This is a genomic window from Pseudoteredinibacter isoporae (assembly GCF_011602085.1).
GTDB lineage: Bacteria > Pseudomonadota > Gammaproteobacteria > Pseudomonadales > Cellvibrionaceae > Pseudoteredinibacter > Pseudoteredinibacter isoporae.
Genome location: NZ_JAAONY010000001.1, coordinates 1,727,643 through 1,958,328, shown reverse-complemented (window position 1 = coordinate 1,958,328; position 230,686 = coordinate 1,727,643). Strand labels below are relative to the sequence as shown.

197 protein-coding genes, 1 tRNA gene and 1 pseudogene (2 of these 199 only partly in view) are annotated in these 230,686 nt (G+C 49.0%); 99 read left to right on the top strand and 100 right to left on the bottom strand.

Annotation, left to right across the window (positions count from 1 at the left end; all coding sequences use genetic code 11):
* On the top strand, position 1 holds a 1-nt sliver of the coding sequence (locus G8768_RS08455) for a response regulator transcription factor (protein ID WP_166848514.1). 704 nt of this gene lie to the left of the window's left edge; only 1 of the gene's 705 nt is visible here; the start codon falls outside the window, past its left edge; its stop codon straddles the left edge of the window (only 1 of its three bases is visible, at position 1).
* Between the two features lie 6 nt (positions 2-7).
* Positions 8-1,405 (top strand): ATP-binding protein, encoded by a 1,398-nt coding sequence (locus G8768_RS08450; protein ID WP_166848517.1) that lies wholly within the window; start codon positions 8-10, stop codon positions 1,403-1,405.
* 96 nt (positions 1,406-1,501) lie between these two features.
* On the opposite strand, the gene G8768_RS08445 is transcribed toward G8768_RS08450, so the two are convergent.
* Positions 1,502-2,152, bottom strand: coding sequence for a transglutaminase-like domain-containing protein (locus tag G8768_RS08445; RefSeq protein WP_166848520.1), 651 nt, complete (start codon positions 2,150-2,152; stop codon positions 1,502-1,504).
* Between the two features lie 36 nt (positions 2,153-2,188).
* Positions 2,189-3,115, bottom strand: coding sequence for a LysR family transcriptional regulator (locus G8768_RS08440; protein WP_166848524.1), 927 nt, complete (start codon positions 3,113-3,115; stop codon positions 2,189-2,191).
* Between the two features lie 108 nt (positions 3,116-3,223).
* On the opposite strand from G8768_RS08440, the gene aptA reads away from it, so the two are divergent.
* Together aptA and G8768_RS08430 are read left to right on the top strand one after the other, a co-directional pair.
* Positions 3,224-4,558, top strand: coding sequence for an omega-aminotransferase AptA (gene aptA / locus G8768_RS08435; protein ID WP_166848527.1), 1,335 nt, complete (start codon positions 3,224-3,226; stop codon positions 4,556-4,558).
* A 74-nt stretch (positions 4,559-4,632) separates the two neighbouring features.
* A complete protein-coding gene (locus G8768_RS08430) occupies positions 4,633-6,129 on the top strand; it encodes a CoA-acylating methylmalonate-semialdehyde dehydrogenase (protein ID WP_166848530.1) in 1,497 nt (498 codons plus the stop codon).
* Positions 6,130-6,233: 104 nt separating this feature from the next.
* Here G8768_RS08430 and G8768_RS08425 read toward each other — a convergent pair whose 3' ends face one another.
* The 10 genes from G8768_RS08425 to G8768_RS08380 all read right to left on the bottom strand — a co-directional run bounded on the left by G8768_RS08425 (position 6,234) and on the right by G8768_RS08380 (position 12,899).
* Positions 6,234-6,413 carry a sodium/proton-translocating pyrophosphatase gene (locus G8768_RS08425; protein WP_166848533.1) on the bottom strand — a complete coding sequence of 60 codons (180 nt, stop codon included), beginning with the start codon at positions 6,411-6,413 and terminating at the stop codon, positions 6,234-6,236.
* A gap of 84 nt (positions 6,414-6,497) precedes the next feature.
* On the bottom strand, positions 6,498-7,199 hold the full coding sequence (locus tag G8768_RS08420; RefSeq protein WP_166848536.1) for an RDD family protein: 702 nt from the start codon (positions 7,197-7,199) through the stop codon (positions 6,498-6,500).
* Between the two features lie 61 nt (positions 7,200-7,260).
* Complete coding sequence (locus tag G8768_RS08415; protein WP_166848539.1) at positions 7,261-7,578, bottom strand: antibiotic biosynthesis monooxygenase family protein; 318 nt, start codon at positions 7,576-7,578, stop codon at positions 7,261-7,263.
* Positions 7,579-7,672: 94 nt separating this feature from the next.
* Positions 7,673-8,173, bottom strand: coding sequence for a GNAT family N-acetyltransferase (locus G8768_RS08410; RefSeq protein ID WP_166848541.1), 501 nt, complete (start codon positions 8,171-8,173; stop codon positions 7,673-7,675).
* Between the two features lie 137 nt (positions 8,174-8,310).
* Positions 8,311-8,955 (bottom strand): hypothetical protein, encoded by a 645-nt coding sequence (locus G8768_RS08405; RefSeq protein ID WP_166848544.1) that lies wholly within the window; start codon positions 8,953-8,955, stop codon positions 8,311-8,313.
* A gap of 439 nt (positions 8,956-9,394) precedes the next feature.
* Complete coding sequence (locus tag G8768_RS08400) at positions 9,395-9,631, bottom strand: hypothetical protein (RefSeq protein ID WP_166848547.1); 237 nt, start codon at positions 9,629-9,631, stop codon at positions 9,395-9,397.
* A 15-nt stretch (positions 9,632-9,646) separates the two neighbouring features.
* On the bottom strand, positions 9,647-9,973 hold the full coding sequence (locus G8768_RS08395; RefSeq protein WP_166848550.1) for an acyl-CoA carboxylase biotin carboxyl carrier protein subunit: 327 nt from the start codon (positions 9,971-9,973) through the stop codon (positions 9,647-9,649).
* A gap of 37 nt (positions 9,974-10,010) precedes the next feature.
* Positions 10,011-10,454, bottom strand: coding sequence for a protein tyrosine phosphatase family protein (locus G8768_RS08390; RefSeq protein WP_166848553.1), 444 nt, complete (start codon positions 10,452-10,454; stop codon positions 10,011-10,013).
* Between the two features lie 180 nt (positions 10,455-10,634).
* Positions 10,635-11,870 (bottom strand): dipeptidase, encoded by a 1,236-nt coding sequence (locus G8768_RS08385; RefSeq protein ID WP_166848556.1) that lies wholly within the window; start codon positions 11,868-11,870, stop codon positions 10,635-10,637.
* Positions 11,871-12,092: 222 nt separating this feature from the next.
* Positions 12,093-12,899 (bottom strand): universal stress protein, encoded by an 807-nt coding sequence (locus G8768_RS08380; RefSeq protein WP_166848559.1) that lies wholly within the window; start codon positions 12,897-12,899, stop codon positions 12,093-12,095.
* A 299-nt stretch (positions 12,900-13,198) separates the two neighbouring features.
* Between G8768_RS08380 and G8768_RS08375 the strand changes: the two genes are divergently transcribed.
* Together G8768_RS08375 and fnr are read left to right on the top strand one after the other, a co-directional pair.
* Positions 13,199-14,494, top strand: a complete 1,296-nt coding sequence (locus G8768_RS08375; protein ID WP_166848561.1) for an oxygen-independent coproporphyrinogen III oxidase — start codon at positions 13,199-13,201, stop codon at positions 14,492-14,494.
* A gap of 161 nt (positions 14,495-14,655) precedes the next feature.
* Positions 14,656-15,402 carry a fumarate/nitrate reduction transcriptional regulator Fnr gene (gene fnr, locus G8768_RS08370; protein ID WP_166848564.1) on the top strand — a complete coding sequence of 249 codons (747 nt, stop codon included), beginning with the start codon at positions 14,656-14,658 and terminating at the stop codon, positions 15,400-15,402.
* Positions 15,403-15,489: 87 nt separating this feature from the next.
* Here the strand turns inward: fnr and G8768_RS08365 are convergent, their stop codons facing one another.
* The 9 genes from G8768_RS08365 to G8768_RS08325 all read right to left on the bottom strand — a co-directional run bounded on the left by G8768_RS08365 (position 15,490) and on the right by G8768_RS08325 (position 26,932).
* Positions 15,490-16,209 carry an OmpW/AlkL family protein gene (locus tag G8768_RS08365; RefSeq protein ID WP_166848567.1) on the bottom strand — a complete coding sequence of 240 codons (720 nt, stop codon included), beginning with the start codon at positions 16,207-16,209 and terminating at the stop codon, positions 15,490-15,492.
* A 202-nt stretch (positions 16,210-16,411) separates the two neighbouring features.
* Positions 16,412-17,002, bottom strand: a complete 591-nt coding sequence (gene msrB, locus G8768_RS08360) for a peptide-methionine (R)-S-oxide reductase MsrB (RefSeq protein ID WP_166848569.1) — start codon at positions 17,000-17,002, stop codon at positions 16,412-16,414.
* 116 nt (positions 17,003-17,118) lie between these two features.
* Positions 17,119-17,985, bottom strand: a complete 867-nt coding sequence (locus G8768_RS08355) for a carbon-nitrogen hydrolase family protein (protein WP_184679361.1) — start codon at positions 17,983-17,985, stop codon at positions 17,119-17,121.
* A 2-nt stretch (positions 17,986-17,987) separates the two neighbouring features.
* Entirely contained in the window at positions 17,988-22,202 is a 4,215-nt protein-coding gene (locus G8768_RS08350; RefSeq protein ID WP_166848571.1) for a YhdP family phospholipid transporter, read from the bottom strand.
* 3 nt (positions 22,203-22,205) lie between these two features.
* The gene (rng, locus tag G8768_RS08345) at positions 22,206-23,684 is read right to left on the bottom strand and encodes a ribonuclease G (protein WP_166848576.1); all 1,479 of its coding nucleotides are present in this window, start codon (positions 23,682-23,684) and stop codon (positions 22,206-22,208) included.
* Between the two features lie 62 nt (positions 23,685-23,746).
* The gene (locus G8768_RS08340; RefSeq protein WP_166848579.1) at positions 23,747-24,358 is read right to left on the bottom strand and encodes a Maf family protein; all 612 of its coding nucleotides are present in this window, start codon (positions 24,356-24,358) and stop codon (positions 23,747-23,749) included.
* Positions 24,359-24,450: 92 nt separating this feature from the next.
* On the bottom strand, positions 24,451-24,942 hold the full coding sequence (gene mreD / locus G8768_RS08335) for a rod shape-determining protein MreD (protein WP_166848581.1): 492 nt from the start codon (positions 24,940-24,942) through the stop codon (positions 24,451-24,453).
* A complete protein-coding gene (mreC, locus tag G8768_RS08330) occupies positions 24,943-25,812 on the bottom strand; it encodes a rod shape-determining protein MreC (RefSeq protein WP_208020094.1) in 870 nt (289 codons plus the stop codon).
* A gap of 85 nt (positions 25,813-25,897) precedes the next feature.
* On the bottom strand, positions 25,898-26,932 hold the full coding sequence (locus tag G8768_RS08325; RefSeq protein ID WP_166848583.1) for a rod shape-determining protein: 1,035 nt from the start codon (positions 26,930-26,932) through the stop codon (positions 25,898-25,900).
* Positions 26,933-27,562: 630 nt separating this feature from the next.
* Between G8768_RS08325 and gatC the strand changes: the two genes are divergently transcribed.
* From gatC to cysZ, 5 genes are all read left to right on the top strand, one after another.
* Positions 27,563-27,844 (top strand): Asp-tRNA(Asn)/Glu-tRNA(Gln) amidotransferase subunit GatC, encoded by a 282-nt coding sequence (gene gatC, locus G8768_RS08320; RefSeq protein ID WP_166848585.1) that lies wholly within the window; start codon positions 27,563-27,565, stop codon positions 27,842-27,844.
* Positions 27,845-27,875: 31 nt separating this feature from the next.
* Positions 27,876-29,330, top strand: a complete 1,455-nt coding sequence (gatA, locus tag G8768_RS08315; RefSeq protein WP_166848587.1) for an Asp-tRNA(Asn)/Glu-tRNA(Gln) amidotransferase subunit GatA — start codon at positions 27,876-27,878, stop codon at positions 29,328-29,330.
* 12 nt (positions 29,331-29,342) lie between these two features.
* Positions 29,343-30,797 carry an Asp-tRNA(Asn)/Glu-tRNA(Gln) amidotransferase subunit GatB gene (gene gatB / locus G8768_RS08310; RefSeq protein ID WP_166848589.1) on the top strand — a complete coding sequence of 485 codons (1,455 nt, stop codon included), beginning with the start codon at positions 29,343-29,345 and terminating at the stop codon, positions 30,795-30,797.
* A gap of 106 nt (positions 30,798-30,903) precedes the next feature.
* Positions 30,904-31,200, top strand: a complete 297-nt coding sequence (locus G8768_RS08305) for a PA4642 family protein (RefSeq protein ID WP_166848591.1) — start codon at positions 30,904-30,906, stop codon at positions 31,198-31,200.
* A 59-nt stretch (positions 31,201-31,259) separates the two neighbouring features.
* Positions 31,260-32,054, top strand: coding sequence for a sulfate transporter CysZ (gene cysZ / locus G8768_RS08300; RefSeq protein WP_243749378.1), 795 nt, complete (start codon positions 31,260-31,262; stop codon positions 32,052-32,054).
* A gap of 95 nt (positions 32,055-32,149) precedes the next feature.
* Here the strand turns inward: cysZ and G8768_RS08295 are convergent, their stop codons facing one another.
* The 3 genes from G8768_RS08295 to G8768_RS08285 form a co-directional block, all read right to left on the bottom strand.
* On the bottom strand, positions 32,150-32,569 hold the full coding sequence (locus tag G8768_RS08295; RefSeq protein WP_166848593.1) for a GNAT family N-acetyltransferase: 420 nt from the start codon (positions 32,567-32,569) through the stop codon (positions 32,150-32,152).
* A 12-nt stretch (positions 32,570-32,581) separates the two neighbouring features.
* Complete coding sequence (locus G8768_RS08290; RefSeq protein WP_166848595.1) at positions 32,582-34,015, bottom strand: FAD-binding oxidoreductase; 1,434 nt, start codon at positions 34,013-34,015, stop codon at positions 32,582-32,584.
* A gap of 355 nt (positions 34,016-34,370) precedes the next feature.
* Positions 34,371-34,529 carry a hypothetical protein gene (locus G8768_RS08285; RefSeq protein WP_166848597.1) on the bottom strand — a complete coding sequence of 53 codons (159 nt, stop codon included), beginning with the start codon at positions 34,527-34,529 and terminating at the stop codon, positions 34,371-34,373.
* Positions 34,530-34,671: 142 nt separating this feature from the next.
* Between G8768_RS08285 and G8768_RS08280 the strand changes: the two genes are divergently transcribed.
* The 5 genes from G8768_RS08280 (at position 34,672) to G8768_RS08260 (ending at position 40,504) form a co-directional block, all read left to right on the top strand.
* The gene (locus G8768_RS08280) at positions 34,672-35,946 is read left to right on the top strand and encodes a TonB family protein (protein WP_166848599.1); all 1,275 of its coding nucleotides are present in this window, start codon (positions 34,672-34,674) and stop codon (positions 35,944-35,946) included.
* A 69-nt stretch (positions 35,947-36,015) separates the two neighbouring features.
* A complete protein-coding gene (locus G8768_RS08275; RefSeq protein ID WP_166848602.1) occupies positions 36,016-37,437 on the top strand; it encodes a protein adenylyltransferase SelO family protein in 1,422 nt (473 codons plus the stop codon).
* 185 nt (positions 37,438-37,622) lie between these two features.
* On the top strand, positions 37,623-38,504 hold the full coding sequence (locus tag G8768_RS08270) for an HDOD domain-containing protein (RefSeq protein ID WP_243749377.1): 882 nt from the start codon (positions 37,623-37,625) through the stop codon (positions 38,502-38,504).
* On the top strand, positions 38,501-39,892 hold the full coding sequence (sthA, locus tag G8768_RS08265; protein WP_306667761.1) for a Si-specific NAD(P)(+) transhydrogenase: 1,392 nt from the start codon (positions 38,501-38,503) through the stop codon (positions 39,890-39,892). Before G8768_RS08270 ends, sthA begins: the two co-directional genes overlap by 4 nt.
* 246 nt (positions 39,893-40,138) lie before the next feature.
* Positions 40,139-40,504, top strand: a complete 366-nt coding sequence (locus tag G8768_RS08260; RefSeq protein ID WP_166848607.1) for a VOC family protein — start codon at positions 40,139-40,141, stop codon at positions 40,502-40,504.
* A 19-nt stretch (positions 40,505-40,523) separates the two neighbouring features.
* Here G8768_RS08260 and G8768_RS08255 read toward each other — a convergent pair whose 3' ends face one another.
* Both G8768_RS08255 and G8768_RS08250 read right to left on the bottom strand, forming a co-directional pair.
* On the bottom strand, positions 40,524-41,375 hold the full coding sequence (locus G8768_RS08255) for an alpha/beta hydrolase family protein (protein WP_166848613.1): 852 nt from the start codon (positions 41,373-41,375) through the stop codon (positions 40,524-40,526).
* A gap of 108 nt (positions 41,376-41,483) precedes the next feature.
* Positions 41,484-42,662: a thiolase family protein gene (locus G8768_RS08250; protein WP_166848618.1), complete on the bottom strand. Its 1,179-nt coding sequence runs from the start codon at positions 42,660-42,662 to the stop codon at positions 41,484-41,486.
* A gap of 465 nt (positions 42,663-43,127) precedes the next feature.
* On the opposite strand from G8768_RS08250, the gene G8768_RS08245 reads away from it, so the two are divergent.
* The 3 genes from G8768_RS08245 (at position 43,128) to glpK (ending at position 47,438) form a co-directional block, all read left to right on the top strand.
* Complete coding sequence (locus tag G8768_RS08245; RefSeq protein WP_166848623.1) at positions 43,128-43,724, top strand: LemA family protein; 597 nt, start codon at positions 43,128-43,130, stop codon at positions 43,722-43,724.
* Positions 43,725-43,823: 99 nt separating this feature from the next.
* On the top strand, positions 43,824-45,854 hold the full coding sequence (locus G8768_RS08240) for a M48 family metallopeptidase (RefSeq protein ID WP_166848628.1): 2,031 nt from the start codon (positions 43,824-43,826) through the stop codon (positions 45,852-45,854).
* Positions 45,855-45,956: 102 nt separating this feature from the next.
* Entirely contained in the window at positions 45,957-47,438 is a 1,482-nt protein-coding gene (gene glpK / locus G8768_RS08235; RefSeq protein ID WP_166848633.1) for a glycerol kinase GlpK, read from the top strand.
* Between the two features lie 24 nt (positions 47,439-47,462).
* Here glpK and G8768_RS08230 read toward each other — a convergent pair whose 3' ends face one another.
* A complete protein-coding gene (locus G8768_RS08230) occupies positions 47,463-48,392 on the bottom strand; it encodes a pyridoxamine 5'-phosphate oxidase family protein (RefSeq protein ID WP_166848638.1) in 930 nt (309 codons plus the stop codon).
* A gap of 207 nt (positions 48,393-48,599) precedes the next feature.
* Here G8768_RS08230 and G8768_RS08225 point away from each other — a divergent pair, with 207 nt between their 5' ends.
* Positions 48,600-49,691, top strand: coding sequence for an AraC family transcriptional regulator (locus G8768_RS08225; RefSeq protein WP_166848643.1), 1,092 nt, complete (start codon positions 48,600-48,602; stop codon positions 49,689-49,691).
* Between the two features lie 89 nt (positions 49,692-49,780).
* On the opposite strand, the gene G8768_RS08220 is transcribed toward G8768_RS08225, so the two are convergent.
* Complete coding sequence (locus G8768_RS08220; protein ID WP_166848647.1) at positions 49,781-50,398, bottom strand: Yip1 family protein; 618 nt, start codon at positions 50,396-50,398, stop codon at positions 49,781-49,783.
* A gap of 285 nt (positions 50,399-50,683) precedes the next feature.
* Between G8768_RS08220 and cysK the strand changes: the two genes are divergently transcribed.
* From cysK to G8768_RS08200, 4 genes are all read left to right on the top strand, one after another.
* A complete protein-coding gene (gene cysK, locus G8768_RS08215; protein ID WP_166848653.1) occupies positions 50,684-51,652 on the top strand; it encodes a cysteine synthase A in 969 nt (322 codons plus the stop codon).
* A 279-nt stretch (positions 51,653-51,931) separates the two neighbouring features.
* On the top strand, positions 51,932-53,209 hold the full coding sequence (locus G8768_RS08210; RefSeq protein ID WP_166848659.1) for a diguanylate cyclase: 1,278 nt from the start codon (positions 51,932-51,934) through the stop codon (positions 53,207-53,209).
* Between the two features lie 117 nt (positions 53,210-53,326).
* The gene (locus G8768_RS08205; RefSeq protein WP_166848664.1) at positions 53,327-53,644 is read left to right on the top strand and encodes a hypothetical protein; all 318 of its coding nucleotides are present in this window, start codon (positions 53,327-53,329) and stop codon (positions 53,642-53,644) included.
* Between the two features lie 64 nt (positions 53,645-53,708).
* Complete coding sequence (locus G8768_RS08200) at positions 53,709-54,395, top strand: helix-turn-helix transcriptional regulator (RefSeq protein WP_166848667.1); 687 nt, start codon at positions 53,709-53,711, stop codon at positions 54,393-54,395.
* 53 nt (positions 54,396-54,448) lie between these two features.
* Here the strand turns inward: G8768_RS08200 and G8768_RS08195 are convergent, their stop codons facing one another.
* Complete coding sequence (locus tag G8768_RS08195) at positions 54,449-56,194, bottom strand: amidohydrolase (protein ID WP_166848670.1); 1,746 nt, start codon at positions 56,192-56,194, stop codon at positions 54,449-54,451.
* 247 nt (positions 56,195-56,441) lie between these two features.
* A complete protein-coding gene (locus G8768_RS08190) occupies positions 56,442-57,083 on the bottom strand; it encodes a TetR/AcrR family transcriptional regulator (protein WP_166848673.1) in 642 nt (213 codons plus the stop codon).
* Positions 57,084-57,258: 175 nt separating this feature from the next.
* Here G8768_RS08190 and G8768_RS08185 point away from each other — a divergent pair, with 175 nt between their 5' ends.
* Complete coding sequence (locus G8768_RS08185) at positions 57,259-59,541, top strand: TonB-dependent receptor (protein WP_166848676.1); 2,283 nt, start codon at positions 57,259-57,261, stop codon at positions 59,539-59,541.
* Positions 59,542-59,615: 74 nt separating this feature from the next.
* Here G8768_RS08185 and G8768_RS08180 read toward each other — a convergent pair whose 3' ends face one another.
* On the bottom strand, positions 59,616-60,059 hold the full coding sequence (locus G8768_RS08180; protein WP_166848679.1) for a hypothetical protein: 444 nt from the start codon (positions 60,057-60,059) through the stop codon (positions 59,616-59,618).
* Between the two features lie 21 nt (positions 60,060-60,080).
* Positions 60,081-60,536 carry a helix-turn-helix domain-containing protein gene (locus tag G8768_RS08175; protein WP_166848682.1) on the bottom strand — a complete coding sequence of 152 codons (456 nt, stop codon included), beginning with the start codon at positions 60,534-60,536 and terminating at the stop codon, positions 60,081-60,083.
* Between the two features lie 241 nt (positions 60,537-60,777).
* On the opposite strand from G8768_RS08175, the gene G8768_RS08170 reads away from it, so the two are divergent.
* From G8768_RS08170 to G8768_RS08160, 3 genes are read left to right on the top strand one after another with little or no spacing between them, the layout of a single operon-like run.
* Positions 60,778-61,602, top strand: a complete 825-nt coding sequence (locus tag G8768_RS08170; RefSeq protein WP_166848685.1) for a hypothetical protein — start codon at positions 60,778-60,780, stop codon at positions 61,600-61,602.
* Complete coding sequence (locus tag G8768_RS08165; RefSeq protein ID WP_166848688.1) at positions 61,602-63,035, top strand: Y-family DNA polymerase; 1,434 nt, start codon at positions 61,602-61,604, stop codon at positions 63,033-63,035. Before G8768_RS08170 ends, G8768_RS08165 begins: the two co-directional genes overlap by 1 nt.
* 10 nt (positions 63,036-63,045) lie before the next feature.
* Complete coding sequence (locus G8768_RS08160; protein ID WP_166848692.1) at positions 63,046-66,126, top strand: error-prone DNA polymerase; 3,081 nt, start codon at positions 63,046-63,048, stop codon at positions 66,124-66,126.
* Between the two features lie 54 nt (positions 66,127-66,180).
* Here the strand turns inward: G8768_RS08160 and G8768_RS08155 are convergent, their stop codons facing one another.
* Complete coding sequence (locus tag G8768_RS08155; protein ID WP_208020093.1) at positions 66,181-66,807, bottom strand: TetR family transcriptional regulator; 627 nt, start codon at positions 66,805-66,807, stop codon at positions 66,181-66,183.
* Positions 66,808-67,250: 443 nt separating this feature from the next.
* Between G8768_RS08155 and G8768_RS08150 the strand changes: the two genes are divergently transcribed.
* From G8768_RS08150 to G8768_RS08115, 8 genes are all read left to right on the top strand, one after another.
* A complete protein-coding gene (locus G8768_RS08150; RefSeq protein WP_166848698.1) occupies positions 67,251-68,105 on the top strand; it encodes a beta-keto acid cleavage family enzyme in 855 nt (284 codons plus the stop codon).
* Between the two features lie 42 nt (positions 68,106-68,147).
* Positions 68,148-69,023: an SDR family oxidoreductase gene (locus G8768_RS08145; protein WP_166848701.1), complete on the top strand. Its 876-nt coding sequence runs from the start codon at positions 68,148-68,150 to the stop codon at positions 69,021-69,023.
* Positions 69,024-69,058: 35 nt separating this feature from the next.
* Positions 69,059-70,672: an acyl-CoA carboxylase subunit beta gene (locus G8768_RS08140; RefSeq protein WP_166848704.1), complete on the top strand. Its 1,614-nt coding sequence runs from the start codon at positions 69,059-69,061 to the stop codon at positions 70,670-70,672.
* A gap of 19 nt (positions 70,673-70,691) precedes the next feature.
* A complete protein-coding gene (locus G8768_RS08135; protein ID WP_166848707.1) occupies positions 70,692-71,849 on the top strand; it encodes an acyl-CoA dehydrogenase family protein in 1,158 nt (385 codons plus the stop codon).
* A gap of 12 nt (positions 71,850-71,861) precedes the next feature.
* Entirely contained in the window at positions 71,862-72,674 is an 813-nt protein-coding gene (locus tag G8768_RS08130) for an enoyl-CoA hydratase/isomerase family protein (RefSeq protein WP_166848711.1), read from the top strand.
* Between the two features lie 36 nt (positions 72,675-72,710).
* Positions 72,711-74,717 (top strand): acetyl/propionyl/methylcrotonyl-CoA carboxylase subunit alpha, encoded by a 2,007-nt coding sequence (locus tag G8768_RS08125; protein ID WP_166848714.1) that lies wholly within the window; start codon positions 72,711-72,713, stop codon positions 74,715-74,717.
* Positions 74,718-74,735: 18 nt separating this feature from the next.
* Positions 74,736-75,560: an SDR family oxidoreductase gene (locus tag G8768_RS08120; RefSeq protein WP_166848717.1), complete on the top strand. Its 825-nt coding sequence runs from the start codon at positions 74,736-74,738 to the stop codon at positions 75,558-75,560.
* A gap of 162 nt (positions 75,561-75,722) precedes the next feature.
* Positions 75,723-77,306, top strand: coding sequence for a class I adenylate-forming enzyme family protein (locus tag G8768_RS08115; RefSeq protein WP_166848720.1), 1,584 nt, complete (start codon positions 75,723-75,725; stop codon positions 77,304-77,306).
* A gap of 49 nt (positions 77,307-77,355) precedes the next feature.
* On the opposite strand, the gene G8768_RS08110 is transcribed toward G8768_RS08115, so the two are convergent.
* The gene (locus G8768_RS08110) at positions 77,356-77,706 is read right to left on the bottom strand and encodes a YggL 50S ribosome-binding family protein (protein WP_166848723.1); all 351 of its coding nucleotides are present in this window, start codon (positions 77,704-77,706) and stop codon (positions 77,356-77,358) included.
* Between the two features lie 252 nt (positions 77,707-77,958).
* On the opposite strand from G8768_RS08110, the gene putP reads away from it, so the two are divergent.
* Entirely contained in the window at positions 77,959-79,404 is a 1,446-nt protein-coding gene (putP, locus tag G8768_RS08105; RefSeq protein WP_166848726.1) for a sodium/proline symporter PutP, read from the top strand.
* A gap of 100 nt (positions 79,405-79,504) precedes the next feature.
* On the opposite strand, the gene fghA is transcribed toward putP, so the two are convergent.
* From fghA to G8768_RS08090, 3 genes are all read right to left on the bottom strand, one after another.
* Entirely contained in the window at positions 79,505-80,338 is an 834-nt protein-coding gene (fghA, locus tag G8768_RS08100; RefSeq protein WP_166848729.1) for an S-formylglutathione hydrolase, read from the bottom strand.
* Between the two features lie 13 nt (positions 80,339-80,351).
* On the bottom strand, positions 80,352-81,458 hold the full coding sequence (locus G8768_RS08095; RefSeq protein WP_166848732.1) for an S-(hydroxymethyl)glutathione dehydrogenase/class III alcohol dehydrogenase: 1,107 nt from the start codon (positions 81,456-81,458) through the stop codon (positions 80,352-80,354).
* A gap of 168 nt (positions 81,459-81,626) precedes the next feature.
* Positions 81,627-81,893, bottom strand: coding sequence for a c-type cytochrome (locus G8768_RS08090; protein ID WP_243749376.1), 267 nt, complete (start codon positions 81,891-81,893; stop codon positions 81,627-81,629).
* A 535-nt stretch (positions 81,894-82,428) separates the two neighbouring features.
* On the opposite strand from G8768_RS08090, the gene G8768_RS08085 reads away from it, so the two are divergent.
* The 4 genes from G8768_RS08085 (at position 82,429) to G8768_RS08070 (ending at position 87,931) form a co-directional block, all read left to right on the top strand.
* The gene (locus G8768_RS08085) at positions 82,429-82,995 is read left to right on the top strand and encodes an RNA polymerase sigma factor (RefSeq protein ID WP_166848739.1); all 567 of its coding nucleotides are present in this window, start codon (positions 82,429-82,431) and stop codon (positions 82,993-82,995) included.
* Between the two features lie 269 nt (positions 82,996-83,264).
* Positions 83,265-84,248, top strand: a complete 984-nt coding sequence (locus G8768_RS08080; RefSeq protein WP_166848742.1) for a FecR domain-containing protein — start codon at positions 83,265-83,267, stop codon at positions 84,246-84,248.
* Positions 84,249-84,427: 179 nt separating this feature from the next.
* Entirely contained in the window at positions 84,428-87,376 is a 2,949-nt protein-coding gene (locus G8768_RS08075) for a TonB-dependent receptor (RefSeq protein ID WP_166848745.1), read from the top strand.
* A 78-nt stretch (positions 87,377-87,454) separates the two neighbouring features.
* Entirely contained in the window at positions 87,455-87,931 is a 477-nt protein-coding gene (locus tag G8768_RS08070) for a hypothetical protein (protein WP_166848747.1), read from the top strand.
* A 181-nt stretch (positions 87,932-88,112) separates the two neighbouring features.
* Here the strand turns inward: G8768_RS08070 and G8768_RS08065 are convergent, their stop codons facing one another.
* On the bottom strand, positions 88,113-91,055 hold the full coding sequence (locus tag G8768_RS08065) for a TonB-dependent receptor plug domain-containing protein (protein WP_167202743.1): 2,943 nt from the start codon (positions 91,053-91,055) through the stop codon (positions 88,113-88,115).
* 567 nt (positions 91,056-91,622) lie between these two features.
* Between G8768_RS08065 and G8768_RS08060 the strand changes: the two genes are divergently transcribed.
* From G8768_RS08060 to G8768_RS08040, 5 genes are all read left to right on the top strand, one after another.
* Positions 91,623-91,916: a hypothetical protein gene (locus G8768_RS08060; protein WP_166848753.1), complete on the top strand. Its 294-nt coding sequence runs from the start codon at positions 91,623-91,625 to the stop codon at positions 91,914-91,916.
* A gap of 338 nt (positions 91,917-92,254) precedes the next feature.
* On the top strand, positions 92,255-92,539 hold the full coding sequence (locus G8768_RS08055) for a hypothetical protein (RefSeq protein WP_166848756.1): 285 nt from the start codon (positions 92,255-92,257) through the stop codon (positions 92,537-92,539).
* A 253-nt stretch (positions 92,540-92,792) separates the two neighbouring features.
* Positions 92,793-93,059: a hypothetical protein gene (locus tag G8768_RS08050; RefSeq protein WP_166848759.1), complete on the top strand. Its 267-nt coding sequence runs from the start codon at positions 92,793-92,795 to the stop codon at positions 93,057-93,059.
* A 122-nt stretch (positions 93,060-93,181) separates the two neighbouring features.
* Positions 93,182-93,457 (top strand): hypothetical protein, encoded by a 276-nt coding sequence (locus tag G8768_RS08045; RefSeq protein ID WP_166848762.1) that lies wholly within the window; start codon positions 93,182-93,184, stop codon positions 93,455-93,457.
* Between the two features lie 159 nt (positions 93,458-93,616).
* Positions 93,617-93,898, top strand: coding sequence for a hypothetical protein (locus G8768_RS08040; protein ID WP_166848765.1), 282 nt, complete (start codon positions 93,617-93,619; stop codon positions 93,896-93,898).
* Between the two features lie 40 nt (positions 93,899-93,938).
* Here G8768_RS08040 and G8768_RS08035 read toward each other — a convergent pair whose 3' ends face one another.
* Entirely contained in the window at positions 93,939-95,477 is a 1,539-nt protein-coding gene (locus G8768_RS08035) for an alpha/beta hydrolase family protein (RefSeq protein ID WP_166848768.1), read from the bottom strand.
* Positions 95,478-95,773: 296 nt separating this feature from the next.
* Here G8768_RS08035 and G8768_RS08030 point away from each other — a divergent pair, with 296 nt between their 5' ends.
* From G8768_RS08030 to G8768_RS08015, 4 genes are all read left to right on the top strand, one after another.
* Positions 95,774-96,751 carry a dipeptide epimerase gene (locus tag G8768_RS08030; protein WP_166848771.1) on the top strand — a complete coding sequence of 326 codons (978 nt, stop codon included), beginning with the start codon at positions 95,774-95,776 and terminating at the stop codon, positions 96,749-96,751.
* A gap of 105 nt (positions 96,752-96,856) precedes the next feature.
* Entirely contained in the window at positions 96,857-97,879 is a 1,023-nt protein-coding gene (locus tag G8768_RS08025; RefSeq protein WP_166848774.1) for a helix-turn-helix transcriptional regulator, read from the top strand.
* A 212-nt stretch (positions 97,880-98,091) separates the two neighbouring features.
* Positions 98,092-100,299, top strand: a complete 2,208-nt coding sequence (locus G8768_RS08020; protein ID WP_166848778.1) for a TonB-dependent receptor — start codon at positions 98,092-98,094, stop codon at positions 100,297-100,299.
* Positions 100,300-100,469: 170 nt separating this feature from the next.
* A complete protein-coding gene (locus G8768_RS08015; RefSeq protein WP_166848781.1) occupies positions 100,470-102,371 on the top strand; it encodes a serine hydrolase domain-containing protein in 1,902 nt (633 codons plus the stop codon).
* A 71-nt stretch (positions 102,372-102,442) separates the two neighbouring features.
* Here G8768_RS08015 and clpB read toward each other — a convergent pair whose 3' ends face one another.
* The 3 genes from clpB to rluD form a co-directional block, all read right to left on the bottom strand.
* Entirely contained in the window at positions 102,443-105,076 is a 2,634-nt protein-coding gene (gene clpB, locus G8768_RS08010; protein ID WP_166848784.1) for an ATP-dependent chaperone ClpB, read from the bottom strand.
* 158 nt (positions 105,077-105,234) lie between these two features.
* Positions 105,235-106,023, bottom strand: a complete 789-nt coding sequence (pgeF, locus tag G8768_RS08005) for a peptidoglycan editing factor PgeF (RefSeq protein WP_166848787.1) — start codon at positions 106,021-106,023, stop codon at positions 105,235-105,237.
* A 30-nt stretch (positions 106,024-106,053) separates the two neighbouring features.
* Positions 106,054-107,073, bottom strand: a complete 1,020-nt coding sequence (gene rluD / locus G8768_RS08000) for a 23S rRNA pseudouridine(1911/1915/1917) synthase RluD (RefSeq protein WP_166848790.1) — start codon at positions 107,071-107,073, stop codon at positions 106,054-106,056.
* Positions 107,074-107,463: 390 nt separating this feature from the next.
* Here rluD and G8768_RS07995 point away from each other — a divergent pair, with 390 nt between their 5' ends.
* Complete coding sequence (locus G8768_RS07995; protein ID WP_166848793.1) at positions 107,464-108,468, top strand: outer membrane protein assembly factor BamD; 1,005 nt, start codon at positions 107,464-107,466, stop codon at positions 108,466-108,468.
* 99 nt (positions 108,469-108,567) lie between these two features.
* Here the strand turns inward: G8768_RS07995 and G8768_RS07990 are convergent, their stop codons facing one another.
* The 4 genes from G8768_RS07990 to G8768_RS07975 all read right to left on the bottom strand — a co-directional run bounded on the left by G8768_RS07990 (position 108,568) and on the right by G8768_RS07975 (position 112,544).
* The gene (locus G8768_RS07990; RefSeq protein WP_208020092.1) at positions 108,568-108,855 is read right to left on the bottom strand and encodes a transcriptional regulator; all 288 of its coding nucleotides are present in this window, start codon (positions 108,853-108,855) and stop codon (positions 108,568-108,570) included.
* Positions 108,848-109,330 (bottom strand): hypothetical protein, encoded by a 483-nt coding sequence (locus tag G8768_RS07985; protein ID WP_166848799.1) that lies wholly within the window; start codon positions 109,328-109,330, stop codon positions 108,848-108,850. The genes G8768_RS07990 and G8768_RS07985 overlap by 8 nt, the downstream gene beginning before the upstream one ends.
* A 264-nt stretch (positions 109,331-109,594) precedes the next feature.
* The gene (locus G8768_RS07980) at positions 109,595-110,959 is read right to left on the bottom strand and encodes an APC family permease (protein WP_166848802.1); all 1,365 of its coding nucleotides are present in this window, start codon (positions 110,957-110,959) and stop codon (positions 109,595-109,597) included.
* Positions 110,960-111,182: 223 nt separating this feature from the next.
* The gene (locus G8768_RS07975; protein ID WP_166848805.1) at positions 111,183-112,544 is read right to left on the bottom strand and encodes an aspartate aminotransferase family protein; all 1,362 of its coding nucleotides are present in this window, start codon (positions 112,542-112,544) and stop codon (positions 111,183-111,185) included.
* A gap of 262 nt (positions 112,545-112,806) precedes the next feature.
* Here G8768_RS07975 and G8768_RS07970 point away from each other — a divergent pair, with 262 nt between their 5' ends.
* The 3 genes from G8768_RS07970 (at position 112,807) to G8768_RS07960 (ending at position 117,709) form a co-directional block, all read left to right on the top strand.
* Positions 112,807-113,709: a response regulator transcription factor gene (locus G8768_RS07970; protein ID WP_166848808.1), complete on the top strand. Its 903-nt coding sequence runs from the start codon at positions 112,807-112,809 to the stop codon at positions 113,707-113,709.
* Positions 113,710-113,948: 239 nt separating this feature from the next.
* The gene (locus G8768_RS07965) at positions 113,949-116,267 is read left to right on the top strand and encodes a TonB-dependent receptor (protein ID WP_166848811.1); all 2,319 of its coding nucleotides are present in this window, start codon (positions 113,949-113,951) and stop codon (positions 116,265-116,267) included.
* 68 nt (positions 116,268-116,335) lie between these two features.
* Positions 116,336-117,709, top strand: a complete 1,374-nt coding sequence (locus G8768_RS07960) for a glutamine synthetase family protein (protein ID WP_166848814.1) — start codon at positions 116,336-116,338, stop codon at positions 117,707-117,709.
* 158 nt (positions 117,710-117,867) lie between these two features.
* On the opposite strand, the gene G8768_RS07955 is transcribed toward G8768_RS07960, so the two are convergent.
* From G8768_RS07955 to G8768_RS07945, 3 genes are all read right to left on the bottom strand, one after another.
* Positions 117,868-118,521 carry a class I SAM-dependent methyltransferase gene (locus G8768_RS07955; RefSeq protein ID WP_166848817.1) on the bottom strand — a complete coding sequence of 218 codons (654 nt, stop codon included), beginning with the start codon at positions 118,519-118,521 and terminating at the stop codon, positions 117,868-117,870.
* Positions 118,493-120,733, bottom strand: a complete 2,241-nt coding sequence (locus tag G8768_RS07950; protein ID WP_166848821.1) for a putative bifunctional diguanylate cyclase/phosphodiesterase — start codon at positions 120,731-120,733, stop codon at positions 118,493-118,495. The genes G8768_RS07955 and G8768_RS07950 overlap by 29 nt, the downstream gene beginning before the upstream one ends.
* A gap of 197 nt (positions 120,734-120,930) precedes the next feature.
* Entirely contained in the window at positions 120,931-122,556 is a 1,626-nt protein-coding gene (locus tag G8768_RS07945; RefSeq protein ID WP_166848825.1) for a peptide MFS transporter, read from the bottom strand.
* Between the two features lie 280 nt (positions 122,557-122,836).
* Between G8768_RS07945 and ychF the strand changes: the two genes are divergently transcribed.
* From ychF to G8768_RS07930, 3 genes are all read left to right on the top strand, one after another.
* Positions 122,837-123,928, top strand: coding sequence for a redox-regulated ATPase YchF (gene ychF / locus G8768_RS07940; protein ID WP_166848828.1), 1,092 nt, complete (start codon positions 122,837-122,839; stop codon positions 123,926-123,928).
* 3 nt (positions 123,929-123,931) lie between these two features.
* Positions 123,932-124,873, top strand: coding sequence for a DMT family transporter (locus tag G8768_RS07935; protein ID WP_166848831.1), 942 nt, complete (start codon positions 123,932-123,934; stop codon positions 124,871-124,873).
* Positions 124,874-124,977: 104 nt separating this feature from the next.
* Positions 124,978-125,054: transfer RNA gene (locus G8768_RS07930), tRNA-Met, on the top strand.
* An 83-nt stretch (positions 125,055-125,137) separates the two neighbouring features.
* Here the strand turns inward: G8768_RS07930 and G8768_RS07925 are convergent.
* A complete protein-coding gene (locus G8768_RS07925; RefSeq protein WP_166848834.1) occupies positions 125,138-125,818 on the bottom strand; it encodes a hypothetical protein in 681 nt (226 codons plus the stop codon).
* Between the two features lie 142 nt (positions 125,819-125,960).
* On the bottom strand, positions 125,961-126,836 hold the full coding sequence (locus tag G8768_RS07920; protein ID WP_166848837.1) for a phage integrase: 876 nt from the start codon (positions 126,834-126,836) through the stop codon (positions 125,961-125,963).
* Positions 126,837-126,974: 138 nt separating this feature from the next.
* Here G8768_RS07920 and G8768_RS07915 point away from each other — a divergent pair.
* Positions 126,975-127,766: pseudogene (locus G8768_RS07915) on the top strand (IS3 family transposase).
* A gap of 325 nt (positions 127,767-128,091) precedes the next feature.
* The gene (locus G8768_RS07910) at positions 128,092-128,565 is read left to right on the top strand and encodes a hypothetical protein (protein WP_166848840.1); all 474 of its coding nucleotides are present in this window, start codon (positions 128,092-128,094) and stop codon (positions 128,563-128,565) included.
* 282 nt (positions 128,566-128,847) lie between these two features.
* On the opposite strand, the gene G8768_RS07905 is transcribed toward G8768_RS07910, so the two are convergent.
* Positions 128,848-129,288 carry a DUF4265 domain-containing protein gene (locus G8768_RS07905; RefSeq protein WP_166848843.1) on the bottom strand — a complete coding sequence of 147 codons (441 nt, stop codon included), beginning with the start codon at positions 129,286-129,288 and terminating at the stop codon, positions 128,848-128,850.
* A gap of 160 nt (positions 129,289-129,448) precedes the next feature.
* Positions 129,449-129,904 carry a hypothetical protein gene (locus G8768_RS07900; RefSeq protein ID WP_166848846.1) on the bottom strand — a complete coding sequence of 152 codons (456 nt, stop codon included), beginning with the start codon at positions 129,902-129,904 and terminating at the stop codon, positions 129,449-129,451.
* A gap of 432 nt (positions 129,905-130,336) precedes the next feature.
* Between G8768_RS07900 and G8768_RS07895 the strand changes: the two genes are divergently transcribed.
* The 5 genes from G8768_RS07895 to G8768_RS07875 all read left to right on the top strand — a co-directional run bounded on the left by G8768_RS07895 (position 130,337) and on the right by G8768_RS07875 (position 135,223).
* Positions 130,337-130,726 carry a hypothetical protein gene (locus tag G8768_RS07895; RefSeq protein WP_166848849.1) on the top strand — a complete coding sequence of 130 codons (390 nt, stop codon included), beginning with the start codon at positions 130,337-130,339 and terminating at the stop codon, positions 130,724-130,726.
* Between the two features lie 968 nt (positions 130,727-131,694).
* A complete protein-coding gene (locus G8768_RS07890; protein WP_166848852.1) occupies positions 131,695-132,894 on the top strand; it encodes a hypothetical protein in 1,200 nt (399 codons plus the stop codon).
* A gap of 11 nt (positions 132,895-132,905) precedes the next feature.
* Positions 132,906-133,403, top strand: coding sequence for a GGDEF domain-containing protein (locus G8768_RS07885; RefSeq protein ID WP_166853302.1), 498 nt, complete (start codon positions 132,906-132,908; stop codon positions 133,401-133,403).
* 88 nt (positions 133,404-133,491) lie between these two features.
* Positions 133,492-134,124 carry an AraC family transcriptional regulator ligand-binding domain-containing protein gene (locus G8768_RS07880; RefSeq protein ID WP_166848855.1) on the top strand — a complete coding sequence of 211 codons (633 nt, stop codon included), beginning with the start codon at positions 133,492-133,494 and terminating at the stop codon, positions 134,122-134,124.
* A 31-nt stretch (positions 134,125-134,155) separates the two neighbouring features.
* Complete coding sequence (locus G8768_RS07875; protein ID WP_166848858.1) at positions 134,156-135,223, top strand: AraC family transcriptional regulator; 1,068 nt, start codon at positions 134,156-134,158, stop codon at positions 135,221-135,223.
* Between the two features lie 276 nt (positions 135,224-135,499).
* Here the strand turns inward: G8768_RS07875 and G8768_RS07870 are convergent, their stop codons facing one another.
* Together G8768_RS07870 and G8768_RS07865 are read right to left on the bottom strand one after the other, a co-directional pair.
* Entirely contained in the window at positions 135,500-136,318 is an 819-nt protein-coding gene (locus tag G8768_RS07870) for a hypothetical protein (protein ID WP_166848861.1), read from the bottom strand.
* 362 nt (positions 136,319-136,680) lie between these two features.
* On the bottom strand, positions 136,681-137,364 hold the full coding sequence (locus tag G8768_RS07865; RefSeq protein ID WP_166848864.1) for an alkylmercury lyase family protein: 684 nt from the start codon (positions 137,362-137,364) through the stop codon (positions 136,681-136,683).
* Positions 137,365-137,680: 316 nt separating this feature from the next.
* On the opposite strand from G8768_RS07865, the gene G8768_RS07860 reads away from it, so the two are divergent.
* From G8768_RS07860 to G8768_RS07850, 3 genes are all read left to right on the top strand, one after another.
* Entirely contained in the window at positions 137,681-138,838 is a 1,158-nt protein-coding gene (locus tag G8768_RS07860) for a helix-turn-helix domain-containing protein (RefSeq protein WP_166848866.1), read from the top strand.
* A 262-nt stretch (positions 138,839-139,100) separates the two neighbouring features.
* Complete coding sequence (locus tag G8768_RS07855; RefSeq protein ID WP_166848869.1) at positions 139,101-141,467, top strand: TonB-dependent receptor; 2,367 nt, start codon at positions 139,101-139,103, stop codon at positions 141,465-141,467.
* 74 nt (positions 141,468-141,541) lie between these two features.
* Positions 141,542-143,929 (top strand): penicillin acylase family protein, encoded by a 2,388-nt coding sequence (locus tag G8768_RS07850; protein ID WP_166848872.1) that lies wholly within the window; start codon positions 141,542-141,544, stop codon positions 143,927-143,929.
* Between the two features lie 342 nt (positions 143,930-144,271).
* Here G8768_RS07850 and G8768_RS07845 read toward each other — a convergent pair whose 3' ends face one another.
* Positions 144,272-144,799, bottom strand: coding sequence for an EthD domain-containing protein (locus G8768_RS07845; protein ID WP_166848875.1), 528 nt, complete (start codon positions 144,797-144,799; stop codon positions 144,272-144,274).
* A gap of 295 nt (positions 144,800-145,094) precedes the next feature.
* Here G8768_RS07845 and G8768_RS07840 point away from each other — a divergent pair, with 295 nt between their 5' ends.
* On the top strand, positions 145,095-145,457 hold the full coding sequence (locus G8768_RS07840; RefSeq protein WP_208020091.1) for a winged helix-turn-helix transcriptional regulator: 363 nt from the start codon (positions 145,095-145,097) through the stop codon (positions 145,455-145,457).
* 149 nt (positions 145,458-145,606) lie between these two features.
* Here G8768_RS07840 and G8768_RS07835 read toward each other — a convergent pair whose 3' ends face one another.
* The 3 genes from G8768_RS07835 to G8768_RS07825 form a co-directional block, all read right to left on the bottom strand.
* Positions 145,607-146,224, bottom strand: a complete 618-nt coding sequence (locus G8768_RS07835) for a leucine-rich repeat domain-containing protein (RefSeq protein WP_166848878.1) — start codon at positions 146,222-146,224, stop codon at positions 145,607-145,609.
* Between the two features lie 614 nt (positions 146,225-146,838).
* Positions 146,839-147,996, bottom strand: a complete 1,158-nt coding sequence (locus G8768_RS07830; protein WP_166848881.1) for a serine hydrolase domain-containing protein — start codon at positions 147,994-147,996, stop codon at positions 146,839-146,841.
* A 52-nt stretch (positions 147,997-148,048) separates the two neighbouring features.
* Positions 148,049-150,259: a TonB-dependent receptor gene (locus G8768_RS07825; RefSeq protein WP_166848884.1), complete on the bottom strand. Its 2,211-nt coding sequence runs from the start codon at positions 150,257-150,259 to the stop codon at positions 148,049-148,051.
* 183 nt (positions 150,260-150,442) lie between these two features.
* Here G8768_RS07825 and G8768_RS07820 point away from each other — a divergent pair, with 183 nt between their 5' ends.
* Entirely contained in the window at positions 150,443-151,561 is a 1,119-nt protein-coding gene (locus tag G8768_RS07820; RefSeq protein WP_166848887.1) for a helix-turn-helix transcriptional regulator, read from the top strand.
* A gap of 259 nt (positions 151,562-151,820) precedes the next feature.
* Positions 151,821-152,834, top strand: a complete 1,014-nt coding sequence (locus tag G8768_RS07815; protein ID WP_166848889.1) for a GGDEF domain-containing protein — start codon at positions 151,821-151,823, stop codon at positions 152,832-152,834.
* 56 nt (positions 152,835-152,890) lie between these two features.
* Here G8768_RS07815 and G8768_RS07810 read toward each other — a convergent pair whose 3' ends face one another.
* The gene (locus G8768_RS07810; protein ID WP_166848892.1) at positions 152,891-153,286 is read right to left on the bottom strand and encodes a universal stress protein; all 396 of its coding nucleotides are present in this window, start codon (positions 153,284-153,286) and stop codon (positions 152,891-152,893) included.
* Positions 153,287-153,635: 349 nt separating this feature from the next.
* On the opposite strand from G8768_RS07810, the gene G8768_RS07805 reads away from it, so the two are divergent.
* Positions 153,636-154,472: a sulfite exporter TauE/SafE family protein gene (locus G8768_RS07805; protein ID WP_166848895.1), complete on the top strand. Its 837-nt coding sequence runs from the start codon at positions 153,636-153,638 to the stop codon at positions 154,470-154,472.
* Positions 154,473-154,643: 171 nt separating this feature from the next.
* Here G8768_RS07805 and G8768_RS07800 read toward each other — a convergent pair whose 3' ends face one another.
* Entirely contained in the window at positions 154,644-155,681 is a 1,038-nt protein-coding gene (locus G8768_RS07800) for a methionine synthase (protein ID WP_166848898.1), read from the bottom strand.
* Between the two features lie 18 nt (positions 155,682-155,699).
* Complete coding sequence (locus G8768_RS07795) at positions 155,700-156,686, bottom strand: DUF1852 domain-containing protein (RefSeq protein WP_166848901.1); 987 nt, start codon at positions 156,684-156,686, stop codon at positions 155,700-155,702.
* 255 nt (positions 156,687-156,941) lie between these two features.
* Between G8768_RS07795 and G8768_RS07790 the strand changes: the two genes are divergently transcribed.
* Positions 156,942-157,187 carry a hypothetical protein gene (locus G8768_RS07790; RefSeq protein ID WP_166848904.1) on the top strand — a complete coding sequence of 82 codons (246 nt, stop codon included), beginning with the start codon at positions 156,942-156,944 and terminating at the stop codon, positions 157,185-157,187.
* An 88-nt stretch (positions 157,188-157,275) separates the two neighbouring features.
* Here the strand turns inward: G8768_RS07790 and G8768_RS07785 are convergent, their stop codons facing one another.
* The 5 genes from G8768_RS07785 to G8768_RS07765 form a co-directional block, all read right to left on the bottom strand.
* The gene (locus G8768_RS07785) at positions 157,276-157,662 is read right to left on the bottom strand and encodes a VOC family protein (RefSeq protein ID WP_166848907.1); all 387 of its coding nucleotides are present in this window, start codon (positions 157,660-157,662) and stop codon (positions 157,276-157,278) included.
* Positions 157,663-157,664: 2 nt separating this feature from the next.
* Positions 157,665-157,970: a helix-turn-helix domain-containing protein gene (locus tag G8768_RS21340; RefSeq protein ID WP_208020090.1), complete on the bottom strand. Its 306-nt coding sequence runs from the start codon at positions 157,968-157,970 to the stop codon at positions 157,665-157,667.
* A 91-nt stretch (positions 157,971-158,061) separates the two neighbouring features.
* Positions 158,062-159,120: an acyltransferase family protein gene (locus G8768_RS07775; protein WP_166848910.1), complete on the bottom strand. Its 1,059-nt coding sequence runs from the start codon at positions 159,118-159,120 to the stop codon at positions 158,062-158,064.
* Between the two features lie 787 nt (positions 159,121-159,907).
* Complete coding sequence (locus tag G8768_RS07770; RefSeq protein ID WP_166848913.1) at positions 159,908-161,275, bottom strand: NAD(P)/FAD-dependent oxidoreductase; 1,368 nt, start codon at positions 161,273-161,275, stop codon at positions 159,908-159,910.
* Between the two features lie 74 nt (positions 161,276-161,349).
* Positions 161,350-161,952 carry a nuclear transport factor 2 family protein gene (locus tag G8768_RS07765; protein ID WP_166848915.1) on the bottom strand — a complete coding sequence of 201 codons (603 nt, stop codon included), beginning with the start codon at positions 161,950-161,952 and terminating at the stop codon, positions 161,350-161,352.
* Between the two features lie 303 nt (positions 161,953-162,255).
* Here G8768_RS07765 and G8768_RS07760 point away from each other — a divergent pair, with 303 nt between their 5' ends.
* From G8768_RS07760 to G8768_RS07750, 3 genes are all read left to right on the top strand, one after another.
* Positions 162,256-162,864, top strand: a complete 609-nt coding sequence (locus G8768_RS07760; protein WP_166848919.1) for a TetR/AcrR family transcriptional regulator — start codon at positions 162,256-162,258, stop codon at positions 162,862-162,864.
* A gap of 342 nt (positions 162,865-163,206) precedes the next feature.
* Entirely contained in the window at positions 163,207-163,482 is a 276-nt protein-coding gene (locus G8768_RS07755) for a hypothetical protein (RefSeq protein ID WP_166848921.1), read from the top strand.
* A gap of 353 nt (positions 163,483-163,835) precedes the next feature.
* Positions 163,836-164,417 (top strand): LOG family protein, encoded by a 582-nt coding sequence (locus tag G8768_RS07750; RefSeq protein ID WP_166848923.1) that lies wholly within the window; start codon positions 163,836-163,838, stop codon positions 164,415-164,417.
* A 54-nt stretch (positions 164,418-164,471) separates the two neighbouring features.
* On the opposite strand, the gene G8768_RS07745 is transcribed toward G8768_RS07750, so the two are convergent.
* Complete coding sequence (locus G8768_RS07745; RefSeq protein ID WP_166848925.1) at positions 164,472-165,713, bottom strand: leucine-rich repeat domain-containing protein; 1,242 nt, start codon at positions 165,711-165,713, stop codon at positions 164,472-164,474.
* A 536-nt stretch (positions 165,714-166,249) separates the two neighbouring features.
* Here G8768_RS07745 and G8768_RS07740 point away from each other — a divergent pair.
* Together G8768_RS07740 and ykgO are read left to right on the top strand one after the other, a co-directional pair.
* Entirely contained in the window at positions 166,250-166,510 is a 261-nt protein-coding gene (locus tag G8768_RS07740) for a type B 50S ribosomal protein L31 (RefSeq protein ID WP_166848927.1), read from the top strand.
* Between the two features lie 8 nt (positions 166,511-166,518).
* The gene (gene ykgO, locus G8768_RS07735; RefSeq protein ID WP_166848929.1) at positions 166,519-166,662 is read left to right on the top strand and encodes a type B 50S ribosomal protein L36; all 144 of its coding nucleotides are present in this window, start codon (positions 166,519-166,521) and stop codon (positions 166,660-166,662) included.
* Positions 166,663-166,778: 116 nt separating this feature from the next.
* On the opposite strand, the gene pdxR is transcribed toward ykgO, so the two are convergent.
* Positions 166,779-168,269, bottom strand: a complete 1,491-nt coding sequence (pdxR, locus tag G8768_RS07730; protein WP_279545268.1) for a MocR-like pyridoxine biosynthesis transcription factor PdxR — start codon at positions 168,267-168,269, stop codon at positions 166,779-166,781.
* A 397-nt stretch (positions 168,270-168,666) separates the two neighbouring features.
* Here pdxR and G8768_RS07725 point away from each other — a divergent pair, with 397 nt between their 5' ends.
* Positions 168,667-169,716: an AraC family transcriptional regulator gene (locus G8768_RS07725; RefSeq protein ID WP_166848933.1), complete on the top strand. Its 1,050-nt coding sequence runs from the start codon at positions 168,667-168,669 to the stop codon at positions 169,714-169,716.
* Positions 169,717-170,207: 491 nt separating this feature from the next.
* Positions 170,208-172,721 (top strand): protein-arginine deiminase family protein, encoded by a 2,514-nt coding sequence (locus G8768_RS07720; protein WP_166848935.1) that lies wholly within the window; start codon positions 170,208-170,210, stop codon positions 172,719-172,721.
* A gap of 89 nt (positions 172,722-172,810) precedes the next feature.
* On the opposite strand, the gene G8768_RS07715 is transcribed toward G8768_RS07720, so the two are convergent.
* Entirely contained in the window at positions 172,811-173,233 is a 423-nt protein-coding gene (locus G8768_RS07715; RefSeq protein WP_166848937.1) for a GFA family protein, read from the bottom strand.
* 226 nt (positions 173,234-173,459) lie between these two features.
* On the opposite strand from G8768_RS07715, the gene G8768_RS07710 reads away from it, so the two are divergent.
* The gene (locus G8768_RS07710) at positions 173,460-174,119 is read left to right on the top strand and encodes a LysE family translocator (protein WP_166848940.1); all 660 of its coding nucleotides are present in this window, start codon (positions 173,460-173,462) and stop codon (positions 174,117-174,119) included.
* Positions 174,120-174,121: 2 nt separating this feature from the next.
* Here the strand turns inward: G8768_RS07710 and G8768_RS07705 are convergent, their stop codons facing one another.
* The 10 genes from G8768_RS07705 to G8768_RS07660 form a co-directional block, all read right to left on the bottom strand.
* A complete protein-coding gene (locus G8768_RS07705) occupies positions 174,122-174,913 on the bottom strand; it encodes a hypothetical protein (protein ID WP_166848943.1) in 792 nt (263 codons plus the stop codon).
* An 88-nt stretch (positions 174,914-175,001) separates the two neighbouring features.
* The gene (locus G8768_RS07700) at positions 175,002-175,451 is read right to left on the bottom strand and encodes a hypothetical protein (RefSeq protein WP_166848946.1); all 450 of its coding nucleotides are present in this window, start codon (positions 175,449-175,451) and stop codon (positions 175,002-175,004) included.
* A 91-nt stretch (positions 175,452-175,542) separates the two neighbouring features.
* A complete protein-coding gene (locus G8768_RS07695; protein WP_166848949.1) occupies positions 175,543-176,148 on the bottom strand; it encodes an SCO family protein in 606 nt (201 codons plus the stop codon).
* A complete protein-coding gene (locus tag G8768_RS07690; RefSeq protein ID WP_166848952.1) occupies positions 176,141-176,542 on the bottom strand; it encodes a hypothetical protein in 402 nt (133 codons plus the stop codon). Before G8768_RS07690 ends, G8768_RS07695 begins: the two co-directional genes overlap by 8 nt.
* A 406-nt stretch (positions 176,543-176,948) precedes the next feature.
* Positions 176,949-178,466, bottom strand: a complete 1,518-nt coding sequence (locus G8768_RS07685; protein ID WP_166848955.1) for a PepSY-associated TM helix domain-containing protein — start codon at positions 178,464-178,466, stop codon at positions 176,949-176,951.
* Positions 178,467-178,668: 202 nt separating this feature from the next.
* Positions 178,669-181,173, bottom strand: a complete 2,505-nt coding sequence (locus tag G8768_RS07680; protein ID WP_166848957.1) for a TonB-dependent siderophore receptor — start codon at positions 181,171-181,173, stop codon at positions 178,669-178,671.
* A gap of 155 nt (positions 181,174-181,328) precedes the next feature.
* Positions 181,329-182,390, bottom strand: a complete 1,062-nt coding sequence (locus G8768_RS07675) for a FecR family protein (protein ID WP_166848960.1) — start codon at positions 182,388-182,390, stop codon at positions 181,329-181,331.
* 140 nt (positions 182,391-182,530) lie between these two features.
* Entirely contained in the window at positions 182,531-183,043 is a 513-nt protein-coding gene (locus G8768_RS07670) for a sigma-70 family RNA polymerase sigma factor (protein ID WP_166848963.1), read from the bottom strand.
* 269 nt (positions 183,044-183,312) lie between these two features.
* A complete protein-coding gene (locus tag G8768_RS07665; RefSeq protein ID WP_166848966.1) occupies positions 183,313-184,095 on the bottom strand; it encodes a hypothetical protein in 783 nt (260 codons plus the stop codon).
* A gap of 2 nt (positions 184,096-184,097) precedes the next feature.
* On the bottom strand, positions 184,098-184,991 hold the full coding sequence (locus tag G8768_RS07660; protein ID WP_166848969.1) for a hypothetical protein: 894 nt from the start codon (positions 184,989-184,991) through the stop codon (positions 184,098-184,100).
* A 605-nt stretch (positions 184,992-185,596) separates the two neighbouring features.
* On the opposite strand from G8768_RS07660, the gene G8768_RS07655 reads away from it, so the two are divergent.
* Positions 185,597-187,390 (top strand): tetratricopeptide repeat-containing diguanylate cyclase, encoded by a 1,794-nt coding sequence (locus G8768_RS07655; protein WP_166848989.1) that lies wholly within the window; start codon positions 185,597-185,599, stop codon positions 187,388-187,390.
* 28 nt (positions 187,391-187,418) lie between these two features.
* Here G8768_RS07655 and G8768_RS07650 read toward each other — a convergent pair whose 3' ends face one another.
* Positions 187,419-187,808 carry a phosphopantetheine adenylyltransferase gene (locus G8768_RS07650; protein ID WP_166848992.1) on the bottom strand — a complete coding sequence of 130 codons (390 nt, stop codon included), beginning with the start codon at positions 187,806-187,808 and terminating at the stop codon, positions 187,419-187,421.
* Between the two features lie 237 nt (positions 187,809-188,045).
* Between G8768_RS07650 and G8768_RS07645 the strand changes: the two genes are divergently transcribed.
* The 3 genes from G8768_RS07645 (at position 188,046) to G8768_RS07635 (ending at position 192,177) form a co-directional block, all read left to right on the top strand.
* The gene (locus G8768_RS07645) at positions 188,046-189,035 is read left to right on the top strand and encodes a helix-turn-helix transcriptional regulator (RefSeq protein WP_166848995.1); all 990 of its coding nucleotides are present in this window, start codon (positions 188,046-188,048) and stop codon (positions 189,033-189,035) included.
* 208 nt (positions 189,036-189,243) lie between these two features.
* Complete coding sequence (locus tag G8768_RS07640) at positions 189,244-190,386, top strand: serine hydrolase domain-containing protein (protein WP_243749374.1); 1,143 nt, start codon at positions 189,244-189,246, stop codon at positions 190,384-190,386.
* Positions 190,387-190,647: 261 nt separating this feature from the next.
* Positions 190,648-192,177, top strand: a complete 1,530-nt coding sequence (locus tag G8768_RS07635; protein ID WP_166849001.1) for a sulfatase family protein — start codon at positions 190,648-190,650, stop codon at positions 192,175-192,177.
* 105 nt (positions 192,178-192,282) lie between these two features.
* Here G8768_RS07635 and G8768_RS07630 read toward each other — a convergent pair whose 3' ends face one another.
* The 5 genes from G8768_RS07630 to G8768_RS07610 all read right to left on the bottom strand — a co-directional run bounded on the left by G8768_RS07630 (position 192,283) and on the right by G8768_RS07610 (position 199,137).
* Positions 192,283-193,350 (bottom strand): histone deacetylase family protein, encoded by a 1,068-nt coding sequence (locus tag G8768_RS07630; RefSeq protein WP_166849003.1) that lies wholly within the window; start codon positions 193,348-193,350, stop codon positions 192,283-192,285.
* A 3-nt stretch (positions 193,351-193,353) separates the two neighbouring features.
* Positions 193,354-194,550, bottom strand: coding sequence for an MFS transporter (locus G8768_RS07625; protein WP_166849005.1), 1,197 nt, complete (start codon positions 194,548-194,550; stop codon positions 193,354-193,356).
* Between the two features lie 42 nt (positions 194,551-194,592).
* Positions 194,593-196,812 carry a TonB-dependent receptor gene (locus G8768_RS07620; RefSeq protein WP_166849007.1) on the bottom strand — a complete coding sequence of 740 codons (2,220 nt, stop codon included), beginning with the start codon at positions 196,810-196,812 and terminating at the stop codon, positions 194,593-194,595.
* A gap of 91 nt (positions 196,813-196,903) precedes the next feature.
* Positions 196,904-197,941, bottom strand: a complete 1,038-nt coding sequence (locus G8768_RS07615; protein ID WP_166849009.1) for a helix-turn-helix transcriptional regulator — start codon at positions 197,939-197,941, stop codon at positions 196,904-196,906.
* A 137-nt stretch (positions 197,942-198,078) separates the two neighbouring features.
* Positions 198,079-199,137: an AraC family transcriptional regulator gene (locus tag G8768_RS07610; RefSeq protein ID WP_166849011.1), complete on the bottom strand. Its 1,059-nt coding sequence runs from the start codon at positions 199,135-199,137 to the stop codon at positions 198,079-198,081.
* A 375-nt stretch (positions 199,138-199,512) separates the two neighbouring features.
* Between G8768_RS07610 and G8768_RS07605 the strand changes: the two genes are divergently transcribed.
* Positions 199,513-201,129, top strand: coding sequence for a GGDEF domain-containing protein (locus G8768_RS07605; protein ID WP_166849013.1), 1,617 nt, complete (start codon positions 199,513-199,515; stop codon positions 201,127-201,129).
* A gap of 15 nt (positions 201,130-201,144) precedes the next feature.
* Here G8768_RS07605 and G8768_RS07600 read toward each other — a convergent pair whose 3' ends face one another.
* Positions 201,145-201,798, bottom strand: a complete 654-nt coding sequence (locus G8768_RS07600; RefSeq protein WP_166849015.1) for a hypothetical protein — start codon at positions 201,796-201,798, stop codon at positions 201,145-201,147.
* A gap of 369 nt (positions 201,799-202,167) precedes the next feature.
* Between G8768_RS07600 and yghU the strand changes: the two genes are divergently transcribed.
* The 3 genes from yghU (at position 202,168) to G8768_RS07585 (ending at position 204,685) form a co-directional block, all read left to right on the top strand.
* Positions 202,168-203,010, top strand: a complete 843-nt coding sequence (gene yghU, locus G8768_RS07595) for a glutathione-dependent disulfide-bond oxidoreductase (protein WP_166849017.1) — start codon at positions 202,168-202,170, stop codon at positions 203,008-203,010.
* Positions 203,011-203,236: 226 nt separating this feature from the next.
* Positions 203,237-203,638, top strand: a complete 402-nt coding sequence (locus tag G8768_RS07590; RefSeq protein ID WP_166849020.1) for a MerC domain-containing protein — start codon at positions 203,237-203,239, stop codon at positions 203,636-203,638.
* Between the two features lie 45 nt (positions 203,639-203,683).
* Complete coding sequence (locus tag G8768_RS07585) at positions 203,684-204,685, top strand: CobW family GTP-binding protein (RefSeq protein WP_166849029.1); 1,002 nt, start codon at positions 203,684-203,686, stop codon at positions 204,683-204,685.
* A 46-nt stretch (positions 204,686-204,731) separates the two neighbouring features.
* On the opposite strand, the gene G8768_RS07580 is transcribed toward G8768_RS07585, so the two are convergent.
* From G8768_RS07580 to G8768_RS07550, 7 genes are all read right to left on the bottom strand, one after another.
* Positions 204,732-206,282: a hypothetical protein gene (locus G8768_RS07580; protein ID WP_166849035.1), complete on the bottom strand. Its 1,551-nt coding sequence runs from the start codon at positions 206,280-206,282 to the stop codon at positions 204,732-204,734.
* 34 nt (positions 206,283-206,316) lie between these two features.
* Complete coding sequence (locus G8768_RS07575; RefSeq protein WP_166849040.1) at positions 206,317-207,027, bottom strand: hypothetical protein; 711 nt, start codon at positions 207,025-207,027, stop codon at positions 206,317-206,319.
* Between the two features lie 127 nt (positions 207,028-207,154).
* Positions 207,155-208,426 carry an ATP-binding protein gene (locus tag G8768_RS07570; RefSeq protein ID WP_166849044.1) on the bottom strand — a complete coding sequence of 424 codons (1,272 nt, stop codon included), beginning with the start codon at positions 208,424-208,426 and terminating at the stop codon, positions 207,155-207,157.
* A 137-nt stretch (positions 208,427-208,563) separates the two neighbouring features.
* Positions 208,564-209,328: a response regulator gene (locus G8768_RS07565; RefSeq protein WP_243749372.1), complete on the bottom strand. Its 765-nt coding sequence runs from the start codon at positions 209,326-209,328 to the stop codon at positions 208,564-208,566.
* Between the two features lie 5 nt (positions 209,329-209,333).
* Positions 209,334-209,744 carry a lactoylglutathione lyase gene (gene gloA / locus G8768_RS07560; protein WP_184679359.1) on the bottom strand — a complete coding sequence of 137 codons (411 nt, stop codon included), beginning with the start codon at positions 209,742-209,744 and terminating at the stop codon, positions 209,334-209,336.
* A gap of 38 nt (positions 209,745-209,782) precedes the next feature.
* Positions 209,783-210,268 (bottom strand): DUF2269 domain-containing protein, encoded by a 486-nt coding sequence (locus G8768_RS07555; protein WP_166849056.1) that lies wholly within the window; start codon positions 210,266-210,268, stop codon positions 209,783-209,785.
* Positions 210,253-210,927 carry a hypothetical protein gene (locus tag G8768_RS07550; RefSeq protein ID WP_166849060.1) on the bottom strand — a complete coding sequence of 225 codons (675 nt, stop codon included), beginning with the start codon at positions 210,925-210,927 and terminating at the stop codon, positions 210,253-210,255. Before G8768_RS07550 ends, G8768_RS07555 begins: the two co-directional genes overlap by 16 nt.
* Positions 210,928-211,027: 100 nt before the next feature.
* Between G8768_RS07550 and G8768_RS07545 the strand changes: the two genes are divergently transcribed.
* The 8 genes from G8768_RS07545 to G8768_RS07510 all read left to right on the top strand — a co-directional run bounded on the left by G8768_RS07545 (position 211,028) and on the right by G8768_RS07510 (position 219,019).
* On the top strand, positions 211,028-211,759 hold the full coding sequence (locus G8768_RS07545) for an SOS response-associated peptidase family protein (protein WP_166849065.1): 732 nt from the start codon (positions 211,028-211,030) through the stop codon (positions 211,757-211,759).
* A 118-nt stretch (positions 211,760-211,877) separates the two neighbouring features.
* Positions 211,878-212,516: a TetR/AcrR family transcriptional regulator gene (locus G8768_RS07540; protein WP_166849068.1), complete on the top strand. Its 639-nt coding sequence runs from the start codon at positions 211,878-211,880 to the stop codon at positions 212,514-212,516.
* Positions 212,513-213,289 (top strand): enoyl-CoA hydratase/isomerase family protein, encoded by a 777-nt coding sequence (locus tag G8768_RS07535; protein WP_166849075.1) that lies wholly within the window; start codon positions 212,513-212,515, stop codon positions 213,287-213,289. The genes G8768_RS07540 and G8768_RS07535 overlap by 4 nt, the downstream gene beginning before the upstream one ends.
* 41 nt (positions 213,290-213,330) lie before the next feature.
* Complete coding sequence (locus tag G8768_RS07530) at positions 213,331-214,182, top strand: haloalkane dehalogenase (RefSeq protein ID WP_166849080.1); 852 nt, start codon at positions 213,331-213,333, stop codon at positions 214,180-214,182.
* A gap of 220 nt (positions 214,183-214,402) precedes the next feature.
* Positions 214,403-215,686 (top strand): NAD(P)/FAD-dependent oxidoreductase, encoded by a 1,284-nt coding sequence (locus G8768_RS07525; RefSeq protein WP_166849083.1) that lies wholly within the window; start codon positions 214,403-214,405, stop codon positions 215,684-215,686.
* 206 nt (positions 215,687-215,892) lie between these two features.
* A complete protein-coding gene (locus G8768_RS07520) occupies positions 215,893-216,513 on the top strand; it encodes a TetR/AcrR family transcriptional regulator (protein WP_166849086.1) in 621 nt (206 codons plus the stop codon).
* Positions 216,514-216,545: 32 nt separating this feature from the next.
* Positions 216,546-217,706 (top strand): aromatic ring-hydroxylating oxygenase subunit alpha, encoded by a 1,161-nt coding sequence (locus G8768_RS07515; protein WP_166849089.1) that lies wholly within the window; start codon positions 216,546-216,548, stop codon positions 217,704-217,706.
* 167 nt (positions 217,707-217,873) lie between these two features.
* Positions 217,874-219,019, top strand: a complete 1,146-nt coding sequence (locus G8768_RS07510) for an acyl-CoA dehydrogenase family protein (protein WP_166849092.1) — start codon at positions 217,874-217,876, stop codon at positions 219,017-219,019.
* Positions 219,020-219,248: 229 nt separating this feature from the next.
* Here the strand turns inward: G8768_RS07510 and G8768_RS07505 are convergent, their stop codons facing one another.
* Positions 219,249-220,757, bottom strand: a complete 1,509-nt coding sequence (locus tag G8768_RS07505; protein ID WP_341800986.1) for a PQQ-dependent sugar dehydrogenase — start codon at positions 220,755-220,757, stop codon at positions 219,249-219,251.
* A 119-nt stretch (positions 220,758-220,876) separates the two neighbouring features.
* Between G8768_RS07505 and G8768_RS21275 the strand changes: the two genes are divergently transcribed.
* Positions 220,877-221,749 carry a LuxR C-terminal-related transcriptional regulator gene (locus G8768_RS21275; protein WP_166849095.1) on the top strand — a complete coding sequence of 291 codons (873 nt, stop codon included), beginning with the start codon at positions 220,877-220,879 and terminating at the stop codon, positions 221,747-221,749.
* Between the two features lie 140 nt (positions 221,750-221,889).
* Complete coding sequence (locus G8768_RS07495; protein ID WP_166849098.1) at positions 221,890-223,287, top strand: aminotransferase; 1,398 nt, start codon at positions 221,890-221,892, stop codon at positions 223,285-223,287.
* 77 nt (positions 223,288-223,364) lie between these two features.
* Here the strand turns inward: G8768_RS07495 and G8768_RS07490 are convergent, their stop codons facing one another.
* The 5 genes from G8768_RS07490 to G8768_RS07470 form a co-directional block, all read right to left on the bottom strand.
* Positions 223,365-224,060: a hypothetical protein gene (locus G8768_RS07490; RefSeq protein WP_166849101.1), complete on the bottom strand. Its 696-nt coding sequence runs from the start codon at positions 224,058-224,060 to the stop codon at positions 223,365-223,367.
* Positions 224,061-224,119: 59 nt separating this feature from the next.
* Positions 224,120-225,748, bottom strand: a complete 1,629-nt coding sequence (locus G8768_RS07485; protein ID WP_208020089.1) for an alkaline phosphatase — start codon at positions 225,746-225,748, stop codon at positions 224,120-224,122.
* Between the two features lie 103 nt (positions 225,749-225,851).
* Complete coding sequence (locus G8768_RS21270; RefSeq protein ID WP_166849107.1) at positions 225,852-228,185, bottom strand: esterase-like activity of phytase family protein; 2,334 nt, start codon at positions 228,183-228,185, stop codon at positions 225,852-225,854.
* Positions 228,186-228,221: 36 nt separating this feature from the next.
* The gene (locus G8768_RS07475) at positions 228,222-228,869 is read right to left on the bottom strand and encodes an outer membrane beta-barrel protein (RefSeq protein WP_341800985.1); all 648 of its coding nucleotides are present in this window, start codon (positions 228,867-228,869) and stop codon (positions 228,222-228,224) included.
* Positions 228,870-229,188: 319 nt separating this feature from the next.
* A complete protein-coding gene (locus tag G8768_RS07470; protein WP_166849112.1) occupies positions 229,189-230,334 on the bottom strand; it encodes an acyl-CoA dehydrogenase family protein in 1,146 nt (381 codons plus the stop codon).
* Positions 230,335-230,591: 257 nt separating this feature from the next.
* On the opposite strand from G8768_RS07470, the gene G8768_RS07465 reads away from it, so the two are divergent.
* Positions 230,592-230,686: the 5' portion of a TetR/AcrR family transcriptional regulator gene (locus tag G8768_RS07465; RefSeq protein ID WP_166849115.1), read on the top strand. The gene runs 631 nt beyond the window's last position; only the first 95 of its 726 coding nucleotides appear in the window; the start codon lies at positions 230,592-230,594; its stop codon lies beyond the right edge, outside the window.

Sequence of the window (230,686 nt, the reverse complement as noted above, 5' to 3'; positions counted from 1 at the left end):
ATCCGTCATGACTAAAGTCTACGTTAAGCTGTTTATCGGTTTCTGGTGCATTACCATTTTAATGATTGTCGGCACCGGTCTGACAACTCACTGGTTAGACCTTCGCCCCGATAAGCACCTCTCCTCCAATTCTGAAATTGAGCAAACCACCGCCGCCGCGCGGCTGTTGCGTGAAGTGGTGCGTGAGGCGGTGAACTACAGCCTCGACGATATTCGCAGCGGCATGGAATCCATGCAGGACAATGCCACACGCCTGGTATTTGTGGTCGATCAATACGGCGAAGATCTCCTGCATCGCCCAATTCCAGAAGGCGGACAACGTATTCTGAACCAGTTGAGCCCCGAGCAACCTTTTGCCCATTTCAGCAAGGACGGAAGCTCCTATGTAGGACGTCAGGTTTTACTGCCCGATGGCGACTGGGTAAAAATCATCACTTACGATACCCCTGACGATACCGGCCTTTGGTGGCAGCTGTACTTTTACAACATCTGGCTGCCCCTGCTAATTTCGATTCTGATCTCTGGCACCGCCTGTTTTATCCTGGCCAAGCGCATGAGTCGTGGTATCGATATTATGCGTCAAGCAACCCGACGTATTGCAGCGGGCGATCTCAGCGTTCGAATTTCTCAGGAGTTCACTACCTGCAAAGTGAAAAACCGGGATGAAATTGCCGAGCTGAGCCTGGAATTTGACCATATGACTGCGCGCCTGGACAAATCCATGCAGGAACAGCAGCGCCTGATCAAAGACGTGTCCCACGAGCTGCGTTCTCCGCTAGCGCGTTTGCAGTTTGCACTCGCTATTGCCCAGTCTCGATGTTGCGGTTCTGATATCGACAAAGAGCTGGTGAAAATCAAGGAATCTGCGGATTACTTAAACGAAATTATTTCTGACATTCTTTCCATGCCCATGACCGACACTGCGGCTTGGGAATTGTGCGACACCATTGACCTGAAGATTCTGCTCGAAACCCTGGTCGAAGAATATCGCTGCGGCGCCAGTGAAAAAGGCGTAACGCTCGCACTGGAAACCCCGATTCAGGATGCGTTGGTTGCAACACACGGTAATAGTCTGATCGGTGTTTTTGAAAACATCGTACGTAATGCTCTGCATTACACCCCCAAAGACACCACGGTTTCTGTTGAACTCGATGACAGCAACAATAAGCACTACAAAATTACTGTACGCGACCAGGGTCGCGGCGTTCCCGCCGGCAATCTCGATGACATCTTCAAACCGTTCTTCCGCACCGATGAAGCACGCGCTCGCAGCAGTGGCGGATACGGTCTTGGCCTGGCCATTACCAAGCGCACAGTAGAGCTGCACGACGGCTCTATACGCGCATACAACCATGCCAATGGCGGCCTGTGCATTGAAGTTCGTTTAAAGCGTGGCAAGTTTTAAAGCTCGACGCCAAACGAATTCAGGAACACAAAAAGCCGCATTACGCGGCCTTTTTATTGCAGATTATTTCTTAATTAAAAATCGCCCCTGATCTTTCTAACGCACTTCCAAGTCCACTTCCTCATCAAAGCTTAGACCATACAAGGCGCTCATCTTGGGGTAGTATTTCTGAAAATCCGCGATTAGCTGATCATAGGGCAAATCGGCATATTCACCTCGTTCATTGAGGTATTCCATATGTTTGTTCCCAGCCTGATCAAACTCGTGATACAGAGAATCATCCACGCCATTAAATTCTAAAGGTTTCAAACCAAACTTGGTGCACAGTTCGATATTAAAGGCCGGTGTTGCTTTCACCCATTTGCCCTGCAAATAAATGGATGTATAACCATGCCAGTAGAACACATCGGTCTCCATGGCCTGACGCATTTTTTCAGTAGACAAATGATTGCTTACATCGGCAAAACCCAGTCTCGCCTGCACCCCTATCGCCCGACAACAGGCGGCAAGCAAAATAGCCTTGGGGACACACCAGCCTCGCTTTACATCCAAAAGATGGCTGGCCTTAAATCCTTCTCTTTGCAGATCCGCAGTAAAAGGATCATAAAAAATTTCATCCCGTACCGCATAATAGAGCGACAAGACTTTGGATGATTCATCATCGCCTTTCACATGCTGCTCAACAAACGCCAACACGGACGGATGCTCACTCTCAATAAAATCTGTCGCTTGTAAATACTCTTGCATGGTAGCTGTCTTATTAGTCTTTAAATTTGAATTCGTTTAGTCACTTTTGTGCTCGGCCGCGAGACATTCAATAAAACCCAGCAAAATGCGAGAAGGTTTTGGAGAAATTCGACTGATGGCTAAAAACTGACACAGGTATTGAAACTCATCGCAAGCAATGGCTCTCATCTCACCTCGCTCTACCCAGGGTGCCGCATAATGCTCAGGCAGATACCCCAAATAACAGTTGGACAAAACCAGATGCACAATGGCCTCCTGGTCATAGGCCGTTGCGCTGCGCTGCATCGACAAGCGCTGCCCCACTTCCATATTTGGCGAGTGATAGCCCAAGCCCGCGTAGGGATATTGCAACACCTCGCTATTGCGAATCACAGTGTCATCCTGATCAAACAATGGATGATTTTTGCCACAGTAGAGATACATCTGCTCATCAAACAACGACAGATAATTCAAGCTGCTGGACTCCCGATGTGCCGGGATCACCCCCAATTGAAAACGCCCTTCCATTACACCCTTTTCAATCACATTGATCGGCTCAACATGCAGCTCCAAAGAGACTTCAGGCGCTAATTCAACATAACGGGCAATCGCCTTATCAATATGGCAGGCTGGATTACCCGCCGTTTTATCGAAGAGTGCAATACTGAGTTTGCCCGTCAGACTTTGCTGAATATCATTCACATCATTGCGAAAGCTTTCGATAGAGCCCAGCAAATTCAGGGTTGCACGATAGATGCTGGCACCTTCATCCGTCAGCGCAAAGCCCCCTCGCCCCCGCTTTGCCAAGTTCATACCCAGGCGAATTTCCAGATCCTTTAAGTGCCTGGAAATGGTTGAACGTCCAATGTTCAGCTCCAGCTCGGCCGCGCTCAGACCGCCGGCCTCAACCACACTTTTGAAGACCCTCAGCAGGCGTAAATCGATATCGCTCAGCTGCCCCAGGGGACTGGCTTTATGTTTCATAGAAATCACACTAAAGGTTCAATATGAAGCATTTATACAACATTGTTGTACCACTACACTAGCGCCAAATTCAGTTATCCCCCTCTGTTCAAGATTGAGAAGTGAACTATGAGCCATAAAGACCCTAAAGCCGGATTGAGCCAAGCCCAGTTGGACGCCCACTGGATGCCATTCACCGCCAACCGCCAATTCAAACAAGACCCTCGCCTGATTGTATCTGCTGAAGGCAATTACTATTACGACAGCGAAGGCCGCAAGATCTTTGATGGACTTTCCGGCCTATGGACCTCCGGCCTGGGCCATAGCCGCCAGGAGATTACCGATGCCGTCTCCCAGCAGATCAAGCAGCTGGATTACTCCCCTGCTTTCCAGTTTGGCCATCCGAAAGCCTTTGAGCTGGCCCATCGTATCAGCGAGTTTATGCCCGAAGGCATCAATCGCGTGTTCTTTACGGGTTCTGGCTCTGAATCCACCGAAACCGCCTTAAAGATCGCGCGTGCCTACTGGCGTAAGCGCGGTCAGGCCAGCAAAACCAAATTGATTGGCCGCGCCAAGGGGTATCACGGTGTGAACTGGGGTGGCATTAGCGTTGGCGGTATCGGTGCCAACCGCGCGCTCTATGGCACAGTCGTCGATGCGGATCATCTGTCGCACACCATGACAGCGGAGAATCGTTTCAGCAAAGGCCAACCTGAACAGGGTGCCGAGCTTGCCAATGAACTGCTTGAGATGATTGCCCTGCACGATGCCAGCAATATTGCGGCAGTGATTGTTGAGCCACTGGCCGGTTCAGCGGGCGTGATCCCACCACCTCAGGGGTACTTGCAGCGTTTACGCGAAATCTGTGATCAGCATGACATTCTGCTGATTTTCGATGAGGTAATTACCGGCTTTGGTCGCATGGGAGCCAATACGGGTGCCGAAGCATTTGCGGTAAAACCGGACATCGTCAATATGGCGAAGCAGCTCACCAATGGTGCGATCCCAATGGGTGCCGTTGCAGTGAAGCAGGAAATTTACGATTGCTTTATGGAAACCGCCGGCGCGGAATATCTTCTGGAATTGCCACATGGATACACCTACTCAGCGCATCCCGTTGCCTGTGCCGCAGGCTTAGCGGCTTTGGATATTTTGGAACAAGAACAACTACCACAACGCGTTGCCAGCATGGCGCCGCTGCTGGAAGAAGCCATTCATGGCTTAAAAGGTTGCCAGTACGTAAACGATATCCGCAACTACGGTTTTGCAGCAGGCTTAAGTTTTGAAGCGGCCCCTGGCGAACCTTTATTGCGTCCGTATCAAGTGGCCATGAGCATGTGGGAAAAAGGCTTCTACGTTCGCTACGGCGGAGACACCATTCAGCTAGGCCTGCCTTTTACCACCGAAGCCGAAGAGATCGACAGCCTGGTCAATGCACTGGGCGAATCGATCAACGCACTGTAACTCGCCACAGAGAATCCCTGACTTTCTGGCCTGCAGGATACGTAGGCCATTCATTTATTTTTTTGGAATTTATTATGACAACTGTTGGACATTTTATTAACGGCGAGCACATCGCCGATACGGCCCGTTGCCAGGATGTTTTCAATCCGGCAACCGGTGGCATTAGCAAGCAGGTTGCACTGGCAAGCAAGGCGACGGTACAACAAGCCATTGATGCCGCCCAGGCTGCTTATCCAGCCTGGCGTAATACGCCGCCATTGAAGCGAGCGAGTATTATGTTCAAATATAAAGAACTGCTGGAAGCCAATGCCGAAAAAATCGTTGCGGCCATTACCGAGGAACATGGCAAGGTACTGAACGATGCGCACGGTGAGTTTATCCGCGGTGTTGAAGTTGTAGAGTACGCTTGCGGTGCCCCGGAACTGTTGAAAGGCGAGCACAGCAAAAATGTTGGTCCTGCCATCGATTCTTGGAGTGAATTTCAGCCACTCGGTGTGGTTGCCGGTATCACGCCGTTTAACTTCCCCGCCATGGTGCCTATGTGGATGTTCCCCATGGCCATTGTTTGCGGTAACACGTTCATCCTGAAGCCTTCAGAACGTGATCCGAGCTGCGCCATTTTACTCGCCGAATTGCTCAAAGAAGCCGGCTTGCCCGATGGCGTCTTCAACGTCGTGAATGGTGATAAAGAAGCGGTCGACAGCCTGCTGGAAGCACCGGAGGTGCATGCGGTTTCCTTTGTAGGCTCTACGCCAATTGCAGAATACATATACAACAAAGGCAATAGCGCCGGTAAGCGCGTACAAGCTCTGGGCGGCGCTAAAAACCATGCTATCGTAATGCCGGACGCTGATCTGGATAATGCGGTGAACGCTCTGATGGGCGCGGCCTACGGTTCCTGCGGTGAACGCTGCATGGCCATTTCGGTGGCGGTGGCGGTTGGCAATGACACAGCGGACACTCTGGTCGCCAAATTGAAAGAACAGCTGGAAACGCTGAAGGTCGGCCCCGGCACCGATAACAGCAACGACATGGGACCACTGATTACCAAACAGCATTTTGAAAAAGTAAAAGGCTACGTCGATGCCGGCGAAGCGGCGGGTGCCACACTGGTGGCCGATGGTCGTGGCCTGGTTGTGGAAGGCCATGAAAATGGCTATTTCCTGGGTGGTACTCTGTTTGACCACGTCAGTACAGATATGAGTATCTACACTGATGAAATTTTTGGTCCTGTACTCTGCGTTGTACGTGTGGAAAACATGCAGGAAGCCATGGACCTGATTGACGCCCACGAATTTGGAAACGGCACCTGTATCTTTACCCGCGACGGTGAAGCCGCTCGCTACTTTACTGACAATATTAAAGTCGGCATGGTCGGCGTAAATGTTCCACTGCCGGTACCGGTTGCCTGTCATAGCTTTGGCGGCTGGAAGCGTTCACTGTTTGGTGATCTGCACGCTTACGGCCCGGACGCCGTGCGTTTCTACACCAAGCGAAAAACCGTTACCCAACGCTGGCCAAGTGGCGGGGTGCGTGAAACTGCACAATTCTCTTTTCCTAGCAATCAGTAGTCATTGATTGTATTTAAAAGAGATCAGGTAAAACCCAAAAGGCCAGAGCAAATGCTCTGGCCTTTTGGGTTTTGACAAATACATATTCGTGCCATCCAAATCTTCTATTCTTTACTCAACTTGTCCAGCGAACGGGGCTTAAACAAGGTGATCCAGAACAGACCTTCAAATACGATACCAATCACTGCAAACAGCAAAGAGAAAGGTTTCAGCCCAATAACAGAATAGAAGAAAAGTGCGCCAACGATGCACACAAACATAATGATATAACGGTATTTAGACATGGGCAGCCGTTCCATAGAAGATATTATCGAATAACAAACAGGCTAATCCAAATCTCTGTGCTATCCAAGTTCGCTTATACTTCTTTACTCTCGCAGCCTTCTGCGACATCCCGGCATCCGGGCCTTCCAGCAGTAGTTGATCATCACAAACAGCGCAATCCAGAAACCCGCGGACAGCAAGAAATTAAATACCTGCTCCCAAATAGAGCAACGATTGGCATCCAGACAAGCATCACTGAATACAAGATACGTCGCCAATGCCATGCAGATAAACAGCAATACGATGTAAACAAACATCATGGCGATCCTTCGCCAGGCAGGTGGATAGTCATATAACGCCGTCTGATCTGTACGCTCATGCAATAGATAGGAAGCCTTCGAGATACCTTCCGCGCTCAGGACGACAATTGAAGAAGCCAACATATCGTGAATTGCCTGATACCTGCGACTGCTTAATACGGTGAGCAATGACGGTAGACCAAAGAGGATTTTGATAGCACTTCGCCAGTACGCCTGGAACAGATTCAGCCGGCGATTATCGGCAACCTTTCGTACCCGAAGCTTCATCAGATGTTGCCCCAGACTAGCGCCCGTATAGGCAACAAGAAGCGGTTCAATGGACAAACATACTCCGATAATCAAAACACTCTCCAGTTTTGACGAATCCAGAGCAAGCCCATTAATGGCCATCACAGTCAGTGCAAAATAAAAGGCCATAAAAACACCGTCGAATAGCAAAGCAGCAAGACGTTTTGATAGGGGTGCAAAGGCTACTGGAGCTTCCACGGCGGCTTGTCCTTAAGATAAAAGAAAACAGCAATCTTACAATTCGCGGGCTGAATTTCCGCTATATCCCATAATCACGCTCAACTTTGGCGATTCGGGTCTTAAAACTGGAATACCATGTTTGACGCCCCAGGCGCTGGGCTTCCCGGTGCTCCCCGTGTTGCTTCCAGCGTTTAATGGATTCCAGATCGGACCAATAGGATACCGTAATTCCAACATCTTCCCGAGCCGACTCAACACCGAGAAACCCTTCTTGTTGCACAGCAAGCTCCAGCATTCGATTCGCCATTTCACCATACCCCTCATCATCTTCAGTACGGAGAGACGTAAAGATAACGGCGTAATAAGGCGGTTTCGGGGTAGTTGCAATCAGAGACATAGCTTCTCCTAGTTAAGCAGGCAGTGGGTTGGTACAAGTACAAGTCCAGCCAAACGATATTACTCACAGAAAGTATGATTGTTAACAAACAGTACTAAAGTGGAAATTTACGCAAGCCGACGCAATTCCAATCTTGCCCTTGAATGTTTATAGATTCCGGTAAACACTCAAATTTCTCAAAGCCTTGTTTCTGCAATACCCTGAACGAGGCAGGATTATTATCCAGCACTCTAGCCTGCAGTTCACGCAGCTTAAAAGTGTTCCTGGCTTCGGAAATCAAATGCGATAAACACAGGCTCGCCAAGCCTTTTGAACCCTGCTGTTGAGCAACCCGGTATCCGACCTCCGCTGAGCCGTCAGATATACCCTTTAGGTTTCCCCTCGCAACCACAACATCTTCATCAAAAAGTAACACCGAATAAGCACGCCCTTGGTGCACCTTTTCGACCCACTCTCCGATATGAGCCGCAACACCATCCAGTGTATAAAAATCATCGCCACGAGGTTCAATTAAGGATTCAAACCACGCTCGGTTTTCCAATTCAAATTGGAGCAAAGCTTGCAGATGATTTATTGCCAGAGGTTTTACTATCATTAGCGTACATTCTGTGTAGCAACGAAACCCTAGTATTATCCCCATAAACCATACAAGTGCTCAACTATTTGATTTCTACTGAAGAAGGGAATTATGCAGGGAAAGCTCCCCGCATAATTAAAGGACGCTTATCAGGGCTACTCACGCTCTATCGAGTAGATCGCGCCGGACTCGCGCATCTCAGGTAAATTTTCAGCGGCCATATAATATGGTTCAATATCATAGTAATCATCTGAAGAAGCTTTTCTATTTCTGATATCCGTTCTAACTCCAGAAACCTTATTATAGGCAATTTTACTTACCTGAAATTCAACTCTGCCAGAGTTTACCTCCTTTATACGCATCAAACCATATTTGTATTTTTCATCTGCGTCAGGGAAGATTTTTGCATAGTTTACAATATAGAAATCATCAGCTAAAGGCTGCTCGATATACGCAGCTTCTTGCAACTTATCCTTTTGTACCGAGTAAATCCCAAACAATACGAGACAAGCAATAATGATTAATCCTGAAAATAGTGGCAAAACATTCTTTTTCTTGAATACAGTTGCCTTGATTTCCCCTGAAAGCTTCGCTGGAAGATCCTTATCGATTAAGGTTCTCCTACAGTGGGTACATTCAATTCCAACGGTTCTTGAAGTTGGAAATGTCGGTATCCAATAAAGGTGGAAATATTTAATGACACCAAATGTTACAAACTGCTTACTTTCACAACTCGGACAATCTATACCTTCAACTATTTGCCCTGAAACTGTTTTCCCTCTGGACCCGAAAAAGATCATATTCACTCCATTTTTGCGTTTATGATAAATCCATCCGACAAACCGAATATTTGGCGCTCAACCTACAGTAAAAACTAATGATATCTGCAAGAAGGCGATACTAGTTTACTGACCTAAATCCATAAAACCCTACAACTTTAGAGTGAATTAAAATAATAAGATTAGTCGTTACACTAGATCGCGGCATCTCAAAAGGCTTGTCCGCTTGTAGCGCCTATTGAAAGGTTAAAGAGCGTTTTGATAGGAACTGTATGGGAATTGCAGTGAAGCTAACGATTTGTTTTTCTTATCTGATAAAGAATGAACGCGCGATGAACCCGCGAAAGAAATCGTATAAAGTACGAAGTGAAAAGCCTCTGTAACTGGAAACTGTTTCCCAAAAGGCTCCATGCATTAAATTGGTAAGAAAGCAATTGCCTTGGATAAATCATTTATCCAATCAAAACTTTTTGGCAGAAGGCAAGCCATAAACGATCAATCCTACACCGATGACTACAAGATAGGGAATGCCAAGCTCAGAATCTTCGGCGGGCACTGTTTTGTAAAAAGTATCTTGCCCACCGCCTGATAGCGCGCCAACAAGGTACTCCCACGCGTTCAGCGCTGCAGTTATCAGATACGGAAATACGACGATCGCCATGCAGGCACAGCCAAGTAAAAAGGCAATAACCCTCATGCTAGTCAAACCTTATTATCCAATTCGGCTCAGCTTAATCAAAACCTCTCCCGGTCCGACATAATCACCACTCGTTACCAATACCTCATCCACCACCCCACAACTGGGGCTAATGATTTCATAAAGATGCCATGACATCTCGAGCTCAGCAAGAAGCTTACCAGCAGTAATTTGATCACCGGGCGACACCAATACACGACAAGTCGGGTCGTGAACCGATTCATCATAATCCGGTGCACATATTAGTCCGTCTTCAGGCCACTGTTCCTCTTCTGGAGGGATATGAGTTTCTTCTCTTTGACCCAGGGCTCCGTTAAGCCATTTCAGCAATCGGTCTTTCATTCCACTCCAACTCTCTGCAGTTCCATTTTTATTTTTCTCACAGTTGATTTGGCGCCCTCTCGATAAAGCCTTTCCATACCTCGTCCATATTAGGCAGCCATTGTTCCAGTATGGGTGTTGTGGCCTCAGCGGGTGATAATCCCCTGTATTCTTGAAGGTAACGAAACAAAAACGCCGACACTCGGGCATTGACTATACAGTGAACCCAGACCTTTTTGTGTTGAAGCGCATCCATATACGAACAGAATTCGCGGTAGTGATCTTCATTGGGTGAATCGAAGGGAACGGGGATATGGATATAGCTCATCCCCAAAGATGTCACTATGCATCCTTCCTCCGAAATCGACTTTTCATGATTCGGCATGGCCAGGTTAATAACAAGCTCATATTCACCTTCAGCAATAACTTGGAATTCCTCTTTAGAGGGTTGCCCGGAAGATGCAATTCGATCAGTGACCGAATAAAAATTGAATATCGTCATACTTAGAAACCCTTCAAGAGAGCCCGGACCTCTCAAGTTGATTTATGGAGCCTTCTCGCGGTCAATAACGGAGATCGTTCTCTCGACAAATCGAACAAAAACTCATTCCGGTAACAAGGGCGACAACTCGACATCATCTTGCCAAACCATCGCCCTGCCGGTTTATCCGTTTACGATAAATTAGTGCTTTTCCCCATAGGACTCGACCGCTTGCCAAACTCTCAGCAAATTATCTCCCAGGATTTTTCGGATATCCGTTTCGCTGTAACCCCGATTGAGCAAACCCTGAACCAGAGCCGGGTAGCTGGCGACATCTTTCAGGTTTTCAGGCAGAGAGTCACCCACACCATCATAGTCAGAACCGACACCGACGTGATCAATGCCGATCAGTTTTACGGCGTAATCAAAATGATCCAATACCTGATCGAGACTGGCATAAGGGTAAGGGTTTTCCTTTTTGTACTTTACTTCAAAACCCTTAACATCTTGCTCGCTGGCTTTTGGATGGGCCTTCTTATAAGCCGCTACAGCAGCTTTACGCTTGTTGTTGTAACCATTGGCCTCTTCATGGATAAAGGCGGAGCCGAAGTTAATCTGGATAACACCACCATTCTTCTTTAACGCCTGCAGCATTTTGTCATCCATATTGCGCTCCCAGCCCGGTGTAAAGTGGCGCAGGGAGGAATGAGATGCGATAACAGGCGCTTTCGTTACCGCCATCACGTCATAGAAGGCCTGGTCAGAGACATGTGAAATATCGATCATCATGCCGATATTGTTCATTTCGGTAATCAGCTTCTTACCAAAGTCACTCAAACCCTGGTGGGGCTTATCTTCCGAATAAGAGGAATCGCTGATGTGATTACTTTTAGAATGAGCCAAGGTGATATATCGAATGCCCCGATCATAAAAATACTTCAGGTTCTCCATATTGCCTTCAATTGGAGTGCCGTTTTCCATGCCCATTGGCAGGGAAATCTTTCCGGCCTTTTGGTTATCCAGCATATCTTGCGTGCTGTAAGCCAGAGCAAACTTTTCAGGTGCACGCCCAACCATCGCTTCAACGCGATCAATCAAACGATCCGCCAACGCAATGCTGCCGCCCTTCTTTTCGTATTCCGCCGGTATGTACACTGACATAAAAGCCGCGTCCAAACCGCCCCTGCTCGCTCTCGGGTAGTCAAAATCTCCATCTTTGGTCGCTTTGGTAACGTCAGCGTAACTGTCTTCAATGCGGTAAGGCACATCAATATGAGTATCGACAATCAGCGCATCCCTGGCCAGTTGCGTTGCCTTGGGGCTTACCTCAATGTTCGCTGCAGCGTAAGCAGACGATGCGAAACTCAGGCTGGCTGTAGCCAACCATAGAAACGCGGTTTTATTGTTCAATTTATTGATACCCGGGAGGTTCGCCATAAAGAGGCCCCTATTAAAATTATTGTGTTCATGGAATTGCTAACAGAGGCAATATTACGGAGTTCCGGGGCGGGAAGCAAAGCGCAAGCAGCACCGGATTCATGGAATCGTAAACTTCAAAGATGGCAGGCAAAAAAATGGGGGCACGAAGCCCCCTAAGATCTCTAGCCGAGTGATAAACCGGTTCGAGCGTGTCGAATTTCTCGTTCTACGTTATGGCGTTTAGTTCAAGGCCATCACGTCTTTTTCCAATTGAGTCAGCACTCGCTCGGAGGTGTTTCCGCGCATTGCAGCCAACAAGCCTTTACGCGCCAATGTACCGATTAATACAATGTCGGCACCCAGTTCTTTGGCGGCTTCCGAAATCACATCCTCAGGTGCCCCCTGTCGAATATGAACATGATCAGAACCCATATCCAGCTTGCGTAACAGACTGCCACGATCTGGAATATTCATCGTATCCTCGTATGCGTTGACGACATGCAAATCCGCACCATACAAATCGGCAGTCCAACGGCCACGCGAAATAATCTTGTCATTCAGCTCCTGGTAGCGCTCATCTTTCGCTTGAGCATTGATCGCTGCCAACACTGTCTTACGGTGGTACTCGGCACCCGGGCGGACAATCAATACCGGGCATTTCGCATTACGCAGTAAGGCCCATTTTGAGTCACTGAAGCGAATGCCTTTTTCGCCGTCACCGTAATCCGGGATCACAATCATGTCAGTCTGGAAATGTTTACCAGAGGACAACAAGGCTTTTTGCCAATCGTGAGCCCAACAAATTTCTGCGGTGTATTCCAAACCTTCTTTTTCCATACGCTTGGCCAGCGCAGAGAAGTTGGAAACATCACTGTACATATCCGGATTGCGATGACTGGTGTCCACCGAATGGCCATCAACACCGATAAAAATGTGGATGGCCGGTGCGCTATCGCGCATTTTGGCGGTGATAATGGCTCGCTCCAAAGCAGGATGTTCATCACGCGTTGGATCGATAACAACCAATAAGTTTTCTTTTGTACTCATAATGTCAGTGCCTTCTTTTATATACTCGACTAAGATGCCGCTAATATAATTCAGAAACTGTTACCGACTTATGATTTGCCTCAATAGTTGTGTGATCTCTGTCGACGCAGAGGACTCATCGCTAATCGTTCAGTTCATGCTACTCAAATCGTCCCAACGGCACTTGATCTTCATCAATTACCAAGCCCTTATATAAACGCAAAAACAGCACCAAACTCCCCGCCCTTGATCCATATCAACACCTGCTGCATAAACCATGATTACACTGCAGGCATCATAAACTCGGGATAGCTGACACCGTGAACAATCCAAATGCCCTGGCAAGCCAATCCTTTGATTTAGCCGCCCAGCAACATCCGCATTTACTGCGCAGCGCCAGTTACAACTATCCGCACCGGTGTGCTTTTAAGGCTGTGGATGACGGCGATACTCAAACCGTCAATCAGCGTTTGAGCATTTCACCGCTGGCCATCTGGTTAAACCTGCCCGCACGTCGTTTTGATACAGCTTTGGGACGGGATTTTCTGGACAGCCTGATCGCCGAAATCACCTTGCGTAAAGAGGCCTTCGGCCGCCGCCCGGTTACTCAGCTATTACTGCGCCACCCGTTTCTTCATTACCAGGGTGCCGACATCACCGAATTGATGCATTTGCTGGCCAGCAACTTCCGCCTGAATCACCGGGACAACTCGCCCATTGAGTACTGCGCAGAACTGCTGCTGGAAGAAGCTGAGGGAGCCAATCTGGCGCTACTGAAAGGCCTGGGATTCAATGAATTCCTGCTGAGCCTGCCTGCCAGCCCAAGCCGGGGTGACTATGAAAAGCTGCACGCTATTTGGCAACATGCGCGCGAATTTGCCGCCGACAGCCTCGGTGTGCGCCTACCCTACGGCTATCCAGAGCAGGATTTGCACAGCATGCGCGCCCTACTGGATCAGATCCTTAGTCTGAAACCAGACCGCATATTGCTGACCCCTGCCAGCGAACTGGATCGCTGGAACCTGCAAGATCATATTCACGAGCATGGCAGCAACAGCGCCAGCCAATTTGCCCTGATCTACAATGCCTTGCGCCACGCCGGCTATCGCGTATTGGGGAACGATTGTTTTGTGATTGGACGCGATTCACTGGCAATCGCCCAGAATCAAAATCGCCTGCGTCGCACTGCCATCGCCTACAATTCAGTCAATGCCGCCGACCTACTGGGCCTGGGCCCTGCAGCCAGCAGCCAATTGGGCAGCCGCTACGAGAGTAATCTGGAAGCCATCCAGCCTTACATTGAAAATCTGCAGTTGCACAAACTGGCGATAGACAAGGTGCTCCAACTCGGCACAAAGGCCAAGGCCTGCCGGGTCGTTGCTGACCAATTACTGTGCTATCACCGCCTGGATATCCACTACATCGAGAATCGCTATGAGCTGGCCCTAGCCTCTCTTGCGGAGAACATCAGCTGGGAATTCAATGCAGAGGCCAATATGGAGCTGATGCGAATCCACAATGGATTATTGCAGCTCAGCGATGACGGCATTATGCGCCTATTGTTTATAAGCGATACCTTTCTGGCGGGCTTGCTCAAAACCCCCAAGAAAGACTAGGAAAAATCAAAGGGCCATGCTTAATTATTAGTAGTTCAGGCAATAGAAGCCCTAGCAATACCATGGATAAGTTGTAAAATTAAGAACTCGCTAATATGCCTTTGCACGTTAAAGGCAGAAAATGCTGAAAATGACAGAGAATCTAGCCAACAGTGAATGTAATGACCTCTAATATCATCAGTAAATCGCCACGTTGCCACCATAACCCTCAGGTTTCCTGTGGTGACTGTCGCTTGAACAGTATCTGCCTGCCCATCAGTGTGCATGTGGATGAGTTGGATAAACTGGATGAAATCATCCAGCGTGGTCGCCCGCTCCATAAAGGCGATTACCTCTATCACGCCAATGATCCGTTTACCTCCGTGTACGCTGTACGCTCAGGCACGATCAAATCCATCCGCATCACCAACGATGGTGAAGAGCAGGTCACCGGATTCCATCTGCCGGGTGAAATTCTCGGTATGGACGGCATTGCACAAAATGTACACACCAATTCGGCCATTGCCTTGGAAACCACTGCGGTGTGCGAAATTCCTTTCGCACGAATGGAAGAACTCAGTATCAAGATTCCGAGCCTGCAGCGCCATTTCTTTCAATTGATGAGCCAGGAAATTACCGCCGATCAACAGTTGATCACCCTGCTCAGCAAGAACAGTGCAGAAGAGCGTGTAGCCTCAATGCTACTGAGCATTTCTACCCGCAACCATCGCCGTCATTTATCGGCGACGCTGTTTCGCCTGGCCATGTCCCGTGCCGATATGGGCAACTATTTAGGCTTAACGGTTGAAACGGTGAGCCGTGTACTCAGTCGCTTCCAAAAACAGGGCGTTTTATCGGTGGATAAAAAGGAAATTGAAATTCTGGATATGGACGGATTGCGCAAAGCAGCGCGAGCGGATGTATGCTGATCAATTCCCAACGCGAGTTTACCGTTCAAACGTAAACACGCACTGGGAAGAATGAAAAAAGCCCGCCAAATGGCGGGCTTTTTGTTTTTAGAACTTGTAGCCGATCATTACAGAGTAAACCATTGGGTCAATGTCTACGTCTGTCGTAATACGTGCGCCCTGTGGCAATCCAAGTGCATTACTGCCGTCTTTGACCGTCAGGGTAGCTTCGGTATCAATGTCGATATAGCGAACAGAAGCGTTCAACAGCAGGTTGTTGCCCAGATCGAAATCAAAACCCACCTGCGCCGCCAGACCCCAGGAATCATCCAGATCCACATCCAGATCGCCTGCGCCTGCTTCCAGGTTTGCACCACCTTCTTCATCGAAGAAGAATGTGTAGTTCAGGCCCAGACCAACATAAGGTTTAAAGGCGCTTTCAGAATTAAAATAGTAAACCGCACTCAGTGTTGGTGGCAGCTGTTTGGTATCGGCAACAGAACCAACGCCACGAGTATTCAGGAAGCTGCCTTTACCAGAAGCATCGTGAGAGAAAGGCGTCGCCGCCAACAATTCAACACCCCAAGACTGATCCAGCATGTAAGTGAAGGTCAGACCCAGCTGAGTGTCGTTGTCGACATCAACACCGGAATCGGCACCTAAAGAGCCGCCATTCACAAAAACCTGAGTGCTGTCACCGTCCGGAGCAACTGTGGTTACACCAGCACGCGCAATAAAATCGCCCGCTTCATAAGCATGTGCTTGAGTGCCAACAACGCAGGCCGCAATGGCCGCAGCTAAAGTCAATGGTTTCAGGGTAGCTTTCATAATTACTCTCTCTTCCTCAACAGGGGCTTGTGGTTTTAAGGCCCGTTTATTTGTTGAGGCTATTGAACAATATTGCCTTGTCCAAAGACTTGATCCAGATTAACTAAAAACAGCTTTTCGCAAACTTCAGAAAAAAGACCGATTAAAAAGGTCTTACAAGCTTGCGCTGGATCAAGTCGAGAGTTTTTTGGTGAGAAGGTTCTTATTCCGCTTTAATGCCTGGCACTTGTGGCAACTGTGCAGGCGAACTGCTTTTATCCTCGTCGGGCACAAAACGCAATGCCAATGAATTAATACAGTAGCGCTTGCCGGTAGGTGCAGGGCCATCATTAAACACATGACCCAAATGCTCACCACATTTGCTGAGAATTTCAGTGCGCCTCATGCCCCAGCTGTAGTCGGTTTTCAGAACGATATTGTCTTTGTTGGCCTCCCAGAAACTTGGCCAACCGGTGCCGGAATCGTACTTATGCTCGGAACGGAAAACCGGTAACTGACAAGCCGCACTTACAAAAGTACCTTTTTTGCCCTTGCCCATTTTTTCATTGGTGAAGCGGCGCTCAGTATCACTCTCCCATAAAATTTTGTATTGCTCACGGGGCAAGATACGCTTCCAGACGGATTTTGGCACCTGGCTTAGATCTTCTCCACTGTCGATCATTTGCTGCAAGGAGGATTCCTTGCTTACCTTCTCAGCAGATTTCGCAGCGGACTGATCGCCGTTCGCGTTATTACAAGCCATCAGTGCACCCGCCATCAACGGTATCAGCACGGCAATAGATAATTGTTTCATGGTTAAGCCTCCCTATTTCGATAATACCAGCCTAACAAAAGGCCACGAGCGCGACTTTGCAAAAGGTGGACAAGAAGTTCACAAATGTATCGCAAACCACTCTGATTCTGGCGGCACTAGTTTAATCGACGATTGGTCAACGCTGGCAATGCCTGACGCACATCCAGTAAACGTTGCCTCTCAAGAGTACAAACCAAGTGTCCTTCGCCACGCTTCAGGCTCGCCAGCGTTTTTCCCCAGGGATCGATCACGCAGCTGTGCCCCCAGGTAGATCGACGCTTGCTGTGATCGCCGCCTTGAGCCGCACCGGCCAGGAAACACTGATTCTCCACGGCTCGGGCCTTTAACAGCAGATCCCAGTGGGCCTCACCCGTGGTATAGGTAAACGCTGCGGGCACCAGAACAAGTTCACAGCCCAAATCCACCAGCTGCCTGAAATACTCCGGAAAGCGCAAATCGTAACAAATCGCCAAGCCGATATTCCCCCAGGGGCTGGAAAAGCATTGCGGCTTGATCCCGGGCGCAAAGGTATCGGATTCCCGATATTGCCCCTGGGCATCATTCACCTGGGCATCAAATAAATGCACCTTGTCATAACGTCCCACCTCTAGCCCCTGTTCATCGTAAACAAAACAGGAGGCGTACACCCGTGACCGCTGCTCATCAAGTTCGGGCGCTCCCGTGTATGGGTTTGCTCCGGTACAGGGGATGGAGCCGCCAACCAGATACACACTGTAACGAGCGGCCATTGATGAGAGAAAACCGCGCAAGGGGCCACCTTTGGTCGCCTCAGCCTGCCCCGCAGCGAGCTGATCACCACCGCCGAAAATAGCGAACATTTCCGGTAGCATCACCAATTCGGCGCCCGCTTGTGCGCAGGCTTTAATCTGTTGTTCTGCGGCGGCCAAATTGTCATCCAGAGATTTGGCCGAGACCATCTGCACCAACCCAAGAGTCAGCTGTTGCCAGTTTTTCTGAGTCATATTTATTCCGGATCTTTTTCCGATTGGCGGTTTTCCTGAACATCCTCGGAACGTACAGAATCAGTTTCAGGCTCAGCGTTTTGACTATCGCTTGGCGGAGTTTCATCGTGTTGCAGTTCAACCTCTTCCGCCACTTTTTCCCCCGCATCTTTTGCGGCTTTGGAATCGAACAGGCGCTCGAAATTCATTTGCGGGTCCGCCCAGCTGCCAGTCATGGAATAACTGACACTGGCAACCTTATCAACCTGATTGGAAAACAACTTACTGGCCAGATAAACACCGGCGGCGGCTGGCCAGCTCACCAACAAACCGGTGGCCAATGCCACATTGTTACCTACGGGTAGAGTCGCCACCAGACTGGTATCCAGACTTTCATCTTCCCAATCAATCTTTCCGGCAAACTGCAAACGACTACTGGGGCCTTTCACGATAATCGGCTCTTGAATGAGCAACTCTTGTTGTTGAAAGTCGATATGCCCATGGACCGAATCAAACACCATGCCCTCTTTGTAGAGGTCCGTAAAATCCAGGCGCAGGCGACGAACCCAGGTATCGAAGTTCAATACGCTCAACAAACGCAGAACCGCATTACCACCGGCTCCGGCCGATTGAAAGAAGCGCCCCTTCTGTATATCCAGATCCAGGCTGCCCGCAATAACCGAAGAATCAAACTCCATTGGACTGCCGGGCCAATTCATTAACAACTGAAACTCAGCACTTTCGGATTCCAGAATACTGGGCATCTGCCATTGCTGACTTAAGGTGTTGATGTCTTTAAATTGAATACGCGCGAGTAATTCACTACGAGAAACATCACCGGCCAACCAATGCAAACTCGCTCCCGGATCGACTGCTGCGGTATTATCAGCACCTTCGGTCAGATCACCTGACACACGAATGTCACCAAGCTCACCAAAGATGCGATCAATCAGCAGCCCTTGCTCTTGGCCGGCTTGAATCTGAAAACGCCAGTTCCCCAGATCGCGGCTTCCGTAGGCCAACTTTTCAATATGTACCTGTGTATGGGGGAAATCACTGAAATCCCAATCCTGAGTGACTTTTTCTTCGACAAGCGCTTCGTTTGGAACTTCAGATTCGCCAGTTTCTTCAGAGGCTTCGATCTCAGGCAGATTTAGATACCTCAAGCGAACATCTACTGGGCGATTGCTTTCGAAGTATTCAATACTGCCCGCAACCATATCGCTGTTGGCATTTAACAAAATACCTTGCTGTGTTTGGCTGGCCTGCAGGGCGATATTCGGAATGGCAAACCCAGCCAGATGCAATTCATCCACATCAATATCCAGAGCAAAAGGCACCGATTCCTGTTTCGGCAATTGGCTTCGACCTTGTTCAGCGGAACGCAAACTGCCGTATTGGGCTCTCGCGGCCTGATAACTGTCAACGATACCCAGCCAGGGTTCCAGATCCAGCGAAGCTAAATGACCACTGATCACAGCTTGGCCCGCACGGGTATTCGGCGTATTGCCGTTCAGGCCCAATGCAAAGCTTTCGCCTTCAGCGTGCTGACGAACAATCAGGGCAATGTGCTCCGGTGGCTGCTCTACTGTTTTTTCCATAAGAGCTTCTTCTGCTTGTGTTTCTTCCGCCTCGTTTTTAGAAGAACTGAGCAATGGCGCTTGCAACGCGTACTGCAAAAACAGCTGTTCCTGCACCTCATCACCAACAGGCTTGTTGCCATGGATCGGAATTCGAATATGGGTCTCTCGAGATTGCTCGGCGGTCTTGCCGTAAGGCGCCGGCAATTCAATCGAAATGCCTTGCATATCCGTTTGCAAATTCAGTCGATTACTTTCCTGCTCGCCGGAACGCCTTAAATAGGTGCTGGGCAAATGCAAACGGCCTTTGACTTTTGTCGTCCCGTCAGCCAACAGCAAACCCGGTTCGTTCATCCATTGTGCCAAGGGCTCCATAGATAACTGCGTATCAAATTCAAGAACAGAAGAGCGAGCGCTGCTGCTCAGTTTGGCGAGAATGTTTTGCCCCCAAAGCTCCGCCTGCAAATTATTACCGTGTAAGCCACGCTTGATATCGTACTTCAACTTGGCATCAACGTTTTCAAAGTGCAATGCCACATCGGGAATATACAATTCCGCGTTGCGAAGATTGGCAGAAATATCGTATTGGGCGCCTTTGCTTTCTTCCAGAGACAAAGGAATTTTCAAATCCACATTACCATCAAGCTTGCCCATCAATTCCCAAAACTGAAAATCATCGGCCTGCTCTCTGGCAATCGGGCTGTTCAGTAGAAAGTCAAAGCCCTGCTGACCACTGCCCTTGAAATTCGCCACCACATTAATTCTATCGCCTTCAGCCTCTGGGTTATCTTCAAGATCGATCGCGATGTTATTCAGTTGCAATCCGAGGCTTTTCCCCTGTTCAGCTCGGGCCTGCAGGAAGCGATCATCCACTTCCAGTCTCGCGTCTACGTCGCGGACGCGTGGCCAGCCTTCCATATAATCCAGTGCAGCACCTTCCAAATCCAAGGCCAGTTGGGTGGTATAGGTTTGGGTCAGAGAAGCGGTCAAACCACCGCGATAAATAAAGGCTCCATTGCGCAGAGTGCCTTCACCTTTAGCCTCAGCCAGAAACTTTTTAAGTGAGTCAGGAACAACGGTGGGCAGGTATTTGGGGTAATTACTGATCTTTTCATTTTGCAAACCGATCAGCAGCGTTAAATCACTGGGCAAGGTATCGGCAAACCATGGCGTAAACAGGTTCATATAACCACGCACCAGGGTTTCGCCCTGCTGCATACTCAACATACCACTATTGACATAGATACTGTTGTTATCACGATCCAGTACCCACTGCACCTGACCGCGCATCGTTTCAAAACTCTGGGCGTCATCATAGACCGTGGTGTAGTGCATTGAAAAACCGTTTTGGGAATCGATATCCACGAAGCCACGCGTTGTACTGGTTTCCACAAAACCATCCACACCGCTCACCGCAGGAGCGCCCTGCCAGGCTCCAGCTGCAATCTGTTCCAGATTAGCTTGCAGCAGAAAATCCTTGGCGATGTCCTCACCCAAACGAATGTATAGATTATTAATGTGGCCACTGGGCTTCAGGCTGGCCAGAACCTCTTTCAGCTCACCTTCGGGCAACCATTCATGGGTTTCCGCCAGTTCATACCAGTAACCAATATCAATGCGAGGGCTGCGCAAGGCCAGTGGTGTATTCGCACCAAACTCCACCGAAATATCAACAGGCTTGGGAAGATCAAAATCGACAAATTTACCGTGGATGTTCTGCAGCGACAGCTGCCAATCGCCATCGCTGCTGCGCACACCGGAAACATCCATTTTTGCAACTTCCGGCAGCGGTAAATGTCCGCCATCCGCCTGTAAATGACCGCGCAGCTCCATGAAGCTGCCTGGCAATTTTACGGTCCAAAGCTTTCCGGTCAGGGCGACATCCTGCAACTGTTCGCGTTGCGGGAACTTCTCCCAGGCCTCACGGCGAAATTGCTCCGCCAGCTCAGAGATTTTGACGTGATTTAATTCAAGGTAGGAACTGGCCAGAAAGGTTTCCCGATCTCTAGGATCACCTTCACCTTCGAACACAAAATTCAACAACGGTCTGTCGCCACTGTTGAGCTGCGCTTTCAAACGGTGGAAACTCTGGGTGTTCTCCATCACCACTTCTGGCAACTGCCAGGTACTGGGTTCGCCATCCAGCGGGTAGAATTCCAGGTTTACTGCGGCCAACTCAACCCGACCGCGCAATAGCAGCAATTCCCAAGGGCTTAAGGTCTCAGTATCTTCACTTTTGTCACTGGGCAAGACTCCGCGCAAATACACTTGCCCGTCATTGTATTGCTGAAGTGCGACACTGAGCTCATCAATGCGAAAATCTGACCACGCCAAGCGCCAGTTAAACAGGGACAGCAAGAGATCGAATTGCGTATGGAGGGATTCGACTTCCAGAACCTGCTCACCACGCTTATTGCTCAGGCGCAGACCCTGAAGTTTGATTTCCGGGCGCAGGCCAATCCACTGCCCTTCGATGTTGGCGATAGCAACCTGCACCCCCAACTGTTTGCCAAGAAGATCAGCGATATCATCGCGATAGTCATTCGCCATCGGCAATAAGAAGCGTCCAGCTTGAACCAATAAGGCCAAACTGATGACGAGTGCCGCGCAAATACCCCAAAAGCGGCGGGCGAAACTACGGGTCCAGGATGTTTTCAAACTTTAAACCAAAATAATGTCGTACTGTTCCTGGTGATATATGGCTTCAACCTTGAACTTGATCGTTCGGCCAATAAATTCTTCCAGATCCGCTACATTGGACGATTCTTCGTCCAAAAGGCGATCAATCACCAATTGCGAAGCCAGCACCACAATTTCCTCCGTGTTGTAGGCTCGAACTTCGCGCAGAATTTCCCGGAAGATTTCATAACAAACCGTTTCGGGAGATTTTAACGTGCCACGCCCCTCACAGACCGGGCAGGCAACACATAAACTTTGCCCCAGGGATTCACGAGTGCGCTTGCGGGTCATTTCCACCAGCCCCAGCTCCGATACGCCGGTGAGACTGGTTTTGGTGTTGTCCCGCTCCAGCATTTTCTCCAGAGTACGTAACACCTGACGCTGGTGCTCGGAATCGTTCATATCGATAAAGTCGATAATAATAATGCCACCCAGATTACGCAGGCGCAGCTGCCTGGCAATGGCAGTAGCCGCTTCCAGATTGGTTTTAAAAATGGTTTCTTCGAGATTACGATGTCCCACAAAGGCGCCGGTATTGACGTCAATGGTGACCATGGCCTCGGTTTGCTCAATGATTAAATAACCACCGGATTTCAAGGCCACTTTTTCGCCAAGCGCGCGTTGAATTTCTTCTTCAACACTGTACAGGTCGAACAGCGGTCGTTCGCCAGGATAATGCTCAATTTTGTCATGAATTTCGGGCGCATAATCTTCAGCGAAGTCGCGCATCTTGCCATAGACTTCGCGGGAATCGATACGCAGTTTTTCCAAATCGGGTTTCACCAGATCGCGCAGTGTGCGCATAAACAGCGGCAAATCTTCGTGCACGGCGGCTGGCGCTTTGTGATTTTTGATTTTCTTGCTGAGATCCTGCCAGAGGCGATACAGGAAAATAATATCTGCCGCGATTTCTTCTTTATTCACACCTTCAGCAACGGTGCGGACAATAAATCCACCCTCTTCTTGCTCGCGAATATCCGCATCAACTTCCTGTACCAGATTTTTTAAACGCTCACGTTCAGCTTCGTCCTCGATACGGGTGGAAATTCCGGTGTGACGGGTAAACGGCATATACACCAGAAAGCGGGCAGAAACGGAAAGATGTGTTGTTAGGCGAGCGCCTTTGCTGCTGATCGGGTCTTTGGTGACTTGTACAATCAGCTCCTGCCCTTCGCGAACCAGCGAACGAATATCCGCGACTTCCGCACCGCGCTCTTCCATGCCCTCTTCATCCAGAGGGGCTATATCGGCCGCATGAATAAAACCGGCACGCTCCAAGCCAATATCGACAAACGCGGCCTGCATACCCGGCAATACCCGAACAACCTTACCTTTGTAGATATTGCCGACATAACCTTTAGCCTGGGTACGTTCAATATGCACTTCTTGTACGAAGCCATTTTCAACCAGAGCCACTCGGGTTTCTGTCGGCGATACATTGACCAGTAATTCTTCGCTCACACGTTTTCCTTATACATTAATTTCGAGTGCACTATCGTATTTGCTGACTCAGATCTCTCGCCTCAATCTGCGTTGAGCGGCTGCCAAAACGCCACTCCGGCATTTTGCAAAAGACTGGCTGTTTCACACAGCGGCAAGCCGACAACGTTGCTATAGCTACCTTCAATACTTTCCACAAAAACAGCTCCCAAGCCCTGAATGCCATAGGCACCCGCCTTGTCCCTGGGTTCACCACTGTCCCAGTAGCGTAAAATTTCCTGCTCGCTCAAGGCACGAAAGCGCACCTGGGTTTTGACCTCAATATAGTCACATTTATCCCCGGATAACACACAAACACCTGTTGCGACGGTATGGCCGCGAGCCGACATGCGTTGCAACATGGCCAGGGCATCGTCACGATCCCGGGGCTTGATCAGCACCTCGCCATCCAGATCACCAATAGTGTCAGCAGCAAGAATAACAGGGGATGAATTCTGTTGATCGGGATTTAAGGTGGACTGCACCGCGCGAGCCTTGGATTCCGCCATTCTGCGCAGATAAACCAAGGGAAGCTCCTTGGCCATTGGGCTTTCATCGATGTCCGCCGTTTGCACGCGGAATTCCACTCCAATCTGGCGCAACAATTCCGCCCGGCGTGGCGATTGAGACGCCAGAATTAAGGGTTTTGAGCTCATGGTAGTACGTCAGTCGCTTCTGTCAGCCTGGGCCCAGGGGCCAGTGTTAGTGGGTACCCCAGTATAACAGCCGGGCGAAAATTGCGCCTCGGCTAAACCCCCACTCGCAACACCCAACACAGCTTGTCCAAAGCATGACACAGGAGTGGCCAAAGTAATGCGGAAATCACAGCGGGCGCCCAGAAATAAGAAAACAGGGCCTCACGCCCCAACAGCATGGAAACCCAATACAGAAACAGCTCATGCATAAACACCAGCAGAAATACCCACATCAATTGCTGCAGAGTTCCATAGGTGCGCAAACGGTGTATCGTCAGCTGGGTAATATAGATCGTCACCACCAAAGCCAAAGCATGCTGGCCCCACAAGCTGCCCTGAACAATGTCCTGAACCAGACCGAGCAGGAAAGCCATACCGACACCCAGTAACTGGGGAAAGCGCAGCACCCAATAGATAGCCAACAAACACAGCAACTCGGGACGCAACCAGCGCCAGTCGATTGGTAGTGGGTACACCATCAAGACCAGTGCACAGAGGAAGCTAAAGCCAATAAACCAGCTGTTGCCGACTTTACCGCCTTCCATCTACGGGCGACCTTCATTGCGCTGACCGCTGAAGGCCAACAGCACATGGCGGCTTCGATTAAGCTGGGCTTTTGGACGGGCAATAACCGTAGCGAAAGCGCGCCCGGGGTCATGCAGAATAGAAACCACTTCTGCCACCGGATAACCCACTGGAAAACGTTGCCCCAAACCGGAACTGACCAGGAGATCGCCCACCTTCACGTCGATGGTATTGGAAACATGGCGTAATTTCAGTTCGTACAAATCACCAGTGCCTTCGGCAACGGCGCGCACACCATTACGATTAATCTGCACCGACAAGGCGTGACTGGCATCGGTAATCAACAACACGCGGCTGAAATAGGGATTCACCTCAATCACCTGCCCCATCAGCCCAAAGGCGTCCAATAAAGGCTGGCCAATAAATACACCATGCTCGCTGCCCTTATTAACCACCACTACCTGCTCGGTAGGGTCCGGGGAGACACCGATTAACTCAGCAATCAAGACGCGATCCTGCACCAACTCCGCCGAATTCATCAGCTGACGAAGACGAGCGTTGTCTGCCGCCAGGGTGGCGTACTGCTGCAATTTGCGCTGAAGAATCAGGCGCTCGCCTTTTAAGGAACGGTTTTCTTCCAACAGTTCTTCGCGGGAAACCAGGGAATCGTCCAGCCAGTTATTGAAGCGGTTAGGTAAATCGGTGATCCAATAGAACCCCAAGGCAAAGCCATCAAGCCTATCTTTAACGGGTTGCATGGAAGGACTGAAAAAGCGACTGGCGATAATGAGGGCGACGGCGATTAGCGCCAGCACAAATGCACGCAATGCCTTGGATGGGCCTTTATTAAATAGCGGTTTTATGGCCGTATTCCTATGCCGATAGCCCAAGCAAAAGTCGGGCGATAAACACAGGGCTCAGTCGAGCCCTAAATCAAAAAGCCCGACACGATGTCGGGCTCCGTATTCTAACTGTTTAGCTGGAGAGCAGATCGATATTGCGGCTGTCCATCAGCTCCATGGCCTTGCCACCACCGCGAGCTACGCAGGTCAGCGGATCTTCCGCTACGATAACAGGCAGGCCGGTTTCTTCGGCCAGCAAGCGATCCAGATCACGCAATAAGGCGCCACCACCGGTCAACACGATACCGCTCTCGGCGATATCCGAGGCCAGTTCCGGTGGAGATTGCTCCAGCGCGGATTTCACAGACTGCACAATACCGGCCAGGGTTTCCTGCAGTGCTTCCAGAATTTCATCGCTGTTCAGGGTGAAGCTGCGTGGCACACCTTCAGCCAGGTTTCGACCGCGAACGTCGATCTCGCGCACTTCGCTGCCGGCATAGGCACAGCCGACTTCCTGCTTGATGCGCTCGGCCGTCGCATCGCCGATCACACTGCCATAGTTGCGACGCACATAATTCACGATAGCTTCGTCGAAACGGTCACCACCCACTCGTACAGAATCGGAGTACACCACACCGTTCAGGGAGATAATCGCAATTTCGGTGGTACCCCCACCGATATCCACAACCATCGAACCGCTGGCTTCCTCCACTTTCAAGCCAGCACCAATCGCTGCCGCCATTGGCTCTTCTATCAGGCGAACTTCACGGGCACCCGCGCCGAGCGCCGATTCCCGGATAGCTCGCTTTTCAACTTCAGTAGACAGGCATGGCACACACACCAAAACCCTTGGGCTTGGCTGAAACCAGTTATTCTCATGAACTTTCTTGATGAAGTGCTGGAGCATTTTTTCCGTAACCTGGAAATCTGCAATCACACCATCTTTCAAAGGACGAATGGCGGTGATATTCCCAGGGGTACGTCCAAGCATACGCTTTGCTTCAACCCCGACAGCCTCCACTATCTTTTGCCCATTGTGCTGACGGATAGCCACTACTGAAGGCTCATCCAATACTATTCCCCGATCACGCACGTAGATGAGGGTATTCGCTGTTCCCAAATCGATGGATAAATCGTTTGAGAACATTCCGCGAAGGCCTTTTAACATGGGTTGTTTACACCTTTTATAGTCTTAAAATTCTTTGTTATCTGCAGATTGAGTCTGCCAGCACCCAGTAGTTCCCAAACTTGTTTCCAGACTGCCAAACAGCTCACACAGGCCCCTGAAACTCCGGGTGTTTTTGTATTCTTTCTGCGCGCACTCCTGGCGCTTCTCTGCGCACTTGAAACTGGCTAAAAAATGACTTTTTAGCGATGCCATCGGTGGCTACGGAACAGACCGCAATTTCCCCCTTCAAGCCAGGCCAGCCAAGCACTTAATCGGTGGTGATTTCCCCTGCCGATCATTGGCGAAGATAGACGACGCCCACAGTTGCCGCACTCTATCAATCGTCTGTGTTTAGGGCAAGAAACAATTGGCGGACAGGGGTTATTTCTCAGCAAGAAGCCGCAAATTGGGTATTTTTTCGCCCCCTTTGGCATCACATCACGACCGGGCAATTTGACGGCGGGAACTCCGCCAATATCGGCGTTATGATCGGCTTGCCACAAATTCCGCTTCGGGGCTCGGTAATTGCAGTTCAATCTGGCACAATAGGGGGTTTTGCGGGGCTGCCCTTGCCATAGCGCGGAACGGCCCCATAAAGCATATTCTTAGCCATGACACTGGAGTCCTTGCGTGGATCAATCAGACATCGCCAAACTGGCCAATCTCGCTCGTTTGGATATCAACGAAACAACGGCGGCCGAGGTAGCCGGGAGCATTAACGGCATCCTGGGCCTGGTCGACCAGCTGCAAAACGCCGACACCGACGGCATCGCCCCAATGGCTCACCCCCAGGACGCCCAGCAGCGCCTGCGTAAAGATGAAGTGAGTGAAGAGAACGTACGCGAGCAATTCCAGGCTATCGCTCCGGAAGCCGAGCAGGGTTTATACCTTGTTCCCAAGGTTATCGATTAATTAGCAGCCGCTTCTGACATTAGGATTCAATATGCATCAGTTGACCATTCGTGAATTGGCCAAAGGCCTGCGCGACAAGACTTTCAGCAGCGTCGAGCTGACCCAACACTATCTGGATCGCATCCAGCAACTCGACCCCGCCTACAACAGTTTTATTACGGTGACGGCCGAAGAGGCTCTGAACCAGGCAAAAGCCGCCGATGAGCGTATCGCCCAGGGTGATGACTCAGTGTTGTGTGGCATTCCCATGGCACACAAGGATATCTTCTGCACCGATGGCGTAAAAACCTCCTGCGGCTCCAAAATGCTGGATAATTTTGTGCCTCCGTACAACGCCACCGTCGTCGAAAATTTCAATCGCCTTGGCGCTGTTAGTCTGGGCAAAACCAATATGGATGAGTTCGCCATGGGCTCAACCAATGAGTCGAGCTTTTATGGCGCCGTGAAAAACCCATGGGATACCAGTCGCGTACCGGGTGGCTCTTCCGGTGGTTCTGCAGCCGCTGTTGCTGCACTGCTCACCCCGGCCGCAACGGCGACCGATACCGGCGGCTCAATTCGTCAGCCAGCTTCACTGTGTGGAGTAACCGGTTTGAAGCCCACTTACGGTCGAGTATCTCGCTGGGGCATGATCGCCTTTGCCTCCAGCCTGGACCAGGGTGGCCCGATTGCGCGCAACGCCGAAGACTGCGCGATCATGATGCAGGCCATGGCCAGCTTCGATAAAAAAGATTCCACCTGCATGGATCACCCCATCGAAGACTACAGCGCCCTGCTCGACAAACCCCTCGAAGGTCTGCGCATTGGTGTGCCTAAAGAATATTTCGGCGAAGGCCTGAATAGCGATGTCGCCAGTACCATTCAGGCAGCGATCAAACAGTTTGAAACCATGGGCGCCACCATTAAAGAGATCACACTGCCTCACAACTCACTGGCCGTACCGGCCTACTATGTGATTGCCCCCGCAGAGTGTTCCGCCAACCTGTCGCGTTTCGACGGTGTACGCTACGGCTACCGCTGTGAAAATCCCGCAGACCTGATGGACCTGTACAAACGCTCGCGCAGTGAAGGCTTTGGTGAAGAAGTAAAACGCCGCATTCTGGTGGGCACTTACGCTCTGTCCGCAGGTTATTACGACGCCTATTACAGCAAGGCCCAAAAAGTTCGCCGCCTGATCAAGCAGGACTTTATGAATGCGTTTGAAGAAGTGGATGTCATCATGGGGCCAACGGCCACCTCCACCGCTTTTGAACTGGGCAGTCTGAACACAGATCCGGTGTCCATGTACCTCGAAGACATTTACACCACAGCAACTAACCTGGCAGGTTTGCCAGGTATTTCAATTCCCTGCGGTTTTGTGAATGGTTTACCGGTTGGCTTGCAGGTTACGGCCAACTACTGGCGAGAAGGCCAATTGTTGAATCTGGCTCACCAGTATCAACAGCAAACTGATTTCCACCGCCAAACCGCCCCGAACGTGGCTTAAGGAGTTGACATAATGCAATGGGAAACCGTAATCGGCCTGGAAGTGCATGTGCAGCTGGCCACCCAAACCAAGATTTTTTCCGGCGCCAGCACCGCCTTTGGTGCCGAGCCCAACACCCAGGCCTGCGCCATTGATTTGGCTATGCCTGGCACCTTGCCAGTGGTGAATGAACAGGCTTATCGCTACGCGATTATGTTTGGCCTGGCCATTGATGCAGAGATTGGGAAACGCTCTTTCTTCGAGCGTAAAAATTATTTCTACCCGGATCTGCCCAAAGGCTATCAAACCACTCAACTGGAACAGCCGATTGTGGGCGCCGGTCAGGTGGAACTGAACCTCGGAGAAGGACGCACAAAAACCGTTCGTATCCACCACGCCCACCTGGAAGAAGATGCGGGCAAATCCCTGCACGAAGATTTCCACGGCATGAGTGGCATCGACCTTAACCGCGCAGGCACACCATTGATTGAAGTGGTCACCGAACCGGACATGCGCAATGCTGAAGAAGCCGTGGCTTTTGCTAAAAAGCTGCACTCCATTGTGACCTCTCTCGGCATCTGTGATGGTGAAATGTCCCAGGGTTCAATGCGCTTCGACGTGAACGTTTCTGTGCGCCCGAAAGGTGAAGAAAAGCTGGGTACCCGCACCGAAACCAAAAACCTCAACTCCTTCAAATTCATGGAAGAAGCCATTCTTCTGGAAGTTGAACGCCAGATTGATGTACTGGAAAACGGTGGTGACATTGTTCAGGAAACTCGCCTCTACAATGGCGATACCAAAGTGGCTCGCTCCATGCGTTCCAAGGAAGAAGCCAACGATTATCGCTACTTCCCCTGTCCGGATCTGCTGCCGGTTGAGCTGGATGACGACTACATTGATTCCATTCGCGCGGACATGCCGGAGCTTCCTGAAGCTCGCCGTGAACGTTTTAAGGAAGATTACCAGCTGTCCGATTACGACGCCGACATTCTGAGTGGCGATATGGCCATGGCCAACTATTTCGAAGCGGCCACCAAAGCCTGTAACGACGCGAAGCTGGTTGCCAACTGGGTTATGGGCGATCTTTCCAGCAAGCTTAACAACGACGAGCTAAGCATTGGCCAAAGCAAAGTCAATGCGGAACAACTGGCAGGCATCATCAGTCGCATTAAAGACGACAGCATCTCGAGCAAAATCGCCAAAGATGTGTTTGAAGCCATCTGGAACGGTGAAGGCGATAGTGCCGATGCGGTTATCGAAGCGAAAGGTTTGAAGCAGGTTTCCGACACCGGCGCCCTTGAACAAATGGCCGATGAGGTGATTGCCAACAGCCAGAAGCAGGTTGATAACTATCGCAATGCCGACCCGGACAAGCGCCCGAAAATGATGGGCTACTTTGTGGGTCAGATCATGAAAGCTTCAAAAGGCCAAGCCAACCCGAAAGCCATTAATGAGATTCTGCTGAAAAAGCTGAACGAGTTATTGTAAGACTCAAAAAACAACAAGCGCCGCAGCTTCCACAGTGCGGCCTAATGCACCTGGCCACGATATTAGCCGATACCCGTAAGCCGATATCCCTATCAAGAGAAATAGCATGAGTTTAAAAAAAGACAAACAGAAAGTACTGGGCGAAGTTTTTGACGAGGATCGCATCCGTACCTTTTTGGATTTCGAAGCCCCCGCCGGCGTTGATACCGATTTCTACCTGTTGGAAAAAGCCTATCGCGGCATGAAATCTGAAAACTTTGCGACCTTTCTGGACATGTTTGTCGCTGAAGGACGCAACGTTAATGCCCTCAATACGGATGGTGACAGTCTGCTGAAGCTGATTACTCAACACAAACAAAGTGACGAGTATATTGCCAGCCTGAAAGCCCATGGCGCCGCCTGAATCCCAAGCCCCGGTTTTCGCCGTCTAACAGGACACCAAGACCACAGGATTTAAGCTCTATGAATTCACCTGCACCAATGACCACCGGCAGTAACAATGTCCACAGTGGCGCGCACTACCTGCTGAATGGCGCGCGCCTGATGCTGCATCCCAAACTGCGGATATTTGTTCTGATCCCTATTCTGGTCAACATACTTATCTTTATGGTAACGACGGCTGCCCTGTTTGCGCAGTTTGCTGCGGCAACGGAGTGGCTGACCAGCTATCTGCCCGAGTGGTTGAGCTTTTTAGCGAATATTCTGGTCGGCATTGCGGTGGTGATGGTATTGCTGCTCTATGGCTACAGCTTCAGTCTGTTGACCAATATTATTGCAGCGCCGTTCTACGGCATCCTCGCCGAAAAAGTGGAAGAGCTTGTCACAGGAGAATCCATTCAGGGTGAGCCACTTTCCCAGATGATTCCCCGCACAATATGGCGAGAAATGGGCAAGCTGTGGTACTTCATCACGCGTGGACTGGCGGTTATGCTGTGCCTGCTGGCGCTGTCTTTTATCCCCCTGCTGAACCTGCTTGTACCGGTTCTGAGCTTTGCCTGGGCGATTTGGACCATTTCCGTGCAATATGTGGATTACCCGGCGGACAACCACAAAGTCGCCTTTAAAGATCTGCGCAGCCAACTTTGGGAAAACAAATACAGCACTTACGGTCTCGGTGGGCTGGGCACACTGGGAGCAATGATTCCCCTGCTGAACATCATTGTTTTACCCGCAGCCGTTTGCGGTGGCACTTTGTACTGGTTAAAAGAATTGCGTCAAAACCCCATGTCGGAGCTGCCGGATATCAGCAAGCTTTAACCATTACCCTGCAGTAGGTTAAAACACTCGCCTTAAAGACACGTATAAAAATACGTTCTTAAAAATGAAAGATCCGATGCTGTTTTCAGCAAGCGCTAGGAATAGATGTCGGGTCGATAACGCTCCATAAACGTATCCGGCTTATGGAGCGGCGCAAATCCAAACTTCTCGTACAGGCCATGGGCATTGGATGTCGCCAGAGTAAAACGTCGAACATCGGCAACCGAAGGATGATCCATCACGGCTTGCATTAGCTGCGTCGCAATTCCCTGCCCCTGATATTCTGGCCAAACAATAACATCCACCAAGTTTGCAAAGGTTGCACAATCCGTGATGATGCGACAAAAAGCGATCAGCTCTTCATCGTCATAAGCGGCAATACAAACGGAATGCTCAATCGATGTTTCAACGAGAGGTTTGGAAATCCCTTGTGCCCAGGTACTGTGGTCACACAGAAAGCGATGAATTTTATCGATATCCAATCGCTGTTTATCATCGCTGACTTCGATATTCACAGATCCAGGGCCTTAACTCTGAAAGATTTTCCCCGGATTCATAATATTATCTGGATCGAAGACTTTTTTAATGCCTTGCATCAAAGCCACATCGGCATCACTGCGGGTGTATTGAATGTAATCGCGCTTCACAAGGCCAACGCCATGCTCGGCGGAAATGGAGCCTTGATATCTCTCAACAATTTCAAATACCTGCTTATTCACTGCCTGGCATTTGCTGAAAAATTCTTCTTTCTCCATGCCCTCGGGCTTCAGGATATTTAAATGTAAATTGCCATCACCAATGTGGCCCCACCAAACCAGCGTAAAGTCCGGATAGGCCTGACTCACTACGGCATCGATGTCTTCCAGAAAACCCGGCACCTGTGAAGTGGTTACGGAAATATCATTTTTGTAGGGGGTGAATGGCGCACAACATTCACCAAGATTTTCTCTCAACGCCCAAAGGTTTTCCGCCTGGCTTTCGCTTTGAGAAATCACACCATCTACAACCCAGCCCTGCTCCATGCAGTATTCAAAAACTTCCATGGCGGTTTCAGCATCTTGCTCAGATTGATTTTCATATTCAATCAAAACATAAAACGGAGTTTCGGTTTCAAAGGGGCGTTGCAAACCGTGGGCCGTGGTTAACTTGCAGCCGGACTCGGAAAAGAACTCAAATGCTGTCAAAGGCATGCGATTCTGGAAAGCTCGCAGGATTTCCATAATGGCAGCCATTTCCGGCACACCCAATACCAATACCGAGAGATCCTTTGGGGGCTGAGTTAGACGCATGGTCGCTTCCACGATCAAGCCCAGAGTGCCTTCAGAACCCGCAAACAAATGACGTAAATCGTAACCCGTGTTGTTCTTTAGCAGGTTTTTATTCAGATCGATCAATTCACCTGTGCCGGTAACCACCTTCATACCAGCAACCCAATCCCGGGTCATGCCATACTTGATAACTTTGATACCACCAGCATTGGTCGCAATATTCCCTGCGATCTGACTCGAACCCGCCGACGCGAAATCCACGGGATAGTACAGGCACTGCTCTTCTGCAAAATCCTGTAACTGCTGGGTAATAACCCCCGGCTGGCAAACCACAGTACGATCCACCGGGTTAAAATCCGACATCTGGTTCATATAGTCGAAAGAAACCACGATCTCACCCTGACTGGCTACGGCACCACCACTCAAACCGGTACGTCCACCGGAAGGCACCAGAGCAATTTTTTCAGCTCGGGCAAATTTTACCAACTGCTGAACCTGCTCAACCGTTTTTGGAAAAACGATGGCCAAGGGGTTCACCTTATACAGTTTGGTCCAGTCACAGCCATGCCCCAGCAAGGATTCTTCATCAATTCGAACTTTATCGGGATCGATAAACTCACCCAGCTGTTTAGCGATCTGCTGGCGGCGCTCATCATTGGGTTCGGTAATAAAATCGCTGGCTACGTTGGACATAAAAGACTCACTGCTATGGTATTGCGCGGCTTACCCTATTTCTTGGGTTTAATGATCAACCGCTGGCTATTGGCGTTTCAATCGGCGAATGACCGTGCCGAAGGGCGGATATTCTCCCTTTCCAGGCGCCACAAGGCAAGTGCCAAAGCGCGGAAGCATCGACAGGCCAGGCGCCTCAGCCGACAGCTCACTCGCGTCTTGTACCGCGCCCCACACTGACGTCAAAAACATCCATTGTCACTCAAGCCTTCCTGTGACTTACATCACGACTGAGGTTGATGCTAAGGTAAACGTCAAACAACAAGAGCCATCGATACACGAAGGGCAAACCTGGCGGCAATGATCACCCCGGGCATTAGCAAAAATTGGCAACATAGACGAACAAAAACCCCAGCAAGCTTGCGGCTTTTAAGATGCGGTTCGCTGGCTCTGGTGGAGCTGATAAGCGGCCGGAGCCATCGGTCGAAATCCGCGCTGCAGCGAGCCCCGTGGCGTTTTTTGCCAATAAAAACATGCGATATTTCCTTGAATACCTGGCAAAAACCAGTAGAGTTTGTCGCCTAAAGAAAGTGACATCGCATTAATTTGAAGATCGTATGATACTTGCAGTGGCTAGCGCCGCTGACGTTGTACTAAATAATAAAATGGATTCTAAAGTGACCAGTTTATCGCCTTCATGCCTGCTGCGCCGAATCGGCGTCTATGCGGCAACCCCTATTCTTTGCTTGGGAATGAGCGTTCAAAGCTCTGCCGACCAGCTTCTTAACGGTATCGCAAGCTATAACAAACTGGGCAAAGAACGATTTTTGGCTGGCCTTTATTTGACAGGAACCAGCAATGATCCCTCTGCGATTCTGAATTCATCCGAACCACAGAAAATGGAAATGCGGGTGACTGCCAAGCGCTTGTCCTCTCGCAGCCTGACCAAGCTGTGGATCGAGAGCATGGCGATCAACAATCCGCCATCGGTGCTCACCGAGCAAGCCAATGCGATGGTGCAGTTTTCCAAATTGGTAAAACGTACCCTGCGCACGGGCGACCACCTGGTGATTCACCGCAAGGGAACCGGCACCACCGAAATCAGCTTGAACGGCATTAAACTGGGCGAGATTAACCAAGACGGTTTCTTTAAAACCCTGCTGAACAGCTGGTTGGGATCTGTGCCTTTCTCTAGTAGCTTTAAGTCCCAATTGTTGGTCAATGGTAATGTCGGCGAAGATTTAAATGCCCGTTTCGTAACCATCACACCGGATGCCGCTCGTACCGAACAACTCGCTCAGGTGATCAACCAGAGTCAGGAAAGCGCTGCACCGGCCCAGGCAGTAAGCACACAACAAACCAGTGCCGCCGTTCCTCAACAGCAATCTGCACCAGAGCCTGAGCAGCCCGAAGCCCGAGCCGCGGCCAGTGACATCGCGGCAAGCACACAAACTGAAGCGGTGATTGAACAACCTCTGATTGCCAAGCCCAATATTCAACTGGCCAGTGCTGAGCAACCCACCGAAGAAGCCCCGGAACCCGAGCCCGCCTCACCGGAGCAGCAGGAACAAGCAGCCATCATCAGCGCCGATGAACTGGACGAAGAGGAACTCGATGAAGGCGAAGACATTTCGGCCGAATTAACTGCTGAGGCACTGCTCAATCGTCAGCTGTATCACTCAAAACTGGTGAAGTGGGCTTACCAGCATGTGAAATACCCCAAGCGAGCTATTGTTCGTGAACAACAAGGTAGCGTGCAGCTTGAACTGGTTGTTGATCGCAACGGTGACGTACGCAACATTGAGATTCTGGAAGCTTCAAAATACGCCACATTAAACCGCGCATCACAAAGGGCTATTGAAGACGCCTCACCCTTCCCACCAATGCCGGAAACCATGTCGCAGGAAGAATTCCGCTTCACATTGCCAATTGTTTACCGCTTGCCAGATTAGACAAGCAACGCGCAAAACCAAACATTGTGATTTAATAGGGCCTGTTGTTTATCTCCAGGCCCTTTTTTCATGCTCAATTTTTTGCAACAGGACTTCGCACGCTTAGGAGTCGAATTTGCCCGCCCGGTAAAAGCCGCAGCACTTCGCGATGGCCGACTGCGCCATATTAACCGTCGACTTTCAAAAGAACTGGGCATGGATGCAATCGTCGAAAATCAATCGACATTGCAGGATATTGCCTCCGCTCATTGCCAGGGCCTAGCCATGAAATACTCAGGCCATCAGTTTGGTTCTTTTAATCCCCAACTCGGAGACGGTCGAGGCTTATTACTGGGCGAGTGGCGAGATCAAAACGGCGAGCTTTGGGATTGGCATTTAAAAGGCGCCGGGCAAACCCCCTTCTCACGTTTCGGCGATGGTCGTGCCGTCTGGCGCTCCAGCTTGCGCGAGCATCTGATTGGAGAAAGCCTCACCGCACTCGGCATCGCAAGCAGTCGCAGTCTTTGTCTGCTCAGCAGTACAGAAGAAGTCATGCGAGAAACACCGGAATACGCTGCCAGTATCATCCGGGTTGCCAAAAGTCACATTCGCTTTGGTTCCTTCGAAGAATTTTTTTACCAGCGAAAATATCAGCAATTAAGGGAATTGGCAGACTATTGCTTAGAGCGTTATTTGCCCCTTAAAGATCCAGGTGACTATCAAGCGCTGCTGGATATGGCGGTGACCAATACCGCCACTATGATTGCCGCCTGGCAGGTTTACGGTTTTAACCACGGCGTGATGAACACCGATAATATGTCCATTATTGGCGAGACTTTTGATTTTGGGCCCTACGCCTTTCTGGATGATTACGATCCGGAATTTATCTGCAACCATTCCGATACCCATGGCCGCTACCGTTTTTCCCAACAGCCTGCCATCGGCCTCTGGAACCTCAATGCCCTGGCTTACGCTTTGTCCACCTTGCTCGATCAAGATCAATTGAAAAACAGCCTCATGGGCTACCAGAAACAATTGGCCAGCGAATACCAAACGGGCCTGAATCGACGATTGGGAATTCAAGGCCTGGAAGAAAAAGACGTCTCCCTGAGTCAACGCTGGCTGAATATATTGGCCACCAATCAATTGGATTACACACTGAGCTTTCGGGCTCTGGCCGACTATCTTCGCGATGGCGAGTGGCAGGCTTCGTTCAACGCTTTGGCCGAGTCAGAAGACGCTCAAAACTGGCTCAGGGATTATCGTAGCCGCATTGACGGGCAATCCCCTGAAGAAATCGCCGATCGAATGGATGCCCGTAATCCCCTTTATCTGCCTCGCAGCCATCATTTGCAGTTGGTCATCGAGGCGTCCAGCCGAGGTGACGACTTACCTTTGGAGCGCCTGTTTGATTGCATCTCGTCCCCATTTGCAAAACAAGCAAACGATTTTGGATTTGATCTTGCTCCCCAGAGCGATGAAAAAGGCATTTGCCTGAGCTGTTCCAGTTAGTACCACTTAGCAACCCGCACCTCTGCAGGCCCCGCCTGTAGAGCAAAATTATTCTCCATTTCCCCTTAAGCTGCGGACAAATTGGCCGATAGAGCACCTATACGCTGCAATTCCTTTGATCAGACAGGTTTTTTGCACCTGTCTTTTCTGAAGACTGGACTACACTTAAACACGAGCTACCGTTTATGCCCAGCAATGCCAACACTACGTCACAGGTTACCGAAATGGATGTAAAAACTCAGATTTTGACGCCACTGCTCGAAACTCTGATTAAAGAGGAAAATATCGAGGTGCCCATGTTGCCCGAAGTGGCCAACAAGGCAGTTACCCTCGCCCAAGATCCTGAATCCGATGCCAATCAGATGGCCCAGCTGATTACCGGCGACCAATCTCTTGCCGCCCATGTCATGCGTATCGCCAACTCCGCAGCGTACACTCCCAGCGCGTCACTGGTTTCTCTGCAGCAGGCTATTGCCCGTTTGGGTATGGGCTTGATCAGTGAAATTGCCGTCGCTGCATCGATTGGTACAAAAATGTTTCATACCCCAGGGTATGAACAACATATTGCCTACATATGGAAACACGCTTTGGCTTCAGCCCTATGGGCCAAAGAAATTTCACGCACGTGTCGGCGCAATGTGGAAAGCAGTTTTTTATGCGGTTTACTGCATTCCATTGGCCGTCCGGTTGCCGTACAAACCATTTTGGATCTCAGCCAGAAAAAAGGTTTGGAAATTCAGGAAGCCGAAGTTTTCAAAGTAGAAGATCTCTACCATCAGAAAATTGCCATGCAGGTTCTCACAACCTGGGGCATGCCGGATCTGATTAAAGAAGTGGTGAATTATTATCACGATTATCATGCGGCACCAAATGCGACCGGGCAAATCGCCAACGCTCGAGCCGCCGCCGCTTTTGCAACTCATATGTTACGCCCGGAAGACATGACAAAAGGACAACTTGTCGAACTCGAAGTACTGGGCGATCTCAATTTATACGCCGATGAAATTGAAGACTTGCTGGAAAAAACAGATGCTGTGAAAGCCAGTGTGGAGGAGATGTCTCTATGAGTATGGCCTACGACTATGACATGCTGGTCGTCGGTAGTGGTCCAGCCGGACAAAAAGCAGCTGTTCAGGGTGCCAAGGCGGGCAAGCGTGTCGCCCTGGTGGAACGCGATAATTTATTCGGCGGTGCCTGTGTGCACCGCGGCACCATTCCGTCGAAAACTCTGCGTGAAAACGCTTTGCGCATCAGCCACATGAGGCAAAATGCCTCACTGGCTGATTTCAAGCTGACGGAAGATCTGGAAATGTCGGCCCTGATCACACGATTAAACGATGTGTTAGTGGCACACGACATGTACATGTCCCGACAAATTGATCGCAATGGAATTGAGCGCATCCAAGGTCGCGCCAGTTTTGTTGACAATGAAACCATACGCATCGACCGAGTTCAGGCCGAGCCCCTGACGGTTCGCTGCGAAACCGTTATTCTGGCAACGGGTTCCTACCCTCGCAATCCTCCGAATATGCCGATCGATCACGAGAACGTGCTCGACAGTGACTCAATTTTATCATTGCTGTATTTACCCAAAAGCCTGACCGTATTGGGCGGTGGTGTAATCGCCAGCGAGTACGCGTCAATTTTCCAGGCGCTGGGCGTGCAGGTCACTATGATTGACAAATACCCCAAACCTCTGGGTTTTCTCGATCAGGATTTGTGTGACACCTTTGTGGAAGTGTTTGAAGGCATGGGCGGCACTTGGCTGGGTGAACGGGAAGTGGAACACGTCAGTTGGGACGGCATATCTGAAGTCACCACCGAATGTAACGACGGCACCATTGTGCGCAGCCAAAAGTTACTTTGCGCAGCCGGTCGTATTGCCAATGTGAAAAATCTGAACATTGAAAACGCCGGCCTGAGTTTAAATGATCGTGGCTTGATTACTGTCGATGAAGATATGCGTACATCCGTACCTAATATTTTTGCCGCGGGTGACATTATTGGCCCACCATCATTGGCTTCATCATCTATGGAACAGGGTCGGCGTGCGGCCAGTCGAGCCATGGATGTCGAAGTCAGCAGCATGCACGACATGATTCCGTCCGGCATCTACGCCATTCCGGAATTATCTGCGGTAGGCTTGAATGAAGATCAAGCGATTAAAAAGTTTGGAGGTTCCGTCGTCGGTCGAGCCAATTTTGATGAAATCGCCCGTGGGCAGATTTCAGGCAATACCCAGGGTATGCTGAAACTTATTTGCGATGATAAAGGTGAAAAAATCGTCGGAACAATGATTGTCGGGGAAGGCGCCACCGAACTGGTTCATATCGGCATGATGGCCATTATGAATGAAATGAAGGTTGATGCCCTGGTCGATAGTATCTTTAACTTCCCAACGCTTGCCGAAGCGTATCGCGTTGCGGCACTGGATGCGATTTCCAGACGCTCATAAGCAGGCGATTTGTCGGGCGCACCGCCCCGAATCGCTTGTTGTTATTTTCTTGCCAGCTTCCCTCTGATGGTAAACACTTCGCCGTAATCGACAGCGCTTTCTACCTTGTACTGTTTGTCTTGCGAATTCGCGCAAGCATTTCCTCATTGAATGGGAAATCGCAATCCCGTCGATAAAATCACCGCTCTGTGTTTTACTTGAACACAATGATTCCTCTTAACCGGGAGTGAACACGGGAGATAACATATGCCAGCAAAGTGTACCGGCTTGTCCTGGCTGGGCGTAAAAACCGATAAATTTGAAGAGATGAAACGGTTTTACGGTGAGCATCTGGGCCTCGAACTTGTCAGCGAATCCGATGGTTTTGTGATGTTTCAGGCCGACAATGGCGATGCCTTCGAACTGTTTGATGCTGAACGCAATGAATACCCTCATTTTAGCTCCGCACCTGTCGCCGGCTTTCAAGTCGATGATATTGAGGCGGCCAAAAAAGAGCTTGAGAGTAATGGCATTGAATTTATCGGTGGGATTGGTGGCAGTAACGAACGAAGCCGATGGGCACATTTCAGAGGGCCCGACGGCAATATTTACGAATTAAAATGGCAAGCCTGATTCCACCTGAACAAAAGGATTAATCAATTTCGGACAAATAATTAAGAACCTTCGGCCACAACGCCTCTTCTGAACGCTTGTGGAACAAACCATTGTGCCCGATGTGAGACAAACCCTCTTGTGCTGGATCCAGCATATCCAAAGAAACCTTAGCCTTGGAATAAAACCCCGACAAATGACGGATGTTTATCTCGGGGGCCAATTCATCATCGCGAAAACCCAACGTCCACAAACGGCAACTAATATTTTCATAACCACTACGATCGAGTTTGAACATCGGGGCCAGTAAATAATCCGGTTCCCGCATCCACTCGGCCCAACGTTTAATAAAACGACTGGGCATACGAATGTTTCCCAGTCCCAAAGCGGCAATCGGGAAAGGATCTTTCAAAGCGCCCAACACCGGGATCAAAACATAGCTCAGAAAGAGAAGCTTCAAACGCTCACTACCTTCCCAACGCTTCCAGTAAGGCGCGGAAGCCGCAACCAACATCACCGAACGGAGTTTGCTTGCCGAGGGCGCCAAACCCAGTAATTGTCCGCCGATACTGTGCCCAATAAAATGCACGGACAGATTAAGATTCAAAGCCTGCTGAATCATCGCTTCGATATCCCGCTGCCCCCAATGCTCAATTGCAGCGTCTTTTGCCAAAGGTGCGTCCTGCTCACCAGTCCCTCGATAATCAAAGCTGAAGCAGTCATAGCCTTGCTGGCACAGATACACGGCCAGTCGGTGATAATATTGCCGGGATACGCCAAGCGCGCTGGCAAAAATAACAACCGCCTTAGACTCTGTACTGTGATAGTGGCTGTATTTTAAAAGGTAGCCGTCTGCACACCGCAGTGATTTATGCTCTACTCTGGGTTCCATATTGCCTGTCATGTGACGCCTTTATTTTTCCTGAACACCAACCTGAATACAAAAAAGGCGGCTAAAGTAGCCGCCTTTTTAAGAAGAAAAGCAAAGCCTTTCCTTTACTTACAATCGCTCAATGGCAATCGCCGTCGCTTCACCACCACCGATACACAGGCTGGCAACACCTTTGCTCTTACCGTAGGTTTCCAAAGCGGCCAGCAGGGTAACCACGATACGAGCACCGGATGTACCCAGCGGGTGACCCAGAGCCGTTGCGCCACCATGTACGTTTACTTTACCGTGATCCAGATCCAGCTCTTTCATGGCCGCCATTGCAACAACGGCAAACGCTTCGTTGATTTCAAACAGATCAACATCATCTTTGGACCAAGCGGCTTTTTCCAGAAGCTTCTTCATGGCACCAACCGGAGCCGTAGTGAACCACTCTGGCTCATGGGCATTTTGAGTGTGTGCACGAATCGCTGCCAGTGGCTTTAAGCCGCGCTTTTCAGCTTCAGACTGACGCATCAGTACCAGAGCTGCGGCACCATCGGAAATGGAGCTGGCATTAGCGGCAGTAACCGTGCCGTCTTTGGCAAAGGCCGGACGCAGAGTTGGAATCTTCTCGGGCTTGGCATTGCCTGGCTGCTCATCGATTTCCACAACCGTTTCGCTGCGACGGGTTTTTACGGTTACCGGGGTAATTTCGCGGGTGAACTTACCTTCGGCAATCGCGGCATTGGCACGACGCAGAGATTCAATGGCGTAAGCATCCTGTTCTTCACGGCTGAAGGTGTATTTGCCCGCACACGCTTCGGCAAACTCGCCCATCAGATTGCCCTGATACGCATCACGCAGGCCGTCCAGAAACATATGGTCTTTCACCTCACCGTCGCCCAAACGATAGCCTGAACGCGCCTGAGGCAAAATGTAAGGCGCATTACTCATGCTTTCCATGCCACCGGCGACTACGATATCGGCATCGCCCAATGCAATGGCATCGTGTGCCATCATCAGGGTTTTCATGCCGGAACCACACACCTTGTTCACGGTGGTACACGGTACATGGTTAGGAACACCAGCACCCAATGAAGCCTGGCGAGCAGGCGCCTGCCCCAGACCCGCGGGCAATACACAGCCCATCAAAACTTCGCTCACATCGGCCGCATCAACCTTGGCTTCCGCCAAAGCACCGGCGATGGCCTTTGCCCCCAAATCCGGGGCGCTCATAGCACTTAAAGAACCTTGCATGCCACCCATCGGGGTGCGTGACATACCTACAATTACTACTGGATCTGACATTGTTGACTCCAACTCTGTTAAGCACTGCCCCAGGTTTTGGCAATCTCGGCCAATGGGACAATGGCGGTGCATCCAAGGTGCGGGCTTTTGATTGTGGATGTTCTTGGCAGCCGGCTACCCTGGTTGACAGAATGGCCGCATAAGGGCCCCTAGTCCGTACTATGGACGATCTGGCGATCATTCAACCAGATCTGGCTTTACGTTAACGTAAAGCAGACCGGGATTATAACCAAGCCCAGCCCTTCACTCTACTGCCCATGGAGACATCTCAGGCATCAAAGCCCCGATAACGGGTGTTTTTTAAGCAATTTCAAATATTAACAAGAGACAATTTCATCTCATCAATGAGCGGTGCTAGACTGACACGCAATTTTCAAAAGGGCCTATTACCCTCGTCTAATAGGTACCGGGGCGGCTCAACCCGAAAGCCCCCATGACTTTTCGACCATTAATTAGGGACCTTATATGGATATCTCAACCATTATCTTTTTAGTTGTTATCGCTGGCCTGATTTTCTACGTCATCGGTATTTACAATAATCTGGTGAGCCTGAAAAACCGTTATGAAAACGGCTTTTCCCAAATCGAGGTTCAACTGAAGCGCCGCTACGATCTGATTCCCAATCTGGTGGAAACCGCCAAAGCCTACATGAAACACGAAAGTGAAACCCTGGAAGCCGTTATCAAAGCGCGTAACGAAGCCATGGGAGGCCTGCAGGCCGCTTCTGCCAATCCTGGCGATGTGGCAGCAATGGGCAATCTGGCGGGTGCTGAGGGTGCACTGAGTGGCGCTCTGGGCAAACTGAGCGTAGTAATGGAAGCCTATCCGGACCTGAAAGCCAACGAAAACATGATGCAGGTCTCTGAAGAGCTAACCAGCACCGAAAACAAAGTGGCTTTCGCACGTCAGGCCTTTAACGATGCCGTGACAGCCTACAACACCTATAAACAGACTTTCCCACCTGTGTTGCTGGCCGCCACCTTTGGTCACGGTCCCGATGCCAGTCTGTTGGAATTTGAGGACAGCGCTGAAATTCAGGCCGCTCCAAAAGTCTCCTTCTAATCGATCCGGGCCGCCATTCGCGGCCCGTCTTTGTCTGCCAAGTCAGACCTCCTAAGCCCAAGCCATTACCAACCACAATCAACACTGAAAAGCCTGACAATGAACTTTTTTGAGCATCAAGATCGAGCCCGCCGCAACACCAAAAAACTGGTGCTGTTATTGTTACTCGCCGTGCTGAGCCTGATCGCCATCACCATCGTCCTGGTTGTCTTTCTGCTGAACTACGGCAGATTGCAAACCGATGAGAGCATTGTTCAACACATGCTCAATACGGCAAACCTTGAGTTTATCGTAAGTGTCGGCCTGGGTGTTCTGGCCGTGGTCAGCCTGGGCAGTTTATACAAACTCAGCCAATTGAGTTCCGGCGGTAAAGTCGTCGCCGAAGCCATGGGCGGACGTTTGCTGAACATTCAAACCCGCGATGCCGACGAGCGCAAAATTCTCAATGTGGTCGAAGAAATGGCCATTGCTGGCGGTACCGCCGTGCCTCCGGTCTACCTCATTGACGACGACAGCATTAACGCTTTTGCTGCTGGCTATAAAGGCCAGGATGCCGTCATCGGCATCACTCGCGGCTGTATTCAATTGCTCAACCGGGAAGAACTGCAGGGCGTTATTGCGCACGAATTCAGCCATATCCTTCACGGCGATATGCGTTTGAATATTCGCCTGGTGGGCATTCTGCACGGCATCTTGCTGATCGGTATTGCCGGCTACTATTTAATGCGTACCGCAGCCTTTAGCGGCGGCAGTGATCGACGAAATAACGGCCTGCCCTTTCTGGCGCTGGGCCTCGGTTTAATGGTGATCGGTTACTCCGGCACCTTTTTTGGCAATCTGATCAAAGCCGCGGTAAGTCGCCAGAGGGAATACCTTGCCGATTCTTCGGCGGTGCAATACACCCGTAACCCGTTCGGCATTTCTGGCGCCCTTAAAAAGATTGCGGCTCACAGTCAGGGCTCACTGCTTCAAAATGAACACGCTCCGGAATTCAGCCATATGTTTTTTGGCCAGGGTGTAAAAATGGCCTTCGGCGGCATGATGGCCACTCACCCGCCTCTGGAAGATCGCATTCGTCGCGTTGAACCCAATTGGGATGGCAGTCTGCCGACTCTCGATTATGGTCGTAGTGTTGAAGAAGACTTTGATTCCAGCGACGATACTGAAGACAAACGCAAAGCCATGTTGGGTGCCGCGGTTGCGGTTGGCGCTGCCATCGGCCAGGGCGGTGGAAGCTCTTTAGGTGGAAGTTCTGTAGGTGCAGGCCCCGCTGGTAAAAGCTCCGCACATCAACAGACACAACAAACTCAATCCAGTATTGCCGGCGCCAGCGCTATGGATTGCATTGGTGTCCTGTCTGAGGAACATGTTGCCGAAGCTCAAAATACACTGGCGGAAATACCCGATTCCATTCGCGAAGCAGCCCATGAGCCTTTCTCCGCCCGTGCGTTGGTTTACGGTTTGTTGCTGGATGCTGACCCCAGTGTACAAGCAGCACAACTGCAACAGCTCAAAGAAAAAGCCCATCCGGCCAGTTTCAAAGCACTGGAAAAAATTCTCGAGGAACTGCCCCGCCTTGATCGCCACTTGCATCTACCGATTTTGGATCTGTGTTTACCGGCATTGAAGCAACAATCGCCCCAGCAATACCAGATTTTCAAACGCAATATGATCATTCTGATCCGCGCTGACAAGCACGTGGATATTTTTGAATGGGCACTGTATCGCATTGTCTGCCACGGCCTTGAGCCACAGCGCGACAGTCTCAGCCGTTACAAATTAAAGCAAACCCAGGGCGCTTGTCAGTTGTTGATCAGCGTTATGGCCCGTGCCGGACATGATGATGAACAAGAAGCCTTGCGTGCATACTCCGCCGCCGCCAAAGAGCTGGATATTCCCGCCGTAGGTCTTCTGCCCGAAGCACAGATTAACCTGCAGCTTTTGGACAAAGCTCTGGAACAATTGAACCTGTTACGTCCGCTGGACAAGCCGCGTTTACTGAAAGCCATGGCGGCCAGCATCAATCACGATGGTGAAGTCACCGCCACCGAAGCAGAATTGTTCCGCGCTATTGCCGACAGTCTGGATTGCCCGATTCCGCCACTATTGAAAGGACAAAAACTGGTTTAAGCTCTGCTGATAGCACAACGGTAAGCAGTGCAACCGTCAATTGATAACCACTTGGCGGAACCTCGGTATTAAGCGGACCTCGATAATAAAAAGGAGCACAGGGTGCCAAATTATATTCTCGCCATCGACCAGGGCACGACCTCTTCTCGTGCCATTGTGTTTGATATAAAAGGCCAACCGATTGCCACCGGGCAGGAAGAATTCACCCAGCACTATCCGAACAATGGCTGGGTTGAGCACGATGCCAACGACATCTGGCAAAGTACCCTGCGCAGCTGCCAACAGGCCATCAAAGACGCGAATATTGGCAGCGATGATCTTCTCGGCATCGGCATTACGAATCAACGCGAAACCACTATTCTATGGGATCGTGAAAGTGGCGAACCCATTGCCAATGCTATTGTCTGGCAAGACCGTCGCACCAGTGATTATTGCCAACAGTTACGTGCTCAGGGGCATGAGCAAAGTATCCAGGAAAAAACCGGTTTATTACTCGACCCCTATTTTTCCGCCAGTAAAATTCGCTGGCTGCTCGACAGCATTCCCGGTGCCCGCGCCAAAGCGGATGCAGGCCAACTCGCTTTCGGCACTGTAGACAGTTTTTTATTATGGAAGCTTACTGACGGCCAAGAACATTCTACCGATGCGACTAACGCTTCGCGCACCATGTTGTTTAATATTCACGAACAGTGCTGGGATAAGGACTTGTTGCAGCTGTTTGATATTCCCGAAAGTCTGCTGCCAGAAGTCAAAGACTGCGCCGCCGAATTCGGCCTCTGTAACCCCTCCCTATTTGGTAAAGAGATTCCCATTCTCGGCATCGCTGGCGACCAGCAAGCGGCTTTGATTGGCCAGGCGTGCTTTGAACCTGGCATGGCAAAAAGCACCTACGGCACCGGTTGTTTCTTTATGCTGAACACCGGTGAGCAGGCACTTGATTCCCACAATCGACTGCTCACAACCGTTGCCTACCGACTGAATGGCCAAGCTTATTATGCTCTGGAAGGGAGTATTTTTATTGCTGGCGCCGCCATTCAATGGTTACGCGATGGCCTGCACCTGATCAGCGATGCTGCAGAAACCGAAGCGCTGGCAAAGCAAACCGATAGCGATCACGGCGTGTATCTGGTGCCGGCTTTTACCGGTTTGGGCGCGCCCTACTGGGACCCGGAGGCTCGTGGTGCCTTGTTCGGTTTAACACGAGATACTGGTATCAAAGAATTGGTGACGGCGGGCCTGGAATCGGTTTGTTATCAAACCAAAGATCTGCAAAAAGCGATGGAGGCCGATGGACAAAGGCCCGTGAATTTGCGCGTTGACGGCGGCATGACCAAAAACAACTGGGTGCTGCAAAAACTGGCTGACATTCTCGGCGCAACCATTGATCGTCCGAGCTGTGTCGAAACCACAGCTCTGGGCGCGGCTTATCTGGTTGCCCTGCAAGGCGGCGTATTTTCATCAACGGATGACATCTGCCAGCTGTGGCAACTCGACCGGCGTTTTGATCCTCAGCTAAGCAAACATGAGCGCGACCGCCGCTATCAGGGCTGGCAGGACGCTGTTAATCGGGTGAGGAGTTCCTAGAGCATTTTCTATCACGACCTCCTGTTAGTAAAGCGAGCGCATATCTTTTTTCACCACACCGTCAATCACGATATGCGCCAGCTTGCCTTTCAAACCCTTCCCACTGGTGTGTTCGCTAAACGCTTTTGAAAAACTTTTGACCGTCGGCACTGTAAACAAGCCATTTTGCATGTCTTTTTGCAAAGCATTAAGCGCTTCACTGTTAATCATTGAGAACTGACAGTCTCGAAGAAGAATGCCGACTTTCGGGGGCTTATTCCCCACTCTCGTCATCTCCAGATATTCTGGATCGGTACTGAGCCGAGCTTTCCCCACAACCCGCATCAGGGAACAGGAACCCGGTAAAAACATCAGCAGCTCTACACGTTCATCCTGAAGAATGTTTCTCAAGCTGACCGCCACTTTGTTTCCTGGGCGCTCGGGAATAAATAAGTTGTTGGGCGCAACATTTTTGACAAACCCAGGCAAATCACCGCGAGGAGACAGCTCCACCTGCCCTCGGCTATTTCGGGTTTTAAGAAATAAATAGGCACTGTATTGCAGCATTGTTTCAACATTCACGTTTTGATATCGATGCTCTGTCGATTCAAGGTCAGCCCACAACTTTGCGCGAGCAGCGGCTCTGGCACAATGTAAATAAGCGCAGCGGATATCAATTCGTGCTCCTTCTTTCTCCAGGTGCATTTCTCCATTGACTCGCAAACCATGACCAATACCCGGCATCAGGAAATACAGACTCACACTCGATTCGGCCTGCTTCTCATTCGATACGATATCTTTTGAAGCTATATCCGCCGACAAGAAGAGCTGTTTCATATTCAGCAGGCTTAACGTATCAATCGAACAGAGCTTTATGGCTCGCTTATTGTCAGCACTGGCCAGGACATAAAGCCTGGAATGTTCGATAATTTCCAGACAAATATCATCCAGCTCCATTTGCAGACGCTTATTCATAATCGACGGCGGGCTTGCTATGATTTTTCTCAACTCAGTTTCACTGTTTACGGTATATTCCTCAAGCATCATTAACCTCGAATTGCATATCGTGACGGGAAAATCAGAGACTAGCTTGAGCACAGCACTTGCAACCATAACCATTGGTTGCAAAACCGTGGCTTTTCGTTTCAACACAGAGAGTGGTCAAAGCCTGAAAGTATTGCCATGAACAACGTAAACGAAACCAAAGAGATAAGACATAGCACCGCTGAACAGCCCTTACGAACCGTATCTGCCATTGCCGTGATTGATCTGGCTCAGGAGCTGCTCCAGCGCGGTTACCTGCAGGCGACACAATTGAACAATTTGAGTCAGGAATTTCAGAAACTTTATCAACACTGGCAATCGGGGCAATCGATACAGGAAGAGCGTCTCGATGAATCCTTAATGCGTGAACTCTGGCAACTGGCAGAACAACACCCTAAAAAAGACAGCGTTGGATTGCACATTGGCGCCAAAGTGAATCCGGAAGCCAAAGGGCTACTCGCAAACTGGTTGGCTCAATGCGACCGTTTAGACGATGCCTTCGAAGTATTCAGCCAGCATATTCACCTATTGAATCCAGCGGAGCACTGGCATAAAGAAATAAGCCATGATCAGGTAAAATTGAGCTTCTCTTTTCAGCAGGCAAATTATCCTGCCATAGCGGTTGATCGCAGCCTCGCAGCCCTGTTGGCTTGGGGAACATACTATTCAAAACAACCATTGAAACCTCTGAAGGTTCATCTGAAAAGAAGCCAACCTGAAAACATTGAGCCCTACCAACAGCATCTCTGCTCCCAACTGTTTTTTTCACAGGAAGAAGATGCCATCTACTTTCGCCCCGAGGATCTTCAACAGGGTATCGATACGGCCAACCCCTATTTAAAATCCCTGATTGAGGAACAGGCCGCAAAGATCGACAAGCACTGTCGATCTCGCTCCTGGAAGAATCAGGTTCAGAACTTGCTCAGTGACGATTTGGCGATGTTTGCCCATATTGAAATAGTGTGCAGAGAATTACAGCTCAGTCGATCCTCCCTGTATCGCAAGCTCAAACGTGAAGATTGCAGTTTTTCAAGCCTGCTAAAACAGGAACGCATTCGACGCCTACATGAATTTCTGAAGCGCCCCACATCGGCTGCCGAAATTGCTGAACAGCTGGGTTTTGAAGATATTGCCTCGTTTTATCGATTCAGGCGACAGCAGATGCCTGCCACTACCAACGCTACAGCCAAGTCCACAGCCAAGCCTACACTCAAGTCCAATCGAACCTGAACCCGCACACCGCGCTGAACAACGGGCATAAAAAAGGGCGGTTAAAACCGCCCTTTAATATTCTCTATTCTCTGTTCTGGCTAACTCAGCTAATCGACGTATACCGGGCCGATTCCCAGTCCCCAGATAATCACAGAGCCAACGCGCACCATGACCAACATCACCAGCCCAACGGTGACCACTGAAGAGGCGTACATGAAGGCACGCTCTTTATCGATATTCATCAAAATAGGAATACCTTCATAGACAAGGTAGACCGCGTAGGCGCCCGCCAGGATGTGCACCACAGAGTAGATGACAGGGTCCGGGTACAGGCCAACGATGCCCGCCAGGAATACCGGAGTGGTGATGTAAACAGCGAGGGCTGTACCCTCATAGTGGCGGCGCTCAGCCTCATCGGCCACGCCATAGGTTTTTGACATCCAGTTAATGAATTCGCCCAGTACAAATACACCTGCCAGCATCGCGACATAGGTCAGAACACATAACCAGAGTGCACTTTCCATCGTGAGCTTAACGGCATCCCCATCGCCAATGCTCCAACCAACTTGCGTAACTCCATAAAACATCGACACACATGGGATTAATGCCAGTATCGGCACGTGACTGAGAAATACCTGTGCAAATGAGTGACGTTCATTACGAATGGCTTTCCATTCGCTATCCGGGTGAAGCAGGATTCCAAGAGTATGTTCCAAAATGGCCATACAGCACTCCTTAATCATTCTATTATTCTTGTAGGGCTCGATTAAGAGTATCAAAGACTTCTGGCCATCATACAAATAGGGATTTGAAATTAAAAACCGATCCAATATTATATTTTATTATTATGAGTATAGATTTCATGAATGATCTATAACTAATATGTGGGGGATTTCACTTGCACCCCCTCAGGAAATTGGATTGAATAAAACCATCAAAATTAACCACATGAGTCGTAGTTCTTCTGGGTATCTGAAGACTGGAACTTGGGTCTAGTAAAGGGCATAACTATGCAAGATATTTTCAGTGATAACTCAAAAACCATTGGCAACACCCCTCTGGTACGTCTGAATCGCATTACCGACAAGGAAGTGTATGTAAAACTCGAGTCCAGAAACCCGGCTTTCTCCGTGAAATGCCGAATCGGTGCCAATATGATCTGGACCGCCGAAGAAAATGGCGTCCTGAAGCCGAATATGACCGTTGTAGAGCCCACCAGTGGCAATACCGGTATCGCACTGGCCTTTGTTTGTGCCGCACGAGGCTACCCGCTCACCCTGACCATGCCGGACACCATGAGCCTGGAACGCCGTAAGCTGATTAAGGCTCTCGGCGCCAATCTGGTCTTAACCCCGGGCGCCAAAGGCATGAAGGGCGCCATCGAAAAAGCCGAGGAGATTTGCCAGGCTGATCCTGCCAACACCTGGATGCCACAGCAATTTGAAAACCCGGCCAACCCGCAGATTCACGAGAAAACCACAGGCCCGGAAATCTGGAAAGACACCTACGGTAAGGTGGATGTTATCTGTGCTGGTGTGGGCACCGGCGGCACCATCACCGGCATTAGCCGCTATATCAAAAATACCGCAGGCAAGGCCATTACCAGTGTTGCGGTCGAGCCTGAAAGCTCTCCAATCATCAGCCAGACCCTGGCCGGCGAAGACCCTACACCTTCACCACATAAAATCCAGGGCATCGGTGCCGGTTTTATTCCCGGAAACCTGGACCTGTCAATGATTGACGAGGTTGAAACCGTCAGTAACGAAGAAGCGATGACCAATGCTCATCGCTTGATGAAAGAAGAAGGGATTCTGGCCGGTATTTCCTGTGGTGCTGCACTCACCGCCGCCCTGCGTCAGGCGGAAAAACCGGAAAATGCCGGCAAAGTCATCGTTGCTATTTTGCCCGATTCCGGCGAGCGCTATTTGTCTAGTCCACTGTTTGATGGCGAGTTTGCCGAGCAAGAACTCGAACAATAATCAACCAGCTCCCGGTGTAAATCCGGGAGCCTTTCTCCCCCCGAAAAATCCCGAAAAAACCTCCACTGTTGGCCGTACGTCAGAAAGCCCTCCCCGATACCCCTGCATCTGCACAACAAGCATGGTTCAACTGTGCTGAATGCTGAATTTTGTGCTATAGAATCTGTTGATTAGGCCGACATATAAGAACCAGCTGTTAACTCAGATATTCGACGTTGCCATGGAAGGTGCCGTAACAAAATCAGGCTACAGGGAGGGGTGTATCAATAGAGAACAACAATGAAGAAAATTCTAATTATCGAAGACAGCAACACCGTCATGAAAGTGCTGCGTTACTTCGTAAATTTAGAATCCGATTTTATCGGCTTATACGCTCAGAGTTATAGCGAAGCCATCGAAATCGTCGAGCGCGAAAGTGAACAGATTTTCGCCGCACTGGTCGATCTGCATTTGCCCGATGCTGAAGACGGCGAAGTCGTCGACTACACCTTAAGCAAGAAAATTCCTACCATCGTTCTGACCTCCAGCTTTGATGAAGAACGCCGCAAGCATTTGTTCAGCAAAGGCATCATCGATTACGTCACCAAAGAAGGTCAGTTTTCCTACCGTTACGCCATCGGCTTGCTTAACCGCATTTGGCGCAACCAGCAGGTTAAGGTTCTGGTTGCCGAAGATTCCACCACCTCCCGGCGGTACATCAGCGATCTGTTGCGCCTTTATCTGTTTCAGGTGTACACCGCTGTGGACGGTCAGGATGCCATCGATATTCTGATGCAGCAAAACGACATCAAAATGCTGATCACCGATTACCATATGCCCAATATGGACGGTGTAACCCTGGTGAGGAACCTGCGCAATAAATACGAGAAATCGGATTTGGTCATCATTGGCCTATCCGGCCAGGGCGAAGAAGCTCTGTCGGCCAAGTTTATTAAAAACGGAGCCAACGATTTCTTACATAAGCCCTTTAATCGTGAAGAGTTCCAGTGCCGGGTAATGCACAACATCGAAGCGATGGAACATCTTGAGCAAGCCCGTAATGTCGCCAATCGTGACTTTCTGACCGGCGCCTATAATCGCCGCTACTTCTTCACCAATGCCAGCTGTGTGCACAAGCAAGCCAAGACCGAAAGTTCACCGTTAGCGGTCGCGGTTCTCGATATCGACTTTTTCAAAAAGATCAATGACAACTACGGTCATGATGTCGGCGACGGCGTTCTCAAGTTCTTCTCAAAAGCGCTCAACGATGCACTGGAACGCTTTCTGGTCGCCCGTGCGGGCGGAGAAGAATTTTTTGTTTTGATGCCAGGTCTTAGCAATCAACAAGCCTGTACCTTAATGGACAAAGTTCGTGAGCTGATTTCCAAAAGCCCGATTGAAATTGGTCAGAATACCCTGACCATCAGCTTCAGCACTGGCATATCCAACCTCTATATGGACAGCATTGACGCGCAATTAAAAGTTGCCGACCAAGCCCTTTATCGCGCCAAAGAATCCGGTCGTAACTGCGTGGTGGGCGACGTGATTGAACATGAAGAAATGGTGGCAGACGGCTGATAAACGCGGACGCGCCAGCCTACTGACACAGTTTGTCAGCGCCCCAAAGCTAGAATCCATTCCAGGCTATACGCCCTTTCCTCATTCACCTTATGGATTCAAAGCTCTGGAGGCAACATGCAAAATTCTGTGATCGAATTAGTGACATTTCGTTGCAAAGACGGCGTCAGTCAAGACGCTATGACCAAGACAGCCAATGCAATGGAAGCGTTTTTACATTCCCAAAACGGCTTTATCTATCGCTCGTTAAGTCGCGACGAAGATGATGTCTGGCATGATATTATCTATTGGCAAACTCAGGAAGCCGCCAAACAGGCCGGTGAAAATTTTATGCGCGATGCGCAATGTCAGGATATGATGGCCCACATCGATCCCAAGAGCGTGCGCATGAGGCATATGCAGGCATGCAGTGAAATTATATCCTGCGAAAGCTGAAAATTCGCAGCCCCATTGAGTAAGACCTGCCAAGCAGCATGCCCTTAACCTTAAGCCACGATCTATGAATAAAGCCGAGCGCCTTTTAAAACTTCTGACCTTATTGCAAAGCCGGCGGCGCGCCATCACCGCCGCCCAAATGGCCGATAAACTGAACGTCTCCGAACGCACTATTTATCGTGACATACAGGCACTTGAGCTTTCCGGCGTCCCCATCAGTGGTGAAGCCGGCGTAGGTTATATGTTGCAGGCGGGCAGTACCCTGGCACCGCTTATGTTTAATGAATCGGAACTGGAAGCATTGATCCTCGGCGTACGCATGGTACAAGCCTGGGGCGATCAGGGGCTGGCCGATTCAGCAGATCAGGCTCTGGACAAAATTCGTGCGATCCTGCCCGACCGTCAACACTACCTGCACAGCATTGCCGAGGAAACCCTGATTGTCCCCGACCTGGAAAGAGACCAAAGCACTCGCCACAGCCAGGAGCTTCGCCGGGCCATTAAACAGCAGGAAAAAATCACCATTGATTACCAGGACGAGAAACAACAAAGCAGCCAGCGCACAATCTGGCCTCTGGGGCTGGTTTACTGGGGCAAGGTGTGGACATTAGTCAGCTGGTGCGAACTGCGCGCTGATTACCGCAGCTTTCGCATCGATAGAATTCAAGGTTTGGAGAACAGCGGTGAAACCTTTGAGACCAGCGATGAAATCAGCCTGAAACATTATCTGGCGCCCTATCGCTGCTCATAAACCAAAAGGGCAGCCCATTGGCTGCCCAATCCTACGTCGCCCCCATAAGCCATCTATTGGAGCGCACCATAGACAAGCTCACCTGAAATCACCGTCGCGATCGGCTTCACCTTATGAATATCGCTTGCCTTCATAGTAAAAATATCAGCACCCAGAACAATAAAATCTGCAAGTTTTCCGGGACGCAGACTGCCCAATTCCTGATCTCGATTCAATTGTTTTGCACCGTTAATGGTGTAAGCGTCAACAGCGCTTGCCAGATTTAAGCCGGAGTCAGCGGGTGCTTTTACAGACCCAAGACCGTCTGAGTATTCCTTTCGAGTCATACTCATCTCCAGGCCAATAAAGGGGTTCGCCCGCTCCACTTCACCACCAGAGATAACATCGCTGGATAAAGTGACATTCGCACCGGCTTTGACAAAATAGTCCGTCGCCATATGTTCCTGATAGCGCTCATGCCCCACATTGTGTTCCGCCGCAGAAACATGGTCGTCTGCAGAAAACCAATGGGGGGTGAAGTTCGCGGTAACCTCAAGAGATTGAAAGCGGGGAATGTCTTCCGGTTTTACGTATTCCAAATGTGCCAGGGTTACGGAAATATCAAGAGGTTTACCCAGCTTTTGCTCAATCGCTTCTTTTGCATCCAGAGCAACCGTCACCGCTCGATCACCCACAGCGTGGATGTGAAGATCAATGCCTTCTTTCTCCAGTTCCGCCATAAAATCAGCCAGACGATCACGCTCGAAAATAACATCACCGCGATCACCCGAGCCATCTTCATAGGGCTTGGACAATGCTGCAGTCTTCACTTCAAGTACACCGTCGTAATGAATCTTGATACTGTTAAAGCGCAATTTATCACTGCCGTACTTACGGCGAAGCTCCAGCAGTTCTGACACGGCATTGGCCAGTTGAACTTCGGAATAAATATGGTAACTCGCTTCATAGCGAAGCGGCAGCAATCCCTCTTTATCCAAATCGGCAAGTACCGAGTAGACTTCATTGTGAAAGGACAGATTGCCTGCATCCCATAGAGTTGTCACACCATGCTCGACCAGGAAGTTAAGAAACTGCCGCAATTTCTCACGCAGCTCCTCCTCACTGGGCAGCATGCTGTCGCCGATGTAAGGAATCAATGCGAACTCTTTCACCCAACCGGTCAACTCGCCATGTTCATCTTTTACAAAATAGGAAACCGGGCTCAGATTTTCCGTGTGTTTATCCACCCCCACCAAATCCAGGAAAGCTGAATTCACCCAAACACTGTGCCCTGAACTGTCGAATAATATAATCGGCCGCCAACTGGATACCGCGTCCAGATCCGCTTTGTGGGGTCCATCCGGGAGAAATGGTTTTACATCCCACTCACCCGAATCAACCACATACTGCCACCAGTTGTTACGGATGTAATTGTTCAGCCAAGCCACGATATCGTGCTTGCCTCCAGCCGGCATGGGCTCCCCATCTGTATCGTCATAAGACAATATTGACACCAAACCCGGATGGGTATGGGAATCAATAATACCAGGCATCAATAAACGCCCTTGCAAATCAAACTTGAGACTTTCTTGATCGGAAAACTTGCCTTGGGCTTGCTCATTACTGCCCACAAAAATTATCTGCTCTCCTTTCGTCACCATAGCCTCAGCCCAGGGTTGCTCTGGATTGGCGGTATAGATTTTGGCATTGCTGTAAATCGCTAAACCGGGACCGTTGTTTGTTGAGGGATGCTCAGCCTCACTGCATGAAAACAAAAGGCCCGTAAAAGACAACCACAAAAGATAAACATAACGCTTCATAGAAAACCTTTATTAAATTCGACCCAGCGAGCGCAACCCCAACCACGGCAGAACGCTGACTAAATCATCGTTATTAAAATCTTGAAAAGGAGGCAGAAGAGCTACGCTATGACCTTTCGGAGTTTTATTGGTGTTATTTTAACCCCAAAAGGTGAGCTTTGGCTCATCTTTTCAGGAACGATAGGCAACATGAATGACAATGTCAATAGGTGAGTTAGAACTCACCTATTGCATAAAAATGGGAAAGTCAGCATTCGAGGTGGGGCTCTATAACCGCCAAGAGGGCGCGTTCCAACCATTGATAAATCAGCTCGGGTTTGCAATTGCCTTCTGACATCAGGTTCCAGTAAACGCCGTATAGCTCATAGCTGAAATAGCCCAGCTGCAGGAGTTCTTCGATACCCAGATTAACCCCCAGGCGACGATAAATATTGGCCATAATGGTTGCCAGCTTACGGGCGTGCTGACGATCCATCTCCTGTAGCTCGGGGTAAAGCTTCATGGCCTTATCCAGCTCAAGCTCATAAGCCGGACGGTCATCGTTATTCCAGAGATCGGTCATCTCCCTGGCAATACTGCTCAAGACTTCGACTGGGCTTTTACCATTACTTTCATCGCTGTCATAACGGCTAAGCTCCTGCCTTGTCTCAGTCAGCCAGCGGCTATAGAGCTCATAGATAATCGCTTGCTTGTTAGGAAAGTAACGATACAGGGAACCCACCGACATCTCGGCCTGTTTGGCCACATAATTGGTGGTCAGTTTTTCCAGGCCATCCTCTACCAGTATTCGGCGAACCACCGCCAGAATATGCTCAACCTTGGCTCGGGCTCGTTCCTGACTGGGCTCCCGGCGTGGGTTCAAGGTCCGATTGTTGTCTTTATTTTTCAAAAATAGCCTTCCTTTCCATAACAGCAGCACAGTCTACCACGAGCCAGAGGCCATATATAAACCCCCGAAAGATGAGCAAAAGCTTGCTTTTTGGAAACCTTGGCGGCAATATCAAAAACCGAGCTTTAGCTCAACATTTAACAATAACGATGATTACCGCCCTCGTGGAGACACCATGACCTTAAAACACACAGCCATAGCATTGGCCATTGGCCTTACCGGCCAACTGGCTATCCATCCAAATTCCGCCAACGCGCAAACCGCCGCACTCGAAGAAGTGATTGTTACCGCTCAAAAACGCGATCAAAGCTTGCAGGATGTCCCCATTGCTGTCAGCGCCCTCAGCTCAGATTACATCCAGCAAACCGGAGCGGTATCCCTGTCCGACATCAGCAAGAACAGTCCTGGTCTGCGCATTAGTGATACACAATCAGAATCCATATCGATCAGCCTGCGAGGCATTGGTTCGAATGATTTTGGCTACAGCAGTGATGAGAGTATTCCGGTTTATCTGGACGGTGTTTACATGGGAGAAGGTGCTGCGATTATTGGGGATCTGATGGATATTGCCCAAATAGAAATTCTGAAAGGCCCCCAGGGAACCCTGTTTGGTCGGAACGCTGTCGGTGGTGCGGTAAACGTGACCAGCAGCCGCCCCACTGATGAACCGGAAGCCGCCTTGCACAGCGGCTTTGGCAATTATGATTTGCGAACCGTAAAGGGAATGCTCAATCTTCCCTTGCTGGAAGATACTCTGGTGCTACGCATCAATGCCAGCAAGCGCGACCGCGATGGTTGGCAAAGGAATGTTACCACTGGAAAACGCGATGGCTTTGAACAGGATCGCTGGAACAGTCGAGCAAAACTGTTATGGACACCTTCGGATAATCTGGAAGTCGAACTGAGCAGCGATTGGCAACGACAACAAGATCACAGCGGTTACAGTAATTTGATATTTACTCTGTTCCCAAGTGCCCTGTTCGCGCCCGAGTCTCTTGATATCACCAGCAAAGCGGCCGCTGCGGGCGATGCCTATTTTGACCTTGAAGGCAATCTCGATGGCCCCGAAGGGGAGCCCGTAGATCACCGTTTACATCGAAAAATTCGTGGTAATGCACTCAAAGTGGTGTGGGACCTCTCTGATGAACTGACTCTCACTTCAATCAGTTCCTATCGCGAAATCAAATCCCGAATTGCAGAAGATTCCGATGGCAGCGAATATCAGGTTTTTAATGTACGAAGCTTTTTAGACAATGAAGAATACAGCCAGGAACTTCGCCTTAACGGCTCAAGTGAAAAGCTTGATTGGTTTGTTGGACTGAGTGCTTATCGTGAGGATGTCGATGGCTCCGTAATCGATTCCTTTGGCGCCATTGTCGGCGGCCCGTTTACAGAACACAGCCGGGTTACCGCAAAAACCGAAAGCTATGCCTTATTCGGTGATGCAATTTGGAGGCTTAATGACAGCAGCAACATTACCTTCGGAGCACGTTATTCCTATGATGCCAAAAGCCAGGATATAAAAAATACAGATATCGGTTTTATTTTCCCAAGCCCCGAACAATTTATTGGAGCAAATGGACAGGTTAATACTGCGCTGGCAAGTTCGCATCAAAGCTGGAACGATCTTTCCCTTCGCCTGGTTGCCGATCATCGCCTGGACGAAAACACTATGGTATTCGCAGGTATCAGCCAAGGCTATAAATCTGGAGGTTTTAACAGTTTCCCCACCGTGGATTTAAGCGGTTCCACTTTGATTCCAGGGACCGCCATTCCCGCCGTTCCCTTTGGTTCAACAGCGCCCTTTGATGAAGAAAAAATCATTAACTATGAAGCCGGGATTAAGTCCACCTTACTGGATCAACGTCTGCGCCTGAACGCTTCGGTATTTTATTACGACTTCACCGATTTGCAGTTTTTAATCAACGATGCCGTTAGCGTTATTGCTCGTAATGCTGGTAAAGCCAATGGTAAGGGTATTGATTTGGAATCCAGCTACCTGTTGAACGACGCGCTTACAATCAGCGCCAATCTGAGCTGGCTGGATGCAGAGTATGGCGAAGATGTACGTAACACCGATGGCTCTTTAATCGTGCGTAAAGGTCAGGAGTTGGCTGAAAGTCCAGGCTTCTCGGGCACTATCAGTCTGGATTACCGTTTGGCTCTGGCCTCTGCCGGTGATCTTCGCGCCCATCTGAACTACAGCTATATTGGCGAACGTACCCACAGCAGCGAGAGCCTATCCGACATCTATCGAGAAAAAGCGTATGGTTTGCTGAGCGCACGCCTGTCCTTTACGTCGTCCAACCAGAAATGGGAAGTAGCCGCCTGGGGCAAGAACTTAAACGATAAAACCTTTATTGAATGCTTCTGTGGTTTATCCGATGAGTTTGGTTTTATACCCGCTCGCCGGGGCGAACCCCGCAGCTATGGTCTGGAAGTGAATTACTACCACTAAAACCGTTTATTATTCATCTCCTGTTGTCTTCGCGCCTTCGGGCGCTTTTTTACAAGAGATGGATATACCTTAGCTCACTCTCCCGATTGATCGTGCTCTATTGAATCTTGTCGATAACGGATATACATCAACGTTATACACATCACCAATACCGCAATGCAAAATACGGTAAACACCAGCATTGCAGGCTGGTCGACGGTTCGTTCGCTTTGCCAGGAAACACGGCGCCAGAATGGATGCAGAGAAAAACCATGGGCAGTAATCAAAGTAATGGCACTGAAAATCATTAAAGGGATTTCCTGCAGGCGTTTGAAAAACTCCGGCAAAAAACCAATCACGGTATAGAGGAACCACAGGGGAATATACAACTGAGCATACCAGCGGCCGGAGAAAACATAACTGGCTACCGTCGCAAGAAACAGTAATACCACCGTTAGAAAACGGGATTCCACAAAATCACTATAGCCGGGACCACCCGGCTGTATGTGTCCGCCGTAGCGTTTAATTTGCCAAGCCATAATTCCCTATAGCACCTCTTCCTATTCCGGTCCTTCATACCATATACCGTAGCGATCCCCTTGCCAACTCAACAGCTGGAACAGGTAGGCCGTTGTCAGCATGATTAAGCCACCCACCAGGGCTGCTTCACTCCAAAGGCCGAGCAAGCAAAACACAAAGCCTGTGATATGTGCCAACCACTGTATTCGCAAGGCGGTATCCCGCCGTGGGCGAGCCTGCAGAAAGTTAAACACAAACCATATTTTTAAAAACAGAGGGAGTTGCTGCCATTGTTCAGATTGTCGATTCATATGAAAAGTCTCCTGTTGCAAATCATCGATGCTCAATTCCAATGCAGCCGCCAAACACTTTCGGGATTCCAAGCTGGCCTGCTGGCCACTTTCGATACGCTGGATGGTTCGTACACTCAAACCGGATATCTCCGCCAGCTGTTCCTGGGTGAGATGCCGACTGAGGCGTATTTCTTTAAGAATCATGTGTTGAGTCCTTACTGCATGGATGAAGCCCGATTATGCCCGGCCAGCCCGTTTTTCGGACACGACAAACAGCCGCCAAGCCCCTGACAAGGCAATTTACCCTATGGTGCCAGCTCACTTGCCATTTTTCACAAGCTGAAATACTGTATATAAATACAGTATTTTGACTGATTGACTCGTGACACCACATAGCTTCATGCATGGGAAGCTATGGGATTTCACAGTCTTATGGCTTCACGGAATGCCGTCATATAAGAAGTTCGTATGGAGTTTCATCGAAAACACCACGGTAAGCAGTACAGTGAACAGCAAACATTCATCACCACAATTACAGTCCCCCCTGCTCCAGGAGCTGCGGCGCCAGCGGCAAATCTGGCGAGCCAGCGAGCAGGTGCCAGATCCATCAAGCAGCGCCCAGGAGCTGGAACCCTGCCAATACGCCGAGCTGGATCATGCCCTGGGCGGGGGCTTGCCCAAACAGGGCCTGTTGTTGATCAACAGCAATTTTGCCCTGGGCGAGCTGCGCCTGCTGCAACATTATTTGCGCAAGCGTTTGCAGGATCGCCTACTGGCGATGATCGCGCCTCCCCATGATCTCAGCAGCGATGCCCTGATCGCCATGGGCCTGAATGTAGAACAATTGCTGTTGATCACCCAGACCCAACGGGATGAAAGCCTGTGGAGCGCCGAGCAATGCCTGCAAAGCGGCCGCTGTGCGCTGGTCTTGCTATGGGAAGAAGCGCTCACTAACGATCGCAAAGGGCAAGCGCGAGCCTCGCGGGCCTTAACCATGGCCGAATCCAAACGCCTTAAGTTAGCCGCTGAAGCAGGCTCCAGCACCATGATCGTGTTTCGCAAACCTGCCAGCCCGAATCTGGCCGCCGACATTAATATGGAGCTGGAAGCCAAGCCGCGAGGTTTGTGCATTCATATCCCCAAACGTCAGCGTGGCTGGCCATTGCGTGATATTTCTGTGGATTTCAGCCGGGACTGGCCTGAACTCTGTGTGCCTAAACGCCCGCAAAATGTTATCCCGCTACAGGCTTACCAAAAGCAGGCTCGATAATGCGTTGGCTTTACCTGCATTTTTATCAACTGCAACTCGACCATCTTTACCAGGAAGAAGCCTCCGACACGTCAGTCGATCATCAAAGACGCGCCACCATTATTGTCGATGGCCAGGGTAATGAAGTGTGCCAGGCCTGCCCTTCAGCACGGCAACAGGGTATACGTCTGGGCATGGGTTTGGCCGCAGCGATTGCCATGCAGTCCAAATTGCAGGTGCTGGATTACCGTCCATTGCTGGAGCAGGAATTGCTGCAACATGTGGCGGAATTGCTCTACCCGGTAAGTGCCAGCCTGGTGTTGCAAACGCCTCAGGGGCTGCTGCTGGAAATTCAAAGTATGTTGCGTTATCACCGGGGGCTGGACAATTATTGGCAACAAATTCAACAACAGCTGAAACCCCTGAACTATTTTTATGCCAACGCTCATTCTCCCTGGGCCGCTCAACTCCTGGCTTGTAACGGCTACCAGCAGCTGTTTCAAGACACTCCCGAGGGGCAACAAAAACTGAAGCAAAGCCTCGCACAGATTCCCTGCAGCCGCTTGCCTCTGAAAAAGAGCAATCTCGATCGCCTGGAAAGCTTGGGCATACACCACGTCGACCGTTTGCTGAAACTGCCCCTGCAGGAAATCAGCCGGCGCTTTGACGAGGAACTGCTGCTCTACCTCGGGCGCTTGAATAATGAGCTGAGTACGCCCTTAGCTTATTACCAACCTCGTGAAATATTTGAGCGGCAATTGCAGTTGTTCTATGAAATTTATGACAGCGACACATTGATCAAACCGATCAGCCCTTTGTTAGAGCAGCTGCAACAGTTTTTACAACAACGGGACTTGCAGGCCCGCCAGGTGGATATTCATTTGCAATTGCGTGACTCCGAGAATATCACCCTGACACTACGGGCAAGTCGCGGAGAAGAAAAAGCCAAACGCTGGCAGGCCTTATTGCAGCTTCGCCTGGAACGCTTGCAATTACCCGCACCGGTCGAAGCCATTCGCATTTTCTGCGAGCAGCATCAACGTCGAGGTCAGGAGCACGCCGAATTGTTTAGCCCGCATCAAGGGCAATTATCTCGGGAACAACTGCTCGATAGTTTGCAGGCTCGTCTGGGCAAACAACGCATTCAGTTTTTGCAAACAGCGAACAGCCACATCCCCGAACACAGTAATCATCTTTCTTCCCAAGAGGACAAGGACCAACTAACGCTTCCCCCACCCGACGGTTTAAGACCCAGCTTTTTACTGCCTGTCCCACAACAGCTCAAAGACGAAGTTCTGTTATTTTATGGCCCGGAACGCATTCAAAACCCGGGCTGGGAAGATGACAAGGCTGTCGAACGGGACTACTTTATTGCCCGAGACCAACAAGGGCGTTGGTTATGGTTGTTTAAAACCCCGGCGAAACACTGGTTTGTACACGGATATTTCGCCTGAGGATTAAGCCATGACGTATGCCGAATTGATGTGCCAATCCAATTTCAGTTTTCTGGAAGGCGCCTCCCACCCGGAGGAGCTGGTACGCCGTGCCGCCTTTTTAAATTACGAAGCGATTGCCATTACGGATGAATGCTCACTGGCTGGTGTTGTGCGTGCTCACCATTGTATTCAACAGGAAAAACTCAAACTGAATTTGATCATTGGCAGTTTTTTTCGTTATCAGGAAGAACTGGAGTTCGTGCTGCTGTGTCCCAATCAAGCGGCATACAGTGAACTGTGTCGCTTGATCACCCATGCCCGCCGACGCGCCGGTAAAGGCGAATACCAATTGGACCCCTGGGATTTGCGCAGCCTGCAACATTGCTTTGTGCTATGGCTGCCTCTACCGGTCAATCACAAACGCCATAACACGCTCGATCGTCAACACGAAAAATACAATCAACATTGGGGCAAGTGGCTGAAACAAACCCAGGGGGAACGCTTGTGGCTGGCCTATCGTCGTCGCTTACTGGGCGGCGAGCATCATATTCTGACTTATTGGAATGATCTTTCAGAGGAACTGGGTATTCATCGTTGTGCCTGTGGCGGGGCATTGATGCACAGCCCGGAACGGCAAGCCCTGCAACATATTGTGAGTGCTATCAAAGTGGGCGAACCCGTTGCCGACCTGGGTCGTCGTTTGAGCAGCAACCGGGAAGCCTGTCTGCGTTCCGTCGACAAACTGCACCAATTATTTCCCGCAAGCGATCTGATGAACAGCTTGAGCATTGCCAGGCGCTGCCAGTTTTCACTCCGCAAACTGAAGTACCAGAACCCCAGCGAACTGGTGCCAAAAGGGTTGAGCGCGATTACTTATCTGCGTCAGTTGGTGCAGGCAGGCTGCGAGAAACGCTTTCCCGAAGGCACCCCAAAAGATATTCAAAGCATTATTGAAAAAGAACTGTGTCTGATCGAAGAACAAGCTTATGAATATTTTTTTCTGACCATTTACGATATTGTTCAGTTCGCCCAAAAGCAGAAAATTCTCTATCAAGGTCGCGGCTCGGCGGCCAACTCGATTGTCTGTTATTGCCTGGAGATCACCGCCGTTAATCCGGCCAAAATTTCGGTACTGTTCGAACGCTTTATATCCAAAGAACGCGATGAACCACCGGATATCGATGTTGACTTTGAAAGCCAGCGTCGTGAAGAAGTCATTCAATATATCTACAGCAAGTACGGCCGTGAGCGGGCAGCCCTTGCGGCCACAGTGATCACCTATCGTTTAAAAAGTGCCTTGCGAGAAGTGGGTAAAGCTTTGGGCTTTGCCGAAAGTCGTATGGATTATTTTATTAAAAACATCAATCGTCGTGACGGTACGCCCTGGCCGGAACAGCTTCAGGATCTGGGTCTGGATCTGCACAGTAAACGCAGCCAGCAACTGATGAAGTACGTCGAGGAATTACGCGGCTTTCCCCGCCATTTGTCCCAGCATGTAGGCGGATTTGTCATTGCCGCCGGCCCACTGCATCACCTGGTTCCAGTGGAAAACGCCGCCATGGATGAGCGCACAGTGATTCAGTGGGATAAAGACGATCTGGAATCGCTGGGCTTACTGAAAGTGGATGTTCTGTCTTTGGGCATGCTGAGTGCTATCCGGCGCAGCTTTGATCTTATTGAACAGCGCTATCAACATCGTTACAGCATTGCAGAAATTGGGCAGATGCAGGAAGACCCCCAGGTTTATGAGCTGATTCAACGGGCCGATACCGTCGGGGTTTTTCAGATTGAATCCCGCGCACAAATGAGCATGCTGCCGCGTTTAAAACCCCGTTGCTATTATGATCTGGTGGTGCAAATTGCCATTGTTCGCCCGGGGCCGATTCAGGGAGACATGGTGCACCCCTATCTGAAACGCCGAAACGGTGAAGAAGAAGCCGACTATCCTTCTGAAGCCCTGCGCTCGGTTCTGGAACGCACCTACGGCGTACCCATTTTTCAGGAGCAAGTGATTCAGGTTGCCATGGTTGCGGCCGGTTTTAGTGGTGGCGAAGCCGATCAATTGCGGCGAGCCATGGCCAGCTGGAAAAAAACCGGGCAGCTCCACGGTTTTCGGCAAAAGTTGATCGACGGTATGAACGAACGAGGTTACGACAGCGAATACGCCGAACGTATTTTTCAACAAATTCTGGGGTTTGGTGAATACGGTTTTCCGGAGTCACACTCTGCCAGTTTTGCCATTCTGGCCTACACCTCGGCCTGGTTGAAATATTACTTTCCCGCTGAATTCTGCTGCGCCCTGCTGAATAGCCAACCTATGGGGTTTTACAGCCCAGCTCAATTAATTCAGGATGCTCGCCGTCATGGCGTTAAAGTGTTGCCCGTGTGTGTACAAGTTTCTCATTGGGAGCACAGCATGGAAGGTGATGCATTGCGCTTGGGCTTAAAGCAGGTGAAAGGATTAAATCAGGAAGCGGCCGCGCGCATTGAACAGTACAGGCCCAACTGCATGCAGGACTTGCAGAAACTTTCTTTGAACCGACATGCCATAGAAGCCCTCGCCAGTGCCAATGCCCTGCGCAACTTCAGCAAGCATCGTTTTCAGGCGCGCTGGGATAATGCTATTGGTCATACTGAAGACAGTCTGGTGGCCGAAGTTAACGAGCATCATCAGCTAAACTTCCAACCCAGTGCCGAGGAAAATCTTCTGGAAGATTATCGCAGCATGGGGCTAAGCCTGGAGCAACACCCAATTACTCTGTTACGCCAACGTGGCTTTTTTCAGAATTACCCCAATGCACAAAGCCTGAGCAATTGCCGCAATGGACAAATTGTACAAACCATTGGTCTGGTGACCAGCCGACAAAGCCCAGGAACCGCTTCAGGAGTAACCTTTGTCACATTGGAAGATGAGTTCGGGCAAATGAATATTATTGTTTGGGCTGCCACTGCCCGCGCACAAAAGAAACCGTTTCTACAGGCGAAAATTCTTGAAGTAAAAGGAATTGTAGAACAGGCGGCCGGGGTTACTCATATTGTTGCCGGCAAACTGCTTGACCATACCGATCTACTCGGTCGGCTCCGCAGCAAATCCCGGGATTTTCATTAAAGAATTAGTAGTCCGTACAAAACCGACGTTCCAGTGCCAGCACAGACATGCAACTTATTTTGGCAAAGCCGCTGTTAAACAAACCTGTTCGACCAACTCGTCCAAAGAATAGTTACCATCCAAATGAAACCAATGACCGGTTTCGGCAAGCGCACCACGAAGGAAATGACGCAGGAAAAAAGGCTCCACTTTAATCAAGCCCTGGGCTTTCGCCTCGGCATAGACATTGCGATGAAAACTTTCGTATTCATCACGCAGCTTCAGTACTTCTTTTTGGCTGGTCTCAGAAAGATAACGCCACTCGGATGACAACAAGGTAAAACCAACGCCGGTAAAGCCGTGAATCGCCTCTAACTCACAACGCACCAGAGCCCGAAACTTTTTCACCACATCCTGCTCACCTTCGACGGCTTTATGCATACGTGCCAACGCCAGAGAAATGGCTTCGCTCATCACCGCCAGTAAAATACTCTCTTTATTAGGAAAGTGATGGAAGATACTGCCAGAAAGGATACCAACCTCAGCTGCGATATCACGTACAGTGGTACGAGCAAATCCTTTTTGTTTAAACAGGCTGGCTGAGGCCGCCAGTAAACGCCCTTTCGCGGACTCCGGGTCAGTAATCACCCCGTCGGCTACGAGAACAGGAACTTCAGGCAATTGATTCAAGGCACCGTGCACAATAATAAGCCCCACCTTTGCTAGGTATTACAGTTTATTTATAAGATCTCTTTAAGACCTCTGGTTAGCAGTCCAGCGCCGGGGCAATGCTATCTGGTGTGCTTTCCCGGCTTGCTCCTGCTCACTTCAATTTTTCTTTGTAACGACTCAAATCGGGAATGGTGACCCGAAATGCGAAAGCAGCACATTATAAAGGCAAGCCAGTCGCCGGAAAGAGCCAAAGCCCTGGCAGTCGATGGATTGGCCAATTAACCCGCACCAGCTGCCCAGAGCGACAAAAGCCCCGGATTCATCACTTTTGTCATTAAAATTTCAAGCCATCTTATTGACAACCAAGCGCCTGCTTGGTTAATGTTGCCATTATCAACACCAAGCGCTTGCTTGGCAAGCAAAAACTTAAGTAAGTGACCACTTCCAAACAAAGACAATAGCGGGAGCCAACCATGTCTAATAAGGCCGTAATTACCTGTTCTCTCACCGGTGTATTAACCGACCCCAAACAGCATCCAGTGCCAGTGACCATCAAAGAGATGGCCGACTCAGCCCGCGACGCATACAACGCCGGCGCCAGCTGTATGCATGTCCACTTCCGCAAGCAGGAAGAAGGCCAGGGTCATATGCCCAGCTGGGAGCCCGAGGTGGCCTGTGCGATCTCCGACGCTATCCGCGAAGCCTGTCCCGATGTCATTCTGAACTTCTCCACGGGTGTACCAGGCCGTAAACAGGAAGGCCCAATGGCCTGTCTGCGTGCAGGCAAACCCGAAATTGCTGCCATGAACTCCGGCAGCTTGAACTACCTGAAAACCCGCTCCAACGGCACCTGGGCATGGCCACCGATGTTGTTTGATAACCCGGTAGAGAAAATCCAGGAAATGCTGGACTGTATGGCCGAGAGCGGTACCCGCCCTGAATTTGAGTGCTTTGACGTAGGTATCGTCCGTTCGGTCAATATGTTCCAGGACGTGGGCATGGTGGAGAAAGCCCACTATAACTTCGTCATGGGTGTCGCCTCAGGTATGCCTTGTGATCCGGATCTGCTGGAACTGCTGGTGAAATACATGAAGCCGGGCTCCCAGTGGCAAACCACGTTGATTGGTCGCCAGGAAATCTGGGATACCCATCGCAAAACCGCCGAACTGGGTGGCAACCTGCGTACCGGTGTTGAAGATACTTTCTACCTTCCCGATGGCAGCAAGACCACTGGCAACGGGCAATTGATTGAAGCCCTGGCCAATATCGCCCGCGAAGCCGGCCGTGAAGTTGCCAGCCCGCAAGAAGCTCGCGAGCTATTCCTCTAAGCATTGCCAGTCAGCATCGATATTCCGGAGTAGGAACTGAATATGAGCTATCAATCCACATTAGCGGCCGGCAGTTTTGCCGGCAAAACCATTGTTGTCACCGGCGGTGGCAGTGGCATTGGCCGCTGCACAGCCCATGAGCTTTCCAGTTTGGGCGCCAAAGTTGTGCTGCTGGGGCGTTCAATAGACAAGCTGGAAAATACCGCCGCTGAAATCAAAGCCGATGGTGGACAAGTCGAATGTCACAGCATTGATATTCGCGACGAAGAGAAAGTCACCGAAGTCATTGCCGACATTCTCAAAAACAATGAGCGCATTCATGGCTTGGTCAACAATGCCGGCGGTCAATTTCCTTCACCATTGGAAGCGATCAGCCAAAAAGGCTTTGAAACCGTGGTTCGCTCCAACCTCGTGGGTGGATTTCTGATGGCCCGTGAGCTTTACAAGCAGCACTTCCAGGAACACGGCGGCAACATCGTCAACATCACCGCGGACAACCTCAATGGTATGCCCGGTATGGGGCACTCCGGGGCGGCTCGCGCCGGCATGGAGAATTTCACCAAGACCGCTGCCTGGGAATGGGGGCGTTATGGTGTACGTGTCAATGCGGTGGCACCTGGCTGGGTGGCCTCTTCCGGTTTCGATACCTACCCGGACTGGATGAAAGAAAGCATTCGCAATCTGAAAAATCACGTACCTTTAGGCCGCATTGCCAGCGAGGCGGAAATTGCTTCCGTGCTGTGTTTCCTGCTCAGCGAAGGCGCGAACTTTATTTCAGGGCAAATTCTTCGTGTTGACGGTGCTGCCAGCATGGGTTCTGCACCCGCCCTATTTCCACTGCCACCCGGCAAAGTGGAAAACACCGATACCTATAACGGTTTTCACCGTGCTGAATTGCCAGACGTACTGAAAAACTAGGCCAGCATACGGACCCGGATTTAGAGAACAAACTTATGCCTATTATTGAATCCCAGATCGATCCTCATTCCGAGGAATTCGCACAGAACCAGGAAGCCATGCAGGCGGCCATGGATGTGGTGCGTGAAATCGAAGACAAGGTTTATCAAACCGAACTGTCGAAAAAAGAACGTTACGCCAAGCGTAAAATGATTCTGCCCCGTGAACGACTGGCGAAATTACTGGACCCCGGCGCACCTTATTTGGAGCTGTCCTCACTGGCCGGCTACAAAATGTATGACGACAAAGACGGCACCGGTGCCGGTGCGGGTTCTATTTGTGGCATTGGATACGTGTCCGGCGTACGCTGCCTGGTTCGCGTGGATAATTTCGCGGTAAAAGGCGGCACCATCACCCCAATCGGTTTGGAAAAAGCTCTGCGCATGCAGCAGATTGCCTTTGAAAATAAGCTGCCCAGTGTAACGCTCGCTCAAAGTGGTGGCGCCAACCTGACCTATGCCGCCGACACCTTTGCCCACGGCGGGCGAGGCTTTGCCAATCAGGCTCGTAAATCGGCTGCCGGTATTCCACAGGTAACGGTAGTACACGGTAGCGCCACAGCAGGCGGTGCCTATCAGCCAGGCCTATCCGATTACACCATTATGGTGCGCAATCAGGCCACCATGTATCTCGCCGGCCCACCACTACTGAAAGCCGCGACCGGTGAAGTCGCCACCGATGAAGAACTGGGCGGCGCTGAAATGCATACAGGCATTCCAGGCACGGGCGAATACCTCGCCGAAGACGACGCCGATGGTATTCGCATCGCTCGCGAAGTCATGGCCACCCTGCCCTGGAACCAACAACTGCCGGTAAGTCATAAACCAGATTTCAAAGAACCATTACACAGCCCCGATGAACTGCTGGGTGTTGTACCTGCCGATTCCAAAAAACCTTACGATGTTCGCGAAATTATTGCGCGTCTGTCGGATGGTTCTGAATTCCTGGACTTTAAAGTGGAATACGATCAGCAAACCGTCTGCGGCCATATGTGGATTGAAGGTCAAACGGTTGGTGTTATCGGTAACAACGGCCCTATCACCGCAAACGGCGCAACCAAAGCCGCACAATTTATTCAGTTGTGTGAGCAGAGCAACATCCCTATTTTGTTCCTGCACAACACCACCGGTTTTATGGTCGGCACGGAATCTGAACAGGCCGGTATTATTAAACACGGCTCCAAACTCATTCAGGCAGTGGCCACCGCCAGCGTTCCAAAAATCAGCATCGTGGTCGGCGGCTCCTATGGTGCGGGTAACTACGCCATGTGTGGTCGCGGCTTTGATCCGACCTTTATTTTCGCCTGGCCCAACAGCAAAACCATGGTAATGGGTGGAGCCCAGGCCGGCCAGGTTTTGCGCATTGTTGCTGAAGCCAAAATGAAAAAAGCCGGCCAGGTCGATGAGGCCATGCTCGACGGTTTGGAAAAGCAAACCGCCGATATGCTGGAAGCGCAATCGACCGCCCTGGCCTGTACGGCCCGCATGTGGGACGACGGCATTATCGATCCACGCGATACCCGCAAAGTTCTGGCCTACACCCTGGACATCTGTCGCGAATCCGCCGCTCGCCCACTAAAAACAAATACTTTTGGCGTTGCTCGCCTCTAACACTTAAGGAATTTACACCATGCTGTATAACGAACAACATCATGAAATCATGCGCACCACCAAAGCGTTTGTTGAAAAAGAAATTAATCCTTATGTGGAAGAGTGGGAAGAAGCTGGAATTTTCCCGGCCAAAGAACTGTTCAAAAAAATGGGCGCGCTCGGTCTCTTAGGTATTGCCAAACCGGAAGAATTCGGTGGTATGGGTCTGGACTACAGTTACCAGATTGCCTTCTCGGAAGCCTTGGGGTCAGCACACTGTGGTGGCGTGCCGATGGGTATCGGCGTACAAACCGACATGGCCACCCCTGCCCTGGCCAAATTTGGTAACGATGAATTGCGTCACGAATTTTTGGCCCCGGCCATTGCCGGTGAAAAAGTTGTCTCCATTGGCGTGAGTGAACCACACGCTGGCTCTGATGTCGCCAACATTAAAACCACCGCACGCAAAGATGGTGACGACTACATCATCAACGGCACCAAAATGTGGATCACCAATTCTACCCAGGCAGATTTTATTTGTTTGCTGGCCAACACATCCGATGACAAACCCTACGTCAATAAATCCCTGATCGTGGTACCCACAGATCTACCCGGTATCAGTTTTTCTGATCGTTTGAACAAACTGGGTATGCGCTCTTCAGATACGGCACAGATCTTTTTTGACAATGTGCGCGTTCCCCAGCGCTACCTGATTGGTGAAGAAGGTCAGGGCTTTACTTACCAAATGTTGCAGTTTCAGGAAGAGCGTTTATTCGCAGCGGCCAACGGCATTCTGGGTTTGGAGCAATGTATTGAAGAAACCATCAATTACACCCGTGAGCGTCAAATCTTCGGAAAATCGGTTCTGGACAATCAAGTCGTGAACTACCGTATGGCCGAGCTGCAAACGGAAATTGAAGCGCTGCGCGCACTGACTTATAACGCCGTTGAAGGTTACATCAATGGCGAAGACGTGACCCTCAAAGCGTCTATGGCAAAACTGAAGGTCGGCCGTCTTTCCCGCGAAGTCACCGATGCCTGCTTGCAATACTGGGGGGGCATGGGCTTTATGTGGGAAAACCGCATTGCCCGCTTCTATCGTGATACTCGTCTGGTGTCGATTGGCGGTGGTGCCGATGAAGTTATGCTCGGCATTATCACCAAGCTGATGGACATTTCACCGCGCCATAAAAAATAACAGGGGAAGCCCATGAGTACTGAACTACCGCAGTGCAAGGAACTGATTGTCGAGCAACAAGATCACGTCTTGTACTTAACCATCAATCGCCCCGAGCGCCGCAATGCCATGACCTTGAACATGGTGTCGGAAATGATGGCCATTTTTGAAGCTCTGCTGCCACGTCGCGACATTCGTGCCGTTGTATTTCGCGGCGCCGAAGGCCACTTCTGTGCCGGCGGTGACTTGAAAGATATGTCCGGAGCAAGCAAAGCTGCAGCCGAAGGTGACCCGGATGCGTATTTCCGATTAAACCGCCAGTTCGGAAAAATGATCACCCTGGCCAACCAGATTCCACAGGTACTGATCACCGCACTGGAAGGCACCGTAATGGGTGGCGGCTTTGGTCTTGCCTGTATTTCTGACTGGGGTATCGCCCACCCAAGTGCACGCTTTGCGCTGCCTGAAACCAGCATGGGCCTGCCGCCAGCACAGATTGCACCTTTTGTTGCCGCACGTGTTGGCCTGACACAAGCCCGCCGTTTGGCACTGTTCAATGTTCGCATTAAAGCTGACGAAGCCAGAGAACTGGGTATCGTGCACAGTGTTGCCAAAGACGATGATGATTTCCAGGCACTCATTCAAACCGCTGTCGAACAAGTGAAACAGTGTGCGCCTGAGGCCAATGCCGTCACCAAAGCTCTGCTCTTGCGCGTAGGCAATGAAGAGCATGAAGCCTTGCTGGACGATGCGGCCAGAAAATTCAGCGATGCCGTCACTCAGGGCGAAGGCCCGGAAGGCACCATGGCTTTTGTCGAGAAGCGCAAGCCCGAATGGGCTCAATAAGTGACGAGCAAAAAATAACTCCCTAGAGTGAAAATTATGTCTGAACACAAAGCAATTAATACCATCTTGGTGGCGAACCGGGGCGAGATTGCCTGCCGTGTGATTCGCACCGCCAAGTCTTTGGGCTATCGCACCGTAGCGGTTTACTCCGAAGCCGACGCCAATGCTCTGCATGTGCAGATGGCCGACAAAGCAGTTTGCATTGGTCCTGCTGAAGTTGGCCAATCCTACTTAAACATGCCCGCCATTCTTGATGCGGTAAAACGCAGTGGCGCCGATGCCGTGCATCCCGGCTATGGTTTTATGTCTGAAAATGCCGAGTTCGCCGACGCCTGCAGTGCAGCCGATGTAACCTTTATTGGTCCGCCGGTAAAAGCTATCGATATGATGGGCAACAAACGTCAGGCCAAACTGGCCATGTTGGATGCAGGTGTGCCTTGTATTCCGGGCTACAGTGGCAGCGATCAAAGTGATGAAACCATGGTGCGCGAAGCCAACGAGATCGGCTATCCGGTTATGATCAAGGCCACCGCCGGTGGTGGTGGTCGCGGCATGCGAATCGCCCACAGTGAAGCTGAGATGCGAGACTTGATCAGCTCAGCACGTTCCGAAGCCGAAAACGCTTTCGGCAATGGCGAAATCATTTTGGAAAAAGCCATCGTTGAACCACGCCACATTGAAATTCAGGTGTTTGCCGATCAGCATGGCAATTGTGTTTATCTGGGTGAGCGTGACTGTTCCATTCAACGCCGTCACCAAAAAGTGGTGGAGGAAGCACCATCAGCCTTTGTAACACCGGAACTGCGCAAAGCCATGGGCGAAGCCGCCGTACGTACTGCCCAGGCCTGCGATTATATCGGTGCGGGTACTGTAGAATTTTTGGTTGATCACGAGCGTAATTTCTACTTCCTGGAAATGAATACCCGCTTGCAGGTAGAACATCCTGTTACCGAATTAATTACCGGAACCGATTTAGTCGCCTGGCAAATTAAAGTGGCGGCGGGTGAAACTCTGCCGAAAAACCAGGACGAGATTCAACTCAATGGCCACGCCATGGAAGTTCGTCTTTATGCAGAAGACCCGCGCCAAAACTTTTTGCCACAGACCGGCGATGTTGTCCTTTGGCGTCAGGCCGAAGGGGATGGTTTGCGTTGTGATCACATGCTGGCCGATGGCCAGGTGGTCTCACCGCATTACGACCCCATGCTCGCCAAGATGATCGCCTGGGGCGAAGATCGCGCCGATGCTACTCGACGTTTGAAGCGCATGCTGGAAGATTCAGTACTATTTGGCGTGGAAAACAACCGTCACTTTCTGGCCCGTGTCATTGATCATTCGGTCTTTAAAGACGGTGGTGCCACCACCGCGTTCCTGGCGGATCACTTCGCTGAAGACCCAAGCATGCAAGCCCTGAACGCCGAAGCCGACGACTGGGCACTGGCGAGTTTGATTCTGGCCGAGAGTAACAGCCAGCAACACCATCAAGGTGCACACTGGAGCAGCTTCAAGCATCACAGTGGGAACTTTAAATTACGACAGGCCGATCAGATTGCCGATATCACCCTGCACACGAGCGTTCAGCAGCAACAGCTGGGTGGTGAGATTGTTCTTCAGCTCCCGGAACAGGAAGCGGCCACCATTACCGATTTGCAACTGCTGAGCCTCAGCAACAACCGGGCACTCTTCAGCCGCAACGGCGTACAACAGAGCTGCTGGTACGCACTGAGTGACAAGGGTTTGCACCTGAGCACTGAGCGAGGTGATCTGCACTTTGATGATGTTTCCCGACTGCCTGCACTGGGTGCCGATCAAGCCGGCTCCGGTCAAATCAAAGCGGTTATGGATGGTGCCATTGTTGAAGTTAAAGCCGCTGTTGGTGACAACGTGCAAAAAGGCGACATCATCATGATTATGGAAGCCATGAAGATGGAACATCCCCTGAAAGCCGATGTCGATGGTGTTATCGGCAGCATTAACGTGCAACCGGGCGACCAGGTGAAATCGAAACAGTTATTGGCCGAAATACAAGCCAACGACGAGTAACAGTCTTGCGAGGAAACTATGTCAAACCTGAAAGGTAAAACACTCTTTATCACCGGCGCGAGTCGGGGCATCGGTCGCGAGATTGCACTTCGTGCGGCCAAAGACGGCGCCAATATTGTTATTGCTGCCAAGAGCGATGCACCCCATCCAAAACTTCCAGGCACCATTCACACCGTTGCGGAAGAAGTTCGTGCGGCTGGTGGCCAAGCCCTCGCGCTGAAAGTGGATGTACGCGATGAAGCCCTGATCAACGAAGCTATGGATAAAGCTGTAGCAGAGTTCGGTGGCATTGATGCGCTGATTAACAATGCCAGCGCAATCAATCTGACCAATGTTCAGGCGACCGAGGCCAAGCGTTTTGATCTTATGCACAGTATTAATACCCGCGGTACCTTGCTGTGTTCAAAAGCCGCAATCCCTCATCTGAAAAAATCAGACAACGGGCATATTATTACGCTGTCTCCACCGCTGAACTTAAACAAGCATTGGCTGGGCGGCCATATCCCCTACACCGTCACTAAGTACTCCATGTCCCTGCTCACACTGGGGCTGGCCGAGGAATTGCGAAATGACGGTGTTGCAGCAAACTGCCTGTGGCCCAAGACCACCATTGCCACCGCGGCGGTGGAGTTCGCCATCGATGATTCCCTGTTGGCAAAATCCCGAACACCGGAAATTATGGCCGATGCCGCTTACGAAATCCTGATCAGTAACAGCCAGGAACTGAGCGGCGAAACCATTATTGATGAGGACATACTTCGCGAGCGTGGTCACAGTGATTTCAGTAAATACTTGAATGACCCGGAGTGTACCGATCTGTTTATGGATCTGTTTGTCGATTAATTTCACAAACGACAAACAAATGTATCGATTACCAAGCCCGGACTGTCATCAGACATCCGGGTTTGCAGCGTTTAAGGATAAGCCGAGAAAACGCCTTGGTCCCAGTGGCCAAACACATCCCTGACAAGCCGTATACAGTTAATAATAACGGAGCTAATTGCGATGACCGACACCAGCCTAAACCAAAACATTATTGAACGCGTCGCCATGGGTGACATGCTACGTCGCCGAAGTCGAGAAGATGGCGACAAACTGGCTCTCGTGGATTTTCCCGGCGGGCAACGACGTGAGTACACGTATGCCCAACTGAATCAACGCGCCAATCAAATGGCTCATGGTCTGATCGCCAAAGGCATCCAGCAAGGTGAAAAACTCGCTCTGGTATCCAGCAACTGCAGTGATATGTTTGTGACCTACTTCGCCTGCTACAAACTGGGTGTCATTGTCGTTCCCATTAATTTTATGCAGAACCCGGACGACATCCGCTACAATTTGGAGCACAGCGAGACAGTAGCCGTAGTGTACGAAGATATCCTTGCCGGTGTCGTTCGCCCTTGCATGTCAGGCAATGAGAATATTCGCTTGAACATTCAAATTGGTTCGGAGCAAGGTGATTCCGACATCAGCATGGAGGATTTGATTGAGGGTCAGAGTGATGACGAAATTCTGGATCGTGTCATTCAGGATCGTGATACGGCTCATATGATTTACACATCGGGCACAACTTCGCGCCCGAAAGCAGTTGAAACCTCTCACTTATCTTTGGTAGTCGCGGCATTAACCGGTGCATTGGAGCTGGATGTCAAAAAAGAAGGTTGCATGCTACTGATCCTACCCTTGTTTCATTGCGCGGCCTTATCCATGTCTTTCCCGACTCTGCTGCGCAGTGGCAATATTGTTATTCACAAATCCTTTGATGTGGAAGCCGTGCTCGATGCAGTTGAAAAAGATAAGGTCGACAACGCGACCCTACTCCCCATGATGTGGAATGCTCTCACTTCATCACCCGGTGTTGAACAACGAGACCTATCGTCTTTTGAGCTGGGCATTTACGCCATGGCACCTATGGACGCCAACAGTCTCAATCGAGTGCGCGAGGTCTTCGGTTGTAAAATGCATCTGGGCAGTGGCCAAACCGAGTTCGCGCCGGCGGCCTGTTTGTTTATGGATAAAAGCCCAACGGAATTTGGTGAAGGCAATTACTGGGGCAGACCCGTAAGCACTGTCGAGCAAGCCGTTATCGATGACCAGGGCAATGAACTACCCCAGGGTGAGATTGGCGAAATTGTCTGGCGTGGCGCACAAGCCATGAGTGGCTATTACAAAAACCCGGAGGCTTCAGCCGAAGCCAGTCTGTTTGGCTGGCACCACAGTGGCGACCTGGGATTGATTGATAAAGAAGGCCAATTGCTCTTTGTTGACCGTAAGAAAGACACCATCAAATCCGGCGGTGAAAATGTCTCATCCATGAAAGTGGAACAATCGCTATTGTCTTACGGTGGCATACTTCAAGCCGCTGCCTTCGGGGTTCCACACCCGCATTGGGGCGAAGCGGTCTGCGCTTGCGTTGTCCCCAGTGGCGACAAGGAACTGGATGAGGAAGCGATTATTGAACACTGCAAACAGGAATTGGGGAACTTCGAGGTGCCAAAGAAGGTGGTTATCGCAGAAGCTCTGCCTTTAACCGGAACCGGCAAAGTACGCAAGGTTGAACTGCGCCAGCAGTATGAAAACCTGTTTCAATAACAACTGAAAGATGCTGGAGGCAGAGTAATCACTCTGCCTCCATACAGGCTTAGGCCAGTTCGCGCTTTCCGTAGAAGGCGTCGATCAAACCACCCACTTCCACATTTTCCGCAATTGCCTGACCTTCCAGAGCCGCTTTAATCGCAGCGATATCGTCTTCGGTCGCAGAGCCGTAGCGCTCACCGGAGGTCACAATGCCGTAGAAACGGCCTTCACAGTCACCCAGATTCACATACAGATCACGGGAACCCACCACTTCCACCAGCGCATCGAAGAACTGGTCATACTCTTCCTGAGACGCTTCTTTGATGTCACAGGCAAACTCAAAACCCTGAATCGCAAACTCATCCAGGTACAACTTCTTGCGCAGACGACGATTGCGCTTTGGGGAATCACTCATATTCCTAACCTTTTCAGTAAAAACTTAATCCGAAGTTCAAAATCGCCGCCATTATAGCGAAGACGCTCCCTATGTGTTGCTGTATTCCTGAACACCGCCCTATATTTCACCGCCAAGTCTTAAGCCAGGCTTATAAACCGCTTATTTTGACCGAGCTACCCATCAAATCTTAGGAAGCCCACGAACGAACTGGACTTTTCAGGGCTCGGCAAGTAAAAAGAGTCCACAATTAAAGCAAAAAGCCATTCTAATATGCTCGAACTCAATTCTGCTGTAATCACCACCTTTGTTCTTTATCTTGCGGTTATTCTGGGTATTGGCGTTTACGCCTGGTTGAAAACCCGGAACGCCAGCGACTATTTTCTGGGTGGCCGAAACCTGTCTCCTTTTGTGGCCGCCATCAGCGCTGGCGCCTCGGACATGAGTGGCTGGGTGTTGCTGGGACTGCCCGGCGCCGCTTATCTTTCCGGTTTGGACAATCTATGGATTGCTCTCGGCCTGCTGATCGGTGTCGCCGCCAACTGGATGCTCTGTGCCAAGCCCCTCCGTCAGGCAAGTCAGGAACTGGATGTCGTTACCCTGCCCAAATATCTACAGCAGAAATTCGATCCTGAGGGTCGCTTGCTACAAGCCATTGCCTCCATATTTATCCTGCTGTTCTTTCTGTTTTATGTAGCAGCTGGCTTGATTGGTGGTGGTAAATTGTTCGAAGCGGTATTTGGCCTGGATTATTATTGGGCGGTAATCGTCGGCACGGCCATCGTTATTTTCTATACATTGTTTGGTGGCTTTCTGGCCGTTTCCTGGACCGATGTTTTTCAAGGATTGTTGATGTCAGCAGCCTTATTAATGGTTCCAATTGCCGTGATGAATCAAGTCGGTGGCATCGATCCTTTCTTTGCCCATATTGAAAACATCAACCCCCATATGCTGAACCCCTGGACCGATAAGAATGGGGAAGCACTCAGTGCCATCGCAATCATCAGCCTGATGGGCTGGGGCCTGGGCTACTTCGGTCAGCCCCACATTCTGGCTCGCTTTAAAGCGATTGCCTCGGTAGACCAGGTCAAGAGTGCAACGGCGATCGCGTTGGTTTGGACCTTCTTTATTTTTGTAGGCGCTATCTTGATCGGGCTGGCCGGTAACGTGCAGTTTGATCAACCGATTCCTGACAGTGAAAAAATCTTTATGGCATTGGTCAGCGCCCTCTTTCATCCGGTTGTTGCGGGCATTTTATTGGCCGCCATTTTGGCTGCCATTATGAGTACAGTGGATTCGCAACTGCTGGTCAGCTCTTCAGCCCTCGCTGAAGATCTCTATCCCGTCATTCGCAAAGAACCTCTGACATCGGAACAACGCCTGCGTATCGGCCAATACGCCGTAGCCGGCCTTTCCATTCTCGCGGTATTACTGGCCATGGATAAAAACAGCAAGGTACTGGACGTGGTGTCTTACGCCTGGGCTGGGCTCGGTGCTTCTCTAGGGCCGGCTATTTTATTGAGTCTGTATTGGAAAGGAATGAACAAAAATGGCGCACTGGCGGGAGTACTTGTTGGTGGCATAACGGTCATTATATGGTCGCAGTTTAAACAGGAACTCTGGGGCTTATATGAGCTGATTCCTGCCTTTGTATTTTCCCTGATCAGCATTCTGCTCGTCAGCCAACTTACTCAGGCTGAACAGGCGCAGGAAGCTTAAATAACCATTGATTTGAAAAGTGAGATATCTGGCTGATATACCTGACTATCTCACTTTTCATATTGCCTGCTCTTTTTTCCTCTTTATTCTGCTTGCTGCCTTACCCTAGATAACGGTGATGAAAGCGTAGATGTTCTTCAATAAAACTGGCGATGAAGAAATAGCTGTGATCGTATCCCGGGTGCAGACCATACTCGACATCCACTAACTCTACTTTGGCAGCTGCCAAAAACAGCTCAGGCTTGAGCTGCTCAACGAGAAAGTTATCCGCTTCTCCTTGATCAATTTTTATGGGCAAGCGACAACCACGCTCTAACAACAAAGCCGTCGCGTCGTATTCTTCCCAGGCTTTTTGATCCACCCCCAGATAACCTGCCAGAGCTTTATGGCCCCATGGACACTGGCTAGGAGCACAGATCGGTGAAAAAGCCGACACGCTACGATACTGATCCGGATTTTTAATCGCGATGGTCAAGGCACCATGCCCCCCCATGGAATGCCCCATAATCGATGCACGACTCAAATCCAGTGGCAACTCTACAAGAAGCCTTGGCAGCTCATGTACCACGTAATCGTACATTTTGTAGTGTTTGTCGAACGGTGCTTGAGTCGCGTTTAAATAAAAACCCGCGCCCAGACCAAAATCATAGGCAGCACTTGGATCATCGGGAACTTGTTCCCCCCTTGGACTCGTGTCGGGGCAGACAATTGCCAAACCCAACTCGGCAGCGATGCGCTGGGCCCCAGCCTTGGTCACAAAGTTTTCATCCGTGCAGGTTAAACCGGACAACCAGAAAACGACCGGCACCACGTCATGCTGAGCCTGAGGTGGTAAGTAAACCGAAAACACCATGTCACAATCCAGGCAACTGGACTGATGTTTATACTGACGTTGCACGCCAGCAAAACTCATTTGTTGATTTAACAGCTCCATACGTAACCTCAACCTAGTACAGAATAACCGAGCGAATACTCTCGCCCTTGTGCATTAAATCGAAGGCTTTGTTGATGTCATCCAGTGGCATAGTGTGAGTAATCAAATCATCGATATTGATTTTGCCATCCATATACCAATCAACAATTTTCGGCACATCGGTTCGACCGCGAGCACCACCAAAAGCGGTTCCCTTCCAGGAACGCCCAGTGACTAACTGGAAAGGTCGTGTGGAAATTTCCTGACCCGCTCCCGCCACACCAATAATAAAAGACTCACCCCAACCTTTATGGCAACATTCCAGGGCTTGTCGCATGGTGTTGACGTTGCCAATACATTCAAAGCTGTAATCCGCACCGCCATCGGTAAGTTGAATAATATGGTCAACCACATTTTCAACCTCAGACGGGTTAATAAAATCCGTCATACCAAACTGGGCAGCCAATCTGGCTTTCTCAGGGTTCAAGTCAATACCGATAATTTTATTGGCACCGACCAGCTTCGCCCCTTGAATCACATTTAAACCAATGCCTCCCAAGCCAAACACAACAACGTTTGCGCCAGGCTCTACTTTCGCATCGAACGCTACCGCACCCACACCCGTAGTAACGCCACAGCCGATGTAGCAAATTTTTTCAAAAGGCGCGTCCTCACGAACTTTCGCGACCGCAATTTCCGGTAAAACGGTATAGTTTGAAAAAGTCGAGCAGCCCATGTAATGCAAAATAGGCTGACCATCCAGAGAGAAGCGGCTGCTGCCATCGGGCATCAGACCCTGCCCCTGGGTTTCGCGAATGGACTGGCAAAGATTGGTTTTGGGATGCAAACAGAATTTACACTGGCGACACTCCGGCGTATATAACGGAATAACGTGGTCACCTGGCTTAACACTGGTCACACCCGAGCCCACATCGACAACAACACCAGCACCCTCGTGCCCCAGAATCGCCGGGAAAGCACCTTCAGGGTCATCACCCGAAAGAGTGAACGCATCGGTATGGCAAACCCCTGTCGCCTTAATTTCCACCAATACCTCGCCCGCCTTAGGGCCTTCTAAATCAACATCTACAACCTGTAAATCCTGACCCGCCGCAAAGGCAACTGCCGCTCGTGTTTTCATCGCTGTTCCTTACACCGTTATTCAATATTATCAACTGCAAAAAGTTGACTATAGAGGAGTCAGCGGGAAATAACACTATGGAAAAGTCTAAAAGCAAGAAGAGGAGAAAGGGCTCTCAAAAGACGAGCCCGAGAAGCACAAAAAGGCGGGGAGCCCCGCCCCTTATCATTACTTCAAAGTAGCGTAATAAGCGGCCAGGTTTGCCATATCCGCATCGGACAGCAGACCAGCCTGAGCCTTCATGACAGGATCCGGGCGCTTACCCGATTTAAAATCTTTCATTTGTTTGAGCAGATACTGCTCTTTTTGACCAGCCAGATTGGGATACAGCGGAATCGCGCTGATACCATTGGCTCCGTGGCAAGCTGCACAAACAGCAGACTTGGCCTTACCCGCCGCTGCATCAGCAGCGTTTACCAGCGGGGCTATAGACATGGCGGCACCTAATACACATAGGGCTAACTTCTTCATGGATTACACTCCGTTTTTATCAAACAAATCACCTGGGCTTATGACAGCCCTTTATATTTTTAGCTTGCGGTTCCGGCGTTCAACGGCCACAATTATTAGAATTTGCTCATATTCAATGTCGCGAGCGAAGATGAATGGTAACACGCTGAATACCTACCAGGGGAAATCACTCAATCTTCACTAAGTAATGGCAAATACTGCTCACAACTATAGTAAGTTTCTGGAATTTAGAGGAAATTGACCCATCTCAAGGGGGACCTTATAAAACAAACATTATTATTAGGAATCTTCTGGCAGCAGGTAGTGCCTCGCCTTTCCTTTTGCTATGATGGCCCGATAAGCCAACAATAATACAGCGTACTTTTTTACCAAGTAGCGCAAAATTTAAACAGGCAGGCACCGCCAAAAGCGGGAAGATAAAAGACATAGAAAGTACCGATTGACCTTGCGCACCGCTAGGCAGTCCTTATTAGTCAAGACCTATATTTGCTAGGGATTAATGAGTAACAACAACAACGGCGATAGCTCCGAAAACAAGTGCCCGGAAAAGAACAAATCCATTCTTGAGCAGTTGTTTAACGAACATGCCCCGGGCTTGGTTCGATTTCTTGCCCGTAAAACCCGCAACCAAGAAGACGCTGAAGATATTGCTCAGGGTGCTTTCTTGCGCATTCAAAAGCTGGAAAATCTTGACCAGCTGGATAACCCTCGCGCCTATCTCTATCAAACGGCCTCCAATCTGGCCATTGATCAACTGCGACGAGCCAAACTCCACCGAGGCTATCTGCAGAGCGAAACTCCCACCGCTCCCGAAATAGAAGAATCCTCCGGCAACTATGTTGATCAGGCGACCCCGGAAAGACTCCTTTCCGCCAAAGAGGAGCTGGTTCAAATCGAAGAAACCATCTCTGACCTCCCCTTTAAGGCCCGACAGGCTTTTCTGCTTCACCGAACTAAAGGGCTGGCCTATAGCGATATTGCCAAAGAAATGGGGGTATCCGTAAGTTCGGTCGAAAAATACATTTTACTCGCCCTCCGACAATGCCATCAGGCCCTCAAACACTAAAATACCTCCCATTTCCTACCGTTAATCCCGCCGTTAATCCGACTCACCGCGAAATTTAAATTTTTTTGAATTAAATGATGCGGAAAGTGTCATATTAACCGTCTAAGCTATGTGTAAACCGGAACAATTGGGAATACAAGAAAACGAATGCCAAATTATATTTTGAGCAATCAGCAAATTACCAATTTTTCTACCTTGATATTTGAAAACTAGAACCAGTTACGCGACATATGACCTAAAATAAAAGTCTCTTGTTGCAAGGAATAGCCGTGACCCCCGAACACAGCGGCGCCATAAACGGTGCCATAGACCAAAAGCTGCTTGATCAAGCCGCTTACTGGATAGTCAGATTACGCTCTGACCGCTGTGCCGTGTCCGACAAACAACGCTTCTCCGACTGGCTCGAAACCGACCCACAGCATGCCGAAGCTTTTGATCAGGTATTAGACACCTGGCAAGCTACAGCGTTTGCAAGCAACAAGGTCGAGCGCGAAACCCAAGTTTCCAAGTCTTTTAGCTGGCAATACCTTGGCGCCGCAGCCGCCTCTGTTTTAATGGCCGCTGCCGTTATCTTCTGGCAGGCCAACCCCGGCAATGTTTACCAGAACAGCTACAGCACCGCTCGGGGAGAATTTGCGGAAATTGAGCTGCCAGACGGCTCAAGTATCGAACTGAACACCAATTCTACGCTGGATGTTTACTTCGATGACGACTCTCGCCTAATCAGCCTCCATAAGGGCGAAGCTTACTTCGACATCAATAGCGACAGCGCACGCCCCCTTAGCGTTGATTTGGGCGACGCCAAAGTCAATGTTGTCGGCACCGAATTCAACATTCGCAAGAAAAGCGAAAGCAGCCATATTATTGTAACGGAAGGCCGGGTGCGCGTTTCCGAGAAAACCGGCCACGAACAAATTGCCGGTAACAAAGCCCTCGTGAGCGAAGGGCAGCAGATTAATGTCTTCAAGCGTACCGGCCTTGGCCTGGTTATGCCCAAGCAAGACAGCCAAACCATTAACTGGCGCAAGAAGACACTGGTGTTTCAGGAAACCAAACTGCAACAAGCTCTTGAAGAGCTGAACCGCTATTTGATTGAACCTGTCGACACCAGCGACGAAAGCCTGCGCTACTCTCTGGTTTCCGGCACTTTCAGCCTGGAAGAGCCGGACACCACCCTGGCCGCAATCATCCAAACCTTTGCCATTCAACAAGAGTTGACGGATGACGGCAAAACACGGCTGTTTATCAAATAGCGCCACCCATCTTTTCAATGTGCGTTGATACGCGCCATATTTGAGCTATTGCCTCAATTCAGTTATAAATGTGATCTTGTTTGTACTTTTGTATACAAAATAGCAGTGCGCCTTAATACCATAGCACGGAGCCATGAGCTTAAAGGCGCTATAATAGCTGAATTAAAGAGCACCCGATTTTGCATAAGTATTCATCGCAATGGCCGGCCATTCTTGCCGCCTGCCTGGCTGCAAGCCAACCCTTAAGCGCCTGGGCAAAGGATTCGCCAAGTGACTTATCCAACGCAGCCGAGGCAAAGCTCAATATACAGCTCGATTTACCCGCTCAAGATCTGGCCAGAAGCCTTATCCAACTCGGCAAGAGCCAGAACATCAGCATCATCTTTCCCACTCGCTTGTTGAACGGCAAGCAAGCCCCTGCCGTTAAGGGGGATTACCCCCTGGAAAAAGCACTGAGCGCCCTTCTCAAAGACAGCGGAATAGAATACCGCGCACTCAGCGCCAAAGTGATCCGCCTTCAAGCCAGCCGAAGCCCGAGCGATCCTCAGGAAGCCCCTTTTCACTATGGATCGATGGAAGAAATTTCAGTAATCGGCCGCCCCCTGACTGGCAGCCGCCTCAAGCGACACGATCTGTCTGGCAGCGCTCCGGTTGATATTATCTCAGCCCCTCAGATTGCCGAACTCGGCGTACAGTCGGTAGGCGACCTGTTGAAATTTATGCCCGCCGTATCGGGTAATTCAACGTCAACATCGATTGGTAATGGTGGCGACGGAACGGCGACCGTAACATTGCGCGGCCTGCCGGCCAGCAATACCCTGGTTTTAATCAATGGCCACCGCATTGCCAATAGCGGCTTTGCCGGAGACGCGGTAGATCTGAACAGCATATCCACCGACAGCATCGAGCGCATCGAGATTCTCAAAGGTGGCGGCTCTGCCGTATACGGCTCAGATGCCATTGCCGGTGTGGTCAACATCAATCTGAAAAAGGAATACAACGGCGCCAGCTTTAATCAGTATTACGGTCAAAGCAGCCGGGGAGATCTGAACAGCCTCAACAGCAATTTGAGTCTTGGAAAAGATTTTGATCAAGGTAACGCGCTGCTGATTTTGTCACACCAGCAAAGAGACCCGATATTCAGTCGAGACCGAGCGCTTTCTGCCAATGCTGACGGGCGACCATTTGGTGGCAGCGATAATCGCTCAAGCGGTGTCCCGGGAGGACGCTTTACACTGTCGAATGGCAACGTTGTTACCTTTGACGGAGAAGGTGGATTCCGCCCGGCCACATCGGAAGACCTGTACAACTTTGCCGAAGAAACCTCGGCCGTTTCAGAATCTTCACAAGACGCCGCTTATGCCTTTATCAACTGGCAACTGCATGAACGGATCGAACTTGGAATCGATCTCGCGTATACCCACAGCCAAGCACAAGCGACGCTTGCTTCCACTCCCATTTTCACCGCATTTAGTCAGGAAGACATCGTCATTTCAAAAGACAATGCTTTCAATCCATTTGGTGAAGACATTCAAGATGCACGCTATCGAGTTTTGGAAGGCGGTCCACGCCTGCAAGATGACGATTCCAAAAGTTATCGAAGCAATATTCAACTCGATGGCAATTGGCAAGGGCTCGATTGGTCCACACAATGGAACTGGAGTCGAAGCGAATCCAGTGAAACATTGAGTGGTATTTTTGATGGACGAAGACTGCAACGCGCACTGGGCCCCAGCGGCCAATGCCAAGGGTTGGATATTGACGGATGCGAACCACTGGATTTATTTTCCGGGCAAATTGCGCCCGAACAATTGTCGTTTATCAGCACGCAGTCCCGAGCATCGGGCTTCAGCGAGCTCAATGAATTTTCCGCCACAGTAAGCAGTGATATTGCCATCACCGCAGCGGGCGCCAGCCAGGCTTTGGGCGGCATTGTTTATCGTACAGAAAAAACCAAATTTTTATCCGAACGAAACAATAGTTTTTTTGTTGGCGGAGGCGTTCTGGGAAACACAGAAGGGCAACGCCAGGTTAAAGAAGCGTTTCTTGAACTCTTTGTTCCGCTGGCAAAACCTCGCCCCTGGATCAACATGCTGGATGTCGAGTTTGCAGTACGTCACTCGTCATTCAGTGACTTCGGTAAAAACACCTCGCCCAAAGCAGGCATTCGTTACCGCCCGATTAGCGACCTGTTGATTCGCGCCAGTTATGCCGAAGGATTTCGCGCCCCCAGCTTAAAAGAACTCCACGCTGGAGAAAGCGCTTCTTTTTTAACGCTTAATGACCCTTGTGCAAACCCTGCCAATATCGGAGTGCTTCCAGGCTGCACCGAGCTGTCAGACCCAAGCCTCAATCAATTCCTGACCTTGAATGCGGGCAACACCGACCTCAAGGCCGAACTGGCCGACACCAGCACTTTGGGTTTTGTCTGGACCCCTTCCAGCCTCGGAAATTTCTACCTGAGCGTTGATTACTTTGACATCAGCCAGCGCAATGTCGTCGACGCCAGCGCCCAATTTGTGATTAACCAAAATGCAGAATTCGGGCGCTTTCAGGAATTAATCACACGAGATGAAGCCGGCAACATACGACAAGTGATCGCGCCGAATCTTAACATAGGTCGCCGCAATATCGGCGGGCTCGATATTCAAGTGCACTACAAAAGACTTCCCTTGCTGGGCGGGCATCTGGATGTCTCTTTAAACGCAGCGCATATTTATCGCTACCGTGAACAAAGTAGCCCGGATCAACGCAGCGAAAATCTGGCGGGTACTTTTGCCGATCAAGCCTCCGAAGGCAATGGCGCCCTTCCCAAGTGGAAAGTCAGCACCGGCATTCGATACAAGAAGCAACGCTGGCAACTGAACTACAACATTCACTATGTCAGCCCTGTTGAAGAAACGGTGATGAGCACCCAAACGCTCCGCAAAACCGCAAGCTGGCTAAACCAGAACATCCAACTGAGTTACGACCTCAACAAAAAAATGCGCCTTAGCCTCGGCGTGGACAACGTCTTTGATCAGAGCCCCCCTTTCTTTGATTCTGCCTTTCTCGATAACCACGATGCCCGTACTTATGATATTAAAGGCCGTTACTGGTACACTCGCTTTAATTATCATTTTATGTAGGTCATTAGCGCTTCAGAGATGAAACCTTTTGCGAAGACCCGCATCCAAAACTAACAACAATATTCACGGACTCGCCTTATGACCTCTAAACTTTTGCTAAAAACCACCCTGCTCAGCTCAATGCTTTTGGCGACCATCGGTCAGGTTCAAGCCAATGACTTCCCAGGCATTAAAAAGCTCATGAATGAAGAGGAATTCCAGAAAAGCGGCTTGAATAAACTCAGTGACAGCGAAATGGAAGCCTTGAATAGCTGGCTGATCAAATACACAGCCAAAGACTCAGCCCTGATACGCCAAAACGTCAAAGCCGTACAGGAAGAGACCAAAACAGAAATACGTAGCCGAATTAAAGGTACGTTCAAAGGCTGGAAAGGTAACACCAAGTTCTATTTGGAAAACGGCCAGGTTTGGCAGCAACGCAACCAGAAAGGCGGCACTCGCTGGACGGTCAATATGGAAAATCCTGAAGTCATAATCAACACCAACTTCTTCGGCTTACAAGTGCTGACCATTATTGATAAAGACAAGAGCACCAAAGTTAAACGCATTCGCTAGGCCCCAAGCCAGCGAACTCACGCGCCCGGGTCGCTCTGCGGCCCACCCTTCTTCTATTTCCCTAGCTTCTATTTCCCTAACTTCTAACTTCTAACTTCTAACTTCTCAACAATTTTATTGCGCCCATAAAAAAAGCCGCAAGCAAGCTTGCGGCTTTTTAACCAGCTAACTAATCAAGAGATTAGAAAGACATAGTTGCACCCAAGAAGATGTAACGACCCAATGCGTCGTAAGTACCTGGGAAGGTGTTACCGTTACCAAAGATGGATGGACCACCGTTAGCAAATGGAGGCTCACGATCCAGTACGTTCTGAACACCAGCGCGGAAGGTAGTTTCTTCGTTCAGCTGATAGATCGCACCCAGATCCCAGTAAGTACGGGCACCCAGATCCAACTGAGTAGAGCTCTTAGCTTCGATTTCCGCAGTGTGACGGAAAGTAGAAGACAGGCTCAGATCCCAAGGAGTGTGCCAGGTTACACGCAAGTTGTTCTTGAAGTCGTGAGTTGGAGCACCACATGCACCACCCCAAGTACCCTCACAACTCTCGATACCCGCACCTGGGTACTCTTCCTGATCGTATTTCAGTACGAAGTTACCATTGTTCATGATAGCTACAGAACCCAGATCAGCAACGTCGAATTCGTATTCGAAAGTGAAGTCCAAACCTTCAGTTTCAACGAAACCGATGTTGATGTTGGTTGCTACGATGTTGTCAGTACCCAACCAAAGCGTACCGGATACAGGACCACGGTTAACCAGGCTACAGAACTGGTCATCACCAGTGTTCAAACACTGATTCAGAGTAGTTTCTGGGCTGATGGAATCGATCGCATCGGTAATTTCGATGTTGTAGTAGTCAACAGTAACAGTCAGACCGTCAGCGAACTCAGGAGTCCAGATGAAGCCGTAAGAAACGGTTTCAGAACTTTCTGGGTTCAGGTCAGGGTTACCACCAGACAACTGGTTGTACTGACCGGCCGGGGAATCAGCAATGCTGCCGTACTGACCAGCAGTTACGCCAGTGCGCGCACACTGCTCAAGAGTAGCAGTTGGGGTCGCGCCAGCACATGGATCAGCATCCATATCGTACAGAGTAATAGACTGAGGACGGAACAACTCACGAACGTTAGCGTGACGAACCGCTTTCTGGTAGCTACCACGTACTTTAAAGTCAGTGCTTGGTGCCCAACCCAGAGCCACTTTATAAGTGTCAGTGTCTACGTCAGTAGAGTAGTCAGAGTAACGGTAACCCAAGTCCAGAGTCAGCTCTTCAGCAAACTCACGACCTTCAACCAAAGGAATAGAAATCTCACCGTAGATCTCTTTAACTTCGAAGCCACCTTCAACAGCTGGGATTGGACCACCCTGACCAGCACCATCACCGCTCTGGTAGTTCAAATCCGGGTTGTAGTCCAGGTTATCTTTACGATATTCCAGACCAACCGCAACCTGAATGCCGTTATCAGCAGCAGGCATCTTGATGTCGTAATCGCCCAGGTCACCCGCTACGAATGCAGAGATAACTTTCTGATCGGTAGTACCGCGATCAAACAGAGGAATCTGCAGGTAGTTGATTTGAGCTTGAGTTACGCCACCAGTTTGGAAAACGTTCCAAGGTACACAGTTAGGATCAGAACCGTCTACAACAGAACGACATACAGTGTTGCCGTTTGCGTCAGTTACCGCGTCCAGTGCACGACCGATACGGGTAGTAGACAATTCGTTGTTATAAGTACCCTCGTAAGAAACTTCAGAGTACGAGTAGTACATGTCGTAAGACCAAGTCTCGTTCAGGTCACCGCGCAGACCGAATACACCACGGAAAGAGGTGTGACGGATGTCTTGGTTACGGAAACCACCTTCAACGTTACGACGACCGATAAATACGTTCTGGGTCTGGTCTTTGGTCAGGCCGTTAGCACCACACACTGCCTGGAACTGCTGCTCGGAAAGCAGTGGGTTACCACATGGCAAAGTGCTGGTTACAAAGAATGCACCGGAAGGAGCGATCTGAGCATTGGTCTGATCGTCCATGAAGTTCAATTCGGCGTAGAACTCAGCCTTATCGTTCACTTCATAACGGGCGAAAACACCAGCGGTATAACGCTCATCTGGGCGCTGGTAGAAGTTAGCAGGCGCGTAGTTGTACAACAAACCGTTACGATCTACGAACTCATTACCCTGAGTAATCAAGTCGAAGCTGTCGCCAGCACCGGCCAGAGGGTTACCGTCGGTACCCAATACGAAACCACCGTTACCGTCACCTTTCAGAGCAGTACCGAAGTCGGTGAAACGACCGGTAGGCAAAGTAGATGAACCGCCACAAGCGGATATGCTGTTATTCAATGCACAGTTAGAGTAGTCACGACCTTCCTGTTTTACAGGATCGATCTCACGGTAAGTCGCGTAAGCGGTTACGTTACCTTTACCATCGTCGAAGTTACCACCAATGATCAGAGAGAAATCGTCAGTGTGACCGTCAGAAACGCTACCAGTAGGAGCGGTGAAACCGTTCGCAGCGTTCAAGCCCTGCATGTAGGCGTTGTCGTTCTTGTGCTGGTAGAAGCTGTGCTGATAATTAACTTCAACACCTTCAAAGTCGTCAACCATGATGAAGTTGGCAACACCGGCAACAGCGTCAGAACCGTAGGTAGAAGATGCACCACCAGTCAGCATTTCAACACGCTTAATCAAAGCAGCTGGGATTTGGTTCAAGTCAGAACCAGTACCACCACCTACTGGAGAACCCGCAGGCAGACGACGACCGTTAACCAGTACCAGAGTACGTACAGTACCCAGATTACGCAGGTTAAGAGTTGCAGTACCGGTTGCACCGTTAGCGTCACCGGAGCTGTTAGACGCAGCTACCTGAGGCAGGTCGTTTAACAGGTCTTCCACACGGGTAATACCGCCAACCTGGATGTCCTCAGCACCGATCTGAGTAACAGGGCTGGAGCTTACCAAGTTCGCCTTTTGAATACGCGAACCCGTTACCATTACCTCTTCAAGCTCTTGTGCAGCATCGCCAGACTCTTGCGCATAAACAGCGCCAGGCATAATCAGAGCTGCGGCGGAAAAGCCGATAGCGCTCTTAACTGCAGATGAAAGCAGTGTTTTCTTCATGTGTGCATCCCCTCAATGGATTTTTATCTTGATGCTTTTTCTATGATTTGGCGGCAAGAAAACCGCCGTCACGATATAAACGAAGGTATTGAGTCCTCCCTCAAGAAAATATGCAAAAAAATGAATTAATTAGCACTTTAAATAGGAACTTTGCATAAAACCGACAATCAAGTCTGATTTTTGAACAAATCGGCAAGAAAGTAATGAATTAGGCGCCAGCCTTCTTAACACTTTGATTAAAATTCACCCACCCCGAAACACAGCTTTTACGTCACGACATCAAAAACGGAAAGGAATTTCCTATCAAAACATGAAGGTTAATAGCGCCACACTAAATATTGTTCATTTTTAAAGCCCTTTGTATAGTGGGCTTTCTGCGAAGAGAGCGACAATATTAATAATTTTCGCAGCCGTGACTATGATGGTGGCGAACGCCATACATCCGAAGCGTTACTCGATCAACAAAGCCTTACTCAAACACTATTGCGCTATATGTTTTACATAGCGGGCAATCGCAGCGCCTTAGTGACGAAGTAATACCAATGATAACAATGAGGAACATTCACAATGAAAACCATTACGAAATACGGAATCAGCTGTCTTACCATCGCCACTTTAAGTTTGAGCGCGAGTATCAATACTTACGCCGCCGACGAGAAAGATTCTGCTAAGGATGACGATCGCCGTGTCTGCAAAAAATATCGCCCAACCGGCACTCGCATCGCTAAAAAAACCTGCATGACAAAGCGCCAGTGGGCTGAACTTAAGCGTCGAGCGCAAGATGCAGCACGCACAGGCCAGCGTCTTGGCGGCCATCAAAATATGGAAAATCCACTACACCCTGGCTCCGGTCGCAACTAAGCAACCTTCAATAGGGCGGCGGGTTAACAACCCCTCGCCTTGGGCCAGTTTTATTTTTCTCAAACCCGCCTGCGTTTTTTACCTTACAAGTCCCGCCGCCTCTCTTTTCGACTTGAAGCTGCTTTTTACCGTTCTCTCGTCAGCTAATATATTCCCGCACATAAAAAAGCACACAGACAAACTGACAACTTAAATTGACAAGAACCCAATTTGCATAGCACCTACTCCAATAGACTTTATATAGTGAGCGTTCCTGACGAGATCCATTTGCTTTTTTAAACATAAGTAAACCTGAAATGATTTTCTCATCAGCTGCAAAGTTATTATTAGGAGTTGTTATGTCTTATCGATCTATTAAATTAACGATTATTACAGTACTTTCAACGCTCTGCCTAAGCGCCGGCCTATTCAGTCATGCGGAAGCCCCTGAAGGAAAGGCAATAGACGATGATAAAAAAGTCGTTTGCAAAAAATATCGCCCTACTGGTACACGGATTACGAAAAAAACCTGCATGTCCAAACGAGGATGGAAAGAGATCAAACGCCGCGCCCAAGATGCCGCCCGTCTGGGACAGCGACTCTCGACTCATTTCAATAAGTCGGACCCTCGTCGACAGCAGTAAATTCGATAAATGCTCCTTGCATCACAATTACTGGTTAGAAGCACAATGTGAAGTTTTATATTGCGGTTTATTTTCTTGGCATTTCGACTAATATTGGCTAAGGTTGCAACCTTGGACTGACTTTAGGGAGCGCCTGTTGGCTTCTTTTAGCTTACAAGCACACTCGAAAGCCAGGATCTAATAACTAGATTATCGTTTACATAAACGAAACCTAATGTAAGCCGTGAGTAAGAATGCAAATAGGAGTTCTATTGTGAAACTGATTAAATCATCCTTAATCCCAATGCTGGCTGTCGCCGCTTTGGCAACCTCTCCGGCTCACGCCGCGGACGAAAAGAAAGCTGAAGCTGCCGAGAAAGCCAACAAAAAGATTTGTAAAAAATATCGCCCGACTGGCACTCGCATTGCCAAGAAGACTTGCATGACCCAAGGTGCTTGGGACGAGCTGAAGCGTCGTGCTCAAGAAGCTGCACGTAATTCTCAGCGCCTGAGTGGCCAGCAAAGCCGTGAGAGTGGTTAATACCACTCCACAAGTTCATCTGCCAAGCCCGGAGGGCTTGGCATATCTTAAATACTGTTAGAAATACTTTTACTCACTGCAACATTAGATAACAACCTGGTATTTCATTAAGGAGAGCCACTGTGAAGTCAATCAAACTATCTTTAATCCCAATGTTGGCCATCGCCGCTCTGGCAACGTCTCCAGCTTACGCTGCGGATGAAGCTGAGACTGCCAAGAAATCAAACAAAAAGATCTGCAAGAAGTATCGCCCTACCGGTACTCGCATCGCCAAAAAGACTTGCATGACTCAACGTGGCTGGGATGAATTAAAGCGTCGCGCTCAGGATGCAGCTCGCACTTCTCAACGTCTGAGTGGCCACCAGAACCGTGAAGAAGGTCCACGCGGCGGTTTCTAAGCTGCCTTTAAAATTTGCCAGGCCCTCACTGTTGCCTGGCAAATTTTTAATGTTTATTAAGTCCCAATACCTATCCAAATCAAGTATCCCTACCCCTCCAAGAAAACCCTTCTTCGTATCATTGGATAGAATCCTGACAACAACTCAAGGAACGCTATTATGATCACAAATAAAATATCGTTAATGTCTATCATTGCCATTGCAGCCCTTGTCGCTTTTCCAGTTCAAGCAGAAGACAAAAAAGCTACAGACACAAAGAAAACCGAAGTTGCCGAAGACCCCAATAAGAAAATTTGTCAAAAGTATCGCCCAACCGGCACGCGCATTATGAAAAAAACCTGTATGACACAGCGAGGCTGGGACGAACTCAAGCGCCGCGCACAAGATGCTGCTCGCACCTCCCAACGCTTGAGCGGCCATCAAAACCGCGACGGCGGATAAGCCACACATCAAAGGGCCGATAGCGTCTGGCATCGCACTCTCAGTAGTACTTTTTGAGTTTTCCCTGTATCTCTGCCAGACGCTCCAACCATGCCTGCTTTTTGCGGTCCGGTAATCCTTCCCACCAAAGAGGAACTTTCTCGGCCTTATGTTTCATCACGAAACTACCCCATTCAGCTTCCTGCCGCTCAGGAAAACCATTTTTCCTGTTACGCATCTGCTGATCCAAAAAAGCCGCTACAAAATCATTTTGCAGTTCCAGCAAGCGCTCACCATCAGGCTCTCCACTCAATAAAGTTGCAGCAAAGCCCGCCAGTAAAACACTGCTGTCTGTAAACCCGAAGTGATTACTGCCTGAAACAATGTACTGAAAGGATTTCGGCATTCGAGTTTCACGCTCAAAAGCTTGTATTGAAAAGTCATTAAACATAAGTGCTTTGTTTACAGGCAGATCCGGTGCCTTGTGTTGCAGCTGTCGATGATGATCCTGATACAGATGCAACAAGGGCGCTGGAGCCATTTTGTTCACCCCCCCGAAATGGGAATCCGCACCATCCAGATTGATCTGAGCAATACAGTGTTCACTTTGATGGCAGGCCGCCATCGCTGTGCTGCCACCAAAAGACATCCCCGCAAACGCTACGCTACGATAATTCCCCTTTTCAGCAATTGCCTTGACCTTTTTCGGTAGTTTGCTGGCAAGCAAGCTGTCCAACACAAAGAGTTGATCTTTCTGCCAATGAGGTGCACTGCGTAACAATTTTGAATCATTGATGCTTAAGGCTTTCTCAATATAGCTCAGAAAAAAGTCAAAGCGCGCATCGAGATCCGATTCCGAATAGGCCTTTTCGCGCAAAGCTTTTAAAGCTTCTTGTTCGGGGTTCTGCTCGGGTATCCAGGCACGGATTTCCATACCGTCATCGAATCGAACAGCCGCGGCATCGTAAGGGTGATGCAGGGCGTAGACAAGATAGCCGTGGCTGGCCAGATGTTCCATCAAGACCGTGTTTTGCCATAAATACGAGTACAAACCATGACTAAAAATCACAACAGGCAAGTTATCCTCTTCCACAATCGGCGCACCCACCACACTGTGTGTCTCGATCAAATTCAAATGACTGAATATGTCAGCAGTAAGAGACATCGTCCCCGCCAAACCCGCCAAACTACTTTCTATTTCAGCCCTCGTGGCATAAGGCTTTGGACTCAAATTATTATCTTGTGCGGGATACCATACTCTGATTTGAAGGCGTCTGTCGCCGCAGGGGTTCGATTCACAAAAGGGATCTTGTCGAGACGTATCGGTCAATTCAAAATCAACAATACCCACCGCGTGTGGGCCATCAGGCGCGGGTAAATCCCGAACAGGAAATTGCCAGGGCAGCGCCACAGCCATCACCCAAGCCAAAACAAAAAGCAGCCCTCCGAACGGTACCAACACTTTCTTTCCCGGAATACGAGGAAACACACACACGCCCAAAGCCGCAACACACAGCATCATGATCGCAAGATAGCCGAGCCCCAGGCCGTGCCACCTTCCGTCAATCAACAGCACGCCCCCAGCCAATGCAGGACTCATAAACAGAATCGGTTTTCGCCAAGCCCAGGACCTGAAAAACCAACTCAGGCAGAACAGAAGTAACAAGGCAGCAGCTGCAAGTTCGCTTACTAACATAGATTTGAATTCGCTCTATAAATTTTACGGCGTAAGTGTCAGCTTCCAGTGTAATTCACTCGACACCCAAGACAACTCTACTCGGTGTCCTGCATAACAGATCTGTTGTTATGACGAGTTTCTTTGTGCCCGCAACAACGCTTCAACGCGAGGCTTTATTCATAATTTTGTGCATTCCAGCCAATAGACAACGCCGTCCTATGAATTTCGAATATCGTTTTACCAAGCGCAGCTTGCATACCCCTTTGTACATTAACCAATACCATTTTGAGTCCGTAGAAACCCTGGAAGTCTCTCTGCACCGCAATAACGTTACCGGCCGTGGAGAAGCCAGCGGGGTATTTTATCTGGGAGATGATCCACAACAAATGGAAGCGCAGCTTCTGAGTATTCAGAATCAGATAAACACAAATTTGAATCGGGATAACTTACAAAAACTGCTTCCTCCGGGCGGGGCTCGCAATGCTCTGGATTGCGCCCTTTGGGATCTGGAATGCAAGTCCCGTGGTGAATCAATCTGGCAGAAATTGCAGCTCCCTCCCAAACAACTCAATACCGTTTTTACTATTGGTATTTCCGATGCCAGCACCATGGCCACCCAAGCTTTGGAGGCCTCACAATTCCAACAATTAAAAATCAAACTGGATCAACAAGATCCCATTGGTAAACTCAGTGCCATCCACCAGGCACGACCGGATGCTGAAATGATACTGGACATCAATCAGGGATGGAGCGAAGCTCAACTGCTTGAGTATTTACCCCAGCTCGCTCCCCTGGGCGTTGTCCTTCTTGAGCAACCGCTGGCACGTGGAGAAGATGCTCTCTTAGCTTCTTTGAAACGGGATATTCCCATCGCCGCCGATGAGTCTTGTCTGGATCTCGCGGACTACCACGAAATCAAATCCCGTTACGATGTCATCAATATCAAGCTGGATAAATGTGGCGGCTTGAGTGAGGGCCTTGCGATTGCCCGGCAGGCTAAAACGGACGGCAAACAACTCATGGTCGGCAATATGATTGGCAGCTCTCTGGCCATGGCGCCCGGTTATGTGATTGGCCAATACTGCCGATTCATTGATCTTGATGGCCCTCTGTTACTCACAGAGGATTACCCCAATCCGATCAATATTTCGGGGAACGGTCAATGCACCCTGCCCGAACAATCACTCTGGGGATAAATTCGCATATTTACAAATTGCCTATCTTATTTGAATTTTTGCACATTAATATTGTGCAACATCGGGTAGGCTCAAGTCTTTGATTTAAGAGCGGTACACCCAGGCATGAAACAGCATATCCGCAGGGAGATTACCGACGCTTTTGCGTCCTCCAAGGACCCCAGTCTGCAGGAAATGATCCTCAATAACACCCTCGATATTGAGGCGGAAGAGTTTTTCCCCGGCGGTCATATTACCCGTTATCACGTCCACAACAAGGCTCTATACGGCCGCCAGGAAATTGTGCAAATAAGCCGGGACTTCTCGGTCATCACCAGCAACATCGAAGCCAACAAGGCCTCTCAAACCAGTTACAGCGGCGCCAATTGGCTGGCCCTGCAGCTCTGTGTTGCCGGCGAATATGAGGTGTCGATTAACAACAACGCTCGGCAAATTCTCAAACCAGGCGATTGCCGCCTGGATATTTTAAGCAAGCGCGGCACGCTCAATCGCTTTCAGCAAGGGGGCAGCCGTTATCGCAATGTCGCTCTGTATATGAGTCTGGAAGCATTCAAATCCCATTTAAATGTTGGCCAACACGCAGAGCGTATGTTGCAACAATTGTTGCAGGAAGAGTTAATTCACCCCCACGCCAGCAGCACCTTCGAAGCGTCGAAGTCGCTGATGGTATCGGCCAATGAGCTGTCTGAATTTGGCCGCTTTGGCGGTTTACGTCCCGCCTATATTAAAGCCAAAGCGATTGAATTTATGGTTTATGCCGCTAACTTCGCACGCTGGCAAGGGCGTGGCGTAGCGGGTCTTCGCAGCCGCGCCAAGTTATCGCGCAGTGTGGATATTGCCCAGAAAACCAAAGCGATTATCGATCGGGAATATTCTGTTGCCCACACTATTGATGAGCTTGCCCAGCGTATTGGCACTAACAGAACTACTTTGAGCCAGGCCTTTCGCACGGAATTCCAGGAAACCCCCATGCAATATCGTCGCCGCCTGCGTTTGGAAGTTGCCAAACAGATGTTGCAATACCATGAAGGCTCTGTAGGCGAAGTTGCTGAACACGTTGGCTACGCCGATGCCTCTTGTTTTATTCGTGCTTATCGCGACCACTACGGCATGACACCTGGCAGCTGAGCTGCCATAGAACCGGCCCCTCTCTCCAATAAAATCTGCATTCCCCACTGACAATTTTCCATTTTACAGGGAAGCCAAACATCGCAAATTTTCCAACACCCTTGAGTCTCAAGCTATTAGCTTTTACTAAATGCAAATTCTTTTTAACGATTTTTCTTCATGCTACGCAACCGAAATAAAACAATAGAGAAGCAGTCGTACAGGAGAAAAGCATGGTTTCCAAGCACGCTCAAATTGTATTGCTGACCGCCAGCACCGTCAGCACAAGCCCACTCGCTATCGCACAAAAAGAAATTACTCAGCTCGAAGAAATCATTGTTACGGCCAGTCGCCGTACGGAAAATCTGCAGGATGTCGCGGCTTCTGTTGCTTCGGTTGATCCGCAGTCGTTCCAGCAAAATGGTCTAAACGAACTGCAAGATATTATCGAATACACACCCGGTATAAACTGGGAGGATGGCGGTGGCCGTGGCGTCGGCACCATAACCATGCGCGGCATCCCTCAGTCCGGTGCCATTAGAACCGTAGGCATCTATGTCGATGATACTCCATTGGTCAGCGCCAGTGGTTTCAGTGGTGCCGCCGGTGGCACCATCGATGCCTCATTGATTGATTTAAGTCGAATTGAGGTGGTCAAAGGCCCCCAGGGAACTTTGTATGGTGCCTCTTCCGTTGGCGGCATGATTCGTTATATTAATCGAGCACCTTCGCTGGATGAAGTCCGTGGTGAATTCAGTATCGACCTGTCTCACAACAAAGGCCCCGGCAGCCATAATGTGATTGCCAGTGGGCGAATTAGCGGGCCACTTGTTGAAAATTCACTGGGGGCGACTCTATCGTTATTCCAGGCCGAAGACAGCGGCTTTACCCAAGTGGTTAATCCCAGCAATGGCGAACCACTGCGCAAACGTGCCGACCAGGCACGGAGCAAAGGCTTATCCGTTAATCTCCTATGGGAGGCCAACGACAACGCCAGCGTTAATTTCAAATACCTTCGTCAAACCGGTCAAAGCGACCTGCTCAGTAATGTAACATTGTTGCCCGGTACGGATACCCCCGCCTTTGGTGATTACAGCACCATCAATCAGCCTCTCCCTCTCGAAAGCAAAACGGAAGTCAGCTCCCTCAGTATCGATTATGATTTCAGTTGGGGCAGCGTAACGTCCAGCAGCAGCCTGAGCGACCGAAGCGTGTTTGTTAATCTGGATCGCAGTGCCCAGTTGGCTCCAGTGAATGATTTGATCTACGGCCTGCCAGCGGGCAGCACCGAAAGCGTTATCACCATTTCTGCTCAGGACATGCAACGTTTTGTTCAGGAGATTCGTCTAAGTTCTATCGAAAGCCAAACCGTAGAGTGGATACTGGGTTTGTTTTACATGAACGAAGATGCCGGCAACCGACAACAAGCTCAACCGAAACCGTTTCTCGGTGCCGGATTGTTTGATGTCAGCTTTCCATCCGCCTATGAGGAATATGCCCTTTTCGGCAATGTGACTTGGTACGCCAATGAGCAATTGGATGTGACATTGGGCATGCGTTACAGCGATCACGAAACCGAAATGGAAAATATTAGCGTCGGTCCACTGACCGGCCCTGGCCAGCCTTTAAGTCGGTTCTCGGATCAAACGTCCACTTACCTGGCTACCCTGCGTTATCGCCCCAACGAAAATCATTCGCTCTATGCCCGAGCTTCAAGCGGATATCGCCCAATATCCTCTAATCTGGCACTGCTCAACCCCGCTACGGGTGAAAACCTGGCCCAGCCGTTTGTTGAAGCCGATAAAATCTGGAGCTATGAGCTGGGCATGAAAGGCATACTGCCAGATCTGGACAGCCGCTATGAATTCGCCCTGTGGTATTCCGATTGGGATAACTTCCAAACTCGTTTTGTATTTAACGGCGTTTCCGTTGGTGCCAATGCACAGGGCAGTCTGATTTCACAGGGGGCCGAGTTCTCCCTTAGCAGCCTGATCGGAGACAAACTCCAGCTTCAACTGGGTCTCAGTTATAGCGACAGCGAACTCGATGAACAAGAAACAACACTCGGTGCGATTCGTGGCGAGCGTTATCCTGGGCAAGCCCTGTGGTCGGGGTCGATTCAATTCAACTACGCCCTCCCGGAGATCAATGAGTGGCAAACAGCCTTGAATGTCGGACTGCGCTATATCGGCGAAAACGATTCCACTTTTTCCCGCTCCCAAGTTCAACAAGCTATGACGGTTGATGCCTACTCCCTTGTAGATAGCAGCCTGAATTTTGAGCAGGGTAAACAACAAATCAGTTTTTATTTGAACAATTTGCTGGATGAGCAGTCCATAGTGAACCGCAGCGACAGCCTGTCCAATAACGGCCAGCTTTTTTCATCAGCGATCTTTACGCCCCCCAGAACAGTGGGCGTTCGATATCGCTACCAATTCTGATTCTGCACCAAGAGCCTAATACATACTCTCCGGTGTTTTACCGGACCCCCGCAAGGGGGTTTTTTTTGCCTGAATATTTATCGCTAAAAAGTGACGAATATCCTGTCTTTGTTTCTTTAAGCACGTAGATTGCCCATACCATTAAGCAGGGGCCCAAAATGATCACAAGAATGATGAAGATAATAAGCAGCCTACTTTCATGCCTTTACCTGCTGAGTATCAGCGCCATGGCTGACAAGCGCGTAACCGATTTGGAAGACCCCGCGCTGCTGGAAGCCTATCTTGATGGGCTGATTAAAAGCTCGATGGATAAACATCACAGCCCTTCGGGGGTTATTTCAATTTACAAGGATGGCCAGTTTTTGCTGAGTAAAGGGTATGGCTCACAGAGCCTAGGCGACGGTCAACAGTCCGCAAAACCCGTGCAAGCGGAAAGCAGCTTGTTTCGTCCGGGCTCCATATCCAAACTGTTTACCTGGGTCGCCGTGATGCAGCAGGTCGAATCTGGCAAGCTGGATCTCGACAACGATGTAAACCTCTACCTTAAGCGCTTTCAGGTAAAAGACAGCTGGCCGGGGCAGCCAGTAACTCTTCGTCACCTGATGACTCATACGGCTGGTTTTGAAGATGGCGCTCTGGGTTACCTCATTCTGGATAAACCCGAATTGGTGCTTCCCCTTCCCGAAGCCCTGGAAAAATATCAACCTGAACGCATCAACCCACCGGGCTTACACACGGCCTATTCGAATTGGGGAACCGCATTAGCGGGATTAATTGTCGCCAATGTCAGCGGCGAGACCTTTGAAAATTATGTGCAGAAGCGTATTTTTAATGTTCTCGGTATGCAATACGCGAGCTTTATTGAACCGCTCCCGCCCACCCTGGAAAATCATGCCGTTCAAGCCTATCAATGGTCAGCCGGCAGATATAAAGCCAAACCCTATGAACGTATTTCCGGTTTTGCGCCTGCGGGCTCAGCGGCCATGTCAGCCAATGACGTCATGAAGTTTGGTATCGCTCTGTTACAGAATGGGCAGTATCAGAATCAACAAATTCTACAGGCAAGCACTCTGCAACAAATGCTCGAACAAGGGTTTAGCCACGATGAACGCACACGCGGCATGGGCATGGGCTTCATTAAGCGCCGCTTTGGTAACGAAACCTTGGAATTGTTTGGCCACGAAGGCGCCAGCGCGTACTTCTTTTCCCATTTGGGGATTTCCCAGAAAGAAAACCTGGTGGTGTTTGCCTCGTTTTCCGGAGCCGGAGGACGCTCTGTTTACAAAGATTTTTTACAAAATTTTTACACTCGATTCTTTTCTGAACATTCCGGCACTCCCAAGACCATAAAAACCACAGCGCAGGACTTACAGGAATACCGTGGCGACTATCTGCCTTGGCGTGGCAGTTTCAGCAAGGCCGAAGCATTGTTGAGGGTGCTCAACGGTAAATCCGTTCAAGTTGTTCACTCAGATCAAAGTGCTGCCCTGCTCTACAGCGGAAAACGCTACCACATGGTCGATAAGGACTTGTTTCGAGAAGCGCATGGCTTCGGTCGTATTGCCTTCCAGCGCAATCAAAAAAGCCAGGTCAGCGATATGATAGTGGACGGTCGCGCCTACACCCAGTATTACAAAGCGCCATTATTCGAATCAAAGACATTCACCCTTATTGTGCTGATGGTAATTCCTCTGTTTGCCCTGGCTCTACTGATTCATCTGCTGTACAAGAGCACTCATTATGCAAACCACACCGGTCAAAAAGCCCTGTTTTATTCACAGATTGTCTGGGCTGTATCGACCCTGGCCTTTTTTATTCTGATGACGCTCAGTTTGCTGAGCCTGCCCACCATCGTTAATGGCATTCCTGCGTCTCTGACCATCGCACTTTGCTTTCCACTGCTTTCGGCCTTGGCAAGTTTGGCCCTGCTTGCCATTCTGGTGAAATATCGACAGGCTCCATTCGGAATAAAAACCAAACTGCTGGCCTACAGCACCCTGACGATCAGCCTCTTCAGTCTGTACTTTTATCAATACTGGAATCTTTTGGGTTTTAAGTACTTCTCCGTTTAAAAGGCAAAAAAAAGCCCGCAATATTGAGCATTGCGGGCTTTCGGGTTCGAGCGTTGTTTAGAGATACCTAATTACTGGCTTCTGAATTCCAGCTTATTACCTGCCAAACTGGCCACAATGGTTTGCCCCGGCGAAAACTTCCCGGCCAGAATATCTTCCGCCAGTGGGTTCTCTACCAATGCCTGAATGGCGCGTTTCAGAGGCCTCGCGCCGTACACCGGATCGAAACCCGCTTCCGAGATTTTATCCATGACCGCCGGATCTAACTGCAAACTCAGCTCTCGCTCAGCTAAACGCTTGCCCAAACTCGCCAGCTGAATATTGGCAATTTTCTGAATATGTTCTTTACCCAGAGGGTGGAACACAACCGATTCATCGATACGGTTAATCAGTTCAGGACGGAAATGTTGAGCCACGACTTCCATCACCGCATCTTTCATCGCCGCGTAACGGGTTTCCGTCAAACTGGAATCACCCGCCGGCGCATTAAAGTCGATGGCATCGTAAGATCGGTCATTGGCCAGATCCTGAATTCGATCAGAACCCATATTCGACGTCATCACGACTACTGTGTTGCGAAAATCAACCGTGCGACCCTGGCCATCGGTTAAACGGCCATCTTCCAACACCTGCAGCAGAATATTGAATACATCCGGATGTGCTTTTTCGATTTCATCCAGCAGGACAACCGAATAAGGCTTACGACGCACCGCTTCGGTGAGGTAACCGCCCTCTTCGTAGCCGACATAACCCGGAGGTGCGCCAATCAATCGGGCTACGGAGTGCTTCTCCATAAACTCCGACATATCAATGCGCACCAGAGCGTCCTCAGTATCAAACAGGAACGTCGCCAGAGCTTTACACAATTCCGTTTTACCCACACCCGTTGGCCCCAAAAACAGGAAGGAGCCGTTAGGACGATTGGGGTCTGACAAACCGGCGCGTGAACGGCGCACGGCATTGGAGACTGCAACAACCGCCTCACTCTGTCCAATAACGCGCTTGTGCAAAACGTCTTCCATCTGCAACAGCTTTTCACGCTCACCTTCAAGCATCTTGCTCACGGGAATCCCGGTCCACTTGGACACCACTTCAGCAATTTCCTCATCGGTCACCTTATTACGCAGTAACTGCATGGGTGCTTGCTCAGCAGTATCTGCCGCTGCAATCTGCTTTTCCAGCTGGGGAATCAAACCGTATTGCAACTCCGACATGCGCCCCAGGTCACCCGCTCGGCGCGCAGCATCCAAATCCAGTCGCGCTTGCTCAAGCTGACTCTTGATCTCTGCTGAACCGCTGAGCGCCGACTTTTCAGCGCGCCAGATTTCATCCAGGTCGGCGTACTTTCGTTCGACTTCGAGAATATCGGTATCAAGCAATTGCAATTGTTTGCGCGCACTTTCCGACTCGTCTTTTTTTACCGCTTCACGTTCAATTTTTAATTGAATCAAACGGCGCTCTAATCGATCCATGTCTTCAGGCTTGGAATCGATCTCCATACGAATGCGGCTGGCCGCTTCATCAACCAGATCAATAGCCTTATCCGGCAACTGACGATCGCTGATGTAACGCTGGGACAACTTAGTTGCGGCAATAATCGCGGCATCGGTGATGTCCACACCGTGGTGAACTTCATAGCGCTCTTTCAGACCACGAAGAATTGCAATGGTATCTTCCTCGGTGGGTTCATCCACCTGAACCTTTTGGAAGCGACGTTCAAGCGCCGCATCTTTTTCAATATACTGACGATACTCATCCAATGTGGTTGCACCCACACAATGCAATTCACCACGCGCCAGTGCCGGCTTAAGCATGTTGCCGGCATCCATAGCGCCGTCGGTTTTACCCGCTCCAACCATGGTGTGCAATTCATCAATAAATAAAATCACCTGGCCTTCTTGTTTGGCCAACTCATTCAACACACTTTTTAAGCGTTCTTCGAATTCGCCGCGATATTTGGCGCCAGCCAGGAGTGAACCAAGATCCAAAGATAAAAGTTTTTTGTCTTTTAATCCTTCGGGCACTTCACCGTTTACAATGCGCTGGGCCAGGCCTTCAACAATCGCCGTTTTACCCACACCCGGCTCACCAATTAATACCGGATTGTTTTTTGTTCGGCGCTGTAAAACCTGCACAGTACGACGAATTTCATCATCGCGGCCGATCACCGGGTCCAGCTTGCCAGCCAGTGCCCGCTCGGTGAGATCAACCGTGTATTTATCCAATGCCTGACGATTGCCTTCCGCCTCAGGGCTATCCACCGATTCACCTCCACGAATACTTTTAATGGTGTGTTCCAGATGTTTAATATCGCCGTGGGCATCCAGCAGAGCTGCCAGAGAGTTACTGCCATCTTTCCAGGCAGCCAGTAATACGGCTTCACTCGCAATAAACTGGTCGCCTTGCTGCTGCGCCGTTTTGTCAGCCAGATTTAATAAACGAGCCAGTTCACTTGATAAGGGAACGTCGCCGGTGGGATTGCTCACCTTGGCCAGTTCCTGCAATTTTTTTTCAATGGCCTGGTTCAGGCCCGCCATATCGAAGCCCGCCTGATTCAATAAAGGGCGCACGGCACTGCCTTGTTGCTGCAACATGGCCGCCAGCAAATGAACAGCTTCTAATTGGGTATGATCCCGGCCGACAGCCAGGGATTGCGCCTCGGAAAGGGCGGTTTGTAACTGATTGGTAAGACGATCAAATCGCATAGTCACCTCTATGTGTCCTGCAAGCCATCAGGCCTTGCAAATAATAAGCTGCCTTGATTCCAAGCACAGCTCGCACATGGGGCAGCCTGCCCCGTTACTTCTATGATGGGGTCAGACTGACGCTTTTCAATACGTTTTCTTATCGACTGTTTATAAAGTTAATTCTGCTTGCGCCAGATCAAACTGGCCATACGTCCACAGCGGACATCACCTGCTTTGCTGGCGCGGCGATAGGAAAAATAATGATCGCTGTCCTCAAAGCTGCACTCGTCACCACCGAACACAGCGGTGACCCCCAGATCCAATAACTGTGCCCGAGCGATAGCGGCCAGATTGAGATGATATTTGAGAGGATTCAGCTTAGACGGTTCAGACGCTGCAACAGTGGCTTCCAACAACTCGGGTGTTGTGGCGACCTCAAAAAACGTTTCCAGAACCTCTACCCCAACCTCAAAATGCGCCTGACTGATGGCCGGCCCGATGTATGCCTGCCAGGGGCTGTCTGTTGAACCCAGGCGACGTAACTCAGGAAAATTTTCAGACAAAATACCATTGGCCAAACCTCGCCAACCCGCATGCACAGCGGCAACCGCTGAACCGTCTTCCTTCCATAACAGCACCGGCAGGCAATCGGCGGTCATCACAGCACAGGCCAACCCCGCCTCTTCGGTATAACAGGCATCGGCATTGGGGCTCTGACTCTCGCCAGCTTTAATCATCTGGCAGCTGTGGGTTTGTGTCAGCCACTGGATCTGTTCAGCGCCAGTCATTTCGGCCAACAAAAGCTCGCGGTTCGCTGACACAGAGTCCGGTTCATCGCCGACGTGATCGGCGATATTAAAGCTGCCATAAGGACCGGAGCTTTGCCCACCGTCACGCCGGCTAACCATCACAGCGATATTATCCGGCAGAGGAATGTCAGGTTGATACGCAAATGCACTCGCCATATTGATCTCCTTGCCTGTTCTCAATCCCTGTTAAATATACGCCGGGCCCTGGGCGTCTTTTAATTCCCTCAGCAAATCCACCATATCTTCCGGCAGATCCGCTTCCCATTCCATATATTCACCGCTAATCGGGTGGATTAAACCCAATTGGGCCGCATGCAGAGCCTGACGCGGGAAACTGCGCAGTTTTTCAATCAGTGCCTTATCCAGCCCTTTGGGAATTTTAAAACGTCCGGCGTAGGCTGAATCGCCCACCAGCGGATAACCGATATGGGACATATGCACGCGAATTTGATGGGTGCGACCGGTTTCGAGCTTCAAGCGAATATGGGTATAAGCATCGAAGCGCTGAATCACACGGTAGTGAGTAATGGCTTCTTTACCACCGAAATTGGATACCGCCATTTTGGTGCGCTGTTTGGGGTGGCGACCGATATTCGCTTCAACCATACCACCACCGGTCATCACGCCCTGGGAGATGGCTTCATATTCACGGGAGACACTGCGTTCCTGCAACTGTGCCACCAGATCGGTATGGGCTTCGAGTGTTTTTGCCACCACCATCAAGCCGGTGGTGTCTTTATCCAGACGGTGCACAATACCAGCCCTGGGCACATGAATAAGATCCGGACTGTGATGGAGCAAAGCGTTTAACAACGTCCCGGTATGATTTCCCGCTGCCGGATGAACCACCAGGCCCATCGGCTTGTTCAACACCAGAATGGCCTCATCTTCATAAACGATATCGAGATCAATCGCTTCAGGCTTCCAGCTGCCCTGTTCTTGCAGCTCTGCGTTGAGGTCAAGCTGTTCTCCCCCGAGCATTTTGTCTCGGGTTTTCGCCTTTGAGCCATTCACCGTCAACTCACCACTCTTGATCCAGGCTTGCAGCTTGGAGCGGGAATACGACGAAAACAGCTCAGCGGCCGCCTGATCAAGGCGCTGTCCACTGGCGGTCACCGGCACCGTGGCCGATTCCTCGACTTTCTTTACCCCGGACTCATCAGCCAGGTCTTCAATGTCTTCCAGTGGAGGGATATTTTCATTCATTCTACTGTCTACCTATGGCCCGCAGGCCAAATTCTGTACGGCATCGGATGCTAAAAGCAGCTTAGAGCTGAAATGGGGACAAATCCAGATTACATGTGTCTGTTTTTTGCCCAATTTCGGCTGAATTCATGCCATTAGCACTGTGTATTTTGCCGTTTTTAAAAGGCCCAACTGCCTTGTTATCGTCGATGCCGTCAGGCTGAACGAATACCTTGGGGTTTAGCCAAGCCTTGTGTTTAAATAGCACCCTTAACTTTACGGCCTGGGGTGCAAATGGGTGCCACGGGAAGCTTGATCAACAAGCGATCAATAACTCATATGGGCGGAAACCGGCTATTTTAAACCGTTTCCACAAGAAAAACTAAAACACTCCTGAAGAGAGTTCCGAACATGCAAAACTACCCCTCCATCGGGGCCAAGCTGGTCTTAAGTCTACTATTGGCACTCACCCTTAGCGCTTGTTCTTACTTCCAAGACGAAGAGGATGAAGAGAAGCCACAGTACGACTCTGAGCGTCAGTTTTACGAAGCTGCCCAGCGCCAGCTCGATACCAAGCAGTGGGAACGCGCCACCAAAACACTACAGGCTCTGGAAGAGAACTTCCCGTTCGGCAAATACGCCGAACAAGCCCAGCTTGAACTGATCTACGCTTACTACAAGAGTTCAGAAACCGAAGCTGCCTCTGCAGCCGCGGATCGTTTTATTCGTTTGCACCCACAGCATCGCAATGTGGATTACGCCTACTACATGAAAGGCCTGTCGTCTTTCTCTGAAGGCAAAGGCTTGTTTGAACGCTTCCTGCCCACCGATCTTACCCGTCGTGACCCCGGCAGCGCCCGCGAATCCTTCACCTATTTTTCCCAGCTGATTGCCCGCTTCCCGAACAGCAACTACGCGCCGGATGCGGAAAAGCGCATGATTTATCTGCGTAACTTGCTGGCCCGTTATGAAATTCACGTTGCCAACTATTATTTCAAACGCGGAGCCTACGTTGCCGCAACCAACCGGGGTCGCTACGTGGTTGAAAACTTCCAGAAAACTCCGGCGGTACCCGATGGTCTTGCGGTTACCATTCAGGGCTATCACGCTCTGGGTATGGACGATCTGGCAGAAACCAATCTGGCTATCCTGAAGGAAAACTATCCGGATCATCCGGCAATCGGCAGCGACGGCACCTTCAACTATCAGTTCCACGCCGACTCAGGTGAGCGCGGCTGGTTGAGCAAGCTGACCTTTGGCTTCCTCGACAAACAAGACCCACCGGGTTTTGATAGCCGAGCCGTTTATAATCCAGCCTACAGCAGCGACCGCCAAGCTCGTCAGGCGGTGAACGCTCAGGAAGCCAGCGGTGATCGCCCCTGGTATCATCGAATTACCTTTGGCATTTTTGAATAAATTATTCATTCATTTGCCACCAATAAAAAAGCCTGTTTTCACAGGCTTTTTTATTGGGCGTTATTTATTGCAATTGGCCCTCGGAATTCGTAAATATTTTTATTCCAGGCCTGAAACAATGTCCTTCAACGCGGCTACATGACCTGCAAACGCTTTTCTTCCCAAACTTGTTAACGCAATCCAGCTCCTTGGCCGGGCAAAGTCGCTGCGCTTATTGATGCTGATATAACCCGCCTCTTCCAGAGTTTTTAAATGCTTGGACAATACAGAATCGCTCACATCCAACTGTTCTTTCAGAAACTTGAATTCCAACTCAGCGCTGGTCGACAATGCCGCGCAAATTTGCAGACGATTCGGAGCGTGAATTACGGTATCCAGCTTACTCATCATCCGCCCCTATTCTTTGCATTTCACCCGCAGGATGCCAGTACTGAAAATAGAACATCAAAGCCGCCGATAAAAACGCGGCAATATGCGGAGCGGATGCAAAGCCTTCCAGGCGCAATGTTCGCCCGCCTAACACCAGCAGCCCAAAAGCAACGACCGACACCAGATAAAATAATAAACCACTCTTATTTTTCGGGATCAGATTGGCTTTCAAACCCATCAGCTTTGAGCTATACATGGCCAATGCTGCCGATGCCAGAAACAAACCCAGGCCAATATAAAGACCCAGGGCCCATAGGTTTTCGTGCTCGGTCATACCCCATGAAAACACAATGAGGCCATAACTCAGGCTTGAGAAAACCGAAAGCCAAACGGGCAACCTCATGGCTTTTTGAAGGTTCTGCTGACTGCTTTCTATATCTTTTAAGGCCGCCTTTGCGGCTTGTGCGTCAATATGCTGATCTTTATCCATCATGTTTCCACTCCGCTCTCATTACTGTTCTACATCACTCATGTCACGCTCTTGCGTTTTAACACGATCACTTTCCAACACAGTTACTTTCCAACACGGAAAGTAACTATAGCCCTAACTTTCCATATTGGAAAGTAATATTTTTCAATTTAGTAAAAACGAATATTCGATAGTGTTTTTGCGCGCTGATAAAAATAGGGAAATTGGAAGCGGAACAAACAAAAAGGCTGCGACATCCGAGGACATCGCAGCCTGGATAAGAAGGGGCTAGTGGGCAGGCTCCTGCTTCTCGGCAATGCGTACCAGCACCTCACCCAGCATCATCGTTACGATGGTGCCAATCAATACTGGCCACTGCATACCTTCAGACGGCACATACACAAACAGAACAATCGCCAACACAATCACTGACAGACACATATAGGCCAGCAATCTGGCAACAAGTGGTCCACCCGGCACTTTAAAAGGGCGTGCCTTTTCAGCATCATCGCGACGCAGTTTCAAAAAGGCCAGCATCATACCGATATACGTCAGCAGGAAAATAACCGCGCTGAACGAGAACAAAGACCAGAACAAATCTTCATTGGAAGATGCCATCAAACCATAAAGTAACAATACCGCCGTGCTCACAACACCCATCGCAATCGCAGCGCCTACCGGGGTGCCATAACGCGGATGTTCCTTCGCAAAGATTTTTGGCAACTCGCCATCAATAGCAGCTTCAGCCATGGAGCGATTACAACCCAGCGCCCAGGTGACACCGTTGGAGAAAAAAGTGTACAAGGCTGCAACCCCTAGCACCAACACAAAAGTCGCGCCCAGACTGGAACCCCCAAACAGCATGTTCAGTGTATCGATCAGCCCTTCCACCAAATTCACATCCGCTACCGGCACAGCCGCCAACACCGCAAAAGTCCCCAGGCTATAGAAAGCCAAGATAATGATTCCAGAAAATAAAATCGCTTTTGGAATATCGCGTGAAGGATTTTCCATTTCTTCACTACTGGAACTCATCAGTTCAAAACCCAGCATGCCGTAAATAATCGCCGGAATGTACTCCAGGCTGCTGCTCCAGTTCGGCGCAATCGTGCTGAGATTAATTTCATTGGCCATGCCTTCGTTTTGCACATGTACCAGGCCACCGATAATCAACGCCGCAAAAATAATAATTTTTAAAATCGCACCAAGATTAGGCACCCATTTCCCGATGTCCAACGTCATGATATTGATCAGTACCGCAACCCAGGATAACGCGATACCCATCCCGATCTGCCAAGCCAGGGACAAATCCGGCGCAAAGAGTTGTTTGAAAACCCCGGCAAATAAAATAAAAATCGCCGGGTTCCACAATGCGGTGTTCACCCAGTACGCCCAGGAAACTCTCGAACCCCAACGCTTTCCGTAAGCGTTTCTGACCCAGGCATACACTCCGCCCTGCTCCGGGTAACTGGTCCCCATTTCGGCACTGATCAGGCCAAACGGCAGGAAGAAGATTAAACCCAGAAATAACCACCAGAAGATACTGGATACACCAACAGCCGCTGCAGCGGCCAGGGTATCCAACAACAATATGGCCGAGACCGTAAACAGAGTTAAATCGGGTAAACGAAGGGATTTGAGATGATTGCTCATGGAATACCTACATCGATCGCTTGAGTTCTGCTGTTGCAGATTTTTATTTTAAAAATTAGCTGGCGCTTTCAAGAAGCTTCTTATACTGATTTTTGTCAAATAACCCTTGGTGAACGACCGGAGTCGCCGGGGCTTTTATTCTATTCGTTTTTCTGTTCGCTTTGGCTTGAGACAGGCAAAAAAAAAGCCCCAGGCTAATTCAGGCTGGGGCTAAAGCACTACATCAAGTTAACTTGCTAAGTGTGATGTCCAAGGCTTTCTTCGCCTTCTCCACCAACTCATCAATCTGTTCTTTCGTCATGGTTAATGGTGGCGCCACCACCATCATGTCACCTACCGCACGCATCACCAGACCACTTTCAGTACAGGCATCGCGACAGATCGCGCCAGCGGTACAGTCGTCATCAAAACGCTCACGGGTTTCTTTGTTCTTAACCAGTTCCAGAGCCGCCAGGAAACCAACACCGCGGGTTTCGCCCACCAGCGGGTGCTCAGCCAGCTCAGCCCAGCGCTTCTGCAGATAAGGGCCCGTCTCTTCGCGCACACGCTCAATATGCTTGCCTTCGCGCAAAGACTTGATCGTGGCAATCGCTGCCGCACAGGCCGCCGGATGACCGGAATACGTAAAGCCGTGGGTGAACTCACCGCCCTTGCTTTTCAGTACATCCGCAACACGATCAGACACCAGTACACCACCCAGAGGCTGGTAGCCGTTCGTTACACCTTTTGCGAATGGCATCAGATCCGGCTCGGCACCGTAGTAAGAAGAACCAAACCACTCACCAGTACGGCCAAAGCCACAAATCACTTCGTCACATACCAGCAAAATGCCTTTCTCTTTACAGATTCGGGAAATTTCCGGCCAGTAGGTTTCAGGCGGAACAATCACGCCACCGGCACCCTGAATAGGTTCGGCAATAAAGGCAGCCACCTTGTCGGCACCCAGCTCATCAATTTTGGCTTCCAGCTGACGGGCAACCTGAACACCAAACTCGGCCGGGTCCATATCACCGCCTTCACCAAACCAGTATGGCTGATCAATATGCTCGATACCTGGCAGCGTCGCGTACTGCTTGTGCATACCATTCATACCACCCAGGCTGCCTGCAGCAATGGTGGAACCGTGGTAACCGTTCTTGCGGGCGATGATGGTTTTACGCTGTGGCTGTTCCTGCAAATCCCAGAAGCGGTGGATCATACGAATAACGGTGTCATTCGCCTCGGAACCGGAATTGGTGTAGAACACATTGTTCATGTGCTCTGGCGCGATCTCAGTGATCAAACGCGACAATTCAATGGAAGGCGGGTGGCTGCACTGGAAGAAGTTGTTGTAGAACGGCAACTCGGTCAGCTGCTGCTGTACAGCATCTACAATCTCTTTACGATCATAACCCAGGTTACAGCACCACAGGCCGGCCATACCGTCCAGAATCTGATTACCTTCGCTGTCGTAGATATACACACCTTCGGCTTTCACGATAATGCGGCTGCCCTTCTCGGCCAGGTCTTTAAAATCGGTAAACGGATGCAGGTGGTGCTTGGCATCCAGCTCTTGCCACTGGGCGGTACTTCTTACTTCGCTCATTCTCTTCTCCAATTCAGCTCGCGGCACCTGGGTTTTAACCTATATTTAGAGGATGCGGTGCCGTGGTGATACAATTCGTGGATTACCTGTCTATGGGATCATAAACAAACGGCCGACAACAACACCCCAAGTGGGGTAGGAATGGGCCTGGCCTCATTTGACAAGCCTGCGGGGCAGGATTAGATTGAAACCGTGTCCAGAGCGAAATACCCTCCGGGCCATAACGATAAGCATAAACACAATCCCACAGTACTAGCCACGTATGCCTGACTCAGCCACCACCCCTGCCTCGCTTCCCGACCTTTCCCAATGGAATCAGGCTCTGGCGGAAATTATAGATCACTGTGGCGATGAGGCTTTCTTCCCCCGCATGGTTGCTGTCCTGCAACAGCATATGGAAGTCGACCACCCCCAGATCTGGCTGTTCCGCCGGGATCTGGCCCCCGAGGCCATTTACTACGAGATCGCCCGCGAAGAGGTGGATGTGCAAATCGATCGCTATATCGATGGTGGCTACCTGCTCGACCCTTTTTATCTTTCCGGTATCAAGAACCAGAAATCCCCCGGGGTGTATCGCATTACCGAGATCAGTGCCTCGCATTTCAAACAGAGTGATTATTACCGCAGCTACTATGCCCAATTGGACACCAGCGATGAAATTGCCTACATCATCGAACTGGACGACGACGCCTGCCTTCATATTTCACTCATGCGCAACAAGCAAACCCGCGCCTTCAGCGAAGACGAGCTGTGCTTTTTGCAAAATATCGAACCCAGCATTCGCAGCCTTTCTCAACTGCATTCCCGTCAGGCCAATCTGGTCGACCGGGAAGGCGAAAAGATTGACGTTCGAGGCGTCAACAAAAGTGTTCACCGAGCCTTTGACCTGTTTGGCCGCTCATTGCTGACCGGCCGCGAAAAGGACGTTTTGGGTTTGATGCTGCAAGGACACAACACCAATTTGTCGGCCGAGAAACTCGGAATATCACCGGAAACACTTCGCCGTCACCGCAAAAACATGTATCAAAAACTGGATGTCAGCTCGCAAACCGAGTTGTTCTCCCTGTTCCTGAATTCCCTTTCCCACTTTGAACAATCGCCCGGAGAAGACCCTCTGGCAAGCTATTTCGCCAAGCCCGAAGCCCCGGCCAACGGCGAAGACTAAGCCGCAGATTCTGCGGTTGAGCCCCCTCTTTTCCGCCACTTACAAGGAAGCGTTTACCCCAAACGGGGCATTGTTTGCTTTACCCACAGCGCTAGGATGAGCTAAGGCCGGAAAAGCCAAGCAATAACGGCTCGATCGGCCCGACTATTTTAATAATGCGTTTGCGCAATAAGACTTGGCCTATGAAGCCGTGTCGTAGCAAAAATAACACCTATAAAACTCCATCGGAGAGTCTATCCATGAGCAAAACCACGCAATATTTACCCAAGAGCCTTCTGTCTCTGGCCATTGCTGCAAGCAGTATGTCTGCTACGGCGGTGGAGATTGAAGAGGTAGTTGTTACTGCCCAGAAGCGCGAACAAAGCCTGCAAGACGTGCCATTGGCGGTAAACGCCTTTAGCCAGAATTTTATGGAACGTGCTGGCGTTGAAGACGTCCGTGATCTCGTCGTGCTGTCGCCAGGTTTCAGCGGCGCAACCGAAGACAGCTTCTCCGACGCCATGGCCATGCGCGGCATCAGCACCAACGACTTTGGTGTGGGTGGCGATCCATCTGTCGCCGTTTTTGTTGACGGTGTATGGGCCGGTCGTACCGGTGGTGTGCAGAGTTCATTCTACGACATGGCCGGCGCGGAAGTGGTTAAAGGTCCACAGGGTACCCTGTTCGGCCGTAACGCCATTGCCGGTGCGGTCAGCATCAAAACACAAAAGCCTGTCGACGAATTTGAAGGCAAGGTAAAAGTTGGTCTGGCGGAATACAATCGTCGCGAAGTAACCGGCACCATCAACGTGCCCCTCAGTGAAAACTGGGCCATGCGCGCCAGCGTTTACGATTTATCCGAAGACGGTTACCTGGAAAATATTCAGGGCGGTGACGATTTCGGCTTCCACGAGCGCAGCTCCGGTCGTTTTGCACTGCGTTATATGGGTGACACCGTTGACGCTACCATTACCGCACAATATGAAGATCGCGAACAAAACTCTTCCATTTACTGGGATGAAACCTTAGGCCTGCCGCGCGACAAAGTCAGCCAGGATCTGAAAGGCAAAGACGCAATCGATGAAGGTGAAATTGCCAACATCACCGCTAACGTTGAAATCGACATTAACGAAAGCATGAGCCTCACCTCGATCACCGGCTGGAAAACGTATAACTTCTTCTACGTAGAAGATTATGACGCCCGCCCCACCCTGATCGACAATTTCTTCCTGGACACCGACGTTGATTATTTCAGCCAGGAATTGCGTTTAAACTTTGAAGCCAGCGATACCCTGGTAGGTTTCCTGGGCGCGAGCTACTACAACGAAAGCATTGATGCCAACACCGGCACCATCGCCGATGAAGACGCCCTGTGTAATGCGATTGGTCGCACCGATTCTCCAGACTTTGACGGCCCGGTAACCGGCGGCTGTGCGGATCCAAACTTCCTGCGCTACTGGCTGGAAGCTGAACCCACCGCTGACGATATCGCCGAAGCCCGCGATTCCGTTCTGGATGGCAAGCGCGAAGACATTTTCAACAAAGTGGAAGCCGATGGTTGGGCCGTATTTGCCGACCTGACCTGGACCCCGATGGAAAACCTCGACATCATGTACGGTGTTCGTTACACCGAAGACACCAAAGAAATGGGCATTCGCGTTGCCGATTCCGGTGGTTATCTGGGTAACAACTTCAACTTCGAATACGTGATTCCGGATTTTGTTTACGATGAACAAACCTGGAGCGACACCACCCAGCGTATCGCGGCCAATTATCAGCTGAGCGAAGAAATTACCCTGTACGCCAACTACGGTCAGGGTTACAAAGCGGGCGGTTTTGCAACTTACGGGGCCATTCTGGTTGACGTGGATGAAGACGGTATCGCCGACCCAGGCACCAAGCCGGAAGCGTTTGCACCAGAAACCGTAGACAGCTTCGAAGTGGGTATCAAAACCAAGCTGCTGGATAACCGTTTACAAGCCAACCTGGCGTTGTACTCCTACACCTATGAAGATTTGCAGCTGTCCTATTTCGACAATGGCGCCACTCGCGTAGAAAACCTGGGTGAAGCCGATGGTACCGGTTTCGAACTGGATATCCGTTACCTGCCAACCGACAATCTGGATTTGTTCTTCACCGCGTCCTATCAGGAAACTGAAATTTCGGATGATACCGATGTCGTAGGCACGGCCTGTAACGAAGCCTGTGAAGGCAATCAGTTGCCGTTCTCACCGAAGTTCAGCACCTCTACCGTGGCCACTTACACCATTCCAATGGAAGGCGGCGAAACCTATGTCACTGTGGAGCACTTCTTCCAGGGTAAACAGTTCAGTGATCTGGACAACAATCCTCAGGTTTCCCAGGAAAGTCACCACGAAACCAACATCCGCTTTGGCTACGATAGCGAAGCAGACTGGAGTGCGGTACTGTGGGTAGAAAATATCTTCAGTGAAGAGTACTTCGAACGTGGCTGGGCCAACGGTGACCTGAACAACCAGTACGGTTACGGTATCAACAACACTCAGGTATGGGTCTCCAAGCCACGTACCGTAGGTGTTGAATTCAGCTACAACTTTTAATTTGTTTTAACCCCGGTCTCGAACGCCGCTGAACACAGCGGCGTTCAGGCCAAGCCAAAGGCTTTCATATGAACACAAGCAGTTCGGTAGATCCCCAGTTACAGCAAGCCAGGGATTTTCTAGCGGCCAACCCCGACATCCACACCATTGAAGTCTATCTCTGCGACTACAATGGTTTATTGCGCGGCAAGCTCATCCCCAGAGACAATCTGGAAAAAGTGTTTAAAGGCAATCTCAAGTTGCCCACCACCGCATTAAGCATGGACATCTGGGGCCGCGATCTGGAAGAAATCGTGTTCGCTACCGGTGATGCCGATGGTCTCTGCCTGCCAGTGCCAGGAAGTTTGCAACGCATTCCCTGGCGCTCTGGCAGCGCTCAAATGCAAATCACCATGGCCGATATGGATGGCCGTGATGATGATGGCGACCCACGCAATATCCTGAAAAATATTGCCGAGCAGTACTCCGAAAAAGGGTTGCGCCCGGTGGTTGCTGTTGAAATGGAATTCTTTTTATTGAAATCCGAATTAAATGCCGATGGCAGCCCGCAACACAGCAGTGTGGAAGCCGATGGTTCTGCGAGTTTGGGTGGTCAACCGTATCACCTCGACAGCATGCAGGAACAACGCGAGCTTCTGGATGAATTGCGCAGCGCCTGTGAGGCACTGGACCTGCCCACGGATACCTTTGTCAAAGAGGCCGCGCCGTCCCAGTATGAAATTAATTTGAACCACCTGCCCGATCCGGTGGCAGCCGCCGATGCAGCATTTCTGCTGAAGCGCGTTATTCGTGAAGTCTGCCGCAAGCACGGCTACATCGCCTCGTTTATGGCCAAACCTTTTGGCGAGGAAGCCGGCAACGGCATGCATGTGCATTTCAGTTGTCTCGATAATGACGACAACAACATTTTCAGTGATGGCGGCGACAAAGGCAGCGAAGCGCTGAGTCAGGCGATTGCCGGCATGGCCACCACAATGAAAGATTGCATGGCGATCTTTGCGCCGAATCTGAACTCTTACCGCCGCTTCCAGGCTGGCTGTCACGCGCCGACGTCCCCTTGCTGGGGCTACGAAAACCGTACGGTTGCACTGCGCGTTCCTGCCGGTGATGCCGATGCTCGACGCATCGAACATCGCATTGGTGGTGCCGACTGTAATCCCTATTTATTGCTGTCTGCGATCTTGGCGGGAGCCCTGAAAGGCATGAATGAAACGCTAAATGCCGACGCACCGATTGAAGGCGATGCCTACAGTCAGGTTGAGCCAAGCCTGCCCCAGTTCTGGCCCGAATCATTAAGCCTGTTTGAACAATCGACGTTTATTCCCGAAACCTTTGGCAAAACGTTTCATCATCGTTTTGGTTTGTGCAAACGCCAGGAACTGAACGAATTCCACAGCCGAGTGACCCAGTTGGAATACAGTGCCTATTTGAAGTGCATTTAATTGAACACACTCGGAACCGAGCCATTCAGTGGGGCTGGGTTCCGGGTAACGTATAAATACATCCTAGCGGCTCTTTTCACCATTCCTGCCTCAAGAGCCAAACTTCCGAAACACCCATAGAAAAACCACGCCAAGATTTTATTGGCATCGACTTTACCCTAGCGCTGGCAACGCCAATCCAGAGTTAACACCCGCTTTGCGCCACCCAGGCCCTGGCTATCCGATTCTTTGATCTGGTAAAACCAGTTTTCGCCCTGTCGGCAATCTTTTAGCTCGCTCAAAATGGGATTGCAGATGTTCAACAAATCGTCGATGGTGTAAAAGGTTGTCAGAATCTCATCCGCTTCGGCAAATCCTGTTTGATCGTCTTCGACCACTATGTCGCTGCGATGATTAAAGCGTGCAATCAACTGCCCTTTTTCTTTCAGCGAGGTCAATAAAGCCAGGAGAGTAACTTGCAGGCGATCTTTGGGGATATAGCGAAGCGACAAATTGGCGAGAATCAGGTGGAAGCGCCGTTCGCTCAAAGTGCTCGCCAGTGTTTCCGCATCGGCCACAAAAGCAGTATCGATATTACCGAGGCTTTTGGCTTTTAATAAAGCCTGCGGGCTGAAATCTGTGCTGACCACTTTAAAACCCAAGCGCCTCAGCAACGCACTTCCAGAACCAATGCCACACCCCAAATCCAGCGCGAGAGGGTCTTCGGCATGAAAAAGCTCCTGATTAATTTGGCTTTCTAACCAGGGGTCGTATGAATTATCGCGATTTGAATTCAGCGCACTGTCATTGTTGTTCCAGGTATTGTTCGACATGGGGCTCCGCCGGGCCTAATTCGCCGGGGCGATAGGCATTGCAAAAATGAATAAAATCCTCAACAGGCATAGGCCTAGCAAGGTAATACCCCTGAATGCAGTCGCAATCAAATACCTTCAGAGCCTGTAGCTGCTCTATGTTTTCCACTCCTTCTGCGATGACACCAATCCCCAGGGCCTTACCCATTTTGATGATCACTTCCACCAGAGTACGGTCCTGGGCATTGTCCAGAATGTCCATCACAAACGACCGATCAATTTTTATAAAATCGACCGGATAGTTACGCAGATAATTAATCGCGGAATAACCCGTTCCAAAATCATCAATGGCGAAGCGGAAGCCATTGCTGCGCATTTGTTTCAGTTCATCGACAGGCGATTCATTGCCGTCCATAAACAGAGATTCGGTAATTTCAAAAATAATTTTGGCAGGATCAATGCCATAACTGGATACCAGATCTTCCCATTCCCGGTGGGAACCGGAAGGGTAAAACTCGCTGACCGAACGGTTGATGGATACCGATAAATCCAAACCCATATCGGTCCAGCGATTGAAATCCTGGCAAACACGTTCCAGCACCCAACGCCCAATCGAACGAATTGCCCCGGTATTTTCAGCCACCCCAATAAATTCATTGGGTGGAATAAACCCTTTTTCAGGATGGCACCAGCGGATCAGAGCCTCACATTTTTCAACGGTTCCCGTATCCATATGCATAATGGGCTGGTAATACACATCAAACTCGCCCTTCTCCAGGCCGTTGATAATATCATTGTGCATTAAGAGCTGATGCTGGGCCTCATCGCGCATGTCGTCATTAAACAACGTTACACGATTCCGGCCGGCTTTTTTGGCCGCGTACATAGCGGTGTCCGAATGACTCAAAATTGCCTCTGCACTTTGACCATCATCAGGAAACATCGCGATACCAATGCTGCAACTGATCGATAATTTTTGGCCGGCAATATCATAGGGCTGATTTAAATAAGCAAGAATGCGATTGGCCAGTAAATCCACCTGAGTGGCGCTTTCGGAATTCTGCATCAAAACCACAAACTCATCACCAGCAAGGCGCGCCACCACATCACTTTTGCGCACAAAGCCCATCAAGCGGCTTGCCAGTTCCTGCAATAATTCATCGCCCGCACGATGCCCCCAGGTGTCATTCACCTGCTTGAAAAAATCCAGATCGATAAACATCAGGGAAAATTTTCGTTTCAGGCGGCTGTGGGAATTAATCGCCTGCTGCAACTGATTGGAGAAAAAATTGCGATTAATCAGCCCGGTTAAGGCATCGTAGTTGGCCCGGTAATTGGCCGATTGCACAGCTTGCTCACGACGAGCGTAACTGCTTGCCACGGTGTAAGCCGCCAACGCCAGCAAGGCCGAAACCACAATACCCAGAGCCGCCGCCATGGCCAAACGGAAGCCTGCTGCAGCCCAACCTTTATCGTCCACATCCACAGCCGCCTGCCAGCGCCCACTAGGCAGATCGATGTTCAACTGAACACTGGAAATACTGAAAGCATCCGCTTCGCCATAGAACACCACTGCCGGGCTGCCATCTTCAGCCAGCCAGCGCAGTGCCACCTGCTCAGGAAGATTCGGGGAATCCACACCCGAGCGGGACAACATAGCCGTGTGATCCACCACGCCGATCACAATGCCCAACAACGCATCCTGATAATGCACCGGCAACAACATATACAGATAACGCTTCTCGCCATCCTGATTCGGGCCGGCAATCACCAATTGGTGGCTGTCGATGGCTCGGCTGACGGCGCTTTCAAAAATGGACAGATCCGGCATGGAATGCCCATAGGTTCGCTCGGCCGATGGACTCAGTGTGTTGCTCTCTGGCTGGGAAACCGGAATCCAGCTCAGACCGATCATTTGGGTGCTGTGCCCCATCATGCCCTTAGCGAGCATTTCAAACTTTTCTTCGTCCATATCGGGCTCAAGCATCACATTGGTGTGCAGGCCCGAGAGCATCATGCTGTGGCTCGTCATCATGCCTTCCAGGCGGGCTTTGATGGCCAACATCTCGGTTAAGGCATTGTATTGTCGAAGGCTTTGGAGGCGATTGGCCTCATAGAAGAGAAAGATGGTGCAAAGGGACAGGGACAGAATAAATACCGCAGCAGCCGACAATAGGGGGTGCCGTATAAAAGCCCGAAAGGGGTTAATACTGAATGCCGTTTCTTCTGTCATTAAAAGCTCTTATCGACCGCTAACTTCACGCGCCCAGTGAATTCACAGGCAAACCCTAAGGACTTTTATATAGTTATAGACAAAAAAATAGCCCCTTAGTAGGAGCTATTTTAGTTCATTTTTGGCGCCCTCCACTACTTTAGCGGGAGTTTTGGCCAAAAGTTTAAGCAATCAACAAATAATTGGCATCTGGGGTCTTAGTTCACCCCATGCATGCCTTTTTTCAGGATCGGAGAGATAACAATCATGAAAATACCGACGCCAACACCCAACCACATCAGGAAGGTGTACAACTCAGTGTAAGTGCCAACAATGGAGGTAACGTCACTTAAGTCTGTCGTGCTCGTATCGATGGACGCCATTTTGGCAATACGCTGAGCCACAGTTTCAGCCAGAGCCGTTGCCAGGAACCAGGTACCCATTGCCATGCCAACAATACGGTGCAGCGACAACTTGGTTACCGCCGACAAACCCACTGGTGACAAACACAGCTCACCCATGGTGTGCAGCAGATACGCGAGCACCAACCACCACATGCTGATACGACCCAGATCATCGGTAGACTGCGCACCCAATACCAAGGCACCGAAACCCAGACCAGCCAGTACAATGCCCAAGCCGAATTTCACAGCCGCATTCGGGTTCATGCCACGCTTGGAAAGCTGTACCCAGATCCAGGCAAAGGGCAGCGCCAGCAACATAATGAAGAAGGCGTTCAAAGAACCAAACTGGGATGCGGTAAATTCAAAACCGCCAAAGCTACGATCCACCACACGGTCAGCGTACAGCGTCATGGAACCCGCGCTCTGCTCAAACAGCGACCAGAACACGATGGTTGATGCGATCAGGACCAGAAGCACCAACATTCGATGAATGTCTTCTTTGGTACCTTTCTGAACCGTGTACGCCAAGAGACCCACACCCGCCATCACCAGCAAAGCCTGCTGACCGATAAAGACGATGGGCTCGTGCTGAACCACAAACCAGAACAGCGCCAGGCTCGCAAAAGAACCCAGGTAAATCGCCCACTCTTTCGTTAGAGGACCAATCGCTTTCTGCTTCATCACCTCAGGATCATTGGGCTCAGCCAGACCATTGAGATATTTTTGCCCCCAGATAAAGGTCACCAGACCCAGCAACATGCCGATACCGGCCAAGCCGAAGCCGTAGCCCCAACCGTAGGTTTCACCCAACCAGCCACAAACTACGGTAGCGATAAAGGAACCAATGTTGATACCCATATAGAAGATGGTGAAACCGGAATCGCGGCGCTCATCACCCTCGGGGTAAAGCTGGCCCACAATGGTAGAGATGTTTGGCTTCAGAAAGCCCACACCCACAACGATCAGCGCCAAGGCCAGGTAGAACACCTTCAATGCCGCCAGATCCTGAATTTTGATGGTTTCCTGCAGCAGGGTACCTGCCGCAATCACTTCACCGTTCGCCAGCGTCACCGCCTGCTCAAGCACAGTGCCCGCTTCATACTGAACCGCCTGATGGCCTTCTACCGCCATCAACAAGTGACCCAGTACCAGCAACAAGCCGCCAAACAATACCGCTTTACGCATCCCCAGATAGCGATCCGCCAACACCCCCCCGATTACCGGCAGCGCGTATACCAAACCCGTGTAAGAACCAAGAACTTCCAGGCCCATGTCATCGGTAAACAAGTGGTATTTGGTCAAATAAAGAAGCAGCAGATACTTCATGCCGTAGAAAGAGAAGCGTTCCCACATTTCTGTGGCAAAGCAGATATAAAGACCTTTTGGATGACCAAAAAGGTCCCCGGCCGTATCCGGCTGGGCAGCAGCAGTTGCAGTCATAACATCGCCTGTTGTTGTAGTGATTATGGGCTTAACCGCCGGCACCCCCAGGGCCGTTGACGTCCGATATGCCCCCATAAATGGCGACTTTCGAGCAGGTGCAGAAAAGCATTAGGGCTGAAACGATCCAGCCATCCCCCCCCTCAACCCGATCAATGAGAATATTCAATAAATTCGGCGATAACCAACTGTGTTGCTGACCCAGCGCCTGTAGTAGAATGCCCGCCTATTTTCGCCCCAGCCGGGGCTATGACACAGATTTCAAGCGAGACAAGACACTATGGGCTTTAATTGCGGCATTGTTGGCCTTCCCAATGTAGGTAAATCCACTCTCTTTAACGCCTTGACCCAGGCGGGTATTGGCGCCGAGAACTTTCCGTTTTGCACCATCGAGCCTAATGCCGGCGTGGTAGCCGTTCCCGATCCACGTCAGGACAAACTGGCCGCCATCGTGAAGCCTGAAAAAGTCATCGCCACCACCATGGAGTTTGTGGACATCGCCGGTCTGGTTGCTGGCGCCTCCAAAGGCGAAGGCCTGGGTAACCAGTTCCTGGCAAATATCCGCGAAACCGATGCCATCGCCCACGTAGTGCGCTGTTTTGAAGATGAAAACGTGGTCCACGTTGAAGGCCAGATCAATCCCGCTGCCGACGTTGATGTGATCAACACCGAACTGGCCCTGGCCGACTTGGAAAGCTGCGAGAAAGCCCTGCAACGCTTCACCAAAGCCGCCAAAGGCCAGGACAAAGACGCCATCAAGATGAAAGCCCTGATGGAAAAAATCCTGCCGCATCTGAACGAAGCCAAGCCACTGCGTTCATTCGGCCTGAACGAGGATGAACTGCAGCAACTCAAGCCGCTCAGCCTGCTGACCCTGAAGCCCACCATGTACATCGCCAACGTGGATGAAGAAGGCTTTGAGAACAACCCGCACCTCGATACCGTAAAAGCCATCGCCGCCGAAGAAAAAGCCGTTGTCGTGCCGATCTGTAACAAGATTGAAGCCGAGATCTCCGAGCTGGACGACGATGAAAAAGCGGAATTCCTGGAAGAACTTGGCCAGGAAGAGCCAGGCCTGAACCGCGTAATCCGTGCCGGTTATGAGTTACTGGGCCTGCACACCTACTTTACCGCTGGCGTCAAAGAAGTGCGCGCCTGGACCATCCCTGTCGGCGCAACCGCACCGCAGGCGGCCGGTAAAATTCACACCGACTTTGAAAAAGGCTTTATTCGCGCCGAGATTGTGAGCTACGACGACTACATCGACAACAACGGCGAAGCGGGCGCAAAAGACGCCGGCAAATGGCGCCTGGAAGGTAAAGACTACATCGTAGCCGACGGCGACGTTATCCACTTCCGCTTTAACGTATAAGCCATGCATCAGCCCAGCGATCGTTGGCAGCTGGGCTTAGCCCTCAGCCTCTTCACCGCCCTGCTCTGGGGCTCACTGCCAGTGGCCATTCAAGGGCTGCTGGCAGCCATGGATACCAATACCATCATCTGGTACCGCATGCTGATCTCCACCGCCATAGTGGGTGGTTACTACGCCCTGCGCGGCGGCTACCAGTGGCGTAAAATCACCAAGCCGAAAATCGGCCTACCCATGCTGGTGGCCATTACCGGCCTCTGCGGCAACTACTACCTGTGGGTACGCGGGCTCGACCTGTCCAGCCCCGAAGCCGCCCAGCTCACCATTCAAGTCGCCCCCATGCTGCTGTTGCTGGCCAGCGTCTGGCTTTATAAAGAAGCCTTCCGGGGCTGGCAGAAGATCGGCGTCGTCGTGTTCACCATCGGCCTGCTGCTGTTTTTCAATCACCGCCTGCCCAGCCTGTTCGCCGCTGAAGGCGACAGCCAATACAACCTGGGCGTCGGCATCGTATTGGCCTCGGCCGTATGCTGGGCCATCTACGGCCTCGCGCAAAAACAGCTGCTTAAAGAATTCGGCTCACAAGAAGTTCTGCTGACCATCTATATAGTGGGTACCCTGCTCTTCCTGCCACTGTCCAAGCCCGAGCAAATTTTTGAGCTGAACCAAACCCAGCTCTACTGCCTGATCTTCGCCAGCATCAACACCGCGCTTTCCTACGGCGCCTTCGCCATGGCCATGGAACACTGGCAGGCCAGCCGCGTCAGCGCCACCATCACCATCGTGCCGCTCACCAGCCTGTTTTTCGTGCATCTGGCAGCTTGGGCACTGCCCGATATGATCCAGGCCGAAAGCCTGAACTGGATAAGCTGGCTGGGCGCCCTGCTGGTGGTTGGCGGCTCCATGACCACCGCACTGGTCAGGCCCAAACTGCCCGCAGCAGAAAAGTGAAAAAAAGCTGAAAAATTAAGCCCTTAGCCCTTGACAGAGAAACACCAAATAGCCAAAATACGCGCCCTCTGAGACGCACCCAGGTGTGATATTCAGAACTTAGTGGCTAGGTAGCTCAGCTGGTTAGAGCACAGCACTCATAATGCTGGGGTCGGCGGTTCAAGTCCGCCCCTAGCTACCACTACATATAAAAGAAGAGCAGGTTAGGATTGACTAACACTGCTCTTTTTTTTGTCCACCAATTTGTCCATATAAAACTGGAATTCACTTCATTTTTAGAATTACAGCGCTCCCGCGCTTAGGCACTTCAAAAGTCAACTTCAGTTTTCTCTTATTAGTCGGCAACTGGGGTAGAAGGTGCATAGAAAAATGCAACCCACAAAATACTATGTCAGCTCCGATGGTAGCCCCGTCTTTCTCTAAGGGCGACACCTGTACAATTTGGGATATCTGAAAATCCAACCCTTGAGGCATAACATTGGTCAACGCCACATAATCAAGAACACTATTCTCGCTAAAAACCGCTCGAGCTAAATCATCAGTATCTACGATAGGCTTATATTTGAAGTCATCAATAAAATTGATAAACGTCTTTAAAGTCCAGCGACAAAAAAACTCATAGTCTGCATATTTCATATGAGTGATTAATTTTCGGTTTCCCGCAGAACCCATAACCTTTTCCACTCTGGCATGGATATATTCAAGATGTTGCCTCACCTTCTGAGCCTCTGCATCGTACGAAGATAAAGCCATATTATGCTTTTGACACAAGCATTTTTTCACAGCACGCTTTTTGGGAATAACCTTCCCGGATTTAGCAAAGCTCAACCCTTCTAGATAAATAAAATCATCGGTAAAAATACCACTTGAGACATAATGCTCTCGAGATTGAACACCTCCGCATTCAGACACCTCACGAGCCCAGCAATTCACAACCTTACCCATTTTGGACACCTAAAGACTTGCATTAAAGAGTGGTCAAAATAACCGCATAAAACATAAATGTCAAAATATAATTCTGTAAAAATGGTTTTATTGTTATCAATTGTATCGCAAAATAGATACTTTGCAGCTTATCACGCCAGCCTCAAATACAAATTTTAGACAATCCTAATTTAACAATCTGATCCATATAGTCGGGGGCCAAATGTGCATAGCGCATCGTTATCTTTAAGTCGGAATGCCCAAGGACCCGCTGCAGAGTAAGAATATTTCCCCCATTCATCATAAAGTGACTAGCAAAAGTATGGCGTAAGACGTGAGTCATTTGACCAGCGGGTAGCTCAATACCTGTTCTATCGAGTGCCGACCGAAAAGCGCTTTTACAACTGGAAAATAAATTAGGATACGGACTTGGAAATGATACGTTTCTGATTTTCTCAATGAGCCACTCTGGCACAGGCACAGCCCTCACCTTTCCATTTTTTGTATCCACAAACCTAATTGCATTGGGCAGAAGGTTTGAACGTTTTAATCCGTTAGCCTCACCCCACCTTGCACCTGTCATCAAACAAATACGCGCGACCACCCCAGTATGGTTGTTTCGTGATTGATCGCATTCTCTTAACAGAAGAGCTATTTGATCTTGTTCCAAATAGGAGAGCTCGGTTTCAGGCACTTTAAATGTCCTGATTTTCCTTAATGGGTTTTCACCTGTATACAAACCAAGGCGATCAAGCTCAGAAAAAACAGCACGTAAATAACGCGTTTCATGATTCACAGTGCTGATAGACACATCTCTTAAACGCTGTGTTCGGTACTCCACAAAATCTGCTGTTTCAAATTCTGATACTTTGGGATTTCCAATCCTTTCAATAATGGCAATTAATCTACTGTATCGGTACTTATGATCTTTTAAAGAAATTCCATGGTTGTTATACCAGAGGTCAACCAGTTGCCTTAGTTTGTAATCAAAGCCAGGAATTGCTTTCTTATCATCATATTCTTTTTGAACTTTCAGCATCGCTGCTTGAGCTTCTCGCTTAGTTGCAAACTCTCTGCGATATCGATAGCCGCCTTCACTGACCTCCTCCCTGAAAATCGAAGCGGTCTAAACTAGAGAATTCTGGCAAAATCAGGTAGCCAACGGAGCTGATTTACCATGAAAAAGACCAAATACACAGAGCAGCAGATCGCATTTGCCCTGCGCCAGGCGGAAGCGGGCACCCGGGTCGCTGAAGTCTGCCGCAAGATAGGGATTTCAGAGGCGACTTTTCACAATTGGAAAAAGAAATACGGTGGACAACGAATACACATTCTCTTGCAACGCGAAGGCTGGCGAGTCAACCACAAGAAAGTACTGCGCATCTACCGCGAAGAAGGCCTAAATATACGTAGTAAGCGCCCTCAAAGGCGGGTGGCAGCGGCACACCGAATGGAGCGCCCCAACATCACCACCACCGATCAGTGTTGGAGCATGGATTCTGTGGCGGACAACCTGTTTGACGGGAAGCGAATAAGGGCGTTAACTATAGTCGATAATTTTAGTTGCGAGTGCATGGCGATTCACGTTGATCACGGCATTAGTGGCGAGCATGTTGTTGGGGTAATTGATACGATCCAGCAACTACACGGTCGCTGTCCTGAACGAATACAGGTCGATAACGGAAGCGAGTTTATTTCAAAGGTATTAGACAAGTGAGCTTATGAGAACCAAGTCACCTTGGATTTCTCCAGGCCTGGAAAACCGACGGACAATCCATTTATTGAATCGTTCAATGGCAGCTTTCGGGATGAGTGCTTGAATAGCCACAGGTTCATGTCACTGAAAGATGCGCGGGCTAAAATTGAAGAGTGGCGAGTCGAATACAACGAGTTTCGACCGTATTCGTCATTGGAAAATATGACGCCGATCCAGTATCGGGATCGGCATCGAGAAGCTGAAAATTTCTAGTTGTGGGTGCTTCGATTTCTGGTAGGGCCTCATCAAAGCTTGACATAACAGGCACAAACATTAGAAAGGACGCTTATGAAGAAGCATATAAGGCCTCTCAGAACGGCATGAACAATCTAAGTCTGGAACATAGGATTAGGTATCTAGCAATTCTTCAATTTATAGATAACATTCCTCAAAAAAACCAATGGAAATGCTATCAGATACGATTCTGAGCACTAAAGGGACTATCAGGATAAGCTGAACCCGAAACATAAATAACCATCCCAGTTGGGAGTGGTAACTAGCATGAGTGCCAATCAGGCAATAATTAAGCACTAGGAAAATGAATAAAAGATTTAGTTTTAAACTATTAGTGTGGAATTTTTTCTACGCAATATTGGCACTACTAGCACTACCTATAATTTTGATAATCGTAATGGATATTGTCTGGCCTGCGCCGTCTTGTCAAGAGGACTCTGAAGCTGTTGCATACGCAAGATCACTTTCTACTGAGAGGTTGGCGCGACTCTATAGAGATATGGAGCTTTACTCGCATAGAGAAGATATCCAGCTAGACGGATACCAATTTGGAAATGAAAGATATGAAGTTCCTAAAGAATTTTCGGATCTTAAAGTGAGAAAGATCCGGCCGAAAGATGGGAGCATCATGGTTGAGGGGTGCTTTGATCATTATATCTACCTGACATTCAAAGGCGTCGGAAGACTAGCCAAGCCGGGAGAGAAAAAGAAGATTATACTGAATTGGGGGGAGCATCCTCCAAATATAGGAACGCAGGTGCTATGGTCGGAGAACTGAAAGCAAACAACAAAACCACCAATTCACTCAACCCCATTACAAAGACGCCAGGCAATAAATAATGAATGAAGCCACAAAGGAATTAGGGCCAAGTTTCTATGCATTCGTTGCAACGATCATTTGCCTTTCATACTAAGGCTGTCATTAAAAATCCGCGAAGTTCAACCCAAATAGAGTAAAGACTTAAACCGAGAAAAATTAACCCAAATAACTAACCAAATACTGGACATTTTACTCGATGCGAAACACGAAGGAATAAATCCACATGGGTTCCATGTTTCTCTAATCGTGCCTAATTGAGGGATAGTCGACAGACACATCCCCAGTCGACTCAGCAGTCTCCAAAATATCTAATACTGGAGAGATGTTAAGCTCAGAGGGTACGTTAACTGCGTAATATCCATCTATTACGCCTGTCTCAACTCCACATCCTAGAGCTTTCAACTGTTCTATAACGCCTGTTATTTCAGACTTAACATATACCCAAACCGTGCTATTGCCAGACTCCGATACTACTTCGTCTATTTGGTATTCCTTCCGACCAACCTCGATGACGGATATCAAGTCATCGAAAGAAAGGTTATCTACATAGAATGGGATATTTTTCACTCGCAGATATTCACCTTCACACTCACAACAAATAGACTCTATAGAAACCGGGAATGGACCTATCTGATCTTCAGTCAATAGAAATGAAATTTTAACCCCGTTAGATTTAATCATTACTTCCTTCGTTTCCTAATTCTCGTACCCGTTTGGAATCTATCTGTATATGATCTCTTTGAGCGCTTTTACTTAACCCCTCCAGAAGAACTTACACACTTACAAGTTTGATTATAGCGGGCATCCCTTCATTCCTTTGTTTGTATTCCTACCATTAAGATCACTCAACAAAATCATACCTTAGTAATTTTGGCAAACTTCCATATTTAAAAAATTCATTGAGGGTATTTATAGCTTCATCTTTACTAAGGCAACGACTAACTTTGATAGGGTTGGGCTCACCAAATGTTACATTTTGACCATCACCTATGTTAATTGACTCTAAGTTTTGTGATGTCAGAGCGTTATACTCGCTGTCATTTTCGTCAAAAAAAGTCAACGCATAAACACTGCCAGCCCATTCACACATAAAGTATGCTCTAGTATACCTACTCGAACCAAAAAAGAATCGTTGCCAAAATGGCCTTTGGCCAACATCAGCACATAGGAATATTCGCCCTTGACCTGAGGATTCCAATTCAAAAATGACTTTTTGGACGACGTTAGAGTACTCATGTAGAACATGACGCTCTTCTCCAATTTCCAAGTAATACTTTTCATGCGTTTGAATATTCACATTGAAACCTACGAAATAAGACTCTAGTACTGGGCAACCCGAACGCCAACTTATAAATTAATAGCTATAAGTTGCGATACGCAGCTGTCAGAGTTGCTCCATGTATTCCTAAATTGGTGTATTTAAATGTACTCAGCGTAACACATTGCTTAAAAAACTTAGCTCCATTCCCTACACTGCAAAATAACTCTCAAAAAAATCTCAACTCACGCATGAGTAGGCAAAGGCCAGACAAGGCATTGCACTGTTTCAGAGGCCTGATTGGTAGCAAAGGGAGAATACCACCTTCCGTTAAGGGCTCGAATCTTTACTTAGAAGTGACGGTATAAATAATCAACTGAAACTTGTAAAATATGAACGGCACCGCCAAGTATCCAGAGAACTGGTGGCTATCCACTGTTTTAAACTTTGTGCATCTAAAGGAATATTGACATGAGACCTGGGATCGTCAACATCATCTACTTTGTATTGACTTTATTGATAGCTGGATCTGCAATGCAAATAATCTCCATTTTTAGTAAAACTAGTGAAAGCGGGAATTCTGCTTTGTACAACTCTAGTCTTTCGATTGTCGTATTTGTTGCAGCATTCATATCAATAATTGCAATGGCGAAAAGAATCGTTTGGTCTCGTGTAGCCGCATACTCAATTATTGGACTTCAAGCACTGGTGACTGTCGGCACAGGTATATTTCTAGCTATTTTAAGTGAAAGTGGAGCTGCAATATCGATACCCTATCTATGCTACGGCTTACCTATGCTGTTTCTGGCATACAAAACTTATTCGAGTACGCCACTAAAAGAGTATCTGGCAGATGCATAGAAACCGCAGTTTTCCGACCGAATGCTGAAGCCCTAGGCGGTTAATGTTTAACAAGTGTAAGGCCCCATTACTCCTCTATAAAACCACCCTCAAGGGACTCATAATGCTGGGGGCGGCGGTTCAAGCCCACCCCTAGCTACCACCATCCCGAAAGGGCCGGCAGGTTAGCAACCCTGTTCCTTTTTTGCTGAGCGCCCACATCATTGCCCACCTTTAAATCACGCAACAATTCCACACTCTTGCCAATATTCCAAATACACTATTAACGCGTAATTCACAATATAGTCCAGATTTTTTGCAACAAAGAAAAGTCAACTCATCTGTAAAATATTTAATCTAAAAATATCAAATTTTCAGCTTGCATCGGCGCACCCATAGACTAGCCTTAAAATCAAGACTCCAGGATTACACCCTAAGTAATATTGGCCGCAGTATACTGCGGCATTTTTTACAATTAAAAACAATCTTACACAACGGTTAAACCATAGGCACCTAGTCCCAATGCTCTTCCAAGAGCCCTACCTCAGCTTCCTGATCTTAAGAAACAAGAATAGACCCCATCGCTCACAACCAACTTCGACCGAAACGTCAGTTTTAATCATACGTTTCATATTTATACATCGCCTCCAAACAACATAGCGGCTGAAAAACAACTTACCATTTAGGACGTTTAAATTCAGATGAAAAATAAAATCTGCTTCTTAAATGTGAAATAAATACAAATATCAATCGTGCAAATTTTGACGGCAATAAAGATCTAAAATTCCACAAAAAAACAAAATCTCATTTAGCTTTGAAAACCTGAAAGTTCGTCCTAAAATACAATTACGACGAACGGCAAATTTGAAAAAAACATCTATTCAGTGAAATCCTAAAACCAATCATTTTTAGATGAAAAATATAATAAGTTCATAAATACATATAGCTTTAAAGATAAAAGCTGCTTCATTTAACGCAGGTTAGTTGAATTGTTCAATGGTAATTACATTCTTATAAGCATCACGCTTATCGTTAGCGCATCCATCTCTGCCTCAAACAAAAACAAATTAGGTTTTGATAATTTAGATCAGGCGAATATCCTATATATAAGTTCTTGGAACAAGGATTTACCCTGGCAAAGAGATATCGAAAGCAGCCTGAAAAGCCAACTTACTAAAGACCCAAGAGACATAAATCTTTTCACGGAATATCTAGACTCTTCCAGGTTCAATCATCGTAACTATTACGAAGAATTTAAAAATTATTTGTCGAAGAAATATAGTTTTAAAATCGACCTAGTAATAACTCAATCTGACCCTGCCGCGATATTTCTCAAGTCGTTTCCCGAACTACTTCCCGGTACAAAAAGATTCTATGTTAGCTCAAATTCAAATGTACTTCCGGAAGGCAATGACATTCAAACTCTAAATATTCTTGAGGATTTTGACACGTCAATTTCAGAAGCAATCAAGGTTTCAGGAGCTAAGAACATCTACATAATTGGTGATTCATCTGAAGATGATGGGGACATCCGAATTTCCAACATAAGGAAATCAGAGAAAAATATTGGTAGCGGTGTGAATTTTCACTACCTAATCGATGTTCCATTTGATGAACTGATAGATAGAGTTTCAGAACTTAGTAATGAAAGCATTATCTATTACGCCCTCATCTATAATACTGGAGACAAAAAAATAACTCCGTACAAAGGCGCACAACTTCTATCAAAGTACGCCAATAGGCCAATATTTAGCCACTGGGATTCCCTAATAGGAAGCGGAATTATAGGTGGGTATTTAATTTCAGGAGAAGCCTTGGGCATAGCTATATATCAAAATATCAATGCCTTTTTGTCGAGTGAAAGTCTGATGTCCATTCAATCCGACAAGATAGCCAAGAAACACATATATGATTGGCATCAGACAGTTCGCTGGAATATAAACCTTAACAACATATCAGAAGGATTCATCATACGTAATAAGCCTCCCACCTTATACGAACAGTTTAAAGTACAAGTAATTGGGGCTGCATTAATATTTATCACTTTAATCCTTCTCACGGGCTCCTTAATCATAAGCAACACAAGAAGAAAGGTACTGGTATCGGAACTGGAAATGGAAAGAGCATCTCTTGAAGAGAAAGTTGATCTAAGAACTGAAGAACTGAAGAACTTAACAGGGAAGCTTTAAAAGCAAAAAAACTGGCGAGAACAGATACCCTCACAGGACTCAACAATAGATTGGCATTTTCTGAGTTCAGTGAGCTTGTATCGAAGCAAGCATTAAGATACCTACATCGGTACTGTGTATTGATGATAGACATCGATTACTTCAAGAGAATTAACGATCGTTATGGCCATTCTACCGGAGACAATGTCATTCGAGATGTTGGGCGGGCAATCAAGGATAACTTCAGATCAACAGATATCGTGGGAAGAGTGGGAGGAGAAGAGTTCTCAGTAATCCTGCCCGAAACAAAAATTTCAAATGCTATCTACATCACTGAAAAATTGAGAACAAATATCGAATGCTTAGTTTTCCATGCGAACAATGAAAAGATAAAAATCACAGTCAGCATTGGTATTGCAGAATACACCTGCAATGGTGAATCAATAGAGTCAATAACAAAATACGCAGACAAAGCTCTATATACAGCAAAAAGAAGCGGTCGAAACAGATTGATGGTTTACAAACCCTGACTCAAAAATCAGGAATTAAATCATTCGTTACTAGCACAAACAGTTTGAATTAGAGCATGTATTCATCGAGATAGTAGAGGAAGTAACTATGGATCACCGCGTGAGAATCGGCTATCTAAGCAAATACCCAGAAGCCGTCGCAAACTTAGGGGGAGACCCTAAAAGTCTCTCTCAACGCTGCAACATACTATTCGAAACATTCGAAGATGAAGACAATACCATCTTATACTCTCAGGTTATCGACTTGATGGAACTTACGGCATATCATCTTAGAAAACCAGATTTTGGGCTATACCTAGGAAGCCTTCAAAAGATCGACGCGCTAGGCCCTATATCTGTAGCGTTAAAAAGGTCAGAGAGTGTCAATCAAGCTATTCAGTGTATAGCCCAACTAATACATATTCAGAGTCCCGCTATACACATCCATGTTGATGAAAATGATCCAGACTGCGTAAAAATTATCATCGACATAATCACATCAGATCTCTCCCATCAGGATATGCTTCAAAATGTAGGCTTAACGCTAACTTCATGTCAAGAGATTTTAAGGCAACTAATTGGGGCACAATTTAAGCTCTTGAAAATTGAAATACCACACGATCTAATGTTTTCCTCAACCAAATACTCAGATTATTTTGATTCAGATATCGAATTCAATTCGGAAAGCATGGCCTGGCACATTCCCAAGGATATGTTTAACTTACCGCTTTCCTTAAGCTGATAACCGATTTTAATTGGTAGAGGTAATACTTATGAAAAATTCCGTACGAATCGGTGGCTTAAATGGCTACATTGAAGTAGTAACACAACTAGGAGGAGAGCCTGGAAGATTTTTAAACGAATGTGACATTCCAATGGAAGCTTTCGAAGATGAAGACAACACGATTCAGTATCACCAACTCGTAAAGCTTTTGGAGCTAACCGCACAAGAATTGAAGAAACCAGATTTTGGGTTATATTTCGGCACCCAACAGAAAGCTAATATATTTGGCCCCATATCTATTGCGATGCAGACAGCAGAAACTGTTGGGGATGCCATGAAATGCGCTGCTCGCTTCCTTCATATTCAAAGTCCAGCCCTGAATTACTATGTAGAGGACAATGGTTCCGACTTTGTTAGAGCCATAATTGACGTTAGCATTCCCGAACTAACACACAGAGAAATGCCTCAAAACCTCGACAGAGGAGCAACCGTCGGCCAGGAAATCTGGAAACAGCTAGCTGGAGATAAGTTTAAGGTTTTAAAAGTAGAGATACCACATGAAATCAATTTCCCTAGATCACTCTACGAAAATTACTTTGATGCCGAATTGGAGTTCAACTCTCAAAGCATTGTTTGGCATATTCCAAGAGAAACATATGAAGCTCCAGTTCCCCTTCGCTGTAAAACGCTTCACAAATTCGCTTCAAGCTATCTTGAAGATCAATTCCCTAAAAAGAATGAACGCCTTACTGTAAGAGTGGAACGCACCATACGCAAACATTTGGAGACTGAAGACTGTTCAAGAGAGTGGGTTTCTGAAGCTTTTAATCTACACCCAAAGTCTTTACAACGCATGCTCACCAAGGAAAATTCAAACTTCGATGCAATAAAAGATAGAGTTCGTAGAGAGAGAGTTACGTATTACCTTTGCAACACAAATGCCTCATTCTCAAGAATAGCTGACTTAGTCGGATACAGTAGTCAGGCAACCCTCAGCAGAAGCTGTCAACGCTGGTTCTCCAAATCACCCCGAGAGGTTCGAGGGCTTAGCAAATCCGATAGACCTATATACGAACAAAACCCTAGTCACACTGAAATTCGGAATTTAGACACATGAGGGATTTATGGCACTTCACGACCTAGAAAAAGAAAAAAAGCGCGCCACAATAGTTAATCATATTATTAATATACTGATGGACGCAGAGCGCGAGGGCTACGACCCCAGAGGTATCGTGGATGAAGCTATGATACTGTTTACTTCTCCCACAAAAGACTGGGACCCTATAGAATAGTGAATTGCTACCGATTTTCCAGATATCTTTCAACCGGAGAAAATGGCATAAAGAGAGTTGTTTATGAACAACCCATGTCACCCCGAAGACATCTTGTCTATTTACTTTTTAAGCTGACGCCCTACTCCAACAATCATTAGCAAACCCATCATCACTACAAATCCATAAGGTGCTACCGGCACTCCAGTTGCATTTGAGCTTGAAAGCGGAACCCTGAGTAAAGGGGAAAGAACATACAAATGCCTAGATACAGCCGAATTACCTGTATAAGCCCAATTTTGATCGGTTAAATCATAATCGCCAACACCACACCCAGTACCTCCTGCGCCTATAGGACGAGTAGTATTGGGGGGAGGCCCCGGATCAGCGGCCATATTCCCGAACGCATCAAAGCCGGTATATGCAAAATTGGCAGGAGGTAAAACGTTTCCGTTTTCGTCAATATCAAACGTATTAATCAAATCAGTCCCACCACCGACTGCATTACCATCAAAGAGGTCGGACCTATTATTTGCTACCAAGTTGCCTGCGATATTATAAATGGGTTGGGTGATATTGTTGTTAAATGCCGGGCCACTCGCAGCTACTGTATTCGTGATAATTCCTAGAGCGTCCAACCTTTCATGAATATACAAAGCCTGCCAACCAGTAATGCTGCTGGTTAAGGTTCCCGTACTTGCCGCGGTAGTAGCCAGGTTAATTGCCAAAGTATCATCAACAGGAGTAATGGCCCCTCCTGTTGTATCAGGAGTAGGTCTTCCGTGACACAAGTTGGCTGTACCGCTAGTAGTAAAAATCACAAAAAATTCATCGCCAGGGTTTAGTCCCGCTGGGATAAGGGCAGCAGGAGCATCTACTTGGGCAAATACACTTCGACAGCTAAAAAGACATAACAACAATAGACTTCGAGCTATACGCATTGAAAAGGATTCCTTTCACTATGGTACTTTAGAATGAGTTCGCAACCGTATATTGATATTCAGTGTATTTCAAGCTGTATAATTACTGATCGCCACTTTAGGGCGTGACGTGTACTAAAAAAATGTAGGGGTGAGCCGCCACCAGCTCAATTGCTGTCTATAGAACCAAGAATCGAAATTCATATGGACATCCCAGTCTGTTGCCCATTTGTGTAGTCAAATCGATACCATTTGAAGCTGTAAACACCTCTGAAGCCCCATTCTTTAGCAATAAAACCACCCTCAAAGGACTCACAATGCCGGGGTCAAAATCTCAATCAGACATTGAATGAAACATTTTCAACAAGAACACTCATCCAACGTCAAAATCGTTCATTATGAGTCGGCAATTGCCAAATAGAGTGATCAAGTTCGAAACGGTTGAAGATTTTCTTTGCATCCTCCACGCTCCACTTAGTCCAATCCTGGTCTAAGTGCTTTCCATACCAGACCTTGGAAAACTCCCAAATTTTATTAATTGCTTGAACATCCCCCATGGAAATTGAGTGGCGTCGACACCAATCCTCAACATCTTCTTTCGACTCAAACATAAGCATAGTGCTACAGGTAAAGGTCACATTATCCCAGGCCTTAGCCATTGGAATGGGGAAATGAACAAACAGATTATCATTGACTATTTTCCCATCAATAATTTCAATCACTGTTTGCTTTGATTCTCCGCCCAAGGTCGTTGTGATTGTTAAGTCCTGCTGAAGAAGCGCTGCAGCACCAAGAGAGCACCATGCGCAGTTTCCCCACCAACTTCCCGATTTCGATTCAATCCAAAAGTTTGTAGGAGCGGTAGAGAATGGATGCATAACCCAGACCTCAGATGACTGAGGATGTAAGACAACGCCGTGATAATCCTGCAAAGCATGCAGCGCATCGACTATTTCGCTTTCTGTCTTATTAAAAGCCTGCTTTATGTCGTCAATTTTAGGGGCATATCCTTGGTTGACTATTTCACTCATGATGAAAAAATGAAGACTTGAATGATTTAACTCCATATTTTCCCCTTAAAAATTTCGCTTGATGGGTTTAGCTCCATTTTCACATTGCTCACCCAATCAGTCGCCATCTATGGAATTGAGCAAAGAAATGAGCATGGACAATCCAATCTATTAGCTATCTCTGCGATCGAATGGATGAAGAATACCCTCTAATGTTCAAATAAGAAAATAAGCATCCCTCATCCTAAAACCGGCATCAGAAATAGCAGCTCCACATCAGGTTCCCACACAGTTGTGATTCTGCTGAATTTACGTCAACATTTGAGCTGATCAGAACATCTGGGTTTTGTCCATAACGATTGGAGATATTGAGTTGACGCTGGGTTATTTCACGGTCGCCATTTTGTGCGGGGTTTCGTTCACTGCACCACTTATGATTTTGTTGGCGTCCGGCCATTGGGGATATCGTTACGCAAACCAGTTCTTGTTATCGTTGCTCGGTTTGAGCTGCCTGTTAGCACTTTTTGTAGCAGGGAGTCGTGAATACAGCGGCCAGGGCAATTTGGCCTTGCTTGCCCTATTTGATCTGCAACTTCTATTTGGCCCTCTCTTGTATTTTTACGCCCGTGCACTTACCGATACTGAGTTTAAAATGCGGTCAGTGCAATACTGGCACTTTGTCTTACCTCCCGCAGCCATGCTGGTATGGTTTGGCCAGCTGCCTTTGGAAGAAACGGATTGGCTGGTAATTCCTTGCGCTGAGGATAGCGGATGCTCGCTCATGACTCGCGCTCGATTCTCACACCGCGTGGCAGGCTATCTGTCGATTGCCGCTTATACTTACTCTGCACTGCAGTACCTGCGCCCCTATCGCGAAAAAATCAGGGCCACACATTCGTCTATAGAAGATCTCGAACTCAATTGGCTGCGCTGGTTGTTATTGTTTTTCTTTGGCGCTGCGTGTCTCGGTATCCTGGCCGAAATACAACTTATTGCCTGGGGCTCGTTTCTGTTGGCTCCAGGACAAGTGATTGCTCTGTTCCCGCTATTGATCAGTATTCTGCTGGGTATTTTTGGTACAAAGCAGAAAGCCATTCACTTTGAGATGGATATCGACCCCAAACCTCAGCAGGACAAACCGACACCCCAGAAGAAATATCAAACCAGCAGTTTGGGGCAGGATGATGCAGCCCGCTTGTGGCAGCGCTTGCAGCAACTTATGAATGACGGGCGTCCCTATCTCGAAAACGGCCTCAAAATTTCAGACCTGGCCAAGCGTCTTGAGGTCTCAGTCAGTCATTTATCCGAGACGATTAACGGTCACGCCGGGCAATCTTTCTATGAGTTCATCAATTACCACAGGGTCGAAGAAGCGGCGCGCATGCTAGGCAGCTCGGATCTTGACTATCTTTCGATTAGCGATATTGGCTACCAGTCGGGGTTCAATTCCAATTCGGCGTTCTTCGAGCATTTCAAAAAATTAAAGGGATTCACCCCCAACCAATACCGAAAACAAGCACGCGAAATGTAAAATTCAACACTGTTTTAGCTATCCGGGCAAATCAGAACAACGCTCCAAAAGCAGGTAAGCTATTGAATTAACAGGTTTTATTTTTCTTTATTTGCACATCAAGAAGATTCTCTCGCTCAATTTCCTCCGAATTTGCAAACTCGGATTACCCACCCCAAGTCACTTGCTCAAATGTACTTAGTCGCCTGTGAACCAAGCCTAAACCGGGCACGGATTTCACAATAATAAATAACAAGAACTGCAAATGCCGAGAGAGACCGACATGCTCAATTCCAACGCACCTGCCCCACGAATAGCAAACCCACTGACTCAATTATCTGCCGCTGTCTGCGCCGGCGTACTGTGCCTGAGCGGCCAAGTACAGGCTCAGGAAACACTTGAGGAAATTGTAGTTACGGCCCAGAAACGCGAACAGAGTTTGGTAGATGTACCGATATCGGTTACTGCGATGAGCGCTCAGACCCTGGAACAAACCGGTGTTCGTCGCCTTCAGGAAATCGCGGAATATGTACCTAACCTGCAAATTGGAGGCAATTCTGGCCGAGATACCACAGTTCAAATAAGGGGGGTAGGCTCTTCAAGCCGTAACATTGGTTTCGACTCTCGTGTAGGCGTCTATGTTGATGGCGTATACACCGGCCAGTCCCCTGCCAGTAATCAGGACATCCTGGATCTGGAACGCGTGGAGGTACTGCGCGGCCCCCAAGGCACCCTATTCGGAAAAAACAATGTGGCCGGCGCGATCAATATGATCACTAAAAAGCCGGCGCAGGAATTTGGCGGTGATGTACGTGTCGAGTTCGGTAATCTCGATTCCCGGCGAGTGACCGGGATACTCGACGTACCTTTGGGAGATACGGTATTCACCAAACTCTCCGTCAACGATATTGCGCGTGATGGGTTCGTTAAAAGCCTGAATACCGGAAATAAAGGTGGCGAACAGGACAGCACGACGGCACGGTTCCAATTGCTTGCTGACCTGAATAGCGATCTGGAAATGAATCTGGCTCTGGATTGGACCAAACTGGATGATCAATTGAGTCGCTCCCGACGCAGAATTGCCAATAATTCAGGTCAAATCGAGCCGGAACTGAACGAATTTGAAACGCTGAACAATGTTGATTTCACCGAAGATCGCGAGCTCAAAGGTATGGCGCTTTCGTTTGACTGGGCGCTAAATGACGGTTACCAGGCAAAGTCCATAAGCTCTTATCGTGAAACAGCAATCGACACATTATCTGATTTGGATGCAGGCGCTCGCTGGGCAGAGTCGCCCTTACCGCCCGGTTTCCCACCGCTGAACATTGATTTTGCTTTCGGCATTACCAGCGATGTTGAACTGCGCTTTATGGAGGAATACAAACAATTTACTCAGGAATTCCAGCTGTTGTCGCCTACGGATGGCGATCTGCGCTGGGTGGCGGGCCTTTATTATTATGAACAAGAAGGTTACTCCGAGCGCGACGCGATCAGCCACTACGACCCCAATCACCCTTTCTATGCCAGCGGTCGATTGCCATGGCCTGGTGATATTACTTACACCTTGCGAACCCAAGGTACCGTCGATACTACCAGCTACGCCGCTTACTTAAACGGTGAGTACGACCTGGGCGAGCGTTGGACACTGGGGTTGGGCGCGCGCTACACCAAGGAAGATAAAGACGTTGACTACACCATGGACCCTAGCGACGCGGCACCGGATGTACTCGGTGTAGGCGTGACACTGAACGCAGCCTTCCGCTTTGCGAACGATCGCCTGTTGGATAATCGTAGTGATACCCATTTATCCTGGGAAGGTAGCTTACGCTACGATGTCAGCGAAAACTCCAACGCTTACTATCGTGTCTCAACGGGTTTCAAAAGCGGTGGCTACAATCTGGATTTTATCACCATTGATGCCTGGGAAGCCGGAATTGAATTCGACAAAGAAGAAGTCATCAGCCATGAACTCGGGATCAAAGGCGAGGTTTTCGACAACCGACTCTCTTACGGTCTCGCGTTATTTTATGCGGAGTACGAGGACTACCAAGTACAGCAGTTTCTCGAATCCGCTGATGGAGTCGCCGGGGCAGCCGTTATTGGCAACGCCTCGGAGGTCGAAACGACCGGGCTGGAATTTGAAATGAAGGCATTGTTAATGCCCAACCTGATACTCGATTTCGCCGTTGGCCTGCTGGATGCCAAGTACAAAGATTTCCCGGGTGGCGACAGAGATAACAATGGCAACACCGTGAACCTGAAAGGAAATCGACTGCCCGGTTCACCGGAACATACCTTGAACCTAGGACTCCAGTACTACCTTCCGGTAGAAACATTTAACGCTGAGGCGTTGTTTCGCATCGACTATGCCTATTCCGGTGACGTGTTTGGCGGAGGCAACAATCGAGAAGAAAAAACACGACGCCTGGCAGACGGCAGCAGCATTGATTATCGCTACATAAAAGATCGACGATCGCTGAATGCGCGCATCGGTCTGAAATCCGAAAACGGTAACTGGTACGGCTCTATCTGGGGCCGCAATCTCACCAATGAAAATGATTATTTTATTGGGGAAGATATTTTTGGCACCTACGGCACCCTTGATTCATTGCCGCGCACCTATGGCATCGAAGTGGGATACCGCTTGTAACGTCTGACCGCAGTAAGGTTTAACTCCTTTCCGCCTGCTTTGCAGGCGGCCATTCGGTGTTCAAGGAATTCGAAATGAAACGGATCGTATTACTTTCTGTTGCTGCCATTGCTCTTGGCTTGGTCGCGTCGACCATCTGGTACAACTATTTTTTAAACCGTTATCAGGTGGACGGACAGCTGGAGCTTACCGCGCTTGAGCAGCCTGTCACGGTGCATCGGGACCAATATGGCATTCCCTATATCCACGCTCAAAACTACGCCGACTTATTGCGAGCCCAGGGTTTTATCACCGCTCAAGACAGAATGATGCATTTAGAAATGTTCCGACGGATTGTCGCCGGGCGATTGTCTGAGCTGGTAGGCGAAAGCGCTCTGGATTCTGATATTCGCGCCCGAGTATCCGGCTATTATCAAGCCGCGAAACGTCACGCACCCTTGTTGTCCGAAGACGCGCGATCATTCTTGCAATGGTATGTCGAGGGAATCAATGCCTTCATCGAGAATCGTCAAGATGAATACCCGCTGGAATTGAAGCTTTTAGGGGTTGTCGACGCGGAACCCTGGACCGTGACCGACGCACTCTCCATTTTATATTTCGGCAGTTCGATTCATGGCACGAACCTGAAAGGGGAACTCTTGTCCCAAGCCATTCGTGATGAGCTGGGAGAAGAAACTTTGCAAGCGTTGCTTCCCATCAACACCAACCCGGATCGACGCAAGGCTCCGCTCAAAACGGGTTATGACAATATTCAGAACCTCTCCATGAAGTTCGCGGGGATGGCTCCCTTTGCTGAAGGGGCTCCTCCCCTGTTCGGTTCGAATAACTGGGTCTTGTCTCCACAGAAATCCGCAAGCGGCCACGCCATGGTCACTAACGACCCTCATTTAGATGGCAGCCAGTTACCCGGCATGATGTATCCGGTAGGACTTTTCGCCCCAGGCATTCGATCTATCGGCCTAACGATGGCGGGTATTCCCGGGCTGTTAATCGGTCGAACCGACCATGTTGCCTTCGGTGTTACCAACGCCTATGGCGACAGTCAGGACACTTACATCGCGCAGATAGATCCGAGTCGCCCTGAGCATTATTTGCAAGGCGATAGCTCTCTCCCCTTTAAGACCCACCGTGAAACCATCCGGATCAAATCCGATAAAGGCTTTCGAGAGCATGCATTGGAAATTCGATCTACCACTCGCGGCCCAGTGATTTCGGATCATGAAGTCTTTGGGATTCATGGCGATTTGATCATCAGTGCGCGCTGGGCTGCCAATAACCATCACCGCTCCGAGATTGGAATTAATCGATTTCTCACGGCAGAAAATACACAGCAATTTGAGGAAGCCATCCACGACGTTGACCTGCTCTACTTTAACTTCGTGTTCGCTGACCGCGAGGGAAACATCGGACAGCGGGCGTCAGGCCTGGTACCCACGCGGGTGCACGGTGGTGCCACACCGACCTTGGCGAGCAATGAAGACAATTGGAACGGTTACATCCCCAAACACGAAATGCCGGGAGGGCGAAATCCCGAGCGAGGATGGCTGGGTACGGCCAATCATGACACGCGTGGTGACGCCTACCCTTACTATTATACTTCCCACTTTGCACCAAACTATCGTTACATCCGAATGATGGAAGTGCTGGATTCAAACGACACACTATCGCCTCAACAAAGTTGGGACCTGATGCGGGACAATCGCAACACCTTAGCCGTGAAACTTGCCCCCTTGATGGCGAATTGGCTGCGCGGTGACCCGCAGACAAAACCCCTGGCCGAATTGCTCGACAGCTGGAACTATTTCGACCATTCAGATTCAGTGGGCGCAAGCGTTTTCCACACGGTGTATGAAATTATGGCTCCACTGTTATTTGAGGATGAAATGTCACCACAGCTGCACAGTCAGTTCATGAAAAACCGATACTACTGGCAGCAGCGACTGGATTACGCTCTGTTAGCAGGAAGCTCACAGTGGTTTGACGACCAACGCACAGACACAGTAGAAGGAATTAAAGACATTGCAGTGCAAGCCGGCAAGCAAGCATTGACTCAATTACAGGAGACTCTGGGCGCTGAGAGTGACAACTGGACATGGGGCAACGCAAGCAAAATGGTGTTCGTCAGCCCATTGCGCAAGAAAGGACTTGGCCGTGACCTTCTGGGCGGCGGTGAGCACCCGGGCAGAGGGTCCCATGAAACGTTGAATCGCGGCGCCTATACAATCGACAACTTTCCCTTCGACACCAAATACATCGCAGTTGCCCGCATCGTGGCCGATTTTTCGGATGATGAGAAAATCATGGCGGTCATCCCTGCAGGAAATGTCGCCCGCCAAGGGCACCCCTGGATGATGTCACAGCTGGACACTTACCTGGACGGAAAGTGGATACCCTGGTGGCGCAATGAACGTCGCATTGTCGAACACGCTCAACACACACTGACACTGCAGCCCAGTCGGTAGACTCCGACATGACAACACTTCAATTCTTCGTGACGAACGAAAAGCCTTAACACTTGCGACTCAAGCACTGCTCCTCTTCACGCTTGATGTCGCAGCGTGTTATTTCTTCTTTGACAAAGCGTCCTACCCAACGCTTACATCAGCGTTCAAAAGAGCGGCTTATATCATCCTGGAGATGATTGCTTGAAAACAGTGTTCTTAGATTGAAGAAAAAAGCCAGATGTTATGGACACCTGACCCAATCAGAAATAATCAAGCGATTTAAGGGTGAGACAGAGCAATACCGTCAAGTTAGGTACTCGTTGGCAGGCCCTATCGCAAGTCTCAGGATTGAAGCCGGTTTTACGGCATATAAACCAGTTCTTTCGACACCAAAATCGTGGAGCGCGACCAGTCAACGAAATTCAACTCATCCGCGTAAAACTTCTTAATGAAGTCCTGAACCTTTTCCGTAGGCCATTCCTTCTCGAGAAACTCTCGTTCTACCCACAGTTCCGCCACACCATCAAACTCTGGTAGCAGTCCGGTACGCACGCTCACCACGGCCTTACGTTCCGGGATGTCCAAAGTGTGAGTCTGAATGTATCGTTTGACGCCCAGTGCTTCAAAAGACCCTTCACCTCCCGCTGCCGGATGTTTATTTGACCAATAGTCCAGAAACTGTTCGCGAGTCATGCCAGCCTTGCGGCTCATAAGGTAACTGATTTTGACCATTGGTTTTGCCGCATGTTCTTCAGTAGCCGGTTTTTGCGGTGCACCGCTGGTTGCGTATTCACTGCCAGCGATACTCAGTGAAGGCATAAACACGGCCAGTATCAATACATTGAGCAGGGCCAAGCGTTTATTGAAATTCGATAATTCTTTAATCATTACGAGTGTTCTCCAGTTACGATGGAAACGGATTTACTCCGTTCAAAAAGTCGTTGCCACGCTGCCCACAATAACGTCAGCGCTCGGCGGTTTTTTACCAGTTTCCTTGCTAACCCAGACTTGAGTCGTCGTAGCTCGCTCAATGGCCTGAGCTGAGTACATCCATGCTTGCCTTATGGTATAAAGTAGCCATAAGGATCTTTATTGCTTCTGGTATATTTTATATACCATAGATCTAGGGTATATTAAGATCAAGTACGCACTGTTTGTAAACTAGGTTTATAAAAGGCAACTAATGAATAAAAACAATGAGTTATATGACGCAGCAAGTTGCTCAGAAAATCAGGAATGCCCGGTAACTAACGCTATGGATGTCATCGGGGGGAAATGGAAGGTGATTATTTTGTATCACCTGAGAGATAACACGCTGAGATTTGGCGAGCTCAGGAAGCGTATTCCTAAAATTACCCAGAAGATGCTGACACAGCAGCTACGTGAGCTGGAGTCCAATAATCTGGTTGAACGCAAAGTCTATGCTGAGGTACCGCCCAAAGTTGAATATACCAGCACCGACATCGCCGATGAGCTGAGACCGATAATGGATATGCTGTGTGACTGGAGCAAACGCAACCATGAACAGATAAATGCTGCAGAGTAGCGTCATATCGAATGAGGAAATGCACATTTTGGTATGCACGTTGATGTCATTTGAATCCGTAATCGAGGTAAAAAACGTCTCCAGTAAAACAGGTTAATTTGCGCATGTAATTTCCCCAAAAAATCAGAGAAATTACAACGCCGAAAAATCTATCTAACGGTAAGGTTAGGTTTTTTCCTTTTTGCTCTCGAAGCAAAAACTGTCAGCAAACCGGCGAGCACCATCATGGTAAAGGATGTCGATGCAGGCACCGCAGAGGGCGTTGCTGCACTGGCACTGGAACACGTTATTGCTGTGGGCGTTACGCCTTCAATGTCAGCGCCAGGCCAACCAGAAGCACCTGCACAATAATTGATTGTAGTTATTGGTGGGCTACCCGAAAATGCTGAGCCACCTATGGTGGGTCTATCGCCCTCGAACAGTGCTGTGCTTATCGCATTATGCTCAAATGCCTCACTACCAATCGTTGTCACACTTGCGGGAATGGTTACTGATGTTAAGTTATTATTGGCAAATGACTCGCCGCCAATGGTGATTAAGGTATTGGGAAATACCACCGATGTAATTCCATCCCCCCTTAATGAATTTGAACCAATGGTGGTTACGGGTGTTCCGGCATTATCGGCCGGAATAGTAAGAGCACCACCACAGCCAGTACAGTCTATTACCGTATCTCCTGCCCCGTTATAGACTAAAGTTTGAGCCGATGATTCGAAGGTTGCGAACAAGAAAAAAAACAGACCACATGGAATTAAGCGATAAAGCATTAGACTTATTCTCATTAAAGTTTTTCAGAAAAATACAACTACAAATTAATTATAATTAAATTATTTAGACTGTCTAACTTCACAGAAAAATGGTCAAAAACTTAACTTCACAGAAAACAATTTTGTTTATTTTTGTCCCGTAATGTTGCCAAAGCAAAAAATTCGACAACGTTAATGAAGGCAATCTTCAAAAAAATTAAATCCAAATGACGAACAACGATTTATATCTCACCCTACAAACGTCCCCAGATGAAAAACTCCTTACCATGAGGTTAAGTTATTTTTAATCCAACCCTGCACTTAAGGAGTCAGTTCCTATAAAAAAATTACGATATTTATAAAACAACTGAATAAAGCCTGAACCAAAAGACACTGAAAAATCTACATGAAAATTGCTTTTAAAAAGTAAAACCAGATGGAATGAGTTAGCTGAACGCTTCGTAATATTCACAATATAAGCACTCCTTTTCCACCAGTCTTCTCAGTACTTTTATAGACAACTGCGAAAAAACACACAGAAGCCATAGCTAACAAAAAAATGAGCCCAGACTGCAAACCAGGCTCTAAAGGTCAGTAAGACATTGCAGGTAAACCCTGAGAATTCAAACCCTGAATCATAGCGAACTCGCAATGGCATCCATGGCATTGAAGGCATCCACAAACATATCCATATTGACCTGCTCTTCTTGTGAGGAGAGTTTTACGATGACAATGTCCTTGCCTTGATCCATATAAATAATTTGGCCATGGATCCCAAGCGCCAACATCACCCCTTTGTCTTTATCTTTAACCCAAACCTGGTTTCGATAGTGGCTAAAACCAAACACAGAATACTCGCTATCCAAATAGCATTGGTTAGAACATGCGTCACCGGCCAATGTATCCTGCACCCAAGCGGCTGGAACAATTTGTTCGCCTGCCAATTGCCCCCTGTTCGTCATCATCATGCCGAAACAAGCGAGATCTCGAGTTGTCGCACTTAAACCCGCACCGACATACAAATGCCCGGCCGCATCACATACAACGTTAGCATCACAACTGGGATGTAACTTTGACCACAAATAGTCACTGAACAGATCTTCCAATGGAGCGTTCATGGCTCGTTCTAAAATCAGACCCAGTACATTTGTAGTGACAGTGCGATAGTGAAATTTCTCACCATTATCCTGATCCTTACCGGACAGGGACGCCGCATAGTCCAATAAGTTTTGGGGACCTTGAGGGGAAAGCAGATCCGGCCGCCAGCCGACGACGGCACTTTCTTTCCAAAAATCAGTGTGTCGATCTTCATAGTCTTCGTGATAGTATGCCCCCGCCGTCATATCCAGAAGGTTCCTGACCGTAGCGCCCTCCCAGGCATCATTGTCCAATTCAGGCAAGTAATCTTGAATCGCTGCCTCCGGATTCAAGACACCTTGTTCGATGGCAATGCCGCATAACATACCCACGTAAGACTTGGTGACCGAATTCACCAAATGGTGGCTATTGGGAGTCATATTATTTAGGTAGATCTCCGAAACAATAGCTCCGGATTTCACCACCAGAAACGAGTCGGTAAAACTGGAATCGATCATTTCAGCGACGGTGCCCGTGCCACCGGCATAGCGCTGGAACTCTATTGCGCTTAGATCTTGAAAATTCTCGGAGTATGCGAAAGCTTGCGCATTCAGGCGATTCAACCGAGCAGTTGGAAAAAAAGACTGCACCCGTTGAAAGCTGTAACGATTATGGGGTGCCTGGTTCCAATTCAGGCTGCACATTGCTCGGGTCATGTATTTGTCCTCAATAAAATTCGTTTAAGGTCGCGGCCATTGCCGGCGATAATCAAAAGTTGTATTCCGCACTAATCCCAAACGTGCGAGGCTCAGCGCGAATGGGGAGAAACAGCAGGAAGGCCGGCACATCATTGATGTACAACAGATAGTCTTCATCGCTCAGATTTTTACCCCACAAGCTGACAGACCATGATGCGTCTTCAGGCATCAGTGCAATGCTCGCGTCAATCGTGTGGTAGGCCTCAACCAAATGATCCGCCGAATTCTCAGGCTCCAGATAGCGCTCATCCTGCCACTGGGCGCTGACCAAGGTATCAATCAGCAAATCGTCTGTGAGCGAGAATTGATGGTTAATCAGCAGACTCGTAGACCATTCCGGGGTGTTAACCGGCGTGGTGCCCTGCAGGGGTATGCCATCCACCACACCATTGGATTCGGTGACTTCGGCATCGGTATATCCCAAGCCCCACTGAACCATCAGCGAATTGCTCAGCTGCCATTGCAGATCCACCTCCAGGCCCTGAGTTTCCAGTGTTCCCACATTACGGCGGCGCGGCACCACTTCGTTCGCTTGACTGAGATTATCCTGATAGTCGTCCACCTGCGTGTAGAACAACGCTGCGTTTACATTCATCGCGCCATCGAGCAAGGTTGTTTTGATGCCCAGGTCTGCTGCCAAAACATCTTCCGGCGCAAAAGTCAGAAGGGTATTACCCAATGCCAGACCACCAAAACTCATTTCAAAACCACCACTGCGAAAGCCGGTGGACAGTGAGCTGTAGAGCAACACATCTTCCGATGGGTAGTAATTCAGCCCTAGCTTCCAATTCAAATCTTCATCGCTTCTTTTTCCGTCCGCCGTAGCCACGAACTGACGATCGCCCTGGGAGACTCTTGAAAACGATTGAATTTGGGCGTCTGCTGCGGCCAGATATCCTTCACCGGAAATCTCGACCCGCTCTTCGGTATATCGCAGCCCGAATACCAGACTAAGTTGATCACTCAGTGCGTATTCATTATTGGTGAAGATAGCCCAGGAGCGCGTATCCACTTGATAGTCATCACCAAAGTAAGAGCCCAGGAAATCTCTGGAATCCACCAACTCAACTATTTCGGTGGTATCGTCTTCATAGTAAGCGCCTATTAAATAGGTGAGTTTGTCGGCTTCACCCGACAAACGAAGTTCCTGACTGAAACTGCTGAGCTTGCTGTTCCAATCGATATTGACGCTTCGAATGGGTGTGTTGTCACTGTCCTCGGTGTTCTCCCGCTCGAAATCTTTGTAGCTTGTAAGCGATGTTACATTGCCAATTTCCAGCTCATGATCGATACGCAACCTCACCCCCCATAGTTCACTATCGGTGCTTTGGCTATGATCAGCGTTAAACACACTGCGACTTTTGGGCTCTCGAATAACCCTGGAAGGATCAAGCTCGCCTGCCACATTGACCGCAAAGGGATGCGCGCCAGGCAGTGACTGAAACAAATTGTCGTAAGGTGTCAGGTCGCCTTCTTTACTGCCGTATTCCGCGGTAAACAACAGCTTGGTTTGCTCATCAGACCACTCCAGTATGCCACGCAATTGTTGTTGTTCCAGCTGACCGAGGCGCTTTTGATCATAGAGATTGAACCAGGGCCCTTCATCATCGGCATAATCTTTTATTTGCACCGCCAGTCGACCATTAAGCTGATCGCTCAGGGCACCGCTTATAAAGGCTTCGCTCTCCAAACGCTGGTAGCGTCCGTAACTGACCTTAACCGCGGCTTCCAATTCCTCCGTCGGGGTATGGCTATAGAAATTCACCGCACCGCCGGTGGTGTTACGTCCAAAAACCATACCTTGAGGCCCCTTTAGCGCTTCAACCCTGGCCACATCAAAAAAGCCCAAAGACGCGAGCACAGGTTTGAACAAAAAAGTTTCGTCGAGATGAATTCCAACAGGACTATCGAAAGCGGCTGAAAAGTCGTTCAAGCCAACCCCGCGTATTCGAAATGACGGGTTACCGGCTGCGTTGTCCATGGCGTTTAGATTGGGAACCATAGTCGCTAGACTGGTGACGTTATCCAAATCCAAACGATCGATATTTTCGCCCGCTATCGCAGATACACTTAAAGCAACGTCCTGTAAAGACTGTGATCGTTTCTGAGCTGTTACTACCACTTCTTCAAGTTGGGCAGCGCCTACTGACGCCGAGAAAACTGAAGCTACGGCAATCGATATGCAAAGACCTTGTTGAGAAAAACCACTCGGCTGACTCATCGGCTACATCCCCTTTATTCGTTATCGTTTTGATGTGTTTGCAAAATACTAGGATTCAGAGCTACTATGATAAATAGCTCGACCGAGCTATTTTCCGATTCTGGAGAAAAAGCTGAAAATATCGTAGAAAGACTTGTATAGCCCTATAAAACCACAATAATTACAGAGACTTAAGTGCTCGCGATGATCAACAAAGACACCACTTATCAAGTTGTTGAATTGGCCGATGCCCTACAGAAAGAGGAAAGCTTTGATAATTTTCTGGACATCGCCTTGACCCGATTAGAAAGAATCTTCAATGCCAGCAGCTCGGTCATCTTAAATTGGAGCGATTTCAAATGGGGCGGCAGAACCCTCTCCAAAGAGGATATGTTTTTTCACAATTACAACGTAAAGGGCGAATGGAACTACCCGGATCTTCACCATCAAGATCCGCTCTATGAATGGATTCAAACAGGCCACTGCCATAACGATTTAAATGCGATCCGGTTGAGTGATTTAATCAGCTTCAGGCAACTTAAACGAACGCGTTTTTACAGCGAACTGCTGAAAGAGATGGACTGCCGATATGTATTAACCATGGCGGTACACCATCAGGGGGAGATACTGGCCAGTATCAGCGTCACCCGTACCCAGGAAGAAATTGATTTTTCAAAATCCGATGTATTACTGGCTCAGTTAATCACTCCAATACTGGCCAATGCTTTAAGTCACATCTTGCTTAAAAATCAGAACGAGCAACAACTGGATATCTTTAATATATTAAATAAAAAACTTTCCGACCAAGCCATAATCATATTTTCAGACGATTTTAAAAGTGTTTATCGCAACGACAAGATGACACGACTGGGAAAGCAGTTGAGCAAGTATGGCAATAGCATCACTGAAATTTTTGAACGCTCTGCGAGAATTAGACGCAATGTGGAATTATTTAAATCTCACAGTAAAGCCAAACAGAAACGTCTGCCAAAGCTCATCAACGATGTCGCCGATATAAACGACAAGCTGAGCATCAACATTCAGTTAGAGTTTTCTATACAAAATGAAAAAGCTTACTTGCTGGTTTATATGGAGAGAAATCGAGAGTTGAACGATGCCAGCGACATTCAGGTGGAATACGACCTGAGCCCACGTGAACATCAAGTCTACCAACTGGCCATCAATGGCCTCGATAGCCGAGAAATGGGGCAGGAACTCGCGATTAGTCCTTGGAGTGTAAAAAATCACCTTAAGAATATTTACAAGAAAACCGGGGTGAACAGCCGTATTCAACTCACGCGGCTCATTCAGGACAAGCCGTAATCCTTACCACCTCTTCTATCTGTAGACTCTATTACTGATACCAAGACCACGCGATTTTTCGATTTTGGCTCAAGATACTAAACCTACCCGCTGAGCCTGCTTAGTTCCAGGCGCATATTGGGGTTTTCGTTAGGCTTTCTTTGGGTTTTCTGCCTAATCTTCATTGAATTTTCACTAGCGATAGCTATTATTTCAGGAGAAAACCCGTCGTACCGATCAAACCAGCTCTATCGCCCAACGATAGTGCAAGGAAGCAGTAATGGAAGATATTCGTTTTGTGCCAAACAACCACGGTGCAATACTAAGCTTAAACAAACATCGTAAACGCTTGCTTTATACTATAAACCTCATCTGTATTATCGCGATTGTTCCCTTTGCCATCCTATCTCTTATTCACAGTTATATTTGGCTGGGCGTCTGCTTGCTGGCCTTTGTCGCAACACTTGTGATCAATACAATCTGTGTTATCCAGCGAGGGCGGGAATATTTTCACCACGTCATTGTTATGAGCTTTTTGATTGCCGCGCTTACTCTCGCGGTACATCACCGAGGCGTAGGCGCTGTTTTCTGGGTTTTTCCTGTCGTGGCGACGTCGATCTTTGTATTACCGATGCGAGCGGCTCTGTTTTTTTCGGTAACACTGACAGCTTCGGTTTCCATTTTAATGTTCATGGAAATGACACATACAGTCGCAATCAGGGCTTCTCTGTCACTGGTCATTACCATTGCCATTAATTATGTTGTGGTGAACATTATTCAGGAGTTGCAACAAAAGCTACGCAGGAGCTCAGAGGAAGATCCTCTGACCGGCCTATCCAACCGCCGGCAGCTGGATAATGAAATCATGGCCGTTTTAGACACTTATACCCGGGATGGCCACTCTGCGGTTATTTTACTGATTGATATCGATCGATTCAAAACGATCAATGATAGCTTTGGTCACGATGTTGGCGACAGAATCATTCAATCGGTCGCCAACGCCATTAAGGACAACACCCGTAAATCCGACGCTGTTTTCAGGCTCGGAGGTGATGAGTTTCTGGTCTTGCTCAATGGCATTGACTGGTCTGAGGGCAGCGTTATAGCCGAGACCATCCGGAGTAAAATCGAAAAGTTATCGGAACCGGAGGCCTTTCCGGTTTCTGCCAGCATTGGCGCGAGCGTCGTTTATGACGGAGCGGATAAATCCGCCTGGATAAAACAGGCGGATGCCGCCATGTATCAAGCAAAAATAAACGGGCGTAACTGTGTCCATATTTATCAAGACACCTAAAATTGCTGTAGCCTGCAGTTACTGCCCAAAATGTTAGGACAGGCCGTCGATTCTGATTAAATTCTGACTAAAGAGACATCACAACGGGCATTGTTTGCCACACCCGTGGCGGTAGACCCAATTAGAGAGTGAATGCCTTTCTTGGAGTGAGTCCCAAGAATGATCAAATCGGCATGCTTCTTATCGGCGACATCACAAATGACCTCATAGGGCTTGCCAACTCTTTGAACACTGTTCTTTTTTGATACATCAAACTCAGCCAGTATCTTGCTAAACTTAGGCTCCGCTTTTTCTTTCAACTCTTTTTGATAGTCCTTTGGGAGCAGTGAATACGGCAATACATTGACAACGACCAGCTTACTGCCGAAGCTGCTTGCTATCTCTTGTGCCTTTGACAGCACGGCCTTTCCTTCCTGACCAATTTCAATCGCGCAGACAATCGTTTTATACATCTTATCTCCTCCATCGTTTAATCAACCGTATAAGATATATACACCATACAAAGCTGAGCACTCTTTGTGCCAAATCAAGATATTGACGAAAACGCCGGGAATCGGCTTTATGCCTATCTGGAATGCGCCCTTTGCTTTAAACAAATGATGAGCAGTGCTCATCAGACAATGAAATCATGTCATTTTGTTCATCCATAGGACTTCTTTAGAATTCATACATTGATAAGCCCAAGCAGGAAGGTATTGGCCACACAATGCTGACTCCCTTCGTGTAAAACCGGGCAATAATAAATTTAGCCCCGAGTATTCCGCTCGTATTTTTAAACCGCTAACCATAGAAGTCGCATTCATGAATATCACCGAGTTTTTGATCAACAATCTCCCCACCCTGCTGGCATTACTGGCTACGGGGGTATTCGCCGGAATCCTGGCGGGTTTATTGGGTGTTGGGGGCGGTATCGTTATCGTGCCCGTCTTGTTTTTCCTGTTTCAAGGCTTTGGCGTCTCAGCGGAATCGGCCATGTTGATTGCAACGGCGACCTCACTCGCCACGATTGTTCCAACATCCATCAGTTCGATACGCTCCCACAATTTGAAAGGCAATGTGGATGTTGAACTTCTCAAGCGCTGGGCCGTGTTTATTCTTATTGGCGTCCTGGTGGGCGCCTGGTTGGTCACTCACGTAGAAGGCACATTGCTGACCATGTTGTTTGGCGTGATCGCTATTTTGTCCGCGCTGAACATGTTGTTCAGGACCGGCAAATCCGCACTTTTTAAGCAGCTGCCCAATAAAGCTGGACAATCGGTGATGGGCACATCTATCGGTTTCTTCAGCTCTATGGTGGGTATCGGCGGCGGTACCCTCTCTGTACCCTTACTCACCCTGTACAACTACCCTGCCCACAAGGCCGTTGGCACAGCAGCGGCAATAGGCCTGATTATTTCATTGCCCGGTGCATTGACGATGATGATCGCAGGCACAACGCCAGCCGATGCACCAGCCGGAACACTGGGCCTGGTCAATGTTGTCAGCTTTGTCTGCATTGTGCCATTAACCGTATTGTTCGCTCCCGTTGGGGCATCACTCGCCTCAAAACTGGATGCTGCAATGCTGAAAAAGGTATTTGCGTTTGTTTTGTTTTTGACGGGTGCACGCATGCTGGCGCAGCTTTTCTTTGGAGGGTAATCCGAAACCCCACCCTTCAAAGCACATAACGATTGATAGGAAATAAGCTTACTGTTCCCGGATTGGGCGTCTGATTTGGGAATACCGGAACGAAGAGAAACAGCCCCCCCTTAAACAGCGACGTTGGCACACACGCTGCCAGAGAAGGTAAGCCTGTACATTCAAATAGGATTAAGCAGCTGAGGATAAAAGTTCTCTTCGAACAATCTCTGCACCTGCGCTCAGCGCTTGGAGCTTGCCGCGGGCTACGGTGCGAGATAACGGCGCCATACCGCAGTTGGTGCAGGGGTAGAGCTTATCAGCATCGACAAACTTGAGTGCTTTTCGCAAGGTATTGGCAACGTCCTCTGGAGTTTCAATCGTATCCGTTGCCACATCGATAGCGCCCACCATGACTTTTTTGCCCCGAATAAGCTCCAGCAATTCGATGGGCACGCGGGAGTTTTGGCATTCTAAAGAAATAATATCGATATTGGATTGCTGCAGTTTGGGAAAGACTTCTTCATATTGACGCCACTCTGAACCCAGAGTCTTTTTCCAATCCGTATTGGCTTTGATGCCGTAGCCATAGCAAATGTGCACTGCCGTTTCACACTTAAGCCCTTCGATGGCTCTTTCCAGACAAGCAATACCCCAGTCATTCACCTCATCGAAGAAAACATTAAATGCCGGTTCGTCAAATTGAATAATATCAACACCCGCCGCCTCCAGTTCTCTGGCTTCCTGATTGAGAATTTTAGCGAACTCCCAAGCCAGTTTTTCACGGCTTTTGTAATGATCATCATACAGAGTATCAATCATGGTCATTGGACCGGGTAGGGCCCACTTAATCACTTGATCGGTTTGCTGACGTAAAAACTTTGCGTCTTCAACAAAAACCGGTTTTGGCCGGCTCACTTTATCAACAACGGTGGGAACACTTGCGTCATAGCGATCTCGAATTTTAACCGTTTTACGATGTTCAAAATCAACACCGCTCAGGTGTTCGATAAACGTCGTCACAAAATGCTGTCGTGTTTGCTCGCCATCACTCACAATATCGATACCGGACTGCTGTTGCTCCTGCAGAGATACACGAAGCGCATCCTGCTTGCCCTCAAGCAGCTCTTTGTCTTGCAACTTCCAGGGCGACCACAATGTTTCAGGTTGTGCCAGCCAGGAAGGTTTTGGCAGGCTACCCGCCGTTGAAGTGGGTAATAGTATTTTCATAATAGATTCTGTCTTCGTTTAGGCTGACTTCAGGTCATAATTGGCTGACCACTGTTCAAGTACATTTTGATAGGGCTTGATAAAATGCTCTTCCGCAAACCGGCCTTGTTCAATGGCTAACCTGCTGCGCTCTTCACGATCATAAACAATCTGAGTTAACGAATGATCCAGATTCTTCAAGCTGGGTTGATAGCGCTTTCCTGCCGTGGCATTGGCATTGTAAATCTCCGGGCGATAGATTTTTTGAAAGGTCTCCATCGTACTTATAGTGCTGATTAACTCGAGGTTGCTGTAGTCGCTCAGCAGATCCCCAAAGAAATAAAACGAAAGCGGCGCAACGCTGTTAGGCGGCATGAAATAACGAACCTGCAAACCCATTTTCTTGAAGTACTGCTCGGTCAGAGAGGATTCATTGGGTAGATATTCAACACCCAGCACAGGATGCTGGTTTTCCGTTTTATGGTAAGTTTTATTGTCAGAGACACTGAGGCATATAACCGGAGGCTTATTGAAATGCTGTTGATAGGTGTCTGAATTCACAAAATACTTGAAGAGCTTGCCATGAAGATCACCAAAGTTTTCAGGAATCGTGAATTTGGGCTTACCCTCATTGTGGTTCAACAGTAAAACGCTGAAATCATAGTCTCGCACATAGGAAGAAAAGTTATTCCCCACAATGCCTTCCGTTTGTTTTCCGGTTTTGTGATCAACGATAACGGTTTTCAGTATTTCAATGGACGGAAAGGCCTGTCGACTGTTCGCCACATCCATTTCGACAGAAATGATTTCCAATTTCACAGAGTACCGATCCCCATTGGGGTTGTCCCAATGGGCCAGAGCATTAAAGCTGTTGTCGATCATCTTTAAGGCATTGCGCAGATTTTCCCGGCGGCTCTCCCCTCTCGCCAGATTGGCAAAATTGGTAGTAATGCGTGTACTGTCAGATGGGTGGTAATTCTCATCGAAGCAAATGCTCTTGATGGAAAAGGTAAAGTCGTTATTCATCGTGATTAATGCCTTATTTCTACGATAAAACCTGTGTTTGCTGCCCTGCCATCAAACTGCCCTTAGCCAGGACGTTGTTTGAGACAGGACAGGTAAATTGCCTGAAAGCATGAGATGAATGCACTTTACCCACACCATTACATGAATAAAATCAATTTTATCTCATTAATTAATGATTTAAATTCATGATTTGTATTGATCGGGCCTTAATACAACACCTAGCCCCCTTGTATCTGGCATGGTGCAGCTCAGCCAATGCTGAAATGGATTTGCGGCACCGTGAACTGGAGTGTGTATTCACTTGGCCGTCATACGATTAAGCTGTATATCAACGGAAACATCGCCAGTGAACATGATTTTGATATCGCCGGTTTTGGACAAGAGTTTGCAAAAGGAATTTCAGGTTCATTTACCTTGACAGATTTTCCTGAGACAGGGGAAAGCACAGTAGTCGAATGGTCGGAAGCCCTGCAGAACTTTGGTATTGTTGAACGCAATTAGCGACACAAAGCTTGCCGGACTCTCTTACTTATGAGGAAAGAGTGTCCAGGCTCGGCCATTTAGCATTACATTGAGATATTCGAACAAGCTATACCATTTCGATCAACTGAATGAGATTTCCGCAGGTATCGTTGAGAACGGCCATCCTGACGCTACCGGCATCCATCGGCTCTTGTGTAAACATAACGCCAGCCTCATTCAATCGCTTAAACTCGGAATCCAGATCATCGACCTGAAAAGACGCGAAAGGTATACCGTCCTCAAGCAACGCCTGCTTGAAAGGCGGGACAGCGGTATGAGCACTCGGCTCCAGCAATAACTCGGTACCCTTGGGATCGCTTTTTGACACAACCGTAAGCCAGCGATACTCACCCAGGGGAATATCCTGCTTTTTTTCAAAGCCAAGGGTTTCGGTATAGAAGTTGAGTGCTTTTTCCTGATCATCAACAAAAACACTCGTTACATAGATTTTCATGGTCAGTCTCCAAAGGTTGATAGCCAGCCAGAGGACAAGCTTGAAAGGCGGGATTTGTTCAGGGTATGAAGCTTGGTTGTCCCCTTCCATTCTATGGTGATGATTCCCGCCGATTCGAGCACTGCAAGGTGTCGGGAAAGCGCCTGTCGACTCGAAGATATCCCGTGCACAGCGGAAACGCGGCTGCATATTTCAAACAGTGATTGCTTATCGCGAATCATCAGTTCGTCAATTATGCGCCGCCTGCTGGCATCGCCAAGCGCCTTGAACAGGTTACTCAGCTCTGTTTCTTCACTGGATTTAATCACCCCACCATAATGCAACAACCTTGTTGCATTAGCAAGCCTGCCGAATACGATTTGCGTTCAAGCAGCCTGTGATGAACCTTCCAGTTACACCTCACCCTGCATGGCTTTTAAGCTTTTCAAAAGAAGCTTGGCGGCTGAGATGCCGCAAATTGAAGCGATCAAGAACTGCGTGATACAGCGGTTTTTCAACCCAACGATAGTACAGACTGGCAAAACCAATACAAAATAACAATAAGCTGGCAAAGGCTACATTGACCCAGAACGGCCCGGTTTCTTCAAGCTGCTTTCTCATTCCTGAAAACTCAAAAAGCCATATCCACAGCAGATGGCTCAAGTAGAGGGCGTAAGACGAATCACCTAAATGCACCAACCATTTTTTTGAACTTAGCGATGACTCCAACAAGACCACAAATGTCACTAATGCCGCCGAACCAAAACCAAAGGTAATCACCCGCGGCAACCCATCCTTGGCATCAAAATGAATACCCAGGTACACGCTGGCGCAGGTAACTATGACTAAAGCAAGGAGTAAGACGCTATATTTCGAAGGCTCGGCTCTTGTCGCGTAGAAAATGCATGCGCCCACACAAAACTCCAAAACCAGCGGAGATAAAAAAACACTATCCACAATACTCATAGAAGCACTGGCGTTACTCCAGAGAACAATCAACAAATACACAAAGAAAAAGGCCACCAGAAATTTATTTCTCAGCAACAAATAGAATGACGCCAGAAAATAAAAATAAAGTTCGTAAGTAAGACTCCAGGACACAGGCAAGGCCAGCTCCGGCATATTGACTTGCGTTAAAAATATTGAACCTGTTAAGTCAATGCGGCTGAGTTTATCTGGAAGATAGATAACCATTAAAACAAGAGTAAAGATTAAAAAGGGCCAATACCCTAGGAAAATACGAAACGCCCTTCGGGATAAAAACTGAGCCCACCCCAAGCGTTCATTTCGATATAAAGTGCCTGCAATGACAAAACCACTGATGACAAAAAACACATCGACACCAATGAACCCCCACTCACCCAACCACATTACCAGAGGGGAATTACCGCCGACATACGTATAGTGGGGTAAAACATGATGCAACACCACAATGAGCGCAGCGAAAAAACGAAGAGATTGCAAATTGGAAAATTTCAAATTTGGCACACCCGTTAATTTATTGATTTTATGGGAACCGCATTACCTCTCTATCTACCACTGGCTAAAATGGTATTTTAATAATGCCTTCAGGAAAAGGGGGGGATGTTGTGATATCTGACAAACGATGAGTTAGCGAGCGTCACCGGAACGATTACAAGCGATGTTGACACTTAAACCCTCTTTATTCCGGATTGACAGACCAATCAGGCCCACAATTTTTCCTCAACAAACAATACTTCAACACCCTTGCCAAACAACACCACCCATACTTCAACTCGAACCGGGCGGCAGGCATTGACTCTTAACTAAAGACAGGAAGACACTTCGAGGGTAGAATTGAAAGGGATAACATTAAGAACGAAAGCCACCAACAGGCCAAAGTGTACGCTACGAAAAAATACCCACTGTTAGCGTTATTCAGGAACAATTAGATGAACCGAATGGGCCCTGCATCCGTACTGATCGCCAATATACTTTGCGCGATGTGTATTGGCCTGTCTTTGTATTTTACCTATTTATTTTATACCGATAGAGACTGCCCTTTGCGGTTTGTCGCGGGGATTTTGGTGGCAAACTGCTTTACCTTTGGATTGCTTCCCGGGTTTTATTCATTTGTTGCAGCAATCCTGCTACGGAAACAACTGAGTAGAATTTTGCTTTGTGTATCGCTGGCCTCACTTCCCACACTGTTCCTCAGCTTTGGCTTATACACGCTTGCCGAAGCAGAACTGGGGCTCATCGGTTAGCAAACCGTTAACTTCATTGGCGCATTCATTGTGTGGCGTTACATAGATGTGGAAGATCGCCGTTCCAATTTCGCATTCCGATCGATCTTTTTATCAACCCCTTTCATTGCGGCCATCACAGATCGTCCGACAATCCATCGAAATGGCTCCGGCGGTACGCGCAGTGCTTTTCGGTTCACCAGGATCTGCGCCTCTTCCAGATCTTCTCCGCACATAAGCTTTGCAATAACATTGCCCGCATTACTTGCCATGGCTATACCGTGGCCGGAATAGCCGACGCCGTAATAAATATTGTTGTGTTTGCTCAGTGTGCCAATACTCGGTACGCCATCAGATGAGATCGCCACGCGGCCTGTCCAACCAACGTCAATATTGACATCGCTCAGCTCGGGTAAGCGATCTCGAAACACCGTATTCAATGTTGAAAATGTCAATGAATCATTCGGGGTTGGGTGAGAGGTTCCAAATCCCAGACGGGCAGATTTTGAGCCGATAAGAATTCGATTGTCAGCTGTTAAGCGGATGTTTTCCAGTGCCATATGGGCTGTGGTTATGCCTTCTCCACCCTGCCAATCGAGGCGAGCCCGCTGCTCAACCGTCAGAGGATCGCTCACAAATACAGATACCGACATAGGAATTATCTTGTGTTTGAGAAAGCCCAGCTCTCCTGAATATGCATTTGTCGCCAATACCGCTTTATCACAAAAAACATTACCCCTATCGCTAACGATGGTGACTTTCTTACCAGGAATAATCTGTTCAACTTCGCTATTCTCATAAATAACGACACCCTTGGCCAAAGCGATGTCCGTTAAACATCGAGCATATTTTACTGGATTGATAACGCCCCCTTTTTTCCAATGGGCCGCTTTGACCACACATTCCGGTATACCCTTCTTCTGCAAGGCATTTTGATCCAGAAGTTCATTCTCTATGCCCATCTTCTCAAACAAAGCGGCGTATTTTTCAATCTTACTGTTTTCCTCGCCACGACTTACGGCCGCCATGATATTGCCACACTGATTGTAGTCACAGTCGGCGCCACTTTGCGCGATCATGTGCTCTACATTATCAACCGCATCATTCACAACTCGAGACAATTGCCGAGTTCTTTCTTCACCGAAGTTCTTATAGGTGAGCAGAGGAAGCATGCCCAATGAACACCCCACATGACCACTGTTGCGCCCGCTGGCGCCTGAGCCAGCCCTGCCTTTTTCAATAATCGCAACACGGACGTTTCGCTCTCGGAGGGCAATCGCTGTGGACAGGCCGGTAAATCCACCCCCAATGATCGCCACATCGTAGTGCTGATCACCCTCCAGCGAAGGAAGAAAGGGCAGTTGTGGCTCGATACTGTCGAACCAAAAACTGGTAGCGCTGAAAGATTTGATGTTTGAGTTACTCATGATATTCACCGATAGACATTCCAGATCGTGCTCATTCTGTCTTGTGCAGATTTGCTGCCCTTACCAAGGCTTTCTCAACGCTCTATGGTTTCTACACTTTTGCTATTGAGGTACAGGGATTCAAGATCCATATAGCTGTGCTTTTCTTTTACCAAACCATCTTCAAATATCAGCTCATCGATCATATCCAGAGAAAAGGTTTGGCCAGTTGGAATAAACCGCCTGTTGCCGATGACATAGGGTTGTGTTGGCGTAGCTGAAAGAGAAAAGCGGATCGTTGCAGAATCGCTCCCAAAGGAGATGTGCTGCAAAGTAGAGTTATAGTCGGGAAAGAGTTCAAAAATCGTTTTAAACGCTGTCCGAATCTCGTCCTTACCTTTTGCTACCGGCTCATTTGTGATGTGCAACTGGTAAATGGAATCTTCATGGTGGAGGGCAAGAATCTTATCAACATCCAACTCATCCCAAGCTTCACCGTATGCCTTGGCACTCGGGCCAACCGACATTTTATTAAGGAATTCACAGCCTGATAACACCAGGAAAATTGAAATCATGAGTGAAAGTTGAACGTATTTTTTCATCGCTTTATCTCCCCTGTCCGAGTTACGAAGCTTTGTCGAAACGCCCGGAATCGATACCAGCAACAACCAGGCACCCTGCACAAACAAACTGATCACAAAATCATCTTTTTACATACCAATGGTATGTGAGATTCCTAAAGCATGTCAAATGCAAGTATTTTTAAAGCATTACCCATAGCCATCATGACAACTCGACCATTCGTAACTTATTGATTATTATTAACTTTTAGTAGAATGAGCCTAGAGCCGCCTGTAATCGCCAAACATTGATAACAGGTGATTCAAGTTAAAATGGCAGGCTTCTGAAAGCTTGATAGACTTGTATCTTGTATACTGAAGAACATTGAAAACACTGAATTGCCAGATAAGGCATTTGCTTTTGCCACCAGGATTGACTAAATGACGCTGAAGTCCAGAAGAGATGAAAATGCTGAAGCCACCCGAGAAGAGCTGATTGAAAAAGCCGGCCTCCTGTTTGGAAAACAAGGTTTCAGTAAAACATCCCTGGGAAAAATCGCCGAGGACGCCCGTGTCACTAAAGGCGCTATCTACCACCACTTTAAAAATAAAGAAGACATCTTTGCAGCCTGCTACAGCAAGCAAGCCAGCCAGGTCTCCGCTCATGTTGAGAAGGTCTCGCTCACCGACGACCCCTGGCTGGACATGATCAATCAAAGTAAGGCTTTTCTGGAAACCTCAAAAACCACAAGGATTCCCATTCAAGAAGCCATCACGGTACTCGGCTGGGAAAAATGGCGTAAGCTGGATGAAGAACACACCTTAAAACCCCTGATCGAAGGCGTCACGCGATTGATCGACCATGGCCTGCTCAAGCCTTATAAAGCCGACTTATTGGCAGATGCAATTTTCGGGGTTTTGATTCATTCGATGATGAGTCTGGTTGGCGCTCGGGACAGAAAAGCCAAACGCGAAGAACTCCTGCTGTTGCTTGAAGATTTTATTTCCGGAGCCCTGACCGAAGACGCGAAAAAACGACTCGGTAAATAAATGGATTGGGGGGGCGTCTAAACCATTAACAGCCCTTTATCGCTGTCCCTGTTCAGTACGGTTCAGATTCAGCGTGATTCCAATTCAGAAGACCTTTAAACCTGTACGCCAATTTCTATAATCAGCCTTCTCCCTCTTCTTCCGTACCCCAAACATCACGTGCCCCACAGTAATGCGCATTCTCTAAATACGCGCCTAATGACCGCTTGTCTCAAATCAGTATAGGCAATGTCATTCATTTTCGAAGATTGAGACATTCGCTATTGACATACCTCCAGATAGAAACATACCATTGGTATGTAAAATGATGATTTTACGTTCAATTTAACTTTGGGGTTTTGTATGAAGAACTTATCAATCTTAGTGCTGCTTGTTTTCTCTGGTCTTTGCCAGGCGATGGATGCCAAGCAACTAAAAGCAACTGCACTAAAGGCCTGTGAAACTCAATCGGCAAATATGCCAGCCAACATGAGAGAGCAAGCCAAAAAGCTGTGCGTCTGCAACGCTGAGAAAACAGACTATGAAGCCGTCCTTAAGGCCCAGGCTTCAGGCGACACAAAGCAAATACAGGCGAATGCGATGAAAGTTGCTCAAGCTTGTACAGCACAAATGAAGTAAAAACGTCTGCTCCAAGCAGGCAAAGAGGGGGCTGCCCCCTCTTTCTATTTCAGACTTCAAACAGCAATTTCGCTCAGTACTCAATTTCTCAAGAGCTGCTGGCAAGCAATATCGCCTTTCCTTTTGTTAGTCTTCCTTAACTCTCGTCACCGGTCTCATCATCAATATCGCCGCCAAGTTTGAGTACCTTCAAGCACTGACTCAGCGCAGCAGAATTTGATCACTTCTGACAAACTTATTAAACCTTACTTGCCCCTGTTCAGCGCAAGCAAACACAAACCTGACTATGCAGTGTTAGTATTACTGTCTTCACTGAACGGCAGGTGAATTACCGACCAAGATAAGGATAATGAATGAAAAAGATATGTGTCTATTGTGGCTCGAACCCCGGAAAATCTCCCGAATACATCGAAGCCGCTCGCACCCTTGCCAGAGAACTGGTTAAACACAACATCGGTTTAGTCTATGGCGGTGCTAGTGTTGGCATTATGGGTGAAATTGCCGATACCGTTCTGGAGTCCGGCGGCGAGGTGATCGGTGTCATTCCCCAAGCGCTGGTTGAAAAGGAAGTCTCCCACCACGGCCTGACCGAATTGAAAGTGGTCAATTCCATGCATGAACGCAAATCCATGATGGCCGAAATTTCCGATGGCTTTATCGCCCTGCCCGGCGGACTGGGAACTCTCGAAGAGATCTTTGAAGTTCTCACTTGGTCGCAACTGGGCTTCCACCAAAAACCCTGTGCGCTGCTCAACGCAAAACAATACTACAGCAAACTGGCAGAGTTTTTAGATCACGCCGTTGAACAGGCGTTTATCAAAGCAACACACCGAGAGATGTTGATGGTAGAAGAAGATCCAATAGCATTGCTCCATACCATGCTGGCGTACAAGCATCCTACAGTAGACAAGTGGATTGGGCGGGGTGAGACTTAACTAAAATAAACTCTATAAAAACCCAAATGCCTCGGAATTAAATTTTAACCTTTTCTACTTACCAGCCTGACTGCGCACCACAGCGAGCAAAGCCAGTGGAATCATAAATAACATCGGCCAAGGCAATGTCGGCACACCGGTCAAGGATGACAATGAGCGCTGGGTGAAGTTAAAGTTGGCGAGCGATCCGCTGGTCAGAGGCGAAAACAAAAGGTCCAGGTCGCCACTCAGAAGGTTATTTTCCAGAAACAAGTGGGTTAAGTTATTCAGTGAGGCAAGACTGTTGGGTACCGCTCCCGTTAGTTGATTATCGTGCAGGTACATATAAACGAGATTGCTCAGCATTCCTAACTGACTGGGAATACTCCCATTGAGTTGATTATCCCCGAGCAGCAAGGCTTGAAGCTGACTCAGTTGTCCAAGCTCGGGCGGAATCGGACCAGTGAGATTGTTTCCATCGGACACCAAAGTCGCATCTTGAGGAGTAAAAGCCAGTGCTGCTGGAAATTCTCCCAGCACCAACACCAGAAGATTACTCAAATCCCCCAGCTCTGAAGGAATGCCTCCGCTAAGATTATTGCCACCTAACAACAATCGGTTCAAGTTTGTCAGCAAGCCTAATTGGCTGGGTATGGTTCCGTTCAAGTTATTATTTTGAAGTGACAGGGTTTGCAGTACGGTCAACTGGCTGAGCTGCACTGGAATGCTTCCAGTAAATTGATTCCCGTAGAGATTCATATGTATCAAGCTGTTGAGATCTCCAAGCTCGGTTGGCAAGTTTCCGTTTAGTTGATTGTCGTATAACTGGAGTTCTTGCAAATTAACCAGATTACCGATACTGCTCGGAATTGAACCTGTGAGAGTGTTTGAAGCAAGGTGGAGAATCGTGAGATTAACCAGATCACCGATTTCATTCGGTATTGAGCCTGTCAGTAAACTGTTGAGGGTCATTTGCGTGACACCGCCCCCACTCACCGTCACACCCTGCCAATCCGAAATACTGTTCCCTGAAGCCCATTGACTTGAACCTGGAGTTGTATTCCAGTCAGTGCCACCACCGGTGGCGTTGTGAAAAGCCACCAAAGCCTGACACTCCGACACAGTTACCGTGACGTTGGCAGCATTACCCGGATCGGTGCATAAGCTCGCGTTAAGTGCCTGACTATAACTTTGAGCAGCGACTGAAAACAGAACAATCAACACCAGATACTGAAATACTTTTGCACGGCGAGTATTGCAGGTAAGGAGTTTGAAAGAATGAAAGCGCAAGGTAATACAACGTGAAAAGATCAACATTACCTGATTCCCATAGAACTAAATCGTTGCGACGTGTTTGAATTATAGCCAATGTTAGCAATTGCGCTCACAAGCTGGCGGGTAATTCCTTTCATCAACAAAAAACCAATGTAAGAAACCTCCGCCTGGAATAGGTGGCCCTATATATTTTCCGGCACGCCAGACGTTTTTCTATTCATCAGGCATTTTGTTATTCCTGTTTTATTGTCAAAATTGATTATTTTGACAAACCCTTTTGGGAGCACTTGCTTCACTTTTGCTGAAAGCGTTTTACTAATAATCAAGCCACTCGCTCAAGCAAGCAGAGGAAGCCATATTACGGCGTTACTGCACCTGCTCAGGGATTTCCCTGCGGCCAGAATCGGCTGGCACCACCTTTAAAGACAAGGCGGGGAGAACCTGCCTACCCCATACCAGCACCCCATAAAACCACCAGCATGAGAATGACTTGCATTTGCGCATGATATGCAATATCGTTATGTTATAACATTGCAAATATATGAATTATCCACCTTTTCCAGAGACCGAAGACAACAATGAAGAAAGGCATACACCCGGAATACGATTACGTTATTTTCAGAGACAGCAGCTGCGGTCAGGATTTCAAAATCCGATCGACCTGCAAATCCAGCCAGAGCGTGGTCTGGGAAGACGGCAATACCTATCCACTGATCCACTTGGATATATCCAGCGCTTCACACCCCGTTTATACCGGCGAACAGCGCAAGGCGAAGTCTGAAGGACGTATCGCTCAGTTTAATAGCCGCTTCAAGAATCGTTCACTGAAATCCAAATAGGAGCCCCCATGCAAGTATTAAGCTCTCTGAAGTCTGCCAAACTGCGACACAAGGACTGCCAGGTCGTGAGACGCAGAGGCAGGCTCTATGTGATCTGCAAATCCAACCCGCGTTTTAAAGCACGTCAGGGGACCGTAAAGAAAAAGAAGTAGCTCTCGCTCTTCTTTGGCTTAGGCGTTACACCTTCCCCATTAACTGGAAACGTCTGCCTACAGGACGTTTCAGTTAACGGCCAAACTCGCTGCCTGACCATAAGCTGAGGAAAGTCTCAGTCTGAAGCCAGTTCCTGGGCATTGGCCCCACTTTCTTCCAATACGTCCGCCAACACCTCTAGCGCTCGCGCATTGATTTCCTGATTTCTGGAAGTGAACCCCAACATCAAGCCATTTTGTTGCGGATACGAATGAAAGCACGACGAGATAGGAGTGCAACCCAATCCCTGGGCAACCGTCTTTTCTGTAATTAATCGGTCAGCCACATCAAGTGAAACCGTGATGTGCAAGCCCGCATTTTTGTTCTGAATATACTGCGTATCCAAACCCAGGGTTTTGGAAAGGGAATCCTCCATAGCCAATCGGCGACTGCCATAAAGATCGCGCATGTTTTTCACATGACGAAAGAAAGTGCCACCACCGATCAATTCCGCAAGTGCGGCCTGGGTAACAACTGAACTTTCATTCCCCAACACCGGGTAGGCTTTTCTGAAGGTATCAACCAGATTGGGGGGCACCACCAGATAACTCATTCGCAATGAGGGTGACAGTGTTTTACTGAACGTTCCCATATATAGGGTTTGCTGATTGCCCTCAAGGCCCGCCAGAGCCGGCACCGGATTTCCAGAATATCGAAACTCACCATCGTAGTCGTCTTCAATAATCCAGGCATTGTGTTGACGGGCAAGCTCGAGCCATTCCGTTCGCCTTTCGAGAGGCATGGTGTAGCCCAGGGGAAATTGATAGGACGTTGTCAGGTAAATCAGATTCGGAGAAACCGCTGGAAGATTCTTCAAACTGGCGCCCCTTTCATCAACCCGAATCGGTTTGATGTTTAAATCGGCTAATTGAAGCGCCAATTTTGCGACTGAATATCCCGGGTCCTCCAACCAGGCAACATCACCGACATTGGTTAACGCGCGACTGACCAGATGCAAACTTTGACTGGCACCAGCCGTAATAAAAACCTGCTCATGACTTGCTTTCACGCCTCTTGAAACTCTTAGGTACTGAGCAAGCTCTTTACGCAAAGGAATGCTCCCGGCGTACACATCCAATTCGCGCAAATGAATCGACAGACGATTACTCGCATTTAAAAACGCTTGATTCCAGGCTTTACTCGGAAACCTGTCAAGATCCGGAAAGCCGGCCAGCAAGGTACTGCCACCAAACAACGTTACCGATGCCGGGACCGGCGGCAATTCGGCAACTCGCGAAGACAGTGAGGCGGTGGTGACCATATCGGTTTTTTTGGCGTGCATTTCTTCCTGAACAGGAAGCAGATCATTGGATACTCGAGTCCCTGAACCGTGTTTGGATTCCAACAAACCTTCTTCGATCAGTTGTTCATACGCTGCTATAACAGTGTTTCTGGACAAGCCGATCTCTTTGGCAAGTTGCCGACTCGGAGGCAACCAGCTTCCGGGTTGCAAAGCATCTTCCAAAATGAGTTTCCTCAATTGCTGACAAAGTTGCCTATGCAAAGGTTGGCTGGATTCTGAATTAAATGTCAGTGAATCCGAAAGTAAGGTATCCGCTTGTTGCATAAATTAATTTCAATATAACTCTCTGGGATTTGCCTGGCTAAATTTAACAGGACTTCTCGTTCAAGTCTCTCTGAACTCATTAATCATTTTATTATTGAAAATAATTGGACCCGACAAGTATCTATATGTGGTTCTTTTAGGCCGATAAATTTGACCATAAAATTTTGCGGAAACCGTGAGCAGAAAAATCATGAAAACTTTCCGCTCTTCAATATAAATAAATTTATATTGAGCGTGTTAAGCGGTTTTTTGAAATGCAGCTTAAATGGATAGTTCGACTGCTTTTTACTCCCGCTTAACTCGAAGACGGCACGCACTTGGACAAAAAAACGCGCGCATTTTTCTTATAAGGACACATAAATAAATTGGCGCCCGAAATAGATGGAATAGATGTACTATGGGCCAAACCATACGAATGGGTAGTTTTAATGGGTACCGTGAACTTGTTGTTAGCTTAGGCGGTAACCCCGAGGAATTCGCAAAGCGTTGCAACATTCCGATTCAGGTATTTGACAGTGATGACACCACAATCCTTTTTTCACAGTTTGCCGAGCTTCTGGAGCTGACCGCCAAATGTCTGAAAACGCCTGATTTTGGTCTCCGCCTGGGGTCTCTGCAGACAATCGATTTGCTTGGCCCTACATCTGTGGCCATTCAAACCGCTAAAAACCTGGATGAAGCAATACAGTGTATTGCCCGCTTTGTGCATGTTTTAAGCCCGGCGATACATTTCGATGTGGATGACAGTCATCCCGAACATGTGAAGGTGCTGGCCAACATTAGCCTTCCTAATTTTTCTCATCGGGATATGCCTCAAGCTACCGACCTGGCGATTACAGCCGGGCTGAAGATCGGCCAACAACTGACAGGTGAAGCTTTCGAAATACTCAAGATCGAGGTGCCTCACGAACCCCTCCTGTCCGTTTTGAAATACAAGGAATACTGTAACACCGAAATTCACTTCAATACGGAGAGTATTGCTTGGCATTTTTCTCAAAAGGACTACGATGCCTTATTGCCTTTGCACAGCAAGAAACTGCATCGTTTTGCTTTTCAACATATACTCGAACATTATCCAGGCCAGGAAAAACCTCTCTCCGTTTTAGTTGAAGAAAAACTGCGTGAGCTTCTTGAAGCGGAAACCTGCACACGAGCCAGCATTGCAAAACACCTAGGTATTCACCCAAAAACTCTGCAACGTAAACTCGGTATGGAAAACTGTAGTTACGACAGCATTCGTGACAAAGTTCGAAGAGAGCGAGTCACGTATTATCTATCCAATACCGATATTCCCTTCGGGAAAATCGCCAGTCTGGTCGGCTATCGCGATCAAGCCGCACTCAGCCGCAGCTGCCAGCGCTGGTTTTCCAAATCACCCAGAGAGATACGCGGGGAAAACAAGCTGAGTTATCGAAGCCAGACTTATGAGCTTGAAGTCAGCGAGTAAGGCGATATTCAAACCGGGGTTCATACATTCGTTTATGAGCCCCATGCATTTATCTCCCATTACTTTCACTGTGAAACTTTTAAACACTAAAATTGGACTTCCCTTTATAAAAAACCATACCTTTCTTTCTGGTTTTTCGCATTTCATGAACTCATTCCGAATACATCTGTGAACAATTTAACGCTGATTCAGCACAAGCTATCACGCTTTATTAAATTGACATTGTTATGCGTAAAGTTTTTTCCTAACGTACGCCCCGCTGTCTAAAAATCTATTTTTGATCTCTCCAAAAATAATAATTCAACAGCGATAGGCTGCTTCTTTCAGGCCTATGTAGTCGCAACAATCATTATATTGGCACACAACACTCAGGGCATCGTGCATCTTGCTCGCTGTTTATTTGTCACCTTTGCCAAATTTGGCTTCGCGCCAACAGAATGTTCGTATCGCCAATGAACATCGTAAAAAGTCTGAATCAGGAAATATGTTTTATGTCTCAACCCAAGTCCTTATGGTTTGAAAAGCTGACAGTATTGCCTCTGGTTTTCGCTGTGCACAGTGCTTCTGCGGAATCGATCACGCCCATTGCAGATGGGTATACACGCGGAGGTCAATACGCTAACGAAGACTATTCTCATCAAAACACTCTTATCGTTAAGAATTCGCACAATATTGATTACGATCGGAAGTCATACCTGAGCTTTGATGTGAGTGGACAGGATATCGAGAATGCCGAACAAGTCATTCTTCAGCTCTATGCCCAGAAAGTTCATAAAAACCTCACAATCAAAGTGTCTCCCGGCCTATCGAATTGGTATGGGGATTTGAGCTGGAACACTGCACCGCTGGCAAACGAAGACGCCGGAAGCGTTTCCATCAATCTGAATCCTGAACAAAGCAATAACTGGATTGACATTGATCTTACCCAATTGCTCAAAGGACTTAATACTGATCAGCTTTCCCTGATTATTGAAGATCCGAATAACGGTCGCGGTAACGGCGTGAACTTTCACAGTATCGAAAATACACATGCCCCCCAACTCGTCGTCACTGCATCCCAGCAGATTCCTGCACCAAACACCGTTCGCGTAGATTATCTTGATGGTCAGGTCGTTCTTGATTGGCAAGCGCCGACCCTCAGTGATCCTCAGATCAGGACCACAAACATTACCGGCTACCACATCCTGCGCCGACAAGATGGTGACGATCAGTTTTCTCTATTGGCAAGCAGCACCATCCCCGAAGATACCTACTATGTCGATCGCTCAGCATTGCCCGGAGAACGCTACCATTATCAAGTGTCTGCCAGTGCTATCAATACTGAAAATCACATTGACGTCAGTTCTGAGCCCTCCAATGAGGTGACACTTCAGCCCTACACAGAAAACGGACAACCCATTGCCAACCTGGTGACGGACGCCAACCGTGATGGCCATGTCAATCCGGATGATAATTTTGGAGAAGGTACCTGGAGTAGCGGTTCGGGTGCGACCTTTGGTCCGAATCTGAACGATGACGATGGAGATGGCGTTGCCGATGGTCGCGACGATCTGCCAAATGGCGACGACGATCTTTCCGATATGGCCAAAGTAGTGCTGAAGCAAATCAGCAATTTGCAAAGCGGCGACAAGCCGCAACTGGAAATCACCTACGATGTCGACGCGATTCCAGCGAACAATCATCGATTCCAAGGCGACCCTTCCGCCCAGGAGCCCCGATTCTTCTACCGTTATGAGCAACAGAATCGTTGGATATCTCTGGGTGAGGTCATGCAAAGATCCGGAAACACGCTGAGTGTGGCGTTTCCAGTCGATATCATCAAAAACCAGGACAATACCATTTATGTTGATAGCCTGTTTGGTCGGCACCCCGGCTTCAATGGCCATGTCAAAATGGTGTTTAAGGTGATCCGTGGTTCTCAGGTCATTTCACAGGATGAAGTGGCATTGCGAGGCGCTCCAATTCTGTTTTCCCATGTTCTGCAGACACCCGGCGCGTTGTATATTTCTGATCCCGATGCCTATGATGGTGTGGTCGACCTTTACAATACTATCGATGAAAACCTCGACCCGGGGATTAATCTGATGCGCACCCCAGCCCCTTCGATATGGGCACAGGACGCGGGTCAATTTGGCTATTCCCAAAAGCCAACCCCCAAAGGGTTAAAGACAACAGCGATTGACTCTCGATTGCCAAGCGGCTCGAACTACTGGTTTGGCAAGTTGAATGCCGAGCGCGGCTATCTGGATTTTACCGACGCTTCGAGCAAGAAAATTAATTCAGGCGGGAATCTGGAGGTCATCCCACCGTATAGTCACAATGGCAAAGACTATCCATTCGGCCGCTTGGTTATTGGTGGCAGTATTTCTCCTGATCTTCCGGTACAAACCAATAGCGGTGTTGATAAGAGTCGAGACTTCCACAGCGATATTACCGACTTCTTCTCTTCCCAAGAGGTTCAAGGCGATCCCATTGTTTTGCCTTCGGCCTGGTTGACCGTTGGGCATATCGACGAAATTTTTAAAATTTTACCGAATCTCAACGCGGGTCCGAACGACAGAAAGTGGGTTATAGCGATCGCCTCTCCGGAGAAAGCTCTGGAAATTGATGATCGCTACACAGAGAATAATATGGCGATACAAACCCATGTTATCAACCAGATCAAAGAAACACTGAAACAGGAAGTGGGCCTGACAGATGACGACTTTGTTGATGTACCTATGTTGTACACATCGACGGGAAGCAGCTACCACGCAAACGTTGTTAATATGCAAGCGGTCGGCAGCGACCTTTATGTTCCAGACCCTGAAGCCAGGCTCATTAATGGCATAGATCCCTTTAAAGAAGCCGCGCGAGCAGCGCTTGCGCCTTTGGGCTACAACATTCACTTTGCCCCCATTGGGCAGATCTACTTTCGAGGTAATGGCGGTGGCGGTATCCACTGCGGCACGAATATGGAGTTCGAAGGTGTCACCGACCGCCCATGGTGGATTGTAGAAGACTAAATGCCATTAACTGGCAACTGAAAAAGCCGGGACTGAACAACGACTGCTCAGTCCCGCTTGTTTGACGGGAAAGAAAGGACGCTTTCTTTTTAAGTCCTTTCGCTATTTTGCTCATCGCCCAGTGGCGGTGCAGCTTCATACTGCGGAACACCTTCCGGAATTTTTTCCCAGGAAGCTTTAGATCCAACAAAGATATGGCGGGAAATTTCAATCTCTGGATCGCCATTAACACACCCCAACGTCACCCCGTGCACTTCGCCATCCACAATTCCTACCAATGTAGAGCCGCATCTTGAACAGAACTGAAATCCGTAACCCAGTTCACCAATGTAGGAACTGAGGTTTTCCTCACCGCTGAGCCAGCTAAATTCGTCAGGGTTTACCACAGCATACGCAGAAGCCTGGGCACTGAATGCCTTCCGACACCGTGAACAATGACACGAACGTGCATCGGATAAACGCCCGTTAATCTCGTAACGTACTTCACCGCAAAAACATTCACCGGTAATCAAAACGGTTTACTCCCTTATTCTCTTGTGTGCTCCACCGAAAACCGACGCTTCAACAGTCATTGAGCTTGCTATTTCAGCTGGCACTCCGCTCGCGCTCGAAAAACAAACGAATGACAATCAGCCTGCCAAGACTCCTACCACGGCTATTCTCATAGGATAATACACGCTTTTATAATGCTACACTGTCAGGCAGTCCTGAAAAGAGTGACCGAATAGAGGATCAAACATGCCATCCACAGAGATACTTATCGCATTTACCCTGGCGGCCTTATTGATGAATATATCTCCCGGCCCCTCCAACTTGTACGTTGTCGCTCGGGCAATTGCTCAGGGTACCAAGGGCGGCATCGTCGCAGGAATGGGTCTGGCCGTCGGCAGCATGGTTCATGTGATGGCTACCGTGCTCGGTTTGTCCGCCGTCTTTGAACACTCCCCAACCCTGTATACCGCCGTGAAACTCGCCGGTGCCGCCTACCTGATCTATCTCGGAATCAGCTACTGGCAGAATAAGACAGAAGAAAGTCCGGATGGCGATGGGTGCCTTGTTGAGCCTGTCAAAAGGAAGCCTCTGATCTCAGTATTCAGAGAAAGCATTATTGTCGAAGTGACTAACCCCAAAACGGCTTTGTTTTTCATTGCCTTGTTGCCACAGTTTGTCGTGCCGGAGTCAGGCCCGATATCCCTGCAACTGCTCATTCTTGGCCTTATTGTTACGCTGTCTGCCATTCCATGTGACATAGCGGTAGCCGTGCTGTCGAGCAAAGTGTCAAATTACTTACTTAAGAATGAACGCGCGCAGAGAATACAGGAACGCGTTTCCGGTTCGATCCTGTTTGGCATGGGGGCTTACATTGTTACCGATGAAGCCAGAGCTGTCGGCGACTAGAGCTAAACCTCAGTGTTAGGTTCAGGTGGCCTATATTCAACGGCTTTCAATTCTTCGATCAAATCACCGTTTGATATTTCTTTTGACGCCTTTTTAAGCAGTTTATTCAAGTTCTTTTTCAGATGAGGCGACACCGTTTCCACGGAAATATCTTTCAAGCCCAGAAAGATCGCCAATGAAAAAACGTGTTCCGCTTCAGTCATATACCCATTGCGACTCGACTGCCACCCCATTGAATCAGGACCTGAATACTGATGAAAACCGAACGCCGTGTTCGCCATAAACACCCCAAAACCGATAAAGGTGGCCGTAATATCCGTCGCAAACTCCCAGTTTTCCCAGCCTCCTGGCGGTTCTTCAGAGCACGAACCTGTCAGGTAATGCGACAACTCATGTGCAAAAGTGGCCACCAGTTGGCTTGGCTGATTAAGAAGCGCTGGATTGTAGGTAATAACAACCTCCTCATTCTCCTTTTCCTGAAAGGTTCCCATTGGGGTGAGCGGCGCGTTTTGAACAATGACCGCTGAGCCCAAGCGGGGATTGACATCTTCTTCCTGAGCTTCCAGTCGACAAGGCCACTCTTCCATGCCTGCATGCTTTTTTACCGCATGAAAAGTTTCTATGGCGGCCTCTTGAGCACTACCCACTTTGGAAGGGAAAAACTCGTTTGTGGGCAGTATCAATTTTGTATCAACGTAAAAATCTTTCCCCCCAAAGTGTTTAAGCAGCCATTTAAAAGTGGCCACCTGAAACGCCCTGTCTTCTTCTGACAATATGGGTTTTGATTTGAACATCCCCAACATTCCGTTTCAGTCCTTGTTTCGACCCTTGTTTCCGATCGTCTTATACTCGCCGCAGATAGTCCGAATAGAGAACAAAAAATTATTTACTCGACCGCACAAACTCAATCTGTTCACCGGTCTTAATCGTGCAATCATCCTGCGTACCGGAGTTCACTGTACCGTTATCAATACGCCGTGTAAAACGACGGTTACTGTCGTGGATAAGCGGCGTAGATACCGATCGATTGTAGCTTTCATCTGAAACCACCATACCATCGCTATTATTGATATTGTCGGTAAGACCATAGCAGCTGTTTAAAACGCTGCTCAATGGAGGGTTACTGAGTTCCAGAATTACACGCATTCGCCAGTTCGATGACGTAATGCCAATGATGGTACTCTGCGCTTCCAAAGCCTGATTGCTTTGAGAACGCCATGTGCTGGATTGCCAGCGCTCTTCCATCATTTCCCAATTCACATCCGGTGCTGGATTTTGGCTGTCGTCCAAAGATTCAATTTTGGCGATGAGGAACGTTGATTTTGCAAACATGATGATCAATTTGCAGACAACAATGTTTAATCAAAACGTCTTTAAACACGGACGTAACTAAAGCTGTCGCATAGTAATGCAGAAGTAATTTTTACAGAAAATCAGCTTGTCGGTTTGTGAAATCTTTCACGAGTGTATCCAAATCAAAGCCGGGACGAAAGCGACCGCTTAACGCACCATTTGGATCAACTATTGAAAACGTCACTGAGTGAGCAACGGTGTAGTTTTTCTCACCGGGATTCACTTTAAACTGAACCCCTAAATCATTGGCGAAACTCTTTAGGTTTCGTGCGCTTCCCGTCACACCCAGAATATTGGCATCGAAGAACCTTGCGTATTGCGCGACTTCAGAATAACTGTCTCGCTCGGGGTCTACCGACACAAAAACAAATGCCACTGGGTCTTTAGTGGGCATTTCTCGCAGGCGTTCGGATACCCTGGCCAGTTCAGACAGGCTGGTAGGACAAACATCTGGGCAATGAAGAAAACCAAAAAGAGCAATGGTCCACTGCCCTTTCAGGGATTGCTTATCGAAGGTGCCACCTTCTGATTCAAGTTGAAAGTGAGTTATCGAACGAGGATTGCCAAGCCATTCGATTCCAGGCCGCCTATCATGATTCGTTTCGATAAAACTGAGCGAAATTCCCAGAAACAAACCAAAGCTCAGGAACAACAAAACCCAAAAAATCCTATTCACCAGGCTCAGCCCTGTAACTCATATAGACAATGCCCATCGCCAACAATGCCGGCAGCGTCACACCGGCAAAATCTTCGATTAGCGATTCCGGTCCGCAAATACCAACAAACACTTCCCACACATGGAAGACGGCGTGACCGGCCAACCAAGCCGTTGGAAACAGCCAAAGCAGCGAACGGTATTTGCGGTACACCGCACCGCAAATAAAAGACACGCCGATTAGCGCATAATTAATACCGATATCGCGAACAAAGTGTTGATTAAAAGGGCCTCGGTCTGGCACTCCGGGCACCACCCAGTACCAGGATTCCGGGGCAACTATCATAAAAACACCGTTGGCGAAGGTGCTCACGCCAAGAAAAATGGCGATGCAATAAATAATTTTGCTGCGCATACCTATCTCCTGCTTCCTTCATATGTTGAGCCGCTGACACGCTTTTCCGTATCCCAATGTGTACTTGAGTGCGGGGTAAACTCGACTGGAGCTGATGCCCTAGGCAATCTCTATCACACCTTTTGCGCCCCATTGATCGACAATGTACTCCCGTAATGTATCGACGTCTGGGTTTCGATCCAGTACTAATTCGGTAAATCGCGCCACTAAGGCAATATTTTCAGGAAGCCTGCCGAAACCTGGGGTTTTCGCGATCTATCTCAAAGCTGATTACTTGCACGTTAAATCCAATTCTTTTTGGGGTCCCTAACCAGTTCGTTGAATGCTATAGGCGGCACCTGGGCTGAAGACCGGGCAGAGATTAGAAGAAAGAGAAACAAAGGGATGAAAAGAAACAGACAGTGATCTATCTCTTTATTGGCCACTCAAAGATCAGATCTGAACGCCCTTCGCGTTTCACATTGACTTGGATTCCCGAGGCTAGAACCAGTGATTCAGCATCCAATGCCTGCTCGTACCACACAATATGACGTGCACCGCGCGCTCGGGCAGTGAACGTCTTGCCCTCTAAACCAAGCAAGGCAAACTCAGCGGTTTTGATATTAGGGCGGCCAACTGAAGCATTGATACGCAATAGCGCATTCCCGCTGTACTGACCACTGGAGTCGGTTTCCAACAACAAACGAGCCTGTATTCCTTCCTGTCGAAGCGTGGGCAATTCACTGGAGCGCGGAAATCCCGGAGTGCTCAAGTGAAGGCGCACATAGAAAAAGCCAATCACAAACGTTAAGGCGACCAAGCCCAACGTATAGTATTGGGCCTTACTCGGGGCCATGGACCGCACACGTTTCCAATACAGCCAAACCCCACTCAAGGACAGAAAACTCAGACCAACACCAAATAAAAACCAGATCAACTTACTGGTGAAACTGGCGAAAGAACCGAAATGCCAGGGGTCAGCCATTTCATTGAGATAAGCAACCGCGCCCAGTTCGGTGGAGCGTTGAACCTTGATGACTTCAGCGCTTACGGGATCCAGAAACACTCGGTTTGCACGACTGCGGACGAGCCAGTCATCGGTATGGCCAAGAACAATAACAGACGATTTAGGCGTTCGGGCAAACTGAATTTCCGTGGGCTGCAATTGCGGATAAGCCTGCCTGGCTGCTGCGATCAATGCATCCGCGTTGAGATCAACGATCTGTGTACCCAATTGTTCAACGCGCTCTTTACTCAGGCCAGGTCGTTGAGGCTCAAAGCGCTTGCCAGCAATAAGCCCACCCCATTCGGCCAGATACCAAACGCTGGTGAGGATCATCAACAGTAAAAACCAACTGCCCCAAATGCCAATAACTTTATGCCCATCACTGACACTGATTCGCGAGTCACCCTGAAAACGCAGGCGAGTCGCCTTTTTTGTCCACGGGCGAGACGTCGCCAGGCCGGTATACATCATCAGCGCCAGAACAAGAGCTAAACTGCAAACTACCGGTAAGCCAATAATACCCGGCATAAACAAATAACGATGCAAATCACGAAAGAATCGTTGAACGGTTAAGGTACCTGTTCGGCCTGTGACTGCGGCAGTATGCGGGTCTATGTACAGATAGTAGCGTTTACCCTCAAGGTCCAACATACTTGCGCGATAGTTCAGATAATCACCTTCACCTGTCTCCAGACGGACCAAAGCGTGCCCCGGTGCGTGTTGCTTAATGGCCAGTTCCATAGCCCCCCAACTTTGCTTCTGTTCACCCTCACTGGCGCGAAGTTGGGGTAAAAACAACCAATCAATTTCATCGGACACTACCGCAATTGTGCCGGTGATCAGTACCAGCGACAACAATGCAGCCAGATGAAATCCAAAACTGGCATGCAATTGATACAAACGACGCTTATTACTTTTATTTTTCTTTACTGAGAACATGAGGCTTTTCTAATCACTTGCGAGCCAGTTTATTGGTTTTATATAGAGCCATTTCTTGGAAGTTCAGGCTAACGGTTCACGATCAACAGAGTGTCAAAATTAAAAAAAGAGAGCGACCCACCGGCCTCTCTCAAACCTACAGGGAGGAGAATATCTTCCCAACGTTCTGCAGGCCGAGGGCTGGCAAAGCCCTTGGCCGACTTTAGAACGTTGCTGAAACCGATGCGAACAGACTACGAGGTGTTCCAATGGTTACCCTCAAGTCGCCACCACTGGCAGCATAGTATTCTTTATCGAAAATATTTTTTGCTGACAATTGAAAGCGTAACAAACCATCGGCAGAAAAACTTTTTACGGCCAGGTTATACCAAACGGATGCATCTACCGTTGTGTAGTTGCCCAGATTCCAGCTATTGGCATTGTCACCATAACGGTCACCCATGTAGAAGGCACCAATCCCAGCGCCCAAGCCTTGCAGAGAACCCTGGTAGAATTCATAACTGCTCCAGACGTTGAAAGTATGCTCAGCCACATTACGCGGACGCTTCCCGACATTGGCGCCACTTTTGATTTCAGCATCAGTGTAAGCATAGCCAGCCGAGATATTCATACCCGGGGTAGGCTGACCGCTAAGACTCAACTCGAAGCCCTGTGATTCCTGCCCCTTAATCAGTTGAACTTCGTCACCAACGATGGTCAATACATTATTTTTTTCAATGCTGTAAATGGATGCCGTGCTGTTTAAGCGTCCTTCAAACCACTGGGCCTTGAACCCCAGCTCATATTGGCGTGAATCTTCAGGATCGTACACTTCTGTACTGGACGAACTGCCGTCGGGAGAAATGACAAAAGCCGTATTCGGCTCAAAGGCTTCAGCGTAGCTTGCGAACAGTGCCATGGAATTGTTCAGGCGGTATGTCAGGCCCAGCTGTGGTGACAGTTCCGTTTCTGATTTCGCAGGGCCATCTCCGTCAACATCGATACTGTCATAGCGCACCCCCATCAACAGCCCCCAGCGTTCGCTAAGGTCAATATAATCATTTATATACAAACCTATATCGTTGTTTTCATCTTCAATCAGAGGGCGGCCTTCAGAAGACAAGGTCGATGGCAAATTGCCATAAACTGGATTTTTCAGGTCAAACAATGGACCATTCCCACCAAGCGCTACCGGCACACCATTGCTGGTCGCGGTGGCATTGAAAAAGCGCGAGCCTTCCTGTTCTTGATAGTCAAGACCAAAAGCCACACGATGACGCATACCGGCAAGGTTCAGCTCGCCGTTGAGACGCGCATTGAATTGCAGAGCTTCAACCTCGCGATCGATACTGCCGTCGGTGCGTCGAGCCAAAAACACTTGATCCGTTGCTTCATCAACAACAGATTCAAACTGCGGAACACCGGTAAAAAATCCATTCGAAACTGGCGCTGACTCATCCAGTATAATAAGCGCGCGCGGCCTGGCTTGCAGGTCATCCGACTTGAACTTTTCAAAGGCCAGGCCAAGATTCATGCTCCATTTTGAATTGATATCGTGCTCTAAACCCAGAGTGCCGTACTGATATTCGGTATCAATTTTTTCAAAAGGTTCACCGAAGCGGCGCTCAATGGGAATATTAAACACCCGGTTGATAATTTCCCGGCCATTGGGTGTCGGTACCGTCACAGTGCCTCGATCAAAAGAACGAAACTCATCTCGATATTCATATGACGCCGTTAGCTTTGTTGAATCTGACCATTGATAGGCCGTAGTTAAAGCCAGGGCATCACGCTCGATTGAAAAGAAATCCCGAAAAGAGTCATTATCTTGAGTCGAAGCATTCAAACGAAACGCAAAACTCTTGTTTACGGGTACAGAAACATCAACGAGAAAATGGCGATTGTCGAAAGAACCGACACGCATCTCGGTATACACTCGTCGTTCAGACAAGGGCTTTTTGGTAACGATATCGACCAGACCACCCGGTTCAACCTGACCATAAGTAATAGAGGCAGGGCCTTTGATCACCTTGACGCTCTCAGCATTGGTCGTATTCACCCTCAGGCTCGGGCGGGAACGAATACCATCCTGATAAACTGCACTTCGACGAAAACCGCGAATTAAGTAGTCGTTATTACTGCCACCAAAACCATCGGACAGACTGATTCCGGGAACGTTACGCAAGACCTCTTCCAACTCGGTCACTTTCTGGTCGAGAATCAACTGCTCAGAGATCACTTCAACCACACGAGGCAATTCCAGGTAATCCAGCGGCAAGCCGGTCAGCGATAAGCCGGCACTGGTCTGGTATCGGCTGCCATCAGTACCAATAACAACCACCTCTTCCATGACGACGTTTTCAGGCATTTCATTCACCGTTTCCAATGTAAACGCTGTCGGGCCGGAACGACGTGGCACCAGTGCGGTGCCCTTCAACAAACGCTGCAGAGCCTGCTCGAGGGTATAGCGCCCTTTCAACGCTGGCACCTCAATATTGCGAACCAAATCGCTGTCCATAAGAATCTGTACTCGACTTTGCAACGATAAGGCTGTGATTGCCTGGGTCAGGCTGCCAGCGGGAAGATCAACGTCAAACATTTGATCGGCACTGGCTTGAGGCGCATTGGCGGCCGTAGACGGTGACGTCTGAGCCAGTGAATTACTGCTTGCGCCCGCCGCAATGGCTGCGACAAGGAATCCTAAAGTGGTTTTTTTAAAACGTTGCATGGTCAAAACAGCCTTTTACTCTCATATCTTATGGGCAGGACATCATTCCCGATACGACATAAGATCTGACTGATTTAAAAAACCCGACCATTTTTTTAAAATTTTTAAAAGTTCCTGAAATCGCCCAATACCAGGCTGAAATATAGGGAATTCGATCAGTTTGGCCGGAGCAATGCCGGTGGAGCCAACACCAATCGACCATTACCGTTACTGACCACCTGGAGATGAAAGCTGTTTACCAACGCACTGATTTCCTGGTCCAGGCTCTCAATAAACAGAGTTCCACTGAGCCGCTTTTCCTCCCACCCGGAAAAATCAGTCTCAATGTCATAAGCTGTGTAACGGTCTATCTCGGCCAGGACTTGGGAAAGTGGCGCATCATCAAAGATCAAGGCACCCTGATGCCAGGCGGCCAGATGGGTCGCCACAACGTTTTGAACTTCCATCGGCTGCCTGGATTGGGACACTACCGATTGGTCAGCCTCCAGCAAGACCTTGTCCGCACCCTCGGCTTCAGCCACCTCAACCTGTCCTTCCGTCACAACCACCAAGGTTTCTTTTTCATTGTGCCGGCGCACCACAAATGCGGTACCAACAGCGGTCGCTGAGGTGCTTCCTGCACCGACAGTGAAGGGACGCTCGGCATCTTTGGCCACCTGAAAATAAGCCTCACCACGCAACAACTCCACGCGGCGGTAGGTATCGCTGTAACTCACCTCAATTTCGGTATTGATGTTCAAAAAGCTCACGGAACCGTCAGCCAGAGTCAGCTGGTATTTCGAGCGGCGATCATTGCGATAGCGTTCAACGGTGGGTTCTTCAACGGTGTGCTCAACCAGTCTATCGGCTGTTCGCTTATCGCCCATAAAGTCGGGGAAAAGCAATAGACCTAAGGCGCAGAACAAAACCGTAGCCGCCATAGCAACCCAACGGGTCGACCAAGTGTTGAACGCGGAGCGTTCGGGGGATGCTGCCGCTGTAGAGGAAAGCGTTATCGGGGGCTCATCTGTCTTCCCGACACCAAGGGCGTCTACGTCAATTTGCCCCATTAATTCCCAACTGTTCTGGGCCTGCTGCCAAGCGAGCCGATGCTCAGCGGACTGCTCAGGCCACTTCAACAACTCTTGTTGTTCCGACTGACTCAATTCAGCACTCTGTAATTGAGCCCACAGTTCCATCGCCTGCAACTGGGTGGCTCTATCTGCATTCTTACTCAAGGCTAATCTCTTCCTTCAGGGATTGTGGCAGGGTCTACTGCGGACCCCTACCGACGACCTGCACCAATCCGTTTTCTGCGTGTGTTTTTCACCCTTCTGCCTACATAAGAGCGCCATAAACATAAAAACCCGACCATTTTTCATTGTTCGGTCGGTTCCAGACTGCGCTCGTAACAATGGCGCACGGCTTTGGCCAGGTTTTTTTCCACGGTTGTAATGTGTATCCCCAGAACACGCGCCACTTCAAGTTGCTTCATTCCCCGGATACGTACCAGAACAAACACCTTCTGACTCAGAGGTGATAGCTCCAGCAAGGCATCACTCATTCTCTGTAAGCGCTGCTTGTCACTGGTGATGCGTTCTGGATTGCGATTATCGACAGACTCGGGAACACTGTCTTCATCAACGTCGACCATCGGTAAACGCTGTTCACGACTCTGATGATTAATTGCTAGGTTCACTGCGATTTTATACAGATAAGCGCGAGTGTTTTGAACGTCGGTCTGAATATTAGTACCACTGCGCAACACGCGTAAAAACACTTCCTGAGTAAGGTCCGCAGCACTGTGCGGGCAGGAAAGCTTACGAGTCAGAAAGGCTTCAATTTCCTGGCCATATTTCAAGAACAAGGCGCGTACAGCAGTCGTTTTCACAGTAGGCTTAAATGAGTTGATAAGCAGAGAATTAAAGGGGTTAGAACACATTAATCCGGCGAGCATACGATGAATACGAATGATTTTCAATCAAGCCGGGGGCCAGTGCAGCTTTTACAGGGCAAGAGAAAGAATGCCCATTGAAAAGCGTAAAATGTCAGGAAGCCAAGATGCAGGCGAAACGCCCAAGTACTGCGAAATCGGGGTGCTCATCAAGCACCCCGCCAGAGACATATACCCATTTTGAATAGGTATATAAGAAAAGAGAATTACTTATGATGGTCGAAAATATCTTCCAGCAGACGTTCGATCATTTCGGTATTGAAGAAAATTGTTCTTGGAAGATCACCCTCTTGAACATTCAAGTAGAAGGTTCTTGAAGAATCCCAGCGTTTGCGAAGTCTTTCGACTTTTTTCGATACCTGCTCGGGGTAGCTGTTTGACTCGATTTTAGCCAGGCCTTCATCAAAGGTTTGCACGGTATTGTTGGTTTGCTTTACGACGTTAAAATCTTTAAAGCCGGCAATGGAAATGATGTACAACTTGGCCATACGTTCGATCAGATAGCGTTGATGCTCGATAATATCGATCATGCCGCTTTTCTGAATATCGTTGTCATACAGCGCATTGGCGATATTCTCTGAACCTTCAAGCAGTACTTCTCCCATATCAACCACAAGAAGACCGGTATCACGGGTGTACTCCTGGGCAAGCGTATCTTTTAAATCTGCCCAGATTACCTCAATAAACATCAAGTCATCTTCGATTTTTGCCGCTACGCTGGAACTCTTTAGCGTTGCCAGACTGGCATCAATGGTCTGGATATGCTCTTTCAGCTTTTGGCTGGAACGTGAAGCGTTTAGGTTTTCACCCAGGTAAAAGTAATTTTTAACGATACTCTGACTCAGGATGCCGATATCTTCAGCCGCCGTCAGGGTTTCCAGATTTGCCGCTTTGGCCTTCGCTACTGGCAATACACACACCACGGCAAGCAGCAGTGAAAGTAAAGCGTTTGGCAAACGGTTAGATAACTTCAGTGTTGAATTAAACATTTTTACTTCTTCTCAATAGCAGCAATAACGTCTTTGATAACGTCATCAATTTGACCAATAAGGCGAGTTGCAGAACGTTGCCCAAGGGCCGGCACAAAGCGGCCAGACTTGCTCGCGGCCATATGTTCAAAGACCAGGAAGGATTTTTCGATTTTGTCCAACTTTGCTTTAGTCGCATCGTTGAGATATTTTGGATAAGCCTTCTCGGTCAGCTCGTGATAGTACTTCTCAAATTCTTCAAGGATGTTTTCTACTTCCTCAAAATAATGCGGATTGGATACATCCCAGGCGCGCATCATATACAGGGCCGCCAAACGCTGTACTTCCATGCCAAGCTCCGATGCAACAATCACATAATGTTCGCCCTCAATATGTGTTTCTTTGGCGATCATTTCTGCGATTTCCCAACACTCCTTGTCAAACTTCTCGATTGTCAGGTGTAAATCCAGAACGGCATCCTGCCGTGGCTTTGCAAGGACAACCTCACGAATCTTTTTCCAGGTTTTTTCTTTTTCAATAACCAGGGCATCAATCTCAGGACCAAGATGATGCTCTTTTTTCAGCGCCGCAAAATCATTATCGATTTTCTTGATGGTTTTCTTCAGATGCTCAGCCGGGTCATCATATTGAACGCCCATTCCAACAAGCGCGTAATCTTTAAGAACCGTTTGCACACTGGTGCAAATATCCGCAATGTTATGGACATCCTCGACCGAGGCACTGGCAAATGTTCGAACGTTCATGCAGCAGAAGAACAACAGGAATGCCACCAATTTCTGTTGCCAACGATTAAGCTTTAGGTTTTGCACGTTTTCCGCCTTCCTATTTCTTTGTCTTTTTTGAAAATAATCATTTACTGAATGTTGAAAATTTTCACCGTAATCTGATGCAGTCACATGGGTGACTCATCAAATCACCGGGTGCGACATTATCGGCGGGGATTATGACTCAGGGATGAATAAAAGGGCCAAGAAATTGTTTAACAAATGAGAAGTTTTGACTCAAAAACTCAAATCATACGTTTTTAAATTTATTGTTAGTCCAAATAAGTCAAATAAAATCAGAAATTATCATTTGTTAAAAGCCGGGGCCGAAAGCGACAGTATTCGCGCTGTTTCACTCAAAACTGATGGCCACTGGAACAAATAATGATCAGCCGGCAAACAAATACGCAAAGATGACTCACTTCTCCAAGCTCGTTTTTTTGATGGGAAAACGGGTTTTCGGCAAGATAATTATCATCCTGCCATTCGTCGGAATCCTCTTATGGTTCAGGCGCCGACACAGGGAAAGACCGCACAAAATTAATTGATAATCCGATAAGACTGGACTATTTATCCGCGCCATGACGGCAATAGGACGGAGGAATATCAGCGAATAATGAAATGTGGGCTTCTGATCAGAACCTTCTATACTAATCGTTATGCTATGTAATCGCTGTTAGCTATTAGATGCTCCCTAATAAGCCGCCGACCGAGAAACCTTACAGACCGTTGCTTATATGTACAAAAACCTAGCTCTGCTTTTGAGTTTGATATTACTTTCCGGCACAGGGAGTGTCGGGGCGAAGCCGCCCCACCAAGTAGTAAGCCCATCAAGCAAACACATCATAGAACAGATCAAAGAACTGGATTTTAAAGATCTCGACAAGGCCCAATCCCTGATTGAGCAGCTCGGTAGCACCGTCAATGAGCGCTCCAGCGCGGATGACAGCGCTCTGTATTACGTCTATTGCGGTCGAATTCACGCCTACCTTGGTGATGTTGATAAGGCCAAGGTCTGCCTCAAGCAATCCGAGGTATATTCAAAGAAGCTCTCGACGCCTGAGGTCCAGATGGTCTATCTGGAATCCAAGGCAATATCCACAGCCAGGCTAGGGGAATTTCTGAATGTATTGCCCCTGGCAAAGCAATTAGTCGACATCAGCCTTGAACAAAACCACCAACTCTATATCGGTAAGTCCTATGCCATGATGGGGGTCACCTATCTGGAAACGGGTTTAATTGAGCTGTCTGAAGATTCCTTTGATAAAGCCATCGAGATATTCCGCGAGCTTGGTGATATTCGTTACGAGGCCAGAATTCTGCTGAATTCCGCCACCAATCGCCTGCAGGACCCCAGCCGCTACGATCCCCAGGAATCCCTGAACCGCTTGCTGAGTGCGCAGGAGCTGTATAAAAAGTCCCCCTCCCCCAGGGCCGTTGGGCATATCAATCGCATGCTCGGCGTGAGCTATCTGCATCTCAATGATTACGAAAAATCGGCTTTCTATCTCGATAAAGCCGCCGAGACAGCCTTGAAGCAAAACTACAAGCCAGTGCTGGTCCAAATATACCGTGAACAAACCAATCTCTATTTAATTACCAACAAGCTCGATAAAGCTTTGGAGATCGCAAGCACCGGGCTTTCCCTCTCCAGAAAAATTGAGCACTCCCAGTTGGAACGAGATCTTAATTTTCTGCTCAGTGAGATCTATGAACGTAAAGGCCAAAAGCGCCTCGCTTTCGAACACCTGAAGGAAGCGGTTAACACCGACAAAGATGTGAGCGACCGTCGAATCTATGAGTTAACCACGTCCATCGAGCATTCCCTTCGAGCACAGAGAGAGCAATCCAAAATTCTTATGCTCGAAAAGAAATCCCTGGCGAAGGAATTGCAACTCAGCAAAGCGGAAAAACGCATTCAAAGTCAGGTGTCGATTTTCATGGGTATTGGATTGTTTCTGAGTACATTGCTGGCTATCTTCTATTACAAATCCAAACTCACGCAAGTGAAGCTGGATTTGTCTTTGCGTGATCAACTCACCGGGGCCTACCGCCGCGGTTATCTGATCGAGCAGGCCGCGGCTATCAATAGTCGTTTGAGTCGAATTCCGGAAAGCTCCAACAACTCAGTCGCCGCCATTATGATTGACTGTGATAATTTCAAACCCATTAACGATTCGCTTGGGCACTCAGCGGGCGATTATGTGCTGGTTGAATTGGTCAAAGTGATCAACGATATTATTCGGCCTTCCGACACATTGGTGAGATGGGGTGGCGATGAATTTGTCATTATTTGCGAGGACATTCCCGTACCGGCATTAAAAGCCCTCTGTGAACGCATTCGCTGTCAGATCGCCAGTAAAGATTTCACCTTTGAAGGCAATCCTCTATCGCTGACCTGTTCTATTGGCTACTCCATATTAAAGAACCGGAGCGAATTCAGCCTGGACGATATCATCAGCGCGGCAGACCGCTATCTGTATGAATCCAAGAAGGATGGCAAGAACACCTCTTCGGGGAATTGGATATAACCATTCCCAGAGGCAACCCTGTAATCCTTCAAGAAGTTTGAGAATTTTTTGCCGACAACAACTTAAGACACACCGCCAGCACCCAAAAACCGATGCCCGCATAATCGATCAGTAAGACCTTATTGATCGATTCGTTAACGCCTTCGACACTGTTCACCAAAACAGCGAATCCGATCATGCTCACCCCGGCCATGATCATAGCCGCCGTCTGGAAAGCTTGTGTGAACGCCGAATAGAGCACAAATCCACCGAGAATGCCGAACAGCAGTGCACGATGACGCATGAGAATGGCTAAATCATTAGAGGCCAGAGCAATACCATAGGCCTCCTCCAGATTCTCAACGGACAACACCCCCAACACCGGCACAATGTTAATCAAGCCGACAATGATCAGGCAGAAACTGATTCCTTTGGACATGCGATCTCCCGGTCTGTGCAACAAGCCTCCGTGGCAGAGTATGTCTATCAACACACTTTGGCAAGCGTCACCCCACGCATAGCACTAGCCCGCATTCTTATGCACAATTCCGTAATAATTATGCGCGTTTCCGGAAATCCTGTTTCAAGAAGACAACGGTTTGGCCTCTTCAGGGAATCTTGATAGAGTGGCCTGACACCCGCTTTTCATAAAGCTATGCACAGATCAAACCGACACATGGCAGAAGAATATCTCAACCTCCCCTTTACCGATTTGAAGCGATTCCGCTTTCAATCGGATCGATTGTCGATTCGCCATGAAGGTAAGGGCGAAACGGGCAACGAGATATTGTTTCAGTTTCAAGCCGGCATCATGGTGCGTATTCTGGACTTGCGGGAAGTCAGCGAAGGTGAAGCACGGGTGTCCATGCCCGGGAAAAAACTCATGCTCACCTGCAAGCTGCGAGGCAACAGCGAAATCAGCCTGGACGGCATCGCATCAAGCACGCTCAATGAAGGGCAACTGATCGTTGCCTATAACGTTGATGATATGGACCTTCGGGAATTTTCAAAAAGCTGTGATCGTTACCTGCTGGTCATGTTGATTTGTGATCCCGAAGTGTTTGTCCAGGACCCTTTTGACTTAAGTATCGATCAGTTGCCCAATTGTATTGAACAGGCGATTGCCGGCACCCATTGGGTGAACGAATCCTTTTCCATGAGCAACGACCTGACCCGGGCCTTGTACATTCTTCTTGAGGGCGTTAATGATCCGGTTTGGAGTCGACCTTTTTTGCAGGCCAAAACCGTGGAGATCGCCTGCCTCGCCATGCGCAACATCCTCAATGAGGAATCCCGCCGCAAGTTTTCCCAGGTGACTGAAAAAGAGATTGGCATCGTGTCCAAAGCAGCTGATCTGTTGAGCACCGAGTGGCGCGAGCCACCAACCCTGCCGGATATGGTCAAGCAATTGGGGCTGGGCAAAAGTCGACTGACGTCCTGCTTCAAGATCATTTATGGTTGCACCATGAGCGATTACGTTTTGAATCTCAGAATGCAGCATGCGCAGCAGTTATTGTCCGAACGCAAACTGAACATTACCCAGGTGGCTCTGGAGATTGGCTATGAGCATCCCAGTAATTTTACGTCGGCATTCAAGCGCTTTACCGGCATGACACCCAAGCACTTTCAAAAGAACTCCCTTAGTCAGCACCTGGATCAGGACTGAAGCGGCCCTTGTTGCTTAAGGCAACGCCCATAAATTCTTCGGAACTCCGCATAAATACGCATCTTAGGGCTTTGATAAGCTGAATTCCCCTGCTTGAACACCTGGGCTTCAAGGCCCTGTAATCCAATTTGAGTGTAGACAGATGATGAAAAAACTAATGATAGGCCTGGCCATAGCAGCCATCGCTGGGATCCTTGGGTGGATGTACATGGACAAATTCGAACGTGCCAGCTTTGCAACCAGCTTGTTCAATGGCGAAAAGCAGCACCATAAATTCAGCCGTGTCGCCGAGTTTATGCCCGTGACGACGATGACGGCGGCCGCCAAGCCTTTCCAGTTCCCGGAAGGCAAACCGATTCAGCTGCCCCAACAATTTTCCTTTGGTGGAGAAACCGTTAATAGCGAAGCGTTTCTGAGTGAAACCGATACCGCCGCCCTGCTGGTGATTGCCAGTGGCGAGGTTCGATTTGAACGCTACCGTTTGAGTGGAGGTCGTGATGTTAACTGGCTGTCTATGTCGGTAGCGAAAAGTGTCATCGCCACCGCCATCGGTATCGCCGTTGATGAACAGCTGATCGATATTCACAAACCCATGACGGACTATGTGCCTTCGCTCAAAGGCTCGGCCTATGATGGGGTGAAAATCAAAGACGTGCTGCAGATGTCCTCCGGAGCCGCCTGGAGTGAGGATTACGCCAACCCCGACTCTGACGTTATGCGCCTCGGCAAAGTGATGGCACTGGGTGGTTCGATGGACGAATTCGTTCAGGGTATGACACGCGAATGGGAACCCGGCACGGCCAATCGTTATAACTCCGGCGACACCCAAGCTCTGGGGATGTTATTGACCGCTGCCACCGGCACCTCAATCACCCAGTATGTTCAGGATAAACTCTGGCACCCACTGGGCATGGAATCCGATGCCTACTGGATTGTGGATGATTACGATATGGAAATGGCGTTTGGCGGCCTGAACGCCACCGCTCGCGACTACGCCAAAATCGGTGAGCTGTATCGCCAACAAGGCCGCTGGCAAGGGCAACGCATCGTTTCCCAGGACTGGGTTGAAAAGGCCACCAAACCCGACGCCCCCTACCTGATGCCCGGCATTCATGAGGACTTCCCGCTGGGCTATGGCTATCAATGGTGGATTCCTGAAACGTCGGAAGGCGAATACATGGCCATTGGCGTGTACAACCAGTTTATTTACATCAACCCCAGCCGGGATCTCGTGATCGTCAAATTGTCCGCCAACCCAAGCTACGGCACCACAAATGACGAAGCCTCTAACCAGGAACTGGAAACCATAGAATTCCTTAGAGCGATTGCTCAGGGCTTTCCAAAGCATTAACCCTGCTTACCCAGTAACGACAGGCGGGCGCTTCTGGCGCCCTAGAAACAATCAATTAATGGGATTAATAATAGAATCCCGAAATGTAGGCCAAAAATCAAACCATAGAGAAATGGCCCGAAATACCTATAAATCCAACATATATCAAAATTATCCACACAATCCCAATATTATCGCAAACCTAAACTTCATATTGCCCCCACACAAACACAACCATATAATGGGATTAATAAACGTAAAATAGAGTGGGGAGAATATAAGATGGTGAGGTTGTTTTTGGCCGTAATAGGGTTGCTCAGCGTGCTCGCTCCGCCGGTAGTGGCTTCGGAATCACAGGATAGCAGACCTAACTTTGTCTTCATCCTCACCGACGACCAAAGGTTTGACGAACTGGGCTTCATGAACCCTGAGCTCACCACCCCCGCCCTGGATCAACTCGCTCAGGAGGGCGTTCATTTTAAAAATGCCTTCGTGACCACGTCACTGTGTTCACCAAGTCGAGCTTCGATACTCACCGGGAAGTACGCCCACTCCCACGGTATCGTCGATAATCTGGCGAGGGACTTTGCCCCCGATACCCGCTTCTTTGCACAGGACCTTCAAGCAGCGGGCTATAAAACCGCTTTTATCGGCAAGTGGCATATGGGCAGGCATAAAGACGATCCCCAGCCTGGCTTCGGACACTGGATCAGTTTTTCCGGGCAGGGACATTATCTCCCAGACCCCAATACTCCCCTCAACATCAACGGTAAACACGTTCCCCAAAAGGGATACATCACCGATGAGTTGACCGACTACGCGGTAGATTGGTTGGAAAGCGTTAAAAAAGACGATAACTTTTTCCTGTTTCTCTCCCATAAAGCGGTGCACGATAATTTCACCCCGGCCGAAAGACACAAAGATTTGTACGAAGATGTAGACATCAAATTACCGGTCAGCGCGAACAGCTCAAAAGGCAAAGACTCCAAAAAACCCATGTGGGTTCAAAATCAGAGGAACAGCTGGCACGGGCTGGAATTTCCTTACCACAGTGACCTTGATGTCAGGGATTACAAACGCAAGTATCACCGGGCCATGGCAGCGGTAGATGAAAGCACGGCAAGAATCCGATCGGTTCTGAAAGAAAAAGGTTTTGATCGGGACACCATCATTATCTTTATGGGAGACAATGGATTCATGTTCGGAGAACATGGTTTGATTGATAAGAGAAATGCCTATGAAGAATCCATGCGAGTTCCCCTGATCGTTTATAGCCCGCTGTCCGAGACAAAACCAGATACGGTTGACGATATGGTGGCCAATATTGATTTGGCTCCTACCATTCTGGATTTGGCGGGTGTCAATGTAAATCGGGAATTTCACGGACGCAGCTTCAGTCAACAACTGAACGGGAAGAGCGCCGCAAACTGGCGAAATGAATTGCTGTATGAATACTATTGGGAATGGGTATTCCCTCATACCCCAACCACGTTTGCCATTCGCACACCCACACACAAGTTCATTCAGTACCATGGAATATGGGATACCGATGAGCTTTATGATTTGGAAAACGATCCGCGGGAGCAACACAATCTGATTGCGGACCCCAAATCAAACGCGATTGTCAGGCAGTTAAGAAAACGGATTTTTGAATTAATCGCAGAGACCGATGGCGAGCACGCCGTGCCCTATACAATGAAACAGGGCCCCGGCCTCCACTATCGCTTTAAAGAGGGTTCTGAAGCCGCTCATTTTCCGGAAGCCTCAAAAAGAACAGGTACCGAAAAGGATATACACCGCTATAAGGATTAAAGATTCATGTAGTGGCGGCAACTTCAGAAAAAAGGTGTCGCCACTTCCCCTATCACCGCATTCACGACAGCGTCCCACATAAAAATACGTGGACACTCCATCCACTCACAAAGACACCACGGACGGATTTTGCATAACTGCCTCGCTGTAGGCTTCCAGTACATTGACGGTATTGACCCCTATTGCCCCCACAGCGTACCCCCCTTCAAACACAAACAGGCTTGGCAGGTCCAGGGCTGCCAATTGTTTGCCGATCTTCGTAAAGTCGTCTGAGCTCAAACGAAAATGGGAAATGGGATCTTCCTCGTAGGTATCGACTCCGAGAGAGACAATTAAGACATCAGGCTTGTAGCTTGCGATGGCATCCATACTTTGCTGCAAGGCTGTCTGGTATTCCGGCCAGGCCGTTGTGCCCAAAGACAGAGGGATATTTAAATTCGCCCCCAAGCCTTTCAAAGCACCACACTCATCGGCCCTGCCCGCGTAAAAAGGGTATTCCTGATCCGGGTCGGCGTGAATCGAGGCCACGAAAACCTCAGAGCGCTCGTAAAAAATTGATTGGGTACCGTTGCCATGATGATAGTCGATGTCCAGAATGGCCACCCGGTCACAGCCCTGATCCAGACAATACTGGGCAGCAACGGCGGCATTATTTACATAACAGTAACCTGCCATGAGTGCGGCCGAGGCATGATGGCCGGCCGGTCGGCAAAGCGAGAACATCGCCTTCTCTCCACCCAGCAATTGTTTCGCGCCGCTCAAGGCAACATGCGCCGACGCTTCAATAGCGTACCAGGACTTGGGGCCGAGCCCGGCCGTTAAATCCGCCGAATACTTGCCGAGTCGGGCTTCAATGCTCCTGGGTTCAATATGATCCGCAAAGCTCTGGCGATTAAACACAGTGGCAATTGCATCGAGTTCCGGGTTCATTTCTTTGACCCACTGCGCCCAACACTCCTGTAAAAAGCGGATATAGGATTCATCGTGTACGGCGCACAAGTGATCGAGGGAAAACTCTTCCGCCAATAGGATGCTGCCAAGCCGACGATTTAGAATTTCGCGTTTTACAAACTCAACACGATCCGGCTTTTCAAAACAGGGCTTGGCCTGGCCACCGGAATATTCATAGCGCAGCCAATGATCGCTGTGCCTCGGACTAAAAACTGTTTTCAAAGGTCAACTCCGTTGTGCGCCGGATGCGCGTTTGAAATAAGCCAGAAGAATCGTGAACAACACACAAGCCATTAACAGCGCAAGGCAGACTGTTAGCGCCGTCTGATGGCCATCGCTGGCAATAAAAAGGGAAAACAAATAAGGCCCATAGGCGATCGCAAGCAATACGGCGGACATACCGAACGTTGCCAACTGCCCGGTCTCGTCTAATGTCGCCTGCTCGGCCTGCATATAGGGCACAACGTAGGCCCAGGAAAAATTAAAGACCAACATCGCGATGAGAAAAACCGAATCGCTCCCGGACAGACCCGAGAGCCAAAACAGACTCAGGGCGGCTATCAGCACCGCTAGCACCACCGGCAATAAGCGCCCCCATCGATCGCCCTGCAGTACCACCAGAAACGATCCCGGAATGCCCGCCAATGCCCCCCAGGCCAGGGCGCCTGCGGTGTCTTCTACGGAAATACTCCAGGCACTGGCGATCTGTTCCGCGTAGGCCCAAACTCCGGACGCCGAAATTTCAAACGCGATAATGGCCAACAAGGCCAGTGATGCCTGCAGTTTATTGAGCGTTTTCCGTGGCGGATGACCTGTCTGCGTATTTTCCCGAGAGAACAGAAGATCGGAGCCTTCGACGTTCGTGCTTTTTGAAATGAGACTCAAGAAGAAAAAGGCCAGCGTGCTCAACAAGGCACAGGCAATAAAGATCAGATAAATGATGCGAACACCATAAGCTTCCACAAGCGGGGGCAATTGATCCAATAGAAGCGCGCCCAATAAAAACTGCAGAAGAATCAGCAAGCCAAAACCGGCATCGGTTTTATTCGAAGCTGCGATCATTCGAAAGCCAACGCCAGTGAACAACCCTCCACCAACACCTGCAATCAGCCTTAAAAAAGGGAGCCCGTTACCGGGCTCAAGAACTGATGCCAATATATCGGCAATCACTTCAAGGCAGAAACCCATGAGCAATATGGGAACAATACGGCCAGATGGGCGCCATGAAACCCACATAACCCCTAAAGCATTACCCAGTAAATTCAGGGCACAGATCACACCAGCATCGCTGGCAGAGTATCCACCGTGGCTAACCAGAGCACCAAGATAAGCCGGCAAAATTGCCAGAGGCATCAAGCCCGGCAATGCACCCAGTGCCGCCAGGCTCACTCGACGCCCAGAATGATCCAATAGTAATGACATATAGCAGACCTGCCCCGAAAGGGTTTAATCTGTAGCGTTCAATCAGTCGAAGCGATAAACCGCTTCTACACCAAAACTGCGCGGTTGTTGTCGGTATACCGTACGGGCCGCGGAGTTATTGGTAAAGCTGTAGCTTTCTGAAATTTGATCCGCCAGGTTTTTACCCCACACGCTGAATTCCCACAAATCGTTACTGCTTCGCAAACTTAAACGGCCTCCGAGCGATTTAATTGGCCCATACTGGGCAACCGGATCAGCCAGCGCGGCGAACTGGCGATCAGACCAACTGTAGTCCGCCTGGGCTCGCAGAATATGTTCGCCGAAGGTCCACTCATGGGCCATCAGAAGGTTGAAAGTCCACTGGGGTGCCTGAGATAAATCCGTTCCTGCGGGTACTGCACCGAGTAAATTCAAGCCCCTTACATCGGCTGAGCTCAAATCGCTTTTAACTTCTGAGTCGATATAGGAAACACCACTGCGGATATCAAAATTTTCTGCGGGCTTCCATTGAAACTCCAGCTCACCGCCAGTAATGGTGGATTCAGGAACATTCGCCAGCGTCGCTACCAAAAACAACACTGGATCTTCAACAATGACCAGGGATTGACGATCTTCGTAGTCATAGCGATACACAGCACCGTTAAGCTGCAAACTGTCGTCCAGCAGGAGGGTTTTAAAGCCGATTTCAAACGCGATCACCTCCTCCGGTTTTACATAATCAAGCACGCCCTGTGCCGCGCCCACGCCACCATAAAACAAACCGCCTTTATAACTGCTCGACCAGCTGCCATAAATCAGGGAGCCGTCTTCCAAATCATATTCAAAACCCAGTTTTCCAGAGACATTGTTTTCCGTCACTTCCGAGTTCTGCTCCAGAATTGACTGACCGGCAAACGCGGCGGTTCCGGTATGCGCCGCAATTGCGCCAAGGAAGTCGCTACCATCGGTGCTTCGTGTTCCACCAACAAACTCACGAACATCGCGGGAATAGCGCAGACCGGCAATCAGGCGCCAGGCTTCAGCCAATTGGTATTCATTGTGAAAATACGCCCCGAAGGATTCGCTCTTTTGGGTGTAAGCGGTTGTTAGATTCACTCCGGCGGAATCGAGCAGAATAAAATCATCATCAACGTCGACTTCATCCACTGAGTAGTTCACGCCTGCCACCCAACTGTAGTCACCGCTGCCATCGGAGGTAAAACGCAGCTCCTGTGAATATTGTTTCAGCTCACCGTTCTGTACCAGATCCAAAAAGGCAGCGGCGGTTCCGTCGTAATTATCCACTACAGAACGCTCGTAGTGTTCGAAGGCAGTAATGCTGGTGATATCAATAGTGTCCAGACTGTGCTTCACCGTGATTGCGCCACCGTAGCCCTCTTCATCCCGGTCAAGAGGCAAACTGCCAACGCGCACACTGCGCGCATCGGCGGGCACATCCAACAGACCGTCAAATAATCCTCCTAAAAACAGAGTGTCATTGGCTCGTGCTTCTGAGTCATCGTTTTGGGGAGATAAAGGCAAGGACTGATCTTTACCGTAATGCAGATTCAGCAACACATCGGTATTGTCGCCAACGGCGATTGCAAATTTTGAAACCAGGGCAAGGCGATCGATTTCGCCATAGCGGTTTCCGGTATCGATATCCCGCTGCCAGCCCTCGCTTTGGCGATCGTAGCTGAACGCCAGGCGACCATTGACGCTCTCACTCAAAGCGCCATTCACAAAGCCTTCCAGACCGTAGCGATTCCAACGCCCCGCTGTCGCCCGCAGTTCAGCCGCGAAGTACTCATCAGGTTTCGCCCCAACAAAGTTGATGGCGCCTCCTGTGGTGTTCTTGCCATACAGTGTGCCCTGGGGGCCTTTCAAGACCTCAACGCGTTCCAGATCCAACAACTGAAACCCCAACAGCATGGGCGAGCTGGCAAAGACTTCGTCAACGTAAACACCCACACCACTGCTGTTATTGATATTAAAGTCATCCAGGCCAATGCCTCGAATGGCAAAGATTGGGGTACCGCCCGAGGTCGCATTGGTGGTGGTTAAACCCGGCGTGTGAGCAGTCAGATCTGTCGCCTGGTCCAGGCCCAGATCCTGGATATCGTTGCCTGCAAATGCACTGACCGACACACCGAGATCCTGGGCACTTTGGGCTCGCTTACTGGCCGTCACCACAACTTCTTCAATAACCGCCGCTTGCGCATTGGATAAGCCCAACACCAAAGCTACGGCTGCACTTAACGGGGCTTTTTTAACATTATTCATCTCGCCTCACACTCCACATCTTGCTGCTAATTGGTATGAAGAGATGCTAGCAACTGCTTTTACAAGAAAGTTATGGGCAAGAGAGCAATTATTATGATTTTGGATCGGCACCCATAAATTTGGTCAGCACTCGCGTCTGATAGGCTTTTGGCGTCATACCAAAATGACGCTTGAAGGCCGATATAAAGTTGCTGGTGTGGCGATAACCCAGCTGATCGGCAATCACATCAATGTTTAATCGGTTTTCGGCCAGCATTTCCTGGGAACGCTGCATCCTCAAGCCCAGGAGATATTGGCGGATGCTCATCCCAAACAGCGAGCTGAATCCCGACTTTAAACGCGATTCAGACAACTGAAAGCGCTTGGCCATATCCGCCACCGGGAGAATATCCTGCAGATTATCGTCGATGTACAACTTCACTTGATTCAAGCGTTCAATATCCTGCTCTGGAATTTGTTTCAGTTGATAGTTGGCCTCCAGCAGGCTGATGTCCTGAAAAACCAGACATAACAACTCCACCGCTTTGCTGCGCAGGTACAGGGAAAGGTGCTCCTGGCGCACTCGCCTGCCCACCACCGCTTCGGCGGCCGATAAAATATCCGGGCCAAAGTGATAACTGAACTCCAGGCGTTTTTCCACACCATTGAGAATAGGATGCAGCATGCGTGGCATGGAATCCGCCTCAAATGACAGGGGGGCCTGCCCCAGTTGCTCCACATCGATCACCAGCATAACCATCAGATAATCATCTTTCTCGCTGCTGTCTTCAAGCAAGGCATCTTCATCGAAATAGTAGATGCCTGCGGTACTGGCCGATAAAAACAATTCTTCGCCACCCGCACTGCTGAGTTTATTTGTGCCTCTGAGCTTCAAGGCGATAATCAAGTGCTGACCGGCAAACTTGAGAGGTACCGTGCTGTGTTGCAAAACCTTCAGATTCAGTATTCGGAGGTAAAAGCCCGCTTGCAGACGATATAACTCCTCATAGCCGGATTCGGTTTTAGAATTGCGATAATTCACAAAGCGCGGGTAATTGTTCTTCAACTGCACCCATTCGGAGTAGGCGGCATTTCGGAAGGTTTTGGTGTGGGGTGGAAGCTCACACGCCCCCAATTCGGTATCAGACATTTATATACTTCCCAATCCAGGACCTGTATAGCAGTATTATTGGCCAGGATGGGGGATGTTGTAAAACGCGTACGAGGAACGCTCAAACAAGGCATTGAGAATACCCTGTTTGAGATGGGCGACCCGGAAACCCGAAATCAGCTCGAAAACTCCGGGCTTCTCTTGTGGTAGGCGCGGGTTTGCGTCAGTGATTTATTTTCACCACGAATCTCACGAGGCGAACGGGAAAACCAACGCTGACAGCTTCGGCTCAAAGCGGCCTGATCGCTGTAGCCAATCAACTCGGCAATCTGGCCGAATGGTAAATTCGTGTTGCACAGATAATAGGTTGCCCGCTCGCGACGCACGCGATCCCGAATGCTTTCGAAATTGCAATCTTCCTGGGCCAGTCGACGCTGCATGGTTTTAGGGTGAAGATTCAAGACTTCGGCGATGGTATCTCGGGTACAATTCCCGGTCTCCATTAATTTTCGCAGTTCTTTCTCCACCTGCACTGACAATTGTTTCGCCTGAGCGGGGAATTGCTCAACCAGATAACTGGAAGCAAATTCGTGCAAGCGTTCACTGCGAAGGGGTAAAGGAGCATCATACACTTCCCTGGGCACATGCCAGACGACACTTTCTGAATTAAATTCAATGTCACCATGGAAATACGCTTCATACATCGGAATCGGGCACAGGGGCTCATGGGGCAGTTCAAGTTTTAAAAGCTCAAACCTCTCTCCGGCCAACTGCCGCCAGATTTCCTGGCCAACCGCCGCCGTCAGGCCCATCGCCTGAGGCATCTCCCGCTGCGCCAGATCTGGCAAATTAATGCTCATCACAGCACGTACATAACCGGAATGGTTTTCTTCAAGGTGATAGTGAACCGCCGGGCTTTGAATATGCACAAAACGCGCAGCACATTTCATCGCTTCGCCCACGGTTTTCGCCGTTTGAACCGCGACCGAAATCGGCCCCAATATATCGACCTTTTGGCAAGTGCCCAAGTAAATACCAAAATCAGGCTTTTTCAATTCCCTTGCGGTAAGCTCCATTAATTCGGATAACTTCGCATAAGGAATGGTATTGTCTTCGTCCTCAAAGATTTCGAAAGGAATATCACAACGGCTTGATAAATCGGACGGATTGCCGCCCAATCTTGTTACAGCTTCACGATAGCCATCCAGGCTACCAATTCGTACGGAATAACTCATAGTACCTCTACCCCGACCAATTTGTCCCGCCAAGACATGAATCTGTCCCGGCAAGAAAAGATATGCGTTATTTCTAATTTAATATATAAATTGTCATACTTTTCTACCAGAATGAGAACTAGAATAACACCATAAATAATATTTTATGGCCATTAACAGGTTTCATTAAGTGAAATAAAAATAAATCTATAAAGCCTTCTTACTATAATTAATCCTCATGTATTACTAAATTTATAGTCAAACTTAAAATAATGTGACACTTTATAGAGCCAACTCTGCATTTATACCACGCGAATATGCACGGGAGCTGAAATATAAAGTTCAACGGTCAATAATAAATTAGACGGTTGCCCAGGCAACGAAGAAACCTTCAGGATGTACAAGTTATACAAGATTATCGCCGCTTTTTTTATCAGCTTTACCGTGGTACTTCCCACCTTGAGTGAACCCCCAAGAGAGCCGGAACATGAACCCGAAAGAACCCGCATAAGAATTCAGCTTAAATGGTTTCATCAATACCAGTTTGCCGGTTATTACATCGCCCAGGAAAAAGGGTTCTTTCGAGAACAAGGCTTGAATGTGGAATTAATTGAAGGTGGGCCTGACATCATTCCCCCGGAGAAAGTTGCCTATGGGAATGTCGAGTTTGGTGTTGGGAACTCCTCCCTGCTGGTTGATTATGGCAATGGTATGCCGATTGTCGCCATCGCCGCGTTTTTTCAGCACTCACCGTTTATTATTCTTGCCCGTCAGGATGAAAACCTGAAAACCATTCGCGATTTGGAGGGTCGTTCGTTGATGATTTCAGATCATTCGCATGAAATTGTCGCCTTCCTGAAACTTGCTGGCGTGGATATTTCGAAAATTTCAAGAACACCTCACACCGGCAACATCCACGATATCTCTGAAGAAAGCCGTCACCGGGTGGATGCTTCAACGGCATTTTTATCCAATGAATACTACGATATCTCACGGACAAAAATTCCCTTTATTGCTTTTCAACCCAGAGATATCGGTTTTGATATTTATGGCGATACATTGTTCACCTCAAAAGACTACGCAGAGTCTCATCCTGACACCGTCCGAGCCGTCAAAGAGGCCTTGATTCGCGGATGGCGTTATGCCCTCAACAACATGGACGAGGCGATTGAAATCACTCACGCCAAATACGCGCCAGGTAAATCAAAAGATAAGCTGGCTTACGAAGCCAAAATCATCCACCAACTTTTCGTAGATAATGTCGTTGACATTGGCTATATGAGTCAGCTTCGCTGGCTGAACATCAACGATGCCTTTGCCAAATCAGAACTGGTGTCTGAGGATCTCGATATCGGCCAGTTTCTCTTTGAATCCGAGCAAAAAATGCCTGACTGGATTTATCGCTTGCTCATATGGCTTGCCATTATCGTTATGTTGGTCAGCGTTGTCGCGCAACGTTTTTACCAGCTGAGCAAAGCAAAAGACCGAGAAATCGAAAAGCGAACCCAACTGGAAGAGAAGCTTCGCCAGCTTGTGGAAACCGATGCACTCACCGGTCTCTACAATCGCCACAAGCTGGATGAAATGATGTGCCGGGAAATTGACCGCGCAGAACGTTACATGCACAATTTTTCCATTATCTTGATGGATGTTGACCACTTTAAGAACGTCAACGATACGCTGGGACACCTAATCGGTGACCGTTTATTGCGAGAAATTTCCGACCTACTGACCAAACAACTCCGCAAAGCCGACATCGTTGCTCGCTGGGGTGGCGAAGAGTTTATGATTGTCTGCCCTGAAACCGACCTGGTGAAAGCGGAAACGGTTGCCGAAAAACTCAGGGCCTGTATCGCGAGCCATAACTTTCATGGAACAGATAAACAAACCGCAAGCTTCGGAGTAACCCGTTACCATCAGGGTGACAATGCTGACACAATCACCAGTCGTGCCGACAAGGCTCTTTATCAAGCCAAACGCGATGGACGAGACCGAGTTTGTGTAGCTCCGTAAAAAGGGCCGCTGGAATCAATGCTTCAACCGAGCGAATCGCTTGCGCAATAAAGCCAACATAACAAACGCCGTGAGAAGAAGGGACCACCCTGTAGTGGTCGGTATCGATTGAGCAACAGGCGCGGAAGCTGAGTTCCATGAAAGACAATACAAGGCCTGGGAATTGCCACAGCTATTGGTACTGCGATTCAAATATCGATCGTCAGTGAGCAGCTGATTCCCCGTGGTACCCAAGCCGGCAGCTGAGGTTCCTCCAGTACAGTTGTTGATATCAAGCGAGCCATCCGCTGCACTGAATGTCCAGGGCGAAGGACTGCCGCCCGAGCCAGCAACCGGATTATCAAGGTTAACCGTTGCTGTGTTTAACAGTCCGCTGAAGTTACTGCTGATGGTCAGGGTATCGTCGCGATTCCTGATCTCTTCACTACCAGGAACAGCATAATTACCCACCATATCCCGAATTTCATCGCTGCCACTCAGGCTGATAAAAGCACGCACGTTCGACAAACCAACAGGCTTGTTCACATCGGCATCACAAAATGCATCGGCGGCGACACGCCCGCCCATATTGCCACTGATGGTTGCGCTCGTGTTCCAAAGACGGACATCCGCCAGAACCGGATGGGTCGAAGCCAGAAAAAGAATGGCAATCGTGGTAAGTACACGCATAACAGGCGCCCTAAGATGATGAATTGATTTTTATAATCATTCCTCGCTTGAAGCACCACTCCATTTGAACATCCGGACCTTGGTAAAATCCAAAATTCAATACGTAGTTATATAGTTAACGAAATGGTGAATCGCAAATGCGGCTTAAACTTCATCGATAGAACATTTGGAATTCGTTCTATGGTTATTAATTTAAGTTATGTTCGAAAACCTTGAAAACACTCCCTTGCGGCCATAACTCTGATGACAGGAAGGGTGTTGAAACGATGCAGCAGGGTAAATATAGACCAGGCGCGTCTTTTCCAGCACTAGGCACATACAACCATTGTGACTAGTATACTGACAACTCTCAGAATCAGAGGCCGAATTATGAGTGAGAACAACAGCTACACCCCGCCAGCCGTATGGACTTGGGACGAAGGCAGCGGCGGCAGATTTGCCAGCATCAACCGACCGATTGCCGGCCCTACCCATGAAAAAGAACTGCCTGTTGGCGAGCACCCCTTTCAACTCTATTCCCTGGCCACCCCAAATGGTGTGAAGGTAACGGTGATGCTCGAAGAGCTGTTGGCTCTGGGTCATAGCGGCGCTGAATACGATGCCTGGATCACCGACATTATGGAAGGTGATCAGTTTGGCAGTGGCTTTGTCTCGGTAAACCCGAATTCAAAAATTCCGGCTTTGCATGATCGAAGCGGTCCGGAACCTATTCGGGTTTTTGAATCCGGTGCGATCTTGATGCACTTGGCTGAAAAATTTGGCGAGTTCCTACCGAAAGACCCCGCCACCCGCGCGGAATGTTTTTCCTGGCTGTTCTGGCAAATGGGCAGTGCTCCGTATCTGGGCGGTGGCTTCGGGCATTTTTATGCCTACGCGCCCGAAAAGATGGAATACCCCATCAACCGCTTTACGATGGAAGTCAAACGTCAGCTGGATGTCCTGAACCGCAATCTGGAAGAGCATCGCTTTTTATGTGGTGATGATTACACCGTTGCCGATATTGCCAATTATCCCTGGTATGGAGCATTGGTACAGGGCAAATTGTACGAAGCGGCTGAATTTCTGGACGTAGAATCCTATACCCACGTCAGACGCTGGGCCGATGAGATTGCCGAGCGCCCTGCGGTAAAACGTGGTCGCCGGGTAAATCGCGTATGGGGCGATGAGAATTCCCAATTGCGCGAAAGACACAACGCCAGCGATCTGGATTAAGCACCTCTGAAACATCCCGGAATCCACAACGAAGCATGCCCTCGCTGCGGATTCTGGATGCCTTGGAACAACGCCCTTCTACTGAACTGAAGATTCCCAGACATCAAGCCGACAGGCAAACAGTCTTTAACTTACATTTGTTATGTTATAACATTGCCACCCCTAAATGATATTGATTCACATCTTGGCCAAGCAGGCCGGATTTTCAGACTCCAGGATTCACAGCATGAATATTTCCAGCGGCTTGGGTGACAAACTGGCCATCAGCCTATCGGCCCTCTGTGCCATTCACTGCCTGGCCGCGCCGGTTTTACTGGTTCTGCTGCCCTCGCTGGCTGGCCTCGCACTGTTGGATGAAGAGTTTCACCGCTGGCTGATTTTTGCAGTTATTCCCTGCAGTATCTTGAGTCTGGGCCTGGGCTGCCGACAACATCGTAAGCTCTCGGTGTTGTTCTATGGCGCCGTCGGCATTTTTTTGATGCTGACCCTATTAGTATTGGGCCACGAATATTTGGGGGAAACGCTGGAACGAGTCTTGAGCCTGATAGCTTCACTTCTCATTGCCGCTGCCCACTGGCAAAATTACCGCCTTTGCCAAAAACGCGAGAGCGATTGCCACTGTCATTAACGGCCTTTGCCAGACGCGTACACTCGATTTAACCATGGGGGCTTTATGGCCATTCGCTCGGTACCTTGCAATATCATCACTGGCTTTCTCGGCGTCGGCAAAACCAGCACCATTTTACATTTATTGAAACACAAGCCTGCCGACGAACGCTGGGCAGTGTTAGTCAATGAATTTGGTGAAGTCGGTATCGATGGCAGCTTGCTCAATTCCAGCAAGCAGGAACAGGAGCAGGTTTTCATACGCGAGGTTCCCGGTGGCTGCATGTGTTGTGCGGCCGGCCTACCCATGCACATCGCCTTGAATCAGCTGTTGCAACGAGCTAAACCCGATCGCCTCCTAATCGAACCCAGCGGCCTCGGCCACCCGCGAGAAGTCATGCAGGTTTTGCATTCCGAGCACTATCAAGACGTTCTGGATATCCAGCAATGCTTAACCTTGGTCGATGCTCGCAAACTCAATGACGAACGTTATACCGAACACGATATCTTTCTGCAGCAGATTGATATCGCTGATGTCATTGTGGCCAATAAAGAAGATTTATGTCGCCCTGAACACAAGCAACTACTGGAAGACTTTTTGCCTCAGCGCGGCCAACAGGATTGCAAAGTCCTGTGGACCGTCAACGGCGAAATCCCCCCAAGCTTATTAACTGGCCACAGCCAATTTAAGAACCGGGACTGGGAAAGCCTGTCGCTTCCTGAAGCGGACAGCGACCGCGTAAAAGGTTTTGATGATACCCCGCTTCCCGAATCCGGATTCCTCAGCCGCAGCAATCAATCAGACGATTTCTCCACCATTGGCTGGCGCTTCGAGCCCAACACAGTGTTCAACCATTCGAAGCTCTATCGCTGGGCGAGCGACCTCATCGTCGAACGCATGAAAGCGGTTTGCATCACCGAAGATGGGGTGTGGGGTTTTAACAAAACTCCGGATGGTTTACAGGAGCTGGAACTGGACGATTGCATGGAAAGCCGATTCGAAATCATCGCCAACAGTATCGACCCGAACTGGGAAGCGCAATTAATGGACTGTCGCCTGCCCTCCTAGCGTGAAACACGCGCCGCCTGCTCCACAGGCAGCGCATGCTTACATACTAAGGCTGACAGCTATTACCCGCCAGATTACTCAATCGGGCCATAGGTAAACTGCCGTTGCCAAAACTGGAACTCTCCCAACGCAAGGTCGCCAGATTACAATCGTTTGGATCGGCATCCAGAAACAGCTTGCCCCATTGCACACGCTGAACTTTCGAAGCATCAAATGCCGGCGGAAAGAAACCTCCGTTCACACTGATCGCATCAGTTGCAATGCTTTGCCCATCAACCGTCCCGGTACCAACAATCCAATAAGGTGCACCCGACTGATCGAAGGTATACCAATAGATAATAGCTCGACCGTCGTTCAATACTTCAACCGATAAGCCGTGACCAGACTGCTGAGGGTTATACCAGGAAGCACTCATCTGAGCGCCGACAACGGGATAAAACAGCGGATGATTTTTCAAAACGGTGGCTTGTTGAGCACTCATATGGAATGGCATAAATGCTTCAACACCGCTGTAAAACATGTAGTTATCTGCACCCCCGTCACGCCCACATTCGAAATCGTCTACCGCCTTATCACCAGCACGCCCCGCCATTCCCAGATTCGAACGGCCATCAAAGCGTGCCAAAGCGCATTCCAGAGTATCGCTGAAGCTGTCGTGCTGTTGACCAGACTCTTCGGTAGTGTGAGGGATCGCCATCAAGTGAGACATTTCATGCACCAGATTTGCCGCATGCGCGGCAACGTTCGTGCTGTAAGCACGTTCAGACATTAACACGCAACTGTTGCGATAGCTGGGGTGCATGACCGTTGCCGGTAAACCGGGTGACACACCGGCAATGCCCTGCACTTCGCTCGACGAGATAGTCTCCACCAAACCGATATTCAACGCCCGTCCGCCACCAAACTGCTGGCTGAGGCGTTGACAAAGAGCAGGGATATTTTCTTCTTGAATGGCTGAAAACTGTGTACGCACCTCTTCATTCGCTTCAACAATACTGAAGCTACCCACCCTCATTTGGTGCGGATTTAACAACCGATTCACCTCATTAAGCAAATTGCTTTTAAAGGCAGCACTCATACTGCGATTGCGAGTACTGGCGGTACGGTCGAGGACCATAATATTAATATCCACGGCCTGGGCGGTATCCACATGCTGCTTGAAAACCGCTCGTAAATCCCGAATTGCTCCAGTGCCAGCATTGGAGATAACCTGCACTTCATACACACCGGGTTTGAGCTGACTGTCCGCATGGGGATTGGCGGGCAAAAGCAAAGCAAAATCCCCCACGTTCGACAAAGCGTCTTTACTGACGTTTCCGCTAACCGAAACGTTATCACCATTGATGGCGGCGGAGTAAATGACTTTACCTGTCGGGTCTTTAATCTGCTGAACCAGTATTTCGGTGTCTGCGGCATCGCTGCGTCCTGAGAGATACAACGAACGATCCCCGGCAAACACTTCCACATCAAATTCCTGTCCAAAGCTCACATTATTGAATTCAACAATGCGCAAGTCACTCATCTGATCGGTGGCTTGTCCTAAGGACGACAACAACAATAAACTGCATAGAAACGCAGCTCGTATCCTGGTTTTCATTTCCAATATTCCTGTATTCAAAAACGTAAGGGAGTTAGTCATCGCTGAGCACCTCTTCACGATATTGTTCGAGGTCTGCGAACACCGGCGCTTCAAAGCTGGGCTTTTTAACAGGCGAGGTTAATACCGGGTAGCGTTGGATTTCTGCATCCGTCATCCAATGGATATCATCGGCCCTGGCTGCTCGAAGGGTGTACCAATAGAACTCATCACTGCCCACCATGCTTTGATAGAAAACTCGATACGGCGCATGTTCCTCGGCATTTTGGGGGTAATCCAGTGCTTCTTTAAAACCATCACTCCAGGAATGAACACCGAGCATGGCACCCTCTTCCATTTTCCGTTCAACGCCGGACATAAATAAATCAACGGCACCAGACGCGATGACACTGTTATGCAGTAAATAGGTGTTCAACCCTTTTTCACGGACAAAGTGGCACATCTGCAAATTCACTTCGTCATCAATACTCCCCGGCATCACTGTTAAAACCAAGGTATCAAGCTGAGGGTTATCATTCAGCACCTGCTTTACATGTTCAAAGCTTTTTCCATTGATGATGCCTTTCAGGTACAGGCGGTTGCCATCTACTTTGGTTTCCGTAAGTTGCTGACTGTTCATTCTCAGCAACATCAATTGCTCGCAGCCCGTAAGGGTAAAAAGGCTGAATAGCAAAGAAGCGCTGAGCAGACATTTCACCCAGCGAGAATAAAACAGTCCCGTGGTTAAGGAATTGGCAAGATTCATAGCATTAAAACTCCATACTCAAGAGTTTTTAGTATCTCGCCAATAAGCAGGGAGTTTAAGACAGCCTTGGTATCGCTTTGTCAGGCTTTGTATGGATTAAGATTTCCAGTGTACAGAAGGATACAAATCAAGCGATGGCCACCGTAAAACGTGCGCCACCCAAGGGGGAGTCAGAAACCGTCAGGCGGCCCTGATGCAGCTGTACAATTTGCTGGGCAATGGACAAACCCAGACCATGGCCTCCCTCATCACGGGTGCGTGACGCATCCAATCTCAAAAAGGGCTGAAAAATATCTTCACGCTTGTCAGCGGGAATACCGGGACCATCATCATCAACATGAATTTGTAAGCCTTCATCCATAATACTCAATGTGACATTGACTTGGGTTTCGGCATAGCGCAATGCATTGCGTAACAGATTTTGCAACGCTCGCTGGAATAAATGGGCATCAAAGCGGCATTTATGCAAAGGCGCAGCATGGGAAAAACGAATTGGTTTATGAGATTCGAGCTGCACGTGTTCAATTAATTCGAACAGCCAATTCACCATGTCTTGCGGCTTACGTTCAATGCGCAAGTCAGCACTTTCCATTCTGGCGTATTGCAAAAGCTCCTCAAGCAGATCGCTCAATTCTTGAAGATCTTCTTCAATGCCTTTGATGTAGCCCTGCCGTTTAGTTTCGTCCTGACTTTCCGCCAACATATCCAATTGGCATTGCAGGCGAAATATGGGGGAGCGAAGCTCGTGCGCAACGGCATTGCTCAACTGCTTCTGGCTGCTGAGTAGTTTTTCAATGCGCTGGGCCATGACATTAAAAGTTTCATTCAGGCTGCCAACCTCGGCATGGCTCGCCATGGACGCTCGCACGGACAAATCGCCCTCAGCAAACGCCCTTGCGGTCTGATCCAACGCCGTTAAACGTCGTCCAAATCGGTACAACCAAAAGGCCAAGACCAAACCCAAAGCACCAAAAATAGCGAGAATGGTCATATTTTCAAAAAAATACAGCTGATCCAATAAGGGATTATCTTCACGGTATTGCAGACGATAAATCTGGGCATCACCCGGCAGCACAAAGTAGCACAACGCCTCATCGGAATTTAACACCAGCAAACCCTGTTCCAATACCTGGCGTCGCTCTTCCTCATAAAGCTCATCTTCTTCTGCCGGGAGCAGCTCGGCCCCCATATCCTCAGCCAACGTCTGCATACGCAGCATACGCCGTTCTGCCTGATCGGTCGTTTCAAGAACCAGCGTACGATAGCTCGCCATTTGCTGCTGAAAAAGCTCATCCTGAGCATCTCCGAACAGATTGAGCAATAGGGCCTGCATCAATACCAGAGCCAACACAATACTGACGATCAAACCGCAATAGAGCTTTATAAACTGGCTTTTCACAAGATCAACTCACCTTTAATGTTAAGCGCGATGAATGATAGACACGATGAATGATAAGTACGAAGGGTGAAAGATACGATGATTCTTTCACAGATAAGATCGAGAAGCCCGTGAGCTTTTGTATGGGTTTGTATTGATCACCATTGATCCGAAACAAAGAGGTAACCTTTGCCTCGAACCGTGGTAATCCCGGCCGCATCCGATTGCCCCGCCGCCAGTTTTTTACGCAGACTGGCCACGCGATTATCAACCGTTCGATCAAGGCCGTCGTATTCAATGCCCCGTACTGCCAGGGTGAGCGCTTCACGGCTGAATACTTCATCCGGTTTTGAACTCAGTATCCACAGTAATTCAAATTCCCCCGGCGTCAACTCAATGGTCTGACCATTTAACTGGCAACGCTGCAACGGCAAGTGCAATTCCAAACCATCGAAACGACGTTCCTTTTCCGGCTCGGTCTGTGATGGACTCACAGTCGTAGCGTAAGACTCTTGAGTGGAGTTTGATGGTGCCCCAACCACCTTGGCACTTGGCCGCCTTAACAACATACGAATACGCGCCAGCAGCACACGGGGCTGTAGAGGCTTACAAACATAATCATCCACCCCCAACTCCAGTGCGGCTACCTGATCCATATCGTCATCGTTGGCGGTCAGCATCAAGATCTTACCGGGATATTGACTGCGTACCTGACGGCAAATGCTCAAGCCATCCAGATTCGGCAACATTAAATCCAGCAATACCAGCTCTGGCATGAGGCTGAGAATTTTTTCGGGTGCCTCGGCACCGTCTTCTACGCACGACACATGAAAACCTTGCCCGCTCAGATACTCACTCAATATGGCTGCCAATTTCCGATCGTCTTCCACCAGCAGAATGGATGCCTGCGCCATCTGGGACATAACGGTTAACCCAAACCCTGACTCATCGCTTTCCGCTGAATCAGTTCGATGGCATAACCGTCCGGGTCACGCACAAACGCAATTTCCGTCGTGCCTCCCTTGACTGGCCCCGGCTCCCGAACCACTTCACCACCCGCATCACGAATAGCATCACAGGTGCTGTAAATATCTTCAAAGCCAATCGCCAAATGACCAAAGCCACTGCCCAGATCATAACGGTCGGTATCCCAGTTGTAGGTCAGCTCCACAACCGCCTGCCCACTCGATTCTTCACCATAGCCAACAAAAGCCAGGGTGTAGCGGTAATCCTTGTTCTCGGATTTTCGCAATAACTTCATACCCAGAACGCGGGTGTAAAAATCGATGCTTCGGTCCAGGTCGCCCACTCGAATCATCGTGTGTAAAAGTTGAGGCATAATCACTCCGTACGGTTTTTTATTTCAATCTTTTCTTGTTAAAACAGCGCTTGTTTGCCCACCGCTAGATACATAATGCTCAGGGTAAGTATAGGGATAACAAACACCGCGAAGTTGGTAAACGGGCCATGGTAAAAGTTCTGCATCGCCCGCTGCCAGGGCTTAAGGGTTTCGCCCTCATATTGCCGTTGATGGATATGCGGCAACAGAACATTCGCCAGAATAATATCCAATAGTTCTATGGGCAGTAAGACAGCAAATACCAGAATCAACTTCTGTTGCAACCACGGTGCGGACCACAATGAATACTCACTGGCCATCCAAAGGCCACTGCCCAGCAAAAATGCGAGCGCGATATGTTCTAAAGCAATCAAACGATAAAACAATCGGTACTGCTCGAACAAACGGGTTTCGTCCTGGCAAGAAGCCCTGGCCTGCCGCAACATCAACCAGGCGCCCAGTGGCGGCCCCAACCACATGATCAGGGCACCGATATGCAGCAATTTGATTAAGGTGTATTCCATCGGGCGCGCATCGAATCCGGGGCAAACCGCAAATAGGCCAGGATCAACATCCAACTGGTGCTCAGTACCATGCTGCTGGCCGTAAACAATTCTGCCGCTTTCATATCACCCACAGCAATAGAAGCCGATAGCGATAAACCCAGTATCCAGGACGTCAGCCCCCAGAAAAACACCCAGAGCGGCAATATTCTCTGGCGCCAGGCAATCAGAGTGAGTCCCAATCCGCCCAAATTGTATAAACCATTGCCGAGAAATCCCGTTAGATGACTGGCGATCAGTTCCAGGCTCTGCACCATATCAAGACTGAGTCCCTGCAGGATGATCTTGGGAATAATAAAGGCGTATATCACCTCCGCAATGAGATCAGGGCCAATGCCCATCGCCACAATCGTCAGGGATATTCGAGTGCCCAGGGAGGCTTTTAGTTCAGAAGCGAGAATAGAGCAGAAAACAAACAGGCCCAGTGCCGAGGCCATCCAGACCATCCAGGAGGCCGCCCACAGGGTTTGATTCGCGGCGATAAACTCAACCCGCTCCAGCAAACTGGTATCGACCGGCAACCCCGGGCGCATAGGGCCGTTCATTAAAATACAGGCCAGTGTAATGATGGCCACGATGATATGCAGGCTGAAAAACTTCAGTGTTCGAGAATCAGGCATTATTGAATCCAAAGCCGCCGAACAGGCACGCTTCTTCCTTGCGACAAATGTCACTCAACTTTACCATAAGCCGCTGAAAACGAGCCAACCGGAAAGCTGTATGTGCGGTCGATTTAATGTCAGTGATTCCCCTGCCGTAAAGCAAATGCTGTTACGCCTGGGCATCGATACCCATAACTGGCCCATTCGCATCAGCGATTATCATCGTGCTTGCAGTACCATCAGCATCGTCTGTCGCCTGAAAGAGGATACCGGGCTGGACAATGTCGGTGAATGCACGGTGCTGGAAGATGCCATCTGGTGGCTTCTGCTGGATTACAAAGACGGACAATACAAGCCTTCGCGCTTTACCTCTTTCAACAGCCGTTACGACAAATTGAATGTTCAGGGCTCAGCAGCCTACCTGCCGTACCGGCAAAGTCGTTGCATCATTCCCGCCAGTGGTTTTGGGGAGACCGAGCACGAACTCATCAATGGCAAGAAGAAACCTGTTCGTTATACCAATTTCAGCAGTGAGCTGCCTCTTGCCCTGGGCGGCCTGTACCGTCAGTGGCAACACCCGGACACCGGGCACATTCTCAACAGCTGCAGCATTATCACCCTGCCACCCCACCCCAAGTTGCAGCCCTATCAGAGCAATGCCTCCCCCTTGATACTGCCATTAGAAGGCGATTGGCTGGAGCAGTGGCTGGACCCGCAGGTTCAGGACGTTGAGCGTTTTAATCCGCTACTGGAACCTTGTCTCAGACAGGATTTGAGCGCTCAGATGATCAATAAACCCGGTGAACGCCAGGCCATTGCCGATCCGATTCTGCTGGAAGCCGATGCCTAGCCAGCACAATTGCTGTCACTCCTGAACCAAAATTCCGTCAAAGATAACAAGCCTCTTTTCATGTGATCAGCTTTTTGTCATAGTTCTGGACCAATCAGTTCAGAATAGAAAGCAAACCATGGCAAGACCCCTGAGTTTTGATCGAACCGCCAGCCTTGAGGCCGCGATGATTCTTTTCTGGCAGCGCGGCTACCAGGCCTGCGCCCTGCCCGACCTGTTGGCGACAATGAACATCAGCCGAAGCAGCCTGTATGCCAGTTTCGGTGACAAGCGCCAACTGTTTATCGAGTGTTTGGATTTATTTTTTCAACGCACCTTCAATCCACTATGCACTCCCCCATCTCCAGCGAAAATATCGGAAGAGTTTGCCGGCAACAACATCAACCACAGCCTGAACTCGATCGAACATTTTTTTCGCTACACCCTATTGCAAGTCCCCAAACAGAGACGGGAGTGTGGTTGCCTGTTGGTGAATACGGTTCTGGAAATGGCGGACCAGGACAGCGAGCTCAGTGCATTCGCTGCGGAAAAACTATCCCATGTTGAACAGTATTTTATCGAATGCTTTGCCCAGGCGAAGTCCGAAAACGCCATCAATAATGACGCCAGCGCTGAAGAACTGGGGCAACTCTGCATGACCTTAAATCAAGGTTTACGCGTGGCCTGTCGCCAGGGCCGCAGTCAAGAAGAACTGGAAAGCATTCTGCACAATAGCCTGCGCATGCTGGGCATCCAAAGCACAAGGGAGCAACCATGAATTTTGAACATCTCTCGTTGACCATTGAAAACAACGTGGCCTATTTGCAACTTACACGTCGCGCACTGCATCTGGATATGGCGGAAGAATTGCTGCATGCCGCCATTCACTGCCAGCACAATAATGACGTTCGGGCGGTATTCATTTTTAGCGAAGATAGCTTGTTTAATGCGGGCGGAGACCTGGCCTTTTTCGCCGCCCAGGAAAACCTCGGCGCCGCATTAAGCGAAATGACCACCTATCTTCATGGTGCCCTATCTGTCTTCAACAACATGTCAGCCCCCGTCATCGCTTATGTTGATGGCACTGCTGCCGGTGCGGGTTTCAGTCTGTGCCTCGCGACCGATTTACTGATCGCCAGTGAAAATGCGAGTTTTGTGATGGCCTACACCGCCGCGGGTTTATCACCCGATGGCAGCTCCACTTATTTTTTGCCGCGTATTGTCGGTGAACGCCGAAGCAAGGAACTGATGTTCAGCAACCGAAAGCTCAGTGCCACAGAAGCGCTGGACTGGGGTATCGTCAATCAACTGCACAGCAGTGAAGACGGATTTGAACAAGCCAAATCTCTGGCCAAAAACCTTGCCAAAGGACCGACGCAAGCTTTTGCCAGTGTGAAGTTCCTGGTCAAAAGCTCCAGCACCGAAAGCCTGGACACCCAAATGCAACTGGAAACCCAGCACATCGCCGCCAATGCCCAGGGCAAAGACGGGCAAGCCGGCATCCAGGCGTTTTTAAATAAACAGCAACCCCGCTTTAGTGGCGAACAGTAAAACCGCCAGACAAAAATAGAACGAAAAACGGAACGAGCAATATGAACAAGCAATTTATCGACGTGCAGGGTAAACGAATCGCCTACATCGACGAAGGCCTGGGTGACCCAATTGTGTTTCTCCATGGCAATCCGACCTCGTCCTATCTCTGGCGGGATGTGATGCCCCAACTCGCAGGCATGGGACGCTTGATAGCGCCGGACCTTATTGGCCAGGGCGATTCCGACAAACTGTCCAGTGATGAGCCCTACGGTTTCAACAGCGCTTACCAGTATCTCAGTGGATTTATGTCAGCACTGGGCCTGGATAAAAACGTCACATTAGTGATTCACGACTGGGGCAGTGCCCTGGGTTTTCATTGGGCTTTTCAGAACCAGGAAGCCATAAAAGGCATCGCTTATATGGAAGGGATTGTAAAAGCCGTAAGCTGGGAAGACTGGCCCGACGACGCCCGTGGCATTTTCAAAGGTTTTCGCTCTGAAAAAGGGGAAGACCTGATTCTGGAACGCAATATGTTTATTGAAGGCGTGCTGCCCAGCTCGGTGATTCGCACACTCAGTGAAGACGAGCACAATGAATATCGCCGTCCGTTTTTGAATAAAGAAGATCGTCGCCCCATGCTCGACTGGCCCCGGGATATTCCCATTGATGGTGAACCAGCGCATATGGTGGAACTGGTCAGCAATTACGCGGCCTGGATGGCCAAAAATCATTTACCCAAGTTATTTGTCAATGCCGAACCGGGTTCGATTCTGGTGGGCAAGCAACGGGAATTTTGTCGAAGCTGGCCCAATCAGGACGAAGTGACGGTCAAAGGCCTGCACTTTATTCAGGAAGATTCCGGTCCAGAGATTGGCGACGCCATCGCCAACTGGCTCAACAGCATCGGATAGAAATCACTGCCTGGAAAGAACCCCTCAAAGGCTCTCCGGCCAGGTACGTTTGCGGCTATGGTGGCAGGTATTCACCATAGCTGACTCAGGCTGACAATTGCCCCACTCGACTGCACCATTTGGGTTATATACCGGCATGATACGCTCTGGTTATGCTGCGGCTCATAGTTCACATAAATCGCCCAATAATCATCCTTAAAGAGAGTCTAAAAGTGATAGCATGAGCCGCTGCCATTCCTACTATTCCGCCAGCATTAACGAAGAATCCAACTATCCCACCCTGCAAGACGATCAACACTGCGATGTCGCCATTATCGGCGGCGGTTTTACCGGTGTCGCCACTGCCCTTGAACTCGCCGAAAAAGGTTTCTCCGTGGTTTTATTGGAAGCCGAAAAAATCGGCTGGGGCGCTACCGGACGCAATGGCGGGCAAGTAACTGGCAGTCTTTCCGGCGATCAGGCCATGTTAAAACAACTCCGCAAACACGCCGGTGTCGATGCCGAGGACTTCGTTTGGAAATTGCGTTGGCGCGGCCATGACATCATCAAAAACCGAGTCGAAAAATACAATATCGATTGCGATTTGAAATTCGGTCATCTGCAAACCGCCTACAAGCCCAGCCACATGACAGGCCTGCAAAGTTTCTACGATGAAGCGATCGCACACGGCATGGGCGATGACGTTCAGATGATTTCTGCCGCAGAGATTCCCGAATATCTCGACAGCCCAATCTATCATGGTGGTTTGCTGAATCGTAAAAACATGCACCTCCACCCTCTCAATCTGTGTCTTGGCGAAGCCAAAGCGGCGAGCAACCTGGGCGTTCGCATTTATGAAAACAGCCCGGTGCTGTCCATGGATGAAGGTGACAAAGTTGTTTTGAAAAGTAAGATCGGCAAGGTCTTTGCCGATCGCGTTATGATCGCAGGCAATGCTTATCATAAACTCGGACGCTCCAAGTTAGGCGGCATGCTCTTCCCGGCTTCCCTCGGTAATATGGCGACCGTACCGCTGGGTGATGAATTGGCCAAGACCATCAACCCCCATGATCTGGCCGTATACGATTGCCGCTTTGTGTTGGACTACTATCGCCTTACCGCTGACAAGCGCCTGATGTTTGGAGGCGGCACCAATTATTCCGGCAAGGACTCCACCAGTGTTTCCGCTGAATTGCGCCCCGCTCTGGAGCGCACCTTCCCCAAACTCAAGGGAATAGACATTGAATTTGAATGGACCGGAATGGCCGGCATTGTGATCAATCGAATTCCCCAACTCGGAAAAATCAGTGATCGCGTGTATTACTGCCAGGGTTACTCCGGCCACGGGCTGGCTTGCTCCCATATCATGGCTGAGATTATGGCCAAAGCCATTGCCGGTCATATGGAAGAATTTGATACTTTCGCTGCCTTCAAGCACCTGCGCGTCCCCATTAATGACTGGCTCGGCAACCAGGCTCTGGTGCTGGGTATGTGGTATTACCAGCTTCTGGAAAAGCTGCGCTAGCGCCCTTCCAGGCCCGCTTGCATCGGGCCTGGGAGCCCTCTCAACGCCCCCTCATCAACCCGTTTCCGATTAAAATTCACACAATAAGGATTGATGGCTGTGATTTTTTATTTTATATTCCTCCCTACCAACCGGTAGGCAGATGCATAAATGAGTACATATCAAAGCGCAGAAGTACCGCATTCAGGGGAAAAGCGAGGCGAATAATGAGCAAACTTCACTCGGTATCTTCACCAAATGGAGATACCAAAAGCCGAATCCTGGCAGCGGCCCAGAAAGCGTTTTCAGAAACCGGCTTTTACGGCACCAGCATTAACAGTATTGCCGAAGCGGTGAACATTAAGAAACCTTCCTTGCTGCACCATTTTTCCAGCAAAGAAAAACTCTACGGTGCGGTACTGGAGCAGGTTTCCAATCGCCTGATGACCGATCTGGAACACACCATGGCCAGCACTCAAGATGAGAAACAGCAGCTGCTCAATGTCATGGATGGTTTTTATCGCTGGAGTAAGGAGCACCCGGATGAAGCCATTTTATTGTTACGGGAAATGCTGGATAACCCTCAACGGGCCGCCTCGGCGCACAATTGGTATCTCGCCCCCTGGCTGGAGCAATTGGTCGAGCTGATTCGCCAGGGTCAACGCAGCGGGCTCTTCACCAATGTAGAACCCATGGCGTTTCTGTACAACATCATTGGTGCGCAACATTACTTTGTGGTGTCACTGCCAACCCTGAAACAAATTTTAAGCGCAGGTGATTTTAAAGCGCTGTTAAAACAACAACGCGAAGAGCTGCTTAGCCTGGTTAAATTGAGGCTCTTTCAATAACACATAAAATCGTCAATCTATGGAAGCCTGATATGAAACATCAACAGCAAGTCGAGCTGCTGCAACAGTGTTTAAGTTATATTGACAGCAAAAGTACTCAACACGATGAAGCAGAGTATTTATCGCCGGTTTACAAATACCACGATGATGAGTACTTTCAAAAAGAACAGGAAGCTGTCTTCAAAAAGCTGCCCAATATGGTGGCCCATGTCAGTGAAATCGAAATGGGCAATGGCTTTATTACTCGGGATTTGTACGGCACCAGCGTTATCATCGCACGCCAGAACGACGGTGCCGATGACAGCAGTTTTAAAGCGATGATTAATGTCTGCAAACATCGCGGCGCTCGTCTGGAAGATGCCCAAAGCGGCTGTAAAAATCGCTTCACATGCCCTTATCATGGCTGGATGTTCAACAATAAAGGGGAGCTGAAGGGTGTCCCCCATCAAAATGGTTTTCCGGGCTTGATCAAAAGCGACAATGGCTTAAGTGAGCTTTCCCTGTGGGTACGTAACGGTTTTATTTTTGTGTTACCCACGATGGGTATTGAGTTTGATTTCGATCATTTCTGGGAACCTCTGCAAAACGATCTGGACGATTACCAGATCGAAAATATGATCACCTATCGCCCCGTGACCAAAACCTGGAACAGCAACTGGAAAATTGTATCCGGCGGTGGTCTTGAGTCTTACCACTTCCAGGTAACTCATGCGAAAACCATTGCGCCCTATTTCTTCAGTAACACTTCGCATATTGAGGCCTTTGCCCCGCATTTTCGTTTAATTCTGCCACGCCAATCCATCAATTCTCTGCGCGAGCAACCTCAAAATGAGTGGGAAATTCGTGACCATACCCACATCGTGTATCAGCTGTTTCCTAATGTGGCCCTGCTGGTGCAGGAAGATCACATCGCTATGTTTATCATGAAACCGATCAGCGCCAGTCAGGTGGAAATTACGTTTCAGATGTTGATTCCCAAGGACGAATTTGAGAAGCGAGAACAAGCGCACTGGGATCGCAATCATCAGATTACGGAAATGACTCTGGATGAAGATTTTGAAATGGGCGAGTCGATTCAATCGGGCATTTTATCCGGTGCCAACAGCCATCTGCGTTTTGGTTTGTTTGAAGGCGGCCTGGCCAAGCTGGAGCAATACATTGACCAGGCCATTGCCGGCGAGCCTTTGAACTAATCCGTCGTCGCCTCCATCTCTACAAAACCTCCAGGCCAGCGCTTCACAGGCCTGCTTGTCATTTTGAGCGAAATAAACACTAAAAGAGTCACCTTATACTATTGGACTACCTTGGGCTTCTTGCCATCATCCACGCTTTAGCAATGGTTTGATGATGAGGCCCGGATATGTCCCACAATGTTGATGACTCGGAGTTGAGTTTGTTTCGCGAGATGGCAGTACGCTGTCTGGAGCAAGAAGTTTCCCCACACTATGAAGCCTGGGAAGAAGCCCACGCCACCCCCAAGGAGATTTGGCAAACTCTGGGCGCGGCGGGTCTTTTAGGGCCGGACCTGCCAGAGGAATACGGTGCTGCCGAAGCATCGTTCCGTGTTGCCCAGATGATCACCTATGAAATGTCCCGTATGGGATTTGGTGGCCTGGGCAGTGGCTACAACATCCATTCCAATATTGTTATGCCCTATATTCTGAACATCGGTACGGAAGAGCAAAAACAACAGTGGTTGCCGAAGATGGTCAGTGGTGAGGTTCTGGGTGCAATCGCGATGACGGAACCAGGCGCAGGCAGCGATCTGGCCGGCATGAGCACCAGTGCCGTGCGTGATGGTGATGATTGGATTCTGAATGGCTCCAAGGTCTTTATCACCAATGGCATTTATGCGGATCTGGTAATTGTTTGTGCAAAGACAGATCCGAGTGCGGGCGCGAAAGGCATTTCTTTGTTTCTGGTGGACACCTCCTTGCCAGGTTTTAATCGCGGCAAGTCAATCAAGAAAATCGGTCAGCACTCCAATGATACTGCTGAGCTGTTCTTTGAAAATATGCGCGTACCCGCCAATGCTCTTTTGGGCGAGGAAGGTCGCGGTTTTATTTATTTGATGGAAGAGCTACCCCGCGAGCGTTTGGGTGTTGCCAGTCAGGCAGTGGGTGCTGCGGACGGTGCGATTGCTTTGGCGGTAGATTACACAAAAGATCGCAAGGCCTTTGGCCAGTCGATCAGTCAGTTCCAGAATACGCGCTTCAAGATGGCGGAATGCCAAACTCAGGTTGAGACGGTACGTGCTTTGCTTGAGAAAAATATGGACAAATATGAGCGTGGCGAGATGAGCGTGGAAGACGCTGCTATTCTGAAGTTAAGTTCTACCGAAATGCAGCTGGATGTTGTGGATCAGTGCTTGCAGATGTTTGGTGGCTACGGTTATACGGCGGAGTACCCGATCTCCCGTTTTTATGCGGATGCGCGCATTCAGACGATTTATGCCGGCACTTCGGAGATTATGAAGGAAGTAATTTCCCGGAGTTTGTTTAAGTAATCGAAACGTGCGTATTGCGTCTTAAATATTGACTCTAACTCCGGGACCGAGCCTTGTAATCAGGTTGGGTTCTGGGGAACGCATGAATACATCCCTGTAGCTCTTCTCCGCCATCCCTGGCTCCAAAGCCCCCAGCCCCCAACCTGATTACAAGACTCTGCAGCATCCAACACCTGCGTTCTGTGCAGACAACCAAATTAATTTTCACCTGCGTTGTTAAATAGTAAACTTACTCCGCTGTCAACAAATAAACCGCTAACGCCCGTCTTTGAGCTTCATCAAAAGGATAGGTCGGCATCGGTGCATTTGGGTGCAAGAAATAATCACTCAATGAATCCAAGGTGTAGCGCGCCGTTAAGTTATCCAGGCTTTTTCCGCCCTGGGTACCTTTGCCCTGCAAAAGATGGCAGGTTGCACAAGGATATTCCTGATAAAGAGATTCGCCCATCATCAGGGCAACGCGCATTTCTTCAGTGTTCAGTTGCTCAAAGCTTTTGTCGGTGACGGCTTCGCTGTTTAAATCCACCAAGGTGTTTTGGGATTCTCCGTAACACACACGATAAATGGAACCGGCGTAGTCATCGGACACATAAATACAACCATCCGGACCTTCGGCAATATCAACCGGACGACCAATAATATCTTCGTCTTTTTCAAAACCACTCAGGAAATCTTCGCTGCGCAATGTTCCGTCTTCCTGCCAGTGTACGGCAATCACTTTATAGCCGTCGGCTTTACTGCGGTTCCAGGACCCGTGTAAAGCGACCAGGGCGGTTTTTGTGTACGCCTCAGGCACACGGGCATTGCGGATAAATCGAATACCTAACGGAGCATTGTGAGCCGGAAATCCGAAGACGGGCGAGGTAGAGATATCCTGGCGATCTTCCTGGCCAGCACCAAAATCCGGATCGAGGTCACCGAAACCATTGATGTACGGCCAACCGTAGAATTGGCCTTCTTCGATTTTATTCAACTCGCACACCGGGTAGTCATCGCCCAACAGGTCGCGACCGTTATCAGTGGCGTAAAGCTCATTGTCCCAAGGAGCGATATCCAGGCCAACACTATTGCGTAAGCCGGCAGCATACACTTCACCATTTTTGCCATCGACATCAAAACGCATAATTGTGGCGCGACGCTTGTCGGCTTCTTCGCACACGTTACAGGTAGAGCCAATACTCAAAAACAAATGGCCATTGTGCAAGCGAATGGATTTACTGCGGTGGTTGCCATCATCAGGCAGGTTCGGAATGATAATTTCATACTCACCCGCAAACTGGCCTTTCTCATGATCGTAAAGCACACGGCCGACGGCGTTGGATTCGGCGATGTATAAATAGTCTTCGTAAAATTCGAGATCATTGGGTGCTTTCAGGCCTTCCATCAGGATCTCTTTACCATCGTGGCGGCCATCGCCGTCTTTATCAGCCTTCAGTCGAACCAGTTGCCCATCGCGCGACAGCACACCCAACAAATCTCCGTTGCGGCTGAATTCGATAAAGCGCAATTTGGTCAGTCCTTCGGCGTAGCGCCCCACAGAAAACCCTTCCGGAACTTTTAAGCGCTGGGCAATCAGGCTTTGCTGGGGCGCCTCTACGCTGTATACACCCAGAACATTAAGAATGGCTTTAACACTGCCCAAAGAAAGCGGACCAAACTGCAGGAGTGCGGCAACGGCTATTGCCAGAACGATAATAAGCAGCAACAGCCACTTAAACAGCTTCAGGATAAAGGCCACGGTAAGAATCCTTTTATTATTTTGCGGGGACTTGTCCTTGGCAGACTACCACAATTTGCATATATTGAGGCCTAAGTGTTTAAAATGTTGCTTTGCGCGCAAGCTCAGGGGTTTAAGCTGTGCATGAACTACGCGCACCTTCGCTGTATGAGAAAGAAACCATGCTTGAAGCCTTGATACCGGCCATGGCCCGGGTCACTGAAAACCTTGGCCAGGACTGTTTTGCCGATAGCATGATGCAGCTGTTTGAGCATATTTGCCCCGTGCAAAGCTTGGCCGCTTTTGCCTTTCTGGAACAGGAACGCCCACAATTGCTGCTGGATATCTATGAACAGGGCATCATGGGCAAGCAGGCCAGCATGAGCCGTTATATGAGCGGTGCCTATCTCTTAGACCCCTATTTTCAAGCCTGCCAGGAACAACGTCCCACAGGTATGTATCGCCTGACCGAACTGGCCGCCGATGATTTCGAGCAGAGCGAATATTTTCGGCAGTATTTTCAATACGCAAACTTTGCCGATGAAATCGGCTACCTGCTGCGCATTGAACAGGGTTATATTCACCTTTCCCTGTGCCGCACCTCCGCCTTTGACGAGGCCACACGAACCACCTTGAATACTCTGTGCCCTTGGGTTCTGGCGGTCATGTCCCAGCACTGGAAGGAAATCCGCCAACCGAGCCGAGCCACCGAAAGCGACAATATGCACCAGCGTCTGCAGCAGGCTTTCACTCAATTCGGACAATCGTTTTTAACCCAGCGCGAAGCCGAGATCGCCCGTCTGTTGCTACAGGGCCATTCCACCAAATCCATGGCTGAACGGCTGAGCATTTCCATGGAAACCGTAAAGGTTCACAAGCGTAATCTCTACAGTAAGCTGGACATCAACTCCCAGTCCGAGCTTTTCTCCCTGTTTTTGAACTCTCTCAGCACTCTTGGGCCTCAGGATATGGGCGACCCGCTGTTGGCCTATCATCAGCGTCCTGGCAACTAAAACCCCCTATAATTGCGTTCAGAAATCGCTCTCGCCTACCCCGCTTGGGTCACCCTACCCTATAGGGGTATGTGCAGTTAGGGAGCTTTTGCTTAGCCTAGCAACCTATTCACCATAATAGTTATTAGATTGAGAACACTATGAGCCAGCAAGCGCAATACGACAGCCAAGCCATTAACCAAATGGATAAAGATCATCACCTGCACCCCTGGCAGATCTTTGATGTATTCCGTGAGGAAGGCGCCCTGGCCATTGCCCGTGGTGAGGGTTGTTATATCTACGATACTGATGGTAAACGCTACTTTGATTCGGTTGGCGGTTTGTGGTGCAACAATATCGGCTTGGGTCGCAAGGAAATGGCAGAAGCCATTGCCGCACAGGCCTATGAAATGTCGTACGCCAGCCCTTTTGTGGACCTTACCAATGTGCCAGCTGCCAAGCTGGCTGCGAAACTGGCGGAGCTGGCACCCGGCCCTCTGAATCATGTGTTTTTTACCTGCGGAGGTTCAACAGCAGTCGATACAGCCTTCCGCATGATTCACTATTATCAGAACTGTCGTGGCAAGCACGAGAAAAAACACATTATCTCGCGCATGAATTCCTATCACGGTTCAACTTACGCCGCTATGTCCATAGGCGGCAAACCGGGCGACCATCCACCTGAGTTCGAATACATCAGCGATACCATTCACCACCTGTCCTACCCCAACTACTACCGTTGTGCAGCCGATGGTCAGAGTGAAACGGAATTTGTCGATGCGTTGGTCAAAGAATTTGAAGATAAAATTGCAGAACTCGGTGCCGACAAAGTCGCAGCGTTTTTTGCCGAGCCAATTATGGGCGCTGGCGGTGTTATCGTTGCGCCGGAAGGCTACCTGAAGCGCATGTACGAGGTTTGTAAACAGAACGATATTTTGTTTGTGGCCGATGAAGTGGTTACCGCCTTTGGTCGCCTTGGCCACTGGTTTGCTTCAGAAAGCGAGTTTGGTATTGTGCCCGATATGATTACCTCGGCAAAAGGTTTAACCTCCGGCTACCAGCCTTTGGGTGCCCTGCTGTTTTCGGATGAAATCTGGGATGTACTGAACGAAGAAGATTCCGGTCGCTGCTTTGCTCACGGCTTCACCTACTCTGGCCATCCGGTTGCTTGTGCTGCCGCATTAAAGAATATTGAAATTCTGGAGAAAGAAAAGCTTCTGGAAAATGTAATGGAAGTGGGCCCGTATTTCGAGCAGCAACTCAAAACCCTTGAAGACCTGCCCATTGTTGGTCAAGTGCGCGGACGTAAGTTTATGGTCTGTGTTGAGTACGTGGCCAACAAAGAGACCAAAGCTCTATTCCCGGAAGAACAGGATATCGGCAAGCGCGTGTCCAATCACGCCGATGAGTTAGGCCTGATTACCCGCGCCATCGTGCATCTGAACGTAATGTCGCCGCCATTAACCATGAGCAAGGCCGATGTTGATTTTGTGGTGAGTACTCTGCGCAAAAGTATTGAACTCACCATTGAAGATCTCAAACAAGAAGGCTTGTTGTAACAACCGTTTCTTTTTGTAGTAAACACTGCAGTACAGTTCGTTGAAAGTCCTTTTATGCCCCTAACGGGGCATATTTTTTAGTGCTTGTGCCCAACACCCGCTTCGTCCATCATTTGATGAGCGATCTGATGGGACTCATTGTCGCCCAAATCTGAGAAATCCATATCGTCATAATCTTCACTCTCAGGCCAGGACCAGGGAGACACATTCAATTCGTGGTGTTCTACCAGCCGATGGCGCAAAGTGCGATCTTTTTTACGCTCTTCAAATTCCAGAGGAATCTGCAAACTCGGTAGCCAGACAAATCGAATCGCCGTATTGCCAACACGGCCTTCGTACTCTTCTGTCACCAGTCCTTTATAGTGTGCTCGGCTTTTCTTCTTAAATTTTTGCAACCATTCTTTTTTAAGTAAGGTGTTCTTCTGCCACCAAACGGGCTTCATTTCCAGACTCTTAAAATCAGAGGTCTGATAGAGAATTTTGAAGCGATGTTTATGGGAGATATCCTGATACGTCAGGCTTCCGCTGCGGCTCAAAATCCAACGGTTTCCGCGCTGAGAGTGTTGGTTCAGCACTTCTACCAAGCCTGGCTTGCGCCACAAGGTCCAACTGCCTACCGATCGGCTCTCTGAGCCCTGAATTTCTTCAGTTTTGAAACGCGCGCTCAAATCCAAAAAAGAAGATTCCGCAAAAACGCCCGAACTCAGCAGAAGCACCCCGAAAAACGGCAATACTTTGGCCGACAGGTTTTTTAAATATTTAACCGTATTCATAAATCCTAAAACCAACAAAACATGCCGAGCTTGAAGCAAGCCCGGTATTGGATGGCAAATTAGCGAGACCAACCTTTGCTGTTCGCGCGTTTTTCCAGGCGAGCTGCGCTGTTCATCACATGATAAATCGCATTCTGCTCAAGCAAACCATTGATCAGATTGGAACCTGGACCACTCGCGTAAATGGCAACATCTTCAGCAGCGTGGGTTTCCGAAGAACGCGGCACCAGCGTCTCAGGGTGGAAACCCTGATCTTCAGTGTCCACATCACTCAGATCCACACGACCTTCCATATTCACGGGTAAGCCGTAAATGGTGTCACCACCGGTTTCGAGGAAGTTAAAGCCACGACCATTGGTATAGCCCACCGTGGTATAAGGCAAGCCATCAGAAGCCAGGCTCAGTTCATCTTTCTTTTCACCAGCGCTGTCGTTACCCACCACTTTACCCAAGATCGGATTGCCGCGAGTTGGGTAGCCCGCCAGGGTAAACACATGACTGTGATCCGCGGTCACAATAATCAAGGTATCTTCCGGATCGGTCGACTCGTACGCCACTTTTACCGCATTGGCGAACTCGATAGCGTCCGTTAATGCGCGCATTGGGTTGGTTGCGTGGTGACCGTGGTCAATGCGCCCGGATTCCACATGCAGGAAAAAGCCTTCTGGATTGTTGTCCAAAACATCAATCGCTGTTTTGGTCATTTCGCTCAAAGAAGGCTCTCCGCCTTTGTCGTCTTTGCGATCGAACTCGTATTCCATATGAGACATTTCAAACAGGCCGAGCAGGTGATCGGTCGTTTCAGTATTCACCTCATCAAAGCCACTCTTGTCCCAAACGTATTTGGCAGAGCTGTATTTTTGAGTCCATTCAGCGGTCAGGTCACGGCCATCAGTACGCTCACCTTTGCCACCATCTTCCGGGTCCGCACCGTCTTCGCGCTTCAGGAAAGAGCGGCGACCACCACCCATGGCAACTTCCAGGCCATCCACCTGCGGAAATGCACTGAAACGCTGGGGGAAATCGATCAACTGGCTCGCGATATCCTTGCAACTGCCAGCGTTGCTGAACTTGGACGCATCACGGTTATCTTCAAAGTTGCGATCCATAGAGTGCGCATAGGTTGCCGCTGGCGTCGCGTGAGTAATACGCGCGGTTGAAACAACACCCGTCGACATACCCACGATTTCAGCAAGCTCAAGCGCCGTTACCACTTCATTGCCAGGAACGCTGGCGCAATCCCCACGCACCACTTCCTGATTCACTCCGATAATACCGGCCTTGGTTTTCAAACCAGACATCATGGCGGTCATGGTACCCGCTGAATCCGGTGTTTGCTGGTTGGTGTTATAGGTTTTTGATAAGGCCAGGTTCGGGAACGTTTCGAAGAACAGGCGATTTTCTTCACCGGTTTCACCGTTCAGCTGACCGGCCAGAATACGTGCGGCCGTTACGGTGGAAACTCCCATACCATCACCGACAAACAAGATAACGTTTTTAGCACGGGCACGGCTGTTACGCAGGGCTTCACGGGCAATAACACCATTGCGAGCAACCTGCTCCTGGCCTTGTTCGAGCCACTGTGCAGCGTTTGTTGGGTTCTTAATACTGCTGTCAGTTGCCAGGGTAATTGAGCTCGCGCCCAACAGAGGCAGTATCCACGCTAATTGTTTTTTGCGAAGAATCATTTTTCTCTCCATTTAAAAATTTGGGGTATCGCCCGACGTCATCAAGCGACAATAGGAAATGCCCTGGAGCTGCAACCTAGTGCTGCTCCAGGTCTAAACATCATTAATTGAATGCCGAATCCTGTTGGCCAAGGCGCAGAAACTGGGTTTCACCAACCGCATCATCCAAACCATCATTATCGGTAATCAGGTAAACTTCACCGTCTGCTCCCACGGCCAGACCTTCAACCTTGTCGGGTACCCAGCCGTTTGCGGCCTTCATATCGGGCAACACATCACGAGCCAGAGATTTTTCCAATACAGGGTAAGCAAGACCCGTATCTTTCGCGGCATCGAGATCGACCGTGTAGATTCGTTTGATCGCAGCCGAATCGCCTTGCTGATTATCGCGTTCTAAAATTGCGAAGCGTCCATCATCCAATGCCACCATATCGGCCAAGCCCACCCAGCCGGTCACAGGGGTATCCAGCGGGTAGTAAACAAAACTCCACTCACCGGAAGCCGGCATGAAGCTGGCTATTTTTACCATGCCATCCGGATCGCCTTCCCACTCACGTTGAACCGCCACGTGAACTTTTTCATTGGCTCCCGTACCGGTAACGGTGACGCCCTCAAAACCGAATTTTTTCTGCTGGGCCTGAATCGCCTCTGGAAGTTTGTATTCCTCTTTAATGGCGCCCTCAGCGGAAGTCAGAATCAGCAGATTATTACTGCTGCCCGGTTTTCCTTCAGAAACTAACCAGAAGTCACCGCTGGCACTCTGAGTAATGCCTTCCAAATCGTAAGCAACGGCTTGGCCGGATTTTTTCAGCGTTGCGCGAGACGTAATTTTCGCTGGCTCCTGAGCCGCATCAATGGTGTAAATGTAAGACTGCTTCATCACACTATCGCTCACGCTGTACAGTGTTTTAGCGTCGTTACGATCAGCAACCAAACCGGACAGCCCCGCCCAGCCAATTAATTCGTCGTTCCCCGCGGAGGTAATCTGCGGGTAATTGGAACTGTCACTCAACTCGTAAGCCGTTAACATCGAACGGAAACCTTCACCGGCATCGTCTTTCTCCGATGCCACCAGGAACGCGTTACGGCCGGGAACCGCCAACAAACCTTCAGGGCCAACACCGGTAGGCAACATTTGCAGATACTCCGGTTTGGTCGGATCTTTTACTGTGTAAACCGCTATAAAGTTACCGCGCTCGGAGCCCACAAAGAGATAATTGCGACCATTGATAATGGCTGAAGTAACACCTTCCGGTTCAACGCCTTTCTTGGCCGCACGCTTCTCTGGCAAGTGGCCATTTTCAATGGCTTTGTTTTCGAGATCTGTGGCCGCTTCGTATTTCACGCCGCCAGGGATATCAAAAATGGTGAAACTTCGGCTACCGCCCAGGTAATCCCCTTCGTTGGCCGTAACCACATACATATCACTTAGCCAACTGACGGCATCGGGTTCGCGCAACACGCCCAGCAAGTCGTCGATAGGATCGATCAAACCGTTTTTGGTTGCGTCAACATTCGTTAGATCGACAGAGCCGGCATCATAGTGCTGCAGGATTTTGGATTGCTCCAAATCCACCAACACCATGCCATTGTTTTCCTGCAAGCTCACGGCGGCCAAATTGCCGTGATTAATTGCAACATATTCGGGCTCGGGGTCATCACTGTCTGGAATCGCCAATCCTTCCAAACTCATATCGCTGACACTCCAGGCAGCAGGTTGGCCATTCATATCAACAATGGCCAAGTAGCCCGCCGGGTATTGCGGTAAACCGCCCAGTTCACCGCCCAACTCATTACACTTGTCTTCGTCGTCATGGGCTTCGTCAATTAAACCGCCATCACCATCGGCACAAGCCTCTTCATCACGTTCATTCTCGACCGCAACCGCAGCGTAGTTCCCTTTCGGGCTGATCGCGATAGAATCCGGCTGACCTGAGATTTCCAGAGTGCGAACCACTGTCGGGCTCAAGATATCACTGATATCCACTACCACAATCTGGCCTGAAGTATTTTTATAATTTTCAGAGGTATTCACCACCACCAATGCATATTGCCCTTTTACAGCAACCGATGTCGGCTCACCATCCAACGCCAAAAAACCTTTGGCAACAGGTGCGCTCAGGTCTGTGATGTCAACAAACCCCAAGCGCTCCATTTGGCTGTCGGTGTACAGAACTGTATTGCCATCGGGGCTGACGGCGATAATCTCGGCTGAGGTTTCGGTTTCCGGAGCTTCATCCGCAGCTAAATTTTGATAAATTGCGAAGGTCGACTTACGCTGAAAATATTGTTTGGTCTGATTTTCTCGCTCGCTGCCATACAGCGCATCTTTCACAGAGTTATTAATCAGATCCGATAATGAATTCGCCATTAGCGGTGCAGCAACAGTGCTGGCCAGAATCGCTACGGGTAAAATTGATTTGCGAAATAGTTTCACGGGAATATCCTTTCTAGTCTGCACAGTAACGATGGTTTAGAATCTCATCTCCAAACCGACAGTGGTTAAATCAAAGTCTCTGGATTCCAGATCCTCAGCACTCAAACGCTCCCAATCCAAACGCACAGAAAGTGTGTCTGTTAGTTGATAGGAGGCGCCCACACCAAAACTGAAATCTTCGCCGCTGTAATCGCGAGCTGTGCGAGCATTGCTGCTTGGGAAGTTCACTTGATTGATAAACTCGGTTTCCCAGGAAAAAATGCCAACCCTGGCATTCACACGAAACGCTTCACTAAGATTCAAACCGCCAATCAAACTGAAATTGAATCCGGTAACATCAGTTTGCGTATTGATTTCACCAGGGAACGGAAAAGTAACGGTAGTATCCGCTGTGAGGCGACCTAAATCGATATAGGCCAATTCCACCGCAAGATTGTCGACAATCTGATAACCCGCAAAGATCTTGGCAGCCGTATCGGATTCACGAGTTTTTACGGAACCTGTCAAGCCCAGATCACTTAATTCCTGCTCGACACCTTGGACCCTGTACTCCCCATTTGCTGAGCCGATGGCAACACCACCATAAAACCCACTGTCATCTGCTTGTGCGACAGCCATGTTGAGCGCCGCTATTGCAGTTACAAGTCCCAGTACAGGCTTGCTAATTCCTTTCTTGTTTTTCACCGAAATCCTCCAAGATAAAATCCTGATTGTTTTATGCTGAGTAATTTCGGCGTAACACTAGCAGCGCATTGTTACGCTTACACAACGCCAAGGTTTCAGAAAAAAGTCAGAAATGTTTCGGGAGAAACTATTTTGATCAGCTTGGGCAATTACCACACAAAAGAACTAGTACTTTTGTGTGGAATTCAACCATTGACAACATTCAAAATGCATTCAATGACATTCGTTGACCGCAAGATATTGGACAAATAATGGAAGGGGAACGGGAAGGATAAACAGCGTTACTGGCACAAAGCATTCCAGCAACGCCATTGATTGTTCAGGGATGGGTTCCCATCAACTTGGACAATACCGCCAACATGGTTTCATCGGAACCGCCTCCAATTGCGGCCGCACGAATGTCTCTGTACACGCGCGCGACAAAGTTATCCCACATAAAGCCCATCCCCCCCCAATACTGAAGACAGTCATTGGGGATGGTTTGCGTCAGTTTGCCGAGTTTAAATTTGGCTATGGTTGCTAAACGCGTCACATCTTCACCATGCATTATCTTTTCCACAGCGTCGTAACAGAGCGAACGTAATAACTCTACCTCGGCTTGCAACTCCGCCAAATGATAGTGAATGGATTGATTATGCAGTACCGGCGCACCAAAAATATGCCGATCACGGGTGTATTCAATGGTTTTATCAATGCAGTTTTCAAAGACTTTTAAACAACTCAAGGCACACCAAAGCCGCTCTTCCTGAAACTGCTGCATTTGATAAAAGAAACCTTTACCCTCGTCCCCGATGCGGTGCCGAACTGGCACTTTAACATTGTCAAAAAATATTTGAGCTGTATCGGAGGCGTGCATGCCCAGTTTTTCGAGAGGTTTTGAAAAGCTGATTCCCGGCGTATCGCTCGGCACAATAATCAGTGATTTGTTTTTATGAACCGGCCCTTCCGAAGTATTGGCCAGCAAACAAATAAAATCCGATTGCGTGGAATTGGTGATCCACATTTTTGTGCCATTAATCACATAATCATCAGCCTGCTGTTTGGCCTGGGTTTTTAATTGAGCCACATCTGAACCCGCGCTGGGCTCGCTCACCGCAATGCAGGCCACACGCTCTCCTGCGATGGCGGGTGCCAGAAATTCCTGTTTCAGTTCATGACTACCAAAGTTGGTCAACGCCGGTGTTGCCATGGTGGTATGGACCCCAAGGCCCAGTGGGGAACTCATGTGATCGGCACGACCTATTTCTTCAGCAAAGATAGCCTGAAAGCTGTAATCCAGGCCAAGGCCACCATACTCTTCGGGTTTATTAATGCCCAAGAGGCCCAGCTCCGCCGCTTTTTTGTAGAGCACCCTGGCCGGAAATATACCGTCCTTCTCCCAGTCATCTACATGGGGGTTAATTTCATCCCGGACAAAGCGCTGTACGGTTTCTCTGAGCTGCTCATGCTCTGCGGTAAAAATCATCGGCCCTCTCCTGCTTGGCAACCACTCTTATGTCATGGATGACATGATTGCATTTCGTCTATGGAACAACCCACAGGAATACAATCGTTAGTTGCTTTATATTAGCTGCTGCATAACAATAATTGAGTAATGCAACAATATATTGAAGCATTGCTCAGGGTCAAGTAAGCTCTACCCCAACACGCCAAGCTGCTGCGGTTTACGCCAAAAAGCAAGCGAATTACGCACCACAGACTGAACTCAAAGCCAGGTAAGATATGAACAGCCGTAGCTCCAAGCCTCTAAGCCGTCAACAAGAGAGAGGGCAGAAAATATTGCAAGCTGCCACTCAGCTGTTCTCTGAACAGGGTTA

Excerpts from the sequence above, each read along its gene's own strand:
- G8768_RS08450 (WP_166848517.1), top strand. The coding sequence starts at position 8 with ATGACTAAAGTCTACGTTAAGCTGTTTATCGGTTTCTGGTGCATTACC.
- G8768_RS08445 (WP_166848520.1), bottom strand. The coding sequence starts at position 2,152 with ATGCAAGAGTATTTACAAGCGACAGATTTTATTGAGAGTGAGCATCCG.
- G8768_RS08440 (WP_166848524.1), bottom strand. The coding sequence starts at position 3,115 with ATGAAACATAAAGCCAGTCCCCTGGGGCAGCTGAGCGATATCGATTTA.
- aptA (WP_166848527.1), top strand. The coding sequence starts at position 3,224 with ATGAGCCATAAAGACCCTAAAGCCGGATTGAGCCAAGCCCAGTTGGAC.
- G8768_RS08430 (WP_166848530.1), top strand. The coding sequence starts at position 4,633 with ATGACAACTGTTGGACATTTTATTAACGGCGAGCACATCGCCGATACG.
- G8768_RS08425 (WP_166848533.1), bottom strand. The coding sequence starts at position 6,413 with ATGTCTAAATACCGTTATATCATTATGTTTGTGTGCATCGTTGGCGCA.
- G8768_RS08415 (WP_166848539.1), bottom strand. The coding sequence starts at position 7,578 with ATGTCTCTGATTGCAACTACCCCGAAACCGCCTTATTACGCCGTTATC.
- G8768_RS08410 (WP_166848541.1), bottom strand. The coding sequence starts at position 8,173 with ATGATAGTAAAACCTCTGGCAATAAATCATCTGCAAGCTTTGCTCCAA.
- G8768_RS08405 (WP_166848544.1), bottom strand. The coding sequence starts at position 8,955 with ATGATCTTTTTCGGGTCCAGAGGGAAAACAGTTTCAGGGCAAATAGTT.
- G8768_RS08400 (WP_166848547.1), bottom strand. The coding sequence starts at position 9,631 with ATGAGGGTTATTGCCTTTTTACTTGGCTGTGCCTGCATGGCGATCGTC.
- G8768_RS08395 (WP_166848550.1), bottom strand. The coding sequence starts at position 9,973 with ATGAAAGACCGATTGCTGAAATGGCTTAACGGAGCCCTGGGTCAAAGA.
- G8768_RS08390 (WP_166848553.1), bottom strand. The coding sequence starts at position 10,454 with ATGACGATATTCAATTTTTATTCGGTCACTGATCGAATTGCATCTTCC.
- G8768_RS08385 (WP_166848556.1), bottom strand. The coding sequence starts at position 11,870 with ATGGCGAACCTCCCGGGTATCAATAAATTGAACAATAAAACCGCGTTT.
- G8768_RS08380 (WP_166848559.1), bottom strand. The coding sequence starts at position 12,899 with ATGAGTACAAAAGAAAACTTATTGGTTGTTATCGATCCAACGCGTGAT.
- fnr (WP_166848564.1), top strand. The coding sequence starts at position 14,656 with ATGACCTCTAATATCATCAGTAAATCGCCACGTTGCCACCATAACCCT.
- G8768_RS08365 (WP_166848567.1), bottom strand. The coding sequence starts at position 16,209 with ATGAAAGCTACCCTGAAACCATTGACTTTAGCTGCGGCCATTGCGGCC.
- msrB (WP_166848569.1), bottom strand. The coding sequence starts at position 17,002 with ATGAAACAATTATCTATTGCCGTGCTGATACCGTTGATGGCGGGTGCA.
- G8768_RS08355 (WP_184679361.1), bottom strand. The coding sequence starts at position 17,985 with ATGACTCAGAAAAACTGGCAACAGCTGACTCTTGGGTTGGTGCAGATG.
- G8768_RS08340 (WP_166848579.1), bottom strand. The coding sequence starts at position 24,358 with ATGAGCTCAAAACCCTTAATTCTGGCGTCTCAATCGCCACGCCGGGCG.
- mreD (WP_166848581.1), bottom strand. The coding sequence starts at position 24,942 with ATGGAAGGCGGTAAAGTCGGCAACAGCTGGTTTATTGGCTTTAGCTTC.
- G8768_RS08325 (WP_166848583.1), bottom strand. The coding sequence starts at position 26,932 with ATGTTAAAAGGCCTTCGCGGAATGTTCTCAAACGATTTATCCATCGAT.
- gatA (WP_166848587.1), top strand. The coding sequence starts at position 27,876 with ATGCATCAGTTGACCATTCGTGAATTGGCCAAAGGCCTGCGCGACAAG.
- gatB (WP_166848589.1), top strand. The coding sequence starts at position 29,343 with ATGCAATGGGAAACCGTAATCGGCCTGGAAGTGCATGTGCAGCTGGCC.
- G8768_RS08305 (WP_166848591.1), top strand. The coding sequence starts at position 30,904 with ATGAGTTTAAAAAAAGACAAACAGAAAGTACTGGGCGAAGTTTTTGAC.
- cysZ (WP_243749378.1), top strand. The coding sequence starts at position 31,260 with ATGAATTCACCTGCACCAATGACCACCGGCAGTAACAATGTCCACAGT.
- G8768_RS08290 (WP_166848595.1), bottom strand. The coding sequence starts at position 34,015 with ATGTCCAACGTAGCCAGCGATTTTATTACCGAACCCAATGATGAGCGC.
- G8768_RS08285 (WP_166848597.1), bottom strand. The coding sequence starts at position 34,529 with ATGTTTTTATTGGCAAAAAACGCCACGGGGCTCGCTGCAGCGCGGATT.
- G8768_RS08275 (WP_166848602.1), top strand. The coding sequence starts at position 36,016 with ATGCTCAATTTTTTGCAACAGGACTTCGCACGCTTAGGAGTCGAATTT.
- G8768_RS08270 (WP_243749377.1), top strand. The coding sequence starts at position 37,623 with ATGCCCAGCAATGCCAACACTACGTCACAGGTTACCGAAATGGATGTA.
- sthA (WP_306667761.1), top strand. The coding sequence starts at position 38,501 with ATGAGTATGGCCTACGACTATGACATGCTGGTCGTCGGTAGTGGTCCA.
- G8768_RS08260 (WP_166848607.1), top strand. The coding sequence starts at position 40,139 with ATGCCAGCAAAGTGTACCGGCTTGTCCTGGCTGGGCGTAAAAACCGAT.
- G8768_RS08255 (WP_166848613.1), bottom strand. The coding sequence starts at position 41,375 with ATGGAACCCAGAGTAGAGCATAAATCACTGCGGTGTGCAGACGGCTAC.
- G8768_RS08250 (WP_166848618.1), bottom strand. The coding sequence starts at position 42,662 with ATGTCAGATCCAGTAGTAATTGTAGGTATGTCACGCACCCCGATGGGT.
- G8768_RS08245 (WP_166848623.1), top strand. The coding sequence starts at position 43,128 with ATGGATATCTCAACCATTATCTTTTTAGTTGTTATCGCTGGCCTGATT.
- G8768_RS08240 (WP_166848628.1), top strand. The coding sequence starts at position 43,824 with ATGAACTTTTTTGAGCATCAAGATCGAGCCCGCCGCAACACCAAAAAA.
- G8768_RS08230 (WP_166848638.1), bottom strand. The coding sequence starts at position 48,392 with ATGAATAAGCGTCTGCAAATGGAGCTGGATGATATTTGTCTGGAAATT.
- G8768_RS08225 (WP_166848643.1), top strand. The coding sequence starts at position 48,600 with ATGAACAACGTAAACGAAACCAAAGAGATAAGACATAGCACCGCTGAA.
- G8768_RS08220 (WP_166848647.1), bottom strand. The coding sequence starts at position 50,398 with ATGGCCATTTTGGAACATACTCTTGGAATCCTGCTTCACCCGGATAGC.
- cysK (WP_166848653.1), top strand. The coding sequence starts at position 50,684 with ATGCAAGATATTTTCAGTGATAACTCAAAAACCATTGGCAACACCCCT.
- G8768_RS08210 (WP_166848659.1), top strand. The coding sequence starts at position 51,932 with ATGAAGAAAATTCTAATTATCGAAGACAGCAACACCGTCATGAAAGTG.
- G8768_RS08205 (WP_166848664.1), top strand. The coding sequence starts at position 53,327 with ATGCAAAATTCTGTGATCGAATTAGTGACATTTCGTTGCAAAGACGGC.
- G8768_RS08200 (WP_166848667.1), top strand. The coding sequence starts at position 53,709 with ATGAATAAAGCCGAGCGCCTTTTAAAACTTCTGACCTTATTGCAAAGC.
- G8768_RS08195 (WP_166848670.1), bottom strand. The coding sequence starts at position 56,194 with ATGAAGCGTTATGTTTATCTTTTGTGGTTGTCTTTTACGGGCCTTTTG.
- G8768_RS08185 (WP_166848676.1), top strand. The coding sequence starts at position 57,259 with ATGACCTTAAAACACACAGCCATAGCATTGGCCATTGGCCTTACCGGC.
- G8768_RS08180 (WP_166848679.1), bottom strand. The coding sequence starts at position 60,059 with ATGGCTTGGCAAATTAAACGCTACGGCGGACACATACAGCCGGGTGGT.
- G8768_RS08175 (WP_166848682.1), bottom strand. The coding sequence starts at position 60,536 with ATGATTCTTAAAGAAATACGCCTCAGTCGGCATCTCACCCAGGAACAG.
- G8768_RS08170 (WP_166848685.1), top strand. The coding sequence starts at position 60,778 with ATGCCGTCATATAAGAAGTTCGTATGGAGTTTCATCGAAAACACCACG.
- G8768_RS08165 (WP_166848688.1), top strand. The coding sequence starts at position 61,602 with ATGCGTTGGCTTTACCTGCATTTTTATCAACTGCAACTCGACCATCTT.
- G8768_RS08160 (WP_166848692.1), top strand. The coding sequence starts at position 63,046 with ATGACGTATGCCGAATTGATGTGCCAATCCAATTTCAGTTTTCTGGAA.
- G8768_RS08150 (WP_166848698.1), top strand. The coding sequence starts at position 67,251 with ATGTCTAATAAGGCCGTAATTACCTGTTCTCTCACCGGTGTATTAACC.
- G8768_RS08145 (WP_166848701.1), top strand. The coding sequence starts at position 68,148 with ATGAGCTATCAATCCACATTAGCGGCCGGCAGTTTTGCCGGCAAAACC.
- G8768_RS08140 (WP_166848704.1), top strand. The coding sequence starts at position 69,059 with ATGCCTATTATTGAATCCCAGATCGATCCTCATTCCGAGGAATTCGCA.
- G8768_RS08135 (WP_166848707.1), top strand. The coding sequence starts at position 70,692 with ATGCTGTATAACGAACAACATCATGAAATCATGCGCACCACCAAAGCG.
- G8768_RS08130 (WP_166848711.1), top strand. The coding sequence starts at position 71,862 with ATGAGTACTGAACTACCGCAGTGCAAGGAACTGATTGTCGAGCAACAA.
- G8768_RS08125 (WP_166848714.1), top strand. The coding sequence starts at position 72,711 with ATGTCTGAACACAAAGCAATTAATACCATCTTGGTGGCGAACCGGGGC.
- G8768_RS08120 (WP_166848717.1), top strand. The coding sequence starts at position 74,736 with ATGTCAAACCTGAAAGGTAAAACACTCTTTATCACCGGCGCGAGTCGG.
- G8768_RS08115 (WP_166848720.1), top strand. The coding sequence starts at position 75,723 with ATGACCGACACCAGCCTAAACCAAAACATTATTGAACGCGTCGCCATG.
- G8768_RS08110 (WP_166848723.1), bottom strand. The coding sequence starts at position 77,706 with ATGAGTGATTCCCCAAAGCGCAATCGTCGTCTGCGCAAGAAGTTGTAC.
- putP (WP_166848726.1), top strand. The coding sequence starts at position 77,959 with ATGCTCGAACTCAATTCTGCTGTAATCACCACCTTTGTTCTTTATCTT.
- fghA (WP_166848729.1), bottom strand. The coding sequence starts at position 80,338 with ATGGAGCTGTTAAATCAACAAATGAGTTTTGCTGGCGTGCAACGTCAG.
- G8768_RS08095 (WP_166848732.1), bottom strand. The coding sequence starts at position 81,458 with ATGAAAACACGAGCGGCAGTTGCCTTTGCGGCGGGTCAGGATTTACAG.
- G8768_RS08090 (WP_243749376.1), bottom strand. The coding sequence starts at position 81,893 with ATGTCTATAGCCCCGCTGGTAAACGCTGCTGATGCAGCGGCGGGTAAG.
- G8768_RS08085 (WP_166848739.1), top strand. The coding sequence starts at position 82,429 with ATGAGTAACAACAACAACGGCGATAGCTCCGAAAACAAGTGCCCGGAA.
- G8768_RS08070 (WP_166848747.1), top strand. The coding sequence starts at position 87,455 with ATGACCTCTAAACTTTTGCTAAAAACCACCCTGCTCAGCTCAATGCTT.
- G8768_RS08065 (WP_167202743.1), bottom strand. The coding sequence starts at position 91,055 with ATGAAGAAAACACTGCTTTCATCTGCAGTTAAGAGCGCTATCGGCTTT.
- G8768_RS08060 (WP_166848753.1), top strand. The coding sequence starts at position 91,623 with ATGAAAACCATTACGAAATACGGAATCAGCTGTCTTACCATCGCCACT.
- G8768_RS08055 (WP_166848756.1), top strand. The coding sequence starts at position 92,255 with ATGTCTTATCGATCTATTAAATTAACGATTATTACAGTACTTTCAACG.
- G8768_RS08040 (WP_166848765.1), top strand. The coding sequence starts at position 93,617 with ATGATCACAAATAAAATATCGTTAATGTCTATCATTGCCATTGCAGCC.
- G8768_RS08035 (WP_166848768.1), bottom strand. The coding sequence starts at position 95,477 with ATGAGTCCTGCATTGGCTGGGGGCGTGCTGTTGATTGACGGAAGGTGG.
- G8768_RS08030 (WP_166848771.1), top strand. The coding sequence starts at position 95,774 with ATGAATTTCGAATATCGTTTTACCAAGCGCAGCTTGCATACCCCTTTG.
- G8768_RS08025 (WP_166848774.1), top strand. The coding sequence starts at position 96,857 with ATGAAACAGCATATCCGCAGGGAGATTACCGACGCTTTTGCGTCCTCC.
- G8768_RS08020 (WP_166848778.1), top strand. The coding sequence starts at position 98,092 with ATGGTTTCCAAGCACGCTCAAATTGTATTGCTGACCGCCAGCACCGTC.
- G8768_RS08015 (WP_166848781.1), top strand. The coding sequence starts at position 100,470 with ATGATGAAGATAATAAGCAGCCTACTTTCATGCCTTTACCTGCTGAGT.
- clpB (WP_166848784.1), bottom strand. The coding sequence starts at position 105,076 with ATGCGATTTGATCGTCTTACCAATCAGTTACAAACCGCCCTTTCCGAG.
- pgeF (WP_166848787.1), bottom strand. The coding sequence starts at position 106,023 with ATGGCGAGTGCATTTGCGTATCAACCTGACATTCCTCTGCCGGATAAT.
- rluD (WP_166848790.1), bottom strand. The coding sequence starts at position 107,073 with ATGAATGAAAATATCCCTCCACTGGAAGACATTGAAGACCTGGCTGAT.
- G8768_RS07995 (WP_166848793.1), top strand. The coding sequence starts at position 107,464 with ATGCAAAACTACCCCTCCATCGGGGCCAAGCTGGTCTTAAGTCTACTA.
- G8768_RS07990 (WP_208020092.1), bottom strand. The coding sequence starts at position 108,855 with ATGAGTAAGCTGGATACCGTAATTCACGCTCCGAATCGTCTGCAAATT.
- G8768_RS07985 (WP_166848799.1), bottom strand. The coding sequence starts at position 109,330 with ATGATGGATAAAGATCAGCATATTGACGCACAAGCCGCAAAGGCGGCC.
- G8768_RS07980 (WP_166848802.1), bottom strand. The coding sequence starts at position 110,959 with ATGAGCAATCATCTCAAATCCCTTCGTTTACCCGATTTAACTCTGTTT.
- G8768_RS07975 (WP_166848805.1), bottom strand. The coding sequence starts at position 112,544 with ATGAGCGAAGTAAGAAGTACCGCCCAGTGGCAAGAGCTGGATGCCAAG.
- G8768_RS07970 (WP_166848808.1), top strand. The coding sequence starts at position 112,807 with ATGCCTGACTCAGCCACCACCCCTGCCTCGCTTCCCGACCTTTCCCAA.
- G8768_RS07965 (WP_166848811.1), top strand. The coding sequence starts at position 113,949 with ATGAGCAAAACCACGCAATATTTACCCAAGAGCCTTCTGTCTCTGGCC.
- G8768_RS07960 (WP_166848814.1), top strand. The coding sequence starts at position 116,336 with ATGAACACAAGCAGTTCGGTAGATCCCCAGTTACAGCAAGCCAGGGAT.
- G8768_RS07955 (WP_166848817.1), bottom strand. The coding sequence starts at position 118,521 with ATGTCGAACAATACCTGGAACAACAATGACAGTGCGCTGAATTCAAAT.
- G8768_RS07950 (WP_166848821.1), bottom strand. The coding sequence starts at position 120,733 with ATGACAGAAGAAACGGCATTCAGTATTAACCCCTTTCGGGCTTTTATA.
- G8768_RS07945 (WP_166848825.1), bottom strand. The coding sequence starts at position 122,556 with ATGACTGCAACTGCTGCTGCCCAGCCGGATACGGCCGGGGACCTTTTT.
- ychF (WP_166848828.1), top strand. The coding sequence starts at position 122,837 with ATGGGCTTTAATTGCGGCATTGTTGGCCTTCCCAATGTAGGTAAATCC.
- G8768_RS07935 (WP_166848831.1), top strand. The coding sequence starts at position 123,932 with ATGCATCAGCCCAGCGATCGTTGGCAGCTGGGCTTAGCCCTCAGCCTC.
- G8768_RS07925 (WP_166848834.1), bottom strand. The coding sequence starts at position 125,818 with ATGGGTAAGGTTGTGAATTGCTGGGCTCGTGAGGTGTCTGAATGCGGA.
- G8768_RS07920 (WP_166848837.1), bottom strand. The coding sequence starts at position 126,836 with ATGCTGAAAGTTCAAAAAGAATATGATGATAAGAAAGCAATTCCTGGC.
- G8768_RS07910 (WP_166848840.1), top strand. The coding sequence starts at position 128,092 with ATGAATAAAAGATTTAGTTTTAAACTATTAGTGTGGAATTTTTTCTAC.
- G8768_RS07905 (WP_166848843.1), bottom strand. The coding sequence starts at position 129,288 with ATGATTAAATCTAACGGGGTTAAAATTTCATTTCTATTGACTGAAGAT.
- G8768_RS07895 (WP_166848849.1), top strand. The coding sequence starts at position 130,337 with ATGAGACCTGGGATCGTCAACATCATCTACTTTGTATTGACTTTATTG.
- G8768_RS07880 (WP_166848855.1), top strand. The coding sequence starts at position 133,492 with ATGGATCACCGCGTGAGAATCGGCTATCTAAGCAAATACCCAGAAGCC.
- G8768_RS07875 (WP_166848858.1), top strand. The coding sequence starts at position 134,156 with ATGAAAAATTCCGTACGAATCGGTGGCTTAAATGGCTACATTGAAGTA.
- G8768_RS07870 (WP_166848861.1), bottom strand. The coding sequence starts at position 136,318 with ATGCGTATAGCTCGAAGTCTATTGTTGTTATGTCTTTTTAGCTGTCGA.
- G8768_RS07865 (WP_166848864.1), bottom strand. The coding sequence starts at position 137,364 with ATGGAGTTAAATCATTCAAGTCTTCATTTTTTCATCATGAGTGAAATA.
- G8768_RS07855 (WP_166848869.1), top strand. The coding sequence starts at position 139,101 with ATGCTCAATTCCAACGCACCTGCCCCACGAATAGCAAACCCACTGACT.
- G8768_RS07850 (WP_166848872.1), top strand. The coding sequence starts at position 141,542 with ATGAAACGGATCGTATTACTTTCTGTTGCTGCCATTGCTCTTGGCTTG.
- G8768_RS07845 (WP_166848875.1), bottom strand. The coding sequence starts at position 144,799 with ATGATTAAAGAATTATCGAATTTCAATAAACGCTTGGCCCTGCTCAAT.
- G8768_RS07840 (WP_208020091.1), top strand. The coding sequence starts at position 145,095 with ATGAATAAAAACAATGAGTTATATGACGCAGCAAGTTGCTCAGAAAAT.
- G8768_RS07835 (WP_166848878.1), bottom strand. The coding sequence starts at position 146,224 with ATGCTTTATCGCTTAATTCCATGTGGTCTGTTTTTTTTCTTGTTCGCA.
- G8768_RS07830 (WP_166848881.1), bottom strand. The coding sequence starts at position 147,996 with ATGACCCGAGCAATGTGCAGCCTGAATTGGAACCAGGCACCCCATAAT.
- G8768_RS07825 (WP_166848884.1), bottom strand. The coding sequence starts at position 150,259 with ATGAGTCAGCCGAGTGGTTTTTCTCAACAAGGTCTTTGCATATCGATT.
- G8768_RS07820 (WP_166848887.1), top strand. The coding sequence starts at position 150,443 with ATGATCAACAAAGACACCACTTATCAAGTTGTTGAATTGGCCGATGCC.
- G8768_RS07815 (WP_166848889.1), top strand. The coding sequence starts at position 151,821 with ATGGAAGATATTCGTTTTGTGCCAAACAACCACGGTGCAATACTAAGC.
- G8768_RS07810 (WP_166848892.1), bottom strand. The coding sequence starts at position 153,286 with ATGTATAAAACGATTGTCTGCGCGATTGAAATTGGTCAGGAAGGAAAG.
- G8768_RS07805 (WP_166848895.1), top strand. The coding sequence starts at position 153,636 with ATGAATATCACCGAGTTTTTGATCAACAATCTCCCCACCCTGCTGGCA.
- G8768_RS07800 (WP_166848898.1), bottom strand. The coding sequence starts at position 155,681 with ATGAAAATACTATTACCCACTTCAACGGCGGGTAGCCTGCCAAAACCT.
- G8768_RS07795 (WP_166848901.1), bottom strand. The coding sequence starts at position 156,686 with ATGAATAACGACTTTACCTTTTCCATCAAGAGCATTTGCTTCGATGAG.
- G8768_RS07790 (WP_166848904.1), top strand. The coding sequence starts at position 156,942 with ATGCTGAAATGGATTTGCGGCACCGTGAACTGGAGTGTGTATTCACTT.
- G8768_RS07785 (WP_166848907.1), bottom strand. The coding sequence starts at position 157,662 with ATGAAAATCTATGTAACGAGTGTTTTTGTTGATGATCAGGAAAAAGCA.
- G8768_RS07770 (WP_166848913.1), bottom strand. The coding sequence starts at position 161,275 with ATGAGTAACTCAAACATCAAATCTTTCAGCGCTACCAGTTTTTGGTTC.
- G8768_RS07760 (WP_166848919.1), top strand. The coding sequence starts at position 162,256 with ATGACGCTGAAGTCCAGAAGAGATGAAAATGCTGAAGCCACCCGAGAA.
- G8768_RS07755 (WP_166848921.1), top strand. The coding sequence starts at position 163,207 with ATGAAGAACTTATCAATCTTAGTGCTGCTTGTTTTCTCTGGTCTTTGC.
- G8768_RS07750 (WP_166848923.1), top strand. The coding sequence starts at position 163,836 with ATGAAAAAGATATGTGTCTATTGTGGCTCGAACCCCGGAAAATCTCCC.
- G8768_RS07745 (WP_166848925.1), bottom strand. The coding sequence starts at position 165,713 with ATGTTGATCTTTTCACGTTGTATTACCTTGCGCTTTCATTCTTTCAAA.
- G8768_RS07740 (WP_166848927.1), top strand. The coding sequence starts at position 166,250 with ATGAAGAAAGGCATACACCCGGAATACGATTACGTTATTTTCAGAGAC.
- ykgO (WP_166848929.1), top strand. The coding sequence starts at position 166,519 with ATGCAAGTATTAAGCTCTCTGAAGTCTGCCAAACTGCGACACAAGGAC.
- pdxR (WP_279545268.1), bottom strand. The coding sequence starts at position 168,269 with ATGCAACAAGCGGATACCTTACTTTCGGATTCACTGACATTTAATTCA.
- G8768_RS07725 (WP_166848933.1), top strand. The coding sequence starts at position 168,667 with ATGGGCCAAACCATACGAATGGGTAGTTTTAATGGGTACCGTGAACTT.
- G8768_RS07720 (WP_166848935.1), top strand. The coding sequence starts at position 170,208 with ATGTCTCAACCCAAGTCCTTATGGTTTGAAAAGCTGACAGTATTGCCT.
- G8768_RS07710 (WP_166848940.1), top strand. The coding sequence starts at position 173,460 with ATGCCATCCACAGAGATACTTATCGCATTTACCCTGGCGGCCTTATTG.
- G8768_RS07705 (WP_166848943.1), bottom strand. The coding sequence starts at position 174,913 with ATGTTCAAATCAAAACCCATATTGTCAGAAGAAGACAGGGCGTTTCAG.
- G8768_RS07700 (WP_166848946.1), bottom strand. The coding sequence starts at position 175,451 with ATGTTTGCAAAATCAACGTTCCTCATCGCCAAAATTGAATCTTTGGAC.
- G8768_RS07690 (WP_166848952.1), bottom strand. The coding sequence starts at position 176,542 with ATGCGCAGCAAAATTATTTATTGCATCGCCATTTTTCTTGGCGTGAGC.
- G8768_RS07685 (WP_166848955.1), bottom strand. The coding sequence starts at position 178,466 with ATGTTCTCAGTAAAGAAAAATAAAAGTAATAAGCGTCGTTTGTATCAA.
- G8768_RS07680 (WP_166848957.1), bottom strand. The coding sequence starts at position 181,173 with ATGCAACGTTTTAAAAAAACCACTTTAGGATTCCTTGTCGCAGCCATT.
- G8768_RS07665 (WP_166848966.1), bottom strand. The coding sequence starts at position 184,095 with ATGTTTAATTCAACACTGAAGTTATCTAACCGTTTGCCAAACGCTTTA.
- G8768_RS07655 (WP_166848989.1), top strand. The coding sequence starts at position 185,597 with ATGTACAAAAACCTAGCTCTGCTTTTGAGTTTGATATTACTTTCCGGC.
- G8768_RS07650 (WP_166848992.1), bottom strand. The coding sequence starts at position 187,808 with ATGTCCAAAGGAATCAGTTTCTGCCTGATCATTGTCGGCTTGATTAAC.
- G8768_RS07645 (WP_166848995.1), top strand. The coding sequence starts at position 188,046 with ATGGCAGAAGAATATCTCAACCTCCCCTTTACCGATTTGAAGCGATTC.
- G8768_RS07640 (WP_243749374.1), top strand. The coding sequence starts at position 189,244 with ATGGACAAATTCGAACGTGCCAGCTTTGCAACCAGCTTGTTCAATGGC.
- G8768_RS07635 (WP_166849001.1), top strand. The coding sequence starts at position 190,648 with ATGGTGAGGTTGTTTTTGGCCGTAATAGGGTTGCTCAGCGTGCTCGCT.
- G8768_RS07625 (WP_166849005.1), bottom strand. The coding sequence starts at position 194,550 with ATGTCATTACTATTGGATCATTCTGGGCGTCGAGTGAGCCTGGCGGCA.
- G8768_RS07620 (WP_166849007.1), bottom strand. The coding sequence starts at position 196,812 with ATGAATAATGTTAAAAAAGCCCCGTTAAGTGCAGCCGTAGCTTTGGTG.
- G8768_RS07615 (WP_166849009.1), bottom strand. The coding sequence starts at position 197,941 with ATGTCTGATACCGAATTGGGGGCGTGTGAGCTTCCACCCCACACCAAA.
- G8768_RS07610 (WP_166849011.1), bottom strand. The coding sequence starts at position 199,137 with ATGAGTTATTCCGTACGAATTGGTAGCCTGGATGGCTATCGTGAAGCT.
- G8768_RS07605 (WP_166849013.1), top strand. The coding sequence starts at position 199,513 with ATGTACAAGTTATACAAGATTATCGCCGCTTTTTTTATCAGCTTTACC.
- G8768_RS07600 (WP_166849015.1), bottom strand. The coding sequence starts at position 201,798 with ATGCGTGTACTTACCACGATTGCCATTCTTTTTCTGGCTTCGACCCAT.
- yghU (WP_166849017.1), top strand. The coding sequence starts at position 202,168 with ATGAGTGAGAACAACAGCTACACCCCGCCAGCCGTATGGACTTGGGAC.
- G8768_RS07590 (WP_166849020.1), top strand. The coding sequence starts at position 203,237 with ATGAATATTTCCAGCGGCTTGGGTGACAAACTGGCCATCAGCCTATCG.
- G8768_RS07585 (WP_166849029.1), top strand. The coding sequence starts at position 203,684 with ATGGCCATTCGCTCGGTACCTTGCAATATCATCACTGGCTTTCTCGGC.
- G8768_RS07580 (WP_166849035.1), bottom strand. The coding sequence starts at position 206,282 with ATGAAAACCAGGATACGAGCTGCGTTTCTATGCAGTTTATTGTTGTTG.
- G8768_RS07575 (WP_166849040.1), bottom strand. The coding sequence starts at position 207,027 with ATGAATCTTGCCAATTCCTTAACCACGGGACTGTTTTATTCTCGCTGG.
- G8768_RS07565 (WP_243749372.1), bottom strand. The coding sequence starts at position 209,328 with ATGTCCCAGATGGCGCAGGCATCCATTCTGCTGGTGGAAGACGATCGG.
- gloA (WP_184679359.1), bottom strand. The coding sequence starts at position 209,744 with ATGCCTCAACTTTTACACACGATGATTCGAGTGGGCGACCTGGACCGA.
- G8768_RS07555 (WP_166849056.1), bottom strand. The coding sequence starts at position 210,268 with ATGGAATACACCTTAATCAAATTGCTGCATATCGGTGCCCTGATCATG.
- G8768_RS07550 (WP_166849060.1), bottom strand. The coding sequence starts at position 210,927 with ATGCCTGATTCTCGAACACTGAAGTTTTTCAGCCTGCATATCATCGTG.
- G8768_RS07545 (WP_166849065.1), top strand. The coding sequence starts at position 211,028 with ATGTGCGGTCGATTTAATGTCAGTGATTCCCCTGCCGTAAAGCAAATG.
- G8768_RS07540 (WP_166849068.1), top strand. The coding sequence starts at position 211,878 with ATGGCAAGACCCCTGAGTTTTGATCGAACCGCCAGCCTTGAGGCCGCG.
- G8768_RS07535 (WP_166849075.1), top strand. The coding sequence starts at position 212,513 with ATGAATTTTGAACATCTCTCGTTGACCATTGAAAACAACGTGGCCTAT.
- G8768_RS07530 (WP_166849080.1), top strand. The coding sequence starts at position 213,331 with ATGAACAAGCAATTTATCGACGTGCAGGGTAAACGAATCGCCTACATC.
- G8768_RS07525 (WP_166849083.1), top strand. The coding sequence starts at position 214,403 with ATGAGCCGCTGCCATTCCTACTATTCCGCCAGCATTAACGAAGAATCC.
- G8768_RS07520 (WP_166849086.1), top strand. The coding sequence starts at position 215,893 with ATGAGCAAACTTCACTCGGTATCTTCACCAAATGGAGATACCAAAAGC.
- G8768_RS07515 (WP_166849089.1), top strand. The coding sequence starts at position 216,546 with ATGAAACATCAACAGCAAGTCGAGCTGCTGCAACAGTGTTTAAGTTAT.
- G8768_RS07510 (WP_166849092.1), top strand. The coding sequence starts at position 217,874 with ATGTCCCACAATGTTGATGACTCGGAGTTGAGTTTGTTTCGCGAGATG.
- G8768_RS07495 (WP_166849098.1), top strand. The coding sequence starts at position 221,890 with ATGAGCCAGCAAGCGCAATACGACAGCCAAGCCATTAACCAAATGGAT.
- G8768_RS07490 (WP_166849101.1), bottom strand. The coding sequence starts at position 224,060 with ATGAATACGGTTAAATATTTAAAAAACCTGTCGGCCAAAGTATTGCCG.
- G8768_RS07485 (WP_208020089.1), bottom strand. The coding sequence starts at position 225,748 with ATGATTCTTCGCAAAAAACAATTAGCGTGGATACTGCCTCTGTTGGGC.
- G8768_RS07470 (WP_166849112.1), bottom strand. The coding sequence starts at position 230,334 with ATGATTTTTACCGCAGAGCATGAGCAGCTCAGAGAAACCGTACAGCGC.